The 227,523-nt window shown below is 72.5% G+C and carries 204 protein-coding genes and 1 pseudogene (2 of these 205 cut by a window edge); 116 read left to right on the forward strand and 89 right to left on the reverse strand.

From position 1 onward, the window contains the following. The 9 genes in view from ACTWPV_RS04420 to ACTWPV_RS04460 are tightly spaced (at most 29 nt apart) and all read left to right on the forward strand, a layout consistent with a single transcriptional unit that may run on beyond the window. Positions 1-217: the 3' end of a substrate-binding domain-containing protein gene (locus ACTWPV_RS04420; protein WP_347642222.1), read on the forward strand. 758 nt of this gene lie to the left of the window's left edge; the window shows 217 of its 975 coding nt (coding positions 759-975); its start codon lies beyond the left edge, outside the window; the stop codon is at positions 215-217. Between the two features lie 29 nt (positions 218-246). After that, positions 247-1,293 (forward strand): galactitol-1-phosphate 5-dehydrogenase, encoded by a 1,047-nt coding sequence (locus tag ACTWPV_RS04425; RefSeq protein WP_347642223.1) that lies wholly within the window; start codon positions 247-249, stop codon positions 1,291-1,293. Between the two features lie 2 nt (positions 1,294-1,295). Further along, positions 1,296-2,810, forward strand: a complete 1,515-nt coding sequence (locus ACTWPV_RS04430) for an FGGY-family carbohydrate kinase (protein WP_443150679.1) — start codon at positions 1,296-1,298, stop codon at positions 2,808-2,810. After that, positions 2,807-3,772 carry a sugar-binding transcriptional regulator gene (locus ACTWPV_RS04435; RefSeq protein ID WP_443150680.1) on the forward strand — a complete coding sequence of 322 codons (966 nt, stop codon included), beginning with the start codon at positions 2,807-2,809 and terminating at the stop codon, positions 3,770-3,772. Before ACTWPV_RS04430 ends, ACTWPV_RS04435 begins: the two co-directional genes overlap by 4 nt. Further along, positions 3,769-5,259, forward strand: coding sequence for a sugar ABC transporter ATP-binding protein (locus ACTWPV_RS04440; protein ID WP_443150681.1), 1,491 nt, complete (start codon positions 3,769-3,771; stop codon positions 5,257-5,259). The genes ACTWPV_RS04435 and ACTWPV_RS04440 overlap by 4 nt, the downstream gene beginning before the upstream one ends. After that, positions 5,256-6,263 carry an ABC transporter permease gene (locus ACTWPV_RS04445; RefSeq protein WP_347642227.1) on the forward strand — a complete coding sequence of 336 codons (1,008 nt, stop codon included), beginning with the start codon at positions 5,256-5,258 and terminating at the stop codon, positions 6,261-6,263. The genes ACTWPV_RS04440 and ACTWPV_RS04445 overlap by 4 nt, the downstream gene beginning before the upstream one ends. Beyond that, positions 6,256-7,179, forward strand: coding sequence for a deoxyribose-phosphate aldolase (deoC, locus tag ACTWPV_RS04450; RefSeq protein ID WP_443150682.1), 924 nt, complete (start codon positions 6,256-6,258; stop codon positions 7,177-7,179). The genes ACTWPV_RS04445 and deoC overlap by 8 nt, the downstream gene beginning before the upstream one ends. A gap of 14 nt (positions 7,180-7,193) precedes the next feature. Continuing rightward, complete coding sequence (locus ACTWPV_RS04455) at positions 7,194-8,621, forward strand: aldehyde dehydrogenase family protein (protein WP_443150892.1); 1,428 nt, start codon at positions 7,194-7,196, stop codon at positions 8,619-8,621. Further along, positions 8,614-9,498: an aldehyde dehydrogenase family protein gene (locus ACTWPV_RS04460; RefSeq protein WP_443150683.1), complete on the forward strand. Its 885-nt coding sequence runs from the start codon at positions 8,614-8,616 to the stop codon at positions 9,496-9,498. The genes ACTWPV_RS04455 and ACTWPV_RS04460 overlap by 8 nt, the downstream gene beginning before the upstream one ends. Positions 9,499-9,544: 46 nt before the next feature. Here ACTWPV_RS04460 and ACTWPV_RS04465 read toward each other — a convergent pair whose 3' ends face one another. From ACTWPV_RS04465 to ACTWPV_RS04475, 3 genes are all read right to left on the reverse strand, one after another. Then, positions 9,545-10,516 carry an NAD(P)-dependent alcohol dehydrogenase gene (locus ACTWPV_RS04465; protein WP_443150684.1) on the reverse strand — a complete coding sequence of 324 codons (972 nt, stop codon included), beginning with the start codon at positions 10,514-10,516 and terminating at the stop codon, positions 9,545-9,547. A gap of 89 nt (positions 10,517-10,605) precedes the next feature. Continuing rightward, positions 10,606-11,475 carry an aldo/keto reductase gene (locus tag ACTWPV_RS04470; RefSeq protein ID WP_347642231.1) on the reverse strand — a complete coding sequence of 290 codons (870 nt, stop codon included), beginning with the start codon at positions 11,473-11,475 and terminating at the stop codon, positions 10,606-10,608. 93 nt (positions 11,476-11,568) lie between these two features. Continuing rightward, complete coding sequence (locus tag ACTWPV_RS04475) at positions 11,569-12,684, reverse strand: acyltransferase family protein (RefSeq protein ID WP_443150685.1); 1,116 nt, start codon at positions 12,682-12,684, stop codon at positions 11,569-11,571. Between the two features lie 252 nt (positions 12,685-12,936). Here ACTWPV_RS04475 and ACTWPV_RS04480 point away from each other — a divergent pair, with 252 nt between their 5' ends. Beyond that, the gene (locus ACTWPV_RS04480) at positions 12,937-14,730 is read left to right on the forward strand and encodes a bifunctional copper resistance protein CopD/cytochrome c oxidase assembly protein (RefSeq protein WP_443150686.1); all 1,794 of its coding nucleotides are present in this window, start codon (positions 12,937-12,939) and stop codon (positions 14,728-14,730) included. Positions 14,731-14,733: 3 nt separating this feature from the next. Here ACTWPV_RS04480 and ACTWPV_RS04485 read toward each other — a convergent pair whose 3' ends face one another. The 3 genes from ACTWPV_RS04485 to ACTWPV_RS04495 all read right to left on the reverse strand — a co-directional run bounded on the left by ACTWPV_RS04485 (position 14,734) and on the right by ACTWPV_RS04495 (position 17,158). After that, positions 14,734-15,267 carry a GrpB family protein gene (locus ACTWPV_RS04485; protein WP_347642234.1) on the reverse strand — a complete coding sequence of 178 codons (534 nt, stop codon included), beginning with the start codon at positions 15,265-15,267 and terminating at the stop codon, positions 14,734-14,736. Between the two features lie 87 nt (positions 15,268-15,354). Further along, on the reverse strand, positions 15,355-16,263 hold the full coding sequence (locus ACTWPV_RS04490) for an aldo/keto reductase (RefSeq protein ID WP_347620477.1): 909 nt from the start codon (positions 16,261-16,263) through the stop codon (positions 15,355-15,357). Between the two features lie 70 nt (positions 16,264-16,333). Continuing rightward, positions 16,334-17,158: an isocitrate lyase/PEP mutase family protein gene (locus tag ACTWPV_RS04495; protein ID WP_347642235.1), complete on the reverse strand. Its 825-nt coding sequence runs from the start codon at positions 17,156-17,158 to the stop codon at positions 16,334-16,336. A 105-nt stretch (positions 17,159-17,263) separates the two neighbouring features. Here ACTWPV_RS04495 and ACTWPV_RS04500 point away from each other — a divergent pair, with 105 nt between their 5' ends. Further along, complete coding sequence (locus ACTWPV_RS04500; RefSeq protein ID WP_347642236.1) at positions 17,264-18,178, forward strand: LysR family transcriptional regulator; 915 nt, start codon at positions 17,264-17,266, stop codon at positions 18,176-18,178. Between the two features lie 22 nt (positions 18,179-18,200). On the opposite strand, the gene ACTWPV_RS04505 is transcribed toward ACTWPV_RS04500, so the two are convergent. Both ACTWPV_RS04505 and ACTWPV_RS04510 read right to left on the reverse strand, forming a co-directional pair. Next, positions 18,201-18,650, reverse strand: a complete 450-nt coding sequence (locus tag ACTWPV_RS04505; protein ID WP_347642237.1) for a hypothetical protein — start codon at positions 18,648-18,650, stop codon at positions 18,201-18,203. A gap of 67 nt (positions 18,651-18,717) precedes the next feature. Further along, complete coding sequence (locus tag ACTWPV_RS04510; protein ID WP_443150687.1) at positions 18,718-20,850, reverse strand: SpoIIE family protein phosphatase; 2,133 nt, start codon at positions 20,848-20,850, stop codon at positions 18,718-18,720. A 314-nt stretch (positions 20,851-21,164) separates the two neighbouring features. Between ACTWPV_RS04510 and ACTWPV_RS04515 the strand changes: the two genes are divergently transcribed. After that, positions 21,165-21,695 (forward strand): hypothetical protein, encoded by a 531-nt coding sequence (locus ACTWPV_RS04515; RefSeq protein WP_443150688.1) that lies wholly within the window; start codon positions 21,165-21,167, stop codon positions 21,693-21,695. 65 nt (positions 21,696-21,760) lie between these two features. Here the strand turns inward: ACTWPV_RS04515 and ACTWPV_RS04520 are convergent, their stop codons facing one another. The 11 genes from ACTWPV_RS04520 to ACTWPV_RS04570 all read right to left on the reverse strand — a co-directional run bounded on the left by ACTWPV_RS04520 (position 21,761) and on the right by ACTWPV_RS04570 (position 44,462). After that, complete coding sequence (locus ACTWPV_RS04520) at positions 21,761-23,125, reverse strand: condensation domain-containing protein (RefSeq protein WP_443150689.1); 1,365 nt, start codon at positions 23,123-23,125, stop codon at positions 21,761-21,763. Further along, positions 23,122-23,391: an acyl carrier protein gene (locus tag ACTWPV_RS04525; RefSeq protein ID WP_443150690.1), complete on the reverse strand. Its 270-nt coding sequence runs from the start codon at positions 23,389-23,391 to the stop codon at positions 23,122-23,124. The genes ACTWPV_RS04520 and ACTWPV_RS04525 overlap by 4 nt, the downstream gene beginning before the upstream one ends. After that, positions 23,388-23,642: an MbtH family protein gene (locus ACTWPV_RS04530; RefSeq protein ID WP_443150691.1), complete on the reverse strand. Its 255-nt coding sequence runs from the start codon at positions 23,640-23,642 to the stop codon at positions 23,388-23,390. Before ACTWPV_RS04530 ends, ACTWPV_RS04525 begins: the two co-directional genes overlap by 4 nt. Continuing rightward, the gene (locus tag ACTWPV_RS04535; protein ID WP_443150692.1) at positions 23,639-29,134 is read right to left on the reverse strand and encodes an amino acid adenylation domain-containing protein; all 5,496 of its coding nucleotides are present in this window, start codon (positions 29,132-29,134) and stop codon (positions 23,639-23,641) included. Before ACTWPV_RS04535 ends, ACTWPV_RS04530 begins: the two co-directional genes overlap by 4 nt. A 49-nt stretch (positions 29,135-29,183) precedes the next feature. Next, positions 29,184-35,717 carry an amino acid adenylation domain-containing protein gene (locus ACTWPV_RS04540; RefSeq protein WP_443150693.1) on the reverse strand — a complete coding sequence of 2,178 codons (6,534 nt, stop codon included), beginning with the start codon at positions 35,715-35,717 and terminating at the stop codon, positions 29,184-29,186. Positions 35,718-35,787: 70 nt separating this feature from the next. Further along, the gene (locus ACTWPV_RS04545; RefSeq protein ID WP_443150694.1) at positions 35,788-37,290 is read right to left on the reverse strand and encodes a class I adenylate-forming enzyme family protein; all 1,503 of its coding nucleotides are present in this window, start codon (positions 37,288-37,290) and stop codon (positions 35,788-35,790) included. Positions 37,291-37,536: 246 nt separating this feature from the next. Next, complete coding sequence (locus tag ACTWPV_RS04550) at positions 37,537-37,929, reverse strand: hypothetical protein (protein WP_443150695.1); 393 nt, start codon at positions 37,927-37,929, stop codon at positions 37,537-37,539. 211 nt (positions 37,930-38,140) lie between these two features. Next, positions 38,141-38,440 (reverse strand): muconolactone Delta-isomerase family protein, encoded by a 300-nt coding sequence (locus ACTWPV_RS04555; RefSeq protein WP_443150696.1) that lies wholly within the window; start codon positions 38,438-38,440, stop codon positions 38,141-38,143. 217 nt (positions 38,441-38,657) lie between these two features. Further along, positions 38,658-39,704: an SAM-dependent methyltransferase gene (locus ACTWPV_RS04560; protein ID WP_347642248.1), complete on the reverse strand. Its 1,047-nt coding sequence runs from the start codon at positions 39,702-39,704 to the stop codon at positions 38,658-38,660. Positions 39,705-39,859: 155 nt separating this feature from the next. Next, positions 39,860-41,602 (reverse strand): DJ-1/PfpI family protein, encoded by a 1,743-nt coding sequence (locus tag ACTWPV_RS04565; RefSeq protein ID WP_443150697.1) that lies wholly within the window; start codon positions 41,600-41,602, stop codon positions 39,860-39,862. A gap of 130 nt (positions 41,603-41,732) precedes the next feature. Then, complete coding sequence (locus ACTWPV_RS04570; protein ID WP_443150698.1) at positions 41,733-44,462, reverse strand: AAA family ATPase; 2,730 nt, start codon at positions 44,460-44,462, stop codon at positions 41,733-41,735. Positions 44,463-44,679: 217 nt separating this feature from the next. Here ACTWPV_RS04570 and ACTWPV_RS04575 point away from each other — a divergent pair, with 217 nt between their 5' ends. After that, positions 44,680-45,405, forward strand: coding sequence for an SDR family oxidoreductase (locus tag ACTWPV_RS04575; protein WP_443150699.1), 726 nt, complete (start codon positions 44,680-44,682; stop codon positions 45,403-45,405). 70 nt (positions 45,406-45,475) lie between these two features. Here ACTWPV_RS04575 and ACTWPV_RS04580 read toward each other — a convergent pair whose 3' ends face one another. Beyond that, positions 45,476-45,931 carry a GNAT family N-acetyltransferase gene (locus tag ACTWPV_RS04580; protein WP_443150700.1) on the reverse strand — a complete coding sequence of 152 codons (456 nt, stop codon included), beginning with the start codon at positions 45,929-45,931 and terminating at the stop codon, positions 45,476-45,478. 230 nt (positions 45,932-46,161) lie between these two features. Here ACTWPV_RS04580 and ACTWPV_RS04585 point away from each other — a divergent pair, with 230 nt between their 5' ends. The 3 genes from ACTWPV_RS04585 to ACTWPV_RS04595 all read left to right on the forward strand — a co-directional run bounded on the left by ACTWPV_RS04585 (position 46,162) and on the right by ACTWPV_RS04595 (position 49,467). Then, complete coding sequence (locus tag ACTWPV_RS04585; RefSeq protein ID WP_443150701.1) at positions 46,162-47,358, forward strand: serine hydrolase domain-containing protein; 1,197 nt, start codon at positions 46,162-46,164, stop codon at positions 47,356-47,358. 83 nt (positions 47,359-47,441) lie between these two features. Beyond that, the gene (locus ACTWPV_RS04590) at positions 47,442-47,627 is read left to right on the forward strand and encodes a CHRD domain-containing protein (RefSeq protein WP_443150702.1); all 186 of its coding nucleotides are present in this window, start codon (positions 47,442-47,444) and stop codon (positions 47,625-47,627) included. Between the two features lie 136 nt (positions 47,628-47,763). Then, on the forward strand, positions 47,764-49,467 hold the full coding sequence (locus ACTWPV_RS04595; RefSeq protein ID WP_443150703.1) for a SpoIIE family protein phosphatase: 1,704 nt from the start codon (positions 47,764-47,766) through the stop codon (positions 49,465-49,467). Between the two features lie 47 nt (positions 49,468-49,514). On the opposite strand, the gene ACTWPV_RS04600 is transcribed toward ACTWPV_RS04595, so the two are convergent. Both ACTWPV_RS04600 and ACTWPV_RS04605 read right to left on the reverse strand, forming a co-directional pair. Next, positions 49,515-50,309 carry a hypothetical protein gene (locus ACTWPV_RS04600; protein ID WP_443150704.1) on the reverse strand — a complete coding sequence of 265 codons (795 nt, stop codon included), beginning with the start codon at positions 50,307-50,309 and terminating at the stop codon, positions 49,515-49,517. 377 nt (positions 50,310-50,686) lie between these two features. Beyond that, positions 50,687-50,863 carry a hypothetical protein gene (locus ACTWPV_RS04605; RefSeq protein WP_443150705.1) on the reverse strand — a complete coding sequence of 59 codons (177 nt, stop codon included), beginning with the start codon at positions 50,861-50,863 and terminating at the stop codon, positions 50,687-50,689. A gap of 199 nt (positions 50,864-51,062) precedes the next feature. Here ACTWPV_RS04605 and ACTWPV_RS04610 point away from each other — a divergent pair, with 199 nt between their 5' ends. Together ACTWPV_RS04610 and ACTWPV_RS04615 are read left to right on the forward strand one after the other, a co-directional pair. Further along, positions 51,063-52,175 carry an AMP-binding protein gene (locus ACTWPV_RS04610; RefSeq protein WP_443150706.1) on the forward strand — a complete coding sequence of 371 codons (1,113 nt, stop codon included), beginning with the start codon at positions 51,063-51,065 and terminating at the stop codon, positions 52,173-52,175. Continuing rightward, on the forward strand, positions 52,172-52,486 hold the full coding sequence (locus ACTWPV_RS04615; protein ID WP_443150707.1) for an AMP-binding enzyme: 315 nt from the start codon (positions 52,172-52,174) through the stop codon (positions 52,484-52,486). Before ACTWPV_RS04610 ends, ACTWPV_RS04615 begins: the two co-directional genes overlap by 4 nt. 21 nt (positions 52,487-52,507) lie before the next feature. Here the strand turns inward: ACTWPV_RS04615 and ACTWPV_RS04620 are convergent, their stop codons facing one another. The 3 genes from ACTWPV_RS04620 to ACTWPV_RS04630 all read right to left on the reverse strand — a co-directional run bounded on the left by ACTWPV_RS04620 (position 52,508) and on the right by ACTWPV_RS04630 (position 54,990). Further along, positions 52,508-53,644 (reverse strand): FAD-dependent oxidoreductase, encoded by a 1,137-nt coding sequence (locus ACTWPV_RS04620; protein ID WP_443150708.1) that lies wholly within the window; start codon positions 53,642-53,644, stop codon positions 52,508-52,510. A gap of 78 nt (positions 53,645-53,722) precedes the next feature. After that, complete coding sequence (locus ACTWPV_RS04625) at positions 53,723-54,427, reverse strand: hypothetical protein (protein ID WP_443150709.1); 705 nt, start codon at positions 54,425-54,427, stop codon at positions 53,723-53,725. Further along, positions 54,427-54,990 (reverse strand): matrixin family metalloprotease, encoded by a 564-nt coding sequence (locus tag ACTWPV_RS04630; protein WP_347776631.1) that lies wholly within the window; start codon positions 54,988-54,990, stop codon positions 54,427-54,429. The genes ACTWPV_RS04625 and ACTWPV_RS04630 overlap by 1 nt, the downstream gene beginning before the upstream one ends. 313 nt (positions 54,991-55,303) lie before the next feature. Between ACTWPV_RS04630 and ACTWPV_RS04635 the strand changes: the two genes are divergently transcribed. Further along, entirely contained in the window at positions 55,304-56,026 is a 723-nt protein-coding gene (locus tag ACTWPV_RS04635) for a phosphotransferase (RefSeq protein WP_443150710.1), read from the forward strand. A 110-nt stretch (positions 56,027-56,136) separates the two neighbouring features. Here the strand turns inward: ACTWPV_RS04635 and ACTWPV_RS04640 are convergent, their stop codons facing one another. Beyond that, entirely contained in the window at positions 56,137-58,887 is a 2,751-nt protein-coding gene (locus tag ACTWPV_RS04640) for a beta-glucosidase family protein (RefSeq protein ID WP_443150711.1), read from the reverse strand. A 223-nt stretch (positions 58,888-59,110) separates the two neighbouring features. Between ACTWPV_RS04640 and ACTWPV_RS04645 the strand changes: the two genes are divergently transcribed. From ACTWPV_RS04645 to ACTWPV_RS04685, 9 genes are all read left to right on the forward strand, one after another. Further along, positions 59,111-60,751, forward strand: a complete 1,641-nt coding sequence (locus tag ACTWPV_RS04645; RefSeq protein ID WP_443150712.1) for an ABC transporter substrate-binding protein — start codon at positions 59,111-59,113, stop codon at positions 60,749-60,751. After that, positions 60,748-61,749: an ABC transporter permease gene (locus ACTWPV_RS04650; protein ID WP_443150713.1), complete on the forward strand. Its 1,002-nt coding sequence runs from the start codon at positions 60,748-60,750 to the stop codon at positions 61,747-61,749. The genes ACTWPV_RS04645 and ACTWPV_RS04650 overlap by 4 nt, the downstream gene beginning before the upstream one ends. After that, positions 61,746-62,606: an ABC transporter permease gene (locus ACTWPV_RS04655; protein ID WP_443150714.1), complete on the forward strand. Its 861-nt coding sequence runs from the start codon at positions 61,746-61,748 to the stop codon at positions 62,604-62,606. The genes ACTWPV_RS04650 and ACTWPV_RS04655 overlap by 4 nt, the downstream gene beginning before the upstream one ends. Beyond that, positions 62,603-63,628 (forward strand): ABC transporter ATP-binding protein, encoded by a 1,026-nt coding sequence (locus ACTWPV_RS04660; protein ID WP_443150715.1) that lies wholly within the window; start codon positions 62,603-62,605, stop codon positions 63,626-63,628. Before ACTWPV_RS04655 ends, ACTWPV_RS04660 begins: the two co-directional genes overlap by 4 nt. After that, positions 63,628-64,695: an ABC transporter ATP-binding protein gene (locus ACTWPV_RS04665; protein ID WP_443150716.1), complete on the forward strand. Its 1,068-nt coding sequence runs from the start codon at positions 63,628-63,630 to the stop codon at positions 64,693-64,695. Before ACTWPV_RS04660 ends, ACTWPV_RS04665 begins: the two co-directional genes overlap by 1 nt. Continuing rightward, positions 64,692-65,741 carry a LacI family DNA-binding transcriptional regulator gene (locus ACTWPV_RS04670; protein WP_443150717.1) on the forward strand — a complete coding sequence of 350 codons (1,050 nt, stop codon included), beginning with the start codon at positions 64,692-64,694 and terminating at the stop codon, positions 65,739-65,741. The genes ACTWPV_RS04665 and ACTWPV_RS04670 overlap by 4 nt, the downstream gene beginning before the upstream one ends. Positions 65,742-65,840: 99 nt before the next feature. Further along, entirely contained in the window at positions 65,841-67,382 is a 1,542-nt protein-coding gene (locus tag ACTWPV_RS04675; protein WP_443150718.1) for an FAD-dependent oxidoreductase, read from the forward strand. A gap of 39 nt (positions 67,383-67,421) precedes the next feature. Continuing rightward, the gene (locus ACTWPV_RS04680) at positions 67,422-68,846 is read left to right on the forward strand and encodes a family 16 glycosylhydrolase (RefSeq protein ID WP_443150719.1); all 1,425 of its coding nucleotides are present in this window, start codon (positions 67,422-67,424) and stop codon (positions 68,844-68,846) included. A gap of 112 nt (positions 68,847-68,958) precedes the next feature. Further along, entirely contained in the window at positions 68,959-69,519 is a 561-nt protein-coding gene (locus tag ACTWPV_RS04685; RefSeq protein ID WP_443150720.1) for a TetR/AcrR family transcriptional regulator, read from the forward strand. Between the two features lie 96 nt (positions 69,520-69,615). Here the strand turns inward: ACTWPV_RS04685 and ACTWPV_RS04690 are convergent, their stop codons facing one another. Both ACTWPV_RS04690 and ACTWPV_RS04695 read right to left on the reverse strand, forming a co-directional pair. Next, positions 69,616-70,302 carry a hemerythrin domain-containing protein gene (locus ACTWPV_RS04690; protein ID WP_443150721.1) on the reverse strand — a complete coding sequence of 229 codons (687 nt, stop codon included), beginning with the start codon at positions 70,300-70,302 and terminating at the stop codon, positions 69,616-69,618. Positions 70,303-70,345: 43 nt separating this feature from the next. Then, the gene (locus tag ACTWPV_RS04695; protein ID WP_443150722.1) at positions 70,346-70,813 is read right to left on the reverse strand and encodes a MarR family winged helix-turn-helix transcriptional regulator; all 468 of its coding nucleotides are present in this window, start codon (positions 70,811-70,813) and stop codon (positions 70,346-70,348) included. Positions 70,814-70,924: 111 nt separating this feature from the next. On the opposite strand from ACTWPV_RS04695, the gene ACTWPV_RS04700 reads away from it, so the two are divergent. Together ACTWPV_RS04700 and ACTWPV_RS04705 are read left to right on the forward strand one after the other, a co-directional pair. Beyond that, positions 70,925-71,215, forward strand: coding sequence for a DUF3040 domain-containing protein (locus ACTWPV_RS04700; protein WP_443150723.1), 291 nt, complete (start codon positions 70,925-70,927; stop codon positions 71,213-71,215). Between the two features lie 125 nt (positions 71,216-71,340). Beyond that, a complete protein-coding gene (locus ACTWPV_RS04705; protein ID WP_443150724.1) occupies positions 71,341-72,798 on the forward strand; it encodes an MFS transporter in 1,458 nt (485 codons plus the stop codon). Between the two features lie 91 nt (positions 72,799-72,889). Here the strand turns inward: ACTWPV_RS04705 and ACTWPV_RS04710 are convergent, their stop codons facing one another. Next, positions 72,890-74,041 (reverse strand): nucleotide disphospho-sugar-binding domain-containing protein, encoded by a 1,152-nt coding sequence (locus ACTWPV_RS04710; protein ID WP_443150725.1) that lies wholly within the window; start codon positions 74,039-74,041, stop codon positions 72,890-72,892. An 81-nt stretch (positions 74,042-74,122) separates the two neighbouring features. After that, on the reverse strand, positions 74,123-75,061 hold the full coding sequence (locus tag ACTWPV_RS04715) for an NAD-dependent epimerase/dehydratase family protein (protein WP_443150726.1): 939 nt from the start codon (positions 75,059-75,061) through the stop codon (positions 74,123-74,125). 297 nt (positions 75,062-75,358) lie between these two features. Between ACTWPV_RS04715 and ACTWPV_RS04720 the strand changes: the two genes are divergently transcribed. After that, positions 75,359-76,075, forward strand: coding sequence for a hypothetical protein (locus tag ACTWPV_RS04720; RefSeq protein ID WP_443150727.1), 717 nt, complete (start codon positions 75,359-75,361; stop codon positions 76,073-76,075). Positions 76,076-76,114: 39 nt separating this feature from the next. Here ACTWPV_RS04720 and ACTWPV_RS04725 read toward each other — a convergent pair whose 3' ends face one another. Continuing rightward, entirely contained in the window at positions 76,115-76,963 is an 849-nt protein-coding gene (locus ACTWPV_RS04725; protein WP_443150728.1) for a glycerophosphodiester phosphodiesterase, read from the reverse strand. Positions 76,964-77,349: 386 nt separating this feature from the next. Then, complete coding sequence (locus tag ACTWPV_RS04730; protein ID WP_443150729.1) at positions 77,350-77,697, reverse strand: SDR family NAD(P)-dependent oxidoreductase; 348 nt, start codon at positions 77,695-77,697, stop codon at positions 77,350-77,352. Positions 77,698-78,062: 365 nt separating this feature from the next. Between ACTWPV_RS04730 and ACTWPV_RS04735 the strand changes: the two genes are divergently transcribed. The 4 genes from ACTWPV_RS04735 to ACTWPV_RS04750 all read left to right on the forward strand — a co-directional run bounded on the left by ACTWPV_RS04735 (position 78,063) and on the right by ACTWPV_RS04750 (position 82,933). Then, a complete protein-coding gene (locus tag ACTWPV_RS04735) occupies positions 78,063-79,730 on the forward strand; it encodes an FAD-binding oxidoreductase (protein WP_443150730.1) in 1,668 nt (555 codons plus the stop codon). A 65-nt stretch (positions 79,731-79,795) separates the two neighbouring features. Beyond that, positions 79,796-81,049: a sensor histidine kinase gene (locus tag ACTWPV_RS04740; protein ID WP_443150731.1), complete on the forward strand. Its 1,254-nt coding sequence runs from the start codon at positions 79,796-79,798 to the stop codon at positions 81,047-81,049. Continuing rightward, on the forward strand, positions 81,046-81,702 hold the full coding sequence (locus ACTWPV_RS04745) for a response regulator transcription factor (RefSeq protein ID WP_347642281.1): 657 nt from the start codon (positions 81,046-81,048) through the stop codon (positions 81,700-81,702). The genes ACTWPV_RS04740 and ACTWPV_RS04745 overlap by 4 nt, the downstream gene beginning before the upstream one ends. A gap of 106 nt (positions 81,703-81,808) precedes the next feature. Then, a complete protein-coding gene (locus ACTWPV_RS04750; RefSeq protein WP_443150732.1) occupies positions 81,809-82,933 on the forward strand; it encodes an alpha/beta hydrolase family protein in 1,125 nt (374 codons plus the stop codon). A gap of 54 nt (positions 82,934-82,987) precedes the next feature. Here ACTWPV_RS04750 and manD read toward each other — a convergent pair whose 3' ends face one another. From manD to ACTWPV_RS04775, 5 genes are all read right to left on the reverse strand, one after another. Then, positions 82,988-84,217: a D-mannonate dehydratase ManD gene (manD, locus tag ACTWPV_RS04755; RefSeq protein ID WP_443150733.1), complete on the reverse strand. Its 1,230-nt coding sequence runs from the start codon at positions 84,215-84,217 to the stop codon at positions 82,988-82,990. Positions 84,218-84,310: 93 nt separating this feature from the next. Beyond that, the gene (gene dgoD / locus ACTWPV_RS04760) at positions 84,311-85,459 is read right to left on the reverse strand and encodes a galactonate dehydratase (protein WP_443150734.1); all 1,149 of its coding nucleotides are present in this window, start codon (positions 85,457-85,459) and stop codon (positions 84,311-84,313) included. 5 nt (positions 85,460-85,464) lie between these two features. Continuing rightward, positions 85,465-86,280 carry a carbohydrate ABC transporter permease gene (locus ACTWPV_RS04765; protein WP_443150735.1) on the reverse strand — a complete coding sequence of 272 codons (816 nt, stop codon included), beginning with the start codon at positions 86,278-86,280 and terminating at the stop codon, positions 85,465-85,467. Further along, positions 86,277-87,218, reverse strand: coding sequence for a carbohydrate ABC transporter permease (locus tag ACTWPV_RS04770; RefSeq protein ID WP_443150736.1), 942 nt, complete (start codon positions 87,216-87,218; stop codon positions 86,277-86,279). Before ACTWPV_RS04770 ends, ACTWPV_RS04765 begins: the two co-directional genes overlap by 4 nt. A 67-nt stretch (positions 87,219-87,285) precedes the next feature. Further along, positions 87,286-88,575, reverse strand: coding sequence for an ABC transporter substrate-binding protein (locus ACTWPV_RS04775; protein WP_347642287.1), 1,290 nt, complete (start codon positions 88,573-88,575; stop codon positions 87,286-87,288). A gap of 137 nt (positions 88,576-88,712) precedes the next feature. Here ACTWPV_RS04775 and ACTWPV_RS04780 point away from each other — a divergent pair, with 137 nt between their 5' ends. Continuing rightward, on the forward strand, positions 88,713-89,477 hold the full coding sequence (locus tag ACTWPV_RS04780) for a FadR/GntR family transcriptional regulator (RefSeq protein ID WP_443150737.1): 765 nt from the start codon (positions 88,713-88,715) through the stop codon (positions 89,475-89,477). 120 nt (positions 89,478-89,597) lie between these two features. On the opposite strand, the gene ACTWPV_RS04785 is transcribed toward ACTWPV_RS04780, so the two are convergent. Then, positions 89,598-90,275: a GntR family transcriptional regulator gene (locus tag ACTWPV_RS04785; protein WP_347642289.1), complete on the reverse strand. Its 678-nt coding sequence runs from the start codon at positions 90,273-90,275 to the stop codon at positions 89,598-89,600. Between the two features lie 103 nt (positions 90,276-90,378). Between ACTWPV_RS04785 and ACTWPV_RS04790 the strand changes: the two genes are divergently transcribed. From ACTWPV_RS04790 to ACTWPV_RS04895, 22 genes are all read left to right on the forward strand, one after another. Then, entirely contained in the window at positions 90,379-91,167 is a 789-nt protein-coding gene (locus ACTWPV_RS04790; RefSeq protein WP_443150738.1) for an FAD binding domain-containing protein, read from the forward strand. A 60-nt stretch (positions 91,168-91,227) separates the two neighbouring features. Continuing rightward, complete coding sequence (locus tag ACTWPV_RS04795; RefSeq protein ID WP_443150739.1) at positions 91,228-91,716, forward strand: (2Fe-2S)-binding protein; 489 nt, start codon at positions 91,228-91,230, stop codon at positions 91,714-91,716. Beyond that, positions 91,713-93,101 carry a xanthine dehydrogenase family protein molybdopterin-binding subunit gene (locus ACTWPV_RS04800; RefSeq protein WP_347642292.1) on the forward strand — a complete coding sequence of 463 codons (1,389 nt, stop codon included), beginning with the start codon at positions 91,713-91,715 and terminating at the stop codon, positions 93,099-93,101. The genes ACTWPV_RS04795 and ACTWPV_RS04800 overlap by 4 nt, the downstream gene beginning before the upstream one ends. Positions 93,102-93,103: 2 nt before the next feature. Next, positions 93,104-94,117, forward strand: a complete 1,014-nt coding sequence (locus tag ACTWPV_RS04805; RefSeq protein WP_347642293.1) for a xanthine dehydrogenase family protein molybdopterin-binding subunit — start codon at positions 93,104-93,106, stop codon at positions 94,115-94,117. Next, complete coding sequence (locus ACTWPV_RS04810; RefSeq protein WP_347642294.1) at positions 94,111-94,413, forward strand: EthD family reductase; 303 nt, start codon at positions 94,111-94,113, stop codon at positions 94,411-94,413. The genes ACTWPV_RS04805 and ACTWPV_RS04810 overlap by 7 nt, the downstream gene beginning before the upstream one ends. Beyond that, positions 94,410-95,270, forward strand: coding sequence for an AAA family ATPase (locus ACTWPV_RS04815; RefSeq protein WP_347642295.1), 861 nt, complete (start codon positions 94,410-94,412; stop codon positions 95,268-95,270). Before ACTWPV_RS04810 ends, ACTWPV_RS04815 begins: the two co-directional genes overlap by 4 nt. Further along, complete coding sequence (locus ACTWPV_RS04820; protein ID WP_443150740.1) at positions 95,263-96,465, forward strand: vWA domain-containing protein; 1,203 nt, start codon at positions 95,263-95,265, stop codon at positions 96,463-96,465. The genes ACTWPV_RS04815 and ACTWPV_RS04820 overlap by 8 nt, the downstream gene beginning before the upstream one ends. Beyond that, on the forward strand, positions 96,462-97,349 hold the full coding sequence (locus ACTWPV_RS04825) for an amidohydrolase family protein (RefSeq protein WP_347642297.1): 888 nt from the start codon (positions 96,462-96,464) through the stop codon (positions 97,347-97,349). The genes ACTWPV_RS04820 and ACTWPV_RS04825 overlap by 4 nt, the downstream gene beginning before the upstream one ends. A 91-nt stretch (positions 97,350-97,440) precedes the next feature. Beyond that, positions 97,441-98,883: an MFS transporter gene (locus ACTWPV_RS04830; RefSeq protein ID WP_443150741.1), complete on the forward strand. Its 1,443-nt coding sequence runs from the start codon at positions 97,441-97,443 to the stop codon at positions 98,881-98,883. Further along, positions 98,880-99,752, forward strand: a complete 873-nt coding sequence (locus ACTWPV_RS04835) for a carbohydrate deacetylase (RefSeq protein WP_443150742.1) — start codon at positions 98,880-98,882, stop codon at positions 99,750-99,752. The genes ACTWPV_RS04830 and ACTWPV_RS04835 overlap by 4 nt, the downstream gene beginning before the upstream one ends. Positions 99,753-99,900: 148 nt before the next feature. Next, complete coding sequence (locus ACTWPV_RS04840; protein WP_347642300.1) at positions 99,901-100,326, forward strand: MarR family winged helix-turn-helix transcriptional regulator; 426 nt, start codon at positions 99,901-99,903, stop codon at positions 100,324-100,326. A 164-nt stretch (positions 100,327-100,490) separates the two neighbouring features. Continuing rightward, a complete protein-coding gene (locus ACTWPV_RS04845; RefSeq protein WP_443150743.1) occupies positions 100,491-101,210 on the forward strand; it encodes a hypothetical protein in 720 nt (239 codons plus the stop codon). 261 nt (positions 101,211-101,471) lie between these two features. Then, positions 101,472-102,188 (forward strand): VOC family protein, encoded by a 717-nt coding sequence (locus ACTWPV_RS04850; RefSeq protein WP_443150744.1) that lies wholly within the window; start codon positions 101,472-101,474, stop codon positions 102,186-102,188. Between the two features lie 30 nt (positions 102,189-102,218). Continuing rightward, complete coding sequence (locus ACTWPV_RS04855) at positions 102,219-103,523, forward strand: MFS transporter (RefSeq protein ID WP_443150745.1); 1,305 nt, start codon at positions 102,219-102,221, stop codon at positions 103,521-103,523. A gap of 38 nt (positions 103,524-103,561) precedes the next feature. Beyond that, a complete protein-coding gene (locus tag ACTWPV_RS04860; protein WP_443150746.1) occupies positions 103,562-104,605 on the forward strand; it encodes an FAD-dependent monooxygenase in 1,044 nt (347 codons plus the stop codon). A gap of 83 nt (positions 104,606-104,688) precedes the next feature. Then, complete coding sequence (locus ACTWPV_RS04865; protein WP_443150747.1) at positions 104,689-105,378, forward strand: hypothetical protein; 690 nt, start codon at positions 104,689-104,691, stop codon at positions 105,376-105,378. A gap of 151 nt (positions 105,379-105,529) precedes the next feature. Then, a complete protein-coding gene (locus ACTWPV_RS04870) occupies positions 105,530-106,189 on the forward strand; it encodes an ABC transporter ATP-binding protein (protein WP_443150748.1) in 660 nt (219 codons plus the stop codon). 67 nt (positions 106,190-106,256) lie between these two features. After that, positions 106,257-107,159: an ABC transporter ATP-binding protein gene (locus ACTWPV_RS04875; RefSeq protein ID WP_347642307.1), complete on the forward strand. Its 903-nt coding sequence runs from the start codon at positions 106,257-106,259 to the stop codon at positions 107,157-107,159. Continuing rightward, the gene (locus ACTWPV_RS04880) at positions 107,156-110,140 is read left to right on the forward strand and encodes an FtsX-like permease family protein (protein WP_443150749.1); all 2,985 of its coding nucleotides are present in this window, start codon (positions 107,156-107,158) and stop codon (positions 110,138-110,140) included. The genes ACTWPV_RS04875 and ACTWPV_RS04880 overlap by 4 nt, the downstream gene beginning before the upstream one ends. A gap of 291 nt (positions 110,141-110,431) precedes the next feature. Next, on the forward strand, positions 110,432-111,337 hold the full coding sequence (locus tag ACTWPV_RS04885; RefSeq protein WP_443150750.1) for a carbohydrate ABC transporter permease: 906 nt from the start codon (positions 110,432-110,434) through the stop codon (positions 111,335-111,337). Beyond that, complete coding sequence (locus ACTWPV_RS04890) at positions 111,334-112,173, forward strand: carbohydrate ABC transporter permease (RefSeq protein ID WP_347642310.1); 840 nt, start codon at positions 111,334-111,336, stop codon at positions 112,171-112,173. The genes ACTWPV_RS04885 and ACTWPV_RS04890 overlap by 4 nt, the downstream gene beginning before the upstream one ends. Before the next feature lie 26 nt (positions 112,174-112,199). Then, complete coding sequence (locus ACTWPV_RS04895) at positions 112,200-113,594, forward strand: ABC transporter substrate-binding protein (protein ID WP_347642311.1); 1,395 nt, start codon at positions 112,200-112,202, stop codon at positions 113,592-113,594. A gap of 104 nt (positions 113,595-113,698) precedes the next feature. Here ACTWPV_RS04895 and ACTWPV_RS04900 read toward each other — a convergent pair whose 3' ends face one another. Further along, the gene (locus tag ACTWPV_RS04900) at positions 113,699-114,817 is read right to left on the reverse strand and encodes a sensor histidine kinase (RefSeq protein ID WP_443150751.1); all 1,119 of its coding nucleotides are present in this window, start codon (positions 114,815-114,817) and stop codon (positions 113,699-113,701) included. 167 nt (positions 114,818-114,984) lie between these two features. On the opposite strand from ACTWPV_RS04900, the gene ACTWPV_RS04905 reads away from it, so the two are divergent. From ACTWPV_RS04905 to ACTWPV_RS04930, 6 genes are all read left to right on the forward strand, one after another. Continuing rightward, positions 114,985-116,214, forward strand: a complete 1,230-nt coding sequence (locus ACTWPV_RS04905; protein WP_443150752.1) for a DUF418 domain-containing protein — start codon at positions 114,985-114,987, stop codon at positions 116,212-116,214. A gap of 198 nt (positions 116,215-116,412) precedes the next feature. Beyond that, complete coding sequence (locus ACTWPV_RS04910; RefSeq protein ID WP_443150753.1) at positions 116,413-117,606, forward strand: NAD(P)/FAD-dependent oxidoreductase; 1,194 nt, start codon at positions 116,413-116,415, stop codon at positions 117,604-117,606. 106 nt (positions 117,607-117,712) lie between these two features. Beyond that, positions 117,713-118,636, forward strand: coding sequence for an RNA polymerase sigma-70 factor (locus ACTWPV_RS04915; RefSeq protein WP_443150754.1), 924 nt, complete (start codon positions 117,713-117,715; stop codon positions 118,634-118,636). Positions 118,637-118,724: 88 nt separating this feature from the next. Continuing rightward, positions 118,725-119,951, forward strand: coding sequence for a cytochrome P450 (locus ACTWPV_RS04920; RefSeq protein ID WP_443150755.1), 1,227 nt, complete (start codon positions 118,725-118,727; stop codon positions 119,949-119,951). 321 nt (positions 119,952-120,272) lie between these two features. Continuing rightward, positions 120,273-120,638 (forward strand): hypothetical protein, encoded by a 366-nt coding sequence (locus ACTWPV_RS04925; RefSeq protein WP_443150756.1) that lies wholly within the window; start codon positions 120,273-120,275, stop codon positions 120,636-120,638. 89 nt (positions 120,639-120,727) lie between these two features. Next, entirely contained in the window at positions 120,728-121,174 is a 447-nt protein-coding gene (locus ACTWPV_RS04930; RefSeq protein ID WP_347642318.1) for a DUF2690 domain-containing protein, read from the forward strand. Between the two features lie 30 nt (positions 121,175-121,204). On the opposite strand, the gene ACTWPV_RS04935 is transcribed toward ACTWPV_RS04930, so the two are convergent. Further along, complete coding sequence (locus tag ACTWPV_RS04935; RefSeq protein ID WP_443150757.1) at positions 121,205-122,266, reverse strand: GNAT family N-acetyltransferase; 1,062 nt, start codon at positions 122,264-122,266, stop codon at positions 121,205-121,207. Between the two features lie 254 nt (positions 122,267-122,520). Here ACTWPV_RS04935 and ACTWPV_RS04940 point away from each other — a divergent pair, with 254 nt between their 5' ends. After that, positions 122,521-123,651, forward strand: coding sequence for a sensor histidine kinase (locus ACTWPV_RS04940; RefSeq protein ID WP_443150758.1), 1,131 nt, complete (start codon positions 122,521-122,523; stop codon positions 123,649-123,651). Further along, the gene (locus ACTWPV_RS04945; protein WP_443150759.1) at positions 123,639-124,292 is read left to right on the forward strand and encodes a response regulator; all 654 of its coding nucleotides are present in this window, start codon (positions 123,639-123,641) and stop codon (positions 124,290-124,292) included. The genes ACTWPV_RS04940 and ACTWPV_RS04945 overlap by 13 nt, the downstream gene beginning before the upstream one ends. Positions 124,293-124,307: 15 nt before the next feature. Here the strand turns inward: ACTWPV_RS04945 and ACTWPV_RS04950 are convergent, their stop codons facing one another. After that, on the reverse strand, positions 124,308-124,964 hold the full coding sequence (locus ACTWPV_RS04950) for an alpha/beta fold hydrolase (RefSeq protein WP_443150760.1): 657 nt from the start codon (positions 124,962-124,964) through the stop codon (positions 124,308-124,310). A gap of 30 nt (positions 124,965-124,994) precedes the next feature. Continuing rightward, a complete protein-coding gene (locus tag ACTWPV_RS04955; RefSeq protein WP_443150761.1) occupies positions 124,995-125,336 on the reverse strand; it encodes a hypothetical protein in 342 nt (113 codons plus the stop codon). Positions 125,337-125,480: 144 nt separating this feature from the next. On the opposite strand from ACTWPV_RS04955, the gene ACTWPV_RS04960 reads away from it, so the two are divergent. Next, the gene (locus ACTWPV_RS04960) at positions 125,481-127,142 is read left to right on the forward strand and encodes an ABC-F family ATP-binding cassette domain-containing protein (RefSeq protein WP_443150762.1); all 1,662 of its coding nucleotides are present in this window, start codon (positions 125,481-125,483) and stop codon (positions 127,140-127,142) included. A gap of 117 nt (positions 127,143-127,259) precedes the next feature. Then, positions 127,260-128,222 (forward strand): quinone oxidoreductase family protein, encoded by a 963-nt coding sequence (locus tag ACTWPV_RS04965; RefSeq protein WP_443150763.1) that lies wholly within the window; start codon positions 127,260-127,262, stop codon positions 128,220-128,222. Between the two features lie 9 nt (positions 128,223-128,231). Here the strand turns inward: ACTWPV_RS04965 and ACTWPV_RS04970 are convergent, their stop codons facing one another. Both ACTWPV_RS04970 and ACTWPV_RS04975 read right to left on the reverse strand, forming a co-directional pair. Continuing rightward, complete coding sequence (locus tag ACTWPV_RS04970; protein ID WP_347642325.1) at positions 128,232-128,840, reverse strand: TetR/AcrR family transcriptional regulator; 609 nt, start codon at positions 128,838-128,840, stop codon at positions 128,232-128,234. Positions 128,841-128,904: 64 nt separating this feature from the next. After that, a complete protein-coding gene (locus tag ACTWPV_RS04975) occupies positions 128,905-129,120 on the reverse strand; it encodes a hypothetical protein (protein WP_347642326.1) in 216 nt (71 codons plus the stop codon). Between the two features lie 376 nt (positions 129,121-129,496). On the opposite strand from ACTWPV_RS04975, the gene ACTWPV_RS04980 reads away from it, so the two are divergent. From ACTWPV_RS04980 to ACTWPV_RS04990, 3 genes are all read left to right on the forward strand, one after another. Continuing rightward, the gene (locus tag ACTWPV_RS04980; RefSeq protein WP_443150764.1) at positions 129,497-130,111 is read left to right on the forward strand and encodes a DUF1989 domain-containing protein; all 615 of its coding nucleotides are present in this window, start codon (positions 129,497-129,499) and stop codon (positions 130,109-130,111) included. A 1-nt stretch (position 130,112) separates the two neighbouring features. Beyond that, complete coding sequence (locus ACTWPV_RS04985) at positions 130,113-131,240, forward strand: NADH:flavin oxidoreductase (protein ID WP_347642328.1); 1,128 nt, start codon at positions 130,113-130,115, stop codon at positions 131,238-131,240. A gap of 122 nt (positions 131,241-131,362) precedes the next feature. Beyond that, positions 131,363-132,196 (forward strand): polysaccharide deacetylase family protein, encoded by an 834-nt coding sequence (locus tag ACTWPV_RS04990; RefSeq protein ID WP_443150765.1) that lies wholly within the window; start codon positions 131,363-131,365, stop codon positions 132,194-132,196. A gap of 2 nt (positions 132,197-132,198) precedes the next feature. Here the strand turns inward: ACTWPV_RS04990 and ACTWPV_RS04995 are convergent, their stop codons facing one another. The 7 genes from ACTWPV_RS04995 to ACTWPV_RS05025 form a co-directional block, all read right to left on the reverse strand. Continuing rightward, positions 132,199-133,758 (reverse strand): PucR family transcriptional regulator, encoded by a 1,560-nt coding sequence (locus ACTWPV_RS04995; RefSeq protein ID WP_347642330.1) that lies wholly within the window; start codon positions 133,756-133,758, stop codon positions 132,199-132,201. A 30-nt stretch (positions 133,759-133,788) separates the two neighbouring features. Further along, positions 133,789-134,799: a hypothetical protein gene (locus ACTWPV_RS05000; RefSeq protein WP_347642331.1), complete on the reverse strand. Its 1,011-nt coding sequence runs from the start codon at positions 134,797-134,799 to the stop codon at positions 133,789-133,791. Between the two features lie 47 nt (positions 134,800-134,846). Then, the gene (locus ACTWPV_RS05005; protein ID WP_347642332.1) at positions 134,847-135,440 is read right to left on the reverse strand and encodes a response regulator transcription factor; all 594 of its coding nucleotides are present in this window, start codon (positions 135,438-135,440) and stop codon (positions 134,847-134,849) included. Beyond that, entirely contained in the window at positions 135,437-136,519 is a 1,083-nt protein-coding gene (locus tag ACTWPV_RS05010) for a sensor histidine kinase (protein WP_347642333.1), read from the reverse strand. Before ACTWPV_RS05010 ends, ACTWPV_RS05005 begins: the two co-directional genes overlap by 4 nt. A 54-nt stretch (positions 136,520-136,573) precedes the next feature. Continuing rightward, positions 136,574-138,682, reverse strand: a complete 2,109-nt coding sequence (locus ACTWPV_RS05015; protein ID WP_443150766.1) for a DUF6351 family protein — start codon at positions 138,680-138,682, stop codon at positions 136,574-136,576. 112 nt (positions 138,683-138,794) lie between these two features. Continuing rightward, a complete protein-coding gene (locus tag ACTWPV_RS05020) occupies positions 138,795-139,808 on the reverse strand; it encodes a zinc-dependent alcohol dehydrogenase (RefSeq protein WP_443150767.1) in 1,014 nt (337 codons plus the stop codon). Positions 139,809-139,839: 31 nt separating this feature from the next. Beyond that, a complete protein-coding gene (locus tag ACTWPV_RS05025; protein WP_443150768.1) occupies positions 139,840-140,025 on the reverse strand; it encodes a nuclear transport factor 2 family protein in 186 nt (61 codons plus the stop codon). A 62-nt stretch (positions 140,026-140,087) separates the two neighbouring features. Between ACTWPV_RS05025 and ACTWPV_RS05030 the strand changes: the two genes are divergently transcribed. From ACTWPV_RS05030 to ACTWPV_RS05040, 3 genes are all read left to right on the forward strand, one after another. Next, positions 140,088-140,642 (forward strand): TetR/AcrR family transcriptional regulator, encoded by a 555-nt coding sequence (locus ACTWPV_RS05030; RefSeq protein WP_443150769.1) that lies wholly within the window; start codon positions 140,088-140,090, stop codon positions 140,640-140,642. Between the two features lie 157 nt (positions 140,643-140,799). Further along, positions 140,800-141,294, forward strand: a complete 495-nt coding sequence (locus ACTWPV_RS05035; protein WP_443150770.1) for a pyridoxamine 5'-phosphate oxidase family protein — start codon at positions 140,800-140,802, stop codon at positions 141,292-141,294. A 55-nt stretch (positions 141,295-141,349) separates the two neighbouring features. Next, complete coding sequence (locus ACTWPV_RS05040; protein WP_443150771.1) at positions 141,350-142,327, forward strand: Acg family FMN-binding oxidoreductase; 978 nt, start codon at positions 141,350-141,352, stop codon at positions 142,325-142,327. Positions 142,328-142,356: 29 nt separating this feature from the next. Here the strand turns inward: ACTWPV_RS05040 and ACTWPV_RS05045 are convergent, their stop codons facing one another. Further along, on the reverse strand, positions 142,357-142,806 hold the full coding sequence (locus ACTWPV_RS05045) for a pyridoxamine 5'-phosphate oxidase family protein (RefSeq protein ID WP_347642338.1): 450 nt from the start codon (positions 142,804-142,806) through the stop codon (positions 142,357-142,359). 157 nt (positions 142,807-142,963) lie between these two features. Between ACTWPV_RS05045 and ACTWPV_RS05050 the strand changes: the two genes are divergently transcribed. Next, positions 142,964-143,806 carry a universal stress protein gene (locus ACTWPV_RS05050; protein WP_443150772.1) on the forward strand — a complete coding sequence of 281 codons (843 nt, stop codon included), beginning with the start codon at positions 142,964-142,966 and terminating at the stop codon, positions 143,804-143,806. 63 nt (positions 143,807-143,869) lie between these two features. Further along, positions 143,870-145,564, forward strand: a complete 1,695-nt coding sequence (locus tag ACTWPV_RS05055; RefSeq protein WP_443150773.1) for a sensor histidine kinase — start codon at positions 143,870-143,872, stop codon at positions 145,562-145,564. 73 nt (positions 145,565-145,637) lie between these two features. Here the strand turns inward: ACTWPV_RS05055 and ACTWPV_RS05060 are convergent, their stop codons facing one another. After that, complete coding sequence (locus ACTWPV_RS05060; RefSeq protein WP_347642341.1) at positions 145,638-146,279, reverse strand: response regulator transcription factor; 642 nt, start codon at positions 146,277-146,279, stop codon at positions 145,638-145,640. Between the two features lie 179 nt (positions 146,280-146,458). On the opposite strand from ACTWPV_RS05060, the gene ACTWPV_RS05065 reads away from it, so the two are divergent. From ACTWPV_RS05065 to ACTWPV_RS05080, 4 genes are all read left to right on the forward strand, one after another. Next, positions 146,459-146,986, forward strand: a complete 528-nt coding sequence (locus ACTWPV_RS05065) for a hypothetical protein (protein WP_443150774.1) — start codon at positions 146,459-146,461, stop codon at positions 146,984-146,986. Positions 146,987-147,156: 170 nt separating this feature from the next. Further along, positions 147,157-147,996, forward strand: coding sequence for a universal stress protein (locus ACTWPV_RS05070; protein WP_347642343.1), 840 nt, complete (start codon positions 147,157-147,159; stop codon positions 147,994-147,996). 219 nt (positions 147,997-148,215) lie between these two features. Continuing rightward, positions 148,216-149,568, forward strand: coding sequence for a cytochrome ubiquinol oxidase subunit I (locus ACTWPV_RS05075; protein WP_443150775.1), 1,353 nt, complete (start codon positions 148,216-148,218; stop codon positions 149,566-149,568). Then, positions 149,561-150,778: a cytochrome d ubiquinol oxidase subunit II gene (locus tag ACTWPV_RS05080; protein ID WP_443150776.1), complete on the forward strand. Its 1,218-nt coding sequence runs from the start codon at positions 149,561-149,563 to the stop codon at positions 150,776-150,778. Before ACTWPV_RS05075 ends, ACTWPV_RS05080 begins: the two co-directional genes overlap by 8 nt. Positions 150,779-150,859: 81 nt before the next feature. Here ACTWPV_RS05080 and ACTWPV_RS05085 read toward each other — a convergent pair whose 3' ends face one another. Next, the gene (locus ACTWPV_RS05085; protein WP_347642346.1) at positions 150,860-151,741 is read right to left on the reverse strand and encodes a LysR family transcriptional regulator; all 882 of its coding nucleotides are present in this window, start codon (positions 151,739-151,741) and stop codon (positions 150,860-150,862) included. Positions 151,742-151,802: 61 nt separating this feature from the next. Between ACTWPV_RS05085 and ACTWPV_RS05090 the strand changes: the two genes are divergently transcribed. The 5 genes from ACTWPV_RS05090 (at position 151,803) to ACTWPV_RS05110 (ending at position 160,277) form a co-directional block, all read left to right on the forward strand. Next, entirely contained in the window at positions 151,803-152,687 is an 885-nt protein-coding gene (locus ACTWPV_RS05090) for an SDR family NAD(P)-dependent oxidoreductase (RefSeq protein ID WP_443150777.1), read from the forward strand. Positions 152,688-152,799: 112 nt separating this feature from the next. After that, a complete protein-coding gene (locus tag ACTWPV_RS05095) occupies positions 152,800-153,672 on the forward strand; it encodes an alpha/beta fold hydrolase (RefSeq protein WP_443150778.1) in 873 nt (290 codons plus the stop codon). Positions 153,673-153,829: 157 nt separating this feature from the next. Further along, on the forward strand, positions 153,830-154,447 hold the full coding sequence (locus ACTWPV_RS05100; protein ID WP_443150779.1) for a CGNR zinc finger domain-containing protein: 618 nt from the start codon (positions 153,830-153,832) through the stop codon (positions 154,445-154,447). A 212-nt stretch (positions 154,448-154,659) separates the two neighbouring features. Continuing rightward, entirely contained in the window at positions 154,660-157,704 is a 3,045-nt protein-coding gene (locus tag ACTWPV_RS05105; RefSeq protein WP_443150780.1) for an FtsX-like permease family protein, read from the forward strand. Continuing rightward, complete coding sequence (locus ACTWPV_RS05110) at positions 157,701-160,277, forward strand: FtsX-like permease family protein (RefSeq protein WP_443150781.1); 2,577 nt, start codon at positions 157,701-157,703, stop codon at positions 160,275-160,277. The genes ACTWPV_RS05105 and ACTWPV_RS05110 overlap by 4 nt, the downstream gene beginning before the upstream one ends. 69 nt (positions 160,278-160,346) lie before the next feature. Here the strand turns inward: ACTWPV_RS05110 and ACTWPV_RS05115 are convergent, their stop codons facing one another. From ACTWPV_RS05115 to ACTWPV_RS05130, 4 genes are all read right to left on the reverse strand, one after another. Beyond that, positions 160,347-161,036: a FadR/GntR family transcriptional regulator gene (locus tag ACTWPV_RS05115; RefSeq protein ID WP_347642352.1), complete on the reverse strand. Its 690-nt coding sequence runs from the start codon at positions 161,034-161,036 to the stop codon at positions 160,347-160,349. 220 nt (positions 161,037-161,256) lie between these two features. Then, a complete protein-coding gene (locus ACTWPV_RS05120) occupies positions 161,257-163,167 on the reverse strand; it encodes an exo-alpha-sialidase (protein ID WP_443150782.1) in 1,911 nt (636 codons plus the stop codon). 338 nt (positions 163,168-163,505) lie between these two features. Beyond that, positions 163,506-163,700, reverse strand: coding sequence for a hypothetical protein (locus tag ACTWPV_RS05125; protein ID WP_443150783.1), 195 nt, complete (start codon positions 163,698-163,700; stop codon positions 163,506-163,508). Between the two features lie 171 nt (positions 163,701-163,871). Continuing rightward, positions 163,872-164,846, reverse strand: a complete 975-nt coding sequence (locus ACTWPV_RS05130) for a C-terminal binding protein (protein ID WP_443150784.1) — start codon at positions 164,844-164,846, stop codon at positions 163,872-163,874. A 240-nt stretch (positions 164,847-165,086) separates the two neighbouring features. Here ACTWPV_RS05130 and ACTWPV_RS05135 point away from each other — a divergent pair, with 240 nt between their 5' ends. Next, positions 165,087-165,464: a hypothetical protein gene (locus ACTWPV_RS05135; RefSeq protein WP_443150785.1), complete on the forward strand. Its 378-nt coding sequence runs from the start codon at positions 165,087-165,089 to the stop codon at positions 165,462-165,464. 39 nt (positions 165,465-165,503) lie between these two features. Here the strand turns inward: ACTWPV_RS05135 and ACTWPV_RS05140 are convergent, their stop codons facing one another. Together ACTWPV_RS05140 and ACTWPV_RS05145 are read right to left on the reverse strand one after the other, a co-directional pair. Then, on the reverse strand, positions 165,504-165,797 hold the full coding sequence (locus ACTWPV_RS05140) for a hypothetical protein (RefSeq protein WP_347642359.1): 294 nt from the start codon (positions 165,795-165,797) through the stop codon (positions 165,504-165,506). 289 nt (positions 165,798-166,086) lie between these two features. Beyond that, entirely contained in the window at positions 166,087-166,704 is a 618-nt protein-coding gene (locus ACTWPV_RS05145) for a TetR/AcrR family transcriptional regulator (RefSeq protein ID WP_443150786.1), read from the reverse strand. A 279-nt stretch (positions 166,705-166,983) separates the two neighbouring features. Here ACTWPV_RS05145 and ACTWPV_RS05150 point away from each other — a divergent pair, with 279 nt between their 5' ends. Then, complete coding sequence (locus ACTWPV_RS05150; RefSeq protein WP_443150787.1) at positions 166,984-167,697, forward strand: SDR family oxidoreductase; 714 nt, start codon at positions 166,984-166,986, stop codon at positions 167,695-167,697. A 99-nt stretch (positions 167,698-167,796) separates the two neighbouring features. Here ACTWPV_RS05150 and ACTWPV_RS05155 read toward each other — a convergent pair whose 3' ends face one another. Together ACTWPV_RS05155 and ACTWPV_RS05160 are read right to left on the reverse strand one after the other, a co-directional pair. After that, positions 167,797-168,444: a winged helix-turn-helix transcriptional regulator gene (locus ACTWPV_RS05155; RefSeq protein WP_443150788.1), complete on the reverse strand. Its 648-nt coding sequence runs from the start codon at positions 168,442-168,444 to the stop codon at positions 167,797-167,799. Between the two features lie 115 nt (positions 168,445-168,559). Continuing rightward, positions 168,560-169,123 (reverse strand): TetR/AcrR family transcriptional regulator, encoded by a 564-nt coding sequence (locus ACTWPV_RS05160; protein WP_443150789.1) that lies wholly within the window; start codon positions 169,121-169,123, stop codon positions 168,560-168,562. 107 nt (positions 169,124-169,230) lie between these two features. Between ACTWPV_RS05160 and ACTWPV_RS05165 the strand changes: the two genes are divergently transcribed. After that, positions 169,231-169,950: an MBL fold metallo-hydrolase gene (locus ACTWPV_RS05165; protein WP_443150790.1), complete on the forward strand. Its 720-nt coding sequence runs from the start codon at positions 169,231-169,233 to the stop codon at positions 169,948-169,950. A gap of 18 nt (positions 169,951-169,968) precedes the next feature. On the opposite strand, the gene ACTWPV_RS05170 is transcribed toward ACTWPV_RS05165, so the two are convergent. Next, positions 169,969-171,366, reverse strand: coding sequence for an FG-GAP repeat domain-containing protein (locus tag ACTWPV_RS05170; protein ID WP_443150791.1), 1,398 nt, complete (start codon positions 171,364-171,366; stop codon positions 169,969-169,971). Positions 171,367-171,715: 349 nt separating this feature from the next. Here ACTWPV_RS05170 and ACTWPV_RS05175 point away from each other — a divergent pair, with 349 nt between their 5' ends. Then, complete coding sequence (locus tag ACTWPV_RS05175) at positions 171,716-172,528, forward strand: hypothetical protein (protein ID WP_443150792.1); 813 nt, start codon at positions 171,716-171,718, stop codon at positions 172,526-172,528. Between the two features lie 67 nt (positions 172,529-172,595). On the opposite strand, the gene ACTWPV_RS05180 is transcribed toward ACTWPV_RS05175, so the two are convergent. Further along, positions 172,596-173,624: an ArsR/SmtB family transcription factor gene (locus tag ACTWPV_RS05180; protein ID WP_443150793.1), complete on the reverse strand. Its 1,029-nt coding sequence runs from the start codon at positions 173,622-173,624 to the stop codon at positions 172,596-172,598. Between the two features lie 434 nt (positions 173,625-174,058). Between ACTWPV_RS05180 and ACTWPV_RS05185 the strand changes: the two genes are divergently transcribed. Continuing rightward, on the forward strand, positions 174,059-175,933 hold the full coding sequence (locus tag ACTWPV_RS05185) for a BTAD domain-containing putative transcriptional regulator (RefSeq protein WP_443150794.1): 1,875 nt from the start codon (positions 174,059-174,061) through the stop codon (positions 175,931-175,933). Between the two features lie 27 nt (positions 175,934-175,960). Here the strand turns inward: ACTWPV_RS05185 and ACTWPV_RS05190 are convergent, their stop codons facing one another. Next, positions 175,961-176,725, reverse strand: coding sequence for an AfsR/SARP family transcriptional regulator (locus ACTWPV_RS05190; RefSeq protein WP_443150795.1), 765 nt, complete (start codon positions 176,723-176,725; stop codon positions 175,961-175,963). 139 nt (positions 176,726-176,864) lie between these two features. Between ACTWPV_RS05190 and ACTWPV_RS05195 the strand changes: the two genes are divergently transcribed. The 8 genes from ACTWPV_RS05195 to ACTWPV_RS05230 all read left to right on the forward strand — a co-directional run bounded on the left by ACTWPV_RS05195 (position 176,865) and on the right by ACTWPV_RS05230 (position 188,544). Beyond that, on the forward strand, positions 176,865-177,104 hold the full coding sequence (locus tag ACTWPV_RS05195) for a thiomuracin/GE37468 family thiazolyl RiPP peptide (protein ID WP_443150796.1): 240 nt from the start codon (positions 176,865-176,867) through the stop codon (positions 177,102-177,104). A gap of 99 nt (positions 177,105-177,203) precedes the next feature. Next, positions 177,204-179,699, forward strand: a complete 2,496-nt coding sequence (locus ACTWPV_RS05200; protein ID WP_443150797.1) for a lantibiotic dehydratase — start codon at positions 177,204-177,206, stop codon at positions 179,697-179,699. Further along, complete coding sequence (locus ACTWPV_RS05205; protein WP_443150798.1) at positions 179,692-180,546, forward strand: thiopeptide-type bacteriocin biosynthesis protein; 855 nt, start codon at positions 179,692-179,694, stop codon at positions 180,544-180,546. Before ACTWPV_RS05200 ends, ACTWPV_RS05205 begins: the two co-directional genes overlap by 8 nt. 2 nt (positions 180,547-180,548) lie before the next feature. Further along, complete coding sequence (locus tag ACTWPV_RS05210) at positions 180,549-181,616, forward strand: thiopeptide maturation pyridine synthase (protein ID WP_443150893.1); 1,068 nt, start codon at positions 180,549-180,551, stop codon at positions 181,614-181,616. Continuing rightward, positions 181,613-182,965 (forward strand): SagB family peptide dehydrogenase, encoded by a 1,353-nt coding sequence (locus ACTWPV_RS05215; protein ID WP_443150799.1) that lies wholly within the window; start codon positions 181,613-181,615, stop codon positions 182,963-182,965. The genes ACTWPV_RS05210 and ACTWPV_RS05215 overlap by 4 nt, the downstream gene beginning before the upstream one ends. Further along, positions 182,962-184,908, forward strand: coding sequence for a hypothetical protein (locus ACTWPV_RS05220; protein ID WP_443150800.1), 1,947 nt, complete (start codon positions 182,962-182,964; stop codon positions 184,906-184,908). The genes ACTWPV_RS05215 and ACTWPV_RS05220 overlap by 4 nt, the downstream gene beginning before the upstream one ends. Then, positions 184,901-186,838: a TOMM precursor leader peptide-binding protein gene (locus tag ACTWPV_RS05225; protein WP_443150801.1), complete on the forward strand. Its 1,938-nt coding sequence runs from the start codon at positions 184,901-184,903 to the stop codon at positions 186,836-186,838. Before ACTWPV_RS05220 ends, ACTWPV_RS05225 begins: the two co-directional genes overlap by 8 nt. A gap of 8 nt (positions 186,839-186,846) precedes the next feature. Beyond that, positions 186,847-188,544: an ABC transporter ATP-binding protein gene (locus ACTWPV_RS05230; RefSeq protein ID WP_443150802.1), complete on the forward strand. Its 1,698-nt coding sequence runs from the start codon at positions 186,847-186,849 to the stop codon at positions 188,542-188,544. 26 nt (positions 188,545-188,570) lie between these two features. Here ACTWPV_RS05230 and ACTWPV_RS05235 read toward each other — a convergent pair whose 3' ends face one another. The 5 genes from ACTWPV_RS05235 to ACTWPV_RS05255 all read right to left on the reverse strand — a co-directional run bounded on the left by ACTWPV_RS05235 (position 188,571) and on the right by ACTWPV_RS05255 (position 192,409). Beyond that, positions 188,571-189,374 carry an ABC transporter permease gene (locus ACTWPV_RS05235; protein WP_443150803.1) on the reverse strand — a complete coding sequence of 268 codons (804 nt, stop codon included), beginning with the start codon at positions 189,372-189,374 and terminating at the stop codon, positions 188,571-188,573. Continuing rightward, complete coding sequence (locus ACTWPV_RS05240; protein WP_443150804.1) at positions 189,371-190,336, reverse strand: ATP-binding cassette domain-containing protein; 966 nt, start codon at positions 190,334-190,336, stop codon at positions 189,371-189,373. The genes ACTWPV_RS05235 and ACTWPV_RS05240 overlap by 4 nt, the downstream gene beginning before the upstream one ends. Before the next feature lie 18 nt (positions 190,337-190,354). Continuing rightward, positions 190,355-191,293, reverse strand: a complete 939-nt coding sequence (locus ACTWPV_RS05245; RefSeq protein WP_443150805.1) for a DUF4097 family beta strand repeat-containing protein — start codon at positions 191,291-191,293, stop codon at positions 190,355-190,357. Next, a complete protein-coding gene (locus ACTWPV_RS05250) occupies positions 191,293-191,823 on the reverse strand; it encodes a hypothetical protein (protein WP_443150806.1) in 531 nt (176 codons plus the stop codon). Before ACTWPV_RS05250 ends, ACTWPV_RS05245 begins: the two co-directional genes overlap by 1 nt. Before the next feature lie 124 nt (positions 191,824-191,947). After that, entirely contained in the window at positions 191,948-192,409 is a 462-nt protein-coding gene (locus ACTWPV_RS05255; RefSeq protein WP_443150807.1) for an Lrp/AsnC family transcriptional regulator, read from the reverse strand. Between the two features lie 93 nt (positions 192,410-192,502). On the opposite strand from ACTWPV_RS05255, the gene ACTWPV_RS05260 reads away from it, so the two are divergent. Together ACTWPV_RS05260 and ACTWPV_RS05265 are read left to right on the forward strand one after the other, a co-directional pair. Then, the gene (locus tag ACTWPV_RS05260; protein WP_443150808.1) at positions 192,503-193,393 is read left to right on the forward strand and encodes a PhzF family phenazine biosynthesis protein; all 891 of its coding nucleotides are present in this window, start codon (positions 192,503-192,505) and stop codon (positions 193,391-193,393) included. Between the two features lie 14 nt (positions 193,394-193,407). Continuing rightward, positions 193,408-193,905 carry a nucleoside deaminase gene (locus tag ACTWPV_RS05265; RefSeq protein WP_443150809.1) on the forward strand — a complete coding sequence of 166 codons (498 nt, stop codon included), beginning with the start codon at positions 193,408-193,410 and terminating at the stop codon, positions 193,903-193,905. Positions 193,906-193,993: 88 nt separating this feature from the next. Here ACTWPV_RS05265 and ACTWPV_RS05270 read toward each other — a convergent pair whose 3' ends face one another. Beyond that, complete coding sequence (locus tag ACTWPV_RS05270) at positions 193,994-194,602, reverse strand: TetR/AcrR family transcriptional regulator (protein WP_347642384.1); 609 nt, start codon at positions 194,600-194,602, stop codon at positions 193,994-193,996. Between the two features lie 74 nt (positions 194,603-194,676). On the opposite strand from ACTWPV_RS05270, the gene ACTWPV_RS05275 reads away from it, so the two are divergent. The 3 genes from ACTWPV_RS05275 (at position 194,677) to ACTWPV_RS05285 (ending at position 197,106) form a co-directional block, all read left to right on the forward strand. Next, on the forward strand, positions 194,677-195,870 hold the full coding sequence (locus tag ACTWPV_RS05275) for a cytochrome P450 (protein ID WP_443150810.1): 1,194 nt from the start codon (positions 194,677-194,679) through the stop codon (positions 195,868-195,870). Between the two features lie 412 nt (positions 195,871-196,282). Further along, positions 196,283-196,555, forward strand: coding sequence for a serine hydrolase (locus tag ACTWPV_RS05280; RefSeq protein ID WP_443150811.1), 273 nt, complete (start codon positions 196,283-196,285; stop codon positions 196,553-196,555). Between the two features lie 2 nt (positions 196,556-196,557). Further along, on the forward strand, positions 196,558-197,106 hold the full coding sequence (locus tag ACTWPV_RS05285) for a serine hydrolase (RefSeq protein WP_443150894.1): 549 nt from the start codon (positions 196,558-196,560) through the stop codon (positions 197,104-197,106). A 59-nt stretch (positions 197,107-197,165) separates the two neighbouring features. Here ACTWPV_RS05285 and ACTWPV_RS05290 read toward each other — a convergent pair whose 3' ends face one another. From ACTWPV_RS05290 to ACTWPV_RS05315, 6 genes and pseudogenes are all read right to left on the reverse strand, one after another. Beyond that, positions 197,166-197,687: a hypothetical protein gene (locus ACTWPV_RS05290; protein WP_443150900.1), complete on the reverse strand. Its 522-nt coding sequence runs from the start codon at positions 197,685-197,687 to the stop codon at positions 197,166-197,168. 16 nt (positions 197,688-197,703) lie between these two features. Next, positions 197,704-197,844 (reverse strand): annotated as a pseudogene (locus tag ACTWPV_RS05295) (Gfo/Idh/MocA family protein); the annotation flags it as partial. Between the two features lie 153 nt (positions 197,845-197,997). Next, on the reverse strand, positions 197,998-198,231 hold the full coding sequence (locus tag ACTWPV_RS05300; protein WP_443150812.1) for a hypothetical protein: 234 nt from the start codon (positions 198,229-198,231) through the stop codon (positions 197,998-198,000). A 6-nt stretch (positions 198,232-198,237) separates the two neighbouring features. After that, the gene (locus ACTWPV_RS05305) at positions 198,238-198,555 is read right to left on the reverse strand and encodes a hypothetical protein (protein WP_443150813.1); all 318 of its coding nucleotides are present in this window, start codon (positions 198,553-198,555) and stop codon (positions 198,238-198,240) included. Positions 198,556-198,635: 80 nt separating this feature from the next. Then, positions 198,636-199,316 carry a DUF998 domain-containing protein gene (locus ACTWPV_RS05310; RefSeq protein WP_443150814.1) on the reverse strand — a complete coding sequence of 227 codons (681 nt, stop codon included), beginning with the start codon at positions 199,314-199,316 and terminating at the stop codon, positions 198,636-198,638. A 634-nt stretch (positions 199,317-199,950) separates the two neighbouring features. Next, positions 199,951-201,282, reverse strand: a complete 1,332-nt coding sequence (locus ACTWPV_RS05315) for an aminotransferase class I/II-fold pyridoxal phosphate-dependent enzyme (protein WP_443150815.1) — start codon at positions 201,280-201,282, stop codon at positions 199,951-199,953. An 87-nt stretch (positions 201,283-201,369) separates the two neighbouring features. On the opposite strand from ACTWPV_RS05315, the gene ACTWPV_RS05320 reads away from it, so the two are divergent. From ACTWPV_RS05320 to ACTWPV_RS05350, 7 genes are all read left to right on the forward strand, one after another. Then, positions 201,370-202,704 carry an aspartate aminotransferase family protein gene (locus ACTWPV_RS05320; protein WP_443150816.1) on the forward strand — a complete coding sequence of 445 codons (1,335 nt, stop codon included), beginning with the start codon at positions 201,370-201,372 and terminating at the stop codon, positions 202,702-202,704. A gap of 10 nt (positions 202,705-202,714) precedes the next feature. After that, entirely contained in the window at positions 202,715-204,166 is a 1,452-nt protein-coding gene (locus ACTWPV_RS05325; protein WP_443150817.1) for an aldehyde dehydrogenase family protein, read from the forward strand. A 4-nt stretch (positions 204,167-204,170) separates the two neighbouring features. Then, positions 204,171-205,559: an MFS transporter gene (locus ACTWPV_RS05330; protein WP_443150818.1), complete on the forward strand. Its 1,389-nt coding sequence runs from the start codon at positions 204,171-204,173 to the stop codon at positions 205,557-205,559. Further along, positions 205,510-206,352: a nitrilase-related carbon-nitrogen hydrolase gene (locus tag ACTWPV_RS05335; protein WP_443150819.1), complete on the forward strand. Its 843-nt coding sequence runs from the start codon at positions 205,510-205,512 to the stop codon at positions 206,350-206,352. The genes ACTWPV_RS05330 and ACTWPV_RS05335 overlap by 50 nt, the downstream gene beginning before the upstream one ends. Further along, positions 206,349-207,911: an amidohydrolase gene (locus ACTWPV_RS05340; protein WP_443150820.1), complete on the forward strand. Its 1,563-nt coding sequence runs from the start codon at positions 206,349-206,351 to the stop codon at positions 207,909-207,911. The genes ACTWPV_RS05335 and ACTWPV_RS05340 overlap by 4 nt, the downstream gene beginning before the upstream one ends. 335 nt (positions 207,912-208,246) lie before the next feature. Then, positions 208,247-208,507 carry a hypothetical protein gene (locus tag ACTWPV_RS05345; RefSeq protein WP_443150821.1) on the forward strand — a complete coding sequence of 87 codons (261 nt, stop codon included), beginning with the start codon at positions 208,247-208,249 and terminating at the stop codon, positions 208,505-208,507. A gap of 87 nt (positions 208,508-208,594) precedes the next feature. Next, entirely contained in the window at positions 208,595-210,514 is a 1,920-nt protein-coding gene (locus ACTWPV_RS05350) for an APC family permease (RefSeq protein WP_443150822.1), read from the forward strand. A 3-nt stretch (positions 210,515-210,517) separates the two neighbouring features. Here the strand turns inward: ACTWPV_RS05350 and ACTWPV_RS05355 are convergent, their stop codons facing one another. The 3 genes from ACTWPV_RS05355 to ACTWPV_RS05365 all read right to left on the reverse strand — a co-directional run bounded on the left by ACTWPV_RS05355 (position 210,518) and on the right by ACTWPV_RS05365 (position 214,793). Then, positions 210,518-212,893 carry a glycoside hydrolase family 65 protein gene (locus ACTWPV_RS05355; RefSeq protein ID WP_443150823.1) on the reverse strand — a complete coding sequence of 792 codons (2,376 nt, stop codon included), beginning with the start codon at positions 212,891-212,893 and terminating at the stop codon, positions 210,518-210,520. Further along, positions 212,890-213,492 (reverse strand): HAD-IA family hydrolase, encoded by a 603-nt coding sequence (locus ACTWPV_RS05360; protein ID WP_443150824.1) that lies wholly within the window; start codon positions 213,490-213,492, stop codon positions 212,890-212,892. Before ACTWPV_RS05360 ends, ACTWPV_RS05355 begins: the two co-directional genes overlap by 4 nt. A gap of 257 nt (positions 213,493-213,749) precedes the next feature. Further along, the gene (locus ACTWPV_RS05365; protein WP_443150895.1) at positions 213,750-214,793 is read right to left on the reverse strand and encodes a protein kinase family protein; all 1,044 of its coding nucleotides are present in this window, start codon (positions 214,791-214,793) and stop codon (positions 213,750-213,752) included. Positions 214,794-215,007: 214 nt separating this feature from the next. Between ACTWPV_RS05365 and ACTWPV_RS05370 the strand changes: the two genes are divergently transcribed. Continuing rightward, on the forward strand, positions 215,008-215,739 hold the full coding sequence (locus ACTWPV_RS05370) for an alpha/beta fold hydrolase (protein ID WP_347642402.1): 732 nt from the start codon (positions 215,008-215,010) through the stop codon (positions 215,737-215,739). Positions 215,740-215,879: 140 nt separating this feature from the next. On the opposite strand, the gene ACTWPV_RS05375 is transcribed toward ACTWPV_RS05370, so the two are convergent. Next, a complete protein-coding gene (locus ACTWPV_RS05375) occupies positions 215,880-216,353 on the reverse strand; it encodes a MarR family winged helix-turn-helix transcriptional regulator (protein WP_443150825.1) in 474 nt (157 codons plus the stop codon). A gap of 111 nt (positions 216,354-216,464) precedes the next feature. Between ACTWPV_RS05375 and ACTWPV_RS05380 the strand changes: the two genes are divergently transcribed. Further along, positions 216,465-217,547 carry an epoxide hydrolase family protein gene (locus tag ACTWPV_RS05380; RefSeq protein WP_443150826.1) on the forward strand — a complete coding sequence of 361 codons (1,083 nt, stop codon included), beginning with the start codon at positions 216,465-216,467 and terminating at the stop codon, positions 217,545-217,547. A 39-nt stretch (positions 217,548-217,586) separates the two neighbouring features. After that, a complete protein-coding gene (locus ACTWPV_RS05385; RefSeq protein ID WP_443150827.1) occupies positions 217,587-218,021 on the forward strand; it encodes a nuclear transport factor 2 family protein in 435 nt (144 codons plus the stop codon). A 122-nt stretch (positions 218,022-218,143) separates the two neighbouring features. On the opposite strand, the gene ACTWPV_RS05390 is transcribed toward ACTWPV_RS05385, so the two are convergent. The 6 genes from ACTWPV_RS05390 to ACTWPV_RS05415 all read right to left on the reverse strand — a co-directional run bounded on the left by ACTWPV_RS05390 (position 218,144) and on the right by ACTWPV_RS05415 (position 222,875). Then, entirely contained in the window at positions 218,144-218,524 is a 381-nt protein-coding gene (locus tag ACTWPV_RS05390; RefSeq protein WP_443150828.1) for an HAD family hydrolase, read from the reverse strand. Then, entirely contained in the window at positions 218,479-218,832 is a 354-nt protein-coding gene (locus ACTWPV_RS05395) for an HAD hydrolase-like protein (RefSeq protein ID WP_443150829.1), read from the reverse strand. Before ACTWPV_RS05395 ends, ACTWPV_RS05390 begins: the two co-directional genes overlap by 46 nt. Continuing rightward, entirely contained in the window at positions 218,829-219,554 is a 726-nt protein-coding gene (locus tag ACTWPV_RS05400; RefSeq protein ID WP_443150830.1) for a glycerophosphodiester phosphodiesterase, read from the reverse strand. Before ACTWPV_RS05400 ends, ACTWPV_RS05395 begins: the two co-directional genes overlap by 4 nt. Before the next feature lie 87 nt (positions 219,555-219,641). Beyond that, the gene (locus tag ACTWPV_RS05405) at positions 219,642-220,979 is read right to left on the reverse strand and encodes an ABC transporter substrate-binding protein (protein WP_443150831.1); all 1,338 of its coding nucleotides are present in this window, start codon (positions 220,977-220,979) and stop codon (positions 219,642-219,644) included. A 43-nt stretch (positions 220,980-221,022) separates the two neighbouring features. Beyond that, on the reverse strand, positions 221,023-221,895 hold the full coding sequence (locus ACTWPV_RS05410) for a carbohydrate ABC transporter permease (RefSeq protein ID WP_443150832.1): 873 nt from the start codon (positions 221,893-221,895) through the stop codon (positions 221,023-221,025). Next, entirely contained in the window at positions 221,895-222,875 is a 981-nt protein-coding gene (locus tag ACTWPV_RS05415; RefSeq protein WP_347642411.1) for a carbohydrate ABC transporter permease, read from the reverse strand. Before ACTWPV_RS05415 ends, ACTWPV_RS05410 begins: the two co-directional genes overlap by 1 nt. A 138-nt stretch (positions 222,876-223,013) precedes the next feature. On the opposite strand from ACTWPV_RS05415, the gene ACTWPV_RS05420 reads away from it, so the two are divergent. Next, positions 223,014-223,793, forward strand: coding sequence for a DeoR/GlpR family DNA-binding transcription regulator (locus ACTWPV_RS05420; RefSeq protein WP_347642412.1), 780 nt, complete (start codon positions 223,014-223,016; stop codon positions 223,791-223,793). Positions 223,794-223,850: 57 nt separating this feature from the next. Here ACTWPV_RS05420 and ACTWPV_RS05425 read toward each other — a convergent pair whose 3' ends face one another. Continuing rightward, entirely contained in the window at positions 223,851-224,492 is a 642-nt protein-coding gene (locus ACTWPV_RS05425) for a TetR/AcrR family transcriptional regulator (protein WP_443150833.1), read from the reverse strand. Between the two features lie 119 nt (positions 224,493-224,611). Here ACTWPV_RS05425 and ACTWPV_RS05430 point away from each other — a divergent pair, with 119 nt between their 5' ends. Next, positions 224,612-225,820, forward strand: a complete 1,209-nt coding sequence (locus tag ACTWPV_RS05430; protein ID WP_347642414.1) for a cytochrome P450 — start codon at positions 224,612-224,614, stop codon at positions 225,818-225,820. Positions 225,821-225,907: 87 nt separating this feature from the next. Here the strand turns inward: ACTWPV_RS05430 and ACTWPV_RS05435 are convergent, their stop codons facing one another. After that, entirely contained in the window at positions 225,908-226,324 is a 417-nt protein-coding gene (locus ACTWPV_RS05435; RefSeq protein WP_443150834.1) for a MerR family transcriptional regulator, read from the reverse strand. A gap of 577 nt (positions 226,325-226,901) precedes the next feature. Between ACTWPV_RS05435 and ACTWPV_RS05440 the strand changes: the two genes are divergently transcribed. Beyond that, positions 226,902-227,523 carry the beginning of a SulP family inorganic anion transporter gene (locus tag ACTWPV_RS05440; protein WP_443150896.1) on the forward strand. It continues 845 nt past the right edge of the window, so only the first 622 of its 1,467 coding nucleotides appear in the window; the start codon lies at positions 226,902-226,904; the stop codon falls past the right edge of the window.

Genomic DNA, 227,523 nt, shown 5'->3' on the forward strand with positions numbered 1-227,523 from the left:
GGAGGCGGTCAAGGAGATCGCCGGCGGCGGGCAGTACGTCGCCACGGCGCTCAACGACCCCATCTCGCTCGGCTCGAAGGCCGTGGAGACGGTGCTCAAGGTCGGCAAGGGCGAGAAGGTCGAGCCCTCCATCGACGCGGGTACCGAGCTGATCGACCCGGACAACGCGGCCCAGTACACCGGGTCCGGAGAGTTCGCCCAGGCGCGCGAGCAGTGACGACCGGCGAATACCAGGAAGGCGGAGATATGACCATGCAGGCCGCAGTGCTCCACGCGCCCGGGGACATCCGGGTGGAGCAGGTGCCCGTACCCGAGCCCGGCCCCGGCGAGGCGCTCGTCCGCGTCGCCGCCTGCGGGGTGTGCGGATCGGACATCCCGCGCATGTTGTCCGCGGGGGCGTACCACTTCCCGATCATCTGCGGCCACGAGTTCTCGGGTCACGTGGTCCGGATGGGCGAACGCCTGGCCGCCACGGGGCGCGTGCGCGAGGGCGACCTGGTCACCGTGCCCCCGCTCATCCCGTGCCACGCCTGCGCGCCGTGCAGCCAGGGGCACTTCAGCCTGTGCCAGAACTACGGCTACTTCGGCAGCCGCAGGGACGGCGCGTACGCCCAGTACGTCACCGTCCCCGACGAGAACCTCATGGTGTTGCCCGCCGACCTCGACCCGAGGGCGGCGGCCATGCTGGACCCGGCGGCGATCGCCCTGCACGCCCTGTGGCGGACGAAGATGCGCGGCGGCCACCGGGTCGCGGTCGTCGGCGCCGGCCCCATCGGGCTGTTCGCCGTGCAGTGGGCGCGCATCGCCGGCGCCGCCGAGGTGCTCGTGATCGAGCTGAACGAGCAGAAGGCCGCCATGGCGACGGAGGCGGGCGCCACGCACACCGCCACCAGCTCCGAGGCCGCCGCCGACCTGGTCGGCGAGGGGTACGACGTGGTCGTCGAGTCCGCGGGCGTGCCGGCCACCGTCGACCAGGCGGTGGCGCTGACGGCCCGGCACGGCGAGGCGGTGTTCATCGGCATCCCGCACGAGCCCGTGGTGCTGCCCAAGGCCACGTTCAGCTCCTTCCTGCGCCGCGAGGTCACGCTGCACGGCGCGTGGAACTCCTTCTCGGCGCCGTTTCCCGGCGAGGAGTGGCGGGAGGCGGCCAGGTTGCTCGCCTCCGGCGAGCTGGCCTGGAAGTTCATGATCACGCATGAGCTGGGGCTGGAGGCGCTGCCTGAGACCATGGCCGGACTCGGGGAACGTTCCATCTTCAGCTCCAAGGTGCTTTTCCTGCCGAACGAGGAGTGACGATGAGCGCTTTCCTCGCCCTCGACCTCGGCACGGAGGGCGCTCGCGCGGCGGTCTACACCGTGGAGGGCACGCAGGCCGGGACGGGTGACGACGCCTACCCGACCAGCTTCCCCCGGCCCGGCTGGGCCGAGCAGGACCCGGAGCACTGGTGGCGGGCGAGCGTCCGCGCCGCCCGCGCGGCGCTCGCCGAGGCGGGGAACCCGGAGATCGCGGGGGTCGCGGTGGCCACCACGGCCTCCACGGTGGCCGTCCTCGACCGGAACGGACGCCCCTTGCGGCCCGCCCTGCTCTGGATGGACGGCCGGGCCGGCGAGGAGTCGGCGCTGACGGCGCGCAGCGGCCACCCGGTGCTCCGCTACTCGGGCGGCTCGGACGCGGTGGAATGGCTGGTGCCCAAGGCCATGTGGCTGGCCCGCCACGAGCCCGAGACCTACTGCCGGGCCGCGCGCATCACCGAGGCGGTCGACTACATGGTGTGGCGGCTCACCGGGCGGTGGGCGGGATCGCGGATGAACGCGGTCTGCAAGAGCAACTACGACCCGCGCGGCGCCGGATTCCCGCACGACCTGTACGAGCAGCTCGGCGTCGGCGACCTGGCCGGCAAACTGCCGGACGAGATCGTCCCCGTCGGCGACCCGATCGGGCCCGTCGGCGCCGAGGCCCGCGAGGAGCTGGGGATCACCGGCCCGGCCGTCGTCGCGTCCGGCGGGATCGACGCGCACCTGTCGCTGCTGGCCGTCGGCGGCGCGCCCGAGGGCCGGGTGTCGGTCGTCTGCGGCACGTCCAACGCGTTCGTCACGGAGATCGCCGAACCGGTCTTCCCGCCCACCGTGTGGGGGCCGTACCCGGACGCGCTGCGCACCGGGCGCTGGCTCGTCGAGGGCGGCCAGGTGAGCGCGGGCTCGGTGCTGGTCTGGGCGGGGGAGCGGCTCATGGGACGGCCGCGAGCCGAGATCGGCGGGCTCATCGAGGCCGCGTCGGCGCTGCCGCCGGTCGATCACGGCCTGATCGTCCTCGACTACTTCATGGGCAACCGCACGCCCCTGCGCGATCCGCTGCTGCGCGGGGCGGTGCTCGGGCTGACCCTGGCCAGCTCGCCCGAGCAGGTCTACCGGGCCGCCGTGGAGGGCGTCGCGTACGGCACCAGGCAGGTCATCGACTCGTTCACCGAGGGCGGGATCGGCGTGGAGGAGATCTTCCTGTCCGGCGGAATCCGGCACAACGAGCTGTGGCTCCAGACGACCGCCGACGTGCTCGGCCGGCCGGTCAGCCTGGTCGCGGGCGACAACCTGACGTTGCGCGCCTGCTCGGTGATCGCCTCGGTCGGCGCCGGGCGGCACGCCTCGCTCGCCGAGGCGGCGGCCGAGTACGCGCCGCGCACCCGCACCATCGAGCCGATCCCCGAGCACCGGGACGCCTACCGGCAGGGCTATGCCGACTACCGGGCGGCCACCGAGGCCACCACGCCGCTCGCGCACCGCATGAACGCGCCGGAACGGAGGCAGGACCCATGACCGTCCCTGCCGACTACGACGACCAGCTCTACGAGGTCGCCGTCCGCTACTACGAAGGCGGGGAGACCCAGGAACAGATCGCCCACGCCCTGCACCTGACCCGCTGGAAGGTGGGCAGGATGCTGGCCGAGGCGCGCCAGGCCGGGATCGTCCGGATCGAGGTGCTGCACCCGAGGTCCCGGGTGCGTGCCCTGGAACAGTCGCTCAAGGAGCGCTGCGGGCTGCGGGACGCGGTCGTGGTGGCCGGCGGCGGCAACAGCGGCGCGGAGGACCTGCGCGACCGGGTCGCCGCGGCCGGCGCCGACCATCTCATGGCGATGCGGCCCACACCCCGGCTGATCGGCGTGTCGTGGGGGCGCACGCTCGACCGGCTGGCCGGCGGGCTCAAACCCGGATGGGCCACCGGCGTCAACGTCGTGCAGATCAACGGCGCGCTCAGCCGGTCGCGGCAGCCGACCAGCGCGCACAGCATGGCGAGCCTGATCGCCCATCACGGCGGCGGCGCCGCCACGCTGCTGCCCGCCCCGGCGATCCTGGAGCAGCAGAGCACCCGGGCCGTGCTGGAGAGCGACCGGGCCGTCTCCGACGTGCTCGCCCTCGCCACCCGGGCCGACCTGTTCCTGTTCAGCCCCGGCGGCATGGGCAGCGACTCCGTGCTGGTCGACTCCGGCCAGATCGACGCCGGCCACCTGTCCAGGCTCGCGGAGGCCGGCGCGGTGGGCGACGCGCTGGGCCGCTTCATCGACCGCGACGGCCGCATCGTGGACCCCGGCCTGGACGGGCGCACCCTCGGCCTGTCACTGGACGTCCTGCGCGCGTCCACCGCCTCCGTCGCGCTCGTCAGCGGCGAGGCCAAGCACGCGGTGTGCCGGGCCGTCGTGGCGAGCCGCCTCTGCGACGTGCTGATCACCGACGACCAGAGTGCGACGTACCTGCTGGACACGTGGAAGGAGGGCGCATGACGGACGAGCGGCTGCGGATGTCGGGGATCGTCAAACGGTTCCCCGGCACGGTCGCCCTGGACGGCGTGGAGCTGACCGTACGGGCCGGCGAGGTGCACTGCCTGCTGGGCGAGAACGGCGCGGGCAAGAGCACGCTGATGAAGATCCTGTCCGGTTCCTACCGTCCGGACGAGGGGACGATCCTGCTGGACGGCGAGCCGTTCAGCCCTTCGACCCCGCACGCCGGGCTGGCCGCCGGCGTCGCCGTCATCTACCAGGAGCTCGACCTGCTGCCCGACCTCACCGTGGCGCAGAACCTGCTGCTGGGCCGCTCGCCCCGGCTCGGCCCGTTCGTCCGCAGGGCGCGGCGGGCGAGGCTGGCCCGCCAGGCGCTCGACCGGGTCGGCGCGCGCTTCCCCGTGACCACCCGCGTCAGGGACCTGCCCATCGCGGCCCAGCAGCTCACCGCCATCGCCAAGGCGCTGACCGCCGACGCGCGGGTGATCGTCATGGACGAGCCGTCCGCCACGCTCGGCGAGAGCGAGCTGGCGGCGGTGTTCGGCGTCATCCGGTCGCTCACGGAGGAAGGACGCTCGGTCATCTTCATCTCGCACCGGCTCGACGAGGTCAAGGAGATCGGCGACCGCGCCACCGTGCTGCGCGACGGCCGGACAGCGGGCGTCTACGACCTGGCCTCGACCACGCAGGACGAGATCGTGGCCGCGATGATCGGCGAGGCCAAGGAGCTCGTGCGCCCCGCCGGTCATCCCGCCCCCGAGGGCGAGCCGCTGCTGGTCGTGGACCGGGTCCACGTGCCGGGGCTGCTCGACGTGCGCGACATCGAGGTGCGCCCCGGCGAGGTCGTCGGGCTGGCCGGACTGGGCGGCGCGGGCCGTACCACGCTGCTGCGGGCGCTCTTCGGCGACCTGAAGGCGCACGTCACCGCCCGGCTGGACGGCCGGCCGCTCAGGGCGGGCAACCCGGCCGCCGCGGTGCGCGCCGGCCTCGCGCTGGTGCCCGAGAGCCGCAAGGAACAGGGCCTGATGCTGGGCCTCTCGGTGGGCCGCAACGCGGCGATCGCGGCCCTCGGCCGGCCACCGTGGCTGCTGCCCGGGCGGCTCGGGCGGCGCCTGGCCGCACCCGCGCTGGCCGGGCTCGGCGTCAAGACCGCGGGGCAGGGCCAGGTCGTCGGCCAGCTGTCCGGAGGCAACCAGCAGAAGGTCGTGCTGGCCAAGTGGATCACCAGGGGCGGGATCAGGGTCCTGCTGCTGGACGAGCCCACCCGCGGGCTCGACGTCGGGGCCAAGGCCGACCTCTACCGCCAGGTACGCGACCTCGCCGGCCAGGGCGTGGCGGTCCTGCTCGCCAGTAGCGAGCTCAACGAGCTGACCGCCAACGCCGACCGCATCCAGGTCCTGTACGAGGGCCGCAACATCGCCTGTTTCGACCCGAGGGTCAGCCCGGAGAGCGCCATAGCGCACGCCGTCATCACAGGAGCGACACCATGACCACCTCGATCGGATCCTCGGTGGCCGCGTCCGCCGAGCAGGCCGGCGGCGCCCGGTCGCGGCGCGGCGCCGACCTGATCGTCAAGTCCAACCTGCTGCTGGTCTTCCTCGCGTTGTGCGTGGTCGCGACGCTGCTGGCCCCGCAGTTCCTCACCGGCCGCAACATCGCCAACCTGCTGCAGCAGTCGTCGCTCACCGGGATCGTCGCCATCGGCATGACCATGGTGGTGCTGACCGCGGGCATTGACCTGTCGGTCGGCAGCGTGGCCGCCTTCGGCGGGATGACGGTCGCAATCCTCATGACCTCGGGCGTGCCCGTGCTCCCGGCGATCCTGCTCAGCGTGCTGGCCGGCGCCGTGTTCGGCGCGATCATGGGCGGGCTGTCGGCGTACCTGGCGTTGCCGGCCTTCATGACCACGCTGGCCGGGCTCACCGCGATCCGCGGGCTCACGTACCTGCTGACCGACGGCAAGCCCGCGGAGGCGGCGGGGGCGGAGTCGTTCCAGCTGCTCGGCGGCGGGTTCGTCGGCTACGTCCCGATCGTCGGGATCATCTTCGTGGCGATCACGATCCTCGCCGCCGTGGTGCTGCGCGGCACCACCTTCGGCGAGTACGTCTACGCCGTCGGCAGCAACAAGGAGGCCGCGCGGCTGTCGGGGCTGCCGGTGCGCGGCGTGATCACCACCGTGTTCGCGGTGTCCGGCGCGCTGGCCGCGCTCGCGGGCGTGCTGCTCACCTCGCGGCTGACCGTCGGCCAGCCCACCGCGTTCAACGGGCTGGAGCTGGACGCCATCGCGGCCGTCGTCCTCGGCGGCACCAACCTGTTCGGCGGCAGGGGCGGGGTGTTCGGCACCTTCGTGGCGGTGCTGCTGCTGTCGGTGCTGCGCAACCTGTGCAACCTGCTCGGCCTGGGCTCCTTCTTCCAGATGGTGGTGACCGGCCTGATCCTGCTGGTCGCCCTCGTACTCAACATGCTGATCGAAAGGCGTGGCGCCCGTGCCTGACACCCTTCCATCCGGCTCGTTGCGGGCCTACCTGCACGGGCTGCCCGGCGTCGACGAGGTGGGCGTGCGCCGCCGCGCCGCCGACCTGGCCACCCGGTCGATCAAGACCACGGCCAAGCGCCAGGCGATCGACCTGGCCATCCGCATGGTCGACCTGACCACGCTCGAAGGGGCCGACACCCCCGGCAAGGTCCGCGCCCTGGCGGCCAAGGCCATGCGGCCCGACCCGGCCGACCACACCGCGCCCCCGGTCGCCGCGGTCTGCGTCTATCCCGACATGATCCCGGTGGCCGCACCCGTCCTGGCGGGCAGCGGCGTGGGGCTCGCCTCGGTCGCCACCGGCTTCCCCGCCGGGCGCACGTCGCTGGAGGTGAAGCTGGCCGACACGCGTACGGCGGTCGCCGCCGGAGCCACCGAGATCGACATGGTCATCGACAGGGGCGCGTTCCTCGCCGGCGACTACCGCAAGGTCTTCGACGAGATCGTGGCGGTCAAGGAGTGCTGCGGCCCAGCGCACCTGAAGGTCATCCTGGAGACCGGCGAGCTCGTCACCTACGACAACGTACGGCGGGCGTCCTGGCTCGCGCTGCACGCCGGGGCCGACTTCATCAAGACCTCCACCGGCAAGGTCGCGCCCGCCGCCACCCTGCCGGTCACCCTGGTCATGCTGGAGGCGGTCAGGGACTACCGGGCCGCCGCGGGACGGCAGGCCGGGGTGAAGCCGGCCGGCGGCATCCGCACCACCAAGGACGCGATCCGCTACCTGGTTCTGGTCAAGGAGGTGGCCGGGGAGAGCTGGCTGGACCCGGCGCGGTTCCGGCTCGGCGCCTCGACGCTGCTGAACGACCTGCTCATGCAGCGCGCCAAGCTCGACACCGGGCACTACGCAGGGCCCGACTACTACACGATCGACTGAGGGGACCCGTGGAGATCTTCGACTACGCGCCCGCGCCGGAATCACGGTCGATCGTGACGATCCGCCCGGCGTACGACCTGTTCATCGACGGCGAGTTCACCGAGGCCAAGAGCGACGAGCGGATCGTGACGGTCAACCCGGCCGACGAGGAGCCGCTCGCCGAGGTGGCCGCGGCGTCCGACGCCGACGTGGACCGCGCCTTCGCCGCCGCCCGCCGGGCCCACGAACGGGTGTGGTCGCCGCTGCCCGGCGCGGAGCGCGGCAAATACCTGTTCAGGATCGCGCGCATCATCCAGGAACGCGCCCGCGAGCTGGCCGTGCTCGAATCGCTCGACAACGGCAAGCCCGTCAAGGAGACCCGCGACGTGGACCTTCCCCTGGTCGCGGCGCACTTCTTCTACCACGCGGGCTGGGCGGACAAGCTCGCGCACGCCGGGCTCGGCCCCTCACCGCGCCCGCTCGGCGTGGCCGCGCAGGTCATCCCCTGGAACTTCCCGCTGCTGATGCTCGCGTGGAAGGTCGCGCCCGCGCTGGCGACCGGCAACACGGTGGTGCTCAAGCCCGCCGAGACCACCCCGCTGACGGCCCTGGCGTTCGCGGAGATCTGCCAGGAGGCGGAGCTGCCGCCCGGCGTGGTCAACATCGTGACCGGCGCGGGCGGCACCGGCCGGGCCGTGGTCGCCCACCCGGACGCGGACAAGGTGGCCTTCACCGGCTCGACCGGCGTCGGCAAGGAGATCGCCCGCGCCGTGGCGGGCACCGGCAAGCGGCTCACCCTGGAGCTGGGCGGCAAGGGCGCCAACATCGTGTACGACGACGCGGCGATCGACCAGGCCGTGGAGGGCATCGTCTCCGGAATCTTCTTCAACCAGGGTCACGTGTGCTGCGCGGGCTCCCGCCTGCTGGTCCAGGAGTCGATCGCCGAGGAACTGCTGGCCAGGCTGCGGGCCAGGATCGAACGGCTGCGGCTCGGCGACCCGCTCGACAAGAACACCGACATCGGCGCGATCAACTCGGCCGCGCAGCTCGCCAGGATCCGCGACCTGGCCGCCGCCGGCGAGGCGGAGGGCGCGAGCGGCTGGTCGCCCGCGTGCCCGATCCCGGAGCGCGGCTACTGGTTCCCGCCCACCGTGTTCACCGGCGTCACGCAGGCGCACAGGATCGCCCGCGAGGAGATCTTCGGCCCGGTGCTGTCGGTGCTCACCTTCCGCACCCCCGAGGAGGCCGTCGCCAAGGCGAACAACACGCCGTACGGGCTGTCCGCCGGGGTGTGGACGGAGAAGGGCTCCCGCATGTTGTGGACCGCGAGCCGGCTGCGCGCCGGCGTCGTGTGGTCCAACACCTTCAACGTGTTCGATCCCGCCAGCCCGTTCGGCGGCTACAAGGAGTCCGGTTACGGCCGCGAGGGCGGCCGGCACGGGCTGGAGGCATACCTTGGCTGACAGGACCGCTTCCGCGCCGGCCCGCGTGGCCGTGCGCAGGACGTACAAGCTCTATCTCGGCGGGGCGTTCCCGCGTTCGGAATCAGGCAGGTCGTACCCGGTGACATCCTCCCGCGGAGTCCACCTCGCCAACGCCGCCCTGGCGTCGCGCAAGGACGTGCGCGACGCCGTCGTGGCGGCGCGCAAGGCCTTTCCCGGCTGGTCCGGCCGCACCGCCTACAACCGCGGCCAGATCCTCTACCGGATCGCCGAGATGATGGAGGGGCGGCGCGCCCAGTTCGCCGCCGAGGTGGCCGCCGCCCAGGGCGTGAGCGAGGCGCGGGCCCAGGGGGTGGTGTCCGCCGCGATCGACCGCTGGGTCTACTACGCCGGCTGGGCCGACAAGCTCGGCCAGGTCCTCGGGGCGGCCAACCCGGTGTCGGGCCCCTACTTCAACCACTCCCAGCCCGAGCCGGCCGGGGTCGCGGGCGTCCTCGCGCCCGACGGCTCCCCGCTGCTCGGCCTGGTCGCGGTGCTCGCGCCGGTGATCACCGCGGGCAACACGGCGGTGCTGGTGGCGAGCGAGCGGGCCCCGCTGCCCGCCGTCACGCTCGCCGAGGCGCTGGCCACCTCCGACCTGCCGGGCGGCGTCGTCAACGTCCTGACCGGCCGGCTCGGTGAGCTGGCGCCGCCGCTGGCCGGGCACGCCGACGTGAACGCCCTGGACCTGGCAGGGGCGGGCGGCCTGGCCGCCGAGCTGGAGGAGCTGGCGGCGGGCACGCTCAAGCGGGTCGTACGGCCGGGCCGCCACGACGACTGGTCCGCCGCCGACCCCGGCGTGGCCCGCATCCGGCCCTTCGTAGAGACGAAGACCGTCTGGCACCCGATGGGCCTCTGACGGGTACCCGGCCGGGTGGCCGTGACGGCCGGTCCGGAGGCGGCGGTCAGCTGGAATGGTCAATGGTGATCACGACGTTGCCGATTTTCCGGCCGGAGTCGACATAACGGTGCGCCTCGACGATGTCGGCCAGCGGATATCGCCGGTCGATGACCGGGGTGAAACGGCCGGACTCGATCAGGTCGCGGAAATACAGGGCCGTTTCCCGGTCGTTTCTCGGCAGGGGCATGAGCACTTTCCTGCCGCCGAGCGGCCGGGTGACGAGGGGGAGGAACACGTTCTGCCACAACGGGCCGACGTCGGAGGCGGCGTAGACGCCACGCGGTTTCAGCAGCCGGCGGCAGCGGCCGAACGTGCTCTTGCCGACCGCGTCGATGACGACGTCGTACCTCTCCGTGTCGCGGGTGAAGTCGACGGCGGTGCGGTCGATGACCCGGTCGGCGCCCAGACCGCGTACCAGCTCCATGGTCCGCGTGTCGCAGACCGCCGTCACGACGGCCCCGCGGGCCTTCAGCAACTGGACCGCGGCCGAGCCGATGGCGCCGGTCGCGCCGTAGACCAGGACGTCGTGGCCCTCCCTGACCTGCGCGGCCGTGATGATGGACAGCGCGTAGTGAGAACCCTCGGTGCTGGGAGCGGCCTCGTCGTAGCCCAGGCCGCCGGGGATGGTGGCGAGCGTGCCGTCCGCGGAGATGGTCATGTACTCGGCGTGGGCGCCGAACGTGGCGTCGTTGTAGCCGAACACCCGCTCGCCGACCTCGAAAGCGGTGACCTCGTCGCCGACGGCCGCTATCTCCCCGGCGAACTCGTTGCCGAGAACGCGCATCCTTGGCCGGAAGAAACCCGCGAAGAATCTCCAGAGGAACGGCTTGGCGGCGCGTAACGCGCAGTCGGTGCGATTGACCGTGGTCGCGTGCACCCTGACGAGCAGCTCGTCCGGCTTGACCTCGGGTTTTTCCACCTCGATCACGCTGACCACGTCGGGCGAGCCGTACCGTAATCGCACCGCGGCTTTCATGCCTGGATTGTAGCCGCCGCTCCGGCGCGGGCGCCCGCCGTGCTCGCGGCGGGCGCCCGCGCGTGCAACGGCGGCGCCCGCCGGGTGCCTCAGCCGAGGCGGGCCAGCTCCTCCGCGCTGAGCTCCAGATCCACGGCCGCGATCGAGTCGAGGATGCTCTCCGGGCGGCTGGCGCCGGGAATGGGGATGACCACAGGGCTGCGGGCGAGCTCCCAGGCCAGGCAGACCTGGTGCGGGGAGACGCCGCGGTCCTTGGCGATCTCGGAGAAGGCGGCGTACCGCTCGCTCAGCTCACCGGCGCGCCCGATGCCGCCCAGCGGAGACCAGGGCAGGAAGGCCAGGCCCAGCTCGGCGCAGACGTCGATCTCGGGCTCGCTGGAGCGGAACCGCGGCGAATACTCGTTCTGCACGCTGACCAGGCCGTCGCCCAGGATGTCGCGGGCGAGCCTGATCTGCTGCGGATCGGCGTTCGAGATGCCCGCCATCTGGATCTTGCCGGCGTCGAGCAGGTCCTTCAGCGCGCCCATGGTCTCCTCGTACGGGACCGCCGTGTCGGGCCGGTGGTGCTGGTAGAGGCCGATGCTGTCGACGCCGAGAGCTTTGAGCGAGCGGTCGCAGGCCTGCTTGAGGTGCGACGGGCGGCCGTCCCTGCCCCAGCCGCCGTCCGGCGTGCGGATGCACCCGCCCTTGGTGGCGACGAGCACGGTGCCGGCGTCGCCCGCCCACAGGCCCAGGGCCTTGGCGACCAGGCGTTCGTTGTGGCCGACGTCGTCGTGCGAAGGGGTGTACGCGTCCGCCGAGTCGATCAGGGTGACGCCGGCGTCCAGGGCAGCGAGGATGGTACGGATCGACTGGGTCTCGTCGGGCATGTGCCCGGCCACCGACATGGGCATGGCGCCGAGCCCGATGGCTGAGACCTGGCGCCGGCCGATGGCGCGTGTTGTGCGGGAATTGCGCATGAGTACACCTTGTCGGCTGGAGTGCGCTCCAGGTCAATCCCCCGCCGGGCGCGTCGGGAAGGTGCGGTGCCGGCGGGCACAGGTGTCCGGGCGTCACGGGCGGGCGGCGGTCAGGTGTCTGCCGAGGCGCTGGGCGGGGGCCTCGATGAGACGGTGGGTCAGGAGGCTGAGCGGGATCAGGACGAGGAAGTACAGCGCCAGGTCCGGGAGCACGTGCAGCAGGATCGGGTGCAGCAGGTAGAGGGAGAAGCTGATCACGCCGAGCTGCGGCAGCCAGCGGGGGAACGCCCGCCCGCGCAGCGCGAGCCCGAGCGCGAAGGTGCCGAAGGCCAGCACGAGCGCCGTCGCCCAGGCGGGATCGTCCTTGGCGGGGATCCCGCACGCCAGCACCGCCGCCGTGGCGAGGGCGGCGGCACGCCAGGAGATCGTGCCGCGCTCGGCCCGGTAGACCGCAGTGCCCGCGAACATCGACGCCAGGATGATCACGCCCTGCCAGGTGCCGCCCCGGCTGCCGAGGATCACGAGCGCGAGCCCGAGCAGGCCGCCGGCGACCGCGGCGACGGCCTGGGCCCGGCCCCGGCCGAAGGCGGTCGCCGCGATGGCGGCGACGGCCGAGAGGCCGAGCAGCGCTGCCGCCAGGTCGGCGGCGCCGTTGATCGAGGCTTTCGGCAGCAGCAGTCCCAGGGGGACGGCCAGCAGCGCGAGGCCGGCGGCGAGCCCGGCCGACCGCTGCGCCTGCCGGACCGTGAACAGCGCGACGCACATCAGGTAGAACGCCATCTCGTACGAGAGCGTCCACATCACGCCGATGACGGCGGGCAGGTTGAGCAGCTCCTGCAGCATCGTCAGGTTGCCCAGCAGGACCAGCGCCAGTGGCCGCCGGCCGAGTCCGGGTTCGAGGGCGAGCAGGCCGGCGCAGGCGAGCAGGAGCACCAGGCCGCACGCAGCCAGCAGCAGGGGGAGGAGGCGGAAGGCCCGGCCGGCCCAGAAGGCGCGCAGGTCCCCGCGCCGCTCCAGGGAGGCGGGGATGATGTACCCGCTGACCAGGAAGAACACGAACACGCCCCACGTGCCGAAATCGATCAGGCGGTCCACTTCGGCCCAGGCGGCGGGGATGTAGGTCCAGCCGGCGTGGTGCATGGTGACGGCCAGCGCTGCCGGCCCCCGCAGGGCGTCCAGCCAGGCCAGCCGGTGGGGGGCCGCGAACATCTGACGGATTCTAGGTCATAAGTGACTATTTGCCGCCTTTGGTGAGGATGGCGGTGAACCGCCCTGCCGGACGGTGCGTACCTCAAATGTGCGTTGCCGCCAGCATGGTCACGGGTCGTCCGCTGTGGGAGCATGTGGGCCACGCACCACGGTCGCCGGGACCGCTGGCGTCCTCGGCCGGGTGGTCCCGACGGACGTTGCGGGGTGGCTATGAGGGCTTCCGCGCGAGTCCATGCCGGTGTCGTGGTCGGCGTGGGCGTCGTGGTGCTGGTCGCCGTCCTGTGGTTCGGCGGCGGCGCGGGCACGCCGGAGATCGCCGGGCTGCCCTCCGCGGGGCCGCTGGACGAGTGGGGCCTGCCGCTGGTGCGGTTGGGGCACGATCTGTGCGCCGTGGGGTGCGTCGGCACCCTGCTGGCCGCGGGCGTCCTGGCCCCCGCGGGCTCGCCGGAGCCGGCGCGATGCGTGCGCGCGGCCGGCTGGTGGGCGCTCGGCTGGGCGTTCGCCTCCCTCGCCGGCTACGTGCTGACCCTGTCGACCTTCTTCGCCCTGCCTCCGGCGCGGGTCGTCGCCGCCGCGCACCTCCTCGGCTACGGCACGTCGCTCCCGCAGACCCGGGCGCTGCTGGTCGTGGTGGCCGCGACGTTCGTCGTGGCGCTGGCCACGCTCGTGCCGCGCCTGCCCCGGTGGATCCCGCTGGTGCCGGCCGTGGGCGCGCTGCTGCCGCCCGCGTACGTGGGCCACGCCTCCTCGGCGGCCGATCACGACATCGCGATCTCCGCGCTGATGGCGCACCTGGTGGGCGTGTCGGTGTGGGCGGGCGGACTGTGCGCGGTGCTGGTGCACTTCCGCCGGTCCGGCGATCTGCCCGTGGTGCTGTCCCGGTTCAGCACGATCGCGCTGTGCTGCTTCGTCGCGGTGGCCTGTTCCGGGCTGGCCGGCGGGTGGGTGCGGCTGGGGACGCCGTCCGACCTGTGGCAGAGCGCGTACGGCCTGCTCCTGCTCGGCAAGGTCGCCGTGCTGGCGGTCCTCGGATGGTTCGGCTGGAACCACCGCCGCCGCACCGTCACGGGCGTGGCGGACCGCGGGGTGCGGCGCACCTTCGTCCGGCTGGCGGTCGGCGAGGCGGCCGTGATGGCGGCGGCGATGGGGCTGGCCGTCGGCCTGTCCCGCACCCCGCCGCCCGCGGGCGGCGACGGCGGCCACGTGGCGCACGGCATGCTGGAGTTCACGCTCGCGCCGTTCACCCCGGGCGCGCTGGTCACCGAGGCGCGGCTGGATCCGCTGGTCCTGCTGCTGCTCGCCCTGCCCGCCGCCGGATATCTCGCGGGCATGCGCAGGACGGCCGCGTGGCCCGCGGGCCGGGCGATCGCCTGGCACGCCGGTCTGGCACTGGTCGCGCTGGTGCTGGTCGGCGGGGTCGGCGGCTACGCGCGGGCGATGGCGTCCGCGTACGCCCTGCAGCACGTCACGCTCACCGTCATCGCTCCGCTGCTGCTCTGCCTGGGCGCGCCCGTCACCCTGGCGGGCCGGGCCACGACCGCTTCCTCCCAGTACGGCCACCTCGGCTCGCGCGCCTTCGGCCGGCGGATCACCCGGCCGGCCCTCCTGCTGACCGCCTACCCGGTGCTGTTCCTGCTGCTGTACGGGACCGCGTGGCTGCCCTGGTCGTTGTCCGCCTACGGCTCCCACCTGGCCACCGAGGCGTTGTTCCTCGGCCTCGGGCTGGCCGTGTCGTGGGTGCTGGCGGGCGCCGACCCGCTGCCCCGGCCGTTCCCGTGGGCCGCGCGGGCCCGGCTGCTGGCGGTGGCCGCCGCGGTGCACCTCGCCCTCGGCGCGTACCTGCTGGCCGGGCCCCGCGTCGCGGCCGCCTGGTTCCTGCAGGTGGCCCCGGCCGGCGTGCCGGAGGCCGACCAGCGCCTCGCCGGGGCCGTCTACCTGATCGTGCCGCTGCTCGCCTTCGCGCCGCTGGCGGTGCGGCTGGCCCTGGAACGGCAGGCGGCGCGGGTGCGGGCCCGCACCCGGATCGCGGAGCCGCGCGGCGGCTGACGCTCACTCCTCCCACACCGGGACGCGGGGCAGGCCGCGCGCATCGCGGGCCTCGTCGACGAGCCGCTGGATCAGGTCGGTCTTGCCCCGGGTGTAGGCCGCGGCGTCCACGTCGCCGCCGGCCAGGTGGCGCTTGAGCGCGGCGTACTCGGCGGCCGCCCGCGGGTCGGCCCTGAGGTGGTCGCGCAGCAGCCGCTCGTTACGGGTGTCCCACGTGCCGGCCGTCACCACGTGCAGGTGATGGCTGCGCCGGCCAGAGGCGTCGGCACGGAAGTAGAACAGCCGCTCCCGCATGCCCGTCTCCTCGCTCCGGTAGCCGAGGCCCGTCAGCGCCCGCTCGCGGTCGGCCACCGCTTCCAGGGCGGGCACCGAGGCCATCAGGTCGATGATCGGCTTGGCCGCGAGGCCGGGCACGGACGTGCTCCCCACGTGCTCGATCTCCAGGAAGACGCCCGGCAGCGCCGCGACCAGCTCCTCGCACGCCTGCTCCGCCAGCGATGGCCACGCCGCGTCGTAGTCCACGATGTCAACCGTCATGCCTGCCCCAGCTCCTTGTTCGCGTGACTGGTGGGTCATGCCGGGAGATTCTCCGCCATCCGGCGGCGGGTGGCCAAACGGCGGCAGTCAGTCGATCGGGGAGGGAGGCGGGGAGCCGAGCGCCGCCAGGTCCGCCCAGAACCCGTCGGGGATCACCGTGCCGGCGAGGCTCTCCAGCTGGGCCAGCCGTTCGGCCGAGGTGACGCCGACGACCGTGGAGTGGATGCGTGGCTCGGCGAGGGAGAAGTGCAGGGCCGCCGCCGCGAGCGTGATGCCCCACCGCTCGCACAGCGCCTTGAGCCGCTCGACGTGCGCCGCGAACTCGGGGGAGACCCGCCGGTAACCGTAGCGTGTGGCGTGCCGTGGCGAGCCGCCCAGGATGCCGCCGCCGAACGGAGCGGCGTTGAAGACCGTCATGTCCCTTTCCGTGGCGAGCCGCAGGATCTCCTCCGCACGCCGGTCGACCAGGGTGTAGCGGTTGTGGGTGAGCACCGCGTCGAACGCGTCGGTGCGGATGTAGTCCTCCACCATGGTGCCGCCCCCGACGGCGATGCCGATCGCGCCGACGAGCCCCTGCTCGCGCAGCGCCACCAGGGCGGGCACGGCGCCGCCGCGGGCCATCGCCTCGCTGACCGTGATGGTCATCGGGTCGTGCAGGTGGTAGATCGGCAACGTCTCGACGCCGAGGCGGGAGATCGTCTCCTCCCAGGACCGCATGACCCGGTCACCGTCGAACACGCCGGTGCCGGTGTCGCGGTCGGCTTTGGAGAAGACCGTCACGCCGTCGGGCGCCTGCTTGAGCGCGGCGCCGATCAGCGCCTCCGAGCGCCCGCCTGCGTAGTTGTTGGAGGTGTCCAGCTGGCGGAAGCGGCCCGACACCATCTTCTCGGCCAGCGCCTCGTCGCCGGGGTTCGCGCCGAGCGCCGACGTGCCGACGGTCAGCGGCTGGAGGGGCCCGTCGAGGCCGGGCACCCGGCGGCCCTGCTGATCCGTCATGTCCCGCTCCTTGTCACGCGCCCGGCGATGGTCCTGCCGCCGATCATGCCATGGGCCGTCGAGGCGGCCTTCAGGGGGTGGAGTACGGCTGGAACGCGCGGTACATCTCGGACATCGGGGGCACGTCGGCCACGAACCCGAACCGGCCGTCGCGCATCTGCCTGGCGGCGTCGAGGAACGAGCCGAGCGCGAACCGGGAGAGCGCGCCCCCGATGCTCACCCTCCGCACCCCGATCTCGGCGAGCTGCTCCAGCGTGATCGCCGGGTCGGCGAAGCCCATCACCACGTTCACCGGCCTGCCGACGGAGGAGACGACCGCCCGCATCTCGTCCAGCGTGCGCAACCCCGGTGCGTAGAGGACGTCGGCGCCCGCCTCCTCGAAGGCCTGGAGGCGCCTGATGGCGTCGTCGAGGTCGCCGGCGTCGTACAGCAGGCCCTCCGCCCTGGCGGTCAGGACGAGCGGGACGGGCAGCCCGCGGGTGACCTCGACGGCCGCCCGCACGCGCTCGACGGCGAGCCCGAAGTCGTAGATCGGTGCCCTGCGGTCACCGGTGGCGTCCTCGATGGACGCGCCTGCCACCCCGCACGCGCACGCGTCCGCGATCATCTCGGCGGCTTCGGCGGGGTCGTCGGCGAAGCCGTTCTCCAGGTCGGCGTTGACGGGCAGCGGGGTCGCCTCGCTGAGGACGCGGCAGTTGTCGAGGACGTCCTGCCGGGTGGCACGGGCGCGGCCGGCCTGGTTGGCCACGCCGAGGCTGGTGGTGGCCAGGGCGTCGAAGCCCAGGGAGGCCAGCAGCCGGGCCGTGCCGGCGTCCCACGGGTTGGGGAGCAGGAGCGGCCCGGGGCCTTCGTGGAGGGCCCGGAACCGCGTCGCGCGGGCCGTCTGGTCGGTCATGGTGCTCTCCCGTCGTGAGCTGCGGTGACGGCTTCACTCTCGCCCCTCCTCGATGTATCAGTCAAATGCATGATAATGATGCGTCCTATCAGGAATACTGATGGAGTGACAGTCGAGGAGATCGAGGCGTTCGCCGCCATCGCCGAGCTGGGCGGGTTCACGGAGGCGTCCAGGAAGCTCAACCGGTCGCAGCCCGCCATCAGCCGCCGCATCCGCGAGCTGGAGCAGTCGCTGGGCGCCGCCCTGTTCGAGCGGACCGGCCGCCGGGTGGCGCTCACCGACGCGGGCCGGGCGCTCCTGCCGTACGCGGAGGCCGCCCTGGCCGCGATGCGCGACGGAGAGCGGGCCGTACGCGACGCGGTCGAGCGGCCCGGCGGCGCCCAGACCCTCAGCCTGGCGATCGTCGGCACCCTGGCCGACTCGCACATCGTCGACGCGCTGCGCACGTTCGAGTCGAGGTTCCCCGAGGCCTCGGTCGAGCTGCGCACCGCGACGAGCCGCGAGGTGAGCGCGCTCGTCCGCGGCGGCGAGGCGGCTCTCGGCCTGCGCTATTTCCCCGACGCCGACCCCAAGCTGGAGTCGATCCCGCTCGGCGTCGAGAAGCTCCTGGTCGTCGTGCCCGCCGCGCATCCGGTCACCGCCCGCCGCCTGCCGGACCTGCGGGCGTTCGAGGGCGAGCGGTGGCTGGGCTTCCCGCCCGAGCGGGGCCAGCCCGACTCCTTCGGCCACCTCCTCGACCACCGCTTGCCCGCGTCGGGGCTGGTGGGCGCGCCGATCACCAGGGTCGACAGCCTCACCGCGCAAAAGCGCCTGGTGCAGGCCGGTCTCGGCGTCGCCCTCATGCCCGTCAGCAGCGTCCGGGAGGAGCTGCGGATCGGCAGCCTGCGGGCGGTCGAGGTGGCGGACCTGGACGCCGCACTGCCCGTGGTCGTCATCCGCAGGCGGCGCGGCTACCAGAGCGGGCCGGCGGCGGCGTTCCTGCAGGTGTTGAAGGACCACGCGCCCCAGCTGCTGGACTGACCGCCCGCCTCCCGTCCCGCGGTCAGGAGCGCGGGCGGCGGGCTCTCATCGCGGTCGGGAGCGCACCGCGGGTTCTGACGCGGAGCGCGCGCCCGTCGCCCGGCTGCCGCTCCACCGACATGCCGGCCCGGACCAGCGCGCGCACGCAGGCGCCCAGCCCGTCCCCGGCAGGCGGGTACCGCTCGGCGAAGGTGACCAGGAAGACGCCGTCGTGCCCGCCCTCGACGGCGAACCCGTCGGCGCCGCCCGTCGCGGCGCACCCCGACCGGCGCAGGAGCGCGCGGATGCGTTCGGCGTCGCGGTCGCGTTCGCTCCACAGGGGCCGGCCACCGGTTCCCCGCCCGTACGTGGGCCCCTCGTCCGGCTTGGGAATGCCCGGGGACCGGCTGCCGGTCGTGTGCGGTGCGCCGTGAACGCCCGGCCGGCCGCGGTCCCCGCCGGCCGCGGGGCGCCCTCGCCAGATCTTCGCCATGGGTCACACCTCCTCGGTCCGCCTCAGGCGGCCCCGCCCCTGCCCCGTACGGCGGGGGCGAAACGGGTCAGCCCGCGGGCGCGCGGTGCTCCACCAGGAGGAGCGCGATGTCATCGACGCGCTGGCTGGTGTGCGGGGCGTGGTTGAGCAGCGTGTCGCTGAGCTCGTGGACGGGCTCGCCCGCGGCGCGGCCGAAGTGTTCCGCGAGCTCGCCGATGGCCTGGCCCAGGTCGACGCCGGGGGTTTCGACGAGGCCGTCGGTGTAGAGGGCGAGGACGGCGCCCGGCGGGAACGGCACCTGGACGGTGGGATATTCGGCGTCGGCCTGGACGCCGAGCAGGATGCCGGCGGGCACGTCGATGACCTCGGCGGGCTGGCCCGGCGGGCGCAGCAGGGGCGGCGGGTGCCCCGCGCTGGCGGCCCACAGCGTGCGCAGCCGCAGGTCGAAGTAGATGAGCAGGCAGCTGGTGAACAGGTCGGGGTCCAGGTCCATGAGCAGGCGGTTGGTGAGCTTGAGCACGTTGCCCGGGCTCGCTCCCCCGGCCGCGTAGGCGTGGATGGCGGTCCTGACCTGCCCCATGAGCGCGGCGGCCGTCACGTTGTGGCCCTGGACGTCTCCGATGATCGCCGCGGCCTTGGTGTCGCCCAGACGGATCAGGTCGTAGAAGTCGCCGCCGATCTCCACGCCGCGGGTGGCGGGCACGTAACGGGCGGCCACGTCCAGCCCGTCGATCCGGGGCAGCCTGCGGGGGAGGAGCGAGGTCTGGAGGGTGTGGGCGAGCCGGTCCTTGGCGTCGTAGAGCAGGGCCCGGTCCAGGGCCTGGGCGATGAGCCCGGCCATCGCGGTGAGGCTGGCCCGCGTCTCGTCGGTGAACGCGTAGGGCTCGTCGAACGAGACCAGGCACACGCCGGCGACGGTCTCGGAGGTGCGCAGCGGCAGGAACGCCCAGGCGGCCATCCCGTCGCGGACCTCGGCTCGCGGATATTTCCGGCGCAACTCGTCCGCGTCGGAGAGGAAGGCGGGCTCGCCGGTGCGCAGGACGTCCTGCGAAGGGCTGGCCGAGGTCAGCCGCCGGCGGTTGAAATGTTCGGGGACGCCGGGATCGTAGCCGTGCGAGCCGACGACCTTCAGCCTCCCGCCCTCGGCCACCATGATCGCCAGCGCCTGCGCGTCGAACACCGGCATGACGTGGTCGGCGACCATGTCGACGATCTCCTGCACGTCGAGGGTCCGGCTCAGCGCCGCCGCGAGGTGGAGCAGGTTGTAGAAGACGTCGGCGCGGGGCAGGCTGACGCTGCCGGCGCCGGGCGCGTCCCGCCGCCGCGCCGATCGGTCGGCCGCCGCCTCGGTGATGTACAGGCTGAGGCCGGACGGGTCCGGATGCAGGCTGATGTGCAGGGGCCGGCCGGCCGGACCCCGGACGAGGCAGGACGTGGCCTCCTGGCTGACGCCCGCCGCGCGGCAGCGGTCCTCGAACAGCGGGTCCTTCAGCCACGCCGCCGCCTCCCAGAGCGGCTCGCCCAGCTTGCCCGTCAGGTCTTCGCCGAGCAGGCCGGCCGCCCCCGCGCCGACGAAGGTGAGCCGGCCGTCCAGGTCAAGGCCCACGCAGCCGTCGCGGAGCCGGTCCAGATAGCCGGCCGAGGCCAGGGCATGGTGCACGTCCGGCACCCCGGCCCACGGGGGGGTGAGGACGCGCGGCTCGTCCCCGGAGCGCGTCGGTCTCCCGCCGCGGGTCGCCTGCTCCATGAGGTCGCCGAGCCTGCGGGTGGCGTAGTCGATGGTGTCCCGCTCGTGCGGGGCGAGGTCCGGCGGGTGCGACGGCGGCCACATCAGGACCAGGGAGCCCCACACGTCCCCGTTCGACTGGATCGGGGTGGCGACCGCGGCGAACGGGTACGGCAGCGCGATCGCCGTCGCCGGGTAACGGTGGGCGAGCTCCTGGTAACCCGGAACCCAGACGAGCCGGCGCTCGCGTACGGAGGCCGACACCGGGACGCCCGCGCTCACCCGCACCCGCGTCCATGGCTTGACGATCTGGGCGGGCAGCCCGGTCTCCGTCTCCATGAGCAGGACCTGGCCGTCGTCGGCCAGCAGGTAGACCGCCCCGATGTGCGCCCCTGTGTCGCGTACGGCCCGGGCCAGCACCTCGTCCACTTCGAAGGCATGGTGCGCGGCAGCGCTGACGACGCCGTCCTGCACGGCCTACCTCGCTCCGGCTCGTGACGACGACGGTGCTGCGCTCCCATGACCAGCCATAGGCCAACGTTAAGTGCCCCTACTTCAGATCAAGAACCCGCATTACCGGGTTCTGATGACAAGGTTGCGGAAACTTGGGTGTTCCGGACGACGGCTAACAAATGCGACAGACTTTCGGGTGACGTACGGGTGAACAGCCGAAGACTCCTGCGGTTCGGCGATGGCCGCCCTGTCCATCCTGGTATCTACTAGGTGGCCGATCAAGATTAGTTTCTTTACATTTGGCATGATCACATACCCCTAGGGAGATGTTCACCGTGAAGCGACTTCTCGAAGGAACCCCACTGCGCGCCGGTGTTGTCGCCGTCGCGCTGGCCGGCGGCATGCTGGCCGCGCCCTCCGCGGGATCGGCCGCGGCGACCGGCGGGCAGGCGGTCGTCTCGGTGTCGCAGGCGGCCGCCTCGACCGCCGCTGCGCGCCCGCGTAACGGAAAGATCATTTATGACCGCTACACCGGTGGCGGCGGACGGCTGAAGATCAGGAACGGCACCTCGAAGGACGGCGTCGTCACCCTGGTCAAGGGCAGGACCAAGGCGGTGAGCATCTACGTCCGCGCGCGGTCGTCCGCGAGCATCAACGACATCAGGAACGGCACCTACCGGATCTACTTCACCACCGGCTACCGCTTCAACACCAAGAAGCGCACGTTCACCAGGAACGCCTCCTACCAGCGGTTCGACCAGCGGCTGAGGTTCACCTCCACCAGCGGCTGGAGCCTGACGCTCAACCAGGTCAGGGGCGGCAACGCCAGGACGCGCTCGGTCAACCCGAAGGACTTCCCGACCTGATCGGCACGTCGTCCGTCATTGCGCACCACCCGCGCTCACGGAGCGCGTCAAGCTCGGCACCAGCATCATCGACGCCCGAGCCGGGGCACCTCGCCCATCATCACGTCCCCGGCCAGGCTGCGGACCAGCAGCGTCTCGACGGCGAGCAACATCGCCCTGGCCGTGTCCCGCCGCAGATAGGCGGTGTCGACGATGAGGCTGAGCTGACCGGTGTCCGTGGCCGTCCCCACGGTGAAGAACACCTTGAACCGCACCCCCGGCCACGCGTCCGCGACATGGAGACGGGTCTTCCCGGTGAGCCCGGCCACGTCCTCGTCGGAGCCGGCGCGCGGCAGGCTCGGCCAGGAGCCGGCGCCGCGCCGGTCGTTGAAGAACGCGTCGAGGTCCGGCTCGCGACCGCGGCGCCGCCCGACCTCCTCCCGCATGGCCCGCATCGCGAACGGGTCGTAGTGCGCGTTGCGGTAGGCCACCAGGGCGTTGCGCTGCGCGGCCCGGCACGTCGCGGCGAAGTCGGTGGCGGGCAGGTCGAGCACGAACAGGCCGTCCTGCCCCACGGTCCCGACCATGGAGCGGGTACGCGCGTCGCGCCGGTTGCTGTGCACCAGCTGCATGACGGCCCGCCGGCGGCCGCTCACCTCGGCGAGAACGGTGGCGCACGCGGCGAGCAGCACGCTGGTGGTGCCGATCGTCCAGCGCGCCGCCAGCCGCTCCGCCGCGGCGGCCAGCGCCACCGATTCCATGCCGACCTCGATGAACCGGGGCTCCTCCGGCTCGTGGGGCGCATGGTCGAACACGTCGAGCGGCACCTCGTCCAGCACGGAGCGCCAGTGGTGGATCGAGCGCGCGGAACGCGCCTGGAACGCCTCCTCGCGCTCCAGGACCGCCTGGTCCATGGGCTGCCACGCGGGCGGCGGCAGCTCCTCACCCCGCAGCAGCGCCCGCCACTCCGCGGACAGCAGGCCGAGCGCCTGGAAGTCCACCGCCAGGTGGGAGAAGACGAACGCCAGCGCCTTCGGCCGGCCGCCGTCCAGCACGACCACGCAGCGCAGCGGCAGATCCTCGCCGTGCGCGAAGACCGTCCTGCCCAGCTCGCCGGCGATCCGCTCGGCGGCACTCAGCGGGCGTTCCCGCCCGGCCTCCACCAGCTCCACGGTCAGCTCGCCGCCGCGCGCCACCCGCTGGACGGGCCCGTCCGGAGTGCCGGCGAACGTGGTGCGCAGGCTCTCGTGCCGTTCCATCAGTGTGCGCAGCGCCTCCAGCACGGCGGGCAGGTCACGCCGCCCGTAGACGGGCAGCACCCACGGGCAGTTGAGGAACGACTGGCTGTCCCCCATCAGGTGCACGGCCCGCCACATCAGCCGCTGCCCCCACGTCAGGGCCGCCTCGCCAGCCCGGGGGCCGCCGAACGTCACCGTGGCGCGCCCGGTCACGCCGGGTCTCCTTCCAGGAGCGACGCCAGGGCGGCGGCAAGGGTGGCGACGTGCTCGAAGGACGGCAGATCGCCGCGCAGGTCGACGTCGACGCCGTACGCGTCCTCGATCTCGTCGATGAGGTGGATGCGCGCCAGCGAGGTGAGGCCGAGAGCCGAGAGCGGATGCTCGCCCGCCAGCACCTCCTCGGGGCTGATCTCGCCGCCGGACACGCCGGCGATCAGGTCGGCCAGCTCCCGCTCCAGCCGTCCCGCGTCCGCCGTCACCACGCACCCCCGGGGGCGTCGCCCGCGGTGTTGCCCCCGGCGTTGCCCGCGGTGTCGCCCCCGGCGTCCTCCTGGCGCAGCCGTACGCTGCGCGGGCGCATGTCGCGCCAGACCTGGTCGATGTGGCTCAGGCACTCCTCCTTCGAGCCGGCGAACCCCTCGGCCCGCCACCCGTCAGGGGGCTGCCGGTCGGCCGGCCACAGCGAGTACTGGTCCTCGTCGTTGACGACCACCTGGTGTCGTTGCGTCACGGTGCTGCCTCCGTCGTCGTCTTCTCCAGCGGCTTCGTGGGGGTGGCGCCGCGCAGGGCCTGGACGCCGACGAGGTCGTCGGCGACGGCGTCGGGCACGTCGCGGTCGAACCGGGTCAGGGCCGGGATCCGCATCGCGACCAGCGCGATCACCAGGATGGCGACGCCGAAGAGCACGTACATGAACCCGATGCCGCGGCCGGGACCGGTGCCGATGAGCGCGCCGACGGTAGGCGCCAGCGCGCCGCCGTCGAGGAGCAGCGGGTCGAGTACGGAGGCGGCGTACGGGGCGACGAGGCCGAAACCGATCGGCAGCGTGGACCAGGCGACGAGCGTGTTCATGGCGAACACCCGGCCGTGGAACCGCTGGGGCACCTTGACCTGCACGATGGTGGCGTAGATGCCGTTGAGCAGGGTCAGCCAGGCCGTCATGCCGCACACGCCGGCGGCGATCACCACCAGGTCGGCGCGTACGCCGGTGACCAGGCAGAAGACGCCCAGGGCCAGTGTGCACAGCAGCACCCCGCGCAGCCGCAGGCGGCGCGGCCCACCCCAGACGATCATGATGAGCGCGCCCGCGAACGTGCCGACGCCCGCCAGGAACGAGATCCGGCCCACGTCGGGGAGCCCCGCGAACGACAACACCAGCGGCCCGAACATCAGCAGCAGCGGCGAGAGGAACACGTTCAGCACGACGAAGAACAGCAACATCGCGCGGAAGCCGCGGTGGCCGAGCGAATAGCGCAGCCCGCCCAGGATCTCCGCCTTCATCGACTCCCTGCGCCGCCACGGCATGCTGCCGGGGAAGCGCACCACCAGCAGCACGGCGATCGCGACCGCGTAGCCGGCCACGTCCAGCAGGAGGATGCCGCCGAGCCCGACGGTGGCGAGCAGCCCGACCGCGAAGATCGGTACGAGCAGCTGGGCGGTGCCGTTGCCCAGTTGCATGATGCCGACCGCGTGCCCGAGATAGACCTTGGGCACGAGCTGCGGCATCGCCGAGAGGTACGCGATGCGCTGGAACGTGAGCGCGACCGACAGGCAGCCCAGCAACGGGTAGAGCATCTCCGCCGACAGGTTCCCCGTCCACAGCAGCACGCCCATCGTGAGCTGGATGGCGAACGCCGCGACGTCGCCCGCCAGCATGACCGTACGCCGGTTCGCCCGGTCGACGATCGCACCCGCGAGCGGCGCGACCAGCATGCCCGGCACCAGGCCGACCACGGCCATCAGCGCGAACTTCGCCACGGAGCCCGTCGTGGTGTAGATCCACAGGGGCACGGCGAACTCGGTCAGCGCCGACCCGGTCACCGACACGAGCTGGCTCAGCGCGACGGCCAGGAACCTCGGGATGCTCGGCTGGGCTCCCGCCGGAGCGCGCGGCGTGCCGGAGCGCGACACGTCGTGCAGCCACCACGTGGCGCCGGGGTCGCGGTCCCGGGGCGGCTCGTCCAGCGCGTCATGGGTGGCGGTGATGATCGCGGCCAGCTCGTCCGCCCGATATTTCAGGAAGAAGTGGCCTGCCTCCGCGAGCACCACCACGGCCGACGTCGACGACAGGAAGTGCCATTCGCGAAAACGTTCCTCGTAGTAGTCGGTCGCCGGGTCCTCGCTGCCCACGATGCTGATCACGGGCGCGTCCAGCCGTTCGGTGCCGGCCGCGAACAGGCGCGTGTAGTAGTCCTCCGCCTCCCGCGAGTCGCGGCGCATGTTCCGTACGATGCGGCGGGCCTGCGCGGGGTCCACCTCGTTCATGTCGAGGCCGAGCGAGATCAGCCAGTTGACGTAGCGCTGGTCGCCGCGGAGCTGCTCGGCCTCGGCGAACCGGGCGATCCGCGACAGCAGCGCGCCCTTCGGCCGGGCGAACGGGAAGATCCCGCCGATGTAGACGGCGACGAGCCGCCGTCCCGCGGCCTCCAGCCTGCGGGCGATCTCCACGGACAGGGCCGAGCCGACGCCGCAGTGCCCGTACAGCGCGACCGGGCCTTCGACCTTGTCCAGGATCTCCCGCACGCACCCGGCGGCCAGATCGTCGAAGGACGACGTCTCCTCGTCCACGCCGACGTCGTGGCCGGGGATCGCCACCGACCACAACGCGTTCCCGTCGGGCAGGGCGTCGGCCAGGGGCTGGTAGACGACGGCGCTGCCGCCGCCGTACGGCACGCACACGTACGTCAGCACCGGCGGCGTGCTGCGCTCGGGCGTCAGCCGGTGCAGCAGCGTACGCGGCCCGCGCCGCTCGGCCGGGGTGTCGGCCAGCGCCGCCAGCTCGCGCACGGTGCGGTGCTTGAACACGTCCATCACGCTGACCCCGGCGCCCGTCTGCGCCCGCAGCCGCGCCACCACCTGCGTGGCCAGCAGCGAATGGCCGCCGAGGTCGAAGAAGTCGTCGTCCACGCCGACCACGTCGAGACCCAGCAGGTCCGCCCAGATGGCGGCCAGGGCCGCCTCGGTGGGAGTCCCGGGCGCGACGAGCTCGACGCCGGCGTCACGGCCGGCGACCGGAGCGGGCAGGGCCCGGCGGTCCAGCTTGCCGCTCGGGTTGAGCGGCAGGGAGTCCAGGGTGACGTACGCGCTCGGCACCATGTAGTCGGGCAGCGTGCGCTTCAGCCCGGCCCGCACGGCCGCGTGGTCCGGCGGCCGGTCGTGCGGCCGGTCGTCGGGGTGGCCGTCGGGCTGGTCGTCGGGCTCGTCGTGCGGCCGGCCGGGCGGCTCGTTCTCGGGGGTGTCCGGGACGAGGTAGGCGGCCAGGCGGTCCTCGCGCACGACCACGGCCGCGTCCCTGACCCCGGGCAGCGCGCGCAGCGCCGCCTCGATCTCGCCGAGCTCGATCCGCAGGCCGCGCAGCTTGACCTGGCCGTCCAGCCGGCCGAGGAACTCCAGCGCGCCGTCGGGGCGGCGCCTGGCCAGGTCGCCGGTGCGGTACAGCCGCGAGCCCGGCGGTCCGAACGGATCCGGGACGAACCGCTCGGCGGTCAGCCCCGGCCGGTTCAGGTACCCCTGGGCCAGTCCCGCGCCGCCGATGAACAACTCGCCCGGCACCCCGACCGGCACCGGGGCCATCGTCGCGTCGAGCACGTGAAGGGCGGTGTTGGCGATGGGCGCGCCGATCGGCACCCGGGCCGCCGAGGCGAGCGTGCCGGGCAGGCAGTGCCAGGCGGATACGTCGACGGCCGCCTCCGTGGGGCCGTACAGGTTGTGCAGCTCGGCTCCCGGCAGCGTGGCGACGCAGCGGCGTGCCAGGTCGGCGGGCAGCTCCTCACCCGAGCAGATCACCCGGAGCAGCGAGCCGCAGCCCGCCGCCCCCTCCTCGCCGAGGAACACCGCCAGCATCGACGGCACGAAGTGCGCGGTGGTCACGCCCTCGGTGACGATCAGCTTGCGCAGGTACGCCGCGTCCTTGTGGCCGCCCGGCGTGGCGAGCACCAGGCTCGCGCCGCAGCGCGGCGGCCAGAACAGCTCCCACACCGACACGTCGAAACTGAGCGGCGTCTTCTGCGCCACCACGTCGCCAGGGCCCAGCCCGAACCGCTCCTGCATCCAGTCGAGGCGGTTGGCGATGCCGCCGTGCGTGTTCGCCACGCCCTTCGGCCGGCCGGTGGAGCCCGAGGTGTAGATGACGTAGGCGACGTCGTCCGGCCGCACCGCGGGAAGCGGCCCGGGGCCGCCGGTCCAGGCGTCCGGGTCGTCCAGGTCGAGCGTGACGGCCGCCGTTTCCGGCAGTGACGGGCGGATCGTGCTCTGGGTGAGCAGGACGGCCGGCGCGGCGTCCGCCAGCATGAACGCCACCCGCTCCGCCGGATAGCCGGGATCGACCGGCAGGTACGCCGCGCCGGCCCTGAGCACGCCCAGCAGCCCGGGCAGCAGCTCCAGCGAACGCTCCGCGCAGACGGCGACCACCGAGCCGGGACCCGCGCCGAGATCGCGCAGCGTGTGCGCGACCCGGTCCGCCCGCGCGGAGAGCTCGGCGTACGTCAGCGACCGCCCCTCGAAGCGCACCGCGACCGCGTCCGGCGTGAGCGCCGCCTGGGCCTCGATCCGGCCGTGCAGGGTGGCCTCGCCGGGGAACCTCCAGGCGGTGTCGTTCCAGCCCTCGACGACCAGGCGGCGCTCGCCGGGGGAGAGCAGGTCGATCTCGGACAGCCGCAGCCCCGGCCGGCCCGCCACCTGCTCCAGCAGGGCGCGCAGGTGCCCGGCCAACCGCTCGATCGTGGCCGCGTCGAACAGGTCCGTGTTGTAGACGAACATCCCGCCGGAGCCGTCGCCGACGTAGAGCTCCAGGTCGTAGCGGGTGGCCCAGGAGTCCACGGGGAAGTCCGCCACGGACAGCCCGGCCGGCGCCTCGACGGAGGCGCCACGGTAGTTCTGCATCGCGAGGATGACGCCGAACAACGGCGACCTGGACACGTCACGGGGCAGGTCCAGCTCCGCGACGAGCTGTTCGAACGGCAGGTCCTGGTGGGCGTACGCGTCCACGGCGGCGTCGCGCACCCGCTCCAGCAGCTCCGCGAACGCCGGGTCGCCCGACAGGTCCACCCGCATGGTCAGCATGTTGACGAAACAACCGATCACGCCGTCCAGCTCCGGTACCTGACGGCCGGCCACCGGCGAGCCCACCGCGACGTCGTCGGTGCTCGCGTACCGGCCGAGCAGCGCGGCGAACGCGGCCAGCATCGTCATGTACGGCGTCGCGCTGTGCTCGCGGCCCAGCCGCGCCAGCGCGGCGGCGACCTCGGCGTCCAGCGGGAACGTGTGCGCCGCGCCGGCGTAGGTGCGCTCCGGCGGTCGCGGCCGGTCCGCCGGCAGGTCCAGCGGCTCCAGCCCGGCCAGCCGTTCCCGCCAGAAGTCCAGGTCGCGCCGCGACGGCGGCAGGCCGCGCTGCCAGGCCGCGTAGTCGGCGTACCCCACCTCGGGGGCGGCCGGCGCGGCGCCGTCGTAGCGGGCGAACACCTCGCGCAGCAGCAGGTCGGCCGACCAGCCGTCGGCGGCGATGTGGTGCACCGCGATCACCAGCACGTGATCGTCGGCGGCCAGCCGTACCAGCAGGGCCCTCGCCACCGGCCCGGCGGCCAGGTCGAACGGCACCGCCAGGAACTCCTCCGCCCGTGCCCTGGCGCCGGCCTCGTCGGGAGCGTCGCTCACGGTCAGCGGCAGCGTGCCCCCTTCGGCCAGCTCCACCCTCGGCCGGCCGTCCCACGTCGCGGGGAACCGCGTGCGCAGCGCGTCGTGGCCGGCCGCCACCGCGTCGAGCGCGGCGGCCAGCGCGGGCACGTCCAGCGGGCCGCGCAGCCGCAGCCGGATGGGGATGGTCAGCTGCGTGGTGCCCGGCGCGAACTGCTCCAGGAACCACAGCCGCTCCTGCGCGTGCGACAGCGGCGGCTCCCCGGAGGGCCGGGGCGGGACGGTACGGCGGGGCGCCGCCGCCGTACCCCGTCGCAGCCGCCGCGCCAGTAACTCCTGCTTGGCGCCGGAAAGGGCATCAGGGCGCGTCACGTACTCTCCTCCGCGTCGTCCGGGCGGTTCGTCCGTCCGCGTGCCTCGTTCATCCCGGCACCTCCGTCTCCAGCAGGCGGGCCGCCTCCGCGTCGGACAGGCCTGACAGCTGCTCGATCAGCAGGCCCTCGACGGCGGACGCGAGCCCCGCGACGGTCGGCTGGTCGAACAGGGTGCGGATCGGCACGTCGACCTCGACCGCGTTCCGCAGCAGCGCCGCCGCCCTGGTCGCCAGCAGCGAGTGGCCGCCGAGGGCGAAGAAGTCGTCCAGCGCGCCGATCCGGCCGGCGTCCAGGCCGAGCACCTGTGCCCACACCTCAGCCACGAGCGTCTCGGCGTCCGTACGGGGCGGCACGTGCGCGGGGGCCGGCTCGGGTGCGGCCTGCGGCAGGGCGGACACGTCCACCTTGCCGGCGATCGTCAGGGGCAGCGCGTCCAGGCGTACCCAGCCGCCGGGCACCAGGTGGGGTGGCAGGCTCGCCGCCAGGCGCCGGCGCAGCTCGTCCGGCTCAGCAGGCCCGGTCACGTACGCCACCAGGCGTTCGCCGTCCGCCCGCACCGCCGCCTGGCGCACCCCCGGGCAGGCCAGCAGCGCCGCCTCCACCTCCCCGGGCTCCACCCGGAAGCCGCGCACCTTCACCTGGCCGTCGAAACGGCCCAGGAACTCCAGGTTCCCGTCCGGTCGCCACCGCACCCGGTCCCCGGTCCGGTACAGCCTCGACCCCGGCGGGCCGTACGGGTCGGGCACGAACCGCTCAGCGGTCAGCGCGGGAGAGCCAGGATAGCCGCGGGCCAGCCCGGCGCCACCCAGGCACAGCTCGCCGGGGGCTCCGGGAGGCACGGGCTCCCCGCCGGGGCCGAGCACACGCGCGGTCGCGCCGGCCACCGGCCGGCCGATGGGCGGCCAGCCGGCGCCGGCGGCGCCGAGGACGGCCGCCGTCGCGACGATCGTCGCCTCCGTCGGCCCGTACGTGTTGATCAGCGTGACCGCGTCGCCGAAGCGGTCCCGCCACCGTGCCACGGCCGCGGCCTGCGCCTGCTCGCCGCCGATGATCATCAGCCGCAGCGCGTCCGGCCAGGCCACGTCGCCGGGCGCCTCGGTCAGGCGGTGCCAGTACGCGGTCGGCAGGTCCAGCACGGTGACCTGACGGCCGTGCGGGGTCCGCAGCACGTCCGGCAACGTGAGGGCGCCGCCGGGGAGCAGCAGCACGGACGCGCCCGCCGCCAGCGCCGGGTACAGCTCCTCCGCGTGGGCGTCGAAACCGAGCGACGCGAACTGCACGACCCGGTCGTCCCGGCCCAGTCCGTACGCCTCCCGCATCCAGCGCACCCGCGCGGCCAGGGCGCCGTGCTCCACCAGCACCCCCTTCGGCGTGCCCGTCGAACCGGAGGTGTAGATCACGTAGGCCGGGTCGCCCGGCTCGACGCTCTCCCACCCGCCGAGCCACCGTCCGTCCCCTCGGTCCGGCCGGCCGGCGGGGACGAGCACGGGAACCGTGCTCCGCATCCGGGGGGCCAGCGCGGCGTCGCTCACCACCAGGCGGGCGCCGCTGTCTTCGACGAGGAAGGCCAGCCGTTCGCCGGGATGATCGGGATCGAGCGGCAGGTACGCGCCGCCGGCCCGCCAGACGGCCAGCAGCGCGGTCACCGCGTCCACCGACCGAGGCAGGCACACGCCGACCACGCACCCGTCGGCCACGCCGCGCCGCCGCAGCGCCGCCGCCAGCCGCGCCACCCTGGCGTCCAGCTCCGCGTAACTCACCCGCTCCTCGCCGCACACCAGCGCTGTGGCTTCGGGCGCGGTGGCGACGACCCTCGCGAAGAGTTCCGGCACCAGCCCGGCCGCCGCGTACCCCGGCTCCGGCATGCCGCCGGCCGGGCGGTGCACGTCGGAGGCCGGTGCGGGCGAGCCGTGGGCCGGTCCAGTCGTGTGGTGAGGGGGTGCGGTGGCGCGGGCGGCCAGGGCGGCCGTGTCGGCGCCGGTCAGGAGCGGGAGCCGGGAGACCGGGGTGCAGGGGGCGTCCGCGACGCCGCGCAGCAGCACGGTGAAACGGTCCGCCAGGCCCTCCGCGGTGGCCGCGTGGAACAGGGTGGTGTCGTAGCCGAGCACGGCGCGCAGCCCGTCGTCGTCCCGCCAGGTCTCCAGGGACAGCGGGAACTTGGCCTGCCGGTACCCGCCGTCGAACAACCGTACGTCCAGCTCGCCGATCCGCTCGGGCGGGGTGCCGTCGCCCGCCTGGCTGTGCAGGATGATCATGGTGGACAACAGCGGGTTGCGGTGGAGGTCACGCGGCACGCCGAGCTCGCCGATGAGCCTTTCGAAGGGCACGGTGCGGTGGGTGTGGGCGTCGAGCACGCCGCGGCGGGTGGCGGCCAGCAGATCGCGGAAGGCCGGATCGCCCGAGAGGTCGCCGCGCAGCACCAGGGTGTCGGTGAGATAGCCGATGACCGGCTCCAGCTCCACCCGGTCACGGGACGCCCACGGCGTGCCGACCAGGACGTCGCTCTGGCCGGTGTGCCGGGCCAGCAGCACGTGGTAGGCGGCCACCAGCACCATGAACAGGGACGCGCCGTGCTCCTGCGCCAGCCGGTCCAGGCGCTCCACGACGTCCTCGGGGATCCGGAACGGGTGGAAGGCCCCCACGGGCCGTTCCGCGCCCGGCTTGTCGGCGGGCAGGTCCAGCGCGGGCGGGTCGGCCAGGCGGCGCCGCCAGTACTCCAGCGCCTCACCGGCCGCCGCGCCGGACTCCCGCTCGCGCTGCCACAGGGCGACGTCGCCGTACTGCACGGGCAGGGGCGCGAGAACGGGCTCGCGCCCCTCGACCTCGGCCAGGTAGAGGGCGAACAGATCGTCGAACAGCACGCCCAGCGACGCGCCGTCCGCGATGATGTGGTGCAGGACGAAGCAGAGCACGTTGTCGTCGCGGCCGAGCGCGAGCAGGCTCACCCGCAGCGGCGGCGACCCGGCCAGGTCGAACGGCGCGTTGGTGCGCTCGGCGACCAGCCTCCTGGCCCGCTCCTCCGCGCCGGGCGAGCCGGTCAGGTCGAGACGCTCGACCGGCACGGGCCCCGGCGGGTGGACGACGGCGACCGGCTCGCCGTCGACGTCGGCGAACGACGTGCGCAGGCTCTCGTGCCGCGCCACCACCGCGTCCAGCGCGGCCTGGAGCGCGCCGGTGTCGAGCGCCCCGCGTAACCGGAGCACGAGATACATGCTGTACGACGCGTCGTCCGGGTCGAACCGTTGCAGGAACCACAGCCGCTCCTGCGCGGACGACAACGGCGGGTTCGTCCCCGCCGGCCGGGGCCGGATCTCCTGCCGGGCGGCGTGCCCCTCCCCGCCGGTGCCGGTGTCCTCCTCCCGCAGGCGGGCGATCTCCTCGACGAGCCCGCCGATCGTGGGGTCGTCGAAGAAGGCGTCCAGCGACACCTCGACGCCGAGGCTCTCGCCGATCCTCGCGGTGATCTGGGTCATGGTGAGCGAGTGGCCGCCGAGGTCGAACAGGTCGTCGCCGATGCCGATCTCGTCCCCGTCATCCAGTTCGAGCACCTCCCGCCAGATCCGGCGCACCTCGTCGGCCGGCCCGTCCTCGCCGACCCGGCCGGGGCTCCCGGCTCCCTCGATCCCCCCGGCCCGTTCGGCCCGGCCGGCGTCCTGGGGCGGACCGGTGGGAGGTGCGGCGGCGGGGCGGGGCGCGGAGCCGGGAAGGGCGGCACGGTCGAGTTTGCCGACGGGGGTCAGCGGGAGGCCGTCCAGCAGGACGTAGGCGGCGGGCGACATCGCGGACGGCAGCGTACGGCCCAGGTGGGCGGCCAGCGCGGCGGGCTCAGGGGCCTGGCCGGGCGCGGGCACCACGTACGCGATGAGGCGGTGATCGTCGGGCCCCTCGCTCCTGACGATCACCGCCGCCTCGGCGACGTGCGGGTGTTCGCGCAGCCGCGCCTCGATCTCGCCGAGCTCCACCCGGTGGCCGAGCAGCTTGACCTGGCCGTCCGCCCGGCCGAGGAACTCGATCTCGCCGTCGGCCCGGTAGCGGGCCAGGTCACCGGTCCGGTACAGGCGGGCGCCGGGCGGCCCGTACGGGTCGGGGACGAACCGTTCGGCCGTGTGGCCGGGCCTGCCCCGGTACCCGCGCGCCACGCCGGCGCCGCCGACGCACAGTTCACCCGTGACCCCCACCGGGACGGGACGCAGCAGGGCGTCGAGGATGTGGACCTGGGTGTTGGCGATGGGCCGGCCGATGGTGACCGTCTCGCCCGGCTCGCCGGCGGTGCTCCAGATGGTCGTCTCCGTGGGGCCGTACACGTTGACCACCCGGTCGAAGCGGGTGCGCAGCTCGGCGGCGAGCCGGGGCGGCAGCGCCTCGCCGCCCGCGAGCGCGGTCGTCCCCGAGAGCCCGCCGGGCAGCAGCAGCCGCCAGACCGACGGGGTGGCCTGCACGTGCGTGACGCCCTGCTCCGCGGCCAGCAGGGCCAGCGCCTCCGGCCGGCGTACGGCGCCGCGCGGGGCGACGACCACCCGGCCGCCGGTGATCAGGGGCAGGTAGAGCTCGAGGGCGTTGATGTCGAAGGCGGGCGAGGTGAGGGCCAGCCAGGTGTCGCCCGGCCCGGCGCCGAGCCGGTCGCGCATCGCGAGCAGCAGGTTGGCGAGGTTGCCGTGGCCGACCTCGACGCCCTTCGGCCGGCCGGTCGAGCCGGAGGTGTAGATCAGGTACGCGAGGTCGCCGGCCGACGGCGGCCGGGGCGGCGGGGCCGGCGGGCCGGTCCGCGGTTCGTCGCCTGCGGCCGGCGCGGGAGGCCGCGGCGCCGTACGACGCCCGCCGGTGACGGCGCTCCCGTGCTCCTCGCCCACGACCAGCACGGGCGCCGGCAGGTATCCGGCCGCGGTCGTCTCCGACAGCAGCAGCCGCGGCCGGGCGTCGGCCACGATCATCGACAGCCGCTCCGCCGGATGGCCGGGGTCGAGCGGCAGGTACGTGGCGCCGGCCTTCAGCACGGCGAGCAGGCAGACCGGCAGCAAGGAAGAGGGCGGCAGGTGTACGGCGACCAGTTCGCCGCGCTCCACGCCCGCCTGCCGCAGCCGGTGGGCGAGCCGGTCGGAGGCGGCGTCCAGCTCGGCGTAGGTGAGCGAGCTGCCCTCGAACGTCACGGCGGGCGCGTCCGGGCGGGCGTCCACCTGCGTGGCGAACAGTCCCAGCAGCGTCGCCCCGGCGGGATAGGCGGCCGCCGTGTCGTTCCACCCGGTGACCAACATCCGCCGCTCGTCGCCGGGCAGGACGTCCAGGTCGGCCAGGCGTACGCCCGGGTCTTCGGCCGCGTGCCGCAGCAGGGCGCGCAGGCCGCCGGCGAACCGAGTGGCGGTGCCGCGGTCGAGGGCCGCCGGGTCGAAGCGCAGGCTCGCGGCCGGCCCGCCGGGCCCGTCGACGACCTGTAGGTGCAGGGCGTTGCGCGACCCTCCGGCGAACATCATGCGGTCGACCGTGACCTCCAGGCCGGGGAACTCCGGCTCGGACGCCGTCTCCCGCCTGCGGTAGCTGATCGACACGGGAAGGACGGCCGGAGGCCCGCCGAGGGCGCGGGCGGGCGGCACCTCGCGGAAACGGTAGAGCTCGCGCAGTTCGGCCCGTACGGCGCCGACGTGCTCGCGGAACGGCTGCTCGCCGGCCGGGCGGGACGACACGGGCAGCTCGGTGACGAACGGGCCGATGTGCTCCCGGGTCTCGGGCCCGCGCGTGGTCACGTCGATCGCCACCGCCACCGTCCCGGCACCGCCGCCCGCGTCGTTTCCGGTGTCGCTGTCCGCGCCGCCTCCCGACCCGTACCGGAACAGCAGCGCGTGGACGGCGGCGAGCAGCACCTCGAACGTCGTCGCCCCGGCCGCCCTCGCCACCTCGGCGGCGTGCCCGCCCAGCTCGCGGTCGACTCCGGCGCCGATCTCCACGCCGACCCCGAACCGGGGCGTGGGACGCAGCGGCCCCGGCAGCACGATCCGGCCGGGCTCAGCGGGGCGCCGAGCCCAGAACTCCTTGGCGGCGGGCAGCGCGCCCGCGACGCGCTCGTGGCCGGCGGCGGCCGCCTCGGCGAAGGACAGCGGCCGCACCCGTGGGTCGTGCCCGTCGCGGCGGGCGGCGTAGCAGCGGGCCAGGTCCCGTACGAGGATGTCCTTCGACATCCCGTCGAAGACGAGGTGGTGGGCGACGAACAGCAGCAGGTGCCGCGCCGGCCCGGCGGGCGCGAGCGTGAACCGGGCGGTCGGCCCCGTCTCCAGGTCGAACGGGCGGGCGATCTCGTCCGCGACCAGCCGGTCGAGGGCGTCGCGCCCGGCCGGAGCGGCGAACGTCACGGGAGGCTCGGCTGCGGGGGCCAGGCGGAGCTCGTCACGCTGCCGCACGACGGTGGTGGCGAGCACCGGGTGCCGGGCGACCACGTCGGCGCACGCGGCGACCAGGGCGGCCACGTCGAGGTCACCGTGGAGCCAGAGGGCGAGCGGCATGTGGTACGCCGGGCCGGCGCCCATGTGCGCGCCGATCCACATGCCCTGCTGGGCGAAGGTAGCGGGAAGGCTTTCCTGGCGGTGCGTCATGTGCATTCTCTCTGTTCCGTCCGCTGGCCGGGCCGCCGTTTCAGGAGCCGGCCGGCGCTGCCAGGGGGTCTCACGTGGAGCCGGCCGCCGGAGGCGGGTCCGTGGGGCCGAGCAGGTCGAGGAGCCGGGGCTTCACCACCTTTCCGACGTGGTTCTTCGGCAGCTCGGGCAGGAACAACAGCCGGCTCGGCAGCTCGTGCCCGGCGAGCCGGTCGAGCAGGAACGTGCGCAGGTCGGCGGCCGTGACGGGGTGGCGGGTGACGACGGCGGCGCCGGTGACGCGGCCGAGCACCGGGTGCGGGATCCCGACCACGGCGGCCTCGGCGACCGCGGGATGCTCGTACAACGCGGCCTCGACCTGCAGCGTGGAGACCTTGTGCGCGCCCGACTTGATGACGTCGCTCTCCCTGTCGACCAGATAGAGGTAGCCGTCCTCGTCGAGGTAGCCGACGTCGCCCATGCGCACCCAGCCGTCCTTGAAGACGTCGTCGGTCAGCCGCCGGTCCCGGTAGTAGGCGCGGGTCCCGGCGGGGGAGCGCAACCAGACCTCTCCGTGCTCGCCGGGCCGGGCGGGCCCGCCGTCCCGGCCGACGATCTTCAGCTCACCGCCGGCCGAAGGGCGGCCCACCGACGCGGGCCTGGCCGGGTCGACGATCATCACGGTCTGCGCCGGTGCCGCCTCGGTGGAGGTGTAGTAGTTGACGATCGTCGCCTTGGGGAACGCCTCCGCCATGCCCGCGGCCACGGCGGGCGGCAGGCCGGCCGCGGTGGAGCCGAGGAGCCGCACGCTCGACAGGTCGTACCTCTCCCGCACCCCGGCGTTGAGCAGCTCGATGGCCATGGCGGGCACGACGAACACCGTGCCCACGCGGTACGACTCGATCAGCCGCGCGAAGCGGGCCGGCGTGAACATCGGCAGGGTCAGCGCGGCGGGCCGGGCCTCCAGGGCGTTGACGAGCATGGTCTGGCCGGCGTTGCTGCCGATCGGGAACGCGTGCAGGAAGTGCCGGGAGTGGGCGAGTTTGCGACGCCGGGGGTTCGTGGTGACGCCGTAGGCGAGGTTGGCGTGGGTGGCGCCGACGCCCTTGGCCCGCCCGGTCGTGCCGGAGGTGTAGATGATCTGCGCCAGCGCGCCGGGGGAGACGCCGCGCCGTACGGGGGTGCCGTCGCCTTCGAGCTCGGCCGCGACGGCCTGCCACACGCCGACGTCGGGCGGTTCGGCGCCGGAGCCGCGCAGGACGGCGGTCACGGAGCAGTCGGTCAGCGCGTGCCGCACCTCGGCGGGTGCCAGGCGGCCGGACAGCGGTACGGCGACGCACCCGGCCCGCATGACGCCGCACCACGCGGCGGCGAAGTCGATCCAGTCCCGTTCGTCGAACAGCAGCCCGACCCGGTGCCCTGCCGGCAGCCCACGGTTGATCAGCGCGTGGGCGATGGTGTCGGCGCGCCGGTCCCAGCCGCCGAACGACAGCTCCCCGGCCCCGGCCACCACGAGCGCGAGACGGTCGGGCTCCTCCTGCGCGCGGCGTGCCAGCACGTCGGGGAGCGTGAGCCGGGGGTCGTGGCCTACCACGATCGTTTCCCGAAAAGTTTCGACACCATGATCTGTTCCCTGATCTGCAGCATCGGCGGCATCGGCAACATCGGCGGTCCGCGCGCACGATCCAGGTCGGCCGACGCCCCGGATCGCTCTTCTTCTCCGGCAGAATAGGCAATCCGGGGGCCGATGCAACAGGGAAAATTTTAATCTGTAGCCGAAACTTTCGATTGCGATGTCTCGTCCAGGGCCACGAAAGTGGTGGCCGAAGGGCCACCGGGTTCAGCGGCGCCTGGGCCAGTCTCGAAGTTCCGCGGGCGTCCTGACGCGCTGGCGGCACCCGTCCCAGGCGATGCGGCCCAGGTTGATGTGGCCGGTGCAGAACCGGAAGCCGGTGATCCTGGTGAGCCAGGTGCGGCGCGTGCGGCAGCCGCCCTGGGGCGCCTGGGCGGTCCACTCCTGGTCGCGGGTGGTGGTGTACTCGGTCCTGATGGAGGTGTCGTCGCGGACCTTGTCGCACACGGTGATCCGTTTGCGGTCGGCGTCCACCAGGACGGAGCCTTCGCGCGCGTCGTAGGTGGCCACCCGGGGCCCGTCACCCGCCAGGGCGGGGGCGGCGGCCAGAGCGAGTGTCGCCGCGGTCGCCGCGGTAGCGGTGAGGACGCGCTCGAGCATGTCTGACTCCCTTGTCCGCAAGAGCCCGGAGCGCTCGCCGTGTCGTGGGTGTTGGTTCCGCTCCGGGAAGAAAGGCGTGAACTCACCCACTGTGACCGCTCATGGAGGGAGAAGTCCCGCAGGCCGGCACGCTCCCGAGAGGGCTTGGCCAACACTTGGCCGGCCCGGCGGACGGCCCGGATGCTCTATGCCAGGAGCAGGATGACTCGTGTCACTTTCGTAAGCCGCGAGGCTCCTTCCGCTCCTGCGGGTGGGTGGCCAGGGCCTCGACAGTCACGTCCATCCACTTCCACATCGGCAGCGACGCCAGCGCGTCGTGCAGCTCGGCCGGGTCGCCGGCCTCGTAGAGACCGACGGTGGCGTTGCGGCCGGGAACCCGCCACAGCCGCTTGAGCACGCCCGCGTCGCGCAGCTCCTGGGCCCGCTCGCGTTCGGCGCTGCGCAGGCGGTCGCGGGTGTGGTCGGGCGTGTCGGGCGGCAGCAGGTTCTCCGTGCGCACCAGGAATTCCATGGCTCTCCTGTCGACGGGGCGGCGACGTCCTGGCCCACCAGTAGAACCGGACGCGTGAGCGCGTGTCGTCGTGCATCGGAACCGGCCTCACCGCGACAAATGTCCGATGTGGCGGCGGGATCCCCTGCGGTAGGCCCGGCCCCCGCGCCAGGACGGCGTCACGTACGTCACCGCGGAGGAGTACGGCCTGTGACCTCCGGGCGGCTGACGTGCCCGCCTAAGGGCGCACCTCGTACACGAGGTTGAACGGCGTCCGCGCCGCCTCGCGGAACCGGGTGAAGCCCGCCTCCGTGACGACCTCGCGGATCGCGGCGCTCCCGGCCTGCGCGCCCAGCGCGTACCCGCCCGGCTGGGACAGGGCGCTGGGCACGCAGAGGAACGTGGACGCGCTGTAGTACAGCCGCCCCAGCGGGTGGAGGTTCTCCTCGACCCGGTCCGCGGCCAGCGGCTCCACCAGGAGCCACGTACCGTCAGGGGCCAGCGCCCCGCGCACCCGCCGGGCCGCGCCGAGCGGGTCGCCCATGTCGTGCAGGCAGTCGAACATCGCCACCAGGTCGAAGTCCGTGCCGCTGAAGTCCTGCGCGCCGGCGACCTCGAAGCCGACCCGGTCGGCCAGCCCGGCCTCCGCGGCCCGCTTGCGCGCCAGCGCGATCGACTCGGTGTGGTAGTCCGAGCCGAGAACCGTGGTGCGCGGGTACGCCTTGGCGAGCAGCAGCGACGACGAGCCGAGGCCGCAGCCGACGTCGGCGACCCTGGCCCCGGCGGTGAGCTTCGCGTCGACCCCTTCCAGCGCCGGGATCCAGTGCGGGATCAGCTCCGCCGTGTACCCCGCGCGGAAGAACGCGTCGCACCCGACGAAGACGTCCTCGTCGTGCTCGTGCCAGCCGACGCCGGCGCCCGTGCGGAACGCCTCCGTGATGCGCGGCTCCGAGCGCAGCATCCCCAGGGCGATGAGGAACGCCGCCGGCACGTTCGGGCCGTCCGGGTCGGCCAGGCAGAACGCCTGCTCCTCGCTCAGCGAGAACCGGCCGGTCTCCGGCTCGTAGCCGACGTACCCGCCGGCGGCCTGGCCCCGCAGCCACTCGGTCAGGTAGCGCGGGTGGCAGCCGGTGCGCTCGGCGAACTCCTCGGGTGTCGCCGGGCCCTGCGCGAGCGCGCGGTAGAGGCCCAGCCGCTGGCCGACCACCACCGAGCCGGCGGCCTCGGTGGCCGCCATGTCGGCCACGACCCGGCCCAGGAACTCGTTGACCTTCTCGCGGTCCATCCCCCGTCTCCTTCCTGTCAGGCCGGCTTCCACCGGTCTCGACCCCCAACGTCGGCACATGCCCTGACATGGCGAAGGCACGCGCCGGGCGGGCAGGGTTCCGGGCAGGGTTCCGGGAGCGGGAGGTCAGCCCGCGCGCAGGAGCGACTCGCCCATCAGTGGCGCGTGCGGATCCGGCGGACCACCAGCCGGGCGACCACGGCGGCGGAGCCCCCCAGCAGCACCAGCCCCAGCAGCACGATCGTCGCCGGCCACGGCCAGGCGCTGCCGCTCAGCCCGACGCCGGCCACCGGATACTCCAAGGTCTTCGCCGTCCAGCGGGCCGTCTGCACGTCGTACGTACGGGCGATGTCGCGCAGCACCGGATCGAACGCGAACTCCTCCTCGGTGTGGAGGTACTCCGGCCGCAGCCCCGCCACGCCGTCCACCGCCTTCGCGCGCGCGGCGTCCAGGCCGGGCACGAGCAGGCGGTCGAGCACGTCCGCCGCGGCCGCGACCGTCGAGCGCGGCACGAAGGTCAGCCCGTGCCTGGAGCGGAACGGCCCGTCGCCCAGCGCGACGGTGCGCCCGACCATGGCGTGCTCGGTGTACGAGATGAACGCGGAGGCCAGCTCCAGCTCCCCGATGCCGCCGGCGACCCGGATGCCGATGGACGAAGGCCCCGGTTGGTAGGAGGAGTTGAGCGCGACCACCACGTCAGGCGGCTGGAGCTCGGACGCGGGGATCCGCGTGGAAGCGCCGGGGGAGTAGTGCCGCCAGTGCACCCTGCGCGCCGCCTCCCGCGCGGTGCCGGGGTCGACCAGCCGTTCGAGCACGCGCAGGGCGCCGTCGATGCCGGACAACACGCCGGCCGTGGTGATGAGGTTCCCGTCGTCGACGTAGCGCACGCCGGTCACCCACCCGACGCGGGGGAAGTCGTCGCGCAGCCCGGCCATGCGCAACCAGTGGGAGGTCGCGGGCCTGCCGTCCAGCAGCCCGCTGGCCGCGAGCGTGCGAGCCCCGTTGCAGACGCTCATCGCCACCGCGCCGGCGGCCGACTGTTCCCGCAGCCAGCGGGTGATCGAGCCCAGCTCGGCGGGGCCGGGGTCGTCCATGGCGGGGACCACCATGGCGTCGAGCTTGTCGTTCCGGTCGCTCAGCAGCCGCGCGAGCCCGCCGAAGGTCAGGTCGGGCACCAGATCCAGGCCGCCGGTCAGGGGCGCCGGCCGCGAGCCGGGAGACACGACGTAGGTGTTGACCCGGCCGGTGCCCGCCAGCACCTCGTACGGCCCGAGCAGGTCCGCCACGTTCGTGCCGCTGCCGCCGGCCAGCAGGGCCACCGTCGGCTTGGCCGGGTCGTGCTCCTTCGGCGCCGGCCGGACGGTCACCGCGTCCGCGCGGGCCGTGTACAGGTCGCCGAACTTGCCGACGGTGTTCACCGCGGAGACCGCGCCGGGAAGCAGCAGCGCCGCCAGGACGACGGCCGTCCCGCGGAGCCACCTGCCCCGGAACCTGAACCGGTGCCGGGGATCCGCGTACTCCGCGCGCCGCCAGATCATCGCCGCCGCCAGAAGCACCAGCGGGATCACATGCCCGATGAGCGTCACCGGACCGGCCGGTAACACACCGAGCCAGAAAGGAACGAGCAGCACGGGGAACGGCAGGAACACCGCGAGGCTCATCTCGGCGATCCGCGGCCAGGCATGCCGGCGCACCAGCATCCAGAGCGCCACACCGGCGGCCATGCCGGCCGCCATGAGCAGGAGGTAGACGTCGAACCGGGCGACCTCCAGCACCGAGATCCACAGGGGGTCGAGCAGCACCATCCCGAGGGCCGCCGCGATGACCAGTTCGAGGTAGTGCCAGACGAGGCGGGCGGCGGTGCGTACCCCGCCGGGACGACGTTCGTGGTTCGTCATGCCGGGCTCCTGACGTGAAGGACGTTGAGGCCCCTCACGCTAGGAAGGCAGGCGCGCCACCGAATCAGTGAAGTCGCCGGTCATCACGCCGGTCCTGCGCCCTGCCCCACGTCGGGCCCTACGTCCGGCCCTACGTCGGGCGTTCGGCGAGCACCATGCGCATGAGCTCGGCCCGCGACGTGAGGCCGGCCTTCTGGAAGACCTTGCGCAGGTGGTAGTCCACGGTGCGCGGGCTGAGGAACAGCTGCGCGGCGATCTCCCGGTTGGTCAGCCCTTCGCCGACGGCCAGCGCGATGCGCAGTTCCTGGGGGGTGAGCGCGGTCAGCGCCCCCGCCTCGGGGGCGCGCGCCGACTCGCCGGTGGCGCGCAACTCGCCCAGCGCGCGATCGGCCCAGGCGATCGCGCCGATGCGGCGGAAGGTCTCCGCGGCGCCGCGCAGGTGCTGCTGCGCCTGGGAGCGCCGCCGGTCGCGCCGCAACTGCTCGCCCAGCAGCAACTCGGTACGGGCCTGCTCCAGCGGGGCGTCGGCCAGCGCGTGCAGGCGCAGGCTCTCCGCGTAGTGGGCCCCGCCGTCGTCGCGGACCAGCGCCCGGCAGCGCGCCGTGAGCGCGCCCAGCTCCGGCGACGCGGTGTGCTCCGTCCACCGCGCGTAGCGGGCGGCGGCCACGGCGGCCCGGTCGTGCTCGCCGGCCCTGACCAGAGCCTCGACGAGATCGGGGACCAGGCCCATCGCCAGGTCCGAAGGCTGGTCCGCGTCCCACCCGCCGACCGCCTCGAAGTGCCGCGCGGCCTCGCCGTGCCTGCCCGCGACCAGCTCCGCCAGCCCGAGGGCCCGCCTGGCGTACGCCGTCGCATCCGCCAGCCGGCGCTCGCTCGCCTCGGCCAGCACCTCCGCGGCCAGCTCACCGGCCTCAGGACGGCCGCGGATCGCGGCGCACAAGGCCAGCAGCCCCCGGTTGCGGCAGGCCGTGTTCGGCTGGCCGACCTCGGCGGCGAACGCGCAGCCCTCCTCGGCGTGGGCCTCCGCCAGCCCGAGCCTGCCGCGGGCGAGCTCGTCGGCCGCCTGGTACTCGAGGTTCCACGCGAGGGCGCCCAGCGAGCCGCCGGCGCGGGCCAGCCGCCCGGCGTTCTGGTACAGGCGCCGGCTCAGCTCGCGGTCGCCGAGCCCTCGGGCGATCGCCCCTGCCAGGGTCATCGTGATCGGATCGGTGAGCGCGTCCACGCCGGCGCCGTCCCGTACGGCGGGTCCCGGGTCGTGGCCGGCGCGGGCCAGGCAGGCGGCGCGCAGCAGCCGCAGCACCGCCTCCTCAGGACCGCCCCCTCCGTCCCGGGCGTCCTGCTCCGGCATGCCCTCGTCGAGCCAGCCGGCGAGCTCGGACCAGGCCCCTGGCCGGTTGGTACGGGTTCCGAGGTCGCCGTACATCGCGACGGTCGGGGTGAAGCGGCGCCGGTCGACCCGCAGCGCCCGCGGGATCCACGGCCTGACGAGGTCCATCGCGTCCTCGGGAGAGCCGATGAACTCGGTCACCACGGCCCGCATCGCGGCCACGGAGATCCGGTCCACCTCGTCCAGATGGGGCTCGCGCTCGGCCCGGTCGAGCAACTCCCCGGCGGTGGCGGTGAACCCCCCGCGAACGGCGGCGCGCGCCGCGCTCCACAACCGCCGCCCCCGGTGCGGGCCGGCCGCGGTGAGCTCGGCGGCGCGCGACAGCGCGGCCATGGCCGCCGCCGGGCCTCCGCGCAGCGCGGCCTGCTCGGCCGAGCGTTCGAGCAGCTCCGCGGCCTCCTCGTCGTGGCCGGTCGCGGCCTGACCGCGGTGCCAGGCCCGCCGGTGCTGGTCGGCCGGAGCGTCGAAGGCCGAGGCGAGGGAACGATGGATCGCCGCGCGCCGCCCCGGCGTGGCGCTGTGATAGATCGCCGACCGCATCAGCGGATGCCGGAACACCAGCCTCGGCCCGTCGTACGTCAGCAGCTCGTCGAGCTCCGCCCGGTGCAGCGGCCCGGCGTCGAGTCGCAGCTCGACGGCCGCCTTCTCGATCGTCTCCACGCTGCCGGAACCGTCGGCGGCGACCAGCTGCAGCAGCGGCAACGCCTCCGCGTGCCGGGCACGGACCCGGCTCAGGAACGAGCGCCGCAACTCGTCGGTCAACGCCGGCGGCTCCTGCGCTCCTTCCGGCGGGAGCTCCTTGCCCGCCAGCTCCAGCAGGGCCAGCGGGTTGCCGCCGGTGGCGGCCAGCAGGTGGCGGCGCTCGCCGTCGGTCAGCCGCCGCCCGCCCGCGCGCTCGGCCAGCAGCGCCGTGGCCGCCTCCCCGCCGAGGCCCATGAGCGGGACCCTGCGCAGGTGAGGCAGGTCGGTGCCGTGGCCCTCGTCGGCCCGCGCGGCCAGCATCAGCGCGACGGGCTCGTCGTCCAGCCGGCGAGCGACGAACGCCAGCGTCTTGAGCGTCGGCTGGTCCGCCCAGTGAGCGTCGTCGACGACGCACAACACCGGCCGCTCCCCGGCCAGCAGGGACAGCAGCGACAGGCTCGCCAGGCCCACCAGGAACGGATCGGGCGCGCCGCCGTGCGCTCGCCCGAACAGGATGTTCAGCGCCTGCGCCTGCGGCCCAGGCAACGCGCCGACCGAACCGAGCACGGGCATGAGGAGCTGGTGCAGGGTCGCGTACGCGAGATCCGCCTCGGGCTCGACGCCGACCGCGCGGAGCACCTGGAAACCGGCGGCCCGCTCCTCCGCGTACGACAGCAGCGCCGTCTTGCCGATGCCCGGCTCGCCGTGCAGCACCACCCCGCCGCCGTGCCCGTCCGCGGCGCGCCGCAACAACGAGTCCAGCAACTCCGTCTCGTCGGCTCGCCCCAGCACACGCCGAGCATAGAAAGCACCGGCACCCATGACAAACATCCCAAGCCGGGACCTTCTTCGGCGTGCGTGGTGTGAACGCTTCGAAGCGGCTGTTCCGTGCCCCGCAACGAGACCGGCGATTTCGCCGATGCGGGGTGCGGCGGTGGGCTCCTAGCGTCGGGTGCGTACCGGACCTGCGAGACGAACCGGGGGCGAGGCCACCATGACGCGCGGAGCCTTGAGCGGCCGTACCGCCATCGTCGCCAGCGCCGGTCACGGCATCGGTCACGGCGCCGCCGCCACGTCCTGCGCGCTGAGCAGGGCGGGCGCCAGCGTGGTGCTCGCCGCCCGCGACGGCCAGGCCCTCGCGGCGCTGGCCGCCGAACTCGGCGCGGCGGGCGGCCAGGCGGTCGCCGTCCCGACGGACCTGGCCAGCCCGGTGTCGGTGCGGCGGCTGGTCGAGCAGACGCTCGGCGCGTTCGGCCGCCTCGACGCCGCCTGCAACGACATCGCCTGCCGCCCTGCCGCCTCCGGCGCCGCCGCTCCCTGTGCCGCTGCCGGGTGCGACGGCGGGTGCGACTGTGCCGCTCAGGTGCGGGGCCTGTCCCTGGCGTTGAAGTACGAGATCCAGGCGATGCGCCGGACCGGCGGGTGCATCGTCAACCTCGTGCCGTCCGGTGCCCCGCGGGCCGCCGTGATCGAGATGACCCGCGAGGCGGCGCTGGACCTGGCCGGCTCCGGCGTCCGGGTCAACGCCGTGGCGACCGGCCCGGTCGCAGGTCCGCTCGCCGGCGCGGGCGTCGGTCCGGGCGGCGCGGAGATCGGTCCGGACGGCGGCGTTGACGGTGTCGCGCATACCGTTCTGTGGTTGTGCTCGGACGCCGCGTCCGCCATCACCGGCAGGGCGCTGTACGCCCGCTCCGGACCCTGCCGCGACTCCTCCGGGCTCCGCCCGCGGAAGTAGCGATCACACACGAGGAAACGCGGAAGGGGCCGGCGTCCCTGGCGGGCCCGTACCGAGCGCCGATCGCGCGTCAGAGGGTTCTCGTCATGAACGCGCTGTGCGGGTCAGGCTCGTAGTCCGCGAACGGCTCGCAGTAGGCGAAGCCGAACTTCTCGTACAGCCGGCGGGCGGGCAGGAAGAACTCGGCCGAGCCGGTCTCCAGGCTCAACCGGGTGAAACCCATGCGGCGGGCCTCGGTGATGATGTGATCCAGCAGGAGGGACGCGATCCCGCTCTGCCGTCGCGCCTGCGAGGTGCGCATCGACTTCACCTCGGCATGGGCGGCGTCCAGCCGTTTGATCGCTCCGCAGCCGACGACCGTGTCACCGTCCATGACCGACCAGAACGTGACTCCGGGCTCGCGCAGCCCGTCGAGGTCGAGCGCGTGCTTGCTCTCCAAGGGCGTGATGGATCGCATCTGCTGGACGTGTTCGTCAAGGAATCTGGCGATCTCCGGGCTGGACAGGTCGTCGACCACGATCTTCATATACGTCTCCCTACGGCCGGGTGTCAGGCATAGCGTGCCAGGCCGGCGCCGGCCGGGTTCCGGAGGGGGCGGCGGGCGTCCTTCCGGGCCGGTAGCCCGCCCCCATGCCCGCGCCCCACCCGGCGGCGGTAACGCGCGGGAAACGCCTACCCGTGTTGGATCGCGGGCCAGGAGGGAAACCCCGCCGGTCGTTTCTTGGAGGAGGCATGGTCATGGAACGTCGATCACCTGTGGCATCGCGACGGTCCTTGCTGGGAGTGATGGGAGCCGCGCCGTTCGCGGTCGCCGGTGGCATGGTGGCGGGGCCCGCGTCGGCCGCCCCGTCCCGCCGCGGCCGGATACCGAAGGAGCTGCGCCCCGGCGGAGAGTACGACCGGTACATCGCCGCCCGGGCCAGGGCCGGCGAGTTCTCCGGCACGGTCCTGCTGGCCCACCGCGGCAGACCCGTGCTGGAGCGCGCCTACGGCATGGCCGACAGGGCGCGGAAGACGCCCAATCGCACGGACACCCTTTTCAACCTCGGCTCGATCGGCAAGTGCTTCACCGCCACGGCCCTGCTGCAGCTGGTGCAGCGGCGCAAGGTGGCACTCCACGAGAAGCTGGGCGCCTACCTGGACGGGTTCCCCGCCGAGGTGGCCGCGAACGTGACCGTCCACCAGCTGCTGACGCACACCTCCGGTGTGGGCAGGCCGCCGAAGACGAGCGGACCGCCGGACAAGGACGAGCAGGCGTGGGACTCGGTCGAGGAGGTGTGGGAGGGCACGCTGAAGGCCATCCGTCCGCTGCCGACGCAGTTCACGCCGGGCACCAGGTACAAGTACAGCAATGACGGGTTCATCGTGCTCGGGGCCATCGTGGCCGAGGTGTCGGGGCAGGACTACTACGACTACGTGCGCGAGCACGTGTTCGCCCCCGCCGGCATGAAGCGCACGGACTTCTACACCAGGCCGCAGATTCTGGCCGCGGACGACATCGCGCACTCCTACACGACCGACCGCGAAACCGGTGAGCGCTACGACTTCACGGCGAGCGAGCGGGCCCCGTTCGTCGGCCTGCCCTCCGGCGGCTCCTACTCGACCACAGGGGAGCTGCTGACGTTCGTGCAGGCTCTGGCGGAGGACGGCAAGCTGCTCGAGCACGCGACCGTCGAGATGGCGACCAGCGGCAAGACCGTCGTGCCGCCCGAGGAGGGCCAGGACCCGCTGCTGCTGTGCTCCCACTACGGGTACGGGTTCGCGGCGAACATCTTCGACGGCCGGCGCCTCTTCGGCCACACGGGAGGTGGTCCGGGCGTGGGCGACACGTACAACGTCTATCCCGACCTGGACTGGGTGTCGGTGACCCTCGGCAACTACGACAGCACGGCCACCAAGCCCATCCTCCATCTGGAACGCCGGCTCATCACGGGCGGCCAGCGCCCGGTCTGACGGTGGTTGAACCCCGGCGGGGGAGGGGGCCGTACCAGGCCGAGAGACCACCGAAAGGGCCATCATGAACCTGCGCACCCTCCGTGCCCTTCCTCGCCGCGAAGAAGGGCCTGCCGGCCGGGGTCGACGGCGTCGCAGGCAGCGCCACCACCTCCGCCGCGCTGGCCCGCCGCATCCGGGACAACCCGCGGAACTGGTACGCGAACCTGCACACCGCCCAGTTCCCCGGCGGAGCGATCCGCGGCCAGCTCTATCCGGGCGACTGGTAGGCCGGTCGCGTTTGAGGAGCCCTGCCGGCACCGGTTCGCGTGATAAGCGCACGCTGTCATGAAATGTCCGTAATAGGTAGATGGTGATATGGGAGGTCGCTGGGTAGAGATCGCAGCACGGGGGAAGGAGCCGCCCATGAACGTTCCAGCAGGGGACGCCGGACGGTCCTTGGCGGCGGAGGGAGAGCGCACCTTCCAGCTGCGAGACCTTTCCGACGCCGCGACCTACGTGGTGGACGACGCGGGGCACATCGTCGGCATCAACCCCCGGGCGGAGCAGATGCTCAACCGCGCCGCTTCGACCCTGCTGGGAAAGGATGCCCACGACCTGCTGCACCGCGGGAAATACGGCGAATCCCTGCCGCGGAGCCGGTGCGTGATGCGTCAGGCCCTCATCTCCGGCGAGACCAGGCAGGGCCACCAGGAATGGATGGAGCGCGGGGACGGCTCGCTGATCGCGGTCTCCTGGATGGTGACTCCCTGCCGGATCGGCGAGGGAGGCCAGGGCGCGCTGGTGCTCTTCCACGGGGAATCCGCACCCACCCACGCCGAGGGGCAACCCAGGCCGTCCGCGTCGTCGATGCCGGAGCTGGACCGGCTGGCCCTGCTGGCGGAGACGACCGCGACCCTCACCTCCAGCCTGGACGTCGACGAGACCGTGCGCCAGCTCATCCGCCTCGTCGTGCCGCTGCTGGCGGACTGGGGGGTGGTGGACCTGCTCACCGAGGAGGGCGGGGTGGCGCGCGTCGCCGTGGTGCACTACGAGCACGGCGTACGGGTGCACCGGCGGGACCTGGAAGGACCGATGCCGCCGGTGCCGCAGGAATCGTCGATGCCCCTGTCGCGGGCGCTGCGCGGAGTCACCCCCGCGCTGGTGGGGCCGCAGGACTACCAGGGGAGTCCCGACTCGGACATCGCGGTGAGGCAGCGTGAGCTGTTCGAGGAGACCGGCATGCACTCCGCGACCATCGTGCCGATCCGCGGCGTCCGGGAGGTGGTGGGCGCCCTGACCCTGGGGCGCTCCGAGCGGTCCGGGGCGTTCACGTCGGCCGACCTCCTGCTGGTCGAGGACATCGCCCGCCGTGCCGGGCTCGCGCTCGACAACGCCCGCCTGTACGAGCGGCAGCGACGGGTCGCGGAGACCATGCAGCGCCACCTGCTGCCGACGCTGCCCCGCGTGCCGGGCGTGCTGATGAGCGCGCGCTACCTGCCCGCGCCGGACGCCTCCCAGGTCGGCGGCGACTGGTACGACGCCTTCGTCCTGTCCGACGGGGCGACGGGCCTGGTGATCGGCGACGTCGTCGGCCACGACCTCGACGCCGCGGCGGGCATGGCCCAGGTCTGCAACATGCTGCGCGCGTACGCCGGGGAGGTGGAGAAGCCTCCCAGCGAGATCGTGAACCGGCTGGACGAGGCGGTGGTGCGGATGGCCGAGACGACGATGGCCACCGTCATCTTCGCCCGGGTGGAGCAGCCGGCAGGCGCTTGGCGGCTGCGCTGGACCAACGCGGGCCACCTGCCGCCCCTCCTGGTCGAACGCGACGGGCGGGCCCGCTTCCTGGACGACGGCAGCGGCCTGATGCTGGGCACCGGGCTGCCTGCCGCGCGCGAGGACGCCGCCGTCGAGCTGCTGCCGGGCTCGGTCCTGCTGCTCTACACGGACGGGCTGATCGAGTCTCCTGGCCACTCCCTCGACGACGGGCTGGCCAGGCTCGCCAGGTACGCCTCGTCCCTGGTCGACCAGCCGCTCGGCTCGATCTGCGACGCGCTCCTCGCCGGCGTGCGCCCCTCCGACAACGACGACGACGTCGCCATGCTCGCCCTGCGCATCCCCGGCTGACCGGCGCGGGCCGCAGGGGGGCTCCGCGGGGGGTGGGCAGGAGCAGGTCAGGTCACCTTGGCGGACGCGGCCTCCCAGGTGTTGCACGAACCCGGGTGGCCGGTGGCGAAACCGCGCGCCACCCAGGAGCGGACCGTGGCGGTCGTGCCGTACCAGCTGTTCCTGCCGTCCTGGTCGCCGACGGGAAGGGACTTGAAGCGGTGCCAGTCTTTCGCGGCGCGCCCCTTCATGGGCCAGACACTCTTCATGAAAGCGCCCCCCAGGCAGGCGGACTGGAGGAAGTAGCGCCGGGACTGCTCGCGGTACTCCGCCTTTCCGTCGGCGGACAGCTCGCCGAGGGCGGCCGAGATGCCGGTCAGGTACTGCACGTGGTAGGCGTACATGGAGGCGGCCGTGTGGAACAACCACAGGTCGGAGGGGTTGGCGGCCCACTCCTCGCCGATCTGGAAGATCAGCGTGCGGTTCTCCTCGCAGTACCACGCCTGGGAGTCGGCGCCGTCCACCGCCAGGTCGCAGTGGTTCCTGGGGATCCGGTTCATGTGCAGCACCCGGACCGGTTCGTACGGCAGCCCCGCGCCGGTGAGGTGCCGTTTCCAGGTGCGCTCCAGGCAGGCGACGACCGCGTTGACGTAGGCGCGCGCCAGCTTGCGGTCGCCGCGCCTGACCGGGGGCTCCCCGCAGGTCGTCCTGGGCAGCGGACCCGCCTGGTAGAGCGGGTTGGCGGTCAGCTCGTTGCGGTCGACGGGGTGGACCGTCGTTCCCCCGGCGGCCGCGTGCGTCGTCGGCCCGGTCAGCGGCGCGGCGAGGGTGCCCGCCAGCGCCGTGATCATGAAAAGTCTCACGTGGCGTGACTTTAGGGCCCGGTCCGACCGCCGACAAATCGCCGCCGCCCGGCCCGGCGAGCACGAGCAGCATCAGCCATCTGGGCACCCGGCGGCCCAGCGGCAGGACCGTGAGGAGGACGATCCCCGCCCCCGCCACCCCGGACGCGGTTGCGAGCCACTGCGCCGTGGCCGCGTCCATCAGAGCCTCCTGAGGGGACCGTCGCCTTCGGGCGATGGGGGAAATCGGGAGCGGGAGGGCCGCCAAGGCTCGGGCGTTCAGTGGCAGAACCTCGGACACCGTCGCCTCCTGCGGATAGGATGGTGCTTGTGCTTTCGGGCATCGGTCAGGGCTTGGCCGTCGTCTCCCGCGTAAGCGGGGCGAGAAGCCGCTTCCTTCAGGGAGCGGAGGAGTCACGAAGTAGCTCGCGGCCTCGGAGGCCGCGAACCGGCGGGCCGCCGGGGAACCCGAGCCGGGCCTGCGTGGCGAAGGCGGCCTTCCCGGCGGCGTAACCGAGGAACAGCCCCGCCACCGCGTACGCGGGCCAGCGTCGTGGCCGATCAGAACGCGTCATGGCCGTCACCGTAGACGCCGCTCGCCGCGGTCCTCTTCCCCTGGCCCGGGGAGGAACGTCCCCCGCGAGAGGGAGAATCCAGGCGGCTACGTCATTTGTCCACCCACCGCCCGGTCATTTGGGCGGTGTCGCCCGGATCAGGTCCGTGCCTACCATGTGGCGCGGGCGGCGCCGGCGCGGTCGGGAGGGAGACTGATCCATGGACGTCTCCATCGGCACGATCTGGGAGGCCGTCGCCCGCCGCCTTCCCGGCGCGGTGGCCATCTCGGAGCCGGGGGGCGACCGCACCTACGCCGAGTTCGAGGACCGGGCGGCCCGGCTGGCCACGGCGCTGGAGCGGGCCGGGGTCGGGCCGGGGGACACGGTGGCCTGCTACCTCCACAACGGCGCGGCCTACCTCGAGACCGTGTTCGCGGCGTTCAAACTCGGCGCCGTGCCGGTCAACGCGAACTACCGCTACACCGGGGAGGAACTGTCCGCCGTGCTCGGGGACGCCGACGCGGCGGCGATCGTCTTCAGCGGCGAGCTGGCCGCCCACGTCGGCCACGCCGCGCGTACGGTGCCCACGCTGCGCCTGCTCGTACGGGCCGGCGCGCCCGCGGACGGCGCCGCCGGCCCTCCCGCGGCCGGCCTGGACGATCTCCTCGCCGCCACGGAGCCCAGGCCCGCGGCGTCGCGGCCGAGCTCGGACCGGCTGTTCATGTACACCGGCGGCACCACGGGCCGGCCGAAGGGCGTCATCTGGCGGCAGGGCGATCTGCTGCACTCGCTGACGGTGCCGGTCTTCCGGCCGCTGGGCGTGTGCGAGCCGCCCTCGACGCTCGACGAGGCGGCGCGGATCGCGGAGAGCGCGCGTGCGCGGGGCCGGGCGCCCGCGACGATGCCGGTGGTCCCGCTCATGCACGCCACCGGGCTGTTCAACGCGATGGGCGCCCTGCTCACCGGCGGCCGGGTCATCACCACGCGCGAGGGCGGGCTCGACGCGCGGCACGTCTGGGAGACCGTCGCCGCGCAGCGGGCGGGCCGTTCGCCTTCGCCGTCACCTCCTCCGCCGGCGACCTGCCGAGCCGCTTCCTGCCGGTCCCCGCGACCAAGGTCGTCTCGCCCGAGGGTGCCGAGGTCGTCCCCGGCAGCGGGGAGACGGGGGTGCTCGCCTACGCCGGCCCGCTGCCGCTCGGCTACCACAAGGACCCGGCCAGGACCGCGGCCACGTTCCGCGTCATCGACGGTGTCCGCCACTCCATCCCGGGCGACCTCGCGCAGGTCGAGGCGGACGGCGCGATCCGGTTCCTCGGCAGGGGCTCCGGTGTGATCAACACGGGCGGCGAGAAGGTGTTCCCCCAGGAGGTCGAGAACGCGCTGCTCGCCCACCCGGGCGTGACGGACTGCATCGTGGTGGGCGTCCGGGACGAGACGTGGGGCGAGCGCGTCGCGGCGGTGGTCGCCACCCCGGACGGCACCCTGACGGAGCGGGAGCTCCAGGGCTGGGTCCGCCGCGGCCTGGCCGGTTACAAGGTCCCGCGCGCCGTCGTGCTCCTCCCGGCGCTGCGCAGGACGCCCACGGGAAAGCTCGAAGTGGCGTGGGCCCGGCGCGTGATCGAGGAGATGGGGCGGCGGGTCTGACACCCCCGCCGCCGAAGGGTGTCAGATCCGGTCGCTGAGGGCGCTCAGCAGGCGGCCGAACCCCCGGGTGGCCAGCCGCGGCGGCGCGGCGCCGTTCATGCGCATGAGGCGCTCGCTCTGCATCAGCGTCCGCGGGCCGGACACGGCGAGGGTGTTCGAGGCGACGGTGGAGGCCAGGGCCGCCCGCCGCCTGCGCCTGGCGGAGTACACGCCGACGACGTCGGCCGGATCGGCCACCGCGGCCAGGCAGTCCACCAGCGTCGCCACGTCCTCCAGCGCCTGGTTGGTGCCCTGCGCCCCGACGGGCGGCATGCCGTGCGCCGCGTCCCCGAGCAGCACGCACCGCCCCTCGCCCCAGCGGCACGGCACCTTGTGCCGGGTGTGCGGGAACAACTCGGCGTCGCCGTCGCGCAGCGAGTCCAGCACCTGCTCGACCGGGGAGGCCCACCCCGCGAACCGCCGGCGCAACATCTCCAGCGGCTTGTCCTCCCTCGGCGCGTCAGGCGACCACGGCACGTCGAAGAACCACTGCATGAGCCCGTCGCCCGCGCTCGCGTACCCGAAGTCGCCCTGCCGGCCGACCATCAGCGTCGTGACCGATCCCAGGTCGAACGGGGCCGGCGTCAGACCCTGCCAGATCGCCGCGCCGGTCAGCGCCGCCGGGGCGTCGCCCAGGACGTGGGCCCGCACCCGCGAGTGCACGCCGTCGGCGCCCACCAGGAAGTCGCCGCTGTGCTCCTCGCCCGTCCGTGTCCGCACCCGTACGCCGTCGCGGTCGGCCCGCACCTCCGTGACCCGCGCGCCGAACCGTACGGTGCCCTCCGGCAGCCCGCGGTCCAGAAGGGTGATCAGCGAGCCGCGCGGCAGCACCCGGGCCGCCGACCCGAACCGCTCCGCCAGCGCCTCCAGGTCGAGCTCCAGCACCGGGTGGCCGCCCGCGGTCCGCAGGCGCATCGCCGTCAGCCGCTGCCCCGTGCCTTCCAGGTCGACGCCGACGTCCCCGAGGATGGCGGTGCCGTTGCACCACAGGGTGATGGCCCCGCCCTCCAGGCGCAGCCCCGGCGCCTGCTCCAGAACCACCACCTCGTGCCCGGCGGCGATCAGTCCCCGCGCCGCCGCCAGCCCGCTGATCCCCGCTCCCGCTACAAGCACCCGCACCGGCGGCCTCCAAGGCTCTACTAAATGTAGTACTACACTTTATAGAGCCTTGGGTCGCCGGCCCGGCCGGGGCGCCGATCAGTCCGACTTCGCGAGCTCGTCAAGGGCGGCGCGGGTGACCTGGAGCCGGTTGCCGGGAAGCGGGGCGTACGTGTCGCCCGACTTCGCGGACGTCGCCGCCCTGCCGTCCGGGCCCGTCGCGACGTACTGCCCCTGTTCCGGGCTCACCATGGTGTGGTCCCCGGTGTCGTCCCAGGCGTGCAGGAACAGCAGATAACTCCTGTCCTGGGCGAGCTTGACCTCGTCGAGCGCGGTCAGCTTCTCTCCGCCGAGCTCTCCGCCGAGCTGCCGGACCTCGACGGAGCGCACGCCGGCCGGATCGCCCTTGAACACGTGGGTGATGTCCGCCGTGGCGATGGTGACGATGTCGCCGACCTCCTGTTCGGCCACCTTCCTGGCCTCGGCCAGCTCGTCGGGGGTGAGCCCGTACAGGGGGTTGGCCTTGGGGTCGTCGTACCCCTCGTCGCCGGGTTCGAGGATCTTCGAGGGCTTGTCCCTCGCGGTTCGCATGCCGGTGACGTTGGCCTGCACCACGAGGTCGGCGTCGTCCCACATCTCCTTCACGGAGGCGAAAGCCGGATAGTCGGCCGACACGACCGCCTCCCGCGGGCCGGCCCCGTCCATGGAGACCGCCGTCGTCGTGGCGGCTCCACCTCCGCATCCCGCCACAGAGAAGACGAGGCCCGCGCTTAAGGCGAGCGTGGCAAGGTGTCGCTTCGCCATCAGAACTTCCTCGTGTAGCCGGTGGTGTAGTAATCCGTCACGTCGCTGTTGTCGTGCGACTGGCGGCGCGTCATGGTGTTCCGGTTGCGGCACTTACACATGATCGAGTCGTTGCGCTCGTTGTGTCCCAGACTCAGCGCATGGCCGAGCTCGTGCGTGAAGACGCTGTGCACGTAGTTCTGGAACCGGCTGGCCTTGTTGGCGATCGTGCGAGCGTTGAGCGTGATGTAGCAGCCCGTGGACCCGCCGTTGACGTGGTAGCTGTAGTAGTGCCCGAAGCCTGATGAGCTGTAGCGTCCCACCTTGACGTTGCAGTTGGCGCCCGAATCGTTGCGCAGGGCCACCCTGGCGTGATTCGACCAGCGTTGTGGCGCCTTGGTCATGGGTGGTTTCCACTGATCGTTGTAGCCGGTCACGTGGTGGTAGCTGAAGTTCGACCACTTCTGCCCGTAGTCCTTTCTGTGCGCCGACACAGGGGTGGCGGCCAGCGGCACAACGGCGGCGACCAGCCCTAAGACGACCACGCCCGTGGCCGTCCGGTGGTGACGGGGAGCATGCCTCACCAGGAAACCTCCTCGATCGGTGCATGGCGGAACACGATCTTTCTAGGGCGGTCGTTGTTTCCTTTCTGTTTCCTTTCTGTCTCTGTTCGCGAACCACCGTCTTCCGGCGCCGGCGTCGTGAGCACGGTCCGCCTCCCGGGCATCCGGGGGACGGTCCTCCGCGGCCTTGCTGCGGACGCGGTCCCGTGCGAAATTTCATGGGGCGCAAGGACGGAGCAGGGAACCATCGATCGACGTGAGCCGCCCGGCCGGAGCCCGTTGGGAGGCGCTCGTGACCGGGAGTCGGCTCGGAGGCGGAAACGACGGGGGCGCCGTGCGCGTGGGATCCCAGGTCCGGCGGCCGGTGCGAGCGTGGACGGCGTCCGTTCACGAGCTGCTGCGGCACCTGGAGAACAGAGGATTCGACGGGGCTCCCCGCGTGCTCGGCATCGACGCGGACGGATGCGAGATCCTCACCTATCTCGAAGGCGACACCGTCGGCGACGCCCTGGTGTGGCCCTGGTGGACCCGCACCGAGGACACGCTCGTGCAGGTGGCGTCATGGCTGAGGTCGTACCACGAGACGGTGACCGACTTCGTGCCCCCCGCGGACGCTCACTGGCGCACCGGCCGGCCGTGGGAGCCCGGGCTGGTCATCGCACACAACGACGCCAGCCCGTTCAACGCCGCCTACCACGCCGGGCGGCTGGTCGGCTTCTTCGACTGGGATTTCGCCGGCCCCACCACGGTGGACTCCGACGTGGCGGCGCTGGCGCTGTGCTGGGTGCCGCTGCACGCCCGTCACGTGGCCGCCGCGGAGGGGTTCACCCAGTTCGACACGCGGCCCGCGCGGTTGCGCCGGTTCCTGGACGCGTACGGATGGAAGGGCCGCACGAAGACCCTCATCGACGACGCCCAGGCGCAGATGCGCGCTCGTGCGGCCCTGATCCGCCGGCTGGGCGTCACCGGCGACGGGCTCTACGCCAGGCTGCTGCGCCGCGGCGTCGCCGACGACCTCGACCAGGCCGTGCGCGAACTCGACGACTTCCCGCGCTAGCGCGCATCCGCACCCGCCGGCGGAATCGGGAGAGCGCCTACCCGCCGGTCGCCCTGCGGAACGCGGATCGGGGCGGTGGGGGAGGACCGGTCTCGGGAGGGCCGGTCGCCCTACGGCGCGCTGATCCGGGCGGTGAGGGGGAGGTCGGCGACGCTGGAGCCGGCGTGGACGGTGAACTCGCCCGGCTCGGTCCGCCAGCCGCCGTCCCAATGCTGGAACGCGCGGCGCGGGAGCGGGATCGTGACCCGATCGGACTGCCCCGCGACGGCGCGCACCACCGCGTATCCGGCGAGCCAGCGCACCGGCCGGTCCACCGCGCTCGACTCCCGTGACAGGTACACCTGCACCACGTGCTTGCCCGCGCGCCCGCCGGTGTTGCGCACGGTCAGGCTCACCTCGCCGGGGGTGGCGGCGAGGTCGGTCAGCTCCCAGCTCGTGTAGCCGAGCCCGTGCCCGAACGGGTAGGCGGGCGCGGTTCCGGCGCGCAGCCATGCGCGGTAGCCGACATGGACGCCCTCCTCGTAGGCCACCACCCCGTCCGCAGGAGCGGTCCGCAGGACCGGCACGTCCGCCTCCTCGCCGGGCCAGGTGGTGGGCAGCCGGCCGCCCGGCTCGGCCGTCCCGAGCAGCACGTCGGCCAGGGCGTCGCCGAACTCCTGCCCGCCGAACCAGCCCAGCAGCACGGCGGCCACCTCGTTCCGCCACGGCATGAGCACGGGCGCGCCCGCGTTGACGACGACGACCGTGCGCGGGTTGGCGGCGGCCACCGCACGCACGAGCCCGTCCTGCGCGCCGGGAAGCGCCAGCGTGGCCCGGTCGGCCGCCTCCCGTTCGATCTCCGGGCTCGTGCCGACCACGACCACGGCCACCTCCGCCCGCCGCGCCGCCTCGCCCGCCGCCTCGACCGCCGCCTCGACCCCCGCCGCCTCGCCGGCGCCCGCCCGTGTCTCGCCGGCGCCCGTCCCCTCGGCGTCCGTCCCGGCCTTCCCGGCGTCCATGCCGCCGGCGCGTGCCGTGCCGGCGGGGGCCAGGTCCTCGCCCAGCGTGAGGGTCAGGCCGTTGCCCTGCGGCACGCCGTCCAGCCTGGCCGTCAGCTCGGCCGCTCCGGCGGCGAGCTCGACCGTGACCGAGGCGTGCGGCGGCGAGACCAGGCCGCCGCCGAAGTCCTCGCCCCCGTGCACCAGCTCCCGCTCCAGCACCCGCACACCGTCGACGGCCAGCGTGGCGAACCCGGCTCCCGCGATGCCGAGCCGCGCGGTGCCCGGCTCGCGTACCAGGTAGCGGGTGGTGACCTCCACCGACGTCGTGCCCGAAGGGCGTGATCCGCCCAACCTGGCCAGGTCGGACGAGCGGCGGTTCTCGCTCAGCAGCTCCCGGCCGCAGGAGTCGAGGAAGCGGGCGCGCACCCCGGGTTCGCCCGAGACGGGGTCGGTCAGCCGCGCGATCGGCAGCGCCGCGAGGCCCTCCTGGGTGACGGCGCCGAGGGTCCACGTGATCTCGGCGTCCGGCAGCGCGGCGCGCAGCCCGTCCAGCGGGGAGATGACGTACGGCGGGGTCACGGTGGCGCTGCCGCCGCCCTGGCTGCGGAACTGGAGGGCGTTGTGCCCGATCACCGCGACCGACCGAGGGCCGGGAGCGGGCCACGGCAGCTCGCCCTCGTTGCGCACCAGCACCATCCCGTCGGCTGCCACCCGCCGCGCCAGCGCGGCGCCCTCGTCGGCGGAAGCCGCCGCCGCCGGGGGCACGCCGGCGGTCGTCCCGGAAGCGGGCACGCCGGCGGCCGTGCCGGAAGCGGGCGTGCGGCCGTCCCGCGTTCCGGTACCCGGGTCGGTGGCGGGGGCCGAGCCGTCCTGCGCGCCGGTGGCCGGGACGGGGGTGGAAGCATTCCGCGTGCCGGTGGCCGGGTCGAGGCCGGGGGTGCGGCCGGGGGTGAGGCCGGGGGTGAGGCCGGGGGTGAGGCCGGGGGTGAGGCCGGAGGTGAGGCCGGAGGTGAGGGCGGGGGTGAGGCCGTCAAGGGCGCCGACGCGGGCGGCCAGCCGCAGCAGGCGCCGTACCTTCTCGTCGACCGCGGCCTCCGGGACGAGCCCGTCGCGCACCGCCGCGACCAGCGCGTCCCCCCACGGCCCGTCCGGTCCGGGCATCGCCAGGTCCTGCCTGGCCAGTGCGGCCGGTACGGTCGACCGCGCGGCCCACCAGTCGGACACCACCACCCCGTCGAACCCCCATTCGCCGCACAGCGGCTCGGCCAGCAGCGGGTTCTCCGTCATGGTGGCGCCGTTGACCGCGTTGTACGCCGACATCACCACCCAGGCCCCCGCCTCCACCACGGCCTTCTCGAACGCCGCCAGGTACAGCTCCCGCAGCGCCCGCTCGCTCACCACGACGTTCGCCGTGAAGCGCTCGGTCTCGAAGTCGTTGCCCACGTAGTGCTTGGGGGTCGCGGCGACGCCGAGGCTCTGGACTCCGCGCACGTACGCCGCCGCCAGGTCGGCGGTCAGCAGCGGGTCCTCGGAGTACGCCTCGAAGTGCCGCCCTCCGAGCGGGCTGCGGTGCAGGTTGATCGTCGGCCCGAGTACCACGTGGGCGCCCTTGCGCCGCGCCTCGGCCGCCAGCGCCGCCCCGTACGCGTGGGCGGTGGCGACGTCCCAGGTGGCCGCGAGCGCGGTGGCGGACGGCAGGTTCACCGCGGGGTCGCGCTCGTCCCAGGTGACGCCGCGGATGCCGGACGGCCCGTCGGACAGCACCATGGCGCGCAACCCGATGTCGGGGTCGGCGTGGGTGCTCCACTCGTCCGCGCCGGTCAGCAGGCGGACCTTGCCCTCCAGGGTGAGCTTGTCGAGGAGCCGGTCGATCTGGTGCACGGAGGCCTCCCGCTGCTCATACGTATGAGCACATCTGCAGAATGGGTTGATCCGGGACGCTAAGCACAGAACGCTCGCCCGTCAAGGGGAGACGAAAAGTTCCGGTCACGCCCTTGACGCCTGGCCGTAACGTCCATACCGTCCCTGTTCATACGTAGAAGCAACCGGCCTTCCCCCGTCCGGCCGGCCTGCGCATACGTATGCGCACCCCCTGGAGACACACATGCGAACAAGAGGACTCCTGGTCGCCGTCGTGATGGTGCTCGCCACCGCGTGCACGGCGGGCGTCCAGAACCAGCCGGCCGGCGGCGCCCGCGCGGACACCATCGTCTTCGGCAAGACCGACGCCGGCACGACGTACATCCGCAACTACAACGTCGTCGGGCCCGCGACGCAGAAGACCCCGAACGCGGAGATGATCTACGAGCCGCTGGCCCGCATCGACTACAGCGACGGCGGCACCGTCAAGCCGTGGCTGGCCGAGAGCCTCGAGTTCGACGAGAAGGGCACCCGGCTCACGATCAAGGTGCGCCAGGGCGTGACGTTCTCCGACGGCGCGCCGCTGACGGTCGACGACGTCGTGTTCTCCCTGAACCTCCCCCTGGAGAACCCGGACTTCAACCTGGGCGGCACCACGTACACGGCCGTGGAGAAGGTGGACGAGTCCACGGTCGCGGTCACGTTCGCCAAGTCGGGGTTCAGCGAGATCAACCAGTTCGCCTCGCCGTCGTTGCCGATGGTGCCGAAGAAGATCTGGGAGAAGCAGGACCTCAAGACCTGGACGAACCCCGACCCCGTGGGCACCGGCCCGTTCGTCCTGGAGTCGTTCGCCGCCCAGCAGATCACGCTGCGCGCCCGCGACGACTACTGGGGCGGCACGTTCCCCATGACGCACCTGAAGATCATTCCGACCAACCAGGACGCGGTGAAGGCGCAGCTGCTGCGCGGCGAGGTCGACTGGGCCATCCAGTCGTGGCCCGGCGCCGAGCAGGAGTACGTCGCCAAGGACCCGGGCAGGCACCTCTACCAGCTGTACGCCACCGGCGGGGCGTACTCGATGCTCTACAACACCGCCGAGCCGCCCTTCGACGACGTGCACGTGCGCCGCGCGCTGGCGATGACGATCCCGCGCGGCGACATCGTCACCACACTCAACCGGCCCGGCACCGAGGCGGGCCCCACCGGCCTCGTCGACCTCGTCTACCGGGACTGGATCAAGCCGGAGTACCGCGGCAAGGTGCAGCAGGTCGACGCCGAAGGCGCCAGGCGCGAGCTGGCGGAGGGCGGCTGGACGGTCACCGACGGCAAACTGGTCAAGGACGGCGAGGCGTACGCGCCCACCCTCTCCTTCAACCAGGACTTCGGCTGGGCCCCCTACGCCGACATCATGATCAACAGCTGGAAGTCGGCGCTCGGCCTGCAGGTCAAGTCCGCCGGAGCCCCCGGCGCCAACCTGTACGAGAGCCAGCAGCTCGGCAAGTTCGACCTGACGATCGCCACCACCGGCGGCGCCGGCGTGAGCGGCGTCTACAGCATGCTGGCCGGCCGCGCCGTCAAGCCCGTCGGCAAGAAGGCCGCCACCAACCCGGGCCGCTGGAAGGACGCGAAGACCGACGCCGTGCTCGCCGAGCTGATGGGCACCGACGACACCGGCGAGCTCAGGCAGTACGCCCAGGAGATGCAGACGATCGTCGTGGACCAGGTGCCCTTCAGCCCGATCTACAACTCGTACTGGTTCGTGGCGATCAACGCCGGGCGGTGGACGGGCTGGCCCACCCCCGGGAAGTTCACCCACGTCCCGTTCCCCGGCCTGGGCCCCGACACCACGATGACGCTGATGAACCTCAAGCGTGCCGCCCCGTGACCGGCGGACGCTTCCTGGCCGGACGGCTCGGCTTCTACGCCGCCGCCGTGTGGTCGGCCGTCACCCTGAACTTCCTCATCCCGCGCCTCATGCCAGGAGACCCGTCGCTGGCGATCATCGAGGAGCTGGAGCGGGTCAGCGGCCAGTCGCTGCCGCCGCGCACGCTGGAGTCCATCCAGCGCCTGTTCGGCGACCCGAGCGCCAACCTCGGCTCCCAATACCTCGACTATCTGGGCCAGCTCGCCCGGCTCGACCTCGGCGTGTCGATCAGGAACTTCCCGACCCCGGTCAGCGACCTGGTCTGGCAGGGTCTGCCGTGGACGCTGCTGCTGGTCGGCAGCACCACCGTGGTGGCGTTCCTGGCCGGCACCGGGCTCGGCGTGATCGCCGGGTGGCGGGCCGGCGGCCGGTTCGACTCGATCGTCAGCCCGCTGACCACGTTCGTGTCGTCGGTGCCGTACTTCTGGGTGGCGCTGCTGGCGTTGTGGGCGTTCGGGTTCCTGCTCGGCTGGTTCCCGCTGGCCGGCGGCTACGACCCGGACCTGCCCGTCGGGTTCAACGCGCCGTTCCTGCTGAGCGTCCTGCACTACGGCGCCCTGCCCGCCGCCACGATCGTGTTCTCGGCGTTCGGCGGCTGGCTGCTCGGGATGCGCAACATGACCGTCACCACGGTCCGCGAGGACTACGTGCTGCTCGCCCTGGCCAAGGGCCTGTCGCCGCGCAGGGTCATGCTCCGGTACGCCGCCCGCAACGCCATGTTGCCGAACTTCACCGGCTTCGCCCTCGCGCTCGGCGGCGTCGTCGGCGGCGCGCTGCTGACCGAGATCGTCTTCAGCTACCCCGGCATCGGCTACCTGCTGTTCATCTCGCTCCAGCAGCGCGACTACCCGGTGATGCAGGGCGTCTTCTTCCTCATCACGCTCACCGTGCTCCTCGCCAACCTGGCGGCCGACTCGGTGTACGCGCTGCTCGACCCGCGTATCAGGGAGCGCGCATGAAGGTACGCGCAGGCTCGGCCATCATCGCCTTCTTCGCGCTGGTCGCGATCTTCGGCGGCTGGTTCAGCGAGACCGTGCTGGGGCTCGACCTCCGGGCCAACGACATCCAGGCCATCGCCCAGCCGCCGTCGGCGGAGCACCTGCTCGGCACCACCCAGTTCGGGCAGGACGTGCTGGCCCAGGTGATCGCGGGGGCGAGCGGCTCGATGTTCGTGGGCTTCCTGGCCGCCGCGATCGGCACGGCGCTGGCGGTGCTGGTCGGCGTGACCGCCGGCTACTTCGGCGGCGGCGTGGACGGCGTGCTGAACTTCCTGACCAACCTCTTCCTCGTCATGCCGGTGCTGCCGCTCATCTTCGTCGTGGCCGGCTACCTGCGGGGCACGGGCCTGTGGACGATCGCGCTCATCATCGGGCTGTTCGGCTGGGCCGGCGGCGCCCGCACGCTGCGCGCTCAGGCCATGAGCGTGGCGGGACGCGACTTCGTCCGCGCCATGCGGCTGCTCGGCGAGAGCAACCGCCGGCTCGTCTTCTTCGAGGTGCTGCCGCACCTGACCGGGCTGATCGCCTCGATGTTCCTGCACGCGCTGATCGGCGCGGTGCTGGCCGAGGCCGGGCTGGCCTTCCTGGGGATCTCCGACTCCGCGGCGATCAGCTGGGGCACCATGATCCAGGCGGCGCAGCAGCAGAGCGCGGTGCTGCGCGGGCTGTGGTGGTGGTTCGTGCCGCCGGGGTTGTGCATCGCGCTCATCGGCACCGCGGCGGCCCTGGTCAACTTCGGCGTGGACGAGGTGGCCAACCCCAAACTCCGGGTCGTCAGGACCCGCCGGCCACGGATCGCGAGGAGCGAGGCGGCATGACCTCCCAGACACAGGAACACGCGCCGGCCACCCCGGCCGCCCACCGCGCGGTGCTGCGGGTGGACGGGCTCAGCGTCGAGTACGGCGGGGAGGTGCGGGCGTGCGTGGACGTGTCGTTCACGCTGCGCCGCGGCGAGATCCTGGGCGTGGCCGGAGAGTCGGGGTCGGGCAAGTCCACCCTGATCACGGCGCTGACCCGGCTCCAGCGCCCGCCCGCCGTGACCACCGCCGGCCGCATCCTCTACCACGGCCGCGACGGCGGCCCCCCGGTCGACCTCGTCACGCTGGACGACCACGCCCTGCGGGGCCTGCGCTGGACGAGCCTGTCCATCGTCCTGCAGAGCGCCATGGACGCGCTCAACCCGGTGATGCGGCTCGGCGCCCAGTTCGCCGACGCGTTGCGCGCCCACGACCGGCGGATGAGCAGGAAGCAGGCCTGGCAGCGGGCCGCCGAGCTGCTGGCCATGGTCGGCATCTCGGCCGACCGGGTGCGCGGCTACCCCCACCAGCTCTCCGGCGGCATGCGGCAGCGCGCGGCCATCGCGCTCGCCCTGGCCTGCCGGCCCGACCTGGTCGTCATGGACGAGCCGACCACCGCCGTGGACGTGGTCATGCAGCGCCAGATCCTCTCCCAGGTGCTGCGCCTGCGCGACGAGCTGGGCTTCGCCGTCGTGTTCGTCACCCACGACCTGTCGCTGCTGCTGGAGGTGGCCGACCGGATCGCCATCATGTACGCGGGCCGCATCGTCGAGATCGGCACCGCCCGGGCCCTCCACACCGACCCGAAACACCCGTACACGCAGGGCCTGCGCGACTCGTTCCCGCCGCTGCACGCCCCGCTGCGGCCGCTGACCGGCATCCCCGGCAGCCCGCCCGACCTGCGCAAACCACCGCCGGGGTGCGCGTTCCACCCCCGCTGCCCCGAGCGCTTCGACGGCTGCGACGCGACCCTGCCCGAGCTCGTCCCGGCCGCCGGTCACGAGGTCGCCTGCCTGCTCTACCCTGCTGGAGGTGATCACTGATGAGCGAGCCCGTGCTCGAGGCGCGTGAGGTCGCCAAGCACTTCCCCGCCGGCAGGCGCGGCGTCGTGCGGGCCGTGGAGGACGCCACCCTGGCGCTGCTGCCCGGCCGGATCGTGGCCCTGGTGGGGGAGAGCGGCAGCGGCAAGACCACGCTGGCCCGCGTGCTCGCCCGCTTCTACCCGCCCACCAGCGGCGAGGTGCTGCTGCACGGCCGCGCGGACACCGGCCGCCGCCGCTACCACGGCGACGTGCAGCTGATCTTCCAGGACCCGTTCGGGTCGCTCAACCCGCTGCACCGCGTCCGCTACAACCTCGAACGCGCCCTGCGCCTGCACCACCGCACCCGCGACCGGCGGGAGCTGGAGCGGCAGGTGCTGGAACTGCTCGAACGGGTCAGCCTCAGCCCCGCCGCCGACTTCGTGGACAAGTTCCCCCACGAGCTGTCCGGCGGCCAGCGCCAGCGGGTCGTCATCGCCCGCGCGCTCGCCGTACGGCCGAAGGTGCTGCTCGGCGACGAGCCCATCTCGATGCTGGACGTGTCGATCCGGCTCGACATGCTCAACCTGCTCGCCCGGCTGCGCGACGAGGACGGGCTGGCGCTGCTCTACATCACGCACGACATCGCCAGCGCCCGCTACCTCTGCGACGACATCGTCGTCATGTACGCCGGGCGCATGATCGAGGGCGGGCCCAAGGAAGACGTGATCGCCAGGCCCCGGCACCCGTACACCAAGCTGCTCGTCGAGTCCTCGCCCGACCCCGGCCCCGTCGAACAGCGCGGCGAGGACGACCGCGCCGCGCTGTTCGACGGCGCCGACGAGCTGGGGGAGCCGCCGAGCCTGGTGAACCCGCCCGCCGGGTGCCGCTTCCACCCGCGCTGCCCGTTCGCGATGCCCGAGTGCGAGCAGAGCGCGCCCCCGCGCACCGACCTGGGCGGCGGGCACTGGGCGCACTGCTGGCTGCACCAGAAGGGCCGGGCCGGCGAGCTCGATGCCACCACCCACGCGGCCGCTCTGGCCCTGCGAGCCGCCGGTGCCGGCGGCTCGGGAGAGGAGGAAGGGCCATGACGCCCAAGCGCCGCGGGCAGGCCCCGCGCCAGTCCGACGTGGCCCGGCTGGCCGGGGTGTCCCAGTCGGCCGTGTCCCGCGTGATCAGCGGGGACGTGGACTCCGCGCGCATCCCCGAGGAGACCCGCCAGCGGGTGCTCGCGGCGATCAAGGAGCTCGGGTACGTCCCCAACGCGTCCGCGCGCAACCTGCGCAACAAGCGCAACAGCCTGATCGGCGTGCACACCTTCGAGGCGGTCTTCCCGCACGCCCGCGACGACTTCTACTTCGAGTTCCTGCTCGGCATCGAGGAGCGGGCCGAGCAGACCGGCTTCGACCTGGTGCTGTTCACCTCGACGGGGGCGGGCGACGGGCGGCGCAGGGTCTACCGCGACGGCACCAACCGGCTCAACCTGGCCGACGGCAGCGTGTTGCTGGGCGTCTCCACCGACCGGGCGGAGCTGGCCAGGCTGTGGGCCGACGGCTACCCGTTCGTGCACATCGGCCGCAGGGAGGTGCCCGGCGCGGAGATCCCGTGCGTGATCCCCGACTACCGTGGCGCCGCCATCGGCATCGTCGACAAGCTGGCCGGGCACGGCCACCGCCGCTTCGCGTACCTGCGCGAGCCCATGGAGATGGAGCCGTACGCCGACCGGCGCGACGGCTACCGCGAGGCGGTGGAGCGGCTCGGCCTGACCGACAGGTCGCCCGGCTTCCGCGGCGAGAGCGGACTGACCGGTGACTGGATCGACGAGCTGGTCCGCGGCGGCGAGACGGCCGTGGTCGCCGAGAGCGTCCGGCTGGCCGAGCAACTGCTGGGCGGGCTCAGGGAGCGCGGTGTACGCGTGCCCGAGGACGTCTCCGTCGCCGTGCTCGAAGCCACCTGGGAGGGCGCCTCCGCCCGGTGGGACTCCTTGGAGATCCCGCGCGTCGCCATCGGCCGCATCGCCGTCGACCGGGTCATCGCCATGCTCGACCACCCCGACCAGCCACCCGAGAGCCTGCTCGTCCCCTGCCCGATCGTCCCCGGCACGACCATCGCCGCCGCCCGCGACGAGCGGCTCTAGACCCTGGCGACCACCTCACCCGGGCCGCGCCGCGACCCGGCGATGGCCCCTGTCCTCATCGACGCGGCCCTCTACACAACACGAAGGAGCCCACGGGGAATGACGGAACTCCGAACTGACGTGCTCATCGTCGGCGGCGGCCTGGGAGGCGTCGCGGCCGCGCTCACCGCCGCGGAACTCGGCCGGAAAGTGATCGTCACCGAGCACACCGACTGGCTGGGCGGCCAGCTGACCGCGCAGGCCGTGCCGCCGGACGAGCACCCCTGGATCGAGCGGGAGTTCGCCCCGCCGGGCTACGCCGACCTGCGGCGCCGGGTGCGCGACTACTACCGGCGCAACTATCCGGTGCGCCCGGGCGCCGGCCCGCTGACGGACCCCGGGCTCGGCATCGTCAGCAGGATGAACCACGAGCCGCGCGTGGCCGTCGCCGTCCTCGACGAGATGCTCGCCCCCTGGCGGGCGTCGGGTCTGATCACCGTCCTGCTCCGGCACGAGCCGGTCTCCGCGTGGACGAGCGGCGACCGGATCGACGCCGTCACGCTGCGCGACCTGGAGACGGGCGGGGAGCTGACCGTGGCGGCGCCGTACGTGGTCGACGCCACCGAGCTGGGCGACCTGCTGCACCTCGCGGACGTCGAGCACGTCGTCGGGGCGGAAGGGCGCGACACGACCGGCGAGCCGCACGCCCCCGACACCGCCGACCCCCTCGACCAGCAGGCCATCTCGTGGTGCTTCGCGCTGGAGCACCGGCCGGGGGAGGAGCACGTCATCGACCGGCCCGAAGGCTACGAGCACTGGCGCGACACCGCCGCGCCGTTCTGGCCGGGGCCACAGCTGTCCTGGACGGACGTGGTGCCCATCACGCTGGAGCGGCGCGAGTGGCGGCTGTTCGGCGACGGGACCGGACACTTCGACCTGTGGCAGTTCCGGCGCATCCTGGCCGGCGAGCAGTTCACCGGGCTGCCCGACCTGACCATGGTGAACTGGCCGCAGATCGACTACTGGGAGAGCCCGCTGCTCGGCGCCGACCCCGCCGTCGCCCTGGCCGGCAGCCGGGAGCTGTCGTTGTCGTTCCTGTACTGGATGCAGACCGAGGGCGGCTACCCCGGCCTGCGGCTGCGGCCCGACGTGACCGGCACCCGCGACGGGCTGGCCAAGACCCCCTACATCCGCGAGTCGCGCCGCATCGTCGCCGAGTTCACCGTCCTGGAGCAGCACGTCGGCGTGCAGGCCAGGCCGGACGGCGCGGGCAGCGAGGTCTTCCACGACAGCGTGGGCCTCGGCCGCTACCGCATCGACCTGCACCCCAGCACCGCGGGGCGCACCTACGTCGACATCGAGGCGTACCCCTTCCAGATCCCGCTCGGGGCGCTCGTCCCCGTGCGCGTGGACAATCTGCTGCCCGCCAACAAGAACATCGGCACCACCCACATCACCAACGGCTGCTACCGGCTGCATCCCGTCGAGTGGGCCATCGGCGAGGCCGTGGGCGCGCTCGCGGCCTTCTGCCTGGACCGCGACCTGCCGCCGCGCAAGGTCCGCTCCGACGCCGCGCAGCTGTCGGACTACCAGCACCTGCTGAGCGACACGCTCGGCATCACGCTCGCCTGGCCGGAAGAGATCCGTACCCATCGAGAGTAGGAGCCCATGTCCCGCTTGAGCGCCACCGTGACAGCCACAGTGACCACCACAGTGACCGCCCTCGTCCTCGGCCTGCTGGCCCTGATCCCCGTCCAGCCCGCCACCGCCGCCGCGGGGGAGTCGTTCATCGACCGCTTCGACGGCGCCCTCGACACCAGCCGCTGGTACGTCTCCGACGGCTGGAACAACGGCGACCACCAGAACTGCCAGTTCAACAGGAACAACGTACGGGTGGAGGGCGGAGCGCTCACCATCACCTTCGACGACAACGCGTACGGGGAGCGCGACTACTCCTGCGCCGAGGTGCAGTCGCGGGCCCGGCTCGGCTACGGCACGTTCGAGACCCGGATGAAGGCGGGCAAGGGCAGCGGACTGAACTCCGCCTTCTTCTCCTACATCGGCCCGGTGCACGACCAGCCGTGGGACGAGATCGACTTCGAGGTGCTCGGCAAGGACACCACCAAGGTCGAGGTGAACTCGTGGGTCAACGGCACCTCCTCCGGCGGATTCCCCGTCGCGCTGCCCGCCGACTCGGCCTCCGCATACGTCGACTTCGCGTACGTGTGGGAGCCCGGCCGGCTGCGCTTCTTCGTCAACGGCACGCTGGTCAAGACCCTGACCGGTGGCCAGGTGCCCACCCACGAGCAGATCCTGTTCGCCCAGATCTGGGGCAGCGACACGCTGACCGGCTGGATGGGCCCCTTCGCCTACCCCGGCCACCCCGTCGAGGCGTCCTACGACCACATCGCCTACACCAGGCTCGGTGACCCGTGCCAGTTCACCGGCTCGGTCGCCTGCGCGGTCACCACGTCGTTCGTCGACGACTTCGACACCCTCGACACTTCGCGCTGGTACGTCTCCGACGGCTGGAACAACGGCGCCCAGCAGAACTGCACCTGGGCCCGCGACCAGGTCTCCGCCTCCGGAGGCATGCTCAACCTGTCGTTCACCAAGAAGGCGACCGGCGACCGGCAGTACGCCTGCGCCGAGGTCCAGACCCGCCGGCGGCTGGGTCACGGCACCTACGAGGCCAGGCTGAAAGGGGTCGCCGGGTCCGGTCTGATGTCGGCGATGTTCACCTACGTCACCGGCGAGGCCATCGACATCAAGGTCATGGGCCGAGACCCCGGCAAGGTCAAGCTCATGGCCTGGGACGACAAGATGCCGCTGGGCGAGACGCTGGCGCCGATCCCCGAAGGGTTCGTGGACGTGGGCATGGTGTGGTCGGACAGCAAGATCGACTACTACGTCAACGGCACGAAGGTGCATTCCATCACGGACGCGGCCCGGCTGCCCGAGCTCGACGCCAACCTGTTCCTCAACGTGTGGGGGAGCGACACGCTGACCGAGCACATGGGGCCGTTCGAGGACCCGGGCAGGACGCTCACGTTCCAGGTGGACCGGGTCGCCTACACCGCCCCCGGCGACCCCTGCCCGTTCACCGGCTCCATCGCCTGCGCCTGACAGGGGTACCGCGGGCCGTCCCTGACGGCTCGCGGTACCCGCGTCCCGCGCGCCGCTTGTTTCCGCTACGGTGCGGAGGGCCCGCCACTTGACGTTCCCGGAGGTGACGCCCATGCCCGGCCGGCGTGCGGACGCCCGGCGCAACTACGCGCGCATCCTCGCCGTGGCGGAGGCGGAGGTCGCCGCGCGCGGCGCCGACGCCTCCCTGGAGCAGATCGCCCGTACGGCGGGTGTCGGCTCGGCCACCGTGCGGCGGCACTTCCCCAGCCGGCGCGCGCTGCTGGAGGCGGTCTTCCGCGAGCGCATCGACGCCCTGAGCGCCCGCGCCCACGAGCTGGCCGGAGCGACGGACGCGCGGGCCGCGCTGCTGGAGTGGCTGGGCGCGGTCACCGCGTACGCCGCCGGCGCGCAGGGGATGGCCGCCGCGCTGGTGGAGGACGGGCTGCTCGGATCCGGGCAGGTGAGCGCCTGCGCGGTGACACTCACCGAGGCGGGGGAGCCGCTGCTGCGACGCGCGGTACGCGCCGGCGGGGTCGATCCCGGCGTGACCGTCGCCGACCTGCTCGCGCTGATCACCGGCATCGTCCTGGCCACGGAGCGCCGGCCGGATCCCCCCGCCGCGGCGGACCGGCTGCTCGAGCTGGCCGTGCGGGGGATCAGCCCGCAGAAGTGAGACCGTTCCCGGCCGCGGCGGCCCGGGGACGAGGGGCGGGATGGCCGGCGGGCGTGCACGGCCGGAGCGCACGCGGGCGCTGCGCGGCCGTCCGGATCATCTGCCGGGCCGGCGCGTGACGCGCACCCGCCACCGGACCGGCCCGCAGGCCAGGTAGGCGAAGCCGACGTTCGGGTCGCCGGCCGCCAGGGCGGCGCAGAGCCCGGCGGGGTCAGTGCGCGCGTACAGGTCGAGCCGTTCGCCCGGAGCCAGCCTGCGCAGCCGGTCTCCGACGGCGTCGAGCAGCCGGTCCGCGGGCAGCGCGTCCAGCTCGATGACGGGGCCTTCGGTGAGCGCGAACCACCGGTGCGGGCAGGCGCCGAGGGAGGCGGTCGAGATCGTCGGCCTGCCCGGCGCGGCCAGGGTCGCCTGCTCCACGGCGAAGTGGCGTTCGAGCTGGGTGAGCAGGTCACGGACGATGGTGGCCAGCTGCGCGGGGGAGCGGGTGCCGTCGCCGCGGGCCGCGACGGAGATGGTGTCCACGCAGGCGCGCAGCCGGGCGTGGTCGCGGGCCAGGCGCGACAGCTCGGGGGTGGCCTCGCTGGCGGGGAAGAGCAGCCGTTCCTCGTCGGTGACCTGCCTGATGAGCTCGGCGCGCAGATAGCGGGCCAGCGCCGCCAGCTCCCCGCGGGGCCACCGGTTCTCCGAGGCGATCCGCAGGACGCGACGGGCGCGGTCGGTGACGTGGGCCAGGAGGAGAGCGTGCTCCGAGGTCAGCGTGGTCGGCGTGGTCGCAGTGTCCATGATCCCTTCCTCAACCGTGTGGGTGGCCGGTGCCGTGGAACTCCTACGAAGGCGGCGTGCCGGGGCCGTCTCCCCGGGCGTCGGGAGAAGCTTCGTGCCAGGTCGGGGGCAGGAGGGCGGTGTCCATGCGCCGCAGCTCGTCGCGGTGCAGCGCGCTCAGGCGCCCCAGGACCCGTTCCCCCTCGCGGGTCAGCGTCACCCGCACCGCCCGGCCGTCGCTGGGATGGGCGTCCCGGCGTACGAGCCCCTGACCCTGGGCGCGGCTGACCAGCTCGACCACGCTGTGGTGGCGCAGCAGCAGCCGGTCGGCGAGCTCCCGCACGGTGGCCCAGTCGCGCCCCGGGAACCCCTTGAGGGCCAGGAGCAGCTGGTACTGCTGCGGCGTGAGGCCGGCGGCGCGCACCGCCTCCTCGCTGAAGCGCAGGTAGCTGCGGATGCCGAAGCGGAAGCGGGCCAGCGCCTCGAAGTCGTCCTTGGTCAGGGGCGTGCGCTCCGCTGCCTGGTCGTCCATCGCCCTGCCGTCCTCCTCCGCCGACGTACCCGTGGACTCCAGTTTATATCGTGTTACGATAGAAATCGTCCAGAAGGGTGATGGATCGCACCTGGCCCCCGGAGGTGTGTCGTGCTCGACGACCACGAACGTGAAACGTTGCGCAATATCCAGCGCCGGTTGCGGGTCGACGACCCCGACTTCGCGAAGTCCTTCGGCACCGGCACGCGACGACTGCGCCGGGCCGCGGCCACCGACCTGTCGAGACGGGCCTATACCACCATGCTCGTCGTCAGCTCGGGATTCGGGGTGATCCTGCTGCTGGCCGGATCGCCGTTCCTCGCCCTGCTGTTCGCCGCGCTGGCCGTGTGGGTCTGGTACGCACGCGCGCAACGCGACGAGAACGACGGCGAACGGCCGTGACCGGGCGGCCTCCTGGCCGGGCGCGCGGGTGGCCGGGCGGAGGTCTGCCGTAGGCGGGGGATGGGTATCCCTTTCGGGGTCTCTGACAGCCTTGCGCTGTCTCGTCCCCGACCGGACGGAGCCCGGTGGCGCCTCCTCCCACCCCCAGCAGATCGAGCGCGCTCGTCACCGCCGCCCTGGCCTTCAGCGGCATGGTCGTGTCGATGATGTTCACCCTGATGGTGCCCATCATCCCCGACCTGCCGCGGCTGCTGTCGGCCTCGGCGGAGGACGCGTCCTGGGCCATCACCTCCACGTTGCTGTCCTCGGCGGTGTTCACACCGGTGAGCGGGCGGCTCGGCGACATGTACGGCAAGCGCCGCATGATGGTGATCAGCCTCGCCCTGATGGTCATCGGCTCGGCGATCTGTGTCTTCACCAGCGCGCTGCCCCTCGTGGTGCTCGGCCGTACGCTCCAGGGCTGCGCGGTCGGCGTGATCCCGCTCGGCATCAGCATCATGCGCGACCTGCTGCCGGCGGGGCGGCTGGGCTCGGCCATGGCCCTGATGAGCGCGACGCTGGGCGCGGGCGGCGCGATCGGGCTCCCGCTGGGCGCGGTCGTCGCGCAGTACGCCGACTGGCACATGCTCTTCCTGGTGGCCGCGGCGATGGGCGCGACGGGCCTGGTCCTGACCCTCACGGTCGTCCCCGACTCGTCGCTGCGCGCGGGCGGACGCTTCGACTTCCCCGGCGCGGCGGGCCTGACGGCCGGCCTGGTGTGCTTCCTGCTGCCCATCAGCAAGGGCGGCGGCTGGGGCTGGACCAGCCCGCTGACCCTGGGGCTGTTCGCCGCGGCGGCCGTCATCTTCGCCGTCTGGGCGTTCGTGGAGCTGCGGGTCGCGAACCCCCTGGTCGACCTGCGGACGACCACCCGGCGGCAGGTGCTGCTCACCAACCTGGCGTCCATCGCCTTCGGATTCGCCATGTTCGGCACCCAGCTGGTCTTCCCCCAGGTGTTGCAGTCCCCGCCCGCCTCCGGCTACGGGCTCGGGCTGTCCCTGTTCGAGGCCGGGCTGTGCATGGCGGTCGGCGGCGGCATGATGATCGTGCTCTCGCCCGTCTCGGCCCGCATCACCGGCGCCTACGGTCCCAAGGTGACCCTCGTGCTCGGCGCCCTGCTCGCCGTCGCGGGCTACGCCGGCGCGCTGGCGGCGATGACGGAGGTCTGGCAGGTCGTGCTGGCCGCCACCATCGTCTCGGCCGGGGCCGGCCTCGGCTACGCCGCGATGCCCGCCTCGATCATGAGCTCGGTCCCCGTCTCGGAGACGGCCGCGGCCAACGGTTTCAACTCGCTGATGCGCTCCATCGGCACCGCCACGGCCAGCGCGGTGATCAGCACCGTGCTGGCCGCGCACACCGTGCGGCTGGGCGCCGCCGCGCTGCCCTCCCGGGACGGCCTGCACTACGCGCTGATCATCTCGGTGGCCGCCGGGGTGGCCGGGATGACCATCTCCGCCTTCCTGCCCCGGCGCCGGCCCGCCCGCCCGGGCGCCGGTCCCGAGCGCCTGGTGAGGCGCACGCCCGGCGTACAGGCGCCGTCATGACTGCTGTGCGGCCGGCGTCGGCCGGCGCACGTCAGGTCGCCGCCGGCGGGACGGTCATGGACCCGCGGGTGGCGGAACACCGCCGGGTCCTTCAGGCGACGGCCAGCTTCTCCAGGTCGGCGACGAGGTCGCCGGGCGTGGGCAGCAGGGCGTTCTCGTCGCGCAGCCGGGTGGCGGCCGTGCCGTACGCGGAATCGCCGAGCACGGTGGCGGCGGCGCGCTCGATGGCGGCCGCGTCGGCCCGGCGGTAGTCCACGCCCACCGCGGCGCCCGCGCCGCCCAGCCGTTCGGCGTAGTGGTATTCGTCGGCGTGCGACGGAACCATGATCATCGGTACGGACGACGCCAGCGCCGTCATCATCGTGCCCGCGCCCCCTCCGTTGACCACGGCGTCACAGGTGGGCAGCAGCAGGTTCAGCGGCATCGACTCGACGATCCGCACCTCGGGCGGGACCTCGCCCAGCAGGGCCCGCTGGCCGGGCGTGATCGCGGCCACCACCTCGACGGGCAGCTGCCGCAGGGCCGCGACGGCCAGCTCCAGGCCGTGCAGGGTGCCGGTGCGCTGGGCGAACATGTGCCCCCACGTGACGCACACCCGGGGACGCTCGACGGGCCGGAGCAGCCACGACGGCATGACGCCCGGCCCGTTGTAGGGCACATACCGGATGTGCCTCCTGGGCAGCTCGGCGGGCTCCGCCAGGCTGGGCGGGCACGGGGCCACCGTGAGGTCGCCGAGCGGGTCCACGCCCTCCAGGCCGTACCGCGACCACAGCTCTTCCAGGACCGGCGCCTCGAAGTCGCGGCGCCCGTAGGTGGTGTCCAGACCCCACAGGTGCCGTACAGCGGGCACGCCCAGGCGGCGGGCGGCGATGAGTCCCGCGTAGGCGCGTGCCTCGAAGACGACCAGGTCCGGACGCCAGCTCCCGGCGAAGGCGATGAGGTCGTCGGCGGCCGCGGCCGCGATGCCGGAGAACATCCCGATGGCGCGGGTCAGGCGCAGCCGCTGGTGCTCCTCGGCGGTCATGTCCTCCCGCGGGCCGAGGTCGTGGCCCTGCCAGAAGGTACGCAGGTCGACGTCCTGTCCCACGGCGATCGCCGGCAGCCCCGACCGGGTCACGGTGGCGGTGAAACCGGGCTCGCAGGCCACCCGTACCTCGTGTCCCGCGGCGCGGAGCGCCCAGGCGAGGGGGACGGTCGGGTGGAAGTGGGCCGCGGCTGCGATGGTGGTGAAGAGTATGCGCATGGGAGCGACCGTGCGCAGGGCCGGTGGAGATGAGGTGGAGAACCGATCGAGCACCCGTGGAGAGCCCGTGGGCCCCGGTGATCAGGCGGTCGAGTGCGACGACAGCACGCCGGCGGGCGCGCCCGCGGCCTCCCACATGGCCCGTACGGACTCCAGGTGGGGGCGGCGTGGCCGCCAGCCGAGCAGGCGTGTCGCATGCGTGATGTCCACCTGGGTCCAGTCGCCGCCCCTGGCCTGGACGGCGCCCGCCCGCTCGCGTACCGACTCCGGTGACCGCCCCGCCGCGGACAGGAGGTCCTCGACGATGGTGCGGATGTTGATCGCCTGGCCGCTGCCGACGTTGACGAGCGGGTCGGCGGCGCGGTCGGCCGTCACCTCCACCACGAGGTCGGCGACGTCCCTGACATCGACGAAGTCGCGCCATGCGTCCACGATCGTCAGGTCGAGCTCCGCGCCGTCGCGCAGCTTGCCGAGGAGGCCGCCGAGGAAGCTGGCCTCGGCCGGGTGCGGGCCGTAGACGTTGGCCACCCGCAGCACGACGGCGTCGAGCTCCCCGGCGCGGACCGCGTCGAGGATGCGGCGGGAGCCGGCCAGCTTCGTGCGCGCGTAGACGCTCTGCGGCGCGGGGCGCAGCTGCTCCGTGATGGTCAGCCCGTGCGGCGTCGGGCCGTACTCGTGCACGCTGCCCACGTGCACCAGACGGGCCGGGCCCGGCAGCATCGTCATGGCCTCGATGAGCTGGTCGACGAGCCGGACGTAGGTGCGGTGCATCTCCTCGTCGCCCGCGACCCAGCCGCCTGTGGCGTTGACGACCGCCTCCACGCCCTCGTCGGCCAGCACCTTGGCCAGCTCCCCGCCGGAGAGCGCGGCGACGTCCAGCGGCAGGAACCGGTAGGCGTCCAGATGGGCGGCGCGGCGGCGGGCCACCGCCACCGGCGGCCGCCCCTGGCGGGCGAAGGCGGCGCACACCTGCCGCCCCACGCAGCCGCTCGCGCCCAGCACCGCCACGCGTCCGGTCACAGAACCTTCGTTGAAAGTACCCATGGCCCGACGCTCGCGCCGGCCGGACGACGGCCCGTCGAGCGTCGCTGGACCGGGCCCGCCGGCCCGCTCCAGCGATACTCGAGCCGGACGCGGGCGCTCAGGGCCTCCGACGCGTGCATGCGTGAAATGCCGATGTGCGGAACGCCGCCAGGATTGGCAGGCCCAGGTCTGACCACACTCCGAAATCGGTCGTTCATTTCAACATTTCCACGCCATTTCGGGCCGGTGCGGCGCGGTGAATTCTATCGCCGCCGCACGGATGGTGAGCTCGTCATGGCACATGTCAAGATAACGTGCATCATTGTTCAGGCGCGATTGCAGGGGTTGACCGTGTTCGGGGCGCCGCCCTACCATGCGATCATGGAGATCCGATATCCGATTGAAAACAATGATTTTCAGCGTGACGACGTGAAGGTTTTCACCGTCAGTCAGGGCGGAGTCGGCGTCTCCCGGACGGGCGCCATCGATATCTACACCACAGGATTCGCGGGATGCACCGGTGTGATCATCACCTCGAAGGAGGGCGGCGGAGCCCTGGTCTCTCACGTCTCCCAGCTCGGGCACAGGGTCGGACGGAGGGCCGCGGACGGTGAGGACGAGCGGCAGGCGAGAAAGAAGAACTATCTGATCGAGGCCACCCAGGGCGCACTCGACCTGGCGAAAAAGCACTTCGCGGACGGCGGCGCGCTCTCTCTGGCGCTTGTCCATGGCATGAAATCGGACCCCGACTTCGCTGACGAGCTCACGGCCGAAAACCCGGCCCTGGTGCATGTCCAGGATATCCGAGCCGATCGGGACAGGGCGGCGTTGCTCTATCTGGACACGCGGAAGAAGAGGCTCTACCTGTGGGGCTCCACCCAGCACGACCATTTCGACAAAATCGTGAGCGGGGTGGAGCTGTTCGAGGAGGGTCCACCGAAATGCTCCGCGCAGGGGACGCTCGAGCTGGTGCATGCCACGAACGGAATGCCCTGGCGTCTCTACGACTGAGAGATCCGGGGCGCGGCCACTGGACGCGCGGCGGCCGGCCTACCCGCAGGCGCCGGTGAGCCAGGCGCGATATTCCCTGGTGAAGTTCGTCATCACACTCTTCGGCGCCTGCGCCAGCACCTCCTGCCAGCGGCTCACGTTGCCGTTCCAGGAGGGTGGCGGCTCCGTCCAGCTCACGCTGTCGGTCCAGCGGGCCTCGGAGCCCTTGAGGAGGCCGGGGTGGCGCTTGGCGAGCTCGCCCTGGATCCAGGAGTCCAGCGAGTAGACCAGGATGCGTTGGGAGGCCTGGCGTTCTTTGATCGGGTCGGAGATCTCCTTCCAGGCGGTCGTGGCGTAGGCGGGGTCGGACAGGACGGCTCTGGCCTCGGTCTTGACCTCCAGCAGGGCGATCAGGCCGGTTGAGCGCACGTGGTCGAGCCACTGCCGCAGCGTGTAGACCTGCTCTCCCGCGTACGGGCCGCGTGCGATGCGGCGGTCGCGCAGGTTGTCGCTTCCGGCCGCCCACCAGAGGTCGGTGATGTTCTTCCTCGTGCCCGTCAGCCCGTTGGTGGAGGTGTTGTGCCACATGACGGCCTTGGTGCCGTGCCGCGTGAGCTGGAGGTCGCCTTCCACCCCGTCGGCGCCCCTGGCCTTCTGGTCGTTCACGCCGCGGACGTTGTTGGGCTGGCGGATCTGGTCGCGTTCCCAGGGGTTGGGCCCTGAAGGATAGCCGCCGTGCCCGAAGACGAGCGGGCAGGAGGCCGCGCGGGTCGTCGTCGCCTGGGAGTGCGCCGCGGGCGGCGTGACCGCGACGGCGATCGCGGCCAGCGAGGTCACGAACGCAGCCTGCGTCCTGATCAGCATCACATGCGACTCCGTCCGTGGGGGGCCGGGCTGGGTGATCCGCACGGGCAGAGTATGCGCGGAGCCTCAGCCGATCAAGGGTGGAGGAGTGGCGGTGTTCGTGCCCAGCTCAGGGGTAAAAACCAGGTCAGAAGCTGTCCGAATGGGCAGACTCGGGAAGCGCGGGGTGTTGTCGCTGGCAGCGGGCACATCACCGTCCCGCGAACGGCACGAGCACGACGGAGGGCACCATGTCTCTTCTGCGCTACTTCGGCATTGCACGCCAGCCAGTGCCCAATCCGGATCTATATCCGGACAGCTCCGGCGCGAGTGCGCGCCGGCGGCGTCGGCGCCGCCGGTGAGCTGACCATCGACCTCAGAAGCATCCGGCCGAGCACCATCCCGGTCGGGTGTTTCGCTGCCTTGCGGCCCGTTCACGGGACCGGCCCTGCTCAGCGCGGCGACGGCAGCACGGACAGCTCGCTGGGATAGGCGTCCGCCGGCGCGCCCAGCACCCAGACGATCATCGCCGCCAGCGTCTGCGGCCGGATGCACGACGCCGGATCGTACGCGCGCCCGAAGGCCCGCCTGACTTCCCCCAGCAGGTCGGTCGCCGTCGCCGCGGGATAGACCGTGGTGACGCGCACCCCATGGGCGGCCTCCTCCTCACGCAGGGAATCGGCCAGCTCCCGCAGCGCCGCCTTGCTGCCGACGAACCCCGACCAGCGGGGGACCCCGGTCATCCCAGGCGAGGCGTTGACGAAGATCACATGACCTCTCGACCGCCGTAGGGCGGGCAACGTCAGGCGTACCAGCTCGGCCGCCGAGGCCGGGGACGTCGAGCCGTCCGACGCCGCGTCCCACGGCGGTCACCCGATGCCCCGCCTCCGTCAGCGCGCCGACCAGCGGTCCGCCGATCCCTCCTGTCGCCCCGGTCACCAGCACGTGCCCCATGACGGTCCTTTCGTCGAATCCGGCACTCGATCATCGCCACTCGCGGGAGCCCGCTCAACACGGACCGGTCAGCCGTCCGGTGGAGCGGGTCAGCCGTCCGGTGGGGCGGCGGGTTCAGCCGCCGGTTCATGGCATGGGTGGATGTGCGCCTCGCTGCCGGATTGGGAGGCTGACGACCTCAACTCCAGCAGGTCGGAAGGGAACGAGACACATGTCGCAGACGAGCGGTGGGAACACGAATGCGCCCGGCCGCAGGGCGATGAGCCGTCGTGGACTGCTCGCCGGCGCGGGTGCCGGCGCGGTCACTGGGGCGGTCGCGGGGGTGGCCGGCACGTGGGGTGCCGAGGTCGCGTCGGCGGAAACGGGCGCGTCGGCGTTCGGGCCGGTGACAATACGTCCTGGTGACCCCCGTTACGACACCTTGTTGCGGGGCAACAATTTCCGGTTCGCGGGCCGGCCGGACGAGATCCGCGTGTGCGGCTCGACCGACCAGGTGGTGCGTGCCGTGTCGGACGCGGCGCGGTCTGGCAGGCGGGTCGCGGTGCGCAGCGGCGGGCACTGCTTCGAGAACCTCACCGGCGACCCGGCGGTGCGCATGCTGCTGGACCTGTCACCGATGGACGAGGTCGCCTACGACGCCCGCCGGCGGGCGTTCGCCGTGCAGCCGGGAGCGACGCTCGGCCACGTGTACCGGACGCTGTTCAAGGGCTGGGGCGTGACGATCCCCGCGGGCAGCTGCCCGGGAGTGGGCGCCGGCGGGCACTTCTCGGGCGGCGGCTACGGCGCCCTGTCCCGGCGGTACGGCTCGGTGGTGGATCACCTGTACGGCGTGGAGGTCGTGGTGGTCGACCGCGACGGCACCGCCCGCGCCGTGGTCGCCACCCGCGAGCCCGGCGACCCGAACCGTGATCTGTGGTGGGCGCACACCGGCGGTGGCGGCGGCAACTTCGGCGTGGTCACCCGTTACTGGCTGCGCTCGCCCGGCGCTGCCGGTGCCGATCCGGCGAAACTGCTGCCGCCGTCGCCGCAGCGGATGCTGCAGCAGACGGTCATCTGGTCCTGGGAGCGCATGACGGAACGGGCGCTCACCGGGCTGCTGCGCAACTTCGGGGACTGGCATGAGCGCAACAGCGCGCCCGGCTCGCCGCACGCCGGGTTGTACGGCATCCTCCATGTCTCGCACCGCGCCGGCGGCACCGCCATGCTGAACGTCCAGATCGACGCGGACCTTCCCGAGGCCGACGACCTGGTGAGCGAGTTCGTGTCCGCGGTGACCGCGGGCGTCGGGCTGACGCCGGTGCTCGACCTCCGGCGTACGCTGCCGTGGTTGCACCCGATGACCTGGCCGGGCACCGGCGAGGCCGGCGACCTGCTCACCCGCCGGTACAAGATCAAGGCCGGGTATCTGCGACGGGGGTTCACCGAGGCCCAGCTCGCAGCCGTGCACCGCAACCTGACGAACACCACCGGCGGGCCGGAGTCCGGCATTCTGCTCATCGGTTACGGCGGCGAGGTCGGCACGGTCGCGCCAGGGGCCACGGCCATCGCCCAGCGCGACGTGGTCATGAAGGCGGTCTACCAGACCATCTGGAGCGACGAGAAGGACGACGCGGCCAACCTCGCCTGGGTGCGCCGCCTCTACCGCGACGTGTACGCCGGCACCGGCGGCGTGCCCGTGCCCGGCGCGGTCGACGACGGCTCCTACATCAACTACGCCGACGCCGACCTGGCCGACCCGAAGTGGAACACCTCGGGCGTGCCCGCGCAGACGCTCTACTACAAGGACAACTACCCGCGCCTGCAGCGGGTGAAGGCCAGATGGGACCCGCGCAACGTCTTCAGGCACGCCCTGGCCGTCGAGCCTCCCCGGGCCGGATGACCGGTTGAGGACGTGCTGGAGCTAGATTGTCGGCTGGGAGCCAGCCGCGCGGGAGGAGGAGGCGGATGAACGACCCCGTGGCACGGTGGCCCGTGCTGACGGCCGTCGGGCCGTACGCGCTGCTGGCGTTCCTGACCGCGGTCACCGTGGCCGGCCGGCCGGCGTCCGACGCGTCCAGGCTCACCGACCTCGTCCTGCCCGCGCTGCTGGCGGCGTGGATGCTGGGGGTCTACACGCTCCGCCCGGCCTGGCGCCGGCGGGTGCGGGTGATGGCGGTGTTCTTCGCCGTGCTGGTCGTGCTCTGGGCGATCCTCGTGGTGAGGTCGCCGTGGTTCGGCTTCTTCACCCCTGCCGTCTACATCTACGGCTTCCACGTCCTGCCGTGGCCGTGGCAGCCGGTCGGCATCGCCGCGGTGGGCGCGGTGGCGGGCACGGCGCAGGCGTACGGCGTCGACAAGACCACGGTCGCCGGCCTGGTCACCTACGGCGCCGTCATCGCCGCGAACGTCATTCCCATGTGCACCTTCGCCTGGTTCGCCTGGCGAGACGACGAGCGGAACGAGGAGCGGGACCGCGCGCTCGACGAGGCGCGCGAGGCGAACCGCAAACTGGTGGCGTCGCTGGCGGAGAACGCGGCCCTGCACGAGCAACTGCTGGCGCAGGCACGCGACGCCGGGGTGCAGGACGAGCGGCAGCGGATGGCGCGGGAGATCCACGACACGCTGGCGCAGGGTTTCACCGGCATCATCAGCCAGTTGCGCGCGGCCGAGCACGCCGGCGACGACCCGCCGGGATGGCGCCGGCACGTCGCCGCCGCGACCGGGCTGGCCAGGGAGAGCCTGTCGGAGGCGCGGCGGTCGGTGCACGCGCTGCGTCCGGAGCCGCTGCGCTCGGCGCGGCTGGGCGAGGCGCTGGCGGGCGTCGCCGAGCGCTGGTCGGCGCTGCACGAGATCCGCGTCCAGGTGACGACGACCGGTACGGCGCGGCCGATCCGGCCGGAGGCCGAGGCCGCGCTGCTCAGGATCGCGCAGGAGGCCCTGGCCAACGTGGCCAAGCACGCGCGGGCGACCAGGGTGGGGGTGACCCTGTCGTATCTGGAGCACGAGGCGGCTCTGGACGTCCGCGACGACGGCGGCGGCTTCGACCCGGCGAGGCTCGACACCGTCGGCGAAAGCCCGCGGGCCGATCGCGGCGGGTTCGGGCTGATCGCGATGCGGCAGCGGATCGAGAGCGTCGCCGGCACCCTGCAGATCGAGTCGGAGCCGGGCGCCGGCACGGGCATCTCGGCCCGCGTCCCCTCGGAGCGGGCGGAGGCATGAGCGTGAGCCACCCGATCGGGCTGCTGATCGTGGACGATCATCCGGTGGTCAGAGACGGGCTGAGCAGCATGTTCGCCCGCGACCCCGAGTTCGACGTGCTCGGGGAGGCCGCCGACGGAGCCGAGGCGGTACGGCTGGCCCTGACGTTGCGCCCCGACGTGATCCTCATGGACCTGCGGATGCCCGGCATCGACGGCGTGAGCGCGATCAGGCAGCTCGCCGAGCGGGGGAGCGAGGCCCGCGTGCTGGTGCTGACGACGTACGACACCGACAGCCACGTGCTTCCTGCGATCGAGGCGGGCGCCACCGGATACCTCCTCAAGGACGCTCCCCGCGACGAGTTGTCGCGCGCGGTCCGGGCGGCGGCCCGCGGCGAGGCGGTGCTCGCGCCGTCGGTGGCGGCCCTGCTGATGAACCGGGTGCGCGCGCCCGTTCCCGGGCCGCTCAGCCCCCGCGAGGTCGAAGTGCTCCAGCTCGTGGCGGCCGGGGCCACGAACCGGGAGGCGGCGGCGCGGTTGTTCCTCACCGAGGCGACCATCAAGTCGCACATGCTCAACATCTACGCCAAGCTCGGGGTGAACGACCGTGCCGCCGCCGTCAGCGAGGCGTTCAACCGGGGGCTGCTGGTCCCGCGGCCGCCCGAGCGCCCCTGACGGCGGCGATGCGCCTGCCGGATCGGCCATCCCCTACGAAAGTCGCAGGGGCCGTGTGACTTTCGCCGGGGACGGTTCCCCGCCGCCGCGCGGCACGGTTGAGCGCATGAAGAAGACCGTGGCCGCGAGCGTGCTCGCGCTTTCCGCATCACTGACCACCCTGGGCGTGACCCCGGCCGAGGCCGCCGCGCCCGTCACCGCCCTGCCGGCGCCGACCGGCGACCACCCGGTCGGCAAGACCGACCTGCACCTGATCGATTCCAGCCGCCCCGACCCCTGGGTCGCCGACCGGGACGCGCGCGAGCTGATGGTCTCGATCTGGTACCCGGCGCGGAAGGCGGCGGGGAAGCGCGCCCCGTACCTCACGCCGCAGGAGTCGGAGCTGATCATCAGGAGCGAGCCGCGGCTGGAGGACGTGCCGGCGGACACGCTCGCCAGGACCGTGACGCACGCCCGCGCCGGAGCTCCCGCGCGGCAGCGGAAAGGCGGCTGGCCCCTGGTGGTCCTGTCTCCCGGCATGACGCTGCCCCGCGCGAGCATGACCTCGCTGGCCGAGGAGTTCGCCAGCCGCGGCTACCTGGTGGCGGGGATCGAGCACACCTACGAGTCGCTGGCCACCACCTTCCCTGACGGCAGGACCGTCACCTTCGAGGCGGGCAAGGCCGGTCAGACTCCTGAGACGGGTGAGAAGGTGGCCCGGGTGCGGGCCGCGGACACCGAGTTCGTTCTCAAGCGGTTGAAAGCGGACAAGCGCTGGAACCGGCTGATCGACGAGAGGAGGATCGCCATGGTGGGCCACTCGGTCGGGGGCCAGAGCGCGGCGCACCTGCTGCCGGTGTCCGGGCGGATCAAGGCCGCGGTCAACCTCGACGGCACCTACAACCCCAAGACGCCGGCCAAGCCGGTGGCCAAGCCCTTCATGATGATCGGCAATCCCCGGCACCAGCCGGAGTCGGGCGGCAAGGACGGCTCGTGGGACCAGTTCTGGCCGCACGTGAAGGGCGAGGGGAAGCGCTGGCTGACCGTGACCGGCGCCGACCACATGAGCTTCATGGACTTTGCGGTGCTGCAGCCGCAGCTCGGGCTGCCCAAGACGCCGATCGACGGCAGGCGCGCCCTGAAGATCACGCGTACGTACGTCACCGCGTTCCTCGACACGCACCTCAAGGGCGAGCGCCGGCCCATCCTGGACAAGCCATCAGGGAAGTACCCCGAAGTGAAGTTCTGGTAGCACCCGGGACAAGCGCGTCCGCCCGGCACCGCGATGAGCCGGGCGGACCGCGGCTCACCAGTCGTGGACGGTGCCGTCCTTGAGCCGGTTGAACGGCAGGTACGCCGCCTGGTACGGGAAGCGCGCCGCGGCCTCCTCGTCGAGCTCCACGCCGAGCCCCGGCAGCTCGCCCGGGTGCAGGTAGCCGTCGGCGAAGGTGAACGACTGCCGGAACACCTCGTTGGTGGCGGCGCCGTGCTGCATGTACTCCTGGATGCCGAAGTTGTGGATCGCGAGATCCAGGTGCAGGGCGGCGGCCATGCCGACCGGCGAGATGTCGGTCGGGCCGTGGATGCCGGACTTGATCTGGTACTGAGCGGCGTAGTCGAGCAGCTTCCGCATGGCCGTGATCCCGCCGGTGTGGGTGACGGCGGAGCGCACGTAGTCGATGAGCTGCTCGCGGATCAGCGTCTGGTAGTCCCACACGGTGTTGAAGACCTCGCCGATGGCGAGCGGGGTCGTGGTGTGCTGCCGGACCAGGCGCAGCGCCTCCTGGTTCTCCGCCGGCGTGCAGTCCTCCAGCCAGAACAGGTCGTACGGTTCGAGGGCCTTGCCGAGCTTGGCGGCCTGGATGGGGGTCATCCGGTGGTGCCCGTCGTGCAGCAGCGGCAGCTCGGGCCCGAACTCGCCCCGCACCGCCTCGAACACGCCGGGCAGGTGGCGCAGGTAGGCGCGGGTGTCCCAGTCCTCCTCCGCGGGGAGCGCGGTGCGCTGGGCCGGCTCGTAGTCGTAGCGCTTGCCGTCGACGCTCGGCTGGGCGGCCACGCCGTACACGGCGTCGATGCCAGGAACGGAGGTCTGCACCCGGATCGAGCGGTATCCCAGCTCCAGGTGCCGGCGGATCGAGTCGAACAGCTCGGGCAGGTCCCGGCCCGAGGCGTGCCCGTACGCCATGATCCCGTTCCTGGAGGCGCCGCCGAGCAGCTGGTAGAGCGGCATCCCGGCGGCCTTGGCCTTGATGTCCCAGAGCGCCACGTCGACGGCCGCGATGGCGGCCATGGTGACGGGCCCGCGCCGCCAGTACGCCGAGCGGTAGAGGAACTGCCAGGTGTCCTCGATGCGGTGCGGGTCGCGCCCGATCAGCAGGGGGACGACGTGGTCGGCCAGGTACGACGCGACCGACAGCTCACGGCCGTTGAGGGTGCCGTCGCCCAGCCCGATGATCCCGTCATCCGTCGTGATCCTGAGGGTGACGAAGTTGCGGTCGGGGCTGGTGACGATGACGTCCGCAGCGGTGATCTTCACGTGGTGCCTTTCTCACGGGTGGTGCGAGCGGGGGACGGGGCCGGGCCGCGGGCCGCGTACGCGCGGCAGCCCCGCTGGTGATGCTGGGACGTGTCACCATTCCGCGTAGGAGCCGTCCCGGTGCCGCCACACAGGGCTGCGCCAGGCGTGCCCCTTCTTGTCGGCGGCACGGACCTGCGCATCGTCGATCTCGATGCCCAGGCCGGGCGCGGTGAGCCGCTCGACGTGCCCGTCCACGAAGGTCAACGGGGTCTTGTCGGCGCAGTAGTCGAGCACGTCGGCGCCGCGGTTGTAGTGGATGCCGAGGCTCTGCTCCTGGATCAGGTAGTTCGGCGTGGCGAAGCCGACCTGCAGGCAGGCCGCGAGCGCGATCGGGCCGAGCGGGCAGTGCGGCGCGAGCTGCACGTCGTACACGTCGGCGAGCGCGGCGATCTTGCGTACCTCGGTGATGCCTCCGGCGTGCGAGAGGTCCGGCTGGGCGACCGCGATGCCGGCCTGGAGGACGGGCAGGAACTCCTGCCGGCTGTAGAGCCGTTCCCCGGTCGACACCGGGACCGTGGTCGAGCGGACGAACTCGCCGATGAGGTGGGAGTTCTCCGGGACGACCGGCTCCTCGATGAACAGCGGCCGGTACGGCTCCAGCAGCGGCGCCAGCCGGCGGGCGTTGGCCAGGGTGAACCGCCCGTGCAGGTCCACGGCGACGTCGCGGTGGTCGCCGAGCACCTCGCGGGCGGCGGCCACCCGGGCGACCACGCCGTCCAGCTCGGCGACCGACGCGACCGGGCTCATCCTGCCGGAGGCGTTCATCTTCACCGCGGTGAGCCCGGCCTCCACCTGGGCGGCGATGTGGTCGCGCACCTCGGCGGGCTCGTCGCCGCCGACCCAGCCGTACACCCGGACGCGGTCCCTGACCGGGCCGCCGAGCAGCTGGTGCACGGGCGCGCCGAAGTGTTTGCCCGCGATGTCCCAGAGCGCCTGGTCGAGGCCCGCCACGGCGCTGGCCAGGATCGGGCCGCCCCGGTAGAACGAGCCCTTGGTCATCACCTGCCAGTGGTCCTCGATGCGCAGCGCGTCCCGGCCGACCAGCAGCTCGGCGAGCTGGTGCACGGCGGCGCGGACGGTCTCGGACCGCCCCTCGCAGGTGGCCTCGCCCCATCCGACGATCCCGGAGCCGGTCTCCACCCGGACGAAGAGCCAGCGGGGGGCGACCAGGAAGGTCTCGATGCGTGCGATGGTCGTCATGCCGGTCAGCCCTTCGTCGCGCCGGCCGTGAGGCCGGAGACCACGTACTTCTGCACGAACAGCGCGATCACCATGATCGGCAGCGTCACCACAGTGGTGGCCGCCATCAGGCCGCCCCAGTCGATGCTGGCGTAGCCGACAAAGTCGAAGATCGCCACGGGCAGGGTCTTGGTGCCGGCGTCGGAGAGCACGAGCGCGAACATGAAGTTGTTCCAGGAGAAGATGAAGGACAGGATCCCGGCGGTGGCGATCCCCGGCATGGACAGCGACAGCGTGATGCGCCGGAACGCGCCGATGTGGGTCAGCCCGTCGACCAGCGCCGCCTCCTCCAGCTCCGCCGGCAGGCTGTCGAAATAGCCCATCATGATGTAGACGACCAGCGGCAGCGAGACGAACATGTGGCTGATGATCAGCACCCCGAAGCCGCCGACCATCTTCAGGTTGGAGAAGACGTAGAACCAGGGCACCAGGAGCGAGACGCCGGGGATGACCCGGGCCATCAGCACCACCAGCGCGGACTTCTTCATGTTGAACCGGCTCATCGAGTACGCCGCCGGCAGGCCGAGGACCAGCGACGCCACGGTGGCGGCGAACGCCACCCAGAGGCTGTTGGCGATGAACTCGACGTAGTTCGCCTGCTGGAGCACCTTGGCGTAGTTGGCCACGGTGGGGGAGAAGACCAGCGCCTTGCCCGGATCGTAGATGTCGACGTTGGTCTTGAACGACGCGGCGATCATCCAGACCAGTGGCGCGATCAGCGTGAGCACCACCACGGTGAGCGCCACCACCCGGAACACCCGGTACGCGGGCCGTGGCTTCATCGCTGGGCCTCCTTGCGCCGGGCGGTCAGGGCCCACATGGCCCCGATGATGATCAGGAAGAAGAGGATGAGGACGGTGGAGGAGACGCCGTACTCGTTGTAGTCGAAGCTGAGGCCGTAGGCGTACACGTTGAGGGTCTCCACCTCGTGGAACGAGCCGCCGCCCCGCCCCTTGGTGGCGTAGAGGATGTCGAAGGTCTTCAGCGCGTCGATGCCGCGCAGCAGGATCGCCACGGTCAGCGTGGGCGCCAGCAGCGGCAGGGTGACGTGCCGGAAACGTTGCCAGGTGCTGGCGCCGTCGATGCGCGCCGCCTCCTGCGGCTCGTCCGACAGCGATGTCAGCCCGGCCAGCAGGATCAGCGTCACCATCGGCGTCCACTGCCACACGTCGATGAAGATCGTGGTGGGCAGGGCCGTGTACTGGCCGGCGAGCCACGGCTGCGGCCCGATGCCGAACCAGCCGAGCAGCTGGTTGGCCAGGCCGATGTTCGGGTCGAAGATGAGCCGCCACATCATGCCGACCGCGACGGGGGTGGCGACCAGCGGCAGCAGGATGGCGACGCGTACCCACTTCTGGGCCTTGAACGGCCGCCAGAGCAGCAGGGCGATCGCCATTCCGAGGACCACCTCGAACAGCAGCGCGACGCCGGTGAAGGCGGCGGTCCTGCCGACGGCGGGCCAGAACCGTGCGGTGTCGGAGAGCACGTCGAGGTAGTTCTGCAGGCCCACGAACTCGCTCTCCGCGCGCACGGACCCCTCGGCGTCGGTCAGGCTGAGGTAGCCGGTCCAGGCCAGGGGGAAGACGAGCAGCGCGGCGACGAAGGTCATCGCGGGCGCGGCGAACAGCCATTTGCGGTGGTCGTTGACCCAGCTCACCCAGCCGGGCGTGCCGGGGGCGGTGGGCGTGCCGCGCGGCGCCTTGGTCGTGATCGTTGCCATGGGGTCTCCAGGGAGGGGCGGGGTACGCGGGTGGCGGGCGCTCGCCCTCGCCACCCGCGTGTTCCGCCTACTTGGCCTCGTCGTCCAGGAACTTCTGGAACGCGGCGTTGGCCGTGTCGGCGGACGCGCCGGCGTCCTTGCCGGTGATCGCGTCCACGATCGGCTGGCCGACGATCTCGCGTGCCTCGGCGACCTGGACGACCAGCGGCCGGTCATGCCCGACCCCGTCCTTGGTGCTGGCCGCGATGGCCTCCGCCAGGTCGTCCGGGAAGGTGGAGGTGCCTTCGGGGTCGGCCCAGACGGAGGTGCGGGCGCCCGGCACGCCGGACTTCTGCTGGGCGAGCGTCTGCTCCTTGCCGGTGGCCCACTCGATGAACTTCCAGGCGTTGTCCGTGTTCTCGGAGCTGTCGTTGATGCCCAGCGCCCACGACGGGATGTTGTACGGCTTGGAACCGGCGGGACCGGCCGGGAACGGGGCGAAGCCCACGTTGTCCGAGACCTTGGACTTGGCCGGGTCGGTGGCGTTCTTGTAGAGCGAGTTCGCCTCGGTGTAGAAGGCGGCCTTGCCCTGGGTGAAGATGGCCATCGCCTCGGGCCAGCCCATGTCGGTGCTGACGTTCGCCGGGCCGGAGTCCTTGATCAGCCCGCCGTAGTAGGCGTACGCCTGCTTGGCCGCCGCGCTGTTGACCGCGGCCTTGCCGCCGCCGTCGACGAAGTCGCCGCCAAAGCTGTAGAGGAAGCTGGAGAACTGGGTGACCGCCGTGGACTTGCCGGTGCGGGAGACGAAGCCGGCGACGTCGGGCTCGGCGGCCTTGATCTTGGCGGCCGCGGCCTTCAGCTCGTCGAGGGTCTTCGGCGGGGCGCTCAGGCCGGCCTTGTCGAGCAGGTCCTTGCGGTAGTAGAGGACCTCCTGCTCGGTGATGATCGGGATCCCGACCGGCTTGCCCTCGTACGTGGTGGCCTCGACCGGGCCGGCCTGGAAGTCGCTGAAGTCCCAGGTCTCGGATTTCACCTGGGCGGACAGGTCGGCGAGGTACTTGTTCTTGGCGAAGAGCTTGCCCTCCTGCAGCGGGCGGTACATCATCACGTCGATGTCGGCCGAGCCCGCGTTCAGCTTGACGTTGTACTGGTCGGAGAGCTGGTCCTCGCCGAGCTGGGTGACCTCGACCTTGAGCCCGGTCTGCTTCTCGAACTCGGGCAGCGCCTTCTTGACGTTCTCCGTCCACACGTGGTTGGCCAGGGTGACCCGGATCGTCTTGGACGCGCCGGCGTCGTCGCCGCCACCGCCGCAGGCGGACAGGCCCATGGCCACGACCACGGCCAGAGATGTACCGAGTATCGATCGACGTCGTCGCACGTCATATCGCCTTTCTGTCATGGCCGCAGCCCCCCGGAACAGCGCCACGCTCTCATAGCATCCGCTTAATGCCGGGATGCTAGGACAAATAAGCTGATTTATTCAAGAGCTGACTTCTAACTGATATGCTTTATCCCGTGGATCAGTCTTCAGCCCCAGGGGGCGCACCCACCCAGCGTGCCCCTGTCGAGGCTGGGCTGCACGCGCGTGTCCTCGACCACCTCGGCACCGCCATCTGCAGCGGCGAGATGGCCGCCGGTTCCGTCCTGAGCATCGACGACCTGGTCGACCGCTGCCAGGTCTCCCGCTCGGTGATCCGCGAGGTGCTGCGGGTGCTCGCGTCCATGGGGCTCATCGAGTCCCGGCGCCGGGTCGGTGTCATGATCCAGCCGGCCAAGGTGTGGAAGGTCTTCGATCCACGGGTGATCCGCTGGCGGCTCGCCTCCGACGCCCGGATGGCGCAGCTGCGCTCGATCACCGAGCTGCGCACCGCGATCGAGCCGCACGCCGCTTCGCTGGCCGCCGAGCGGATCGACGACGACGAGGCGAGCGAGTTAGTCGGGGTCTCGGCCAAGCTGTGGGCCGCCGGCAAGGCCGGTGACGAGGCGCGCTTCCTCGTCCTCGACATCGACTTCCACCGGCGGGTGCTGGCCGCCTCGGGCAACGAGATGTTCGAGGAGCTGCAGCTGATCGTCGCCGAGGTGCTCGCCGGCCGTCACCACTATCACCTGATGCCCCACTACCCGGACGAGCAGGCGCTGCAACTGCACACCGACGTGGCCCACGCGATCCAGCGGCGCGACGGCGAGCGGGCCAGGCAGGCCATGGTGGAGATCATGGAGCAGGGGTTCGCCGAGATGAGGTCGATGTGGGAGCGCGCCGCCGAGCCGGGCGGCGCGTGACCCGGCCACCCCGTGCCCGAGCCTGCAAAGCGCACCACCGGGCCGGGCGGCGCGTGACCCGACCGGCCCGTCGCCGAGCCGGAAAGCACGCCGCCGGCCCGGGCGGCCAGGGCGGCGCGGTCAGCCCGTCGCCGAGTCGCGCATGCGCCCGTGGGCGTCGTGCGGGAGGTCGGCGTAGTGCCACTGGTGGTCGCGGGCCTGACGGCACGCCGTCTCCAGGTCACCGCCCTCGATCGCGGCCAGCAGCTCGGCGTGGTCGCGGACGATGTCGTGCAGGTCGACCTCGGTCGCGACCATCGTGACCGACGTGCGTGCCTCGATCTGCAGGCCCTCCCAGGTGAGCTTGAGCAGCTCGTTGTGCGCGGCCTCGACGATGTGCCGGTGGAAGGACACGCTCGCCCGGGTCGCCGCCTCGCTGTCGCCGCGTGCGGCGGCGGTCCGCATCGCCTCCACGTCGGCCCGCAGCGACTCCACCGGCACGGTGCCGGCCAGCAGGGCCAGCCGGGTGGCCGTCTCCTCCAGCGCGGCGCGCACGACATAGCTCTCGCGCAGCGTCTCCTGGATGAAGGGCCGCACGAAGGTGCCCCTGCGCGGCTGGGTCTCCACCAGCCGCATGGCCTCCAGCTCGCGCAGCGCCTCGCGTACGGGCGCCTGGCTGGTGCCGTAGGTGGCCGCGAGCCGCGTCTCCACCAGCCGCTCACCGGGCCTGACCTGGCCGGAGACGATCCTGCCGACCAGCGAGTCGCGGATCTGCCGGGCCAGCGTGAGACGCGGCAGCTTGGAGGGCTCTTCGGTCACGGGAACGATCCTACCGATTATCGATGAAGCACGATCTCTTGACGCCTTCCTGTCGATAATCAATTATCGATAATCAGGGAACCTCGGCGCAGGGAGGCCGCGCATGGCGATCCAGGCGGTGCACGTACCGGAGTCCCTCGACGGCGTGGTCGCCTGCTCGGCGCGGGGCGGTCAGATCATGGGCGGAGGCACGGTCGTCATGCCCCTGGTCGCCGGCGGGTCCGCGGCAGCGACCGAACTGGTCAGCCTGCGCCGCGCCGGGCTCGGCGGCGTCGAGGTGAACGACGGGGTGGCCACCATCGGGGCCGCGGCCACGCTCACCGCCGTCGGCGAGCACCCCGGCCTCGCCTTCCTGCGGCCGGCGCTGCGCACCATCGCCTCGCCGACCATCAGGAACCAGGCCACCGTGGGCGGCAACCTGTTCGTCGCGCAGCCGTACGGCGACCTGGCCGTCTGCCTGCTCGCCCTCGACGCGACCTGCGAGATCGCCGGCCCGGCAGGCCGGAGAGCAGCGCCGGTGGCCGACATCCTGGCCGCCGGGATCGCCGCGGGCGAGGTGGTCGTCGCCGTACGGGTCACGCTGCCGGAGCCGGGAGCCTGGCACTACCACAAGGCCATGCGCCGCCGCCTGAACTCGGCGGCCATCGTCACCGTCGCCTCCGTGACCTCGGCCGGCGACCGCCGGATCGCGCTGGGCGGCCTCGCCCCGCGTCCCGTGCGCGCGGTGTCCGCGGAACGCCTGCTGAGCGGCCGGCCGCTGACACCGGAGAGCCTCACCGAGGCGGGCGAGGCGGCCCGCGCCGACATCGACCCCTTCGACGACGCCTACGCCAGCGCGTGGTACCGGGCGCGAGTCCTGCCCGTGCACCTGCGCCGTGCCTTCCTCCCGTGAAGCGCCGGCACCCGCCGTGTCCTCCCCCCGTGAAGCGCCCGCACCAGAAGAGGTGGGATCGTGCCGTCACAGATCGTCTCGCTCGTCGTCAACGGTGAGCGGCGGGAGTTCATCGCCGCGCCGGGGACCACGCTGCTCGCCTGCCTGCGCGAATCGCTGGGGCTGATCGCGGCCAAACGAGGCTGCGCGCAGGGCGCCTGCGGCACCTGCACGGTCCTCGTCGACGGCCGGCCCGAGGCCGCCTGCCTGGTCGCGGTGGAGACCGTCGCGGGCGGATCCGTCCGCACGCTGGAGGGTGTCACCGCCGGAGGCGAGCTGGACGAGGTGCAGAGCGCCTTCATCGACTGCTTCGCCACCCAGTGCGGCTTCTGCACCTCCGGCATGATCATGGTCGCCGAGGCGCTGCTCGACCGGAACCCCGACCCCAGCGAGGACGACGTCATCGAGGCGATCTCGGGCAACGTCTGCCGGTGCACCGGCTACCGGCCCATCGTGGTCGCCATCATGGAGGCGGCCAGGCGGCGCCGGGAGCAGGAGGTGCCGCGATGACGTACCGGCCCGCCCCCATCGACACCGGCGCCTTCGCGGCCGAGCGGGACGGCGGCCACCTCACCGTCATCGGCTCGGTGGTGCAGCGCGCCGACGCGCGCGGGCACGTCACGGGACGCACCGAGTTCTTCGAGGACGTGGCTCCGCCGCGGCTCGCGCACCTCAGGATGCACCGCTCGGCCCGGCACCACGCGAGGATCGCCCACGTGGACGTGACCGGGGCGCTGGCCGTGCCCGGCGTGCTGCGCGTCCTCACCCACGCCGACGTCCCGAACAACGTCTACACCGTGCTCAAGCTGATCGGCGTCGAGCCGGACGACGAGCCCGTCCTCGCCGTGGACAAGGTGCGCTACCTCGGCGAGCCCATCTGCGCCGTGGTCGCCGAGACCGAGGCGGCCGCGCTGGAGGGCGCGGCCAGGATCGAGGTCGGCTACGAGGACCTGCCGCCCGTCTTCGACGTCGAGGAGGCGCTGAAGGAGGGCGCGCCGCTGGTCAACGAGTACCAGGGGCAGAACCACTTCGTCTACGAGGGCCACCACTGCCGGCGGATCCGGTTCGGCGACGTGGAGGAGGCGTTCGGCCGGGCCGACCACGTCTTCGAGTGGCGCTACCAGTCGTCGCCGATCGAGCAGGCGCCCGTCGAGACCACCGGCTGCGTCGTCGTCCCGCAGGCCGACGGGCGGCTGCGCATCCACTCCGACACCCAGGCGTGCTTCTTCACCCTGGACAACACCGCGCTGATCCTGGGCGTGCCGTTCAACAGGCTGCGCATCGTGGGCGGAACGGTCGGCGGCGGCTTCGGCGGCAAGGTGGACGTGGTGGCCGAGCCGATCGCGTGCGTCGCCGCGATGGCGGTCGACCGCCCGGTCAAGTTCGTCTACGACCGGGCCGAGGAGATGCAGGTCTCCTCGCCGCGCGCGGCCGAGCGCATCTCCATCAAGGACGCCGTGATGGACGACGGCCGCATCATCGGCCGCAAGGTCACCCTGTACGTCGACGCCGGCGCGTACGCCCGCCACAGCCCGTACGGCACCACCAAGGCCGCCGCGCACCTGCCCGGCCCCTACGCCATCCCCAACGTGTGGGCCGACTGCCACTGCGTGTTCACCAACCGCACGCCGTCCAGCGCCATGCGCGGGTTCGGCGTGACCATCGCCGACTTCGCGCTGGAGTCGCAGATGGACCGGATCGCCCGCGCCCTCGACATGGACCCGCTCCAGCTCCGGCTGCTCAACGCCTATCGCGACGGCGACCTCAAGGCCCACCGCAAGATCGCCGAGGGCACGGCCCTGGTCGAGGTGATCCAGAAGGCGGCGGAGCTGGCCGGGCACGAGCTGCCCGAGGCGTACCGCAGGATGTCCTCCACGACCCGAGAGGGGCTGTAGCGATGGCGAAGCTGCGCGGCAGGGGGTACGCGTCGGTGAACTACCCCACCGGCATGAACCTGGGCGGCGACCCCTCGCAGGCGCTGGTCCACGCCACGACCACCGGCACGTTCGTGGTCTCGCTCTCCTCGGTCGACCTGGGCCAGGGCATCAAGACGATCGCCGCCCAGTGCGCCGCGGAGACGCTCGGCCTGCCGATCGGGAACGTGCTCGTCGACACCGCCGACACCGACACCGGCCCGCACTGCATGGGCACCTTCGCCAGCCGCGGCAGCCACCGCGTCGGCAACGCCGTCATCATGGCCGCGGCCGAGGCGCGCGGCGTGATGCTGGAGGTGGCCGCCGAGGAGCTGGAGGTCGACGCCGCGGACCTGGAGACCGACGGCAGCGGCTTCGTCATGGTCAAGGGCGCGCAGGACAAGCGCATCCACGTCACCGACCTGGCCATGGCCGCGCACTTCAGGCACGGGCGGACGATCTCCGGCCGCGGCGTCTACCTCAAGGAGCCGAGCGCGCCCGTCCCCGAGACGGGGGAGATGGACCCCGACTCCTGCCAGGCGCACGCGTGCACGGTCGCCGTCGTCGAGGTCGACGACGAGACCGGGATGGTCGAGGTGCTGGAGCTGTTCAACACCTACGAGGTGGGCAGGGCGCTCAACCCGGCCATGGCGACGCAGCAGGTGGAGGGCGGGGCGTGGATGGGCGTGTCGCACGCCCTGTTCGAGACCACCGAGCCGTACTACCCGCTCCGCGACCACGGTCCGCGCGACTTCGCCTCCTACCTGATGCCGGGGCCCGCCGACCTCCCGGTCCAGCACAGCCTGCTCCTGGAACGCCCGGCCGCGAACGGGCCGTACGGAGCGAAGGGGATCGGCGAGATGACGGCCAACGCCCCGATCCCGGCCATCGCCAACGCGATCTTCGATGCCTGCGGCGTGCGCCTGACGGCGATGCCGTTCACCCCGGAACGCGTCCTGCGAGGGCTGGACGCCTTGAGGACGGAGGAACCATGCTGAAGGTCATGTCGCTGCTCAAGCGCGCCGAGGGCCTGTCCCGTGACGACTACGCCACGTGGGCCTTGGAGGAACACGTCGAGTTCGCCAGGAAGTTGCCCGGCCTGCGCAAGTACACGGTCAACGTCGTCAACGGCGACGGCGCGGCGTACGACTCGGTGCACGAGCTGTACTTCGACGACGAGGACGCCCGTGCCGCCGCGTTCGGCTCCGAGCACGGCAAGGCGGCGGCGGCCGACGCGTCCGCGCACACCTCCTCGCGCATCCACCTGCTGACCACCGAGCACGCGCAGCTGTGACCCCCGGCCCCGGCGAGCTGGCCGCGGCGCTCGAGAGGGAGGGCTATTTCGCGGACGAAGGGCTGTCCACGGCCATCCACCTGGCGCTGCGCCTGAGACGGCCGCTGCTGCTGGAGGGCGAGCCGGGCGTCGGGAAGACCGAGGTGGCCTCGGTGCTGTCGCGGATCACCGGCCTGGAGCTGATCCGCCTGCAGTGCTTCGAAGGGCTGGACTCCGGCCAGGCCCTCTACGAGTGGGACCACCCCAAGCAGCTCCTCCACGTCCGGGTGGCCGAGAGCCGCGGCCAGGACGTCGGCGACCTGTACCGAGAGGAGTTCCTGCTGCGCCGCCCGCTGCTGCGCGCCGTACAGGCCGAGCGGGGCGCGGTGCTGCTGATCGACGAGATCGACCGGGCCGACAGCGAGTTCGAGGCGTTCCTGCTGGAGTTCCTCGGCGACCACCAGATCACGATCCCGGAGCTCGGCACCGTGCGGGCGAGCACGCCGCCGATCGTGGTGCTGACCTCCAACCGGACGCGCGAGCTGCACGACGCGCTCAAGCGGCGCTGCCTCTACCACTGGATCGCCTTCCCCGAACCGGGACGCGAGCGGGCGATCCTCCGCGCGTCCGTGCCCGGGCTGGAGGAGCGCGCGGCCGACGGGCTCGTCCGGGCGGTCCAGCGCGTACGTGGGCTGCCGCTGCTCAAGCGGCCCGGCATCGCCGAGTCGGTGGAGTGGGCCCGCGGCGCCCTGGCGCTGGCGGAGGGCGGCGAACCGTGGCCCCTGGCCCTGCGCCGGGCCCTCGGCCTGCTGATCAAGGACGAGGAGGACACCCGGCTCCTCCTCGGCCACGCCGAGGACGTGTTCAGCGATGCCTGACGCCCGCCCGAGTGGCTGGCCGGGGGCCGATCCGGCCGGGCTCGCCGCGGATCACCTGTGGGGGTTCCTGGCCGCGCTGCGCGAGGCCGGGCTCCGCACCGCGCCGGCCAAGCGGGCCGACCTGCTGCGGGTGATCGCGGAGTCCCCGCCGTCCGGCATGACCGCGCTGTACTGGTCCGCCCGGGTCACCCTGCTCCAGGACGTGGCCGACCTGCCCGCCTTCGACCGCGTCTTCGGCGCCTGGTTCCGGCACGGCGCCCCCGGTGACCCGCCGGTCCCGAGGGACGACGGCGTACCGTCCCCCGGCGGTCCCGGCGAGGACGATTCGCCGGCCGGCGAGGCCCGGCCGGGTGACGGCACCGAGGCCAGCACCCTGAGCACCTACGGCACGCGGGACTTCGGCCGGACCCGCGAGGGCACGCTCATGCGCGCCCTCGAAGCCGCCTGGCCCGCCGCGCTGCCCGCCACCGCGTCACGGCGCCGCCGCCCGGCCCGGTCGGGCGGGTCGGGCGACCGGCTGGACGTGCGGCACGCGTGGCGGCGCGCCCACCGCCACGACGGGGAGATCATCGAGCTGCGCCACCTCGTCCGCCCGCCCCGCCCCCGCCGCCTGCTGATCCTGGTCGACGTCTCGGGCTCGCTGCGGCAGCACACCCCGGACCTCCTGCGGGTGGCGCACACCGCGCTGCGCGCCGCGCCGGCCCGCACCGAGGTGTTCACCTTCGGCACCCGGCTCACCCGGGTCACCGCCGCGCTGGCGCACCCGCACGCCGGCCAGGCGCTGGCGTCGGTGTCGGCGCTGGTCACGGACGCCGACGGAGGCACGGCCATCGGCGCGTCGCTGGAACGTTTCCTGGCCAACCCGCGCTTCGCCGCGCTCGCCCGCGGCGCGCTCGTGATCGTCCTGTCCGACGGGCTCGAACGCGGCGACCCCGCCCCCATGGTCCGCGCCACCGCCCGGCTGTCGCGGCTCGGCCACCGGCTCGTCTGGTGGTCCCCGCTGGCCTGCTCGCCCGCCTACCGCCCCGCCACGCGCGCCATGTCCGCCCAGCTCCCGAGCCTCGATCACCTCGGCGGCGTCCGCGACCTGGCCACCGCGCTGGACGAGGTGCGCCGCCTGCCCGCCGTCCTGTCCGGCCGCCGCCACACCGCGGCGCGCCACTGGCCCACGACCCCCTCGGGAGCACCGCGATGACCGGGATCGTCGACTCGCACCACCACATCTGGCGCGCCGCCGACCTGCCCTGGCTGCAAGGGGAGATGGTCCCGCGCATCTTCGGCCCGTACGAGCCGATCCGCCGCGACTACCTCGTCTCCGAGTACGTCGCGGAGGCGGCCCCCTGCGGCATCTCCTCGGCGGTCTACGTCCAGGCCAACTGGCCGCTCGACCGCTCCGTGGACGAGGTGCGCTGGCTGCGGGACGTCCATGCCGAGACCGGCTGGCCCACCGCCGTGGTGGGCTGCGCCGACCTCTTCGCCGACGACGCCCCCGACGTGCTGCGCCGCCAGGCCGCCCTCACCCCGCTCGTCCGCGGCACCCGGCTGCAACTGCACTGGCACGAGCGGCCCGAGTTCCGTTTCGCCGCCGCCCCCGACCGCATGCGGGACCCCGTCTTCCGGCGCAACCTCGCCGTGGTCGCCGACCTCGGCTGGCTGTTCGAGCTCCAGGTGTTCCCGGCCCAGATGGACGACGCCGCCGAGCTGGTGGCCGGCCTCCCGCAGCTGACGTTCGTGCTCGTCCACGCCGGGATGCCGGTGGACTCCGCCCCGCCCGCCGTCGCGCGGTGGACGCGGGGCATGAGGCTCCTCGCCGAACAGCCCAACGTCGTGGTGAAGCTCACCGGCCAGGGCACCTTCGTGCACCGCGTGGACCGGCCGCTCATCGAGCGGGTGGCGGCCACGTGCCTGGACCTGTTCGGCTCCGGCCGCTGCATGTGGGGCAGCAACTTCCCCGTCGAGAAGCTCTGGACCGACCTGCCCACGCTGCTGTCCACCTGGCAGGACGCGCTCGCCGGGCGATCCGCCGGGGAGATCCGCGACGTCTTCGCGGCGACGGCCACCCGCGTCTACGGCCTCTGACCCCGGCAGGGGCGTCGCGAGCGCCACGATCCCACCATTGACATCCTGTGCCGGTTGTCTGCATCGTCGGCTCAGCAAGGAAGGTGATCGTGTGTCCCAGCCCGGTGAGGGCGCCGCCCAGGGGCGGACTCCCGCGTGGCGCTACGCCATCGGGATGTTCGGCACGTCCATCCCGATCAACATGATCAAGGGATCGACGATCCTCTTCTACGTCGACATCCTCGGGCTCGACGTGCGCGCGTACGGCGTGGTCATGGTGATCTACGCGGTCATCGACGCGCTCGACAACCCGCTGCTCGGCCACCTCTCCGACCGCACCAGGAGCCGGTTCGGCAGGCGCCGGCCCTGGCTGCTCGCCGGCGCGCCGATGCTCGCCGCCTGCATGATCGCGTTCTTCTCCGCGCCCGACTCCCTGCGGGGCATCGGCCTCGTGCTCTGGTTCGCGGTGTTCGCGATCCTGTGTGAGGCTTTCGACTCGATGCTCAACGCGAACTACGGCGCGCTGCTCCCCGAGCTCTATCCGCGCGAGCGCGACCGCGCCGTCGCCAACAGCCTGCGCCAGGGTTTCCAGCTCGTGGCGCTGGTGATCTCGCTCGCGGTCACCCCGCTGCTCACGACGAGCGTCTTCGGCACCGAGGAGTCCACCCGGGGCTTCCAGATCACCGCCGTCATCTACGGTGCGATCGCGCTCGTCGTGATCGTGTTCATGGCGCTCGGCGCCCGCGAGCGTCCCCGCTACTCCACGCGCGAGCGGCCGCGGCTGCTGCCCAGCGTGTGGTCGATCGTGCGCAACCCGATGTTCTGGACGGTCGGGCTCACCGGCGCCTGCTACGGGATGGCCATGGCGCTGGTGCTGTCGGGCATCCAGCTGTACGTCCGCTACTCGCTCGGGCTCCCTGTCGGCAACGCGCTCTATCTGCAGGGCATCGTCATCCTCATCTCGGCGGGCGGCCTCGTCGTGTGGACGCGCGTCGTCGCGCGCCGCGGCGCCCTGTGGGCCTGGCGGCTGGCCTTCGCGGTCCTCGCGGCCGGCTTCGCCGCCCTGTTCCTGGCCACCGGCCTCGTCACCGCGATCGCCGCGGGCGTGCTCGTCGGGGCCGGCTGGTCGGGCATGCTCGCGACGAACGACCTCATCGTCGCGCGCGTGCTGGACGCCGACGCGGCGCGCAACGGGGAGCACCGCGAAGGGCTCTTCCTGTCCGCGTTCGGCTTCTTCGGCCGGCTCAACGGGATCGTGACCGGGCTCGCGCTCACCTCGCTGGGGGTGTTCTTCGGCTACAACTCGGGTGACGACCCCGGCGCCGACCCGGGCCTCGCGTTCCGGATGTACCTGTGCGTCTATCCGTTCGTGCTGACGGCGATCGGCGCGGTCGCGGCGCGACTCGTCTCCGTCCCGGCCGAGACACCGCCCGAAGCAGCCGAGCCGGCCGGGCCACCGCCCACCGGGCCGCCGGGCCAGCCGGGCCAGCCGGCCAGGCCGGCGGGGCGGCCTGCCGGCCACGCGGACGAGCCGGCCCCGGAGCGTCCCCGATGACCCGACGCGTCGTGATCACCGCCGACGACCTCGGCAGGGAGCAGGGCACGACGGAGGTCATCGTCGCGCTGCTGGCCGAGGGCCACGTCACCGCCACGACGCTCATCTGCGTCTCGCCGGCCTCCGAGCAGGCCGCGGCCAGGGTCGAGGAGCTCGGCGTCGTGCCCCGGCTGCACGTGACCCTCACGAGCGAGCGCGGGCTCCCGCGCTGGCGGCCGCTCAACGGCGCGGCCGGCCTGGTCGGTGCTGACGGTCCCGTCGCCCACGGCGCGGCCGGCCTGGTCGGCTCCGACGGGACCCTCCATGACGATCCGTTCGTGCTCGGAGCCCGAGGCGAGGCGCGCGACGTCATGGCGGAGGCGGACGCGCAGCTGCACTGGATGCGCGGCCGGAGCCTGGCGCCCGAGGCGGCAGACTCCCACGCCGGCACCCTCTACGGCCTGCACGGCCGGTCGTGGCTCGCCGAGACGCTCGAGTGGTGCGCGCGCCACGGCCTCGCCTTCCGGCTGCCGCGCGACCCCGAGCCGTACATCGGAGGGCGGCTCCCGCCGCAGCTCGCGCAGGCGCACGAGCGCGCCGTCGCCCTCGCCGACGCGCTCGGCGTGGCCATCCCGCAGACCATCGCCACCAACCGGCGCACGGCGCACGAGCTCGGCGCCTACGAGCGGCTCCGCGACGACTACCTCCGCCGGCTCGCCGCGCTCCCCGAGGGCACGAGCGAGCTGTTCCTGCACCCGTCGCGCGAGGACGCGGTCACGAGACCCGACGGCGTCGTGCGCGCCTGGGAGGCGCGGTTGCTGCGTGACCCCGTCTGGCACGACGCGCTCGAGAAGGAGGGCGTCGAGCTCGCCGGAGGCTGGTGGGACTGAGGGGCACGCGGCCATGGAGATCGTTGGACAACGGGCCGCGTCCTCCGTGATACTTGGTGCCCGAGCAGCCACGACACATCCGCCAGCGAGTCAGAGGGACCACTCGATGCCCACGGACGGCCCGACCGTCGATCAAGGTGTGCGAGAGATGATCCTGCTGATGCCGCGGCTCATCGCGCGGTCCAAGCGCATGCCGGTTCCCGAGCAGCTGCAGGACTTCGCGCTCACGCCGCGCCACCTGTCGCTGCTGGCTCTCCTGCTGCACGACGGCCCGGCCACGGTCAAGACGCTGGCGGAAGGGCTGGAGGTCGCCTCGACGACGGTCAGCCTCATGGTCGGCGACCTGAGCCGCAAGGGCATCCTCGCCCGGCACGAGGACGAGCGCGACCGGCGGCGGACCATCGTCAGCATCACCGACGAGCACCGCGGGGCGATCGAGGGCTGGCTGGCCGCGGGTGCGGACGCGTGGCGGACCGCGCTGGAGCCCCTGGCTCCCTCGGAGCGGCAGCTGGTCATCGACGCGCTGCTCACCTACGAGCGCGAGACGATGAAGCGCACCCGCCAGCCCGACTGACCGGCGTCCGCAGGACCCGGCCCTCACCACCGCAGGAAGCCGGGCCAAAGAGCCGGCAAGGGCGCGGCGCCGGAGGCCGAGAACCGAGCCCATCGAACCGGCATCTAATGTCTCGTGATCCATATGACACTTCGTCTGCCGGCCGCCGGCTCGGCATGACCGGCGTGCGGGAGGACAGCAGGGCGTTCCGGGCGGCACGCCGTGCCGGCATGCGCGGGGCGCCCGATCCCACCTCGGCACTCGGCGTCGCGGCCGTCGCCACGGGACTGCTGGTGTACTTCGTGACCATGATGGTGTCGGGGCAGGGCGACGGGTCCCTCACGCCCGACTCGGTGGTCTTCATCCTCTTCCCGGCGGTGCTCGCCGCCATCACGGGGACCTCGGGCGTGCGCGAGGCCTCCGTCAGGCTGAGGATGCGGCGGGCGTGGCAGCGCGCGAGCCGCGGGGAGGCGGTGCGGGGTCTCACCGGTGTGGCGCTGCGACGTGGCCGGACGGTGGCGGGCTACCCGGTGCGTACCGTCGTCGCCCGGGTGGACGGGCGCGCGCAGTACATCCGTCTGGCGTTCGCGCGAGCCGACGACGCGGCGATGTTGCCGGCGGGCTCGGTGCAGGTCGATCTGTTCGACGGCCCCTCGGTACGCGGCCCGGCGCGGCTGCGCCCGCGCCACGGAGGCGTGGTCTGGGCGTTCGCGGCGCGGAACGGCGATCTGGCCGTGACGGAGGAGACGCGCTACACGTTCGAGAACGGCTGGCCGGATGAGGGACAGGACGGCTGGCCGGATGAGGGACAGGACGGCTGGCCGGACAGCGGCGGGGACGCCGAGCGCCATTCGGGCTGGCCCGGCGGCTCCGACGGCGACGGCGACGGCGACGGCGGAGAATAGCCCGGCGCGCCGGCGACGGCGGAGGCCGGAGCCGTGCCGGCGGATCCCTTCGGGCGGAGGCCGTGCTCCGCCCCCGAACAGCGTCAGCGACTGAAACGGAACGCTCTTCCGGAAAATGGGGACCGTGTTCCGATCGGCATGCGATCCGCCGGCGAATTCCGCGAAACCTGTGAGCGCGTTGACGGCGTGCCGGCGAGGGCATTAGGTTTGCTTTCAAACCTGATTTGCTTTTGGTGTCATCGGACCGCCTGGAGGCCCCACATGCCTGTGTACGATCTCGACCACGTCACCCTCGGCGTACGTCACCTTTACGAGAGCGCGGAGCGGCTGCGCCGCGAAACCGGGCTGCGCAGCCACGAGGGAGGGTGGCTGCAGGTCATGCCCACCGCTCACCGGGTCATCCCGCTGCCCGGCGACGCCTTCATCAACGTCGAGTCGGTCATCGACCACTACGCCGAGCTGCCCCCGGGGGTCGGCGCGTTCCGCACCTGGTTCGAGCAGACCACCCGGCAGGCCGACCACTGGATGACGTGGAACCTGCGGGCGCGCAGCTACGCCGACCTCGAGGAGGTGGCACGCCGCCTCGGCGGGGAAGTGGTGACCTCCCAGGGCGCCCAGCACCCCGACGGATCGTCCGCGACGACGGTCATGGCGCCCGGCGACGCCGGGATGACCTGGGCGCGCGGGCTGCCGAACTGGTACTACCACGAGGACATGAGCGGGCACCCGGCGCGCAGGGCGCCGATGACGCACGAGCGTCCCCTGGTCGCGGTCGCCTGGCTCGAGATCGGCAACGATCCCGCCGAGGTCGAGGAGCACGTGGGCAAGGAGACCTTCGACGCGCTGCCGCTGCGGTTCGTCTCGGGCGGTCCCGGCCTGCACGGCGTGGGCCTGCGCACCGAGGACGGGGAGGAGATCGCCGTCCGCGCCGCCTCGGGAGCGGCCGGCCTCGCCGAGTTCGCCGCCCGCGCGAGCTGACGGCAAGCGGGCCGGGAAAGGTGATGCCGCGTGGCCTGGCTGCGCACGTTCTGGCGAGGGCTGCCGATCGAGGGGCGGTGGCTGCTCGCGATCATCGCCGTGCAGACGCTCGGGCGCGGCCTCACGCTCCCCTTCACGATCATCTACCTGCGCGAGGTCCGCGGGTTTGACCTCGGCGTCGCCGGAGCGCTGATGTCGCTGGTCGCGATCGCCGGATTCGTCGTCACCGTCCCGAGCGGCTCGCTCGTGGACCGGTACGGCACCCGCGCCGTCCTGATCGGCGGGCAGGGCGCCATGACGGCCGGCAGCGTGCTGCTCGCGTTCGCCACCGGGCCCTGGACAGCGGCCGTCGCGCTCGTCCTGATCGGGCTCAACTTCGGTGCGGCGCTTCCCGCCTTCAACACGCTGATCGCGGCGGTCGTCGACGGAGACGTGCGGCAACGGTTCTTCGGCGTGCACTTCGCGCTCATGAACGCCGGCATCGGCGTGGGAGGCGTCGTCGGCGGGCTGTTCGTCGACGTGGACGTCCCGGCCACGTTCACCACGATCTATCTCGCCGAGGCCGCCGCCGCCCTGGTGCCGATCGTGGTGCTGCTGGGACCGCTCAGGAACGTGCGCGGGCCCGACCGGAGCGACCCGGGACCGCGTGCGGCGGCGCCCGGCTACCGCGCCATCCTCAGGCGGCCGCCGGTGCGCTGGCTCGCCGCGCTCACCTTCACCGGGGTCCTCGTGGGGTACGGCCAGTTCCAGGCCGGCGTGCCCAGCTTCGCGCGGGAGGTCGCCGGCGTCTCCACCAGCGCCATCGGCGTCGCGTACGCGGTCAACACCGCGATGATCGTCGTCCTGCAGCTGCCGGTGCTCGCGCGGATCAGCGGCCGCCGCCGCACCAGGGTGATGATCGTGATGGCGGGTTCGTGGGCCGGGGCGTGGCTGCTGCTCGGCGCCGCGGGGTCCGGGCTCGGCAGCGCGGTCGCGACCGCCGGGCTCCTGGCCTTCATGGCGGTGTTCGCCTTCGGCGAGACCCTGCTGCAGCCCACGGTTCCGGCGGTCACCAACGACCTGGCCACCGACGACGCCCGCGGCCGGTACAACGCGCTCAACGCGGCGGCGTTCAACGGCGGGGCGATGGCCGCGCCGGCGCTCGCCGGCCTGCTGCTGGGCCTCGACCTGGCCGCAGCGTACGTCGGCCTGATGGTCGTGGGGTGCCTGGCGCTCTGTGCCATGGCGCTCGCCCTGGAGAGAAGAATCCCGCCGGCGGCCAACGGGATGTCACGCCCGGACGGCCGCGTGGCGTCCCAGGCCGAGGAAGAGCAGAGCAGGAGCACCGGCGCGTGAGCCGGGGTCCGACCATAGGACTGTAGGACTGTGATCGAATGAAACGAGCTGTCATCGTCGGCGCCGGCGTCGGCGGGCTGACGACCGCGATCGCCCTGCGAGCGATCGGCTGGAAGGTCTCCATCTACGAGCGGTGGCCCGAGGTCGTCGCCGAAGGGACCGCGCTCGGCATCCAGCCGGACGCCCAGGCCGGGCTGGCGAGCCTGGGGCTGGGAGCGGACCTGCACAAGCGCACCGTCCCCTACCGGCAGGCCCAGGTCCGCAGGCCTGACGGCAGGCGCCTGGCCGGCCTGCCCCTGGAACGCATCGAACGGCGAGCGGGGACACCGGTCCGGATGTTGTCACGAGCCTCGCTGATCGAGATGTTGCTGCGGCAGGTGGACCCCGCGACGATCAGCACAGGCGTGGAGATCACCGACCCCTCCGCCCTGCGTGTCTGCCACGACCTGGTGATCGGCGCCGACGGGGTGCGCAGCACCGTCCGCCAGGCGTTCTTCGGCGATGAGACCCGGCCGCGCTACGCGGGCATCGTCGCGTGGCGCGGCGTGATCGAAGGGTACCAACCCCCGCACTACGGCGAGACCTGGGGCCACGGGCAGATGTTCGGGATGACGCCGCAGGCTCCGGGGGTGACCAACTGGTACGCGGCCGTACGGGTCCCTGAGGGGAACGACGAGAGCCTCGACGACCTGCGTGCCCGCTTCGCGAACTGGCACGATCCCATTCCCCGCGTGCTGGCGGAGGCGGACGACGGAGCCGTGCTGCGGCACGAGGTCCACGAACTGGCGCCGCCGCCGGCGTCGTACGTGAAGGGAAACGTGGCGCTGATCGGCGACGCGGCGCACGCGATGGCGCCGGCCCTGGGACAGGGGGCCTGCCAGGCGCTGCTCGACGCGATCGAACTCGCCGACCGCCTGCACGCGTCCGCGGGCGACGTGGCGCGGGCACTGCGTTCCTACGACGCCCGGAGGCGCCCGGCCGCCCAGCGCATCGTCACCGCGTCGCGCTGGATGACCCGCCTGGCCGTCGCCGGCCGCCTGACGGGAGCGCGCGACCTCCTGATGCGCCTGCTGCCCGCCTGACAGCGGTCGGGGACGCTCGGTTAAACAATCGTGGACTCTGTGCCATCGACGTCCGCCGCACGGGTGCGTGAAGATCGTTTGCCATGTTCATCACCCATGACCCCGCGGTCCTGCGACGGGCGCTGGCAGGCGTTCTGAGCATGGCCGCCGCCCTCACGGTCGCCGGCTGCGGCGCGCTCCAGCCTTCGGCCGAGAACCGGGCACAGGCGCAGGCTCCGGCGCGCGAGCCGGCGGCACCCGCCGAGACGGAGGAGAGCGAGCCGGCCCCCCAGGAAGCCACGGAGCAGGAGAGCACCGAGCAGGAGACCGGGCGGACGAGCGCGGAGACCACCACGGAGACCACTGCGGCGGGCACGCGGCTCAAGCTCGGCGAGCGCGCGGTGGTCCCGTTCAGGAAGGGCACGATCGGCGTCACCGTGACCGCCGTGGAGAAGGGCGACCCGGCCGACCTCGTACGCGAACGCGGCCAGCAGGCCAAGGGCATCACGCCCTATTACATCCGCTTCACCGTCGAGAACGTGGACGGCACCGACCACTCCTACTCGTCGGGCCCCAGCCTGTCGCTGGTGACCGCGGACGGCAGCGGCACCGGCGCGATCGTCACCGGCGGCATGCCGGGCTGCGAGCGCGAGAGCGCGCCCAGGGACTTCTCCACGGCCGGAGCGACCTTCACGTCCTGCAGGCTGGGCGGCGCCAGGACCGGCATCGCGATCACCGGCGCCAAGTTCGACGACGACGACTACCGCGACAAGCCCGTCGTCTGGCGGCGCTGAGCGGGCTCGAAGAGCTTTCCGGCTCACCGGCCGATCCACCCGAGCCGTACGGCCCGGCGCGTGGAGGCGGGCGGCGTGGCCGACTCGCAACCCGGTCGCGTCCTCCCCGCCGTTGACGTGGATCACCGGTCGGGAGGATGATCCGCGGGTGGTGCCTGGACCGACACTCGCCTGCCGCGCTCTCAGCTGCCGGGCGGGCGGGCGTACGATCGTCGAAGACCTCACCCTCGAACTGGACCGAGCCGAGCGCGTGGCGCTGATGGGCCCGTCGGGGTCCGGCAAGACCACGTTGCTGACCACGCTGGCCGGGCTGCTCCCGCCCGCCGCCGGCCGGGTCCTGGTGCGCGGCGTGCCCCTCGACGAGCAGCCGGAGCTGAGGGCCGGGCTGGCGCTGGTGTTCCAGTCGTACGGGCTGCTCAGCCTGCTCACCGCCGCCGAGAACGTCGAGGTGGCGCTCAGGGCGTCGGGGCGGACGCCGCGCGAGGCGGTACGCCTGGCGTCGGAGGCGCTGGAGCGGCTGCGGGTGTCGAAGTTCGCCGACCACCTGGTCGAGGAGCTGTCCGGCGGGCAGCAGCAGCGCGTCGCGGTGGCCAGGGCGCTGGCGTTGCGGCCCCAGGTGCTGCTGGCCGACGAGCCGACGGCCGAGCAGGACGAGACGCACCGCGCGCTCGTGCTGGACGAGCTGCTCGCGGCGACGGACGACGGCACCACGCTGGTGATCGCCACGCACGACACCGAGGTGGCCGAGCGCTGCGACCGGGTGATCGAGCTGCGCGCCCGGGCCCACCGGCAGTCGAGGAGCGCCCTGTGAGCGCGGCGGGCACCCATGAGCCGTGCCCGTCCATGAGCCGCGACCGTGGCACCCGGGAGGGCCGCACATGAGCGTCGTCAGGTGCGACGGGATCGTGCAGATCTACAAGGCGCAGGACGTCGAGGTCGTCGCGTTGCGCGACGTGGACCTGACGATCGAGGCGGGCGAGACGGTCGCGCTGCTCGGACCCTCGGGCGCGGGCAAGTCGACGCTGCTGTGGCTGCTGGCCGGGCTGCTGCGCCCGAGCGCGGGCCGCCTGTGGCTGGACGGCACCGACGTGGGGCGGCTCGACCAGCGCAGGCTCGACCGGTTGCGGGCGGCGCACATCGGCATGATGGTGCAGAACCCCGCACGCAACCTCATCGGCTACCTCTCCGCGGCCCAGAACATCGCCTTCGCCCAGCGCGCCGTCGGACGTGCCCGCCGCGGCGCCGGCGCCGTCGACAGCGCCGGTCACAGCGCCGGTCATAGGGCCGGTCATAGGGCCGGCCATGGGGCCCGCGTCCCTGCCCGCCGGCGTGCCCGCGACCTGCTGGCCCGGGTCGGCCTGGCGGACGCGGGCAACCGGCCGGCCGGGCGGATGTCCGGCGGCGAGCAGCAGCGCCTCGCCCTCGCCGTGGCGCTGGCCAACGCGCCCAGGCTGCTGCTCGCCGACGAGCCCACCAGCCAGCTCGACGAGGAGTCGGGCACGCGGGTGATCGAGCTCATCAAGGACGTCGCCGCGGCCGACGGCACGACCGCGGTCGTGGTCACGCACGACACCGCGGTGAGCGAGGCGCTGAGCCGTACGGTGACGATCAGGGACGGCCGGGTCGGCGCGGAGGGCAGGCGCGGCGAGGACTTCGTGGTCGTCGGCCGGGAGGGCGCCGTTCAGGTGCCGCCCGAATACCACCACCTGCTGCCGCCCGGTTCCATGGCGCGGATCGAGACGCTCGACGACGGCATCGCGCTCAGGAGGGCGGAGCCGTGATCCTGCGCGGCCTCTGGGAACGCCGTACGCTCTCGCTGGTCGTCCTGCTGATCGCGATCGTGCCGATCGCGTCGGCGGCCGTGGGGCCGATCTACTCGGCGGCCGCCCGCACGACGATCGCCAGGGACGCGGTGAAGGCGGCGCCGCTGGAGGGGCGCGGCTGGCGGTACACGACCACCCAGGGCGGCATCGAGGGCAAGGTGGCGGCGTTCACCGCGGGCGCGGACTTCACCGGCCCGCCGGTGCTCGGGATGGAGGCGAGCAGCGGCCGGCCGGGTGACCGGCGCGCGTTCTCGCTGGTCTGGCAGGACGGGCAGTGCCGGCACCTGCCGCTGGTCGAGGGCAGCTGCCCGGACGCGGCCAAGGAGGTGATGGCCAGCCAGGCGTCGGGGTTCAAGGTGGGGGAGAAGATCAGGCTGTCGGCCGTGGTGGACGTCGAGTACACCCCCACCGGGCGGAAGCCGGCGTCGCTCACCGTGGTCGGGATCTACCGGCCGGGGCCGGCCGGCGACCCGTTCTGGTTCGGCAGGACGTTGTTCTCGCCGACAGGGGAGCCGAGCCAGGACAAGGCCGACGCGCTGTTCACCGTGCCGGAGACCCGGCTGGAGACGTACAACGTCTCCGGCGGGCAGGGGGAGGAGGGCGGCTGGACCGACTACGCCGTCGTCTCCATCGTCGCGGACCGGCTGGAGGGGACCGACCTCGCGAAACTCGCCGCGATGCAGGCCACCGCCGAGTCCACGGGCCGGACCTCGGGCGACATCGTGTTCTCCCGGGTGGCGGACACGGTCAGGGCCGTGACCGCGGGCGCCGGCGCGCTGGGCGTGCCGACGCTCCTGGTGATCGCGCAGGTGGTGGCGCTCGGCTGGATGTTGCTCTTCCAGACCGTGGGCGACCTGGTCAGGGCGCGCGGCGCGGAGATCGCGCTGGCCCGGCTGCGCGGGCACGGGCGAGCGCGGGTGTGGCTGTTCGCGCTGGCCGAGCCGCTGCTGCTGCTCGCCGCCGCCGTGCCGCTCGGGCTGCTGCCCGGGCACGCCGCGGCGGGCGTGATGATCGGCGCGCTGCTGCCCGCGGGCATCCCGGTGACCTTCCCGCCGGAAGCGGGGCTGGCCGGCGTCGCGGCGATGCTGGGCGGCGTGCTCGCGGCGGCGATGGCCGCCTGGCGTACGGCGGCGCGGCCGGTCACCGAGGAGTGGCGGCACACGCCCCGCCGTACGGCCCGCGGCTGGGTGCTGGACGCCGTGGTCCTCGCGGTCACCGCGGTGGGCCTGGTCGAGCTGCTGGCCACCGGTCTGATCACGGACGTGTCGGGGAGCAGTTCGGGCGCGCTGGCGGTGCCCGGGCTGATCGCGCTGGGCGTGGCGCTGCTGGCCGCCCGGGCGCTGCCGGTGCTGACCAGGCGGCTGTTCCCGGTCACCAGGCGGCGCGGCGGGCTCGGGCCGTTCCTGGCGCTGCGGCAGGTGGCTAGAGGGCCGGTGACCGCGGGCAGCGTGATCGTGCTGGGAGCGGCGTTCGGGCTGGCCACGTTCGCGGTGTCGGCGTGGAGCGCCACGTCGGGCGACTACGCGGAGACGGCGCGCTTCCACAACGGCGCGGCCACCGCGATCACGGTCCGGCCGGTCGAGCCGAGCAGGCTGATCGACGCCGTGGCCGCCGCCGACCCCGGCGGCCGGACCGCCGCGCCGGTGATCAAGGTGACGGGACCGCCGCAGCTGATCGCCACGGACCCGCAGCGGCTGGCCGCCGTGGGCGCGGCCTGGCGGCCCGACCTGGCGGCCGGCGCGTACCTGGCCCAGGCCGCCGCCAAGCTGCCGACCCCGTCCGAGCCGCGGGTGTGGGTGCGCGGCGACAGGTTCCGTGCCGAGGTGAAACACGACCGGCCGCCCGAGGGCTGGACGATGAAGCTGTTCGTCACGTTCCGGGTGCCCGGTCAGCTGCGGCCCGCCCAGCTCCCGCTCGGCGACCTCGCCGGACGCTCCGGCGTGCACGAATGGAACCTGCCGCCGGCCTGCCGGCAGGCCCGGTGCGAGCTGCGCGCCTTCCGGGGGCAGCCGGTCCCGCCCGAGCAGTTCGAGGACCCCGCGTTCGTACGGGTGACCGTCACCGGGATGGCGGTACGCGATCAGGGCCGCTGGCGCTCCCTGGCCATGCCGCGCTGGGACGCCGACCCGGGCCGGCGCGACGGCACGTTCGCGATCACCATGGTCGACAACCAGACGCTGCGCCCCGCCACGTACGACGAGCGGCCGCCGGCGGTCGCGGTCGGGGACATCGGCACCCGGGTGGTGCCGGGGCTCGACAACGCCTACGCAGGCCCGGTGCGCACCGTCGTGGCGTCCGCCGCCGCGCCCGGCCTGACCGACGCGGGCGTCCTGGTGAACCTGGAGCAGGCCGACCGGATGGCGTACGGCGTCCACGACAAGGCCGCGTACCAGGTGTGGACCGGCCTGACCGACACGGCGGCGCTGGAGCGCGAGCTGGAGCGGCAGGGGTTGTCGGTGGTGTCGCGGCGGCACGTGGCCGACCTGACCGCGTCGTTCGCCGGGCAGGGGCCGGGGCTCGCGCTGTTGCTGCTGCTGGCGTCCGCGCTGGCGGCGGCGGCGCTGGCGCTCGGGCGCACCGTGCTCGCGCTCCACACGTCGGCCAGGAGGCGCGGGTACGAGCTGGCCGCGCTGGAGGCGTCCGGTGCCAGGGTGGCGGCGCTGCGGGTGGCGCTCCTGCTGGAGCAGGTGATCACGATCGCGGCGGGCACCCTGGCCGGGCTGCTGGCGGGGCTGGTGGCGGCGCGGGTGGCGCTCGGCAGGATCCCGCAGTTCACCTCGCCGCCCGTCACGCCGCCGCTGCCGCACGAGGTGGCGGCGGTGCCCGTCGTCCTCGTCGCCGGCGCCGCCCTCCTGATCAGCCTGCTGGCCGCGGTGGTCGTGTCGGAGCTGCTGCTGCGCGGCATCCGCGTGGAGCGCCTGCGCGAGACCCCCACCTGACGGCCGGCCCGCGCCGCTCCATGACGTCGAGTTCGGCCGCGTTCCCGAGGGTCGAGGGGCCGGCACCCCGGCTGCCCCCGCCGCCGACGCGTGAGGGCGCGCCGGCCCGGCCTCGCGCGCGCCAGCGTACCCGTATCGCCCGACGGTGGTGGCTGCCGCCGCGGATAACGTTCCGCGAACGTTCATCATGCGCTTCGGTGCCCAGGACTACCGAAACAGGTCCTGAGTAGGAAGAATCCAGCGAGCACGAAGATAACCTCCCAGGTTGACGGAAAGTGAGACTGCGCGACGATGGAAGCTCGCACCATCAGGCAACGGGGACCGACGGGCGAGCGCCGGTTGTCGTTGCTCTATCTGGCGCCCTCGCTGATCATTTTTACCATCTTCGTCTTCTATCCGCTGGGCAGGACGTTCTACCTGTCCACGATGGGGACGGACATCATCGGGCGGGCCAACAAGTTCGTCGGGCTCGACAACTTCGCGGGCATGTTCAGCGACCAGGCCTTCTACAAGGCGCTGGGGACCACGGCGCTGTTCGCCCTCTTCACCGTCGTCCCGGCGATCGTCGGCGCGCTCGTGGTCGTCCTGCTGCTGGAGTCGCGCATCAGCGGGCAGCGGATGTTCCGTACGGTGTTCGCGCTGCCGTTCGCCTTCTCCGTGGCCACCGCGTCGGTGATCTTCGCCCTCATCTACAACCCGGCCGTGGGCATGGCCAACGGCATCCTCAGCTACGTCGGCGTCGACCGGATCGGCTGGCTGACCGAGCCGGACCTGGCCCTGATCTCCATCTCGATCACCACGGTCTGGATGACGCTCGGCTACAACGTCCTCGTGCTCTCCGCGGGCGTCGGCGCGATCCCCACGGAGGTGGTGGAGGCGGCCAGGCTCGACGGCGCGACGGGATGGCGGTTGCACAGCCGGATCACCGTTCCCATGCTCTCCCCCCAGCTCTTCTTCCTCATCGTGATCTCCACGATCCACGCGCTGCAGAGCTTCGGGCAGATCCACATCCTCACCAAGGGCGGACCCGACGGCGCGACGTCCACGCTGGTCTACTGGATCTACGAGAAGGCCTTCAGCTACGGGTCGTCGGACTTCGGCACGGCCAGCGCCGCAGCGATCGTGCTCCTGGTGGTCGTCCTGGCGTGTACCGGCATCCAGTTCGGTGTGCTGGAAAGGAGAGTCCACTACCGATGAGCACCACCTCCTCCTCGGTCGCGAGCAAGATCGTTGTCTATCTCGTGCTCATCGTGTGCGCGATCCCGGTGGTCTTCCCGCTCTACTACGCGTTCATCGGCGGCATCATGACGCCGAGCGACCTGGCCAGCTATCCGCCGAAGCTGCTCCCGACGGGGATCGACCTCGGCAACTACGGCTCGGCGCTCGACACCATCCCGCTGGCCAGGCAGTACCTCAACTCGGCGATCCAGACCGGCATCGTCACCATCTGCCAGCTCCTGTCGAGCGTCCTGGCCGCCTACGCGTTCGCGTTCCTGCGGATGTGGGCCAAGACGGCGATGTTCGCGCTGTTCATGGTGACGCTCATGGTGCCGTGGGAAGCGATCATCCTGCCCAACTACCTGCTGATCTCGGACCTGGGGCTGACCAAGGGGCCGCTCACCTACCTCGGGCTCACGCTGCCCTTCCTCGCCCACGCCTTCGGCACGTTCCTGCTGCGGCAGTCGTTCCTGCAGTTCCCGATCGAGGTGCGGGACGCCGCCGTGATGGACGGATGCGGCCACCTGCGGTTCCTGTGGCGGATCCTGCTTCCCCTGTCGAAACCGGCCATCGCCGCCGTCGGCGTCTACGTGTTCATGACCACGTGGAACCAGTACTTCTGGCCGTTGATCCTCGGCAACGACGACCAGTACAAGACGCTGCAGATCGGCGTCTCCATGTTGAACGACGCCGAATCGTCCAGCCCGACGCTCATCCTGGCCGGGGTCACCCTCGCGCTGCTGCCCACCCTCGTACTCGTGATCTTCGGGCAGCGCTTCATCATCCGCGGCCTCACCGCAGGCGCGGTGAAGTAATCGTGAACAAGAAACGGAGTTCCCAGATGGCACGACCCCGATTTCGGCGTACGCGCGACGGGCTGGTGGTCACGGCCGCGCTCTCCCTCGCTCTGACGGGCTGCGGTGGCGACGCCGGCTCGGGCGAAGGCGGCGAGGCCGCCACGGCGCCCGGCGCGGACGCGATCACCGAACCGATCGAGATCGAGTTCTGGCACTCGATGAAGGAGAAGAACGAGCTCGCCATCAAGGCCATGGTGGACGACTTCAAGAAGGTGAACGACAAGATCACCGTGAAGCCGGTCTTCAAGGGCGACTACGATCAGATGGTCGTCGCCTACAAGCAGGCCGTACAGCAGGAGGCCACGCCCCCGCTGGTCCAGATCTACGACATCGGCTCGCGGTTCATGTACGACTCCCAGCAGGTCGTCCCGATGTACAAGTTCATCGAGCAGGACAAGTTCGACCAGAACGCGAACATCGAGCCCAACATCGCCAGCTACTACACGATCAAGAACAAGCTCTGGTCGATGCCGTTCAACTCCTCGGCGCCGCTGCTCTACATGAACGCGGACGCCGTGAAGGAGGCCGGGCTCGACCCGGACAAGCCGCCGGCCACGCTCGACGAGGTCGGCGAGTGGGCGAAGAAGCTCACCGTCAAGGAGGGCGGAACGGTCAAGCAGTTCGGCTTCAACGCCGCGCTCTACGGCTGGTTCGTCGAGCAGCTGACCGCCCAGGACAACGCCGAGTACTGCGACAACGGCAACGGCAGGAACGGCCTGGCCACCAAGGTGAACTTCGGCACCGGCGCCGGGCCCAAGTTCGCCCAGTGGCTGGGCGACCTGGTGAAGGAGGGCTACGCCACCAACACCGGCCGGCCGACCGACCAGGCCCAGAACGCGTTCAAGACCGGGACGATCGCCCTGCACCTGGAGTCGACCTCCGCCCTCGGCGGCTACACCGAGGCCGCGAAGGGCAAGTTCGAGCTGAAGACCGCCCCGTTCCCCAAGGTGTCCGACTCCTCCAGCGGCGGCACGATCATCGGCGGCGCCTCCCTGTGGATCAACGCGGCGGGGCACAGCGACGCGGAGAAGCGGGCCGCCTGGGAGTTCGTGAAGTTCTCCAACACGCCCGAGCAGCAGGCGAAATGGCACGAGGCGACCGGATACGTGCCGGTCAACCCGCAGGCCAAGGCGAACGACAACCCCAACTTCCAGGTCGCGGTGACGCAACTGCGCGCCCAGCAGCCGTCGGCGGCCACGTCGGGCTGCCTCCTCGGCGTCATGCCCGAGGCCAGGAAGGCGGCCGAGGTCGGCCTCGAGCAGGCCGTGCCCGCCGGGGAGGGGCAGGAGCCTCGCACCCCGGCCGAGCAGGCGATGCAGAACGCCGCCGCCACGCTGCAGACGCCCATCCAGAAGTACAACGCCAACGTCGAGCAGTGACGGCAGGGGCGGGCGTCCACCGCAGGACGTCCGCCCCCCAGGCTCGGCGGCCGTCCGGGCCCCGCGGCGCCCGGACGGCCGCGCGCCGCCGGGCGGCGCTGTCGTCAACGCCGGTGCGGGAACGCCGCCGCCGTCAGGAACTCCCCGCCGTCCTGGCGGACCGTAAGCTCGCCTCCGTCGGCGGCGAGGCGTTGCTCGAGGGCGGCCAGTCCCCGCAGCTCGGGCAGCGGCGCCTGCTGGGCCCCGTCGTTGACGACGGTGATGCTCGACTCCGACAGGGTGATCCGCACCCGCGTCGCCTGGGCGTGGCGCAGGATGTTGGTCGTGGTCTCGCGCAGAACCTGGCCGAGCAGCTCGCCCGCGGCCGGGTCGACGTCCGCTTCGCGATCGACGCGCACCCGGATGCCCGCGGCCTCGAAGAGGTTTCTCGCGTTCTCCAGCTCCGCGGAGAGGTTGAGCCGCCGCTGCGCGTAGGCGAGCTCCTTCGTCTGGGTGATGGTGTCGCTCACCAGGGCGTGGATCTCCCGCAGCTCCTGTTTGGCGCGTTCGGTGTCGCTGTCGACGAGTTTCCGGGCGAGCGCCGTCTTCAGCTTCACCACGTGGAGGGTGTGGCCCTGGATGTCGTGCAGGTCGCCGGCGAACCGGACGCGCTCGCGGATGACGGCCAGCTCCGCCTCCCGCTCCCGTGCCTCCTCCAGCTCCGTGACGACGTCGTAGAAGCGCTTGTTGGGGAACCTCAGACCGATCAGCGCCGCGGTGACGCCCGTGGGGATGAGGACGTACGGGATCAGCACGGCGGAAACGTCGTGCGCCCCTGGCAGCCTCAACGCGCCCACCACCGCGATGTAGGCGGTCAGCGCGAAGGCCGCCGCGCCCCGGTGACGCGGCAGCTGCGGGACGACGAAGGCGCCCACGCAGGAGAGGGCGAAGAACGCCGCGCTGCCGTCGATCACCAGCACGGAGAAGGGCCACACGGCCGCGGCGACGACCAGGCAGGGGAGCGCGACGCGCAGGACGTCGCCGGCCGCCCACCGTACGAAGGCCACCAGGGCCGCCACCACGCCCGCGCCCAGGACGAGGATGTCCCACCACGAGCGGGCGTCCGTCGCCACCACGAGCGCACCGGCGGCGACGAGCATCGGCAGGAACATGGTGAGGTTGAGCCTGCGCAGTTGCCCGCGCGCGGGTTCGGACTCCTCGGAGACCGCGTTCGTCGGGCTCACTGGTCCTCTCCTGGTGGCCGGGCGCCGGTTCGCGTGCTCCATCATTCTGCCTGCCCCGCGGCGTCACCAGTGACATCACGTCATGACTTCACCTGCGGGAATGTCACGGCCAGGTCGTGACATGGGCTCACTGGCAGATGAGCGCGGCGACGGCTGAGATCGACGGCATGTCCTCGACACCCCGTACCGGCCCGCCCTCGAAGCCCGCCGCCGGAGCCCCGCCGCGCCCGACCCCGATGGCGGAACGGGTTCTCGCGCCGGACCTCGCCCGCGGCATGATGCTGGTGCTCATCGCGCTGGCCCACGTGCCGTGGTTCCTCTACGAGTCACCGGCGGGCACGATCATGCTGCACCCCGTCGACGGGAACCTCGCGGACAGGATCGCGCAGGCCCTGACCCTGATCGTCGTGGACGCCCGTACGCACACCATGTTCGGCTTCCTGTTCGCCTACGGCATCGGGCAGCTGTACGCCCGGCAGAGGTCGCGCGGCACGAGCCCGGAGCAGGCCCGCCGGCTCCTGCGCCGGCGGCACCTGTGGATGCTCGTCTTCGGCGCGGTGCACGCCGCCCTGCTGTGGCAGGGCGACATCATCGGGATGTACGGCCTGATCGGGCTCGTCATGGTGCCGCTGTTCCTCGGCCGGAGCGATCGCACCCTCGGGATCTGGGTGGGCGCCCTGCTGGCCCTGGGCGCCCTGGCCGCGGCCGTCACGACGATCATGGCCCTGGCGGTCCCGGGCGGATCCGCGGCCGTCGCGGCCGAAGCGCAGCGGATCAGCATCGCCGAGCCGGCCTACCTGCTCTCCGCCGCGATCCGCGTGGCCCAGTGGCTGGCCCAGCTGGTCTCGGGGCTGGTCACCCTCGCCCTGCCGGCGGCGTTCCTCATCGGGGTCCTCGCGGCACGGCACCGGATCCTCGAGGAGCCGTCCCGGCACCTGCCGCTGCTGCGGCGGGTCGCGGTGCTCGGCATCTCGGCCGGCTGGCTCACCGGAGCGGCGCTCGCCCTGCGGCACGTGGGCGTCCTCGGCCTCCCCTCCGGGGCGGCGCTGTCCGCGCCGCACTTCTACACCGGCATCTTCACCGGGGTGGGCTACGCCGCGCTCTTCGGCCTCGTCGTCCACCGGATCGCCGCGCGCGGCACCCGGGAGCCGCTGCCGGTCCGTGCGCTGGTGGCCCTCGGCCGTCGCTCCCTCAGCGGCTACCTCGCCCAGTCGCTGGTGTTCGGGCCGTTCCTGGCGGCCTGGGGCCTGGGCCTGGGCGCGCACCTGTCGAGCTGGTCGGCGGCGCTCGTGGCCCTCGGCACCTGGCTGCTCACCGTGGCGGCGGCGTTCCTGATGGACCGCGCCGGCGTACGCGGTCCGGCGGAGACCCTGCTGCGCGGGCTGACCTACCGCTGATCCCGGACGGTGACCGCGGCGCTGCGGGGCCACCCGTCACCGAGCCGTCCTTCCGGCGTGCGGGGCGGTCAGGGCCCGGAAGCAGCCGTGCACGTCCGGGAGGCCGCGAGCTCCCGGAGTGATCTGTCTCACACCAGGTCACACCGGGGGAGCGGGTGGTGTCCTATGCCCGAACCCCTCTCGGGATGAAGGAGCACCATGACCGAGAACGCCCAGGTCGTTGTGATAGGCGGCGGATATGCCGGCGTCCTGGCCGCCAATCGCCTCACGCAGCGCGACGACGTGACGGTGACCCTGATCAACCCGCGCCCGCGTTTCGTCGAGCGGATCCGCCTGCACCAGCTGGTGGGCGGGTCCCACAGCGCGGTCGCCGGCTACCGCGACGTCCTGGCGGAGAAGGTCAGGCTGGTGGTCGACACCGTGACCCGGATCGACGCGGCCGGGCGCCGCGTGATGCTGGCGAGCGGCGACACGGCCGGTTACGACTACCTGATCTACGCGGTGGGCAGCGGCAGCGCCGACCCGCGTGTGCCGGGAGCGGCCGAGTTCGCCTACCCGATCGCCACCCTGGAGGAGGCGCGGCGGCTGCGGGAGAACCTCGGCGCCGCGCCCGCCACGGCCGCGATCACCGTGGTGGGAGCCGGTCCGACCGGCATCGAGACCGCCGCCGAACTGGCGGAGGCCGGCCGCGCCGTCACCCTGGCGTGCGGCGGGGCGCTCGGCCCTTACCTGCACCCCCGTGGGCGGCGCTCCGTCGCCAGGCAGCTGGCCAAGCTCGGCGTCACCGTGCTCGACGGCCCCGGCACGACGGTGACGGCCGTGACCGGCGACGCCGTGCGGCTCGGCGACGGCCGCGAACTGCGGAGCGACGTGACCATCTGGACGGCCGGCTTCGGCGTGCCCGACCTGGCCGCACGCAGCGGGCTGAGCACCGACGCCCTGGGCCGGCTGCGTACGGACGAGACGTTGACCAGCGTGGACGACGCGCGCGTCGTCGCGGCCGGCGACGCGGCGGCGCCGTCGGACCTGCCGTTCCGGATGAGCTGCCAGGCCGCCGTCCAGCTGGGCCCGCACGCCGCCGACACGGTGCTCAGCCGGATCGCGGGCGGGCGCCCCGCGCCCCTGGCCATGGCGCTCGTCTCGCAGTGCATCAGCCTGGGGCGCCGGGCCGGCATCATGCAGCTCGCCCACAGGGACGACGTCGCGATGGGCCTCCACATCGGCGGCCGCCCCGGCGCGATGCTCAAGGAGTCCATCTGCAAGGGCATCCTCTGGCAGCTGGCGAACCAGGCACGCAGGCCGGGTTCGCTGAACTTCCCGAGCTGGGCCAAGGACACCAAGCGCGGGCAGGCACTCGCGGCCAGGCGCGGCGATGCGACGGCCATCCGCTGACCGGTCCCGTTCCCGGCCGCCGGGGGCGGCCGGCCGGCTACCAGCGAAAGGACCTTACCGTGGTGAACAGACGCGAGCGCCTGCCGCGACGGAGAGGAGTCGAGGCATGAGCGACCACACCACTGATCCGGCGACCGAAGCCTTCGTCGCCCATCGCAATCTGCTCTTCACCGTCGCCTACGAGATGCTCGGGTCGGCGGCCGACGCCGAGGACGTCCTCCAGGAGACCTGGTTGCGGTGGGTGAAGGCCGACCTCGCTCAGGTGCGCGACCAGCGCGCCTACCTGGTCAGGATCACGACCAGGCAGTCGCTCAACCGGCTGCGCACGATGACGCGCCGCAAGGAGGCCTACGTCGGTCCCTGGCTGCCCGAACCGCTGCTCACCGCGCCGGACGTGGCCGACGACGCCGAGCTCGCCGAGAGCGTGTCGATGGCGCTCATGCTCGTCCTCGACACGCTCTCACCGACCGAGCGCGCCGTCTTCGTCCTGCGCGAGGCCTTCGACGTCGGCTACGACGAGATCGCGGCCGCCGTCGGCAAGAGCCCCGCGGCCGTCCGCCAGATCGCCCACCGCGCCCGCCGGCACGTCAGCGCCCGGCGCCCGCGCGAGGGGGTCCCTCCGAGCAAGACCCGGGCGGCTCTGGAGTCGTTCCAGCGCGCGGTCGAGACCGGGGACCTGCAGGGCCTGCTCGACGTGCTCGCTCCTGAGGTCGTCCTGGTGGCCGACGGCGGCGGGGTCAAGCAGGCGGCGATGCAGCATGTCATCGGCGCCTGGAAGGTGAGCCGCCTGATCGTCGGCGGCATCGGCAGGTACGACGGCACGATCACCACCGCTCCCACCGTGGTCAACGGCAACCCGGCACTCGTCCTGCGCCTGGACGGCGAGCTCGACGGCGTGCTGACGATCAGCGTCGAGGACGCCGCCGAGGAGGGGGCCGGGTACGGGGCCCGCATCACCGGCCTCTACTACGTCCGCAACCCCGAGAAGCTGACCCGCGTCGAGTCCGAGACCCTGCTCACCCGGCGATGAACACCGGCCCGCACTTGACGCCGGCGGGCGAGCAGGCGTTCGCCCTGCCCGCCGGGCTCGATCCGATCCGACTTTTGAGAGGTCATCGATGACGAAGGACGCACCGGGCGATCTCGCCGGCGTGCAGCTGCCGGTCGAGCGGGGCTGCCCGTTCGCGCCGCCCGCCGCCTACGAAGGGCTGCGCGAGCAGGCGCCGATCAGCAAGGTCCGGCTGGTGAACGGCGCCGAGGCGTGGTGGGTGTCCGGGCACGCGGAAGGCCGAGCCGTTCTCGCCGACCGCCGCTTCTCCTCCGACCGGCGCAAGGACGGCTTCCCGATCCTCAACGTCGACGCGGCGACCCTGCGCCAGTTCCGCAGCCAGCCGCCGCTGATGGTCGGCATGGACGGCGCGGAACACGCCGCGGCACGGCGCCCGTTGATCAGCGAGTTCACCGTGCGGCGGCTGGCCGCGCTGCGCCCGCGGATCCAGGACGTCGTCGACCGCTTCATCGACGGCATGCTCGCCTCCGAGCAGCGGCCGGTCGACCTGGTGCAGGCGCTGTCGCTGCCGGTGCCGTCCCTGGTGATCTGCGAACTGCTCGGCGCGCCCTACGCCGACCACGACTACTTCCAGAGGCGCACCGCCGTGGCGGTGCGCCGGACCTCGTCGCCGGAGGAGCGGCAGCGGGCCTTCCTCGAACTGCGCGCCTACCTCGGCGAACTGGTCACCCGCAAGGAGGCCGAGCCGGGCGACGACCTGCTCAGCCGGCAGATCGCCCGGCAACGCCAGGACGGCGCCGTCGACCACGCGGCCCTGACCAGCATGGCCTTCCTGCTGCTGACCGCCGGGCACGAGACGACCGCGAACATGATCTCGCTCGGCGTGATCGGGCTGCTCACCCACCCCGAACAGCTGGACCTGATCAGAACCGATCCGGCCAGGACACCCATGGCCGTGGAGGAGCTGCTGCGCTTCTTCACCATCACCGACACGGTCACCTCGCGGGTGGCCACCGAGGACGTGCGGATCGGCGGGGCGGACATCCAGGCCGGCGAGGGAGTCGTCATCTCCAGCCTGTCGGCCGACTGGGATCCCGCCGTGTTCGAGGACCCGGAGGCCCTGGACGTCGAACGCGAGGCCCGCCACCATCTCGCCTTCGGGTTCGGCCCGCACCAGTGCCTCGGGCAGAACCTCGCCAGGATGGAGCTGCAGATCGTCTTCGACACGTTGTTCCGCCGCATCCCCACGCTGCGGCTCGCCGTGCCGGTCGAGGAGCTGTCCCTCAAGGCCGAGTCCATCATCTACGGCGCCCACGAACTCCCGGTCACCTGGTGAAGCGCCGGCGCCGCGCGCCTCGGTCGCCCGTATCGACGCGTGCGGCGCCAACGGGAATACACCCGAGTAACGCGCTCTCGGCCGTCATGAGCAGGCGCCCATTGTTTTTCCAATAATTCCTCATCGGGCTGCTGAGCTGCTGTTTCATTGTCCAGGCCGATGGCTGGACATTGTTTGGACAATTCTCAGACGAATGGCGCTTGCCGCTGCCCGAGCGGGCCCGGCATAGTCGGAACCGTTCCCCCCTTACTCCGGTACGGCGCCGTGTTGCGTGCTGCTCCGTACCGGCGCGATTTTCTCGTGGAAAGAAAGGATGAGAACGTGAATGGCAAGAAGCTGACCACGGCCCTGGCGGGCTGCGGCGCCGCGCTGGCGCTGCTGTCCGCGCCCGCCGCGGCGGGGACGGTCACCGCCGCGACGGCCGCCGCCCAGGCGGTCCAGCGGGACAGCACCGCCTGCATCAAGCCCAGCGGGAGGAAGACCAACTACTCCTGGAAGAACGGCAACTCCTCCACGACGGTCTACTTCAACAACCACTGCTCCCACCGGGTGTACGCCAAGGTGCACTTCAAGGGCCCCGCGGGGACGAGGACGGAGTGCCTCGCCACGAACGGCGGCACCAACGGCAAGAAGAAGTTCCGCAAGGGCCTGGCCGAGGACCTCACCAACATCAGCAAGAACTGCTGACGGCCGGGGTCCATGATCCCCGGCAACCCTTCACCACAAGCTTCCCGGGCGGCCCCACGCCCGCCTCACCATGAAGGAGTCCGTCCGACATGAAGATCCACGTAGCAGCGGCCGCGGTGTCCGTCACGGCGATCTCGACGCTCCTGCTGGCCGCGGGACCGGCCAGCGCCCACCCGTACGACGGGAAGGACCCCTACCGGAGCGGGTGCGCCGCCTCCAAGGTGTACACCGGCGAGAAGGCCTCGCTGAAGAACGAGATCGGTGACAGCCTGGGCACGATCCGGCTCTACTACTCCCGCAAGTGCGGCACCAACTGGGGCGAGGCCAGGGTGTCCAAGCACGCGACCGGCCAGATCACGGTCTTCACCAGCTCCAGGAGCCGGTCCTTCACCTACCGCGCGGGCAACGGCGGGCACCACTGGGGCAACATGGTCTACGCCCCGAGCGGCGTCTGCGCCAAGGCCTCGGGCAGCGTGACCAACGGGATCGGCCGCACCAACAAGGGCAGCGGCACCACGGGCAAGGCCTGCGGCTGAGACGGCCGCAGACGTCCAGGGCGGCGCGGATCAGGTCGCGAGGCTCGTCGGCGGTGATGGCGGCGGCATCGGCGGGACGACGCCGCGCGTCTGTCCGGACCCCGGCAGGCGGTCGATCGGCTTGCGATAGCGGACGTGCTCGGTCCGGCGCCGGAAGCCCACACTCTCGTAGAGGTCGTACGACCGGTAGGGGTTCGACGTGCCGGTGTACAACCGGGTGGTCTCGGCTCCGTGCTCCCTCAGGCACCGCAACCCGTCCAGCAGCAGGGCTCGGCCGAGTCCCTGACGTCTCGACCCGGCCCGGACGCTCAGTTCCTCGACTTCGCCCACCGTTGCGTGGTCCCGCCGGCGGACGGAGCACAGGACGACGCCGACCATGCGGTCCCCGGCCCAGGCGCCCCGCCAGCAGGCGGGGTCGGCCGTGGCGAGGAAGCTGTCGAACGTCCACGTCCCGGTGAAGGCGGCATCCGCGTACGCGTCGGTCACGGTCGTCCATGCCGCGTGGAAGTCGTCCGGTCCGACGGCGCCGAGCCGGATGCCACCCGGCACGCGGCTGCCGCCGGGCAGGTGACGCAGGTCCGGCAGAACCAGCTCCACCAGGCTGAAGACACGCCGGTATCCGGCGTCGAGGAGCAATGCCGTCGCCTCATGTTCGTGAGCCGTGGCGTTCGCGCCGAACACGGCCGTCCGCGTGGTGCCGTGCTGTCGCACGAGCCGGCGGATACGGGTTTCGGCCCAGCCGAGCATGGCCGAGCCCACGCCCCGGCCCCGGTGGCCGGGCAGCAGATAGCCCCGGTGCAGGTACAACCACGTGCCGTCCTGCTCCTCCCACCACGTGATCGTCGCGTGGCCGACGACATCACCGTCGTGCTCCACCAGGACCTGGTTCTCGGACGCGTTGGTCAGCGTGGCGCAGGAATCCGCGATCTCGGCTGCTGCGGGAAGTCCCTCGACCACCGATCGGGCGTCGATCCGATCCTGTGCCGCGCAGCCCCGCCGCACGGCGGCCATCGCGCCGTGGTCCTCGCCGCCCGCACAGGGCCGGAAGAGGTAGCCGGGCGGCGGCTGCGGCGATGCGAGCCCGTCGTTCACGCCGAGACCTCCCTGTGCCTGGTGCTGTCGAGCGTAGGCCGTGGCCGGCGTAACGGACACCCGCGAGGATGCGCCGTGCGACGGCTGCACGGCCCGGCCCCAGGAAACCCGGCTCTCCCGCCTGACGGAGAGGTTCATGCCGCCGGCCCGGTCCGCCGCATCGGGCGCGCGTCGCGCCCTCTCCTCCACCGGTGGGGCGCGGGTCCGACTTTGGTAGGTGACGGCTCCGCCGTACCGGAGATTAGCCTGGGCCGGTGAACGAGACCCGACCCCCGCACCTGGCCGCGGTCGCCGGAGTGCTCATCGTGATGGGCGCGCTGACCGCGGTGTCGTTGTGGAGCCTGGCGGGCCGGCCCACCTGGGGGATGGACCTCGCTCTCGCGGCGGTGAGCGTGGGCGCGGCGCTCGCCCAGCTGCGGTGGCCGGCGTCCGGGGCGCTGGCCGCCACCCTCCTGGCCACGCTCTCCCCGGTGGCCACGCCCGCGGCCTCGATGGGGGCGCTGCAGGTGGCCCAGCGCAGGCGCTTCCCGGTCGCGGCGGCCGTGACGGGGGCGGGCATCGCGGCCCACGTGGTCCAGGGGCTGTGGCGGCCGAACTCGGGCATCTCCTTCGGCTGGTGGCTGCTGCTGATCTGCGTCGCCTACGGCGCGCTGCTCGGCTGGGGCGCGTTCGCCCGCTCCCGCCGCGCCCTGCTGGAGTCGCTGCGCGAACGCGCCCACCGCGCCGAGGCCGAGCAGGGCCGGCGGATCGCCGAGGCGCGCATGGCCGAACGCCGCCGGCTCGCCAGAGACATGCACGACGTGCTGGCCCACCGCCTCTCCCTGGTGGCCACCCACGCGGGGGCACTGGAGTTCCGCCCCGACTCCTCCCCTGAACAGCGCGCCCGGGCCGCCGGCGTGATCCGCGCCGGCGTGCACCAGGCGCTGGAGGAGCTGCGCCAGGTGATCAACCTGCTCCGCGAGCAGGACGACCGGACGGACGACCTGCAGCCCCGGCCGGGCCTGACCGACCTGCCAGGCCTGATCACCGACGCACGGCAGGCCGACCAGGCGGTACGGCTCCACGAGGAGGTCGCCGACGTCGACGCCCTGCCGGCGGCCGCGTCGCAGACCGCGTACCGCGTCGTGCAGGAAGGGCTGACCAACGCCCGCAAACACGCCCCGGGCCAGCCGATCGAGGTGCTGCTGCGCGGCACCCCCGGCACGCTCCTGCTGATCGAGATGCGCAACCCGCTGCCCCCGGCGGACGCGGCCCTCGTCGCGCCGGGCAGCGGGCTCGGCCTGGTCGGGCTCACCGAGCGGGTACGCCTGGCCGGCGGGCAGCTGGACCACCAGAGCACCGGGGGTGAGTTCCGGCTTCAGGCCCGGCTACCATGGCCCGCGTGATCCGCGTGCTCCTGGTAGACGACGACGCCCTGGTCCGCGCCGGCCTGTCCATGATGCTCGACGGCGCGGCCGGCATCTCTGTCGTGGCCGAGGCGGGCGACGGCCAGGAGGCCATCGCCGCGACCGACGCCCACGCCCCCGACGTCGTCCTGATGGACCTGCGCATGCCCCGCGTGGACGGCATCACCGCGACCCGCCGGCTGCGCGCCCGCGCCCGGCCGCCCGAGGTGATCGTGCTGACCACGTTCGACACCGACGAGAACGTCCTGCACGCGCTCCGCGCGGGTGCCGCCGGGTTCCTGCTCAAGGACACCTCGCCACCGCAGATCGTGGAAGCGGTCACCCGGGTCTCGGCAGGCGACCCGATCCTGTCCCCGCGCATCACCAGGCGGTTGATGGAGCGCACGGTCGCCCAGGCCGGGGCGTACGAGCAGGCCCGCGCCGCGCTGGCCGCCCTCACCCCGCGCGAGCACGAGGTGGCGGTGGCGATCGGCCAGGGCAGGACGAACGCCGACATCGCCGCCGACCTGGCCATGGGCATCACGACGGTGAAGGCCCACGTCTCCAGCATCCTGACCAAGCTCGACCTGGGCAACCGCATCCAGATCGCGCTGCTCGCCCACGACGCGGGCCTCACCTGACCGGAGCGGGCGGCCTCACGGCCGGACCTGGACCAGATAGCCGGCCAGCTCGGCCGGGCGTGACAACATCACCATGTGGCTGCCGGGCATCTCGTCCGGGGTGATGCCAAGCCGCTCCTCGACATGGCGGCGCACGAAGCCGGGCGTGAAGAAGCGGTCGTCGCGGCAGAGCAGATATCGCGTCGGGACGTCCGGCCAGGCGGCCAGCGGCCAGGGCTCGCCACACGCCCGCTCCATGCTCATCGTCTCGGCGAGCGCGCCGTCGTGGGCCAGCACCCGCTCGGCCAGCTCGCGCGGAACGTCGTGCAGGTAGAGCTCGTGCTGGTCGTCGATGTCAGGCGAGACCCAGCCGCTGCGTTCCCACCAGTCGTCCGGCGGCTCGCCCGGGCTCGGAATCATGGCGGTCACCAGCACGAGCGCCGCGGCTCCTGTGCGCGCGCAGACGAGCGGGCCCACGAGGCCGCCCCACGAGTGGGCCACCACCACGAGGGGCCGCCGCTCGCCGGCCGCCCGGACGACGGCGTCCGCGTAGTCCCAGAGCCCTGCTCCCGGATCGGACATGGGCAGGTCCACCGCGATCGTGTCATGACCGCGGTCGCGGAGCTCGGCTTCGACCAGGTGCCAGTCGAAGGCGCTGCCACCGCCGCCGTGGATGAGAACGAAGGTTGTCATGACCGTGGTGACCGGCGGGGGCGCGAAAACTCATCGTCCGGGCGTGCCCCACCTGGCGAGGTGGCGGGCGATCGTGCTCGTGGCGGGGACGTCGGCGGACAGAAAACCGGCCCGGACCAGGCGGGCGGCGTCGGACCGGTGCACGGCGGGCCGGCGGTTGTGTCCCTCGCCGGGGTAGGCGCAGGCTCCGCGCCGCCGGGCGGCCCGCGCGACGATGGCGACGAAGCCGTGGTCCTCCTCGCCGTGGACGGCAGGGGCGAAGCGGACGGGGAGGACGCGTACGCCGCGCGTCGTACGGGTTCCGGCGGCTGCTATGGTGTAGGGCACTTGTGACCGGACGAGGAGACCAGACGTGGCAGGTGACGACGACATCTCCGGGTGATACCGGAGAGTGACGGGCCCCGGCAGGCGCTATGACCGCCGCCGACGTGGCCCCGGTCGTCGTTCCCGAATCCCTGTCCCCTTCCGCCGGGCGGCTTTCGGCGCGCCCCGCGTTCTCCTACGAGGTCCTTCCCCATGTCCGACGCGTTCATCATCGTCTCCAACCTGTCCTTCTCCTGGCCCGACGACACCCCCGTCTTCACCGGCCTGTCCTTCACCGTGGCCGCCGGCCGTACGGGCCTGGTCGCACCGAACGGCGCGGGCAAGAGCACGCTGCTCAAGCTGATCGCCGGCGAACACCGGCCACAGGGCGGCGGCGTGTCCGTCGAGGGCGTGCTCGGATACCTGCCGCAGACCCTGACCATCTCGGCGCCCGTTTCTGCGCCTGTTTCTGGGCCCGCCTCGGGCGACCTGACCGTGGCCGAGGTGCTCGGCATCGCCCCCGTCATCGCCGCGCTGGACGCCATCGAGTCGGGCGACGCGAGCGAGGAGCACTTCGCCACCATCGGCAACGACTGGGACATCGAGGAGCGCACCCGGGCCCAGCTCGACCGGCTCGGCCTCGGGGGCCTCGCGTTCGACCGGTCCCTGCGAACGCTGAGCGGCGGCCAGGTGGTGTCGCTCGGCCTGGCCGCGCAGTTCCTCAGGCGGCCGGACGTCCTGCTGCTGGACGAGCCCACGAACAACCTCGACCTCGATGCGCGCCGCAGGCTCTACGACGTGCTGGGGGAGTGGAACGGCTGCCTGCTCGTGGTCAGCCACGACCGGGCCCTGCTCGACCGCATGGACCGCATCGCCGAGCTGGACCAGGGCGAGGTCCGCTTCTACGGGGGGAACTTCACGGCGTACGAAGAGGCCGTACGCACGCAGCAGGAGGCCGCCGAGCGGACCGTGCGCAGTGCCGAGCAGGAGCTGAAGCGCGAGAAGCGGGAGATGCAGCAGGCCCGCGAGCGGGCCGACCGCCGGGCGAGCAACGCCGCCCGCAACCTCAAGAACGCCGGCCTGCCGAGGATCTTCGCGGGAAACATGAAGCGCGGCGCCCAGGAGTCGGCCGGGCGGGCCGGCCAGACCCACCTCGCCCGCGTCAGCGACGCCAGGGCCCGGCTCGAGGAGGCGGGCCGTGCCGTGCGCGACGACCAGCGGATCGCGCTGCAGCTACCCGGGACCAACGTGCCCGCTGGGCGTACGGTCTTCCTCGGCCAACGCCTGCAGGCGCGCGGCCTGTTCGCCGAGCCCGGCGTCGACCTGGAGATCCGCGGGCCCGAGCGCATCGCGCTGATCGGTCCGAACGGCGCGGGCAAGTCCACGTTGCTGCGCATGATCAGCGGTGAGCTGGAGCCGGACGGCGGCACCATCAGGCGGGCCGGCGGCCGGGTCGCCTACCTGTCGCAGCGGCTCGACCTGCTCGACGTCGAGCGCACCGTGGCCGAGAACCTGTCAGCGTTCGCCCCCGGCATGCAGGAGTCCGAACGGATGAACCTGCTCGCCCGTTTCCTGTTCCGGGGCTCGCGGGCCCACCTGCCCGTCGGGGTGCTCTCGGGCGGCGAACGCCTGCGCGCCACGCTGGCCTGCGTGTTGTGCGCGGATGAGGCTCCCCAGCTCCTGCTGCTGGACGAGCCCACGAACAACCTCGACCTGGTCAGCGTCGGCCAGCTGGAGAGCGCGCTCGGCGCGTACGAAGGGGCCTTCGTGGTGGTCAGCCACGACGAGCGGTTCCTCGCGGAGATCAACGTCGGCCGCTGGCTGGAGCTGTCCGGCGGCCGGCTGGTGGAACGCGGCGGCCCCGCCGGCGAGTGACGGTCGCCCGCGGTTTTCTGGACTTGCTGGTCCATTTTTCGCTCATTACCTTGTGACCGTCCCGGGATGCGGCGTCGGACGGCGTGCCGCAGGGCGACGAGAGACGAGGGGTTCACCATGCGTGCGATCCGTGTCAGCGAGTACGGCGGTCCCGAGGTCATGAGCTGGACCGAGCTGCCCGATCCAGAACCCCGGCCGGGAGAGGTGCTCGTCCGGCTGGGCGTCGCCGGGGTGAACTACATGGACGTCGGCGTCCGGACGGGCCCGGCTCCAGGCTGGACCCTTCCCGCGATCGTGGGAGTCGAGGGCATGGGGTACGTCGCCGCCCTCGGCGACGGCGTGCAGGGCTTCACCGCCGGCGACAGGGTCGCCTGGTACTACCACCGGGGCAGCTACGCGGAGCGGCTCGCGATCCCGGCGGAGTCGCTGGTGCGTGTCCCGGAGAACGTGGACGACGAGACGGCGGCGGCGGTGATGATGCAGGGTCTCACCGCGAACCACCTCACCACCGAGACCTACCCGATCAGGCCGGGTGACACGGCGGTGGTGCACGCCGCCGCCGGGGGAGTGGGGCTCGTCCTGACCCAGCTGATCAAGGCGAGGGGCGGCTCCGTCATCGGGCTGGTCTCGCGGGAGGAGAAGGTGCCGGTCGCGAAGGAGGCCGGCGCCGACCACGTCATCGTCTCCAGCGGCGGCGGCTTCGAGGAACGGGTGCGGGACCTGACCGGCGGGGAGGGCGCGCACGTGGTGTACGACGGAGGCGGAGCGCCGACGTTCCGGTCGTCGTTGGCGGCCCTGCGCCGGCACGGTGTGCACGCCTTCTACGGCCCGTTCATGGGCGTCCCCACGCTCACCCCGGCGGAACTGCCCAACAGCGTCCTGCTGTCCTATCCCCTCGTCCGCGATCACGTGCCCACCCCGACGGCGCTGCTCACGCGTACGGCCGAGGTGTTCGGCTTCGTCGGCGACGGACGGCTCAGGCCGGTCGTCGGAGGGCGTTACGCCCTCGCGGACGCGGCGCGGGCGCACGCGGACCTCGAATCCCGCCGTACGGTCGGGAAGCTGCTGCTCCTGCCGTGAACCGAGAGGTCATCCGGCCAGGGGTGCCGCCGCCCGCAACCGTGCGATCCACCAGTCGAGCGCGGTGCGCAGATGGGCGGACTCCCCGGTGGACAGCATGATCGACACGCCGCCCTGGATGGCGGCGAGCAGCGCGGCGGCGCTCTCGTCGACGTCGACGGACGCGGACAGCAGGCCGTTACGCTGCAACGCCATGATTCCGCCGGCCAGGCTCTGCTGCCAGCGTCTCATCAGCTCGCCGACGATCGCCCGCGAGCCCGGCGTGTTACGCCCGACCTGCAGGAACAGCGTATAGAGCGGGCACTGGTCGCCCTGCGACTCGTAACGCTCCACGAGGGCGTCGCGCCAGCGGTACCAGGCCTCCCAGGTGTCGAGGCAGGCCAGGTGGGGCTGCTGATCCCTCAGCACCTGATCCGCCTCGTACTGCGCCACCGCGAGCAACAAGGCGTCCTTGCCCTCGGGAAAGTAGTGGAAGAGCTGGCTCTTGCTCGTGCCGGTCCGCGACCGTACGTCGTCCAGGGTGACGTCGGTGACGCCCTTGTCCCGGACGACCTCGGCGGCGCCTTCGACGATGCGCGCCCGGGTGGCCTGCCCTTTCGGTGTCAGCACACGTTGCATGGCCTCGCTCCCCACCCGCCGGATCCGGCTCCACTGTAGTGCGCCCGGGCCGGGCGGTGCCCGGTCAGGGGCTCGTCTGTCCGCGGTCGAATGCCCCCGTATGGTTCATGATCGATGTCACCAGGGTGGCCGTCGCGATGAACGTGCCTCCGCTCCACACAAGCGCTCCGGCCATCAGGACGTCGTTCTCCCTCGCGACGATGAGTGCGATGAGTGCTATCACCAGCGAAAGCAGCAGGTCGATGGCCAGGCAGAGCGCGATACGTGTGGTTACGCTCATTTCTTCTCATTTCGGTCAAATGAATCGTGAATGGATAACCGTACTTCTGGGTGCTCTCGTCCGTCGTGGTCCCAAATTATGGCGGTTGGGGAGCTCGGACGCACGTGCTAATGCATGTGCAGATACGGATTTTCCTCCGAGGGATGAGGATCTTCTCCTGTCAGGGATGGGTGGCGCGTGATTTGTGTACTTATAGGGTGATTTCTCATGGACGTCACGACCGGTGACTACCGTAGGTAGGTGCACGTGCAAGGACGGCGGCGCGGGCGAGCGTCGCCTCTGGTGAGCACCCGTGGTGGAGGTTCGTCCATCGGCGGTGCTGGACGTGGTGGGAATCTCCATGGTGTGGGCGGGTGGCGGCTGGTTGTGTGGGGCCATGCGAGTCATCGTGCCCGCCGCCGAAGGGCGGGCGGTAAAGGTCGGCGCCGGCCAGCGCGTACGCGTCACCGACCTCGAAGGAGGTCAGGTGGGCGACCTGTTCGCGTTCGCCGCCGACGACCCGGCCGAGCAGCTCAGCGCGTCTCACACGCGGGCCGCCACCAGCCGCCTGTTCCCGGCGGTGGGCGAGCAGTTCGTGACCGATCGGCGCAGGCCGATTCTCACCCTGGTGGGCGACACCTCGCCGGGCTGTCACGACATGCTCATCGCGGCCTGCGACCCGGAGCGCTACCGGGCCCTCGGCGTGACCGGATTCCATGCCTCGTGCGCGGACAACCTGCGCCGGAGCCTGGCCTCGCTGGGCCTGGCGACTCCGCGCACCCCGCAGCCGGTCAACCTGTTCATGAGGATCCCGGTGTCGGGCGACGGCCGGCTGAGCTGGCTGAGCGCGATCAGCCGCCCGGGTGACGCGATCACGTTCGAGGCGGCCGTGGACTGCGTCCTCGCCGTCTCGGCCTGCCCCCAGGACCTGGTGGAGATCAACAGTCACCGGCCGACGCCGCTGGCGATCGATCTCCTCAGCGACCACGAACACCAGCCAAGGAGCGAGTGAAATGAAGGACGTCCAGCACCCCGCCCTGCGTCCCGAGACCATCGGCGAGCTGAGCCTCGCCAACCGGCTGGCGGTCTCGCCCATGACCAGGGTGTCGGCCGCCTCCGACGGCACGCCGACGGAGGAGATGGCCGACTATTACGCGGCGTTCGCCCGCGGCGGGTTCGCCCTCGTCGTGACCGAGGGGACCTACACCGACACCTGGTACAGCCAGGGATACTTCAACCAGCCCGGCATGGTCAGCGACGGCCACGAGGCCGGCTGGCGGGAGATCGCGGGCAGGGTGCGCGCCGCCGGTGCGGCCATCGTGCTCCAGCTGATGCACGCGGGCGCGCTGTCGCAGGGCAACCGCTACCGTGAGGACACGATGGCGCCGTCGGCGGTGCCGCCGCGCGGTGAGAAGATGCCCGAGTACGGCGGTCACGGGCCCTGGTCCACGCCCCGCGCGATGCGCCAGGACGACATCGACCTGGCGGTGCGGGGTTTCGTGGCCTCAGCGGTCCGCGCCGAGCGGGCCGGCTTCGACGGAGTCGAGGTGCACGGCGCCAACGGATACCTGATCGACCAGTTCCTGACCGACTACACCAACACCCGTGACGACCGATACGGTGGCGCGGTCTCCCGCCGGGTACGACTGGCGGCGGAGATCGTCTCCGCCATCCGGGAGGAGGTCGGCCCGCGCTTCTGCGTGGGCATCCGGTTGTCCCAGGGCAAGGTCAACGACCACACCCACCGATGGGCGGGCGGTGCCAGGGACGCGGAGATCATCTTCGCGGCGCTCGCCGAGGCGGGCGCGAGCTACCTGCACATCGCCAGCGAAGGACGCGACTGGGTGGAGACGGCGACCCTGGACGGGGGAATGACGATCACGGGCCTGGCCAGGAAGGTCACCGGGCTGCCGGTGCTGGCGAACGGCGGCATGCACGACGCCGACCAGGCGGCCACGGTGCTGGCGGACGGCCACGCCGACGTGCTGGCCCTGGGCCGGGGCGCGCTCGCCAACCCGGACTTCCCGCGGCGCCTGGCTCAGGGGCTGCCCATGGCGGACTTCGACCACCACATGCTCCAGCCGATGGCGACGCTGAACAACGCCAGGCTGTGGCGTCCCGCGGCCGGGGTGACGGTTTGAGCGCGGCCCCGGGGTCCGGTGGCCGGGGTGACGGCGCGGCCCCGGGATCCGGTGTCCAGGGCGATCGTCCGGGCGCGGACTCGGGGCCCGGTGGTCCGGGCTGGCGTGCGGGGTTCGCCGCGGTGGTCACGCTGACCTTCGACGTGGACGCCGAGACGCCCGTGCTGGCGCGGGGCCGCCGGTACGCCGGCCACGCGAGCACGATGTCCCATCAGGCGTACGGGCCCGAGGTCGGCCTGCCGCGCATCCTGGACCTCCTCGACGAGGTGTCCGTGCCGGCCACGTTCTTCGTGCCCGGCTGGGTGGCCGAGCACCGCCCGTGGCTGGCGCCGTCGATCGCCGGGCGGGGCCATGAGGTGGCGCACCACTCCTACAGCCATCGCCCGCCCACGTCGATGACGGCCGGCGAGGAGCGCGCCGACTTCGAGCGGGCGCTGGCCGTCTTCGACCGCCAGGGCATCGAGATCAGGGGGCACCGGGCCGCCCTGTGGGAGGCGTCCTGGCAGACCGGCGACCTGGTCGCGGAGCACGGGCTGCGCTACGACTCCTCCCTCATGGGGGACGACCGGCCGTACAAGGTGGGGACGCCGGCGGGCGAGATCGTCGAGTTGCCCGTCCACTGGTCGCTCGACGACTGGGAGCAGTACGCGTTCCTGCCGGCTCCGCACGTCGGCTCGGTCATCGAGTCCCCGGCGAAGGTGCTGGAGCTGTGGCGGGCCGAGCTGGACGGGATGCGCCACTACGGCGGCCTGTTCAACCTGTGCGTGCATCCGTTCCTGTCCGGACGGCCGGGGCGGGCCCTGGCGCTGCGGCGCTTCCTGGAGTACGCGCGAAGCTGCGCCGACGTGTCGTTCGCCCGCTGCCGCGACGTCGCCGAGTCGGCCGCCGCGGACGCCGGGCTGGCCGTGCGCCGCCACCGGCCGCCCGAGGTCTCGCCGGACGTCTACCCGGACTGAGCTCAGTCCATCGCGTCGATGGTCAGAGCCAGGAACAGGTCGACCCGGTCCTCGGTGCGTCCCACGTCCCTGCCGGTGAGCTCGGTGATCTTGGCCAGGCGGTTGCGCAGGGTGTTGACGTGGACATGCAGCGCCGTGGCCGTCGCCGCCCACTGCCCGTCGTGATCGAGGAACGTGCGCAGCGTCAGCTCCAGGTCGCCGCCCCGCCGGGCGTCGTGGTCCTTCAGCGGTCCGAGGAGCCCGGCGGAGAACCGGCGGGACGTCTCCGCGTCGAGCAGCCCGAGGAGCAGCCGGTGCGTGCCCAGCTCGGAGAAGGCGCGCACGCGGGGGCCGGTGCGGGCGCGCAGGAGCACGCGGCAGGCCTCCCTGGACTGCAGGAGGGCGGGCCGCAGCTCGGCTGCCTGCGAGGCGATGCCGCCCAGCCCCGCGACCGGGCGCAGGCCGGGGAAGCGCCGCTCGACGCCGCGCACCAGGCGCTGCGCGAACGGCGGCAGCCCGTGTTCCGGATGGCGCCACGGCAGTACGGCGACGACGTCCTGCGTGCCGCCGGCGACCACCACCGGCACACCCTCGGCGGCGAAGAACTCCCCGATCGCCTCGGCGAGCCCGTGCATCGTCGCGGTCTCGTGCTGGGCGAACGCCACGGCGCACACGGCCAGCGGGCCGCCCGGGTCCACGCCGAAGGCGCGCAGCCTGCCGGGCACCTCGGCCGCCCGGCTGCCCCCTGACAGGACCATCTCCAGGAGCTCGCTGGCGAAGCGCATCTCGATCGCCTGGACGGCCTGCTGCTTGGCGACCTCCAGGCTCAGGAACCTGGCCGCCTGCTCGAGCCCCTCCCGCTCGGCCGAGGTGAGCCGGCGCAGGGGTCGCAGGCAGATGAGGGCGGCGTCGATGTCGCCGACGGCGCCCACGGGGAAGAGCGCGGCACGCCCCGCGTCCCCCAGCTCCACCTCCAGAGCCGGCGGGCGTTTGGCCAGCCCCGTGGCGACCGCGTGCAGCTGGTCCGCGTCGAGGTCGGCGCCGACCGCCGCGAGCGAGCGGGCCATCCTGTCGACCACGGCGAGGGGCAGGTCGTAGTCACGCCGCATGACGTCGAGCACCCCGTAGGCGCCGGCTCCCCGGGAGATGGCCGTGGCCAGCGCGTCGCCCCGGCGTACCATGCCGACCAGCGCCTGCTTCCGCTCGTCGGCCAGCATGTCGGCGACGGCCTGGGAGACCGCCGTGAACGGCACCTCGATGGAGATCTCCAGCAGCGGCAGCTCCTCCTCCCGGCAGGCCTCGACCAGGTCCGGGGGAGTGGCGGGCAGCTCGGCGCGCAGGCCGAAGACGATGCCGCTGCCCCTGGCGCCCTTGACGCTCCTGACGAACCGCGCGGGTGACACCCGGTCGAGCCACAGGCCGTTCGTCAGCACCAGTTCCCGCTCGCGCACGTAGGGGGACGGGTCGGGCAGCTCGGTGTTGTGCACCCAGGCGACCGGCTCGTCCATCGCGTCCGGCCTGCCCGTGACCAGCACGGTGAGGTGGAGGGACGAACGAGCCACCAGCGAACGAAGGGTGAACACGGTGTGACTATATCCAGGGGAACAAGGCGTTCATGGAGATCCCTCCATGGACGCGGGAGCTCCCTCCCGGCCCGGCCGCGGTGCTCGCAGCCGGGCCGCGGCCACGGCGAGCAGCGCGACGGCGGCCAGCGCGAAGACGGTGTTCCCCGCCAGGTCGATCGCCGGTTCCACGGGTACGGCGGGCGGTTGCGGAAAGCCGTGCCAGGCGTAGGTGAGCACGCCGCCGGCCGCCAGCGCGAACGTCTGGACGGGGCCCCACCCGTGCCGCCCGGACCAGCGGGTCACCAGGGTGCAGACCGTGGCGTACACGGCGAGGTTGACGGCCACGACGGGCCACGCGCCGAGCGTGTCGAGAGCCAGGGCCGCCAGCCAGAACACCGCCCCGGCCGCCAGGGAGAAGCCGAGGACCGGCCACGGCCCGGGAGCCCGCCCCTGAGCCAGGACCTGAGCCCCGACGGCCCGGCCGCGGCGGCGCAGGGCGAGGAGGACCAGCAGCCCGGCCAGGACGACGACGGCGGCGGCCTGCGCGATGGAGGGTTCGTACGCGGCCGGGTCGAACAGCGCGGCGGCCACCGCCCCGCAGACGAACAGGAGCCCGGCGGTCACCAGCCCGGGAAGGCGGAGCCACGGCTCCGTCGCCCTGGCCGGCACGTAAGACTCCATGATCGCGATGGGGACGCAGATGCTGCCCACGGCGTGCACGCCGCCCAGCACGAAGCTCACCCACCAGGCGCTCACCTCCAGGCCGGGGATCCACGCGTACGAGACGAGGTCCATCCCGGCGTAGCCGGGGTCGAAGAGGGAACGGGTGGCCAGGCCCTCCTCGACGAGACCGTAGGCGATGGCGAGCAGGACGATGCCCGGCCAGCCGGCGCCCCGGCGCCTGGCCAGCTCACGGACGAGCAGCGCGCCGCCCCCGTACAGCGGGGCCAGCGTGATCAGCGCGACCAGCATGGTGACGGGCAGGTTGCCCAGCAGGAACTCGCCGATCAGCGGCGACAGCAAGAAGAGCCCGAGCGCGGGCGCGATACGTCTTCCCATGCCTCCCAGCCTCGCCAGGCCAGGGGTGCGGCCGGTAGTGACATTCGTCAGAGCCAGCCCTTGGACTCGGCGGCGCGCGCCGCCTCGGCCCGGTTGCGGGCGCCGAGCTTGCCGATGGCCGACGACAGATAGTTGCGTACGGTCCCGTCGGACAGGTAGAGGCGGCGGGCGATGTCGGCGATCGTGCCGCCCTCGTTGGCGGCGCGCAGCACGTCGCGCTCGCGGCTGGTGAGCGGATTCGTGCCGGCGGAGAGGCTGGCGGCGGAGAGCTTGCGGTCGAACACCCTCTCGCCGGCGTGCACCCGACGGACGGCGTCGGCCAGCTCCCCGGCCCTGGCGTCCTTGACCACGTAGCCGGCGACGCCGGCGTCCATGGCCCGCCTCAGGTAGCCGGGGCGGCCGAAGGTGGTCAGGATGATCACGCGTACGCCGGTGAGCTCGGCCGCCGCGGTGAGACCGTCGCGGCCCGGCATCTCGATGTCGAGCAGCACGACGTCCGGGCGGAGCCGGGCGACGGCGTCCGCGACCTCGTCGCCCCGGCCGACCTGGCCGGCGACCTCGATGTCGGGCTCCAGGCCGAGCAGCGCCGCCAGCGCCTCGCGTACGAGGTGCTGGTCGTCGGCCAGCAGGATGCGGATCACGGCACGTCCGCCACGGGCAGCCGGGCGGTCAGCAGGAAACCGCCGCCCTCGGCGGCCGAGCCGTGCAACGTGCCGCCCGCCACGTGGATGCGCTCGGCGAGGCCGCGCAGCCCGTTGCCGCCGGCGTCCGCGGCCGCGGCGGGCCCGCGGCCGTCGTCGAGCACCTCCGCGTACGCCTGCCCGCCCTCGACGCCGAGGCGGATGCGGCAGCGGCGGGCGCCGCTGTGCCGGACGACGTTCGTCGTGGCCTCCCGGACCACCCAGGCCAGAACGGGTTCGGCGTCGGCGGGGAGCGGGTCCGCCGCCACCTCCAGCCGCACGCCCGCGGTGCCGAGCGCGCGGCGCGCGCCGTCGAGCTCTTCGGGCAGCGACAGCTCCCGGTAACCCGCGATCGCCTCGCGCACTTCCGACAACGCCTGCCGGGAGAGCTCTTCGACGTCCCGCATCTCGGCTCCGGCCCGTTCCGGGTCGGCGACGGCGAGCCTGCCCGCGAGCTGGCTCTTCACCGTCATCACGGCCAGGCTGTGTCCGAGCAGGTCGTGCATGTCGCGGGCGAAGCGCAGGCGCTCGTTGTCCACGGCCAGCCGCTCGACCTCGACGTTCGCCTCGCTCAGCGCCCTGTTCGCGGCGTTCAGCTGGAGGAAGGCGTGCATGGCGGCGGCGAACACGACGGTCTGCAGCGGCATCCACCAGTAGTCGGCCAGCGACCTGCCGAGCAGCGGAAGGGCGAGCGCGACGGCCCCGACGACCGCCCCGGTCACCGCCGGGAGGGCCCGCGCGGGCAGCGCCGTGGCCGCGGCGGTGATGAGGAAGTACGACGTCGCGAACACCCACATCTCACCGAGAAGGGGCGCCACCGCGGCCGCGACCAGGTAGAGCAGGATCAGGGCGTACGGGGTGGCGTTGCGGTGCGGGCGCTCCAGCGCGGTCCACACGACCCGCAGGTAGAGGAGCACGAAGCACGCCACGCCCGCGAACATCAGCCCGGCCATGACGCCCGAAGGGGCGGACGCCAGGAACGCGGGCACTGGCCACACCAGGACGACGAGATAGACGGAGGTCCACAGGCGGCCCTTCATGCGTTCCACTCTAGCCAGCGACCATTCCCGCCGAACCCTGACGAATGTCACATGTCAGCGCTTGCCGAACGACTGCCAGGTACCCGCGAGGCCCTGCTGCCCGGCCCCGGGCGCGCTCCAGTCGCAGGTCCCGCCGGGGAAGATCTTCCGCAGCCGGTCGAGCTGGGGCTTCGTCAGGGGCGTCCCGTACTCGGCGGGATCGATCGGCCGCAGCCGGCACTTGACGATGTCGTTCGCCATCGTGCCGCCCGCGACGAGCCGCGGCGAGGTCCACACCGGGTACAGCGTGTTGCAGGTGGTCGTGCCGTTGCCCGCGACCTGGGGTTCGGTGATCTTCCGGGGTTCGGGGTCACGGGTCCAGCAGGCGTCCGTGAGCTCGCGCGGCTTGTTCCGCACCACCCTGTCGGCAGGGCGGCCGGGGCCGTGATCGGCGGCGATCGCGGTGAGCCACCGGTCCATCTGCGTCAGCGCGTCCAGGAGGACGGGGCTGTTGAGCGAGAACCCGCCGTACCGGTTGTCCTCGACGAGCATGACCTGGTTGTCGAACGTGCCGTTCGCCTTCAGCAGCCGCTCCCGGGTCGAGAACGACTGGAACCGCATGTGGATGTCCCCGCCCGGCGCGTCGTCGGTGTAGGCGCGGTAGTCGATCATCGGCATGCGCGCCAGGCCGGCGCCCGCGTTGAGCAGCCGCCCGCTCCGGTACGCCGCGCGCGTCGCGGCCAGGTCGGCCCGCGTCCGCTCCGGCACGTGGTTCGCGTCGGCGTCGAAGCCGCCGATCCGCTCATTGAGGTCCAGGAACTGCTCGACCGTGATCGCCTTGTCCCGCAGGGCGCCCAGCCCGTACTGGATGCCGGTGTTGTCCAGCGGCCGCCGGGCGAACCCGGTCCGCGGGTCGCGGCCGTAGACGTTCACGGTGTGGTCGTACACGTCGCACCGGGCGCCGGTCGGGTTGCTCTCCGGGTGGTAGCGCAACGGCGCGGGCAGCTGGCCGGGGCAGAAGATCCGCGGGTCGATCCGGCCGCCGCCCCGGCCGAGGTTCGCGATGCTCTCCCAGCGCCCGAAGCCGGAGACCGCCTGCTGCTGCTCCCGGCTGAAGGCGTCGGGCGCGACCTCGCGGAAGTAGTGGTCGAGCAGGCGCGCGTCGGTGATCGTGTTGACCGTGCCGAAGCCGACCTCGGGGAAGCTGCATCCCGAGACGATGCCGTCGAGCAGGCCGGGATAGTTGTCGCCGATCTGGTGCGTCTGGTAAGACCCGCCCGAGCAGCCCCAGCCGATCGTGAACGCCGGGGCGCCGTACGCCTCGACGAAGCGTTCCTTGACCATGCTCGTCGTCTCGGCGGCCAGGAGATCGTTGCAGTTGTTGCCGAAGACGTTGAGCGAGGACGACGCCACGGCATACCCCTGGCGCAACATCCTGTCGTCCATCACGTGGCCGGTGTTGCGGCCCTGGACGTACCATCCGCTGGAGCAGCCGCCGCCGAAGGTGTAGATCAGCCGGCCGTTCCAGCCGGGCGAGCGCCGCCACGGATCCGGCTCATCGGCGGCGGGATCGGCCAGCATCGACATCTCGTAGACGGCCCGGTTGACGGTGCCGGTCTCCACCCGCACGATGTACGGCACCCGGCGGCCCTCGCTCGTCGTCGTCCAGGCGAGGTCGGCCGGACGGGTCTGGCCCGCGGGCAGCGGTGCGAACTTCCCGGCCGTGGTGCGGTACACGTGGTCGACCCGGGTGGCGATCGAGCAGTCCTCGTCCGCCGGCGGGCCGAGCTTGCTTCCGGTCACCGTGGTGAACTCGGCCGTGTCGCAGATGAACGGCTGCTCGTGCGGCCCCGAGAACACCGGTCCCGTCACCGGGTGGTCGTCGAGAACGATCCGCGCCGGCCGGACGCCGCGCGCCGACGCGGTGAGAACGTTGCGCCCGGCCCGCAGGTCCGTCACCAGCCCTTCCAGCGCCCTGCCGCCGTCGACGGGCCGGAAGCTCGAGGTCACGTCCGTCCCGTCGCGTGTCACCCGTACCTTCTGGACGGATCCGCCCGGGACGTCGAGCCGGACCAGGGCGTTACCGGCTGAGACGACCTGCGGGCGCGACGAGAGCACGGTGAAGCGCAGGCCGTCGCCCCCTTCGGAGGTCGTGGCGGCCACCGGGCCCGAGGCGAGGGTCACTGCGACGACCCCGGCGGCCGACAGGGAAGATAAACGACGCGCAAACGATCTCATATGGGCTTTTTACGCCATAAACGATCTCCACGCCAGAGACCGTCCAGCCGCGGCCGGTTCAGCGCCGTGGGTCGATGTGTATCTTCGGGCCGGGGCCTGCGCCGGGAGGACGGTGGCCGGCGAGGACTCCGGCGGTCTCGGCGAGGCCGACCGTGGCCGCCACGAGCGGGCGGGCGTCCACCGAGCCGCGGGCGTAGGCGGCGATGGCTCCCTCCAGCCCGGCTGAGCCGCCCAGGATGCCGACGGCGGTGACGTCCTTGAGCACCAGCTCGCGGGTGTCGATCGTGGACGGGGCGCCGGCCAGCCCGATGCAGACCACGCGCCGCGCGGGTTCGACCAGCCGCGCCGCGAGGCCGGGCGACCCGGCCGCGTTGGAGGCGTCGATGACGGCGTCCCAGCGCAGCGACGGAAGCGAGGGGCGGGTCCAGACGTTGGCGAAGCCGAGCCGCCGGGCCGGAGACAGGGCCTCCTCGTCGCGGCCCATCAGGTGAACGTCGACTCCCTCAGCACGCGCGAACAACGCCACGAGCAGGCCGATCGTGCCCGTGCCCAGGACCAGCAGCCGCTCGCCCGAGCCGAGCTCGGCGGCGCGGACGGCCCGTAGCGCGTTGCCTCCCGGCTCGACGAGCGCGCCGAGCGTGGGATCCACGGTGTCCGGCAGGGGATGCAGGGCCGTGACGGGGACCGCGAGCCGTTCGGCCAGCGCGCCCGGGCGGCCCCGGCTGATGCCGATCTCGGCCGAGTCGGCGCAGACGTGGTGGCGGCCGCCGCGGCAGCGTTCGCAACGTCCGCAACCGAGCATGGTGTCGCCCGTGACGCGGCGGCCGAGCCAGTCGCCGTCCACTCCCTGCCCGGCCGCGGCGACGCGCCCGCACCACTCGTGGCCGGGGCGTAACGGATACCAGGACCGGCCGCTGCGCAGGTAGCTCATCCCGCCGGTGAACAGCTCGACGTCCGTCCCGCACACGCCGACCCGCTCGACGTCCACGATCACTTCCCCGGGTGCCGCGGCCGGCGGCTCGACCTCGTGGACGCCGGCCTGGCCCGGGCCGGTCAGCACCAGCGCGCGCACCGGCGTGGCCTCCCACCCGATGTCCGAGCTTTCATGCCGCCTCAGGAGAGAGCGCCTGGTGCCAGCGGGCGGTGTCGGTGTACTGGTGCAGCCAGGAGATCCGGCCGTCGGTGACCTGCCACAGATGGACGAACTCGGCTTCATGAGCGCGGTCGGTGGCACGGGCGGTGCCCCGGTAGTGCCCGAACCGCTCGACCACAGCGGTCGTCGTGGACATGTCATCCCCTTTCTAGTGGCGATATTCTAGAATCTGTCAACTAATATCAGGAGGCCCGTCCCATGGGAAGACCGGCCAAGTTCAGCCAGGACCAGATCCTGGACGCGGCCTTGGCGATCGTGGCCGGGAGCGGACCGGGCACCGCCACGATGGCGGCCATCGCCGCCCGGCTCGGTGGTCCGACCGGCTCGCTCTACCACCGTTTCGGTTCGCGTGATCTGCTGATCGCCACCCTGTGGCTGCGTACTGTCCGACGATTCCAGGACGGGTTCATCTCCGCCCTGGCGGACGCGGGTGCCGAGGCTGCCGCGCTGCACGTCCCACGCTGGTGCCGTGCGCATCCCGCCGAGGCGGCGCTGCTTCTCCTGCACCGTCGCGAGGACCTGGCCGCTCGATGGCCTGCCGAGCTCGGTCACGACCTGGACCGGTGCGACGCCCGGGTGGCGGCCGCGCTGAACGATTTCGCCGCGCGCTCCGGCGTGGACCCTGAACGGCTGGCCTTCGCCGTGGTCGACGTCCCCTACGGCGCGGTCCGGCGCCACCTGCTGGGCCGGCGATCGCCACCGCCGTCCGTCGACGAGCTGATCGTGTCCGCCTGCCGCGCCGTGCTCACGTAGGTCCACGGAAGCCAGGACCGTGGCGGCGGCGCTTCACGCCTACCGCCGCCGATCACCGGTCGCGGGGCCGGCCGTTGGATGACACACAAGGAGCTTTCCCGCGGAAAGGGACTTTGGTCCCTGTTCTCCGCCGCGGCCGGGGCGGGAGGGTGGTGGGGTGACGTACCACTCCGGCGAACGGCTCGACGGCGCGAGCGCTCGGCGCCTGCGGGAACTGCCCGAGGGCGAGGCGATGCGCCTGCTGGCGGGCGTGCCGTTCGGCCGGATCGTCTTCACCCGCCACGCGCTGCCCGCGGTCCGGCCGGTGAACCACCTCGTGGTGGACGGGCGGATCGTCATCCGGTCCCACCCGGGCACGATCGTGAGCACCCATGTGGCGCCCGCGCAGGCCGTGGTGGCCTTCGAAGCCGACGAGCTGGACGGGCACGAGCGCCTGGGCTGGAGCGTGATCGTCACCGGGGTGGCGCGCCTCGTGACCGATCCCCGGGAGGCCACCCGGCTCAAGACCATGCTGCTCCCGTGGGTGGCGGGCGAGATGGACCAGGTGATCCGCATCGAGCCGGAGATCGTCACGGGGTTCATGCTGGTTCCCGCCGCGGCTCTCGCGGACCGGAGGGCCGACGACCCTCCAGGCCGGGACCTTCGGCCCTGACCGGGCACCCCTCCCGCGTGATGCGCTGAGCCTGACCCCTATGGAGGTGAGAGTCATGGCCATCCCTTCGGCGAAGCGGGTGCTTGACGCCGCGGTGGAGGCGGCGCGCTGGGCACCGTCCGTGCACAATACGCAGCCTTGGACCTTCTCGGTGTCGGAGGAGACGATCAGCCTGCGGGCCGACCCGGACAGGAAACTGCGTGTCAGCGACACCACGGGCCGCGAGGTGCTGATCAGTTGCGGGGCTGCCCTGTTCACGATGCGTACGGTGCTGCGCCACGAAGGCTTCGAGCCTGTCGTACGCGTCCTGCCGGACCCGGACCGCCCGTCGTTGCTCGCCACGCTCCGGCCGGGCGCCGGGATCCAGCCCGACGAGTCCACCGCGGTGCTGGCCGGCGAGATCCGGCACCGCCGTACCCACCGGGCGGGCTTCGCCGACGTGCCGGTGCCCGACAGGCTCATCGACCGGCTGAGCGCGGCGGCACTGAGCGAAGGGGCCAAGCTGACGCCCGTCCGCGCCCCGGAGGCGGTCGACGTGCTCGCCGCGCTCACCCAGGCCGCCCAGGGCGTCCAGGCGCAGGACCGGCGCTTCAGCCTCGAGGTGATCCGCTGGGCCAGGCCACCCGGCAGCAGCCGCACCGACGGGGTGCCCGCGGACGGCTACCCCCGCGCGGCGGCGCCGACCGAGCCGCGCTTCCCCCAGCGGGACTACGCCTGGCGGCATGACTGGGGCTACGACGCCGACCCGCGCGGCGCGGCGGCCGTCGGAGTCGTGGCGCTGCTCACCACGCCGGGTGACGGCCGCCAGGACTGGATCGCCGCGGGGCAGGCGCTGCAGCACGTTCTGCTGCGTGCTTCGGCGTACGGCGTCAGCGCCGCCTTTCACACCCAGGCGTTGGAGATGGGCCTGCTGCGCGAGTTCATGAGGCAGGGGCTCTGCTCGGGCGAGCACCCGCAGATGCTCATGAGGTTGGGCGTCACCTTCGACGAGAAGGGCTCGGTGCGCCGTCCCCTGTCCGAGGTCGTGTGGTGAGGGCCGAGCGGGGCTGACCCCGGGGATCCTCAGAGGCCGTGGATGCGGCGGCCGGTGACCTGGTGCGGGACGACGCGAATGTACAGGTGGCGCTCGCCGCCCGCCCACGGGGTGATGTCGGCATCCGGCGTCTCGTCGTGCGGCACATGGTGGGCCGGACCCTGGATGAGGACGCTCCAGCCCTCCCGCCGGGCCACGTCGATCTGGTCCACCTGGAAACCGATCTTGATGTCCACGCCCTCCAGGCCCGTGCGCAGGTCCTGGTCCATCGGCCCGCCGTAGGAGGTGCGGAAGACGATGGCGCCGTCGTGGACCGTGTAGTTGACGGGCAGCACCGTCGGCCCCTGCGAGCCGGTGAACGCCACGCGGCCGATGCCGCCGGGCGCCACCAGCCGCAGGCACTCCTCGCGATCGAGCACTTCCGGTGGGGATCCGGCCGTACCCGTGCGCGACGTCCCGAAGTCGCCACTGCTTGTCATGCGGGTGTCTCCCTTCCGGTGGTGGTCACGACGATGACGCTACCCACGTGCCCCCGCGGCAGACAGGGTCCTTCGGCCCGGGGAAAGCCGACCTCCGGCCCTGCACCCTGCCGGGGCGGGCGGGTTCCGATGGAGGTGCGACGAAGGAGGACATGTCATGATCATCGTGGGAGTGGACGGCTCCGTGGCCGCACGAGCCGCCGTGGAATGGGCGGCGGGCGACGCCTTCCGCATGGGGGTGCCGCTCCGGATCGTGTACGCGGTCGACCGCAGCTCGTACCAGATCGGCAAATATGCGAGCATCGGCCTGCCCGATCTGCTGCTGCGCGAAGGGCTGACGATCCTGCGCGAGGCGGAGGAGCTCGTTCACGAGCGCCGGCCCACCGTCGAGGTGACCACCCGGCACGTCGAGGGCAGGCCCGCCGCGGTCCTGCGCGAGCAGGCCGCAGGCGCCACCGAGGTCGTGGTGGGCAGCCGCGGTCTCGGCGGATTCGCCGGCGCCCTGGTGGGCTCGGTCGGCACGCACGTGGCCGGGCACGCCCACTGCCCCGTCGTGGTCGTGCGCGGCGAGAACCGCCCGGTGCACGGGGAGATCGTCGTGGGCGTGGACGACACACCCGAATGCGAGCCCGCGCTCGCCTACGCCTTCCAGCAGGCGGAACTGCGGGGAGCCGCCCTGCGCACGGTGCACGCCTGGCAGCTCCCGGTGCACGTCTACGCGCCGGAGCTCGTCTACGACATGGACGAGATCCGTACGGCGCAGCACCAGGTCGTGCGCGTCCGGCTGGCAGCCTTCGCCGAGAGCCATCCGCACGTGAAGACCATCGAGGACGTTCCCTCCGCGCATCCCGTGGACGCGCTCACCGACGCCTCCGAACGAGCGGACCTGCTGGTGGTGGGCTCGCACGGACGCGGCGCACTGAGCGCGATGTTGCTCGGCTCGGTCAGCCGGGGCGTCCTGCACCACGCCCGATGCCCGGTGGCGGTCGTCCGCGCCTGACCTCGCCGCCCAGCCCGTGGCCCGCGGTGGGCGACGTGCCGTCCAGGTGCGAAACTGAGCGGTATGTCGGAGAGCGAGCAGCATCCGCTGCTCCCCCAGATGCGGCTCGACGAGTTGCTGGCCGAGCTGCAGACGAGGCTGAACGCCGTGCTGGCCACGCGCGATCGGGTGCACGCCCTCCTGGAGGCGGTCGTGTCCGTGGGCAGCGACCTGGACCTGGAGACCGTGCTGCGGCGGATCGTGGAGACCGCGACCAGGTTGGTCGACGCCGGCTACGGAGCGCTGGGGGTGATCGGGGAGGAACACACGCTCATCCAGTTCATCCCGGTGGGACTGAGCGAGGAGGAGATCGCGAGGATCGAGCACTGGCCGCACGGGCTCGGCCTGCTCGGTCTGCTGATCAAGGACGCGCGGCCGCTGCGGCTCGGCCGCATCTCGGACCACCCGGAGTCGTACGGCTTCCCGCCGGGCCATCCGCCGATGGGCACGTTCCTCGGAGTGCCGGTACGCGTGCGGGACGAGGTGTTCGGCAACCTCTACCTGACCGAGAAGCGCGGCGGCGGCGAGTTCGACGAGGAGGACGAGGCCGTCGTCGTCGCGCTGGCGGCCGCCGCGGGCGTCGCGGTGGAGAACGCCCGCCTGTACGAGGAGTCGCGCAGGCGCGAGACCTGGCTGCAGGCGTCCACGGAGATCACCACGAGCCTGCTGTCCGGCGTCGGCTCCCGCGAGGTGCTCACCACCATGGCGGCGCGCGCCCGCCGGATGTGCGACGCGGACCTGGTCCAGCTCCTGCTTCCCGAGCCGTCCGGCCAGGCACTGACCGTGGACGTGGCGGAGGGCGAGGGAGCGGACGAGTCGCTGGCGATGAGATTCGAGGTCGGCGCGACGCTGGCCGGCGAGGCTTTCACCCGGGGCGAGCCGAGGTCCGATCCGGATCTGGCCGCCTACCCCGACTCGCCGCTGCGACGGCCGGGATACGGGCCCGGCCTCGCGGTGCCGCTGGGGACGCCGCCGCGGGTGCGAGGCGTCCTCATGCTGGCCAAGCGGAGCGGACGGCTGCCGTTCAGCAGGGCCGACCAGCAGATGGTCGAGTCGTTCGCGGGCCAGGCGGCGCTCGCGCTGGAGCTGGCCGAGGCCCGCCAGGACGCCGAACGGCTCGGCCTGCTGGAAGACCGGGACCGCATCGCCAAGGACCTCCACGACGTGGTCATCCAGCGGCTGTTCGCGACCGCGATGACGCTGATGAGCACCGTCCGGCTGGTGGAACGGCCGGAGGCGGCCAAGCGGCTGCAGCACGCGATCGACGAGCTGGACGAGACGATCCGGCAGATCCGCTCGTCCATCTTCGCCCTGCAGACTCCGCGCGAGGAGGCGGCTCCGAGCCTGCGTGCGCGGATCGTCGACCTGGTGGAGGGAGCGAGCGGCCACCTGGGTTTCATGCCGGGGCTGCGCATGGAGGGCCAGATCGACGCCCTGGTGCCCGATGCCGTGGCCGAGCACCTGCTCGCCGTGCTCCGCGAAGCCCTGTCCAACGTCGTGCGCCATTCCCACGCCACCCGCGCGGAGGTCTCAGTCGAAACCTCCAAGGGCCAGCTCGCCCTCGTGGTCACCGACAACGGCGTCGGCCTGGGAGACAGCGCTCGCCGCAGCGGCCTGCGCAACATCGGCGAACGGGCCGGCCGCCTGGGCGGGACCGCGGAGCTGGAAGCCCCGGACGACGGCGGCACCAGGCTGCGCTGGCACGTCCCCCTCCCTTGACGCGTGCCGGGCCAGCGCCCAGTGAGGCAACGCAGTAAGGCAACGCAGTGAGGTGCTGAGCACGGCGCCAGGCTCATTCGCGCTTGCCGGCCCGCAGCCGGGCCGACAACGCGGCCGCCTGGGTGCGGCGCTGCATGTTGAGCTTGGACAGCAGGTTGGACACGTAGTTCTTGACCGTCTTCTCGGCCAGGAACAGCCGCTCGCCGATCTGCCGGTTGGTCAGCCCTTCGCCGATGAGGTCGAGGATGTGGCGTTCCTGTTCGGTCAGTTCGGCCAGCGGGTCCTTCCTGGCGGCCTGCTCGCGTAGCCGTTGCAACATCGCCGCGGTGGTCTGCGGGTCGAGCAGGGACTGCCCGGAGGCGACCGTGCGGACCGCGCCGACCAGGTCGGAGCCGTGGATCTGCTTGAGCACGTAGCCGGAGGCGCCGGCCATCACCGCGTCGAACAGAGCGTCGTCGTCGGCGAACGAGGTGAGCATCAGGCAGGCCAGCCCGGGCAACTGCGAGCGGACCTCCCGGCACACGTCGACGCCGTTGCCGTCGGGCAGGCGCACATCCAGCACCGCCACGTCCGGCCGGAGCGCGGGAATGCGGGCCGTGGCCGACTCGGCGGTTCCTGCCTCGCCGACGACCTCGATGTCGTCCTCGGACTCCAGCAGGGCGGCCACCCCGCGTCGTACGACCTCGTGGTCGTCAAGGAGGAACACACGAATCATGCCTCCGACACTAGTCAAAGACGCGGGACCGCCCAAGCTTCACGTCAACCCGCCTGCCGGGGCCACGGCGGGACGAAGGTCCTTGGTCCCCGGGTCCTACGGCACTGCTTCGCGAGGGCCGCCAACGGTGTGATGGAGGTGCGACAGGGACGACGAGTCAGCACCGAAAGGGGACCGCCATGGCCGCCGCCGACACCAGGCCCATCGGGGAGACGGGCGCCACCACCGCCGCACGCCGGCCGGTCGACCACGTCTGGGCGATCGCCCGAATCTCGATCGGCTGGATCTTCCTCTGGGCGTTTCTGGACAAGACCTTCGGCTGGGGGTTAGCCACCCCGGCCGGACGCGCCTGGATCGCGGGCGGCAGCCCCACGACCGGCTTCCTCAAGGGCACCGGCGACCACGCGCTCGGCGGCTTCTTCTCGATCCTCGCCGGGCAGGCGTGGGTGGACTGGCTGTTCATGGCCGGCCTGCTCGGAGTCGGCCTGGCGCTCGTCCTGGGCGCCGGCACCCGCATCGCCGCCGGCGCGGGCAGCCTCATGCTCGTGCTGATGTGGGCGGCGGAGCTGCCCCTGGCCACCAACCCCTTCATGGACGACCACATCGTCTACTCGATCGTCCTCGTCGGCCTCGCCCTCGCCGACGCGGGTACCACGCTCGGACTCGGCGACCTGCCGATCATCCGGCGCAACCCCTACCTGAAGTAGGGCGAACGCCCGCGCGCCACCTCCGGCCACCGGAGGTGGGCGCCGGTCCGTGCACCGGGTGCGCCGCGGGCGGCCGGTGAGGACCAATGGCCCTGCTGGTCGGGGACCTCGTGCTCCTGCGCCGGGCGCCGGCGCCGCGCGAGGCTGGAGGAAAGCGGAGGAGGTGCGTGATGGCCGGACACATCGTGGCAGGCGTGGACGGGTCCGTACCGGCGAGGGCGGCCGTGGAATGGGCCGCCGCCGACGCCCAGCGCAGAGGGCTGGGCCTGCGGATCGTGCACGTGTGCGAGCAGTGGCGCTACGGGGATGAGGGGACGAAGTACTGTGCCGGGACGCTGGCCGCGGCCGCCGACCGGGCACGGGGCCTGACGCGCGACGTCGAGGTCACCACGGAACTGCTGCCCGGCAACGTGATCGACACCCTGATCGGTGAGTCGGTGTCCGCGGACAGCGTGGTGCTGGGCAGCCGGGGACTCGGGGGGTTCGCCGGGCTCGTGCTCGGCTCGGTCGGCCTGGGGGTCGCCGGGCACGCCACCGGACCGCTCGTGCTCGTCCGCGGGCCGTCCGTCGTGCAGTACGGGCGGGTGGTCGTCGGGGACGACGGCTCCGACGACTCCGAGGCCGCCATGAAGTACGCCGTCGACCAGGCCCGCGTCCGCGGCCTGCCGCTGCACGTCGTGTTCGCCTGGCAGATCCCGATCGCCCCGCCGCTGGTGGCCGGATACGGCATGCTCATCGAGAGCAGCCGCGAGGAGGACATCCGCAGGGCGGCCGAGCGCGTGGCGCCCTGGCAGGAGAAGAACCCGGACGTCGCGATCGTCGGCGAGCAGGTGGTCGGCCATCCGGCCGACGTCCTGATCCGGGCGGGCGGGACGGCGGATCTGCTGGTGGTGGGCTCGCGCGGCCGGGGCGGCTTCGCCTCCGCGGTGCTCGGCTCGGTCAGCCACGCGGTGCTGCACCACGTGACCTGCCCGGTGGCCGTGGTACGCCCCCGGACGCGCCAGGCGTGAGCCGCCGGTGGCGGTTGCCGCCCGGCGGTCATCAGGTCCGTTGCGGCCCTTGAGGCGTCCGCGGCCTGGTCGACGGCCCGGCGAGTCTCGCAGAGAGTAACGAAAGGCTGCTTATAGTGTCGGTCACCGGCACCTCCACCATGCCGGAGGTCTTCGTCACGGACCGGACCCAGCTGTCGGCGGTGGGCGTGGTCGACACGGCCAGAGGTGAGAGACGACATGAGCGCGACGATCGCGGCTCTCGGGGGCGCGTTCACATCCGTCGACCAGGACTACCTGTTCGAGGCGCGGCAGATGCAGGCGCTGTCGCTCGCCGTGCACATCCCGCTGGTGTGCTTCGGGATCGCCTTTCCCGCGATGGTCCTGTTCTGCGAGTGGCGTTACCTGCGGACCGGGGACATGCTCTTCCGCACGCTCGCCAGGCGCTGGTCGAAGGTGATGCTGGCGCTGTTCGCCATCGGCGTCGTGACCGGGACGATCCTCAGCTTCGAGCTGGGGCTGCTGTGGCCGGGTTTCATGGCCGGCTTCGGCGACGTGTTCGGGCTGGGGTTCACGCTGGAGGGGTTCTCGTTCTTCACCGAGGCGATCTTCATCGCCATCTACGTGTACGGCTGGGACCGCCTGCGGCCACTGCCGCACTTCCTGGCGGGCATCCCCGTGGCGATCGCCGGGGTCATGGGGTCACTGTTCGTGATCTCCGTCAACGGCTGGATGAACCACCCGGTGGGGTTCAGGATGCAGGACGGTCGCGCCGTCGACGCGCACCCGTGGTCGGCGTTGTTCGCCAACGGCTATTTCTGGCACGAGTTCGTCCACATGTATTTCGCGGGCTTCATCGTCGCGGGGTTTCTCGTCGCCGTCCCGTACGCGTGGGGTTTCCTGCGCGGACGCCGGGACCGTTACCGCCGCACGGCCCTGACGGTCGCGCTGTCGGCCGCGGCGGTGGCCGCGCCGCTGCAGGTGATCATCGGTGACTGGGCCGCGCGGGAGGTCGCGCGGCACCAGCCGGTGAAGCTGGCCGCGCTGGAAGGGCTGGGGCAGACCACCCGCGGTGCGCCCGAGCACCTGCTGGGCTGGTACGACGGCAAGGAGGTCGACTACGGCATCGCGATCCCGCGCCTGCTGTCGCTGCTGGCCTTCCATGACCCGGACGCGACGGTTCAGGGCCTCAACGCGGTGCCGGTCGAGGACCAGCCGCCGGTCAACGTCGTACGCCTGGCCTTCCAGGGCATGGTCGGCATCGGGACGCTGCTCGCCCTGCTCAGCCTCGTCTACCTCTATGTCCGGTTGCGTCACAAACGGCTGCCCCGCTCACGCTGGTTCTTCCGCGCGGTCGTCCTGGCCGGCCCGCTGTCGGTCGTCGCGCTCCTCTGCGGGTGGATCACCACCGAGGTCGGGCGCCAGCCCTGGATCGTGTACGGGATCATGCGAACCAGCCAGGCGGTCACCGACGCGTCCGGGATACCCGTCGGCTACGGCACCCTGATCGTGGTCTACCTGGGACTCGCCGGCGGCGTCGCATGGCTGCTGCACCGCTTCAGCCGCGTGCCGATCGAGGACCACGATGGCTGAGATCCCCATGGTGTTCATCCTCGCCGGCCTGGCCGCCTATACCGTGCTGGCCGGCGCGGACTTCGGCGCAGGGCTGTGGACGCTGCTGGCCGGCCGGGGAGAGGCCGGTCACCAGGCGATCCGGCACCACGCGCGCCACGCGATGGGACCCGTGTGGGAGGCCAACCACGTCTGGCTGATCTTCGTGCTGGTCGTGTGCTGGACGGCATATCCCGTGGCCTTCGGCTCGATCACGTCCACGCTGGCGGTGCCGCTGTTCGCCGCCGCGGTCGGGATCATCCTCCGGGGCGCCTCATATGCGCTGCGCGGCCAGCTGGAGGGCGCCGCCGGCGAGCGGCCGATCGAGTACCTGTTCGCCCTCTCCTCGATCCTGACGCCGTTCGCGCTGGGCACGGTCGCGGGCGCGATCGCCTCCGGCCGCGTCCCGGTGGGCAACGCCGCGGGCAACCTCGTCACCAGCTGGCTGAACCCCACCTCACTGCTCATCGGCGGGCTCGCGGTCGCCGCCGGGGGATATCTCGCCGCCGTCTACCTCGCCGCCGACGCGCGCCGGTTCGGTTCCAGACGCCTGGAGCACGACTTCCGCGCCCGCGCCCTCGTGTCGGGCGGGTGCGCGGGCGCTTTCGCGCTGGCCGGTCTCATCGTCGCCAGGTACGACGCCCCGCTGCTGTTCGCCGGCCTGACCAGCGACGGCGGCGCCGTGATGGTCGCCGTCTCCGGCGTGGCCGGGATCGCGACCCTGCTGCTCGTCTGGCGCGAGCGCTTCGGCCTGGCCCGCGCCTCGGCGGCGGTCGCCGTGGCCGCGATCGTGGCGGGCTGGGCGATGGCGCAGAGGCCGCGCTTCCTGCCCGGTCTCACGGTCGAGCAGGCAGCCGCCGGCCCGTCGACGCTGCTCGCCGTCGTCGTCGCCGTCGCCGGCGGAGCGATCGTGCTGGTTCCCTCGCTCGTCCTGCTGTTCCGCCTCTTCCTCCGCGGCACCCTGGACCCCGGGGCCGCCCCCGACACCGGAACCCCCTCCCCGCCCGCCGCCGCCCGCCGAGCCGGACGCCGCCGGCTCGCGGGCTTCGCCCTCGCCACCCTGCTCGTCGGCGCGGGCGCGACCGTGCTCGCCGAACCCGGCTGGCTCTTCGCTCTCGGCGTCACCTGCCTGTTCGCCTGCGCGGTGGCGACCTTCGCCCTCGTGACGGCGGAGCCGGACCAGCGGGCCTGACGGCCGTAACGGCCGTCAGGCGACGGGGGGGTCGAGGCCACCGCGTGGCGATCTCGCGCGCCGGCGGGTGAACCGTACCGGTCATTCCGCGACGATCTCGCGCACGACCCGCACGAACTCGCCCACCAGCGGGTTCACCGTGCCGGGCGGCCACGCCAGCGCGATCCGGAGCGGCTCCACGTCGGTGATGGGCAGCCACGTCAGTTCGGGATGCGCGTAGTACTCCGCCATCGAGCGGGCGCCGATGCACACCGCCGCTCCTGCGGCCACGTGCTCGAGCATCTCGTCGACGTTGTCGTTCTTGGGCCCCCAGACCGGTGCGGACCCGTCCGGCCGGGGGTTCACCGCCCACCAGTCGACCCACGCGGCCGGCGCCACCTCGGTCCACCCGATCGGCTCGTCACGCAGGTCGGCCATGTCCACGGACTCCCGCCCCGCCAGCCGGTGGTCCGCGGCCACCGCCACCCACCTGCGCTCCTTGGCGACCACCTCGCTGCGCAGCCCGGACAGGTCGGCCGGCAGCCACACGAAGGCGACGTCCACCTGCCCGTCCCGCAGCGCCCGCGTCTCACCCGCCCACTCGAACCGCTTCGGCTCGACGGCGGCCTCCGGGCGGCGGACGGCGAACGCGGCCCGCGCCCGCCGGGCGAGCGGGCCGCCGCCCGCGACGACGAACCCGACCCGCAGCACGTTCCGCGTGGCCGCGGCGGTGGTCCGTACGAGCCTCGTCGTCTCCTGCCACTCGGCGATGTGGCGGCGTGCCGCGGTCAGCAACTGCTCGCCGGCGGGGGTGAGCCGGACCTCGGGCCGGGTGAACAGGTCGGCGCCGAGCCGCTCCTCCAGCTGCCGGATCTGCCGGGACAGCGACGGCTGCGCCACGAACAGCTCCTTCGCGGCCTGCGTGAAGCTCAGCCGCTCGGCGACCGTGACGAAGTAGCGCAGCACCCGCGTGTCCACGTCCATGCCTGAAATGTATGGGCACAGGTATTGGCCCGTGGAGGCCCCCGGCTGGTTGCCTGTCGGCATGACCACGCGCAAGCCAGACCTCCACACGCCGTCGAGAAGGGCCCTGCTCACCGCGGGCGCCACCGCGGCGGCGGCCACAGCCCTCACCCCCGGCGCCGCCGCCCGCACGCTCCAGCAGCCACGTGACCGGTTCGCCGGCAAGGTCGTCCTGATCACGGGCGCCACGTCCGGTATCGGAGAGGCCACCGCCCGCGCGTTCGCGGCCGAGGGAGCGGCGGTGTTCTTCTGCGGCCGGCGCGAGGCGCTCGGCGACAGGGTCGCCGCGAGCATCCGTGCCGCGGGCGGCAGGGCCACCTTCCGGCGGGCCGACGTCCGCGAGGAGGGCCAGGTGCGCGACTTCGTCGAAGCCTGCGTACGCCGCCACGGCCGGATCGACATCGCCGTCAACAACGCCGGGATCGAAAGCCCCCGCGCGGTCCGCGTGCACGAGCAGACCCTCGCCGACATGGAGGCCGTGTGGCGCACCAACGCCGCAGGCGTCTTCCTCGCCATGAAGTACGAGGTCCCGAGGATGCTGGAGCGGGGCCGCGGCGCCATCGTGAACACCGCGTCGGTCTCCGCCGAGGTCGGGTGGGCCACGATCGCGCCGTACAACGCCAGCAAGCACGCCGTCGCGTCGCTGACGAAGGTGGCGGCCCTGGAGTACGCGGCCGACGGCATCCGGGTGAACGCGCTGGCGCCGGGCGCCGTGGACACGCCCATGTTGCGGCGTGCGGCCGAGGCGTTCGGGGTGACGTACGAGCAGATCGCCCAGGACTACCCCGTCAAGCGGATCGTCGCGGCCGAGGAGATCGCCAGGGTCGTCATGTTCCTCGCCTCGGACGACTCGAGCGCCGTCGTCGGTCACGACCTCGACGCCACCGGCGGCTACCTCGCCGGCTAGGACGAACCCCTGCCGCGCTGGTGACGCCGCGCCCGGCGCCGGCTTCCTAGCCGCGCCGGAGGGGTGAGGGCTAGCTTAACCATCTAAGACGGTTAAGAGGGACGGGGGCACCATGGGCGGCGCCGTGACGACGACGGGCGTGGCTTTCGTGAACGGAATCCGCGTGCACTACACCCGAGCGGGTTCCGGCCCGCTGATCCTGTTGCTCCACGGGTGGCCGCAGACGAGCCACTGCTGGCGGGCGGTGCTCGGGCCGCTGGCCGCCGATCACACGGTCGTCGCGCCCGATCTGCGCGGATACGGGCTCAGCGACAAACCGGCCACCGGCTACGACAAGCGTCAGATGGCCGCCGACATGGCCGCGCTCGTCCAGGAGCTCGGCTTCGAGCGGGCCGTCGTCGTGGGGCACGACCGTGGTGCCCGCGTCGCGCATCGCTGGGCGCTCGACCACCCCGGGCAGGTGGAGCGGCTGGTCGTGCTGGACGTGGTCCCGACGCGGGAGATGTTCCGGCGGCTGGACGCCTCGGTGGCCTCCGGTTACTGGCACTGGCTGTTCCACATGCAGCCGGACCTGCCGGAACGCCTCGTGGCCAACGACGTACGCGGATATCTGGAGTACTTCTTCGAACGCTGGACGTACAACCGTCACGGCCTGGACCCCGATGCCGTGGACGCCTACGTCCGCGCGTTCTCCCGGCCGGGCGCCCTGCGGGCCGGCTTCGACGACTACCGCGCCCAGGAGCAGGACCTCGTGGACGACGACGCCGACGCGGTCATGGGGCGCAGGCTCGCCATGCCCGTGCTGGCCCTGTGGGGCTCCGCCGGGTTGCCCGCCCGCCTTCCGACGCTGGAGATCTGGCGCGAGTACGCCGACGACGTGACGGGTGTCCAGATCCCCGCCTGCGGTCACTTCATCCCCGAGGAGCGTCCGGACATCCTCCTCGACCACCTTCGCGGATTCCTCACCCGGGGGAGTCACCCGTGAGCGCAGGATGCTCGCCCGTCCCGGCGTGCGTCCCCAGACCGGGAGGAAGAGGATGCGCCTTCGTGAAAGGCCTCGTGGTCCCACGCGTGGGCGATCAGGATCGTGTCCCGGAGAGGACACGGTGCGCCTCCGTCGATCTGGTGGACAGGAGGCACAGGTGACCGCGGACGACGAGTGGCTCTGGCACGGCGGCAGCGTGTGCCTCGACTTCGTCAACACCCTGCGCGACCGCTGGAAGGAACCTCGTGAGACGCTCCGGGAGCCCGGAGACGTGCTGCGCTGGCTGTACACCGCGGGAATGGCCGGCGAACCGGCCCTGCCCCACGCGGAGCCCGAGGGCGTGCTCGTTCTCGCCCGGCGACTGCGCGAGGCCATCGACCGGGCGATCATGGCGGCCGCGAGCGGCGAGCTGCCCCACGCGGGAGACCTGTCCGTGATCAACGAAGCGGCCATGGCGGCCCTCCGTCCGGCACCCCAGGTCGCCATCGTGGACGGGCGCCTGGCGCCGGGGGAGTCGCGCGACAGGGCCGAGGGCGCGGCGGCAGGGCTGGGCCTGGTCGCACATGACGCGGTGGACCTGCTGGTGTCGGACGAGGTCCGCCGGGTCCGCCTCTGCGGCGCGGACCGCTGCGCCCTGCGCTTCGTCGACCGTTCACCCGCGCACAACCGGCGCTGGTGCGCGATGGCGCGCTGCGGCAACCGGACCAAGGTGCGCGCCCACCAGCGCCGGCAGCGCGAACAGCCTCCCCCCTCGTGGAAGAGCGTGACGGCGTAGAACTCCGGCTGCCGAACCGGGGGTGGAACTCCGTCGGTGTCAACGCCCGACGGCCACGGTGAGCCCTTCGACCGGGCAGGCGGGCGCCGCCGTCCCCGCGCGCTCACGCCGTCCGGAGATCGGACGATCACATGCGCATATCAGGTGTGCCGTCACCCTTGCCCCCGCCCCGCCGGGCCCCGAAGGTCTAAACATCGGGGAAGGAGAGAGGAATGCGGGGGCCGCTGGTCGTCAAGCGGGCGCTCGGCGAGCCGCTGCTCCTCCTGGCCGCGCTCTGCTCGATCCTGCTGACGACGACCACGCTGGTGGCGCTGACGATGTACGCCTCCTCCATCGCCGGCGCGGGTGTGCGCAGGGCGATGGAGACGGCCTCGTACCGCCAGACGACCACCACGATCACCGCCCAGGTCAACGCCAGGACCTTCCCGGAGTACGACCGGATGGTGCGCGACGAGCTCGCCGCGGCCCACGGGGCCCCACCGGCTGCCCCACCGGCCGTCACCACCAGCCTGCGCTCCGACTCGTACGTCATGCCGGGCCAGGACGGCGAGGAGCGGCCCGAGCTGCTGCGGTTCGGCAGCCACGACGGGCTCGACCGGCACGCCCGGCTGGCCGCGGGCAGGTGGCCGCGGGCCGGCGGGCCGGCCGTCGAGACGGCGATCTCGGAGCCGGCCGCCGCCGCCACCGGGTTCGAGATCGGCGAGGAGCTCGTCACGAAGGCGCGGCTCGACGGGCGCCCGGTCGAGGTCCGCGTCGTCGGCGTCTTCCGGCTCGACGACCCCGTGGGCGAGCGGTGGGCCGGTGAGGAGCTGCTGAGCAGGGGAGTGGAGCGTGGCGAGTACACCACGTACGGGCCCCTGATGGTGACGCAGGAGACGTTCGTCGCGCGCTTCGCCACCGGCGTGCGGGCCGTGTGGGCGGCCGAGCCGGAGCTCGGGGCGCTGACGCCCGAACGGCTGCGCCCGCTGGCCGAGGCCGTCGGCCGGGTGGGCGAGCGGCTGGCGGCGGCCGGATGCGTGAACTGCCTGACCGCCGGCGACCTGCCCGAACTCCTCACCCAGCTCGACACCGCGTCCCTGGTGGCCCGCTCCACGGTGCTGATCCCGGTGTTGCAGCTGCTGGTGCTGGCCGCGTACGCGCTGATGCTCACGGCGCGGCTGCTCGCCGACCACCGGCGCATGGAGATGGCGCTGCTGCGCTCGCGCGGCGCGGGCACGACGCGGCTGGCGAGCCTGGCCGGGGGCGAGGCGCTCCTGGTGGCGGTGCCGTGCGCGGTCGTGGCGCCGTTCCTCGGGCCGCCGCTGCTCGCGCTGATCGGCCTGCTGCCCTGGATCAGCGCCTCGGGAGTGCGGCTGGCGCCGCGGGTTGACGCGGGCACGTTCCTCGTGTCGTCCGGGGTGGCGCTGGCCGCGGCCGCGCTGCTGGCGCTGCCGGCCGTGGCGGGCGCGCGGCGCACGTACGTGGAGGAGCAGTCGGCGCGCGGGCGCGGCGGCCGGCGCGGGCTGGTCCAGGGGGCGGGCGCGGACCTGGCGCTGCTGGTCGTGGCCGGGCTGGCGATCTGGCAGCTCCAGCGTTACGGCGCGCCGGTCACCGCGACGGCGGCGGGCGGGCTCGGCATCGACCCGCTGATCGTCTCCGGCCCGGCCCTGGCCCTGCTCGCGGGCGGCCTGCTGGGGTTGCGGCTGGTGCCGCGCGTGTCGCGACTGGCCGAGCGGCTGACCTCGCGCCGGCCTGACCTCGCGCCCGCTCTGGGGGCCTGGCAGGTCAGCAGGCGGCCGCTCACGTACGCCGGCCCCGCGCTGCTGCTGACCCTGGCGATCGCCATCGGCGTCGTCTCCATGGCCACCACCGCCACCTGGCAGGCCTCGCAGCGCGACCAGGCCGACCACCGGGCGGCGGCCGACCTGCGCCTGTCGGGCCCGTCCGAGGGGCCCGAGCTGGGGACGCTCGGCCGCGGCACGGCGTTCACGGCGCTGCCCGGCGTCACCGCCGCCTCCCCCGCCTTCCGGGCGCCGACCGGGGTGGGCGGCGAGAGCGCGCTGCTCGTCGCCCTGGACGCGGGCAGGCTCGGCGAGCTGTTCCGCCTGCGCCCCGACCTGTCGGCGCGGACGGTGCCGCAGCTGTCCGCGGCGCTCGCCGGAGACCGGGCGGGCCGGCTGCAGCTGCCCGGACGGCCGCGCGCCCTCACCGTGCGGGTCGAGTCACGCGCCGCCGTGCCGGCCAGGCTGGTGCTGTCCGACGCGCTGGGCGTGTGGTTCGACCTGCCGCTCGGCGAGCTGCGGGAGGGCGGCAACCGGGTCGAGGCCGACCTGGCCCCGCTCGCCGGACGCGCCGGCACGATCACCTATCCGCTGTCCGTACGCGGCCTCGTGGCGAGCGAGCAGGCCGCCCTGAGGCTGACCGGGCTGAGCGCGGACGGCCGGGACGTGCCGGTGGCCGGGGCCGTCGCCCGCCCGCGGGGCGTGATCACCTTCGGCCCGCCGCGTGAGCCGGGCCCGCTGCCCGTGGTGCTCACATCCGGCCTGGCCGCCACGCTGGAGCTGGGCGTCGGGCAGGTCGGGACGGTTCGCCTCGCCGGCCGGGTCGTGCGGGTCGAGGTGGCCGGCATCGTGACGAGCATGCCCACGAGCGCCCCGGACCAGCAGGCCGTGCTCGCCGACTGGGAGACGCTGCAGGCGTACGAGCTGGCCGCGGCGCAGCCGCCCAGGCCCGCCACCGAATGGTGGCTCGCCGCCCCCGACACCGCTCCCGCGCGGGAGATCCTCCGCCGCAACCCCCAGTGGGACGTGACCGCGGTCGACCGCCGGGAGCTGGCGGCGGAACTGCGCGACGATCCGCTGGCCGGCGCCCTGCAGGGCGCGCTGACCCTGGCGTTCGCCGCCGCGCTGGGGTTCGCGGTGCTCGGGTTTCTGGTGAACGCCGTGGTCGCGGCGCGGGAGCGGCGGGCCGAGTTCGCCGTGCTGCGCGCGCTGGGCACCGGCCCCCGCCAGGTGCTCGGGATGCTGGCCACGGAGCAGGCGTTCGTCATCGGGCTGTCGCTCGCCGCCGGCACCGCGCTCGCCGTGGTCGTCGGGAACCTGGTGGTCCCGCGCGTCGTCATGACCGGGCAGGCGTCGGCGGTCACGCCCGGCGTGCTGTTCCACATCCCGTGGGCGGCCGTCGCGGGGATGCTGGCCCTGGTGACGGCGGTGCTGGTCACGATCGTCGCCGGGCTGGCCCGGCGCATGTGGCGGGGCCAGACCTTGGAGGAGCGGTGAGGATCCCCCTGGGCGTTCGGGCGCACGCGGGCACGTCGGCGCTGCTCGTCGTGCTGACGGCGGTCGCCTGCCTGCTCGTCGCCGGGCTGCCGAGAACGATGCAGGCGTCGTTCGACGAGGCGCTGCGCCGCTCGCTGGCCGCGACCGTCGCGGTGCGGACCGACCTGACCGTCACCGCGGCTCCGGCCCTGCCCGCCGGGGAGCTGCACTCACGCGCGGAGTTCGAGGGCGCCGGCCTCCACTGGCGCCGGCTCCTCCCGGCGGAGCTGCGGCCCCTGGTCGGGCGCGGCGGCCACATCAGCGCCAAGACCTTCCGCACGCCCGTCAACGAGACGGGCGACACCCGAACCTTCGTCAACCTCGGCTGGCTGTCCGACGCCGATCGGCGGGTGGACTGGGTGCGGGGCCGCGCGCCCGGCAAGCCGTCCACCACGCGGTACCGGGGTGCGACGATCCCGGTCATCGAGGTGGGCGTCGTGGAGGAGGCCGTGGAGCGGATGGGGTTGCGCGTCGGCCAGACGAGGATGCTCGGCGAGAGCGCGCACACCGCCGCGAAGATCGTCGGCGTCTTCAGGGCCAAGGACCCGGCCGACCGATCCTGGAGCCACGACGCCGACGTCCTGCACGTCACCAGGGTCGTGCCGGCGGACGGGCCGGAGGAGTTCCACACCACGACCCTGATGTCGGACGACGGGCTCAGCGCGCTCACCAACAAAGCCCGTACGCTGGCCTACCGCTGGGTCCTTCCCCTCGACGGGCGGGCCGCGAGCGCCGCCGGCGTGCCGGGCGTCGAAGCCGCGGTCGCCGCGTTCCGGCGGCAGGTGGACGTCGAGGGGAGCGGCAGCATCAGCTACCGCCTGGTCACCGGCCTGCCCTCTCTGCTCGCCGGCTTCCTGACCACGCTGTCCGCCGCCCGGACCGTCATGTACCTGGTTCTCGGAGGCCTGTTCGCGGTCGCGCTCGGCGTGATCGCGCTGGGCGTGCGGCTGCTGACCGACCGGATGGAGCGCACGATGGCCCTGGCGCGGGCGCGCGGCGCCGCGCTGCGGCAGGTGGCGGCGGCCGGGGCCGCGCTGACCGCGCTCACGGTGGGGCCCGCGGCCCTGGCCGGGTACGCCCTGTCGTTCCTCCTGCCGGGGCCCGTGCCGCCGATCGTGCACCTCGGACCGGCGGTCGTGGTCGTCGCCGCCGTGACCTTCGCCGCGGCACGCCTGGTGCTCGCGCATCGCACGCCGCTGGGGGAGCGCCGTGCCGACCTGGTCACCGCCCGGCCGTCCGCGCGGCGGGTGACGGTGGAGGCGCTGGTCGTCGTGCTCGCGCTGGCGGGGGCGTACCTGCTGCGGGCCCGAGGACCGTCCGGCACGCAGCAGGATCCGTTCCTGCTGGTGATCCCGGTGGCGCTGGCGCTCGCGGCCGCGCTGATCACCTTGCGGTGTTACCCGTACCCGCTGCGGCTGCTCGTCCGGCTGACCGCGCGGGGGCGGGCGGCCGTGCCGTTCCTGGCGCTGGCCGGGGCGGCCAGAGGGCGATCCACGGGCGCGCTGACGGTGCTGGTCCTGCTGCCCGCGCTGAGCCTGTCGGTGTACGCCGCGGTGGTCCACGACGGGATCACCACCACGCAGCGGCTCGCGTCCTGGCAGAAGGTGGGCGCGCCGATCAAGCTGACGTCCGTCGCGGACATCCCGCCCGACGCCATCGAGCGCGTACGCCGGGCCCCCGGGGTCGAGGAGGTGGCGCTCGCGCTGACGGGCCGGGTGCAGATCGGGGCCACGGGGGAGCGGCCGTACGCCGTCGCCGTGGACCTCGCGCGGTGGCGGCGGGTCAACGAGGACGCGCCCATCAGCCTGCCCGCGCTGTCCGGGGACAGGTCCGCGCTGCTCTCGCCCGCCCTGGGCGACCGGGACGCCTTCGACATCATGTGGCTGTCGCCGGTACGGCTGACCGCCCAGGGCCTGATCGACGCGGTGCCGGGTTTCTACTCCAGCGGGCAGTTCCTCCTCGTGCCGCGGGAGGTGCTGCCCTGGCCCGCGGCCAACACCCTGCTGATCAGGGGCGACGCCTCGCCCGCCGACCTGGCGCGGCTGGTCCCGTCGGCCACCGTGGAGACGCAGGAGGCGGCGCTGGCGGCCATCCAGGCCGACCCGCTCACCGGCACGGTCCGCACGACGATGGTCGTGGTGACGGTGGCGCTGGGGGCGTACGCGCTGGTCGCGATCGTCCTGTCGCTGGTCGCGGGGGCGGCAGGGCGGGCCAGGACGGTGTCGCTCCTGCGCACGCTCGGGCTGTCCGGCAGGCAGGCCAGGCGGCTGGTCCTGCTGGAGCTGCTGCCCGTCGTCCTCGTCACCGCGCCGGTCGGCCTGGCTCTGGGGCTGGTCCTGCCGGCCGCGCTCGGACCGGGCGTGGACGTGTCCGCGTTCGCCGGTGGCCTGCCCGTCGCCGGCCACACACCGGGCCTGCTCACGCCCGTGGCGCTGGCGGCCGGGATGGGCCTGTGCGCCCTTCTCGGGGCGTACGCGCACATCGCCATGGGCCGGCGCCGGAACCTCGACGCCCTCCGCGTGGGCGACCCCTGACCACCAGAACACCAGGCCCGGATCGGGTCGGCCCGGGTCAGGTACGGCCCGCGTCGGGTACGGCCCGCGTCAGGTCGGCGCGGGGAGCGGCCGGGCCTTCGCCCGCGCGATGCGCGCCTTGACGTCGCGGAAGTGCAGCCGCATCGCCTCTCGGGCGGCCTCGGTGTCACGGGCGCGCAGCGCCGCCACGATCCGGCGGTGGTTGACGACGATCTCCGCGGTCCGCTCCTCCGGCGGGCCGAGCGTCGGCTCGACCTCGTGGTAGACGTCCCAGAACAGGCCGATCAGCTGCAGCACCAGCTCGTTGCCGCACGATTCGTACAGCAGCGCGTGGAACGCCCGATCGGCTCCAGGGTCCCGGTCCATGCCGTTGACCAGGGCGTCCAGCGCGGCGAGGCGGGTGACGCTGGTGCTCCGGGCCACCTGGCCGATCAGCCCGGTCTCGAGCAGCTCCCGAACCTCGACCAGATCGTGCAGCGCGCGGATCCCGCCGCCCTGGCCCGACCGCACCTGGAAGGCGAGCGACGGGGTCAGCACGTCGAGCGACGCGTGCCCGACGAACGTCCCATGTCCGTGCCGGATCTCGACGATGCCCAGCGCCCGCAGGGCCCGCACGGCCTCACGGACGCTGTTGCGGCTCGCCCCGAGCAGGTCCATCAGCTGCACTTCGGTGGGCATCGGCGCCCCGGGGGCCAGCCCGCGCTCGTGGATCAGGGCGATGATGCGCTCCTGAAGCGACGCGCCGTCACGCGTAGGCATGCTGCCTCCAGGCTCGTCGAAGACCTCGTGTCGAACATCCCACCTCTCGGTCTGCGAAAGCCAGGCGGTGGAGGAGATTTTACGCCGACTACACGGACGGGTCACCGGACGCACGCCGCTCGTTCAACCCGCTGGACGTCCTACGTCCCGATGCATGGTCGGGCGCGGCGGTGGCGCCCGCGGGTCTCCGGGGGCGCCGTGGCCGGGCGGCTCGCGCCCCTCAGCCGACGTGGTCGAACGGCAGCCGCAGCCCGAGCCGGCCGCCGATCGGGAGGTTCCGCTCCCGGACCAGGTCCAGCTCGGCGCCGGTGAGAGCGCGCCGGTAGACGCGTACCTCGTCCAGCGTCCCGCGGAACCGGTCCGCGCCGTCCAGCCGCTGCCCGACGTGGATCCCGTCGAGCCCGAACTCCTTGCCGAGCGTCAGCGAACCGGACGGCACCGGCGCCGACGAGACCTGCACGCCGTCCACCAGGAGCCTGAGCTCGCCGCGTACCCGCTGGAGCGCCACGAAGTGCCACTGCCCGTCGTTGTACGCGCTCGGCGACTGCACGGTCACGTCGAACCGGTCGACGGCGAGGACCGCCCGGATGCGGTTGCTCGCCGGCTCCGCCCGCAGCCACAGCCCAGGCGGGTTGGTGCCCCGGTCCACGCGGTGGAACCAGAGGATCGCGTGCGAGCCGGCCGTCTCCGAGTACCGGATCCAGGAGGTCAGCGTGAAGTCCTTCGCGCCGAGGTCGATGGACTCGTCGAACGCCACCTCCGCCCGGTCGTCCACCCGGTCCAGGGCCAGCCCGCCGCCGAACCGCCCGTCGGTGGTCTGCGCGCCGCCGCGGACGTACGCCGTGTTGCCGTGCGGCGACCTGTCCGGCGTCGTCGGGCCGGGCGCGGGCGGCCCGGGGATCCCGGGCGGGGTGCCGTTCGGCGTCTCCAGGAACGCCTCGTTGAACCGGGCGAACCGGATCTGCTCGTACGGTGACACGTCGCCGGCCTCGTACATCAGGGCCGCCTCGGCGCCGTCCAGCCGCACCATGTCCGAGTACGCCGACGGCCCCCAGTGGAAGACCTTGCCCTCGTTCCAGCTCTCGAAGCGGCGCCCCTCGTCGTGGGACGACCGGATCCCCATCGCCTCCCGGGCGCCCGGGTGCATCGGCGAGGAGAAGAGGATGTGCTTCTCGCCGAACCGCAGCAGCGACGCCTGGACGTCGGTCGTCGCCAGCGCCGGCATGGTGCGGAACGGCGCGTCCCACGTCTCGCCACTGTCGCTGCTGGTCGCGTACGCCCGGCTGCCCTCGTCGGTGCCGCGCTCGCGGGCCGAGGCGTAGATCCGCCCGTCGTCGAGCTCGACGACGGTGACCTCCTGGGCGATCATCGTGCCGTCGTCGGAGGACGTCTCGGCGCCGATGTTCCAGGTCACCCCGCTGTCGTCGCTGTAGAGCAGGTGCGTGCCGTAGGCGTGCGCGCCCACCCGGTCCCAGCTCTCGTAACTCGCCCCGACGACCAGCCGGCCGGCGTGCGGGCCGTGCCTGAGCTGGATGCCGTGCATGGGGCCGGTGGCGTACCAGTGGTTCCACTCCGGACGCTTGCCCTCGGTCATCTCCCTTGCGGCCGACCAGGTCGCCCCGTGGTCGTCGCTGACCTGCACCCAGGGATCGCGGTCACAGCCGTCCGGGCACGGCTCGGCGCCGTTGTGGGTGCTCACCAGCACGACCCGCCCCGTACGCTCGTCGACGATCGGCACCGGGTTGCCGTGGGTCGTGCCGTTCCCCTCCGAGACCACCTGCAGCGGCCCCCAGGTCCGCCCGCCGTCGGCGGAACGGCGCAGTACGAGGTCGATGTCCTCGTCGTCGCCGCAGTCCTTCACCCGCCCCTCGGCGAAGGCCAGCAGCGTGCCGTCCGCGGCCCGCACCACGGCGGGGATCCGGAAGCAGGCGTATCCGAAGTCGCCCCGCTCGTAGAGCACCTGCTCGTCCACGAACGGCGCGGTGCCGCCGGTCGCGGAGTCCTCTGCCGGCGCAGCTGCCGCGGGCGCGCCGAACACGCCGACGAGTAAGCCCGCGAGCACCAGCACCGCGCTCGCCCGGCGGCGCGGCGAGCGCCGGGCACGGCTTTGCGGGGGGTGACCATCGTGCATGTCTTCGCCCTTCCTGGCATGAGAGAGTGAGGGGACGTCCTACGTCCAACGTAGGATGTCAAAAAATCGGTGAACAGGGAATGGTCGCCAGTGAACGGATATGGCGCGGACCGGCAACGGCGTGCCCGGGGTGCCGTGGCTGTAGCAGGGTCGCTGACCTGGCGTTCCAGACCGTGCCGGGCCGGGGAAGGCGGCCACGGTGGCGCCGGCCGACATTGGATGCTCTGCGGCGGGAGGTCGGACGTCCTCGTCCGGGCGTCAGGAACGCCTGAGAATTTCCGGCGAGCGACCGTTACGCCTGGCGGGCCCGCCGCACCGCCGGCGCCCCGGCCCGGTGTTCACACGAGCCGGCGGGCGAGAGGCAGCCGGGTGCGGGTGATCAGGGCCGCCACGGTCGCCAGCGCGGGCAGTCCCACCACCACGGCGATCACGAAGGGCCACGGTACGGCGATCGTCGCGGGATCTCCGGCGCCGTGCGTCGTCATCGGCCGGGTCAGCGCCACGCCGGTCACCGTCCCCGCGACCAGCCCCACCAGCGCGCCGAGCCCGGAGATGTAGAGCGCCTGACGTTCTTCGGACCCGGCGATCGCGCGGGCAAGGCACGCGGAAGAGCTGACTCACGTGAACGGCGTCAGGTCGACGGCGTCCGCCGGCGCCCTGCAGCCCGCGTCGTCACCCCGCCGGGGGAGCAGCAGTCCGCGGCGTCATCGCACCCTTCCCCCGTCGCCGGGTTGGTTCATCGCGTTCCGCGGCCGTTGTCCGTTCAGAGCCGCACGGACTTCCGAGAACACCTCCCGGGTGACGTTCGCCAGCGACTCTTCCGAATAGAAGCCCGCGTGCGGGGTCACGATCACGTTCGGCAGGGCGAGGAGCTCCTCGTGCGCGCCCGGCGGCTCGGTCGCCAGGACGTCGAGGGCCGCACCCGCCAGCCGGCCCGCCCGCAGCGCCGCCAGCAGGGCCGGCTGGTCGACCAGGGCGCCCCGTGCCGTGTTGACGAGGTAGGCCGTCGGTTTCATCGCCGCCAACCTCGCGGCGGAGATGACCTGCCGGGTGGCGGGCGTCAGCGGCGCGTGCAGGCTGAGCACGTCGGCCTCCGCCACCAGCCGCTCGAGCGGCACCAGTTCGGCGAACGCCGCGTGCGGGTCGCCCGGCTCGACTGCGGGGTCGGTCGCCAGGACGCGGAACCCGAGCGCGGCGGCCCGGGCCGCGACGGCGCCGCCGGCACGGCCCAGCCCGAACAGGCCGAGGACCTGCCCACGGGTGCGGCGGAGCGTCCCGGCCTGGCGGTAGTCCCATCCGCCGTGCCGTACGTGATCGTGGTATCTGACGATGCCCCGGGTCGATGCCAGGATCAGCGCCAGGGTGTGGTCGGCCAGCTCCTCGACGCAGTAAGACGGCACCCGCGAGACGTGGATCCCGGCCGCCGTCGCGGCGGCCACGTCGATGTTGTCGACGCCCACGCCGTACTCGCAGATCAGCCGGCAACGCTCCATCCTGTCCACCAGCGCGGCGGTCACCGGGACGGCGTCGGTGACGACCACGTCGGCCGAGTGGCACAGCTCGAAGGCGTCGGCCCGCCCGGAAGCGTCGATCAGCTCCGCCTGGGAGCCGACCAGCGCGGGATCCAGCCCGTGCGGTTCCGGGTGATCGAGCACCACCACCCGCTGCAACGTGCCCATGCATGTCCCCCTGTTCTGGCGACGTCTTGTCCGAGGATCTCGTACAGGACGTACGCGTCGGCGATCCCATGCATTCCGCCAGGTCGTAACGTGTTGACCGGCAGGGGACACGTTAGGATCGCCGGGTGGGACAGGCGCCTTCACGATCACGGGGTTGTCGCAGCGCCGTCACCTCGCGGACAGCGGGGGCCGGGCACTGTGGCGCGCGGCCGTGGGATCGCCACTCGGGTCAGAGGATTCTTGCTCGACGGGCGCTTCTGGCATCCGCAGTTCCCCCGGCTGCGCGCGCTGATTCCCCGGCAGGTGGTGCTGGCCTGGCCGGAGTTCCTTCTCGATGGCCGGTGGGTGACCGCTTCCGAACTCTACGGCGATCTCGGCATGCTGCGGGCGGGAGGCCGATTCACCAACGCGGGTGGGGAGACGCTCTTCGACGCGATCGCGCGTACGGCCGTGGACTGGGACGGCAGCACCTGCTCCTCATGTGACCTTTCAGGTCACGTCCTGGCCGACCTGGGCTTCTTCGGCTCCCGTGACGACCTGTTCGACGAGCACGGTCAAACCCTGTGCCTGCCGGTGCGCATCCCCGCGGATCTCCTCATGAGCCGCCGGGCGGCTTGAGCGCGCGTGGCGGGCGGCCTCCTCCACCGGGCGTGCCGGTCAGCAGGTGTCGGCTCCGTCGAAGGTGCGCGGGCCCCGAGCGACCTGCGAGTAGATGGTGCGTCCCGGGTCGACGGTGTGGCAGGCGCCGTCGGTGCCGCGCGCCCACTTGATCTTCAGCCGTAGCCGGCGGTCGCAGTCGTTGCGCGCGTATCCCTTCTTGGTGAAGGTGCCCGTGGTCTGCCAGACGGCCACACACGAGGGGGCGTTGCCCGCCGGCGCGGCGGCGGTGGCCGGAGGTGCCGCGGCGAAGGCGCCGGTGAGGGTGAGGGCGGTGAGGGCGGCTGCGGTCATGTGTCGCACGAGGTGGTGCTCCTGTCTCGGTTCGCCGTAGAGGGTCCGTGCCGGCAGGGCAGGGGCGCGGCAGGCACAGAAGCGAAGATCTCAGATAGGCCGACGGCCCGGGCATGGCCGGGCGGCACAGTGTCTGACCTGCTTGTTTTGGGGGTGTCGTCGGTAACGTTTCCGAGGCGTCGCAGAGAATGCGGGCGCACTCGGTCAAACGCTCTCGAACCCGAGCCGGCCCGCTTGAGAGCCGCCCGCCGGTCCGGTGCGGCGTAAGGAGGCGTACCTCGAAGAGGCTTCAGCCGGTCGTGGTGCCGTCGGTCGGTCGGGGCGCGGCGATCCGCTGGGCGGCGTGGACCACGGCGGCACGGCGGCGGGCGGCTTCGGCGCCGTCCTGGACGTCGCTGCCGGACAACATCCGGGCGATCTGCGGCGCCGCGGACCAGTAGCTCGACAGCGCGATGACCAGGAAGATCAGATGGGCGGGGTCGAGGGTGTCGTCGATCAGCCCGGCCCGTTGCGCCGCTGCCACGGCCTGGGCCTTGCCGGAGTAGAGCTCGGTGCGCACGACCTCGTCCGACACGCTGCCGGTGTCCGACAAACCCTCCCACAGCACCAGCCGGGCCAGGTCGGGATGAGCCCGCTGGTAGTCGAACGTGCGGCCGGCGAACTCGCCGACGTCCGCGGCGCGGGTGATGACCAGCGGCACGGCGGCGGCGATCCTGTCCAGCTCGCTGCGGATCACCGCTGAGAACAGCTTGGGCTTGTCGCCGAAGTAGTTGTAGACCCGTTCACGGTTGATCCGGGCGCGCTTCGCGATCCGGTCGACGGTCGTCCCGTCCGGTCCGTGCTCGGCGAACTCGGCCAGCGCCGCCTCGTAGATGCGGCGCTTCGTTCCCTCGACATCCCATGCCATGCGGCGCATCCTAGTCCAACACCAACGTTGCAGTTGGAACCGACCCGGGTTAAGGTCGTAGTAACAACACGATTGTTGGAATTGCCCATGGCGTCGCGGACAGCACGACCTGGGTGTCCAGCAGGCTTCACCGTTTTGTGGGCGTCGATCGCGTTCCCGCTCGGGGCGCGGTGCGTCAAGCGGCTCGCGGCCCACCTCGGCCGCCGGAGACCGTCCGCGTGCCACCGGGACGACGCCCCACCAGCAGACCGTCCACCTCCATCACCCGGGAGCATGTCCATGACCGGCAAGACCGTACTGATCACCGGCGCGACCAGCGGCATCGGCGCCCACACCGCACGGTTGCTGCTCGACCGCGGCCACCGCGTGGCCGTCACCGGCCGCGACAAGAGCAGACTCAGGGCCTTCCTCGACGAGACCGGCCACCCCGACCGGCTGCTCGGCGTCATCGCCGACGCGGCCGACTGGCCGGCCACCCAGGCCGCCGTGACCCGCACCGTGGAGCATTTCGGCGCCCTGCACGCCGCGGTGGCCAACGCCGGATTCGTCTCCAGCGACTACCAGCACACCGCGGGCGCGACCCTCGGCGACGGCGACCCGGAGTTGTGGCCGCCCATGGTCCTCACCAACGTCCTCGGCCCCGCCCTGCTGGCCAGGGCCGCCCTGCCCCACCTCGAGGCCACCGGCGGGCGGCTGGTGCTCGTCGGCAGCGTCGCCGGGCTGAAGAACAGCCCCGCCAACCTCTCCTCGGCCACCAAGTGGGCCGTCACCGGGCTGGCCGAGAACCTGCGGATGTACGCCACGACCCGTGGCATCGGCGTCACCCTCGTCAATCCCGGCATGATCGACACCCCCTTCTGGCCAGGCGACAGCGCACCCTCCTTCGCCATGCCTCCCCACCACGTCGCCGAGTCCATCTGCTTCGCCCTCGACCAGCCGGCGGGCGTCGACCTCAACACCCTGACCATCCGGCCGATCGGGCAGCCCGTATGACCCACGGCCGGGTGCGGGCGGGCCGGCGGTCACCGGCCGGCCCAGTGACCGGCCCAGTGACCGGCCAGTGACCGGCCCAGTGACCGGCCCAGTGGCCGGTCAGAAGCGGAAGGTCTCGGCGAACCGGTGGAGAAGTTCGGGATCGCCCTCCACCCGCACGCTGCCGTCGGCCAGTGCCTGGCCGGCGGTCCTGGTGCCGGTCATCAGGACGTGGATTCCCTGATCGGACAGCCTCTCGATGACGAGGTCCGGGGCGGGATGCGGGCCGATGCCGACGGTCAGTGCCCCGTCGGTGATCTGCAGGCGGAGGGTGAAGCCACCCATGCGGACCTCGTAGCCGATGGTCGTGTCCCGGGCTGTTTCCGGCCGGTAGGTGGTGCGAAAGGCCATGGCCACCGACTCGGCGGTGACGATCTCGCCGGGGCGGGGCCCGGTCATCGTCCTGGCGCCCCAGCGGCCGAGCGCGATCAGCGCCGGTTGGAGCTGGAGTCCGTAGTCGGTGAGCTCGTAGACGACCGCGCGCTCGGGGTGGGGGAGTGCGCGGCGGACGGCCAGACCCGCCTCTTCGAGCTGTTTGAGGCGGGCCGCCAGGATGTTGGTCGGGATGGCGGGCAGGCCCTTGCGCAGGTCGGTGTAGCGCTGGGGCCCCGACAGCAGGTTGCGGACGATCAGCAGGGTCCAGCGCTCGCCGACCATCTCGAGGGCACGGGCCAGGCCGCAGAACTGGCCGTATTCGCGAGCCGCCATACTGCAGATCGTACCGCTGACTTGGATTGACCAAGCATGATTGTAAAAGACAAGCTTGCTGCATTCGGCGACGGTCGCTCGGGCGTCGACGGCTCGGTGCGCGGTCGGGTGGAGGTCAGGCCGGCTTGGTGATGGCGGCCGTCAGGTGGGTCAGGCCGTACTCGAACGCGCGGTCCACGTCGCCGCCGAGATTGAAGGCGGCGGCCAGTTCCATGCTGATGAAGCCGTGCGCCCAGGCGGTGATCGTGCGGGCCGCCTCGAGGGCCTGGCCGGGGCCGGTCAGGTCGGCGGCGATCTGCAGGAGAGGGCTCGCCGTGCGGCTCAGGAGGGCCGGGTCGGGTCTGGCCGGGGCCGGAACGTTCGTGAAGATCAGGCGGTAGGCGGCCGGGCGGGCGTGGGCGAACGCGCGGAAGGCGCGGAGCAGGGCCGCCAGCGTCTCGCGGGGATCGGTGGTCGCCGGGACGGCGTCGAGGTGCTTCTCCAGGTCGAGGAGGGTGGCCTCGGTGACGAGGCGGACGAGGGCGTCGCGGTTGCGCACCCGCTTGTAGAGCGAGGGGGCGCGCACGCCGACCCGGCCGGCGACCGCCTGCATGGTCAGTTGCGCGAGCCCGTGAGATTCCAGGATGTCGCGGGCTGCTTCGACGATGGCGTCCAGCGAGGTGCGGTCGGGCGTCGGCATGCGTTCTCCTCCGGCGGTGCGGTGTCGCCTCCACAGTATAGCTATGGACATTAGCTATGATGGCTATGTACCGTAGCCATCATGGCGGATCGACGAGGAGACGGATCATGAGGCTTGATCGGCACCTGCATCGCATCGGGAACGACATCGTGGCGGTCTATCTGGTCGTCACCGACGATGGCGTGACGGTCGTCGACGCCGGGCTGGCCGGGCACTTCCGCGAGCTGACCGCCGAGCTCGCCGCCCTGGGCCGCACCCCGGCTGACATCCGCGGCGTCGTGCTCACCCACGGCGACACCGACCATCTCGGCTTCGCCGAACGGCTCCGCCGGGACCACGGCGTCCCGGTCTTCGTCCACAGCGCCGACGCCGCGCGCGCCCGGGGCGAGGTCAAGGTCAAGAACAGCTGGGGGCATGCCCGGCTCGGCGCCACGGCCGGCTTTCTCTGGTACGCCGCCCGCAAGGGCGGCCTGCGCACCACGTACCTGACCCAGGTGTCGGAGGTGGCCGACGGCGACGTCCTCGACCTGCCGGGCTCGCCCCGCATCCTGCGGTTGCCAGGGCACTCGCCGGGCAGCGTCGCCGTTCACGTGACCGAGGCCGACGCGGTGTTCGTCGGCGACGGGCTCACGACCCGGCACGTACTGACCGGACGGCGCGGGCCGCAGCCGGCGCCGTTCACCGACGATCGGGAGCAGGCGCTGGCCTCGCTCGACCGGCTGGCGGAGGTGCGGGCGAAGTGGGTGCTGCCGGGGCACGGCGCACCCTGGAGCGGGGGCGTGCAGGAGGCGGTCCGCCAGGTCCAGGCCGCGGCGCGATCGGAGTGAGGATGGATGCCCGCCCCGCTATTGCCGGACGCCCATCTCTCTGTTCCGGCCCTCGGCCTCGCTGCCTCCCAGGTCGAAGGTCTGCCGGGTCCTGCCCTCGGCGTCGAGCCGCCAGAAGCGGGCGAGGTCCAGGCCGCCACGCCAGACGCGCAGCAGCTCGTCCTTGCCGTCGCCGTCGTAGTCGGCCAGGGCCCAGGTCTTCACGGCGCCGCGCTGCCACTCCTTGAGGGGCTTGCCGGCGGAGGCGCGGTCGGGTCCGCCGTGGGTGGTGACCAGGCCGGGGCGGCGCAGGCCTTGCGGGGAGCCGGTGAGGATCTCGGCCTTGCCGGTGATGACGGCGTTCTTGCCGGTGACCTCGCCGGAGACGAGGTCGTCCCGGCCGTCGCCGTTCAGGTCGCCGGAGGCCAGGCTGCCCCGCAGGCCGGTGAGGATCTGCGGTTCGCGGTCGCGGCCGTAGAAGACGCGGGTGATGCCGTCGACGGACGGGGCCTCCGTGTCGCTGCCGGGCTCGTTGTTGCGCGCCCCGCTGTCGCCGATCGCCACGTCGCGGCGTCCGTCGCCGTCGAAGTCGCCGAACACGGCCGCGCTGCCCGTGGCCACCTCGCGGAAGGCTTCGCCGGTCAGGAGCCAGGCGTCGGCCTGCTCGCCGTCGTCGGGCCCGTACAGGACGGCGCCGGACCCGCGCGGATCGGTGACCAGCCTGCCGGGCCATTCGCCTTCGGGGAGCGGGCGGCTCGCCTCGCGGGCCGGTTCGCCGGACCTGGTGAACGGGCCGTGGAGGAGGACGAGCCGGGAGCCGTCCGTGTCGCCTTCGCGCGACGTGGCCGCCAGGATGTCGATCGCGTCGTCCCCGTCGAGGTCGGCCAGGCCGGAGCGGCTGCCGTACGGCAGAACGGTGGCCGGGCCCAGGCCGCTCCAGAAGATCGACAGCGAACGGTCCGGGATGACGACGTCGGCGCAACCGTCGCCGTCGAGATCCGCGAGTTGGGGGAGCACCTCACCCGTCATGTTCGCCTCGCCGGCGACGTACGCCGTGGACGGGGCGAGCCCGCGCGCCGATCCGTGCACCACCACGAGCTGACCCCGCTCCAGCGATTCGCCCGTCGCGCCCGTCCAGACGAAGGCGAGGTCGGCGTACCCGTCGCCGTTCAGGTCACCGGGCTCCGCATCCCCGGCGCACCGCGGCGGCGCGGGCGGCGAAGCGGCAGGGGTGACCGCGACCGGGGTGGCCACAACCGGGCTGGCCACAACCGGGGTGGACGCGGCCGGGGCAGACGCGGCCGGAGAAGACGCGCCGGGCGACGGTACGGGCGGCGGTACGGGCGGCGACGGTGATGGCCGCGACGTGGCCGGGCCCGAGGCGGCGCAGCCGGTGAGCGCCAGCGACACGAGCAGGACGCCGAGCTTTCTCGCCATGGCCGCTCACCTTACAGGGGCGTGCCGACGAGGCGGACGTATGCGCCGGCGGCGATTCCAGCGGCCACGGCCCGGACGCGGGAGAAGGCGGGAGAAGATCGCACGCCGGCGGCAGAACGCCCGGCTTCTTCCTGGCCGGCGTCCTGCGCCCGATCCACCGCGCGCTGCCGGACCTGCATTCTCCCCTGCGCGGGGGAAGGGACCGCCGGTGTTTCACACCGTCGGGGGATCCCGTCCGGACGACGATCCTGGGAGATTCGACGGCGTCCAGTTCGGTGGGTTCGGGAGGTTCGGGTGCGGGTGACGCAGGGTCGGGCGGGTTTCCCGCTGCTATGAGTACGGGTGCGCGATGGAGCGCGGTGCGCAGGCTCGCGGGCTACGCCGCGGCGTTCAGCATGTCGCTCTACCTGGCAGTGAAGATCGTCTGGATCGCCGCAGCTCTGCTCGGCTGATCTTCTTCTCCTGGGTGGGTGCGGGCTTCCTGGTCCCGATGCTTCCTTACACGGTGATCAGCGGCGTCCTCGGCGTGCTCGAGGCCGATCCGGGTGGAGGCGACGGCATCGCATCGGCTGCGCGAGAGGATACGGTCTTCCTCACCATCGGCTTCACCGGGATGGCCGTGGGGCTGGCCGTGGCGTTGCCGATCTATCTGCGGGAACGGTGGCCGCGGGCCTTCCTCGGCCACGTCGAAGACGGCCCGTCCCGCTCATCGGGGCTGGTCACGGCGGCAGTGGTCGTGGCGGCCGGGCTGGGGCTGCTGTGGTCCTCCTGGGCGCTGGGCGGGACGCTGGGCCTCGATCCGGCTCACCGCGAACACGGGGATCTCCAGGGGCGGCTGCTGAACGCGAGCGCGGGACTGTGGGCCTTGCTCGGAGCCTGGAGCATCTGGGCGATCATCCGCCGCCGGCCTGCCCGGCTTCGGCGGTGGGTGCCGGTGACGCTGGCCTTCGGGGCTTCCGGCTCGATGTTCGCGTGGAGCGGTTGGAAGCTGCCCATGGTCATCCTCCGACCCGGAGGCTTCGTGACCGCCGAGTACACGATGCTCGCCATCGTTCAGCACTCCTTGAGCATCGGCGTGGGCCTGATCTTCATGGCCGTCGTCCTGCGGGCCGCCCGGAGGGAAGACGCTGCGCCGCCGGGGAGTGCCGCGGCCCTCGAATGACCTCGGCAGGGGCCCGGCCGCCTTGGTGTCACGGCCCGCGTGCCCTACCCCGCCGACGGTCGCCGGGTCAGGACGAGAGAGGCCGCTCGTCGCGGGAGCGGCCGCCGCGGACCAGCCCGGCGCCCAGGTCGGTGATCTGGTGCACCATCATGTTGACGTGACGGGTGCTGGTGATCAGCCCGGCGCCGTGCAGCACCTGCGCGTGCTGGCTGGCGTTGGAGAGCGACGTTCCGGTACGCCGTGCGAGCTCGGTGGTGGTACAACCCATCCCCGAGGCGATGCACCGCAGGATCCGGGAACGGGTGGCCCCGAGGAGCACGGACAGCGAGTCCCGGGGAGCGGCCGCGGGCACGGGCTCCGGGTGGTTGACGGCCGGGTAGACCAGGACCGGGGGCAGCCGCTCGTCGACCAGCGCGACGGGGGTGATCTGGCAGAAGTACGACGGGATGAGAGTCAGGCCCCGGCCGCCCAGCTGGATCTCCCTGTCGCCGGCGGGATAGGAGGCCTCCAGGGCAGGGGGGCGCCAGCGCAGCGCCGGCGCCAGGCCCGCGAGCATGGACTCCACGCCGTGGTCCAGCAGCAGGCGGGCGAGCGTGGAGCGCTCGTGGCCGAGGACGCTTTCCAGCGTCGTGTACAGAGGGCCGAGCGCCGTGCGGCTGTAGCCGGCCACCAGGTCGGCCAGCCGGCGGATGGCTCGCCGATCGCCCCTGGCCAGGTCGTCCAGGCCGCCCGGCAGACCGGCGTGCGCGTGCAGGACGGTCATCTCCTGCCGGACGCGTTCCCGTGGCGTGTCGACCAGCGCCGCGATGCCGTCGTCGAATCCGCCCTGAGCCTCGATCGGGGTCAGGAAGTCGGGGAAGTACGCGCCCGTCGGGGCCAGCGGGACCAGGGTGCGCCGTACGGGTTCGAGCAAGCCCGCCGAGGCGAGGTTCGCGCGCGCCTGACGCCGCCAGCCGGTCATGTCCGGGCCGCCGCCACGGTCGCGCAGGCGGTAGAGGCTCATCACCGTCTCCCACATGACATCGACGCGGGAGGCGATGCGTACCCGGGCGAGATCCTCGGCGGTGAAAACGATCCTCAGCAGGCCACCCGTCATGCCTACCAGTATCTCCGCCCCCTCACGGGACCGACTTATGCGAAATGTTCGGAAGGTCCCTTGCCGATGGGTGGCGAGAGGCGGGGTCTCACCGCTCGTGCGGCGCCACTCGCCTCGACGGCGGCAAGGCCGTGCCGTTGACCTGTGTGTTTTGGGCTCAACCGAAAGTTCTGGCCCGATCGGCCCGCGGGGCGGGACCATGTCAGGGCGGCGGGCAACCCGACGCTGGGAGAGCGGACGCGTTGCCTTACGGGGGAGACGCCGCTGTGCCGTGGATCCGGCGACGTCTCACGCTGCCACACGGGGGACCGGCGACGCGGATGACGGAACGACTGACAACGGGACGAGACATCGAGCCCTTCCGGCTGGACCGCAGACTTGCTCAGGGCGTACAGGGAACCAGGGCGGGCGGGCCGCCACCGATGAGATTCCGGGTGCTGGGCCCGGTGGAGGCCGAGCTCGCCGCCTTCGCTCCCAAACCACGTGGTCTGCTTGCCGCCCTGCTGGCCAGGGCCAACACCGAGGTCGCGATGCCGTCCCTGATCGACGCCGTGTGGCCGGAGGACCCGCCTGCCTCCGCGGTGCGCAGCGTGCGTATCTACCTGTACCGGCTGCGCAAGGACCTGGGACCGCGTCGTCTGTGCTCGGGCGCGTACGGCTGGCGGCTGCGGATCGACGCCGACGAATGGGACGCGGGCCGGTTCCAGAGCCTGGTCCGCCGAGGCCGGGCGGCAGCCGAGGCGGGGCGGGCGCAGGAGGGGGGAGAGCTGCTGCGGCAGGCACTGGACCTGTGGCGGGGGCCCGCTTTCCAGGGATGCGACGGGCTGCCACTGGTCCGGGAGGAGGCCGCGCGGCTCAACGAGCTGCGTCACACCGTGATCGAGGAACGGCTCGCGATCGAGCTCGACCTGGGCCGTCACCACAAGGTCGTCGACGAGCTCGCGGCGCTCGTGGCGGCCCACCCGTACCGTGAACGGCTGCGTGGTCAGCTCATGGTCGCGTGGTATCGCCTGGGCCGCGCCGCCGACGCGCTCGCCGCCTTCCGCGAGGGGCGCCGTCTGATGGCGGACGAGCTCGGCGTCGAGCCCGGGCCCGAGCTGCGCCGCCTCGAACACGCCATCCTCAACGACGCGCTCCCGAGCCCCGCGGCGCCAGCCCTCGAGTGGCGCGGCGGGGCGATACCGGCGGTGCCCGCCGCGTTGCCGCCTCCGCCCTTGACGTTCGTGGGACGCGAAGCCGAGCTGGCCCTGCTCGACGGGATGACGGCCGGGCGGGGCGGGCCGACGGTGCTCGCGGTGAGCGGCCCGGCGGGGGTCGGCAAGACCGGGCTCGCGCTGCACTGGGCGTGGCGCGAGCGTGGCGCGTTCCCGGACGGACAGCTCTACGCCGACCTGCGGGCCTGCGACGACACCACATCACCCGCGGAGCCCGGCATGGTACTCGACGGGTTCCTGCGGGCTCTCGGGGTGCGGCCGCACGTGATCCCGCCCGACACCGAGCACCGGTCGGCGATGTTCCGCTCCCTGACCCGTGAACGCGGGCTGCTGATCATCCTGGACGACGTCGACTCCGCCGCCCAGGTCCGCCCGCTGCTGCCTGGAGGCGGGCCGAGCCGCGTGATCGTGATCTCCAGGCACATCCTCCCCGCGCTCACCGCGCTTGAGGAAGCCCGCGCCGTCCACCTCGGCGCCCTCACGTCCGGCGAGGCTCGCGATCTGCTCGTGACGATGCTGAACAGAACCGGCAGAACGCTCGACACCGCCGCGGCGGGGCGGGTCGCCGACCTGTGCGACCGGCTGCCGCTCGCCCTGCGGATCGCGGCCGCGCGGCTGTCGCACCGTCCCTCGTGGACCCTCGCCGAGCTGGCCGACCGGCTCGACGGCGAAGGCGACCGGCTGAACGAGCTGGACCTGGGCGAGATCGGCGTGCGCGGCAGCCTGCTGGCGTCGTACCGGCGTCTCGATCACCGGCAGCGGGCCGCGTTGCGCCGCTTCGCGATCGCAGCCAGACTCGACGGCGTCGCACCATGGCTGCTGGCCGCGTTGCTCGACGTCTCCCAGAACGAGGCCGAAGCCCTGGCGGGCGATCTGGCCGACGCCCAGCTGCTGCAGTACGCCGGCCACGACGTGACCGGAGCGCGCTACCGCTGTCACGACCTGGTACGCCTGTTCGCCCTGGAGCGCGCCGAAGCCGAGGATCCCGAGCCGGAACGACGCGCGGCCCGCGCGCGCGGCGTCGCGGCGCTGCTGGGGGTGCCCCGGCTCGAAGGGCGCCGTGCGGCAGCCGGCCGGTCTCCTGTGCTGGACTGACCGGGCCGCGTGCCGGCGCACGGCACCTCAGCCGCCCGTGAGCAGCGGCGCGTCCTGATCCTCCAGGTGCGGTGCACGGTGCAGCACCTGGACGTGCAGGCGCTCCAGAGCGTGGCCCGGCTCGACGCCCAGGCAGTCACGCAGCCGCCGCCGTACCTCATCATGGAGCGCGAGCGCGTCGGCGCGCCGCCCGGTCCGGTACAGGACGACCATGAGCAGACCCGCCAGCGGTTCGTCGAACGGATGCTGGATCATGGCCTCCGACAGCGGTCCGATCAGGGAGCCTGTACGGCCGAGCTTCAGCTCGGCGGAGAATCTCCGCAACAGCAGCGTCGCGTGCTCGCGCCTGAGTGCCTGCCTGGTGGCCGCCGCCCAATCCCCGTCGATGCCCGCCAGCGGGGTGGCCGTCCACTGAGCGCAGGCGGAGGCGAGCAGCGTCGCGGCGCGGGCGCGGTCGTTCTCGACACGTGCTCGCGCGGCCAGATTGCGTGCCCGGTACACGTCGACGCGGTGCGGCGGGAGGTCGAGGACGTAACCGCCGGCCTCCCTGACGATGTGCGCGGAGACGCCCTTCAGCGCGCCGCGTAACCGCGACACGTGCGTGTAGACGACGTTCCTGACGTGCATGGGCGGCTCCTGCCCCCAGACCCGGCCCACGATCGCCTCTATGGGCACCACCTGTCCTGGCGTCATCGCGAGTACGGCGAGCACGCATCGCTGCCGGGGCGTGCCCAGCGCGACCCGTCGCGGCGTGCCGACGAGTTCCACGGGGCCGAGCAGTCGGATCTCCATGGACCCACCCTGGTCGCGGGCGGGTGAGGAGTTGCTGCGATCCGGCTGAGCCGCACGTCGCGTCAGGTTTCGTCAAGGTTTGCGGCGAGGTCGCCGCAGCAGAGTGGGCGTCACATGTACCGATGCAAGGAGGCATGACATGGATGCCATGACAGCGCTGGACTTCGATGTCCGGCAGTTGCCGGTGGACGTCTTCGACGTGAGCGGCTCCGGGCTGGGACTGGACTCGCTCACCACAGGCCACGGCATGTTCGACAACGGCGCGTCCAGCTGCGGCATCTGCGGTGGATGCTCGGCCTGCAGCATGGTGTGCAGTTGCGGCGCCTGCGCCAGTTCGAACGGCAACTGCGTCGACTGGGACGAGGGCGAAGAGGAATAGGTCCCCGCGAACGGAGGGCGCGATCCGGTGAATTCCTTCCGGGGTCTCGGCGCTGCTGCTCGGTCAGGGCGGACGGTCCCGAGCCGGGACGAGTGCCTGGTGGACCGCCTGGTCGCGCCCCCAGCGCCTCCAGCTCCTCCGGCCGCGCCGGTCGCGCCGGTCGTGCGCCTGGCAGGCCTGCCGGCGACGCTTCTCGACGGGCTCCGCACGGTGGACACGGCGAGAGCGGTCGACGAGCATCTCGCGCTGGGAGACTGGCTGGCGGCCGAGGGCGGCGCACTCGGCGATCTGCTGCACGAGGTGATCGGCCGGCTGACGCCCGGAGACCCGGGCAGGCCGGCGCTGGTGGGCCTGCGGCGCGCGCTGCACGGACGGCGGGCCCCTGGGCCGCGCGAGTGGGGCGACGGGTCGGCCGCGCTGGTGCCGGACGACGTCGCGGCCCGGGTGGGCGTCTGGATCGCCCGGCGGGCGGCGTGGAGACGTGGCGAGGCGGAGATCGCCCTCGCCCTGGCCGCGGAGACCGACCGGGTGCCCGCTCGGCTGCGTGAGATCGTCGCCGCCCCCAACTTCCGCCGGGCGCTGTGGCACTCCAGCCCGGCGTTGTCGGCGGAGCTGGACAGGTGGCTGGCGGACGAGTCCCGGACCCCGCGCCACCAGTCGATCACGGCGCTGACCCGCTACGCCGTCCGTGCGGCCACGAAGACCAGCCCGTACGGCACGTTCATGGTGTCGGGCACGGGGGAGTGGACCCGCGACGGCGCGCCCCTGACGGTCACGGGCGATCCCTGGCACTCGGCGCACTGCGTCACGGAACTGTTCGACCAGGTCAGCGCCGACCTGGTGGCCGCGCGGCTGAGCGATCCCGCCGTGCGCGAGACGACACCGGTGCTGGCCACGCCGGCCTGGACGCGGGACGGCGACGTTCTCCGCTACGTCGGGTCGCCGCCGGAGGAGCCCGTGGTGCGCGTCGAGGAGACACCCGCGCTGAGGGCGTGCCTGCGTGCCGCGGCCGAACCCGTTCCCCTCGCACGGCTGCGCGACCGGCTCGCGGCCACCGGCGGCGCGCCGCCCGAGAAGGTGGTCGCCTTCCTGGATCGCCTGCTCGCCATCGGGCTGCTGCGATACGTGCCGTCCGTCGAGCCGGCGGGCCCGGAGACCGCCGTCGCCGACCTCGCGGGACACCGGAGCAGGCACCGTGACCTGCGCGAGCGCGTGGCCCTGCGGGGCGTCACGGTGCGGGGGGCCGGACGCGAGCACGCGGGGGTGGCGCTGGAGACCGCGGTCAGCCACCGCCCGCTGGCCGGCCTCGCGCTGACCGCCTGGCAGCCGGTGCTCGACGACCTGCAGGCGGTGCGGGCCTGGCTGTCGCTGTTCGACCTGGGCCTCGGGGCGCGGCTCGCGATGGCCGAGTGGGCCCGTGGCGCCCTCCCCGGTGGCGGCCCCGTCCCGTTCATCACCTTCTACCGCGCCGTCGCGGAGGAGACACGATCCGGCTCGCCCGCCGGGCGGGCGCTGCGTTCCCTGCTGTCGGCCCGCGCCTCCGATCAGGACCACCAGGCCTTTCCCGTCATCGAGCAGCTCGACGGGCTGCGCATGAAGGAGATCGCCGAGGTCGCGGGAGCGGGCCGGGTCGAGCCGGGCGTCCTCGCCGCCGCCGCGGCGCGGCGTCCCGGCTGGGCCGGCCGCCTGCACTCCATCGGCGTCTACGGCCAGCTCCTGCCCGGCGGAGGAGCCACGGAGTTCGCCGTCAACGCCGTCGACATCGGATTCGGGCGGGGCCGCGCTCGTGTCGGGCACCTGGTGCGCACCGGCGGTGGCCGCTGGCCTGAGCAGGGACGGAGCCGCCTCGATGACGGCCCGGCCTTCGCCGGGTTCGGCGGAACGTTCGGGTTCTCGCTCAACGAGCGGCTGCCCAGCCTGCCGTACGAGCTCGACTACCCCTTCGGGACGGTACCGCGGCCCGGCGTGGCCCGGCTGCCGCTCAGGGACCTGCTCGTCACCCGCGAGGAGGAGAGCGGCCGGCTCCGGCTGAGCCACCCGGCCGGTCCGGACGACATCCGGGTGCTGCATCTGGGCATGTGCGCCACCTCCATCCTGCCGCCGGTGGCGCGGGTGCTGCTCGGCGCGTTCGGCGAGCAGGCCCCGCTCACGCCCGCCCGGCTGGCCCCCTCAGAACCCGTGCCCGGCAGCCCGACGCGGGTCGTGCCGCGCCTCACCGCCGGGCACGTCGTCGTCTGGCGTGCCCGCTGGGAGTCCCCGGCCGGCGAGGTGCCCGCGCGTACGCGAGGCGAGTCCGACGCCGCCTACCTGGTGCGCCTCACGGCCTGGCGCCGGCGGCACGGCCTCCCCGACCGTTGCTTCGTGCGCGCCCCGTCGCGGCGCCGCGCCCCTGGCAACACCGAGAAGCCCTTCTACATCGACTTCCGCTCCTGGCCGCTGGTCCAGGTCTTCGAGTCGCTGCTGCGACGCGCGACCGGGACCGTCGCCTTCGAGGAGGCGCTTCCCGACCCCGCCACGACGGCCGGGAGCGAGGGGACCCGCCAGGTGGCGGAAGTCCTGCTGGAGATCTCCGATCCGAGGATGCGCCATGAGTGAGCGCCAGTGGCTCAGCGCCCACATCTACTACCACGGCAATTTGGACGAGGTGATCGTCCGGATCGTCGCCCCCCTGGCTCGCGCGGGAGCCGAGCTGTTCTTCCTGCGCTACTGGGACGGCGGGCCGCACGTGAGGGTACGCGTGGCGACCGAGCCGCACACCACCGCCGGAGTGCGGCGCGAGCTGGAACGCCGGTGCGCCGAGCTGTTCAGGGACCGGCCGGCCAGGTTCACGCTCGACCCCGCCGACTACGCCCGCGAGGCCGCCGAGATGGCCAGGCTGGAGCAGGTCACCGCCTACGCGGCGGAGCCGGCGGCCAACAACACGTTGGCGTTCGTCGGCTACGAGCCGGAGTACGTCAGGTACGGCCGCGCCTACATGGCCGCCGTGGAACGCCACTTCACCGAGTCGAGCCGGATCGTGTTGCCGCTGGTGACCGGCGGGCTCAGCGGTACCCGGCGGATGACCGTCGCGCTGTCCATGATCCTCAGCACCTGGTGGCGTTGCCGGCCGGATCCGGCCCGGCTGGCCCGGGCGAAGAAGGTGGTCGGCGCCCTGGACGTGGACCCGGCCTTCGCCGAGGTCCACGAGCAGCGGCGCGAGGCGATCGCCGAGCTGACGCGGAGAGCAGCGGACGGGCGGTGGGACGAGGGGCCGCTCACCGCGTGGACCACCTCGGTCGACGCGCTGGCGGCGCACGTGGACGAACCACGAGCGCTCTTCCCCATCCTCAACTCGTGCGCCCACCTGGCCTGCAACCGCCTCGGAGTGGACGTGAGCACCGAAGCGCTCCTGCGTTACCTGGCCGCGCGAGCCGTCACCGATCTTGCCAGGGAGAAGGGGTGAGCATGCGCTGGCAGAGCTTCCACGTGTTCTACGGCGGCGACCAGGACCGCCTGGTCGCCGAAGGTGTCCGGCCGTTGTTCGCCGCACTCGCCGGGGAGCTCGGTCCAGGACACCGCGCCTACTTCGTCAGGCACTGGCGTCGCGGGCCCCACCTGCGGCTGAACCTGCTCACCCGGCCCGGCGGCACGGACCTGGCACGGCAGGCGGTGGACGAGCACATGAAAGCCTTCCTGGCCGCCGCGCCCTCCGCGGCGCCCCGGCGGCCGGAGGCGGAGATGGCCCTGCACCGGAGGCTCGCGGAGCTGGAGGGCGAACCCGGCCCGCTGGCGCCGTGGGCACCGGACAACAGCGTCGAGGAGGCGCCGTACGCCGGGCCGCGGACCTACGGGGGCGCGTCGGTGGCGGCCGGCCTGCTGGCCGAGCACCTCGCGGCGACCACCCCGCTGGCCTTCGACATCGCCGGTCATGTCATGGCCGGTGGCCGCAGGCTGGCCGTGGCGTTCGACCTGATGATCACGACGGCTGGCCTGCTCGGCGGCGGGCTGAGCGCTGGGCTTGTGTCGTTCCGCTCGCACGCCGAGGCCTTCCTGGCGACCTGGCCCGAGGGGGACGGCCGGCGCGACCTGTGGGACGGGCACTTCGCCGCGCACGAAGCCGACCTGGTGGAGCGGACCCGGCGCCTCGCGACGCCCGGCGCCGCCCCCTTCACGCGGGCGTGGAGCCGGGCGCTGACCGCTTATGCCCGCCGTGCCCGGGCGGAGCTGCGCGCGGGACGGCTCCGGGTGGACGGCGACGACAGCGGGTGGGAAGGCCCGGAGCCCGGCAGCCCGTTCCACCGCGCCCTCGCGGCGGAACGAGGGTGGCCCGAGCTGCGCGACTCGGCGACGTTCGCGATGAACAGGCTGCTTCTCAACGCCACCTACAGCGAGCTCACGCGGCTGGGCGTGACCCCCGCGGAACGTTTCCTGCTCTGCCACCTGGCGGCCGGTGCGGGGGAGAGGGTCTGCGGCGTGACCGCCCTGGACGCCCTGCGCCAGTCGACCGGCGGCGAGCGGCGGGAGGACGCATGACCCACGATGCGAGCCCGGTCGGCGCGGACGTGAGCGATCGGACCGAGGAGAGGGTACGGCTGCGGCACGGTGTGACCGGCACGGTCACCGACGACGGGTACGTCCTGGTGCGCTGGCCGCACGCCCAGGACCTCGGCGTGATCACCCCACGGCAGCGGGCGCTGCTGCTGCGGCTCGCCGACGAGGACGTCCCGGCCGGCCAGGACGACGAGCTGCTCGCCACGCTGCGCGCGGGCGGGTGGCTGCGCGTCACGGTGGAGCTCGACGGCCGCCCGCTGTACACGCTGACCCCCATGCCGCCGGTCCAGGCGGAGCAGCCGGTGCCGCCGGAGGCGGTGTTGTCGCGGTTCGCCGTGATCCGGCGGAGCAGGGAGGGCATGGAAGCGGAGTCGCCACGCGCCCGCTGCACCTCGTTGCTGCACGACATGTCGTGCCTGCCGGACGCGTTCGACCCCGAGCCCCGGTCCCGGGCGGGACGGCTGCTCAGGGCCGGGCTGTGGCGCGCCGGGCTGCTGGCCCTGCCGGGCACCGAGGGGGACACCTTGCCGCTCAGCCAGTGGTCGGCGCACGAGCTGTGGTTCCACGGCCGCAGCCGCCGTACGACGGGACTCGGACGCACGCACGGGCGCACCGACTGGGCGGCGGGGCACTTCCCGGTCCCCCCTCCGGTCCGCGAATCGAGCCCCGGGCCGGGGGTCGCCCTGCATCGGCCCGACACGACGGCGCTGGGGGCCGGAGACCCGCCGCTCGCCGCCGTGATCGGCCGCCGCCGCTCGATCAGGCAACACGATGACCAGCGGCCGCTCACCGCCGCCGAGCTCGGCGAGTTCCTGTTCAGGTGCGGGCGCAACCAGCCGACGACGGACGAGGAGCACGTGCGGCGGCCCTATCCGTCCGGCGGGATGGCGTACCCCCTGGAGATCTATCCGGTGATCAGGCTGGTGGCCGGGGTCGAGCCCGGCCTGTACCGCTACGACCCGCAGGCTCACCGGCTCGAACAGGCCGGCACCATGACGAACCCCGTACGCCGGCTGCTGCGCGACGCCTCGGTGTCACTGCACGGGCGGGTCGCCGCCGACCCGCAGGTCGTGCTGGTGGTGGCGGCACGGTTCGGGCGGGTCATGTGGACCTACAGGGAGATGTCCTACTCGCTGATCCTCAAGGACGTCGGCGTGCTCTTCCAGACGATGTACCTGGTGGCCACCGCGATGGGACTGGCGCCCTGCGCGCTCGGAGTGGGTGACGCGGGAGCCTTCGAGGCGGCCACCGGGCTCGATCCGATGGTCGAGGGCAGCGTGGGCGAGTTCGCGCTCGGCAGCCGCCTGCCGGAGCGGAGGGTCGTGTCGTGAAACTCTGGCTGCGGGACGACGTCTACTACGCCGTCACGGACGAAGGAGCCTGCTTCCTCACCTCCAGAGGGGAGGTGCGGTTCGAAGGGGCCGCGGTCGGGCGGTGGATCGAGCGGCTCGTGCCGCGCCTCGACGGGCGGAGCACCCTGACCGACCTCACCGCCACGCTCGATCCGGACCGCACGTCGTACGTCGAGCGCCTGGTGGGTGCGCTGCGGCAGAGCGGCATCGTCACGGAACCGCCGGACGACCCCGCGCCGACCGCGCTGAGCCGGGAGTACGCCCGCGAGATCGGCTTCCTGGCCGCGCACGGCGTCCACGACCGCCGGGCCTTCCTCGGCTACCGGGCTACGGCGACCCTGGTGACGGGGGCCGGCCGCCTGCTGGAGGAGCTGGCCGCGGCCGCACTGGCCTCCGGCCTGGAAAGCGTCACGGTCGCCGAGGAGCCGCCAGGGGAGGGCGAGGCGCCCCGCCGGGACATCGCGGTCCGCGACGCGGGCCAGAGCGTGCGGTGCTGGACCGGGGACCCCCTCGCCGAGCTGCCCCCGGAGACCGGACTGGTGCTTCAGGTGACGTCCGACGCCGCACGGGCGGCCCGCCTGTCGGAGGCCTGCCGCGAGGCGCGCGTACCGCTGGCGCAGCTCGTGCTGAGCCGCCGGGACGAGGCGTGGCTGGTCCCGCCGGACGCCGACTGGGCCGGTGCCTGGCCGCGGCTGCGCGCGGTCGGGGGCGAACGCCCGGACTCCCGCGCCGAGCCGCCCGCGCATGCGGGGCGCCTGCTGACGCTCAGACTCGTGCAGGCGGCGTTCCGCACGATGACCGGCGCCGTTCCGCCCGCCTCGCGCGGCCTGCTGACCAGGGTCGCCACCGATTCCATGGAGAGCACGGAACACCGCTGCGCGCCCCATCCCCTCGCGCGTCCCGCGACCGCTCCGGACGCCGCGCGCCGCACGCCCGCGCCGCCGTCGGGGGAAAGGCTCAGCCGGGCGCGGGTGCTGGAGGCGGGCGCGGAGGCCGGAGACCGGCTGCTCGGCTGCTTCACGCCGGTCGAGACGGACTGGGCGCAGCTCCCGCTGCGCGTCCGCAGGGCCCTGGTCCCCGACCCGGCGGGCAGCGCCGGCCCACTGGTCGTGGACGGCTCCGGATTCCACGACGACCACGCGCGTGCCCGGATGACGCTGCGGGCGCTGGCCGCCTACGGCTCCCTGGTGTGCGACCCGCGGCGTCTCACCGCCGACGGCCTGATCCACGGGTACGAGCCGGACGAGCCGGAACGGGTCCGGCCGGTTCCGGCGGGCCAGGTGTTCCCCGGCCATCCGCTCGCGAAAGCCGGTGGCTTCCCCGACGTCCCCGACGTGACCGGCGGCTGGCCGCGTCCTGGCGTGGCGGCGGGCCAGGACTGGGCCGAGGCCGTGGGCGCGGCACTGGCCGCCCAGGCGGCCAGGCTCACGCTCGCCGCCCTGCCGCACACCGCCGCCCGCCATCCGCGCGTCGACCTCGACGGGGCGGCACTGGACGCGGAAGGCGAACGCGCCCGCGCGTTCCTGCGGGTGCTCGGGGAGGACGTCGAGGTCTACGACGTCACGGGGCCTCTCGGCGTGCCGGTGTACGTGCTGCGCCGCGCCGGGACCGCGCTGGCCGCCGCCGCACTCGATCCCGCCGCCGCGTTGGGCGACGGGCTGCGCAAGGTGCTCCAGGCCATCCAGTCCGAGGCGGACGGCCGGCCCGCGTACGCGCCGCCCGGCGTACCCGACCTGCCCGCATCCCGCCGCGCCTCGCCGGGCGACCCGGCCTCGCCCGTCCGTCCCGCGCTTGGCCCCGCGCAGGCCGCGGCCCGGTTGCGCGCGGCCGGGCGCGTCCCGGTCGCCGTACCACTCGACCACGACAGGAAAGTCGCCGAACTCATGCCCTATCTCGTGCACGTGGTGTTGTGCGATGCCTGACGAAGTGCTGCTCACCGGCGACGGCCTGCTGAGCACGAGCATCGCGACCGCGCTGAAGGAACAGGGGATCGCCACGAGCCCCGCCACCCCGGGGGCCGCGGGTGAGCCGTACCTGCTGGTGGCCGCCGACGACGGATGGAACACCGCGCGCACCGCGGCGGCGCGCGCGACCGGCGCCCGCCTGGGCCTCCCCTGGCTCCGGGTGCGCGCCGAACTCGGCCGCATCGTGATCGGGCCGCTGGAGAGCGCCGGCCGGCCCGGATGCGTGAGTTGCGCGGAAGCCCGGCGACGGCGGGCGAACCCCCACCGGCGCGTCCAGCGCGAGGTGCTCCGCCGCAACCGCGCGCGGCTGAGCACCCGGCCGTCGCCCTCGCTCACCGCGCTCGGCGCCGAGGCGGCGGCGACCCTCGTGGCCGAGGACGCCATGCGGATCGGGACGGGCGGGCGACCGGCAACGGAGGGCGCTCTCCTGCTGCTCGACCTGGAGACGCTCGCCGTCAGCCGGCACCCCGTGCTCCCCGACCCGCTGTGCCGCGTGTGCGGCGGGGCGGACGAACCGGACCCGGTGTCCTTGTCGGCCAGGTCCGCGCACGGGCTCCACACCTTTCGTGCCCGCCCGATGGACGAGCGGCTGGAAGCCCTGGAGAAGCTCTACGTCGACCCCGTCACCGGACTCGTGCGTTCGCTGGACACCTTCGCGGGCGAGGGGCTGGTGCTCACCGAAGCCCCCGTCGGCCTGCGGGGCGGCGAGACGGAGAACGGTTACGGCCGGGCGGGCACGGTACGGCACAGCCGCCTCGTCGCCCTGCTCGAGGCGCTTGAGCGGTACGGAGGCGCGTCCCCCTCCCATCCGCGCACGGTCCACGCCGCCTACGCCGACGTCTCGGACAGGGCGCTCGACCCGCGCGCCCTCGGGCTCTACCCGCCGGAGCGGTACGCGCTCGACGGCTTCGGGTTCCGGCCGTTCACCGAGGACGAGCCCATCACCTGGGTGTGGGGGCATTCCCTGGCGCGCGAGCGGCCCATCCTGGTGCCGCGCTCGCACGCCTACTTCGCCGCGGCGCACACCGGAGGGAGGCACGAGCACGGCCTGGTCTACGAGGTGTCGAACGGCTGCGCGCTCGGCTCCTGCCTGGAGGAGGCGGTGTTGTTCGGGCTCATGGAGGTGGCCGAGCGCGACGCGTTCCTGCTCACCTGGTACGCAAGGCTTCCCGCGCCACGGCTCGTCACCCGCGGGGACGATGCCGAATCGGACCTGATCCGGGCGTCCATCGAAGCCGAGACGGGTTTCGAGGTGCACCTGTTCGACATCACCGTCGAGCAGCGCATCCCGTGCGTGTGGGCGATGGCCGTGAACCCGGACCCGGCCGGCCCGGCGCTGGCGTGCGCGGCCGGTTCCCACCCGGATCCGGTGCGTGCCGTGCGCAACGCGCTGACCGAGCTGGGACCCGGGACGCGGTCGCTGCTGGCCCGCTACCCCGGGCAGGAGGCGCGTGCGCGCACCATGGCCGCGGACCCGCGCCAGGTCCGCGAGATGGAGGATCACGCACTCGTGTACGGCGACCCCGGCACCGCCGGCCGCCTGTCGTTCCTGACGGACTCGCCAGGCAGGCGGACGCTGGCCGAGATGCCGCAGATCACCGAGTACGGCGGAACGGACCTGCGGGACGACGCCATGAACGCCGCACGCCGCTACCTTGACCGCGGCATGGACGTGATCGTGGTCGACCAGACCGCGGCCGAGCACCGGGCGGCCGGCCTCGTCTCCGTGAAGGTCATCGTGCCCGGCACGCTGCCGATGACCTTCGGCCACGACCATCGGCGCGTCGACGGCCTGCCCCGGCTGTACGAGGTGCCGCGCCTGCTCGGCCACCTCGACCGGCCGCTGCGCGCCGACGAGGTCAACCCGCATCCCCATCCGTTCCCATGACCGCGCCCATGACCGCGCCTGTGACGGGGCCCGAGCTCACGACCTGGGGGGCCGCCCGCCGGATCGGCGGCTGGTTCCGGCCGTACCGGCGCCATGTCATCGGGTCGTTGTCGCTGGTGCTGGTGTCCGTGCCGGTGAGCGTGGCGTCGCCGCTCCTCATCCAGGTCGTCATCGACGAGGCGCTGCCCAGCCGCGACGCAGCGGCGCTCGCCCTGCTGTGCGGCCTGCTCGTCGCCCTCGGCCTGCTCGGCAGCGTCCTCGCGGTCGGCGAGATCGCCTGGTCGAACTGGGTGGGGCAACGAGTGAGCGCACAGCTGCGCATGGACCTGTACGACCGTGTCAACTCGCGGCCACTCGGGTTCTACTCCGAACGGTCGGCCGCGGAGACGCAGGCCAGGCTGATCAGTGACGTCGACGGGGTCGACAAGCTGGTGACGGGTACGGCGCAGCAGGCGCTGGGCGCGATCACCTCACTCGCCGCCGCCGCCCTCGCGATGGCGATCCTGAGCTGGCCGCTCGCGCTGGTGTCCTTGGCCCTGGCGTGGCTGCTGAGCCTGCTCAACCACCGCTTCACGCTGCGCCGCCGTGGGCTGGCCCGGCAACGGCAACGGCTGCTGACCACGCTGATGCGGTACGCGGCGGAGGACCTGTCGGCCGGCGGCGTCCTGCTGGGCCGCACGCTCGGCCGTACGGCGGCACAGCGGCAGCGCTTCGCGCAGGTGTGCCAGGACGTGCGTGACGTGACGATCCGCCAGCGCGTCACGGGGGCGCTCGCCTACATGGCCATCGGCGCGTCCTTCGCCTGCGTGCCACCGATGATCTTCTGGCTGGCCGGGACGGTGCTCGACGGGCTGTCCGTCGGCACGGTGGTGGTCATGGCGCTGTTGCAGATGCGGCTGTCGTCGCCGATCGAGACGCTGTTGCTGCTCAGCGGGTCCGTGCAGGCCGCGGTGGCCAAGTTCGAGCGCATCGCCGAATATCTGGACATCCCGGAGGCGCAGCCGATCGACCGCCCCGGACCGCCCCGTCGTGAGGCCGTGACCGGCGTGTCGGCGGTCCTCATCGGAGTCGGCCACGACTACGGCGGTGGCCGCCGCCCGGTCCTCGATGACGTCAACCTCGTGGTGGCCGCCGGGACGGTCACCGTCCTGACCGGCCGCACCGGCTCCGGCAAGAGCACGCTCGGGCTCGTCCTCGCGGGCCTGCTGACCCCCGCACGAGGCGAGGTCCTCGTCGACGGCGCCGCCAGGCTGCGCGACGTCGCCACGCTCGTCCCCCAGCACACGACGATGTTCAGCGGGTCGATCCGGGAGAACCTGGCCTTCGCCCGGGACGGCGTGACCGAGGAGGAGATGCGCGCCGTCCTCGCGGCCGTCAGCCTCGACAGCCTGGTCGACGCGATGCCGGACGGTCTCGACACCCCCGTGGGGGAGGACGGCCACCAGCTGTCCGGCGGCGAACGCCAGCGCCTGGCGGTCGCCCGCGCCCTGCTGGTCCCGTGCGGCCTGCTGATCGTGGACGAGGTGACGAGCGCGCTCGATGGAGTGACCGCCGAGCACGTCTTCTCCGTCCTCCGCCGCCACTGCCGCGACAGGGCGCTGGTGGTCATCACCCACCGGTCCCCGTCGGCGGAGCCGGGCGACCGGCTGCTGGTCGTCGAGGACGGGCGGCTGCGTCCCGCGATGTCGTACGAGTGGGCGCCCTGATCCGCGCCTGCCGACGACGTCGTGGTTCACCGGCTGACGGCCCTGGTGTACAGCCGCGTCGCCAGCGGCACGAACACGGCCAGGAGCAGGACCGACCACAGCAGCGACACCGGCACCGCGTGCTGCAGCGGCCAGGCACCGGGCGCGGGGATGGCCGGGCTGGTGTTCCCGAACAGCTCGCGTGCGGCCTGGACGAGCGTGGAGACCGGGTTCCACTCGGCGATCGGCTTCAGCGGTCCGGGCAGCCGCGCGCTGTCGACGAAGGCGTTGGACAGGAAGACCAGCGGGAGCGACACGATGGTGGCGACGTTGTTGAAGACCTCGGGCGTGCGCAGGGCCAGCGCGACCGTGGCCGTCACCCAGGAGAAGGCGTACGCGAACAGCAGCAACATCAGGAACCCGAGGGCGGCCTCCAACGGCGAGCTGTTGATGCGCCACCCGGCGAGCAGCCCGACCAGCGTCATGGTGACGATGCTGGTCAGGTTCATGATGACGTCGCTGACGGTCTGGCCGGTGAGCACCGCCGAGGGCGACATCGGCAGTGTCCTGAACCGGTCGAAGATGCCCTTCTGCAGGTCCTGCGTCAGCGTGTAGCCGGTGATCTGCGCGCTCGTGGTGATCGTCATGACGAAGATCCCGGGGAGCATGTATTCCGCGTACGACATGCCGGGCAGGCTGATCATGCTGCCGAAGACGTAGGTGAACAGCAGCACGAACACGATCGGGAGGATGACCACGCCGCCCAGCAGGTCGGGAGCTCTGCGGATCTTCAGGGCGTTGCGCTTGGCGATCGTCATGCCGTCAGCGGCTGCCAGCCGCAAAGCGTTCATCGGAGGCTCTCCTCGGTCGTCTCGCCGGACTGGTGTCCCGTGAGGCTCAGGAACACGTCGTCCAGGGTCGGCCGGCGCAGGCCGGCATCGCGTACGGTGATCCGCTCGGCTGCCAGGTGGCCGAGCGCCCGGGTCAGTGCGGCCGCGCCGCCGGCCACCGGGATCGTCACCCGCAGGGCGGCGGCGTCGATCTGCATGTCCCCGAGGGCCAGCGGCGCCAGCGTTCTGGCGGCGGTCTCCAGGTTCGCCGCGTTCGTCACCGACAGCTGGATCCGGTCGCCGCCGACCTGGTCCTTCAGCTCGTCGGCGGTGCCGAGCGCGATCACGCGCCCGTGGTCGACCACGGCGATGCGGTCGGCGAGCCGGTCGGCCTCCTCCAGGTACTGGGTGGTGAGCAGCACCGTCGTGCCCGCGGCGACGAGCTCGGCGATGACGTCCCACAGGCCGATCCTGGCCCGGGGGTCGAGGCCGGTGGTGGGCTCGTCGAGGAACAGCACGGGCGGGTCGGCGACCAGGGCGCCGGCCAGGTCGAGGCGGCGTCGCATGCCGCCGGAGTAGCCCTGCACCGGGCGATCGGCGGCGTCGGCCAGGTCGAAGCGCTCCAGCAGCTCGCGGGCGCGCTGCCGGCTGCGCCTGGTGCCCAGATGGTAGAGGCGGCCGACCATCTCCAGGTTCTCGGCGCCGGTGAGGTGGTCGTCGACGGCGGCGTACTGGCCGGAGGCGCCGATGCGGGCGCGCAGCCGGCGCGCGTCGCGGACCACGTCGAGTCCGGCCACCGTGGCGTGCCCCGCGTCCGGCTTGAGCAGCGTGGTGAGGATGCGCACCGTGGTGGTCTTGCCGGCGCCGTTCGGGCCGAGCAGCCCGAACACCGTTCCCTCGGGAACGGCCAGGTCCATCCCGTCGAGGGCGGCCACGTCACCGTACTTCTTGACCAGTCCCTCGGCCACGATCGCGTCAGGCATGAGAATCTCCTCGGTCGGTCAGGAACGGTGGATGACGATGTCGCCGTGGGTGGTGTGGGCCCGCACCTCGACGACCTGGTCCGTCTCGGCGGGGGCGTCGCCGGGGTCGAGGGAGACGTCCACGGTGCCGTACGTGGAGCTCACGTCCAGCCAGGCGGCGGTGCCGTCGCGGATGCCGAGATCCAGGCCGCCGCCGGTGGTCTCCATGGTGATCGAGCCGGACACCACCTCGCCGATCTCCACGCCGGCGTACGCGGTCTTGACGGTGACGCCGGCCAGGGCGCGGTCCACGGTCATGTCGCCGTGGGCGCTGTTCAGCCGCAGGTCGCCGGTCACCTCGCGGAGGCGGACGTCGCCGTGGGAGGTCTTGACCGCGGCGGTGCCGTCGATCTCGCCGATGTGGATGCCACCGTGGGTCGTGGTGACCTCGGCGTGCCCGGTCGCGCGGGTGACCGAGATGTCGCCATAGGTGCTCTTCAGCCGTAGCCGGCCGGCCTGCTCGATCCGGATGTCTCCATGCGAGGTGCTGATCGTCACCTCGCCGAGCGATCCCCGGCACAGGACGGCCGACGCCGTCCTGGCATCCAGGCGGGAGCCGGCCGGCAGGTCGATCGTCACGTCGACCGAGCCAGGGCCGTGCAGCAGCGAACGTGCCCAGCTCGCGGGCGACTCGACGAGCCTGTCGAGCGACAGGCCCCAGCCGGAGGCTGGGCCGGCATGCTCCCTGCCGGTCCGCACGAGGAGCCTGCCGCCGGCGTAGTCGGCCTCGGTGTGCTCGGCGGCCAGCACGTCGGCGTCGTTGAGCCGGTCGCTCGGGCGGACGTCGACGACCGTGTCGGTGCGGTCGCTCGCGTTGATCCGGATGGTGGCGGCCGGCAGGTCGATGACGGCAGAGATGGGTTCGGGGGTGTCGAAGGTCGGCACGGCGGTCCCCTTGTCGTGGGTCGGCATGGTCATCAGCGCACCCAGCCGCTGTAGCGGTTGCCGCTCCGCTGCGCCGGGCGCCGGCCGGAGCGGCGATCGGCGTCACCGGGATCGAGTGCGGCGGAGACGGCCCGGACGAGCCAGGCGTTGACCGACAGCCCGTCCCGGGTGGCGGCCTCCTCGATGCGCGGCTTGAGGTGCTCGGGGACCCGGAGCGAGATCCGGGACGTGCCGCCGTCGTCGGCGTCGGGGGGCGGCAACGGGGCGGGCGGTCTGTCGGCCTGCCCGGTCCCGCCTTCCTCCGCGAACGAACGGGCGTCCGGCGGTGGCGTCACGACGAAAGCGGGGTCGCGCCCGCGCAGGCGCACTTCGACAGAGCCTGGTGCGAGGTCCTGGGTGATCTCGTCCGCGGCGGCTGACAGAGCCTCCAGCAGCGCGAGCCGGGCGGCCGACTCGAGCGTCGCGGCGAGACGTTCCGCCAGCGCACGCGCTTCCTCGCCGCCCGCCCCCGCGGCGATCGCGAGCTCGCGGCGGAGGTGATCGACATACGGCGCAAGGTCCATGACGTCATAGTGGCACCTTTATGACGTCATGGCAACGCCTGATGGGGCTATTCCTGGCGTCGTGAAGACGCGAGGCAGGCGTGTACGAGCGGGCGCGACCGGCGCCGAAGTCAGGTGAGCAGGGTCAGGTGAGCAGGGGGACAGGGCGGTCGACGACCATCTCGTAGACCAGGTCGGTGGTGATGGAGCCGACACGGGCGAGTTCGGAGGTGATCTGCTCGAGGTCGCCCATGCCGGTGGCGACGATCTCCATCACGTAGCAGGACTCTCCCGTGACGCGCAGGCAGCGCACGATCTGCGGCCGGTCGGCCAGGATGGCCTTGACCTTGTCGTAGAGCGAACCGTGGACCTTCATCCGGACGATCGCGCGCAGGGTGTAGCCCAGGGCTTCGGGCTCGACACGGGCCCGGTAGCCCGCGATGACCCCCTGCTCCTCCAACGCGCGCAGCCGGATCCGCGTGGCGGAGACGCTGAGCTGGATGATCTCGGCGAGCCTGGCCAGGGTCGCGCGTCCGTCGGTCTGGATGGCGGCGATCAGGGCGCGGTCCACGTCATCCAGTGGCCTGACGTCTGGCGTGTTCGTCATAGGTGCAGGATTCCGCACATTCTGCGTCGATATCCCCAATGGTCGAACGATTGCGCGTGTGAACCGCGATTCGGGCTCCCTAGCGTTGTCCTCATGACGACTACGACACCGTTCTTCTTCATCGACGTCTTCGCTGAGCGCCCGCTGGCCGGTAACCCGCTGGCGCTGGTTCCTGACGCGGACCACCTGACGGTGAACCAGATGCGCGACATCGCCCGCGAGTTCAACCAGTCCGAGACCACCTTCCTGCTGCGGCCCACCCGGCCGGGCGCCGCATGGCGGCTGCGGTCGTTCACCCCGATCGGCGCCGAGGTCGACGGCGCCGGCCACAACGCGCTCGGCGCCTGGCTGTGGCTCGCCGACCAGGGGCTGACCGGAGACGAACCGTCGCGGACGCTGATGCAGGAAATAGGCGGGGACGTGCTGCCGGTGGAAGTGGTCCGCGGGCCCGGGCGCGACGTCCGCATCGTGATGGAGCAGTCGGCGCCCGTGTTCGGGCCCGTGGTGGAGGACGCAGGGCGCCTCCTCGCCGCGCTCGGACTGGAGCCTGCGGACCTGTCCGCCGATGGGCAGGCGCAGGTCGTCTCCACGGGAGTGGCTCACCTGCTCGTCCCGCTGGCCGACCGCCCCGCTGTCGACCGCACCGCCGCCGACAGCAGGCCCCTGGCCGCGATCCTGGCCGAGGTGGGCGCCGAAGGCTGCTACGTCTACACCACCGCACCCGGCGAGCCCGAAGCGGACGCCTACAGCCGGTTCTTCAATCCCACCGTGGGCATCGTCGAGGACCCGGCCACCGGCACGGCCGCGGGTCCGCTCGCCGCCCTGCTCACTCGTCATCAACGGGCCGATGGCGGGCTGGTCGTCATCGAGCAGGGCCACCGCCTCGGGCGGCCCAGCCGGATCCAGCTCGAGGTCGACGGCGACCGGGTGCGGATCTCCGGGTCCGGGATCGTCACCGGCCGTGGAGAACTCCGGCTCGCGTGAACGGGGGGACCACGATGTCCGTCGATGACCTCACACCCACAGATCTGACGCATCTGCGCCGCTGCGTCGAGCTCGCCACCGAGGCTCTGGAGTGGGGCGACGACCCGTTCGGATCGGTTCTCGCCGACGCCGACGGAGCCGTCCTGGCCGAGCAACGCAACCGCGAGGCCACCACCGATGACCCGACCGCCCACCCGGAGATCGCCCTGTCCCGATGGGCGGCGGCGAACCTCACGCCACGGCAACGATCGACTGCCACGGTGTACACGTCGGGCGAACACTGCCCGATGTGCTCGGCGGCGCACGCCTGGGTCGGGCTGGGCCGGATCGTCTACGTCCACTCCGCCGCACAACTCGCCGAGTGGCGGGCGGCGCTCGGGCGCCCCGCCTTACCCGTGCGGAGCCTGCCGATCGCTGAGATCGCACCCGGCATCCCGGTCACAGGACCGGTGCCCCCTCTCGACGAGGAGATGCGGGACCTGCACACCCGCGCGGCCGGACGCTCCGGCTGAGCCGACGGCGCCCCCCGGCATCGACCGGCTGCCCTCCCGGTCGGTCACCACGTCCTCTCCTGGGTGAGAGCGTGGCCGGGGGCGTGTGTCACGAGTCGTCGAGGCTGGACAGCCCGTTGACGGCGATCTGGATGCCGCGTCGTCCGGCGGTCAGGACGTCCTGATTGGAGGCGCCTTGTTGCTGGGCGACCAGGCCGGCGGTGGCCAGCGCGCCCATGAAGCTCCCGACCGCCGCCCCGGCCGACACGGGATCCAGCCCGGGATAGACCTCGCACAGAGCCCTGGCCACCCGGGGCTGCACCTCCATCATGATCGTCAGCCCGCGTGCGCGCAGCGCGGGCTCGGTGAACATCAGCTGCGCCCGCAGCGGTGACAGCGCGAAGTCCAGCTCATCGTCCTCGCCCATACTGCGCACCAGCGCGTCGAACATCCGGCCCAGCAGAGCTCCCAAGGGCTCGCCCGGTTGCCGCCCGGCGATCACGTCGAGCATGTCCTTTTCGCGATCCTCGACGTGCAGGAAGAGCACATCCTCCTTGCTCGCGAAGTACGCGAAGAAGGTGCGGGGTGCCACGTCGGCCGCCGCGGCGATCTCGGCGACGGTCGTCTGCTCGTAGCCCCGCTCGCTGAACAGCCGCACCGCGGCCTCCAGCAGCGCACGGCGGGTGCGGATCTTCTTGCGTTCGCGATGGCCTTCCACGGCGCCACCCTATCGCAGTCTCTGCGTTTATGCATATGTTGCAAATTCGCAGTCTGTGCGCTTTTCTGTGAGGTATGGAAACCCTCGACACGCTGCCCCTCGATCGGACGGACCCATTCGAGCCGCCCGCCGTACTGAAAGAGCTCCAGGGACCGCTGCACCCGATGACCTACGCCGACGGACGGCCCGGCTGGCTGGTCACCGGCTACACCGAGGCACGCGCGGTGCTCGACGACCCCCGCTTCAGCAACAGCACGCAGGGCGGGGGCGGCGCGCCGCCGATCAAGGAGCTGATGCCGCCCGAAGGGCTGACGGACTGGGTGATCCCGCCGGGCTTCTTCATCGCGATGGACGATCCCGAGCACTCCCGCTTCCGCAGGCTGCTGACCGGGCACTTCAGCATGCGCAAGATGCGGCGGTTGGAGCCCAGGATCCAGGAGATCATCGACGGCCGGCTCGAGGAGATGGCCCGCGGGGGAGCTCCCGCCGACCTGGTCCAGGCGTTCGCGCTGCCGATCCCGTCACTGGTGATCTGCGAGCTGCTCGGCGTGCCGTACGGCGAGCGCGCGCACTTCCAGGACACCACCGCGCGGGCGGTGAACTTCGACAACTCCGCCGAGCAGCGGGGCGCCTCGCACGCCGAGCTGATGGGCTACCTGTCCGAGCTGGTCGGGCGCAAGCGGGCGGAACCCGCCGAGGACCTGATCAGCGGGCTGGCCGCCGGCGGCGAACTCACCCACGACGAGCTCACCGGCGTGGCCACGCTGCTGCTGACCGCCGGGCATGAGACGACCGCGAACATGCTGGGCCTGGGCGCGTTCCTGCTGCTGTGCCGCCCGGAACAGGCGGAGCTGGTACGCACCGATCCCGGCGTCGCGGCGAGCGCTGTCGAGGAGCTGATGCGGTACCTCAGCATCACCCACATCGGCCCGATCCGGGTCGCCAGGGCCGACGTGCCGCTCGCCGGGCGGACGATCAAGGCAGGGGAGACCGTGACGATCTCCATCCCGGCCGTCAACCGGGACGAGACCCGGTTCCCCGACCCCGACCGCTTCGACGTCACCCGCCAGGCGGGAGCGCAGCTGGGCTTCAGCCACGGCATCCACCAGTGCCTGGGCCAGCAGCTGGCCCGGCTGGAGATGCGGCTGGCCTATCCGGCGCTGCTTCGCCGCTTCCCCGGGCTGCGGCTGGCCGTACCCGCTGCGGAGGTTCCGCTGCGGCCGCGGGCCACCATCTACGGCGTGGCCGCCCTTCCGGTCACCTGGTAGTGGCGCCTCCGGGCGCTGCACCGACGTCTTCACGATTCCCTCGTACGGAGCCGGCGCGCTGCTCATCCGCGAGGCCACTGGAGCATCAGGCGATCAGGCGGACGCATGCGGCGCGAACTCGCCTCCATAGCGGCCGCAGTGGCCGTTGCAGGTGCCACGATCATCGCACGCCGACGGCGGCCGATCGCTGACCGCGCCGGTCGGAAACGCGGAGGAAACCCTGTCAGGACTACACATGGACCACGCGCTGAAGGCGATCAAGCCACCCATGCTTGCGCGTCTGGACAGGAGGAAATTTCAATCGTGAATCGTACGACAGCAGTCGGCCTGGCCGGTCTGGCATGCGCGATGCTGACGCTCGGCGTCACCGCACCCGCCGCCGCCACCGGCTCGGATCGCCCGGTTCGGTGACGTGCAGAAGGCGCTCACAGAACTGGCCGCCAGCTCCAAGGTCGTGGGCGCGATCGGCGCCGTCTACGTCGACGGCAGGCGGGTCGACCAGGGCACCGGCGGCACCCGCCTGCTGGACGACAAGGGCGGCAAGATCCCTCCCACCGCCCGCTACCGGATCGGCTCACAGACCAAGCTGATGACCGGCACCGTGATCCTCCAGCTGGTCAAGGAGAAGAAGTTCGCCGCGCCCAGTTCAGCTACTCCAACACCAACTACTTCCTGCTCGGGCTGATCATCGAGAGGTACACCAAGCACACCGTGGCGGCGGAGTTCGAACGACGCCTGTTCGACGAGCTCGACATGGACAAGACCTACCTGCCTGTCAAACCGCCCGGCGGCATCAAGGGCCCGCACGGCCACGGCTACTACCCCGACAAGGACGGCAAGCTGCGCGACGTCGACCGCCAGAACATGAGCCACGGCTACGCTGCCGCCGGGGTCATCTCCACCTCCGACGACGTCAGCGCCTTCCACCGCGCCCTGGTCAAGAACCAGCTGCTGCCCAAGGAACTCACCCAGGTGCTGCTGGGCCGCCTGCTGCCCAAGGAGCAACCGGCCAAGACCGCGTCGAAGCCGGCCGCCAACAGCCGGATCTGCGACGGCAAGGGCGGCTACTTCGGCGTCACGGGCGGCGGCCCCGGAAACAAGTCCACCACCTACAACACCCCCGACGGCCGCGTGCAGTTCGCCCTGTCGGCCACCCTGGCCGCCTCCAACCTCGATCCCGAGCTGGATCCCCTCATGGAGAAGGCCGCCGAAGCGATCCTCTGCCCCTCGAACTAGCACCACGCGGTCCGGAAAGGGCCCGGGTCCGCCGCATCTTGATCGCTGAGACCGGCGGTTCACCGCGCTGGCGGGCTTCGTCCCACCCCGGTCGCCGCCACGTCGCTCATCCCAGCCCAGCAGCGTCCGGGGCGGCGTGCGCGCCGTCCCGGCCACCCGGCCGGCTTCTGCCGGCGCTGTTCGCCGGGACAGCGCACCCCGATCTCCTCGCGGACGGCGTCCATCGTGGCCATCACCGCGACCGACTGCTCGTGGGTCATCAGCGGACTCTCGACCTCGCCCTCAGCGATCAGCTGCTCCGCTTCCGCGGCCTGGTACTGCATGCCTCTGCCGCTCACCGGCTGGTCGAACCGTTCCAGTTCCTGCCCTGTCACATTCTTGACAGTCACCACCGCGGGGAAGTACCAGACCGAGTCGATCTCGATCCGGCCCTCGGTCCCGAGCACCACGGCGGTGTTGGGGCCTCTGGTCTCCATGGAGGAGTACGACGTCGAGAGGGCATCGTTGCGGTGACGCAGGGCCGTCGCCACGCACACGTCGACGCCGGTGTCGCTCAGGGTGCCGCGCCCGGTGACCTCCACGGGAGCCCCCGAGGATGTCGTGGGCGAAGGACACCGGGTAGACGCCGACGTCCAGCAGGCAGCCGCCGGCCAGGTCGGGGTTGTTGAGCCGGTGCGCGGGGTCTGACGGGAGCCGCTGCGTGCGGTCCGCGTGCAGCGAACGGACGTCGCCCAGCATCGGCTCGACGCCGGGCAGGAGCCGCTCCCTGGCGTACCCGACCGGACGCACGGCCTTCGACTGGTGACCCCACGATCCCCAGATCAGCTTGCCGACCAGGTCCTCGTCGCCCGCGGACCCGACTGCCGCCACCCGGCCGACCTCTTCGTAACCTCAGGCGTCGATCGGGTAGGTCTTGGTGGCGCCGCCCGGGACGAACAGCTTGCGGGCCGGGTCCCACTCACTCGCCAGGTAGGGGTTCGTGCCTCGGTAGGCCGTCAGCTCGGTGCCGGGCGAGATCCCGGAGTACGCCGTCTCCAGCAGGACCTCCCCGGGACCCGGTGACGGGTCCTCGACCTCGACCACGTCGACCGTGCCTGGCGAGGAGAAACGTACAAGGTGTCCCACGGGCTTTCAGCTCCTCTGTCGTGTGGGTTGATCGGCGACCAGGCGGAAGACGAGCGCCTGTTTGGGGTGCAGCATGGGTCCCTGCAGCCCGACGGCCTCCAGCGCCCTGCCGGAGATGACGGGACGGTCGAGCCACCAGGAGGGCTTCCCGCTGTGGGTGCGCACGAGGGCGCCGGCCGAGAGCGGGACGGGTTCGACGCGGTAGGCCAGGTCCGGATCCAGGGTCGGCAGCCTGATCCGGCCCTGCTGCGCGGCCGCTGACGTGTCGAGCGGGGCGTATGCCGTGCTGGAGGAAGTGGTTGCGAGGGCGAAAGAGCATGGCACGTAGAGTATTCATCACGTCACTCAAAGCGTCCATAGGCTTTTCCGCTGTTGCCCCGGGCGTCGCCGCCGCCCTCGGAAGGTCAGGCCGGTGCCGCCACGCCGGGCCGAATCAGCCGGTACGCGGCCAGGAGCGATGCCCACACCATGATGAGCGCGATGGCGAGGGCGAAGGCGGCATTGGCCACCCGGGAGCCCTGCGTCGCGAAGATCGAGATCCAGGCCGCCAGGAAGAGCGCACCGGTCACCATGCTGAAGGCGGCCCAGCCGCGGCGGTCGGTCGTCGCGAACCGTCGGCCGAACGCGAAACACGCGGCGATCAGCGCGAGAAAGGCGACCGCGGAGACGAGGAAGTGAACCATCCCTTGCGTGCTCATGCTCGTGGGCGCGCCGAGGGGCGTCCCCGGCGGGAAGCCGTCGGCAGGGTCGGCGGAGAAGAAGGCGGCGGCGACCATCCCGGCGCCGAAGACGCCGACCAGCCGCGGCCCCCAGGTGCCGGCCCGGCCTGCCGAACCGCGTGCCCGGTGCAGGCCGGCCGCTCCCGCCATGAACAGCAGGCCGCTGACCGCGAAGTTGGCGATCTGAATCCATCCCTGGTCACCGTTGCTCAGCATGCTGGCCGGGTACCGGCTTATGTCGAACCCGTCCCTGGTGAGCATCTGCAGCAGGACCACGACGATGTAGAGGGGGCCTGCGGCGATGCCGCACAGCAGCAGCGTCCGCGCCGCCCCGCCGGACGCCGTAGTGGTGAGGTTCTCGGTCATCGGGTCTACTCCTCATGAGTGTCGGCGAGTCGCCGTCCGGCGGACTCGGTACCTGGTGGCCGCCGCGCCGGCCGCGTTCGATGATCTGGACGCGGCCGAAGCCCCAGGCCGTCGGTGCGGTGCGAGCGTCCTGCTCCGGCGGCGACCGGCTGGGTGGCGTTGATCTGGCCGACGACGTCGATCATTCGTTCGCTCCCTCCTCCTCGTCCTTCGGGCATGGTCGTCGCTCCGCGGACGGCCTCTCGTCAAGCGGGTGGTGGCGCTCGCGCTGGGCCCGCGCGAGTTCGGTGCCCAGCGCGTCAAGGCGCCGACTCCAGAACCGGTGACAACGCTCCAGCCGGATGCGGGCCTCCTGAGTGGTGCGGGGACGACGCCGTGCAGGCGCCGGAGGTACCGGCCGCGCCGCCGAGCACATCGCCGCGTGCACGGGTTGATAATCTCAGCTGATACTTATATAAGTCAATTCTGATAGATATCGTGACTGGGGCGACATGACCGTCCTGCACCGGCTGACCGCCGTCCTGGAGGAGCCCACGCGGGACTTCGCCATCGTCACGCCCTGACCTTGCGAGGGCGTTCAGGACCCCGCCGGCCCGCGCAGCTCCGCGGCCGACGCGCGAAATCAGGGGCCGGCTCAGCGGCGGCGGGTGGCGTGCGCCGCCTCGGCGATGGTCTCGGCGACGCCGTCGACGTCGTGCTGGTCGAGCGGCGCGCAGGCGACGCGGAGGAAGTCACCGGGCAGCCGCGTCGCCATGAACGCCGATCCGGGCGCGACCGCCACGCCGTTGAGCGCGAGCGACACCAGCGCCTGCTGCTCGTTGCGCACGCCGACCCAGAGGTTGGTGCCGTCCCTGCCGTGGGCGGTCACGCCGCGTGCGGTGAGCGCCCGCTGCAGCGCCGATCTCCGCGCGGCGTACTCGTTCCGTGCCGCGGCGACCTGCTCCTGGGATTCCTGACCGGTGAGCAGCCGCAGCAGGACGTTCTGCAGGAGCCTGCTGGTCCAGCCGGAGCCGAGCATCCGGCGACGCAGCAGCGACATGATCGGTCCCTCGGCGCCGCCGACGGCGGCCATCCGCAGGTCGGGGCCGTGCGACTTGGAGAAGCCGCGGATGTGCACGGTCCGCTCGGGAAGGTGGTGGCCCAGGCTCACCGGCTCGGCCACGGAGATCCCTGCCGAGTGGTCGTCCTCGATGATCAGTGCCGTGGAGTCGCGCAGCACCGCCGCCAGCTCCGCGGCGCGCGGCTCGTCCATGCTGTGACCGGTGGGGTTCTGCCCGCGCGGCTGGAGGATGACGGCGTCCGCGTCGGCCTCGCGCAGCGCGGCGCCGAGGTCGCCGGGCTCGATGCCGCGGTCGTCGACGGGCAGCGCGACGACCTCGGCTCCGAACAGCTCGAGGAGGTCGAGGATCGGGGGGAAGGTCGGGTTCTCGACCACGACCCTGGTGCCGGGCCGGACGAGCCCGGACAGCAGCCGGTCCACCGCGTCCATGGCCCCGTCGACCAGCGCGAGCACCGCGGGCGGGAACGGCCAGTCCGCCCGTAACACCTCCTCCAGGCCGGGCAGCAGCGGCGGGTCGAAGTAGCTGCTCGTGCGCTGATCCCTGCTCAGCTGCTCCAGCACGGACTCCACGCGTGGCAGGAGCGCGGGATCCGGCCAGCTCTCCGACAGGTCGAGCAGGCCGGCGAAGCCCTCGGCCCGCAGCCGGCTGTATCTGGTCGGGCCGGTCAAATTCGCCGGGGTGCGCACCACCGTGCCACGCCGGCCGTCGGTGCGGACGAGGCCCGCTCTGAGCAGCCGCTGCCACGCCTGCGAAACGGTCGCCGGGCTCACGCCGAGCGCCTCGGCGAGCTGCCTGACGGTCGGCAGCCGCTCGCCCGCCGGCAGCTCTCCGCTGGTGATCAGGCGGCCGACCGTCTTGGCGATGCCGGCCGCCGTGCGGTCGCTCACCGACGCAGAAATGTCCACAGCTGTTTGTACTATAACAAACTTTCTATTGTCTACCGGCATTACTGCACGTAATCTCATGCCACCCACCAGCGAAAGGGCGTATCAGTGACCGCGCGACAGGTGACCGACGACGACCGCCGCTACGTCTTCCACTCGTGGTCGGCGCAGGACCACATCTCCCCCCTGCCAGTGGCGGGCGCGGAGGGGTCGACCTTCTGGGACTACGGGGGCAACCGCTACCTCGACTTCTCCTCCCAGTTGGTGAACTCCAACCTCGGACACGGCCATCCCCGGCTGATCTCCGCGATCGGCGACCAGGCGGCCAGGCTCGCCTACGCCGCGCCCTCGTTCGCCGTCGACGTGCGGAGCGAGGCGGCCCGGATGATCGTCGAGCGGGCACCCGAGGGCATGGCGAAGGTCTTCTTCACCAACGGCGGAGCCGAGGCCAACGAGAACGCGGTCAGGATGGCCAAGCTGTTCACCGGCCGGCACAAGGTGCTCAGCACCTACCGCTCCTACCACGGCGCGACCACCGGGGCGATCTCGCTGACCGGCGAACCACGGCGCTGGCCGAGCGAGCCGGGCCTGCCCGGCGCCGTGCACTTCTTCGGCCCCTACCCCTACCGCTCCGCGTTCTCCGCCACGAGCGCGGAGGAGGAGAGCGCGCGGGCGCTGCGTCACCTCGACGAGGTGGTGACACTCGAAGGACCGCACACCGTGGCCGCGGTCGTCCTGGAGACCGTGGTCGGCACCAACGGCGTCCTGGTCCCGCCGCCCGGCTACCTGCGCGGCGTGCGCGAGCTGTGCACCCGGCACGGGATCCAGCTGATCTGCGACGAGGTCATGGTCGGATTCGGCCGCGTCGGGCACTGGTTCGCCTGCCAGGCATGGGACGTCAGGCCCGACCTGATCACCTTCGCCAAGGGCGTCAACTCCGGCTACGTCCCGCTCGGCGGTGTGATCATCTCGGCCGAGGTGGCCGGGTTCTTCGGCGACCGCGCCTACCCCGGCGGGCTCACCTACAGCGGTCACCCGCTGGCCTGCGCGGTGGCGGTCGAGCACATGAAGGTCCTGGAGGAGGAGCGGATCCTGCCCCGGGTGCGCGCACTCGGCGAGCGGCTGGAAACCCGGCTGGCCGAGATCGCGCAGCGGCACCCCAGCGTGGGTGAGGTGCGCGGGATGGGCCTGATGTGGGCGATCGAACTCGTCCGCGACAGGGAGACGCGCGAGCCGCTGGTGCCGTACAACGCCGCCGGGCAGGCCAACGAGCCGATGGCGCGGGTCGCCGCTGCCTGCCGCGAGGGCGGCGTGTGGCCGTTCACCCACTTCAACCGGTTGCACGTCGCGCCACCGCTGATCATCGAGGACGACGAGCTGGACCGCGGGCTCGCCGTCTACGACGCGGCGCTCAAGATCGCCGACGAGTACGTCACCGGCTGAGGAGGAGCACGTGTCCGAGCGACCGATGCTGATCGACGGCGAGTGGGTCACGGCAGGCGACGGCCGGTGGATCGAGGTGGAGAGCCCCGGTGACCGCACCACGGTCGCCCGCGTGCCACGCGGCGACGCCGCCGACGTCGGGCGCGCGGTCGACGCGGCCGCCCGCGCCCTCCCTGCCTGGCGGGCGCGCCCGCCGCGCGAACGGGCCGATCTCTTCCGCCGCGTGGCCGACAGCCTCGAACCGGAGGTGGAGAAGCTCGCCCGGCTGGTCTCGCTGGAGAACGGCAACGCGCTGCGCACCCAGTCACGCGGCGAGGCCCGGTTCGTCGTCGACTGCTTCCGCTATTTCGGCGGTCTGGCCGGCGAGGCCAAGGGGGAGACGATCCCGCTCAGCGACGCCGTACTCGACTACACCAGGCGCGAGCCGCTCGGCGTGGTCGGCGCGATCGTCCCGTGGAACGCCCCGCTGATGCTCTCCGCCCTGAAGATCGCCCCCGCGCTGGTCACCGGCAACACGCTGGTGCTCAAGGTCGCCGAGGACGCCCCGCTCGCGGTGCTGGAAGTGGCCAGGATCTGCCAGGAGTTCCTGCCGGCCGGCGTGCTCAACGTCGTGACCGGTTACGGCGAGGAGGCGGGCGCGGCGCTGACCGCGCATCCCGGCGTCGCCAAGCTCAGCTTCACCGGCTCGACCTCCGTGGGCAAGCAGGTGATGCGCGCCGGAGCCGACCGCGTCGCCCCGGTCTCGCTCGAACTCGGCGGCAAGAGCCCGCAACTGGTCTTCCCCGACGCCGACGAGGACTGGGTGGTCGACGGCGTGATCGCGGGCATGCGCTTCTTCCGCCAGGGCCAGTCCTGCACGGCGGGCTCCCGGCTGTTCGTCCACGAGACGGTCTTCGACTCGTTCGTCGGCAAGCTCACCACCCGGCTGGGCTCGCTCACGGTGGGCGACCCGCTCGACGAGTCCACCGACATCGGCGCGATCGTCAACGCCGGACAGTTCGACAAGGTCTGCGGCTACATCCGCGACGGCATGGATCAGCGGGGGGCGCGGATCGCCCTGGGCGGCCTGCCCCCGGAGCACGGCCCGCTGTCCAAGGGCTACTTCGTGGAGCCCACGGTCTTCACCGGCGTCGCCAACGACTGGCGGATCGCGCAGGAGGAGATCTTCGGACCGGTCGTGTGCGCGATCCCGTGGCGCGAGGAGTCCGAGGTGATCGCGATGGCCAACGACACGCCGTACGGGCTGGCCGCGTTCGTCTGGACGCACGACGTGAGCAGGGCGCTGCGCACCGCGCACGCGCTGGAGGCCGGGTGGGTGCAGGTCAACCAGGGGGGCGGGCAGGTCCTCGGGCAGTCCTACGGGGGTTTCAAACAGAGCGGAATCGGTCGCGAGTTCTCCCTCGAGGGGATGCTCGACAGTTACACCCAGCGCAAACACATATCCGTGAGCTTGCAGAGGTGACCACATGTCCTCCACCTCCAACCCGCCTGCCGTGCCTCCGGTGCGGGTGGCGTTCGCCAGTTTCGTCGGCACCACCATCGAGTGGTACGACTACATCCTCTTCGGCACGGCCTCGGTGCTCGTGCTCAACGGGCAGTTCTTCCCCACGCTGAGCCCGGCGGCCGGCACGCTCGCCTCGCTGGCCACGTTCTCGATCGCGTTCGTCGCCCGGCCGCTCGGCAGCGTGCTGTTCGGCCACTTCGGCGACCGGATGAGCCGCAAGAAGATGCTCATCTGGTCGCTGCTGGGCATGGGGATCGCCACGGTCCTGGTCGGCCTGCTGCCGAACTATGACACGATCGGGATCGCCGCGCCGCTCATCCTGGTCATCCTGCGCATCGTGCAGGGTGTGGCCGTCGGCGGCGAGTGGGGAGGCGCCGCGCTGATGGCGCTCGAACACGCGCCGCGACGCAAGCGGGCCTTCTTCGCGAGCTGGCCGCAGGCCGGGGTGCCCGCCGGGCTGCTGCTCGCGAACGGCGCGTTCTTCCTCGTGCAGAGCATGCCGGAGGAGCAGTTCCAGTCCTGGGGCTGGCGGCTGCCGTTCCTCGCGTCCGCGGCGATGATCGCGGTCGGCTTCTACGTCAGGAGCAAGGTCAGCGAGTCGCCGGAGTTCACCGAGATGCGGGAGGCGGAGGCCCGGCGCAAGCGGCAGCGCCGGGTACCGCTGCTCGAGGTGCTGCGCGAGCACAAGCGGGCGGTGCTGATCGGCACCCTGTCCGTCGGCGTCGGCAACACCGTCTTCTACCTGTCCACCGTCTTCATGCTCGCGCACGGGCCGCAGGACCTCGGCTTCGACCGCGGCCAGATCCTCCTGATGCTCATGCTGGCCGCGGCGCTGGACATCGTCTCGCTGCCGCTGGTCGCGATGCTGGGCGACCGGATCGGGCGCAGGCGGCTGATGCAACTCGGCGCGGTGATCGGGATCGTCATCGGGGTGCCGATGTTCGCGCTGTTCGCCACGGGCACCGCCTGGGGCATCCTGCTGGCCACGGTGCTCGCCCTGCCGATCGGCCACGCCTTCTCCAGCGCGGTGCTGACGAGCTTCATCCCCGGGTTGTTCCAGACCCGGGTGCGTTACACGGGCGCCGGACTGTCCTACCAGCTGAGCGGCATCGTCGCATCGGCGCCCGCGCCGTTCCTCGCGACCTGGCTCTTCGAGTCGACGGGAAACAGCCTCGCCGTCGGCGCATACCTGTCGGTGGTGGCGGTGATCACCCTGGTGGCGGTCTCCGCCGCGCCGGCGAAGCCACTCGACGGGGAGAACATCGAGAACCGTGAAGTCACAGACGAAGGGAGCCGTCACGATGAGCAGGGTCGTCCGGGCAGCGCTGTACCAGACGCGGTGGACAGGTGATCGGGAGAGCATGATCCGGGAGCACGAGGACGCCGCGCGCCGCGCCGCCGAGCGGGGTGCCAAGGTGATCTGCTTCCAGGAACTGTTCTACGGCCCGTTCTTCTGCCAGGTGACGGACCAACGGTTCTACGACTGGGCGGAGGCCGTGCCCGGCGGGCCGACGGTGGAGCGTTTCCGCGCGCTGGCGGCGGAGCTTGGCCTGGTCATGGTGCTCCCGGTGTACGAGGAGGAGCAGCCGGGGGTGCTCTACAACACCGCCGCGGTGATCGACGCCGACGGTTCCTTCGCCGGGAAATACCGCAAGAGCCACATCCCGAACCTGCCGGGCTTCTGGGAGAAGTTCTACTTCCGGCCGGGGAATCTCGGTTACCCGGTGTTCGACACCGCGGTCGGCCGCATCGGCGTCTACATCTGCTACGACCGGCACTTCCCCGAGGGCTGGCGGGCGCTCGGGCTGGGCGGCGCGGAGATCGTGTTCAACCCGTCGGCGACGCATCGCGGGCTGTCGCGATACCTCTGGCAGCTGGAGCAGCCGGCCGCGGCCGTGGCCAACGCCTACTTCGTGGGCGCGATCAACCGGGTCGGCGTCGAGGAGTACGGCGACAACGACTTCTACGGCACCTCCTACTTCGTCGGCCCGGAGGGCAAGGTCATCGGCGACACGGCGAGCGACACCGACCCCGACCTAGTCGTCCAGGACCTCGACCTGGACGAGATCAGGCGGATCAGGGATCGCTGGGCCTTCTACCGCGACCGCAGGCCCGAGTCCTACGGCGCCGTGGTGGCGCCGTGAAGCTGTTCACGGCGCGGCGGATCCTGGCCCTGGACGGCACCGAGCCCGAGGCGTTCGCAGTCGAGGACGGCGTCGTGGTCTCGACGGGGACGCGGGCCGGCCTGACCCGGCGGCATCCGGACGCGGAACGGGTCGACCTCGACGGCGCGCTGGTGGTGCCCGGGTTCAACGACGCGCACTGCCACGTCTCGCAGGCCGCGCTCGCCAGGGTCCGCGTCGACCTGGCCGGCGCGGCCGGCTCCGCCGAGGTCGCCGCCGCCCTGCGGGCCAGGGCCGCACGGACGCCGCCCGGCGAGTGGGTCGTCGGGCAGCCGCTGGACGATCGCCTCATCCCCGGCGTCGACCGCGACTTCCTCGACGCCGTCTCGCCCGATCACCCCGTCGTGCTGATCCACTACTCCTTCCACCGGGCGGTGGTGAACAGCAGGGCGCTCGAACTGCTGGGCTACCGCACCGCCGCGGACGCGCCGGACGGCGGGCAACTCATGACCGACGCCGCCGGCCGGCTCGACGGCCGGCTGATCGAGCGCGCCTGGCTCGACCCGTGGCTGCCCGGACCGCGGCGCGACACCATCGCGCCCGCCGGCGAACTCGCCGCGCAGGTGGCCGCGCTGGCCGAGGTGAACGACGGGCTGCACAGGGCCGGGATCACCTCCTACTGCGACGCGATCGTCACCCCGGTGGAGCAGCGGATGTACACCGCGGCACGCGACCGTGGCGCGCTCACGCCGCGGGTGAGCATGCTGCTGTGGCACACCTACTTCGACCCGGCGACCTGGCCCGGCCAGGAAGCCGACCAGCGGCTGCAGCTGAGCGGCGTGAAGCTGATGTACGACGGCGCGCTGACCGGCGGCACCTGCCTGTGCCTCCACCCCTACCCGAGCGGCACGGGCACGGACAACGGCCTGCAGATCCTCACCGACGAGGAGTTCGCCGGCCGGGTGCGCGCCGTCGCGTCCGCGGGAGCGCGGATCGCGGTGCACGCCAACGGCGACCTGGCGATCAGCAAGCTGCTCGACGTCTTCGCATCGCTGCCCGCCACCGGGGCCGGCCATCGCGTCGAGCACTGCAGCATCGTGGACGACGAGATCATCGCCAGGCTGGTCACGCTCGGCGTCACGCCGGTGCCGTTCTCCGCCTTCGCCCATCTGTACGGCGAGGCGCTCACCGGCTTCTACGGCGAGGAGCGGGCCGGCCGGATCTGCGCGCACCGGTCGATGCTGGACGCCGGGCTGGAGGTCGCCGGCTCGTCCGACTACCCCATCGTGCCCATCGACCCGCTCCTCGGCGTGCAGAGCATGGTCACCCGCAGGTCGGCCGCGGGCCTGGACTTCGGCCCCGCCCAGCGGCTCGGCGTGATCGAGGCGCTCGGCGTCTACACGCACGGCTCGGCGCACGCCACCGGCGACGGGCGCCGGAGGGGCCGGCTCTCTCCCGGCCAGGTGGCCGACTTCGTCGTCCTCGACGCCGACCTGACCGCCGTCGAGCCCGACGAGATCGCGGCCACCCGGGTGCGCTCGACCTGGGTGGGCGGCGAGCGGGTGTGGGCCTCCGGATGACCACGGCCGCGGGCGAGCCGACGTTCGAGCGCGTCCGCCGCCGGGTCCGGCCGGTGCCCCTCGGATCTGGGCGCTGCCAACCACGAGCCGCAGGCGCGGTCAACACCGCCGCAACCGAACGTCCCCCCGGCGGTGAGACAGCGGCGCGCTGATCGACATCGCCATGAACCTCGTCCGGGCCTGGCCGCCGTGACCCCGTGCTGTCTGCTGGGCCGGTCGATCTGAAGAATGCCGCGATCAGAGAATCTCTCGACCGTCATACGACTTTCTCCGGACAGAACTGCGGGAACGACGTCGATGGTTCAAGCCGCGAAGGACAGAAGGAGTGGACGGGCATGCGCGAAAAGGTCTCGGGCATGCCTCTCGGCACCCTCGGAGGTGTCAGCCAGGTCGACCCCCGGTCCGGCTACTGGACGGACGATCACGAACAGGGTGCTTACGTCGGCGCTGGACCCGCTGCTGACGGCACCCGCGGCACCACCTGCGCACCCGGCCCGCTGAACATCGGCCGCAAGGTCAGCCCGTCGAGGCAGCTGTGGGATCTCGCCCGGCGGCTGATCGTGGGACATCCCGCGCCCGGCCGGCGCAAACCCTGAGCAGGACGGTTCCCGGGGCGGGACACAGCGAGATCTCCGCGCGGGTGGGCCGCCGGACAGCCGATGGGGCTGACGAAGGGACGCTCGGTGACCAATCGCGAACCGGATGCCGACGACGCCCCGGCAGCCCGCCCCCGGCGGCAGGCGAGCCTGTCGGCGGACCGCGCCGTCGCCACCACGGGCGCGCTCCTGTCAACGAAGCGGGCGCCCAAGGTCCAGCTCCGGCACGGTGAGGGCGCCAAGAGCCACCTGACCAGCCTCCAAGGGCTGGTGGCGCTCTCCCTCGACGCTCTGAGTTCCGTCGCCTACGGTCCGGAGGCGATCGCCCTCGTCCTCGTCGCCGCGGGAAGCGCCGCAGTCGGCCACACGCTGCCGATCACGCTGGCCATCGCCGCGCTGCTCGTCCTGCTGGTGACCTCCTACTGCCAGGTGATCGCCGCCTTCCCCGACGGCGGCGGCTCCTACGCGGTGGCCAAGCGTAGCTTCGGCCCGATGGTGAGCCTGCTGGCCGCCGCCGCGCTGGTCGTGGACTACGTGCTCACCGTCGCGGTGAGCCTGGCGGCCGGCGCCGCGAGCCTCGCCTCCGCCTTGCCCGTCCTCCGTCCGCATCTCCTGGGGACCTGCCTGGTGGGGCTGGCCGTGCTCACCGCGCTGAACCTGTACGGCATAGCCGACAGCGCCCGCTGGCTCATGGTGCCGACCCTGCTGTTCATCGCGAGCATCTTCGGCATGGTCGTCATAGGACTGGCACGCTCCCACCCGGCGGCGATCGTCGGCACCCCCGAGCCCCTGCCCGCGCACGAGGCGCTCAGCGTGCTGCTGATCCTGAAGGCGTTCTCCTCGGGCTGCTCGGCGCTGACCGGCGTGGAGGCCATCGCCAACGGGGTGCCGATGTTCCGCCGGCCGCGGGTGCGCCGGGCCCAGCGGACCGAGCTGATGCTCGGCCTGCTGCTCGGGACGATGCTGATCGGGACGGCGCTGCTCATCCGGCGCGACGACGTCGTGCCGCGTTCGGGCGTCACCATCCTGGCCCAGCTCACCGCGGGCGCCTACGGCACGGGCTGGCTCTACCTCGCGGTCAACATCATCGTCACCCTCGCGCTCGGGCTGGCCGCCAACACCAGCTTCGGCGGCCTACCGGTGCTGATGGCTCTGCTGGCCAAGGATCACCGGCTCCCGCACCTGTTCACTCTGCGCTCCGAGCGGCCTGTCCACCGCTACGGCGTCGTCGCGGTGGCCGTCCTCGCCGCGCTGCTCCTGATCACGCTGGACGCACAGACCCACCGGCTGATCCCGCTGTTCGCGATCGGAGTGTTCACCGGGTTCACCATCAGCCAGACGGGGCTCGTCCGCTACTGGACGCGGGAACGCCCGCCAGGGTGGGCGCGCAAGGCGCTGCTGAACGGCGCCGGCGCTGTCGCGACGACGGTGGCCACGCTGGTGCTGCTCGTCACGAAGTTCACTGAAGGCGCCTGGGCGGTGCTCGTGGCCGTCCCGCTGCTGATCCTGCTCTTCAGGAGCGTCGAGCGCTACTACGGCCGGATCACGGCCGCGCTCGGGCTCGGCCGGCCGCCGGCGGCGCCGCACCGCCCCGAGCCGGGCAAACGGCTGGTGATCGTCCCGATCAGCCCGGCGTCGGCGATCAGCGCCCTGTCCGGACGGACGCTCAGCGCGGCACTGGCCCTCGGCGGGGAGATCGTCGCCGTCGTCGTCTCCGACACCCCCGACGAGCTCGGTGACCTGCGCGCGAAGTGGGAGCGATGGAACCCGCAGGCCCGGCTGAAGATCCTGGACAGTCCCCGTCACGCGGTGGTCCGCCCCGTCGTCGAGTACGTGCGCCGCCAGGAGGCGAGCGGCCGGTGGATCGCGGTGGTGATCCCGCGCATCGAGCCGCCCCATCCCCGCTACCGGCTCCTGCACACGCAGCGTGACCTGCTCCTGGCGGCGTCCCTGCGCGACCACACGAGCGCGATGGTGTGCTTCGTGCCGTTCCGCGTCCGGAGCTGAGCGTCACCCGCCGAACCGGCCGCCGGCGTGGGGACGGCGCGGGAGGGGCTCGCGGCCGGGTGGCTGGCGCACCTCCCGCTCCGGCGCCGGCCGCGGCGGATTGGGCCGGGTGACCTCCTCCTGACCCAGGTCGAACTGCTCGCCGTGGTGGCTCAGCGCGATCGGCGGCCCTTCCAGGAGCCGGTAGGCCGTCGCCTCCTTCGTGGCGCTGACGCTCACCAGGCTGCCGCGGTAACGCAGCCGGAAGGCGAGCCGGGTGATGCCGGAGGGCAGAGAGGGCGCGAAGCACATCCGTCCCTCGCCCGCGCGCATCCCGCCGAATCCCGCCACCAGGGCGATCCACGCCCCGGCCAGCGACGCCATGTGCACACCGTCCACGGTGTTCTTCTCCAGGTCGGCGAGGTCCATCAGCGCCGCCTCGCCGAGGTAGCGATAGGCGAGCTCGAGATGTCCCACCTCGGCGGCGATAACCGCCTGGGTGCAGGCGGACAGGGACGAGTCGCGCACCGTCAGAGCCTCGTAATAGGCGAAGTTCGCGACCTTCTGGTCAGGCGTGAAGGCATCTCCGCGCAGATGCATCGCGAGCACCACGTCCGCCTGCTTGACCACCTGCCGCCGGTAGAGATCGAAGTACGGGAAGTGCAGCAGCAGCGGATAACGATCGGGACCGGTGGCGGCGAAGTCCCAGAGCGCGTGCTGCGTGAAGTCCTCGCTCTGCGGATGCACCCCCAACTGCTCGTCCCAGGGGACGGTCATCGCCTCCGCCGCCTCGCGCCAGCGGCGGATCTCCTCCGCCGTGACCTCGAGCCGCTCCGCGCGGGCCGGATGGCGGTCCGCCGCCTCGGCAGCCTCGCGCAGGTTCCGCTGGGCCAGCAGGTTCGTGTAGACGTTGTTGTCGACGACGGCGGTGTACTCGTCCGGTCCGGTCACGCCGTCGATGCGAAACCGCCCGGAGACGTCATGGTGGCCCAGGGAGCACCACAGCCGGGCCGTCTCGACGAGCACGTGCAGGCCGGCGTCGCTGTCGAACGTGACGTCCTGGCAGGCGTCGACGTACTGGGCGACCGCGTGCGCGACGTCGGCGTTGACGTGGAAGGCCGCGGTTCCCGCGGGCCAGTAGCCGGAGCATTCCTCGCCGTGGATGGTCCGCCAGGGGAAGGTGGCGCCGCGCAGCCCCAGTTGCTTGGCGCGCGCCCGCGCCAGGGGAATGGTGGACCGCCGCCACGACAGCGCGTCGGCGACGGCTCTTGGATAGGTGTAGGTGAGCACGGGCAGCACGAAGATCTCGGTGTCCCAGAAGGCGTGCCCGTCGTAGCCGGACCCGGTCAGGCCCTTGGCCGGTATGGCGCGCTCCTCCAGACGCGCGGCGGACTGCAGCAGGTGGAACAGCCCGAAACGCACGGCCTGCTGCACCTCGGCGTCGCCCTCCACCTCCACGTCCGCACCGGCCCAGAACCCCTCCAGGAAGCGCCGCTGGCCCGCGCACAGGCCGTCCCAGCCGACCAGGCGGGTGGCCGCCAGCGCCGCGGCCACCTGATCGTGCAGGGCGGGCCGCGACCGCCTGGCCGACCACCCGTAGGAGAAGAACTTGACCAGCCGCAGCGTCCGGCCAGGTGACAGGCGCGTGGCCACGGTCACCCTGCTGACGTCGTCGCTGCCCTGCGCCTCGGTCAGCGTGCCGTCCGGCCCGTCGATCTCGTGCCACATGCCCGCGGCGACCCGCAGCCCGCTGACCCGGGCGCGGTGCACCATGATCGCCAGGCCGTTCCTGTCGACGACGCTCTCCTCCGGGACCAAGGGGGACCGCAGCGGCGCGGCGGCCCGCGGGTCACCGCCCGCGGACGTCTGGGTCTCGTTGGCGACCAGCTCCGACTGGACGACGAGGTGGGTCGGCTGGTCCACGGCCTCGACCTCGTAGCGGATCGCGGCGATCGCGCGATGGGTGAACGACACCAGCCGCGTGGACCTGATCCGCACCGAGGTCCCGGTCGGCGAGCTCCAGTGCGCCGTGCGCGTGAGGGTGCCGGCGCGCAGGTCCAGCACCCGCTCGTGCTGGTGCAACGTCCCGTACCGCAGGTCGAAGGGCTCGTCGCCGACCAGTAGCCGGATCAGCTTGCCGTTGGTGACGTTCACCACCGTCTGCCCCGACTCCGGGTAACCGTAGCCCGCCTCCGCGTACGGCAGCGGCCTCAGCTCGTAGAACCCGTTGAGGTAGGTGCCCGGCTCCCCGTGCGGCTCGCCCTCGTCCAGGTTGCCGCGCAAACCGATGTGTCCGTTGGACAGCGCGAACACCGACTCGCTCTGCGCCAGCACGTCCAGATCCAGCCGGCGCTCCCGGAGCGTCCATGGCCCGACCTCGAACGCGGGGTGCCGGATCATCTGGCGCCCTGCCCCAGCAGCTCGGCCAGGTCGGTGACCACGACGTCCGCGCCGTGCTGACGCAGCGCCTCGGCCTGCCCCACCCGGTCGACGCCGACGACGAAGCCGAACCCTCCCGCGCGGCCGGCCGCCACTCCCGCCAGTGCGTCCTCGAACACCGCCGCCTCCGCCGGCTTCAGCGCCAGAGCCTCGGCAGCCGCGAGATACATGTCCGGGGCCGGCTTTCCCGCCAGCCGCCGCTCCCGGGCCACGACGCCGTCTATCCGGGCGTCGAACTGCGAGACGAGCGCAGCGGCGGTCAGGACGTGAACGGCGTTGGCGCTCGACGACACCACGGCCCTGCGCAGTCCCCCGTCCCGGACCGCGGCGAGGTAGCGGGAGGAGCCGGGGAAGACCTGCACGCCGTCCCGGTCGATGATCGCCTGGACGAGCCGGTTCTTCCGGTTGCTCAGCCCGTTCACGGTCATCGCGTCGGGCGGGTCGTCCGGCGTCCCCTCCGGCAGGCTGATGCCGCGCGCCCGCAGGAAACTCCGCGCCCCGTCCACGCGCTTCTTGCCGTCGACGTAGCGGTCATAGTCGGCGGTCGCGTCGAAGGGCACGAAGGCGGTCCCCGAGATGCGGGCCCATTCCCGCGGCGTGCACGGTGGCGGTGCGCGTCAGCACGCCGTCCATGTCGAACAGGCACCCGCGAATCCCCTCAGGCAACCCCAGCATTCGTCCCCCTGCGGGAGGCACTACCCGCCTGACCTGCGAATACCCGTCGGGCGTCGGACCGGGCGGCGGGAAGGACACCGCCCCAGCGGCGAGTGAGCCGCACCCGAGCGGCGTGCGCGTCCCTCGAGCGGTGGGTGACCCTTTACTCGAGCGGCAGGGCGTGCCGTCCGGCAACCTGGCGGATCTCCTCCAGCGGGTACGGCGTCTTCCTGCTCTCGCTCTGCAGGGCGTGGTAGAAGTCGTTCAGCACGGTGGCCAGCGGGCTGTGCCGCGACAGCAGGGCCGCGACCCCGCCGGGCACGCCGGCGGGCCGCTCTCCCGCCGCCCATTCCCGCACCAGCTCGCGACGCCGCGGCCAGTCGGCGCCGTGGAAGGCGCCGGCCAGCCAGTTCACCAGGTACGTCAGCGTGTAGGTGCGGTCGAAGGTGAGGCGCCGGCGACAGAAGGCCCGTTCCTCCTCTGACAGGTCGAACCGGGTGGAGGTGGCCAGCCCGAAGTCGGTCAGGTAGAAGCGGCGCCCGTCGGTGAGGATGTTCCCGAAGTGCGCGTCGAAGTGCAGGAGCCCGCCCGCGTTCATGAAGGACACTGCTTCACGCAGCCCCTGGTCCGCCAGGGCGCAGGCCCGGTCGGCGTCGCCCGCGCGCACCTGCTCGTCCAGCCACTGGTGCAGGTTGTGGGGAAAGTACTCCAGGAAGAGCGTCAGGCTCGCCGGAGCCCCTGCCAGCGCCTCCAGGCGGCGGCGCACGCCGGGCGCGCCCTCCCAGAAGGTGACCGCCCGATCGATGTCGGCCAGCTCCGCGTACAGCGGGGTGGGCTCGGCGTCGGGCAGCACCCTCCAGTGGTACAGCAGCGGGAAGCCGGGGAACCGGCCGGTCAGCACCCACCCGGTGGTCATCGAGTGCGCGGCCAGCTCGCGCCAGGCGCCGAAGCCGGGCGAGCCGATGCCGTACTGGCAGAAGGGCGGCAGCCCGAACAGGTCGGCCGTCGAGTGCGGGTGGCGCAGCTCGGGCTCGGTGACGGGCACACGCTTGACGAAGACCGAGGCGCCGCCGACCTCGAGCCGCGCGGACGCCCCGCCGATGCCGGTGCCGAGGGGCACGGCCTCGCGCTCCAGCAGCTCGGCCAGCTTCCGGTCGTCGTAGCGGGCCAGGGCCGCGGAAACGGCGCGGTGCGTGGTCACTCGCATCTCCGTCACCGTGATCACTCTACTGCCGATGACGGCCGCCCTCGCCTGGCGGCCAGCCCGCCGCACCGCTCGGCGAGCTGGCTGACCTCTCGGCGGTCCCGAGCTGCGCCGTCCCGGCGACCGGTGCCGGCAGGTCGCGCACCCGGCGGCCCTTCCAGCGATACTTGTGCCGCCGCCTCGGCGAGCCCCGTGGCAGTGCGGGAGGATGCGGGGCATGTATGTCCATGAGGCCGGTGACGCGCACGCTTCTCCCATCCTGTTACTGCACGGCGGCGGCGTCGCGGGATGGATGTGGCGCCCGACACTGGAGCGGCTCGGAACGAACGCCCGAGTGATCATTCCCGATCTTCCCGGCCACGGCCGCAGCGCGGCCGAAGCGTATCGATCGCACGAGATGACCGCCCAGGCCCTGGCGGTCGTCCTGGAGGAACGCGCGCCGCACGGCGCGATGGTCGCGGGGTTCTCGTTGGGTGCGCAGCTCACGATCCTGCTCGCCGCGACCCGGCCCGATCTCGTGACGAGTGCCGTCGTCGTGAGCGCGCAGGCGAAGCCTCTTCGCTTCCCCCAGGCGACTCTCGGGCTCCTCGCCGCGACCGCACCGCTCGCACGACGACGGTGGTTCGCGAAGCTCCAGGCGAAGCACCTGTTCATCCCGGACGAGCTCCTGACCGACTACCTTCGCGACAGCGCTCGCACAAGCCGTGAGACTCTGCTCGCCGGCGTCGGCGAGAACATCCGCTTCACCCTCCCCGCCGGCTGGGCCGGCTTCACGAACCCGGCGCTGGTGATGGTGGGCGAGCACGAGCGGAAGCTGATGCACGCCTCCGCACGCGACATCCACGATTCCCTCCCGGGCAGCGAGATGACCTCCGTGCCGGGATGCGGCCATGGCATACCCCTGCAGCGCCCCGACCTGTTCGCCCGGATCCTGGCCGACAGAAGGTGAAGGTCCTGCCCGGCATGGGTGGAGCGAGGAGTTCGGCGGCGGCGCGCAGGTCACCCCGGTAGCCGAGAGCGTGTGACGGGGTCGTGGTGGACCGGCGGCGGGCCTTCGAGGAATTTCCGGGTGCGCTTCCCCCGTCAGCGTCACAGCTCATCGGGGGTGCCGGTGCGCCGGTCGTGGTAGTCCAGCAGCCTGGACAGCAGCCGGGTCAACCGCTGCCGCTCCTCGAGCGACAGCGGAGCCAGCAGCTCATCCTGGGTTTCGGCCAGTTGCTTCTCCAGCCGCCGCAGCTGCCGCCTGCCCCCGGTGGTCAGCGAGATGATGTTGCGCCGCCGGTCGGAGGGGTCCGGAGCGCGCTCGACCAGCTCGCGATCGGCGAGTTCGTTGATCGCCGCGACCATGTCGCTGAGGTGGATGCCGCTACGGCGGCCGAGCGCGGCCTGGCTGGCCGGGCCGAACTCCTCCAGCGTCGCCAGCAGGCGGTAGTGGTAGCCGCGCGCCTGCACCGCCGAGAATCCGTCGCCCACCAGGCGCTGAGCGTGGCCGGCGGTCTGTGTGAGCAGCCAGCTGGGCAGGCTCTCCCACCTGGCAGGCGTCTTCTCGGACGGGTTCTCCACGTGGCAAGTCTAGCGAATCGTTAGAGTCCCGAACGATCGTGGTATCGTTCGGGTTATAAACGTTTATGTTATGAACGTTCATCCAACGAATGATTCTCTGGAGCTGAGAGCATGATCAAGCCGTTCCGCATCGCCATCCCCCAGGCCGACCTCGACGACCTGACCGACCGGCTCTCCCGCACCCGCTGGCCCAACGAGGTCGCCGACGCCGGGTGGGACTACGGCTTCCCGCTGGCGCGGCTCAAGGAACTGGCCGAATGCTGGAGGGCCGGCTACGACTGGCGCGAGCACGAGGCCGAGCTCAACGAGCTTCCGCATTTCACCACCGAGATCGAGGGCCAGAACATCCACTTCGTCCACGTTCGGTCGTCGAAACCGGACGCGCTCGCGCTGATCCTCACCCACGGCTGGCCCGGTTCCTTCCTGGAGTTCCTCGACGTGATCGAGCCGCTGTCGCGCGACTTCCACCTGGTGATTCCGTCCATCCCGGGTTTCGGCTTCTCCGGGCCGACCCATGAGCGCGGCTGGGACATCGTCCGGGTCGCGCGGGCCTGGGCCGAGCTGATGCGCCGTCTCGGGTACGAGCGCTACGGCGCGCAGGGCGGCGACTTCGGTGCGGGCATCTCGTTGGCGCTCGGCGCGGAGGCCCCCGAGCGGGTGGCCGGGGTACACGTCAACTACCTGCCGACCCGGCCGGTCCCGGACGCCGACCTCGAGCTGTCCGAAACTGATGAGGCCCGGCTGGACAAGGTCAGGCAGCTGATGGCGAACCGTCCGCCGTACCAGGCCCTGCAGGCTCTCACCCCGCAGACCATCGGCTATGCGCTGACCGACTCGCCGGTCGGCCAGCTGGTCTGGATCGCCGAGCGCTTCGCACAATGGACGGATCCTCGCTCGCCGATCAGCGACGAGCGGATGCTCACCGACGTCTCGCTGTACTGGCTGACCGCCACCGCGGCCTCGTCGGCGCGGCTGTCGCGCGAGACTCCGCGGCGGATCGAGCCGTGCCCGGTGCCGGTCGGCGTGGCGGTGTTCCCGCACGACATCACCCAGTCGGTACGACCGCTGGCCGAGCGGCTGTACGACATCAGGCACTGGTCGGAGTTCGAGCGCGGCGGCCACTTCGCCGCGATGGAGGCACCGGACCTGCTCGCCGAGGACATCCGCGACTTCTTCCTCGACCACGTCAAGTGACGAGAACGCCAGCCGGTCCAACCACTCAAGGAGGCCATCATGACCAGCACCGAAACCCTGATCCGCGCACTCGCCGACCGCGCCGAACTCACCGACCTGGTCGCCCGTCACAGCTTGTGGATCGACGAGCGCCGCTACGGCGAGACCGACCGGCTCTTCACCGAGGATGTCGTCGTCGAGTCCCCGCGCGGGAAGGCCCGCGGCATCGAGGAACTCGTCGAACTCGTGCGCAGGGGCCACGACACGTACGTCCGCACTCTGCACAGCAAGTCCAACCTCGTGATCGAGGTCGACGGCGAGACCGCCACGGTGCGGGCCCACGACATCGCCGTGTTCGTCATCGACGACAAGACCGAGGCCCTGGCGGCCGGGTTCCACCGCTACCGGGCGCGCCGCACCGAGGACGGCTGGCGCTTCGACCGCCTCGTGGTCACCCCCGTCGCACTGACCGAAGCCCTCGACCGGGCCCTCTAGAAGACACCGCAGGCCGCGGGCTCCCGGACACCCAGGAGTTCCGCGGCCATCGCGACGTCCGCGCCGGCGTCGCGCAGTGTTCCGTCCGTGTTCCGTCCGTGTTCCGTCCGTGTTCCGTCCGTTCAGCCGATCCGGGCAGCCAGCAGCGAGACCAGCCGATCGACGGTGACGGTTTCCAGCGGAACCACCACGGCACCGTGACCGTCGCCCAGCGCTTCGCCATTCTCGGGCACGGCCACGACCAGGCAGCCCGCGGCGAGCGCCGAAGCGATGCCCGGCCGGGAATCCTCCAGCGCCACACAGTCGCGCGGATCGACGCCCAGCCGTCCGGCCGCCGTCAGGTAGGACTCCGGATCCGGCTTCGGGCGCGTCACCTCGTCACCGCAGACCACGGTGTCGAACATGCCGGGATCGAGCTGGGCCAGCACCTCGTCGACCAGTACGCGATGGCTTGAGGTCACCAGCGCCGTGGGAACGCCGTGCCGGCGTACGGACCGCACCACCGCCTGTGCGGCCGGCCGCCACGGTACCCCGAGGGCGAACAGCTGCCGGGTACGTTCCAGCAGCCAGGCGCCGACTCCTCGGCGTCGGCCTCGACGCCGAGGTCCTCCTGGACGATCCGGGCGGTGTCCCGCAGGTTCCGGCCGACCACCCGGCGGCGCGTCTCGGCCGGGAGCGTGCCGCCGAGCTTCTCGGCGAGATCGGCGAGACTGACGTCCCAGAGGGGTTCACTGTCGAACAGCGTGCCGTCCATGTCGAACAGCGCCGCCGCCGGCGGGCCCGCGCCCGGTGCGGCCGTGTCCTTCGTCACCGGAGGGCCTCGGCGAGCCAGCGCTGCGCCGTACGGGGATCGTCGCTGGTCGTCCCGTCCACGCCGAGCTCGAGCCAGCGCCGCAGATCGTCCTCATCGCGGGTGGGCCAGCCGTGCACCGGGAAGCCCTCGTCGTGCAGCTGCCGGACGACGCCGGCGGTCAGCCCTTCCGCGCCGCTGTGGATCCGGCAGGACCCGGTGTCCTCCATCAGCTTGCGGTAACCGCCCGGGTGGGACTCGGCGATGGTCCACTTGGACACGATGATGCCCCGCGGGATCTCCGGCAGCTTCTCGGCCACGGTGGCCATCGCCTCGACCGAGAATCCGGTCAGGATCGTGCGTTCGGCGTAGCCGGGATGGCGGGGGAGGAAGTCGGCCAGACCGTCGATGGCGGCCAGATCCTTGATCTCCAGCTGGACGAACCGCGTCGTCGCCTGGTACATCTGCTCCAGCGTGGGCACCCGCTCACCCCCGCCCACGTCGACCGAGCTGATCTCCGACCAGGTCAGCTCTGCGACGGGGCCCAGATCCCGGCCGGCCGGATCGGCCGCGACCCGGTCCAGGGTGGCGTCGTGCAGCATGAAGAGCTGCCCGTCCGAACTGATCCGTACGTCGGTCTCCAGCTCGTCGACGCCGACCTCTTCCGCCACGCGATACGACGCGATGGTGTTCTCGGGTGCTTCGGCCATGGCGCCGCGGTGTCCGACGATGGCAAATGCCACGATGTTCCTTTCTCGCTGTGATCTGTCTTGCCAGTGGGATCTCGTGCCGGCGGCCGGCGGAGCGGCGGCACGAAAGGTTCAGGGGGGTCAGGACGCCACCAGCCGCCGATACTTCGGCAGCACCCGCTGGACGGCCGGGGCGAGGTTCCGGTTCGCCTCGCGCAGCGCCTCGCCCGGGTCGGCGTTGGAGGCGTACACCTTCTGCAGCACGATCAGCATGTCGGAGATCGTCTCGTTCACGTACCGGCGCATCACGTCCGCCTGGCGGGCGCGACTCAGCTGATCCTGGGCGACCTGGTACGCGGGCGTCGCGGCGTTGCGCTCCTTGATCTCCGGTGAGTTGAGCGAGCTGGTGGTCACCGGGAGATAGCCGGTGTTGAGACTCCACTCGGGCGCGCCCTTCTCGGCCAGGTACTTGACCAGCTCCCAGGTCGCCTGCTTGCGCGCCTTGGTCGCGTTGCGCATGATCGCCAGCCCGCTGCCTCCGGTCGGCACGCCGGGCGCGTCCTGCTCGGGCAGGAAGGCCGCGCCGAACTCGAACGTGGCCGCTTTGAGCAGCGAGGTCAGCGCGCCGGTGGAGTTGCAGATGGTCGCCGTCACGCCGGCCGCGAAGTCGCCGTTGATGTCGTCGGCCAGGTAGGCCATCTGGTCGTCGTGGATGAACGCCCGGTCGAACTCCAGGGCGGCGACGGTCTGCTCGGAGTCCAGCCTCGACGCCATGCCCTCGGAGTAGCTGCCGTCGAAGGCCCAGCTCGACCCCTGGAAGTACCAGTCGTCCTTGCCGGTGTAGCCGCGCATCTTGATCGGGGAACCGTGGTACTTGAAGCCTTTGAGCTCGCGTCCCCACTCCCGCAGCTCGGTGAACGTCCTCGGCCCGCGGTCGGGCAGCCCGGCGCCGGCGAAGATATCTTTGTTGTAGTAGAAGAGGGGCGTCGAGCGAGCCCAGGGCAGCCAGTAGACCTGGTCCCGGATGGTGCCCTCGGCCAGGAACCTCGGATGGAACGCGTCCGCGCCGAAGCCGGCGTCGAAGTAGCCGCTCAGCGGTTCCAGCGTCTCGGCGAGGAAGTAGCGGTTCCAGTTCACGTCGCTGAGCGTGACGATGTCGGGAACCTGCCCGACGGCGAAGCTGGCGGCCAGCTTCGAGTCGAGCGCGGGGTATCCGGGAAACAGCTGGATCTCGCAGAAGATGTCCTGCTGTGAGGCGTTGAACCCGTCGATGATCGACTGCAGGACCGCGGCGTTGTGCGAGGTGAACGCACTCCACAGCACGACCCGCCGGCGGCGGGCGAACCGTTCCGGCACCTGCCCGCTCACCTGGGCGTAATCGCCTTCCATGCGGCCGACGCAGCCGGTCAGCGCCAGACTGGCCACGGCCGCGGTGGCACCGGTCAGGAGCCGGCGCCGGCTGAAACTCGTCCCGGTCACGCTGGGTCCTCTCTGATCGAACCGGATCGCACGCACATGGTGATCACCGGCGAACCGCGCTGCCGGCCAGACCGGCGACGATGTAGCGCTGCGCCAGCAGGAAGACGATCACCACCGGCAGGACGACGAACAGGGTCCCGGCCATCAGCGCCCCCCAGTCGTTGATGCCGTCGTTCTCCTTGAGGTAGAGCAGCCCGATCGGCAGCGTCCGCATGTTGACCGAGTTGGTCACGATCAGCGGCCAGACGAAGCCGTTCCACTCGTCGATCAGGGCGATCAGCCCGACCGTGATGATCGCCGGCCGGGACATCGGCACGATGATCGAGAAGATCGTGCGCAGGTGGCCGGCGCCGTCCAGCTGCGCTGCCTCCAGCACCTCGTACGGGAGCGACCGGAAGAACTGGTGCAGCAGGAAGGTGCCGAACGCCGACGCCACACCCGGCAGGATCAGGCCGGCATAGGTGTTCAGCAGGTTCATCTGGCCGACGGTGATGTAGTTCACCAGGAGGGTCACGTGCCCCGGAACCATCAGCGCGCCGAGCATGAAGATGAACAGGTAGCGCTTTCCCGGGAACGGCAGGAAGGCGAAGGCGTAGGCGGTGGAGATGGCCAGCACCACCTTGAGCGCCGTCCCGATCGCCGCGACCACGACCGAGTTGACCAGGAACTGGTCGAACGGGGCCAGCGTCCAGGCGTTGACGAAGTTCTCGAGGGTCAGCGATCGCGGGATCAGCCGCAGCGGCCAGCTGTTGATGTCGGCGTTGGTCTTGAACGCCGTGCTGACGAAGAGGTAGAGCGGGATCAGGAAGACCAGGGCCGTGATCACCAGGGAGAGCACGCCCCACCAGCGTGTACGGCGAGAGCCGGACTTTCGCGGGGCGGGCCCGGTCGCCGCAGCGGCCGGCATGACCGTCATCAGTAGTGAACCCTCCGCTCGACGAATCGGAACTGCAACACGGTGATCGCCATCAGCACCACGAACATGATCATGGAAGCCGCGCTGGAGACACCGACGTTGCTGCGGTTGAACGCCTCGTCGTAGATGAACCAGCTCAACGTGGTGGTGGAACGGGCGGGTCCGCCGCCGGTCATCATGGCGATCACGTCGAAGGCCTGGAAGGCCGAGATCGTCTGGGTGATCACCAGGAAGAAGGTGGTGGGGGAGAGCAGCGGGAAGATCATGCGCCGGAACTGCGTCCACCGGCCGGCGCCGTCGATCCGGGCCGCTTCCAGCACCTCCGCCGGGATCTGCTGGATGCCCACCAGGTAGACGATCGCGACGAAGCCGAGCCCCTTCCAGATGGACACGATGATCAACGCCCACAGCGCCCAGTCGTCGTCGGTCGTCCAGGCGGGCGAGCTCGTCCCGAACGCCTCGAACACCAGCCGGCTGAGGCCGTGATTCGGATCGAAGATGAACAGCCAGATGGTCGCGATCGCCGCCCCGGACAGCACGTGCGGGGCGAACGCGAGCGTCTGCACCGCGGTGCTGCCCCGGAGTCGCTGCGCGAACAGCATCGCCAGCGCCAGGCCGAGCACCAGGGTCACGACCACGAGGACGACCACCCACACCAGCGTGCGCAACAGGACCTCGGGGAAGGACCAGCTGCTGAACAGGGCCTGGTAGTTGAGCAGGCCGGCCCACTCGGCCCGCGGCGAGATGAAGTCCCAGGTGGTGAGGCTCAGATAGACGTTCTCGACGATCGGCCAGTAGGAGAACACGGCGATCAACGCCAGGTTGGGCAGTGCGAAGGCGACGAACAGCAGGTACCCGCGCCGGCGGCGGCGGGCCGCGGCGCGCCGCCCCGCGGACGTCGTTCCCCCGGCATCGGCCGGTTGGCGGGGGCTGTCGGAGAGTGCTGATCTCGAATCGAGATCGCTTGCTCCACTGCTCACGGGCTACCACCCATCCGCATCGAGGTCGAACAGGTCGAGACTTTACTGGCGGTCTCGTGCTCAAATCTGTTCATATGGCGGCAAATCTGTGACCATTGCGCGAACGTTTCCACCACATGTGCAAGGGTGTCAGCAAGGATGTCGAGCTCGTTTCACGGCCGTGCCTTCGATCGTCAGCAGCGGATCCTCAGCTATGTCCGGAGCGAAGGCCGCGCGGTCGTCTCCGACATCGCCGACCTGTTCGCGATCTCGCCCGCGACGCTGCGCCGGGACCTGCGGGCGCTTGAGGCGCAGCGGCTGATCGCCCGGTCCTACGGCGTCTTCTACCCCACCGACATCGGCCGTTACGAGACGCCGGTGGAGCACCGGCGCAAGGCCAAGACCGAGGAGCGGCTGGTGATCGCCGAAGCGGCGGTCGCCATGATGGCCGACGTCGGCACGGTGTTCCTCGACGAGGGAGCGCTGCCGGAGGATCTGGTCGGGCCGATGCGCCGGCTGCAGCGGATGACCGTCGTGACCCGATCCGTGACCATCGCCGCCGAACTCTGCAGCCAGACCGACCACGACGTCATCATCGTCGGCGGCCGGCTACGAACGACGACCATGGGCACCGTCGATCGATGGGCGACGGCGATGCTCGCAGAGCTGAATGTCGACCTGGCGTTCATGGGCACCAACGGGCTGTCGATCGACCGTGGGCTGACCACTCCTGACCCGGCCGTGGCGCAGGCCAAGACGGCGGCGATCCAGGCGGCCCGCCAGACCGTGCTGGTGTGCGAGCACACCCGGTTCGGCGTGGCCAGCTTCGCCAAGTTCGCCGACATCGGGCAGCTGGCCTGGGTCATCACCGGCAAGCAGCTGTCCCGAGCCACCGCGCAGCGCTACGGCGCATCCGGCCCCAGGGTGCTGCGCGTCTAGATTCCGAAGTGTGCGATCAACGGCGTGCCGTAGCCGGACAGGCGGGAAGGTCTCCCGCTAGAGCATGCGGGACGTGTACGCGCGGAGCGTGTCGGCCAGGCGTTTGCGGTGCCGGGTGACCTCGTCGGCGGTGACGCCGTTGGCGGTGGCCCAGGCGAAGTCGTCAGTGACCAGGCGCAGGGCGGCGTTCATGGTCGCGGCGGCGAGCCGGACCTCCGGCGTGTCCGGCGCCAGCCCGAGACGGCCGGAGAGGACGTCGGCCAGGGTCGGTTCCGCGCGCTCCTGGAGGACGAGCCATGCGGCGCGCAGGGCGGGCTCGCTGCGGCTCATGCGAACCACCGCGAGCAGGTCGTCGATGTCGGCGCGGGAGTCCTCCGGCACGAAGGTGTAGTTCGCGCGCAGATGGTCGGGCAGATCGCGGTCGGCCGGCCAGGTCCGTAACACCTCGCGGAAGGCGTCAAGCGACTTGGTCAGCAAGGGCTCGACACAGCTTTCCTTGGTGCGGAACAGCCGCCACAGGGTGCGCTCGGAGACGCCGGCCGCCCTGGCGATCTGTGCTCCGGAGGTGCCGGCGACCCCGTGTTCCCGGAAGAGCAGGACCGCCGCCCGGGAGATCTTCAGACCCTGCCGGCGCCGGGCCTCGTCGCTGAGTGGCGGACGCCCCCCGAGGTTGGCCGTGCCGCCGCGCCCAGAACTCACTGCTACCGCCCTCAATGCCTGATGAGTGTGCTGGGAGACTACCCCATCGAGGTTATTGGCAGTTAGTGCCATAAACGTGTTAGGGTCCGTAACGGCTTCCGTCGGCTTAGGAGAGAACCATGACCGTGACCTCTGAACGACCGCACCTGCCGTTCCCCCGCCCGAACGTCCTCGATCTTTCCCCGCTGTACGAGGTGCTACGCCGGGAGGCGCCCATCACCCCGGTCACCACCCCGGCCGGCGATCCCGCCTGGCTGGTGACGCGATACAGCGAGGTCCGGCAACTGCTGAGCGACAAGCGCCTGGGCAGGTCACACCCGGAGCCGGACAAGGCCGCGCGCATCAGCACCGCGGCCATACAGGACGGGCCCACAGGCTCCTACGAGACGGAGGAAGCCGACCACACGCGGATGCGGCGGTTGCTGACGCCGGCGTTCTCGGCCAAGCGGATGCGGATGCTCTCCGGACACGTTCAGCACCTGGTTGACGGCTACGTCGACGACCTCGTCCGGGCGCACGACGCGGCACCGGACGGGGTGGTCGACCTGCATGCCGGCGTGGCGCTCCCGCTGCCGGTGGCGGTGATCTGCCGCCTGCTCGGCGTGCCGGAGAACGACGGGGAACGGTTCCGCTCGTTGTCCGAGCGGATGGCAGGGGTGACAGACCAGCAAGATGCGCAGGCGGCACGCAGGGAGTTCTCCGGCTACATGACCGGCCTGGCGGAAGCCAAGCGGGCGCAGCCGGGGGAAGACGTGATCTCCGACCTGGTCGCGGCGCAGAGCGAGGATGCGGGGTTCACCTACGCGGACATGGTCAGGCTGTGTGTCGGGCTGCTGTTCGCCGGCCATGAAACCACGGTCAACCGCATCGGCCTCGGGACGTTGTTCCTGCTGACCCGTCCCGACGCGTGGAAGAGCCTGGTCGCCGATCCTGCCGGGCGCACCGACGCCTGTGTCGAAGAGATCATGCGGCTGGGAGCTCCAGGCGATCTCGGACTGCTCCGCTACGCTCGCACCGACGTGGAGGCCGCCGGGGTCACCATCCGCCGTGGAGACGCGGTGATCTTGTCGATCAACGCCGCGAACCGCGATCCCGAGGTCTACGCCGAGGCCGAGCGGTTCGCCCCCGGCCGTGAGCAGGGACACCTGGGTTTCGGGCACGGCGCGCATTTCTGCATCGGTGCCAGCCTGGCACGCATCGAACTGCGGATCGTGTTCGCGACCCTGGCCCGACGGCTCCCGGAGTTGCGCCTGGCCGCGGAACTCGACGACCTCGAAGTGCGCCCGACGCTGACGGGAGGCGTGACCTCCTTGCCCGTGACCTGGTGACACCTGCCGGGCGCCGCGGTGTCGTCAGCCGGACCGCACGATCTGCCCGATGACGTCCTGCCGCCGTCCTCGAGGCCACCGGTCAGGTCAGCCCGGCCCCTGGTCAGCCCGGCCGCCGGTCAGCTGGCCGGCGCGGCGCCGCAGGTCGGCGGCGAACTCCTCGGCCTTGCTCAGCTGTGCGCGCAAGGCTTCACAGCGCTCGCGGGTGGCCTGCTCGAAGTGGCCGAGCCGGGCCAGCATCTGCTCGCGCTCGGCCGCCTCCGGGGCCGTCGCGCCACTGATGTCGAGCCGGTCGGTGATGGACAGCAGCTCGCCCATCTCCTCCAGGGTGAAGCCGAGCGGTTTCATCCGGCGGATCACCATCAGCCGGGCGACGTCGGCCTCGGTGTAGAGGCGGAAGCCGCCCTGGCTGCGCGCCGAGGGCCGCACGAGCCCCACCTCGTCGTAGTGCCGGATGGTCCGCAGTGACAGCCCGGTTCGCGCCGCCACCTGCCCGATGTGCATGTGATCTCGGCCACCGTCCGGCGAAGCCGGGACTTCGCCTCCGGTGGCGGAAAGCGCCGGTCCGTCCATCTTCTGCACGACCTCACTGCTCAGCTGGTAGGGCGGTACGGGTAGCCACGCCCGCTCCCCGCCGAATCTCTACCCTAACGTTAGGGTAGAGTCGTCCATGGGCGAGCCAAGTCGGATGTCTCGGCGCAGACCGGGCAGCCCTTCACTCTGGCACATCGCCGGCCCGACGACCTGCATCGGCGCCATCCGAGCACCCCTTCCTCACACGGTAAGGAACATCGACGCGCGCATGTCCTTGATCGCTACCGCCTGCTTCCCGCCGTGACCCGCCTGCGATAGCACCGCCCGCATCCCCCGGCCTGCCGCCCGCCTCTGATTCGGGGCACGCACCGCGAGCGTGCCCCGAATCGAAGGCAGGCGGCCCTCTGCCCGGCCGCTCCCTCACCCGCTGCCACCGTGCCTGGTGGCGTGTCGCCCGCCGGCCCGTGCGGGGCCGATCCATGTTGAAGGACGTCTGTTGCCCAGTTCCCCTGTGCCCGCCCGCCCGTCTGCTTCCCCGGCCGGCCGCCTGCCGCCCGGCCGCCCGGCCTGGCTGACACCCTCGGTGGCCCGTACCGAGATCCTGTCCGGCCTGGTCGTCGCGCTCGCCCTCATCCCCGAGGCGATCTCGTTCTCCATCATCGCCGGGGTGGACCCCAGCGTCGGCCTGTTCGCCTCCTTCACCATGGCGGTCGTCATCGCCGTCGCCGGCGGCCGCCCCGCCATGATCTCGGCCGCCACCGGCGCGATCGCGCTGGTCGTCGCGCCGCTGGCGCGCGAATACGGCCTCGGCCACCTGATCGCCACCGTCATCCTCGGCGGCCTCGTCCAGGTCGCGCTCGGCGCGCTCGGCGTGGCCAAGCTGATGCGGTTCGTGCCGCGCAGCGTCATGGTCGGCTTCGTCAACGCCCTGGCGATCCTGATCTTCATGGCGCAGGTGCCCGAACTGGTCGACGTGCCGTGGACGGTGTATCCGCTGGTGGCCGCCGGGCTGGCGCTGATGGTGTTCTTCCCCCGGCTGACCAGGGCGGTCCCGGCTCCGCTGGTGTCCATCGCCGCGCTGACCGCCATCACCGTCGGTGCCGCGCTGGCCGTGCCGACCGTGGGCGACCGCGGTGCGCTGCCGTCCGCGCTGCCCGTGCCCGGCCTGC

The organism is Nonomuraea sp. KM88, assembly GCF_052245635.1.
GTDB lineage: Bacteria > Actinomycetota > Actinomycetes > Streptosporangiales > Streptosporangiaceae > Nonomuraea.

What these genes read in the sequence shown, in the direction of transcription:
- ACTWPV_RS04895 (WP_347642311.1), top strand. Translation starts at nt 112,200, where the DNA reads ATGGCACGACCCCGATTTCGGCGTACGCGCGACGGGCTGGTGGTCACG.
- ACTWPV_RS04825 (WP_347642297.1), top strand. Translation starts at nt 96,462, where the DNA reads ATGACCGGGATCGTCGACTCGCACCACCACATCTGGCGCGCCGCCGAC.
- ACTWPV_RS05025 (WP_443150768.1), bottom strand. Translation starts at nt 140,025, where the DNA reads ATGTCCACGACGACCGCTGTGGTCGAGCGGTTCGGGCACTACCGGGGC.
- ACTWPV_RS05180 (WP_443150793.1), bottom strand. Translation starts at nt 173,624, where the DNA reads ATGACGGGTGGCCTGCTGAGGATCGTTTTCACCGCCGAGGATCTCGCC.
- ACTWPV_RS04505 (WP_347642237.1), bottom strand. Translation starts at nt 18,650, where the DNA reads ATGGCGAAGATCTGGCGAGGGCGCCCCGCGGCCGGCGGGGACCGCGGC.
- ACTWPV_RS04655 (WP_443150714.1), top strand. Translation starts at nt 61,746, where the DNA reads ATGAAGGTACGCGCAGGCTCGGCCATCATCGCCTTCTTCGCGCTGGTC.
- ACTWPV_RS04835 (WP_443150742.1), top strand. Translation starts at nt 98,880, where the DNA reads ATGACCCGACGCGTCGTGATCACCGCCGACGACCTCGGCAGGGAGCAG.
- ACTWPV_RS05040 (WP_443150771.1), top strand. Translation starts at nt 141,350, where the DNA reads ATGGCCATCCCTTCGGCGAAGCGGGTGCTTGACGCCGCGGTGGAGGCG.
- ACTWPV_RS05145 (WP_443150786.1), bottom strand. Translation starts at nt 166,704, where the DNA reads ATGGCATGGGATGTCGAGGGAACGAAGCGCCGCATCTACGAGGCGGCG.
- ACTWPV_RS04930 (WP_347642318.1), top strand. Translation starts at nt 120,728, where the DNA reads ATGAAGATCCACGTAGCAGCGGCCGCGGTGTCCGTCACGGCGATCTCG.
- ACTWPV_RS05150 (WP_443150787.1), top strand. Translation starts at nt 166,984, where the DNA reads ATGACCGGCAAGACCGTACTGATCACCGGCGCGACCAGCGGCATCGGC.
- ACTWPV_RS04875 (WP_347642307.1), top strand. Translation starts at nt 106,257, where the DNA reads ATGAGCGTCGTCAGGTGCGACGGGATCGTGCAGATCTACAAGGCGCAG.
- ACTWPV_RS04560 (WP_347642248.1), bottom strand. Translation starts at nt 39,704, where the DNA reads ATGGACCGCGAGAAGGTCAACGAGTTCCTGGGCCGGGTCGTGGCCGAC.
- ACTWPV_RS04685 (WP_443150720.1), top strand. Translation starts at nt 68,959, where the DNA reads ATGCCCGGCCGGCGTGCGGACGCCCGGCGCAACTACGCGCGCATCCTC.
- ACTWPV_RS04800 (WP_347642292.1), top strand. Translation starts at nt 91,713, where the DNA reads ATGACGTACCGGCCCGCCCCCATCGACACCGGCGCCTTCGCGGCCGAG.
- ACTWPV_RS05245 (WP_443150805.1), bottom strand. Translation starts at nt 191,293, where the DNA reads ATGACCATGCCGACCCACGACAAGGGGACCGCCGTGCCGACCTTCGAC.
- ACTWPV_RS05165 (WP_443150790.1), top strand. Translation starts at nt 169,231, where the DNA reads ATGAGGCTTGATCGGCACCTGCATCGCATCGGGAACGACATCGTGGCG.
- ACTWPV_RS04605 (WP_443150705.1), bottom strand. Translation starts at nt 50,863, where the DNA reads ATGACGCGTTCTGATCGGCCACGACGCTGGCCCGCGTACGCGGTGGCG.
- ACTWPV_RS04610 (WP_443150706.1), top strand. Translation starts at nt 51,063, where the DNA reads ATGGACGTCTCCATCGGCACGATCTGGGAGGCCGTCGCCCGCCGCCTT.
- ACTWPV_RS04850 (WP_443150744.1), top strand. Translation starts at nt 101,472, where the DNA reads ATGCCTGTGTACGATCTCGACCACGTCACCCTCGGCGTACGTCACCTT.
- ACTWPV_RS05095 (WP_443150778.1), top strand. Translation starts at nt 152,800, where the DNA reads ATGGGCGGCGCCGTGACGACGACGGGCGTGGCTTTCGTGAACGGAATC.
- ACTWPV_RS05055 (WP_443150773.1), top strand. Translation starts at nt 143,870, where the DNA reads ATGTCGGAGAGCGAGCAGCATCCGCTGCTCCCCCAGATGCGGCTCGAC.
- ACTWPV_RS04960 (WP_443150762.1), top strand. Translation starts at nt 125,481, where the DNA reads ATGTCCGACGCGTTCATCATCGTCTCCAACCTGTCCTTCTCCTGGCCC.
- ACTWPV_RS04955 (WP_443150761.1), bottom strand. Translation starts at nt 125,336, where the DNA reads ATGTCGTCGTCACCTGCCACGTCTGGTCTCCTCGTCCGGTCACAAGTG.
- ACTWPV_RS05355 (WP_443150823.1), bottom strand. Translation starts at nt 212,893, where the DNA reads ATGATCCGGCACCCCGCGTTCGAGGTCGGGCCATGGACGCTCCGGGAG.
- ACTWPV_RS05130 (WP_443150784.1), bottom strand. Translation starts at nt 164,846, where the DNA reads ATGGGCACGTTGCAGCGGGTGGTGGTGCTCGATCACCCGGAACCGCAC.
- ACTWPV_RS05385 (WP_443150827.1), top strand. Translation starts at nt 217,587, where the DNA reads ATGACCAGCACCGAAACCCTGATCCGCGCACTCGCCGACCGCGCCGAA.
- ACTWPV_RS04885 (WP_443150750.1), top strand. Translation starts at nt 110,432, where the DNA reads ATGGAAGCTCGCACCATCAGGCAACGGGGACCGACGGGCGAGCGCCGG.
- ACTWPV_RS04980 (WP_443150764.1), top strand. Translation starts at nt 129,497, where the DNA reads ATGCGAGTCATCGTGCCCGCCGCCGAAGGGCGGGCGGTAAAGGTCGGC.
- ACTWPV_RS04915 (WP_443150754.1), top strand. Translation starts at nt 117,713, where the DNA reads ATGAGCGACCACACCACTGATCCGGCGACCGAAGCCTTCGTCGCCCAT.
- ACTWPV_RS05225 (WP_443150801.1), top strand. Translation starts at nt 184,901, where the DNA reads ATGCCTGACGAAGTGCTGCTCACCGGCGACGGCCTGCTGAGCACGAGC.
- ACTWPV_RS04490 (WP_347620477.1), bottom strand. Translation starts at nt 16,263, where the DNA reads ATGACGGATCAGCAGGGCCGCCGGGTGCCCGGCCTCGACGGGCCCCTC.
- ACTWPV_RS04555 (WP_443150696.1), bottom strand. Translation starts at nt 38,440, where the DNA reads ATGGAATTCCTGGTGCGCACGGAGAACCTGCTGCCGCCCGACACGCCC.
- ACTWPV_RS05430 (WP_347642414.1), top strand. Translation starts at nt 224,612, where the DNA reads ATGACCGTGACCTCTGAACGACCGCACCTGCCGTTCCCCCGCCCGAAC.
- ACTWPV_RS04580 (WP_443150700.1), bottom strand. Translation starts at nt 45,931, where the DNA reads ATGAAGATCGTGGTCGACGACCTGTCCAGCCCGGAGATCGCCAGATTC.
- ACTWPV_RS05410 (WP_443150832.1), bottom strand. Translation starts at nt 221,895, where the DNA reads ATGACGGTCATGCCGGCCGCTGCGGCGACCGGGCCCGCCCCGCGAAAG.
- ACTWPV_RS04910 (WP_443150753.1), top strand. Translation starts at nt 116,413, where the DNA reads ATGACCGAGAACGCCCAGGTCGTTGTGATAGGCGGCGGATATGCCGGC.
- ACTWPV_RS04710 (WP_443150725.1), bottom strand. Translation starts at nt 74,041, where the DNA reads ATGCGCATACTCTTCACCACCATCGCAGCCGCGGCCCACTTCCACCCG.
- ACTWPV_RS04430 (WP_443150679.1), top strand. Translation starts at nt 1,296, where the DNA reads ATGAGCGCTTTCCTCGCCCTCGACCTCGGCACGGAGGGCGCTCGCGCG.
- ACTWPV_RS04565 (WP_443150697.1), bottom strand. Translation starts at nt 41,602, where the DNA reads ATGACGAACCACGAACGTCGTCCCGGCGGGGTACGCACCGCCGCCCGC.
- ACTWPV_RS04970 (WP_347642325.1), bottom strand. Translation starts at nt 128,840, where the DNA reads ATGCAACGTGTGCTGACACCGAAAGGGCAGGCCACCCGGGCGCGCATC.
- ACTWPV_RS05030 (WP_443150769.1), top strand. Translation starts at nt 140,088, where the DNA reads ATGGGAAGACCGGCCAAGTTCAGCCAGGACCAGATCCTGGACGCGGCC.
- ACTWPV_RS05275 (WP_443150810.1), top strand. Translation starts at nt 194,677, where the DNA reads ATGGAAACCCTCGACACGCTGCCCCTCGATCGGACGGACCCATTCGAG.
- ACTWPV_RS04790 (WP_443150738.1), top strand. Translation starts at nt 90,379, where the DNA reads ATGGCGATCCAGGCGGTGCACGTACCGGAGTCCCTCGACGGCGTGGTC.
- ACTWPV_RS05205 (WP_443150798.1), top strand. Translation starts at nt 179,692, where the DNA reads ATGAGTGAGCGCCAGTGGCTCAGCGCCCACATCTACTACCACGGCAAT.
- ACTWPV_RS04945 (WP_443150759.1), top strand. Translation starts at nt 123,639, where the DNA reads ATGGCCCGCGTGATCCGCGTGCTCCTGGTAGACGACGACGCCCTGGTC.
- ACTWPV_RS04810 (WP_347642294.1), top strand. Translation starts at nt 94,111, where the DNA reads ATGCTGAAGGTCATGTCGCTGCTCAAGCGCGCCGAGGGCCTGTCCCGT.
- ACTWPV_RS05070 (WP_347642343.1), top strand. Translation starts at nt 147,157, where the DNA reads ATGGCCGGACACATCGTGGCAGGCGTGGACGGGTCCGTACCGGCGAGG.
- ACTWPV_RS04475 (WP_443150685.1), bottom strand. Translation starts at nt 12,684, where the DNA reads ATGTTCGCGGCCCCCCACCGGCTGGCCTGGCTGGACGCCCTGCGGGGG.
- ACTWPV_RS05120 (WP_443150782.1), bottom strand. Translation starts at nt 163,167, where the DNA reads ATGCACGATGGTCACCCCCCGCAAAGCCGTGCCCGGCGCTCGCCGCGC.
- ACTWPV_RS05215 (WP_443150799.1), top strand. Translation starts at nt 181,613, where the DNA reads ATGACCCACGATGCGAGCCCGGTCGGCGCGGACGTGAGCGATCGGACC.
- ACTWPV_RS05210 (WP_443150893.1), top strand. Translation starts at nt 180,549, where the DNA reads ATGCGCTGGCAGAGCTTCCACGTGTTCTACGGCGGCGACCAGGACCGC.
- ACTWPV_RS04675 (WP_443150718.1), top strand. Translation starts at nt 65,841, where the DNA reads ATGACGGAACTCCGAACTGACGTGCTCATCGTCGGCGGCGGCCTGGGA.
- ACTWPV_RS05240 (WP_443150804.1), bottom strand. Translation starts at nt 190,336, where the DNA reads ATGCCTGACGCGATCGTGGCCGAGGGACTGGTCAAGAAGTACGGTGAC.
- ACTWPV_RS05260 (WP_443150808.1), top strand. Translation starts at nt 192,503, where the DNA reads ATGACGACTACGACACCGTTCTTCTTCATCGACGTCTTCGCTGAGCGC.
- ACTWPV_RS04920 (WP_443150755.1), top strand. Translation starts at nt 118,725, where the DNA reads ATGACGAAGGACGCACCGGGCGATCTCGCCGGCGTGCAGCTGCCGGTC.
- ACTWPV_RS04625 (WP_443150709.1), bottom strand. Translation starts at nt 54,427, where the DNA reads ATGGCGAAGCGACACCTTGCCACGCTCGCCTTAAGCGCGGGCCTCGTC.
- ACTWPV_RS04985 (WP_347642328.1), top strand. Translation starts at nt 130,113, where the DNA reads ATGAAGGACGTCCAGCACCCCGCCCTGCGTCCCGAGACCATCGGCGAG.
- ACTWPV_RS05365 (WP_443150895.1), bottom strand. Translation starts at nt 214,793, where the DNA reads ATGCGAGTGACCACGCACCGCGCCGTTTCCGCGGCCCTGGCCCGCTAC.
- ACTWPV_RS04890 (WP_347642310.1), top strand. Translation starts at nt 111,334, where the DNA reads ATGAGCACCACCTCCTCCTCGGTCGCGAGCAAGATCGTTGTCTATCTC.
- ACTWPV_RS04720 (WP_443150727.1), top strand. Translation starts at nt 75,359, where the DNA reads ATGGCACATGTCAAGATAACGTGCATCATTGTTCAGGCGCGATTGCAG.
- ACTWPV_RS04695 (WP_443150722.1), bottom strand. Translation starts at nt 70,813, where the DNA reads ATGGACGACCAGGCAGCGGAGCGCACGCCCCTGACCAAGGACGACTTC.
- ACTWPV_RS04770 (WP_443150736.1), bottom strand. Translation starts at nt 87,218, where the DNA reads ATGGCAACGATCACGACCAAGGCGCCGCGCGGCACGCCCACCGCCCCC.
- ACTWPV_RS04750 (WP_443150732.1), top strand. Translation starts at nt 81,809, where the DNA reads ATGAAGAAGACCGTGGCCGCGAGCGTGCTCGCGCTTTCCGCATCACTG.
- ACTWPV_RS04950 (WP_443150760.1), bottom strand. Translation starts at nt 124,964, where the DNA reads ATGACAACCTTCGTTCTCATCCACGGCGGCGGTGGCAGCGCCTTCGAC.
- ACTWPV_RS05435 (WP_443150834.1), bottom strand. Translation starts at nt 226,324, where the DNA reads ATGCACATCGGGCAGGTGGCGGCGCGAACCGGGCTGTCACTGCGGACC.
- ACTWPV_RS04540 (WP_443150693.1), bottom strand. Translation starts at nt 35,717, where the DNA reads ATGACGCACCGCCAGGAAAGCCTTCCCGCTACCTTCGCCCAGCAGGGC.
- ACTWPV_RS04765 (WP_443150735.1), bottom strand. Translation starts at nt 86,280, where the DNA reads ATGAAGCCACGGCCCGCGTACCGGGTGTTCCGGGTGGTGGCGCTCACC.
- ACTWPV_RS05330 (WP_443150818.1), top strand. Translation starts at nt 204,171, where the DNA reads ATGTCCTCCACCTCCAACCCGCCTGCCGTGCCTCCGGTGCGGGTGGCG.
- ACTWPV_RS05090 (WP_443150777.1), top strand. Translation starts at nt 151,803, where the DNA reads ATGACCACGCGCAAGCCAGACCTCCACACGCCGTCGAGAAGGGCCCTG.
- ACTWPV_RS05310 (WP_443150814.1), bottom strand. Translation starts at nt 199,316, where the DNA reads ATGACCGAGAACCTCACCACTACGGCGTCCGGCGGGGCGGCGCGGACG.
- ACTWPV_RS05160 (WP_443150789.1), bottom strand. Translation starts at nt 169,123, where the DNA reads ATGCCGACGCCCGACCGCACCTCGCTGGACGCCATCGTCGAAGCAGCC.
- ACTWPV_RS05190 (WP_443150795.1), bottom strand. Translation starts at nt 176,725, where the DNA reads ATGGAGATCCGACTGCTCGGCCCCGTGGAACTCGTCGGCACGCCGCGA.
- ACTWPV_RS04435 (WP_443150680.1), top strand. Translation starts at nt 2,807, where the DNA reads ATGACCGTCCCTGCCGACTACGACGACCAGCTCTACGAGGTCGCCGTC.
- ACTWPV_RS04905 (WP_443150752.1), top strand. Translation starts at nt 114,985, where the DNA reads ATGTCCTCGACACCCCGTACCGGCCCGCCCTCGAAGCCCGCCGCCGGA.
- ACTWPV_RS05255 (WP_443150807.1), bottom strand. Translation starts at nt 192,409, where the DNA reads ATGACGAACACGCCAGACGTCAGGCCACTGGATGACGTGGACCGCGCC.
- ACTWPV_RS04495 (WP_347642235.1), bottom strand. Translation starts at nt 17,158, where the DNA reads ATGACCGACCAGACGGCCCGCGCGACGCGGTTCCGGGCCCTCCACGAA.
- ACTWPV_RS05250 (WP_443150806.1), bottom strand. Translation starts at nt 191,823, where the DNA reads ATGGACCTTGCGCCGTATGTCGATCACCTCCGCCGCGAGCTCGCGATC.
- ACTWPV_RS05010 (WP_347642333.1), bottom strand. Translation starts at nt 136,519, where the DNA reads ATGAAGGGCCGCCTGTGGACCTCCGTCTATCTCGTCGTCCTGGTGTGG.
- ACTWPV_RS04860 (WP_443150746.1), top strand. Translation starts at nt 103,562, where the DNA reads ATGAAACGAGCTGTCATCGTCGGCGCCGGCGTCGGCGGGCTGACGACC.
- ACTWPV_RS05345 (WP_443150821.1), top strand. Translation starts at nt 208,247, where the DNA reads ATGCGCGAAAAGGTCTCGGGCATGCCTCTCGGCACCCTCGGAGGTGTC.
- ACTWPV_RS04645 (WP_443150712.1), top strand. Translation starts at nt 59,111, where the DNA reads ATGCGAACAAGAGGACTCCTGGTCGCCGTCGTGATGGTGCTCGCCACC.
- ACTWPV_RS05000 (WP_347642331.1), bottom strand. Translation starts at nt 134,799, where the DNA reads ATGGGAAGACGTATCGCGCCCGCGCTCGGGCTCTTCTTGCTGTCGCCG.
- ACTWPV_RS05170 (WP_443150791.1), bottom strand. Translation starts at nt 171,366, where the DNA reads ATGGCGAGAAAGCTCGGCGTCCTGCTCGTGTCGCTGGCGCTCACCGGC.
- ACTWPV_RS05065 (WP_443150774.1), top strand. Translation starts at nt 146,459, where the DNA reads ATGGCCGCCGCCGACACCAGGCCCATCGGGGAGACGGGCGCCACCACC.
- ACTWPV_RS05050 (WP_443150772.1), top strand. Translation starts at nt 142,964, where the DNA reads ATGATCATCGTGGGAGTGGACGGCTCCGTGGCCGCACGAGCCGCCGTG.
- ACTWPV_RS04820 (WP_443150740.1), top strand. Translation starts at nt 95,263, where the DNA reads ATGCCTGACGCCCGCCCGAGTGGCTGGCCGGGGGCCGATCCGGCCGGG.
- dgoD (WP_443150734.1), bottom strand. Translation starts at nt 85,459, where the DNA reads ATGACGACCATCGCACGCATCGAGACCTTCCTGGTCGCCCCCCGCTGG.
- ACTWPV_RS04465 (WP_443150684.1), bottom strand. Translation starts at nt 10,516, where the DNA reads ATGAAAGCCGCGGTGCGATTACGGTACGGCTCGCCCGACGTGGTCAGC.
- ACTWPV_RS05080 (WP_443150776.1), top strand. Translation starts at nt 149,561, where the DNA reads ATGGCTGAGATCCCCATGGTGTTCATCCTCGCCGGCCTGGCCGCCTAT.
- ACTWPV_RS04425 (WP_347642223.1), top strand. Translation starts at nt 247, where the DNA reads ATGACCATGCAGGCCGCAGTGCTCCACGCGCCCGGGGACATCCGGGTG.
- ACTWPV_RS04445 (WP_347642227.1), top strand. Translation starts at nt 5,256, where the DNA reads ATGACCACCTCGATCGGATCCTCGGTGGCCGCGTCCGCCGAGCAGGCC.
- ACTWPV_RS04660 (WP_443150715.1), top strand. Translation starts at nt 62,603, where the DNA reads ATGACCTCCCAGACACAGGAACACGCGCCGGCCACCCCGGCCGCCCAC.
- ACTWPV_RS04595 (WP_443150703.1), top strand. Translation starts at nt 47,764, where the DNA reads ATGAACGTTCCAGCAGGGGACGCCGGACGGTCCTTGGCGGCGGAGGGA.
- ACTWPV_RS05060 (WP_347642341.1), bottom strand. Translation starts at nt 146,279, where the DNA reads ATGATTCGTGTGTTCCTCCTTGACGACCACGAGGTCGTACGACGCGGG.
- ACTWPV_RS05265 (WP_443150809.1), top strand. Translation starts at nt 193,408, where the DNA reads ATGTCCGTCGATGACCTCACACCCACAGATCTGACGCATCTGCGCCGC.
- ACTWPV_RS04740 (WP_443150731.1), top strand. Translation starts at nt 79,796, where the DNA reads ATGAACGACCCCGTGGCACGGTGGCCCGTGCTGACGGCCGTCGGGCCG.
- ACTWPV_RS04665 (WP_443150716.1), top strand. Translation starts at nt 63,628, where the DNA reads ATGAGCGAGCCCGTGCTCGAGGCGCGTGAGGTCGCCAAGCACTTCCCC.
- ACTWPV_RS04840 (WP_347642300.1), top strand. Translation starts at nt 99,901, where the DNA reads ATGATCCTGCTGATGCCGCGGCTCATCGCGCGGTCCAAGCGCATGCCG.
- ACTWPV_RS04440 (WP_443150681.1), top strand. Translation starts at nt 3,769, where the DNA reads ATGACGGACGAGCGGCTGCGGATGTCGGGGATCGTCAAACGGTTCCCC.
- ACTWPV_RS04865 (WP_443150747.1), top strand. Translation starts at nt 104,689, where the DNA reads ATGTTCATCACCCATGACCCCGCGGTCCTGCGACGGGCGCTGGCAGGC.
- ACTWPV_RS04470 (WP_347642231.1), bottom strand. Translation starts at nt 11,475, where the DNA reads ATGCGCAATTCCCGCACAACACGCGCCATCGGCCGGCGCCAGGTCTCA.
- ACTWPV_RS04805 (WP_347642293.1), top strand. Translation starts at nt 93,104, where the DNA reads ATGGCGAAGCTGCGCGGCAGGGGGTACGCGTCGGTGAACTACCCCACC.
- ACTWPV_RS05380 (WP_443150826.1), top strand. Translation starts at nt 216,465, where the DNA reads ATGATCAAGCCGTTCCGCATCGCCATCCCCCAGGCCGACCTCGACGAC.
- ACTWPV_RS05045 (WP_347642338.1), bottom strand. Translation starts at nt 142,806, where the DNA reads ATGACAAGCAGTGGCGACTTCGGGACGTCGCGCACGGGTACGGCCGGA.
- ACTWPV_RS05335 (WP_443150819.1), top strand. Translation starts at nt 205,510, where the DNA reads ATGAGCAGGGTCGTCCGGGCAGCGCTGTACCAGACGCGGTGGACAGGT.
- ACTWPV_RS04550 (WP_443150695.1), bottom strand. Translation starts at nt 37,929, where the DNA reads ATGCTCGAGCGCGTCCTCACCGCTACCGCGGCGACCGCGGCGACACTC.
- ACTWPV_RS05195 (WP_443150796.1), top strand. Translation starts at nt 176,865, where the DNA reads ATGGATGCCATGACAGCGCTGGACTTCGATGTCCGGCAGTTGCCGGTG.
- ACTWPV_RS05115 (WP_347642352.1), bottom strand. Translation starts at nt 161,036, where the DNA reads ATGCCTACGCGTGACGGCGCGTCGCTTCAGGAGCGCATCATCGCCCTG.
- ACTWPV_RS04690 (WP_443150721.1), bottom strand. Translation starts at nt 70,302, where the DNA reads ATGGACACTGCGACCACGCCGACCACGCTGACCTCGGAGCACGCTCTC.
- ACTWPV_RS05175 (WP_443150792.1), top strand. Translation starts at nt 171,716, where the DNA reads ATGGAGCGCGGTGCGCAGGCTCGCGGGCTACGCCGCGGCGTTCAGCAT.
- ACTWPV_RS05075 (WP_443150775.1), top strand. Translation starts at nt 148,216, where the DNA reads ATGAGCGCGACGATCGCGGCTCTCGGGGGCGCGTTCACATCCGTCGAC.
- ACTWPV_RS04745 (WP_347642281.1), top strand. Translation starts at nt 81,046, where the DNA reads ATGAGCGTGAGCCACCCGATCGGGCTGCTGATCGTGGACGATCATCCG.
- ACTWPV_RS05155 (WP_443150788.1), bottom strand. Translation starts at nt 168,444, where the DNA reads ATGGCGGCTCGCGAATACGGCCAGTTCTGCGGCCTGGCCCGTGCCCTC.
- ACTWPV_RS05105 (WP_443150780.1), top strand. Translation starts at nt 154,660, where the DNA reads ATGCGGGGGCCGCTGGTCGTCAAGCGGGCGCTCGGCGAGCCGCTGCTC.
- ACTWPV_RS04965 (WP_443150763.1), top strand. Translation starts at nt 127,260, where the DNA reads ATGCGTGCGATCCGTGTCAGCGAGTACGGCGGTCCCGAGGTCATGAGC.
- ACTWPV_RS04735 (WP_443150730.1), top strand. Translation starts at nt 78,063, where the DNA reads ATGTCGCAGACGAGCGGTGGGAACACGAATGCGCCCGGCCGCAGGGCG.
- ACTWPV_RS04975 (WP_347642326.1), bottom strand. Translation starts at nt 129,120, where the DNA reads ATGAGCGTAACCACACGTATCGCGCTCTGCCTGGCCATCGACCTGCTG.
- ACTWPV_RS05370 (WP_347642402.1), top strand. Translation starts at nt 215,008, where the DNA reads ATGTATGTCCATGAGGCCGGTGACGCGCACGCTTCTCCCATCCTGTTA.
- ACTWPV_RS05230 (WP_443150802.1), top strand. Translation starts at nt 186,847, where the DNA reads ATGACCGCGCCTGTGACGGGGCCCGAGCTCACGACCTGGGGGGCCGCC.
- ACTWPV_RS05235 (WP_443150803.1), bottom strand. Translation starts at nt 189,374, where the DNA reads ATGAACGCTTTGCGGCTGGCAGCCGCTGACGGCATGACGATCGCCAAG.
- ACTWPV_RS05140 (WP_347642359.1), bottom strand. Translation starts at nt 165,797, where the DNA reads ATGACCGCAGCCGCCCTCACCGCCCTCACCCTCACCGGCGCCTTCGCC.
- ACTWPV_RS04670 (WP_443150717.1), top strand. Translation starts at nt 64,692, where the DNA reads ATGACGCCCAAGCGCCGCGGGCAGGCCCCGCGCCAGTCCGACGTGGCC.
- ACTWPV_RS04485 (WP_347642234.1), bottom strand. Translation starts at nt 15,267, where the DNA reads ATGACGGTTGACATCGTGGACTACGACGCGGCGTGGCCATCGCTGGCG.
- ACTWPV_RS05085 (WP_347642346.1), bottom strand. Translation starts at nt 151,741, where the DNA reads ATGGACGTGGACACGCGGGTGCTGCGCTACTTCGTCACGGTCGCCGAG.
- ACTWPV_RS05420 (WP_347642412.1), top strand. Translation starts at nt 223,014, where the DNA reads ATGTCGAGCTCGTTTCACGGCCGTGCCTTCGATCGTCAGCAGCGGATC.